The sequence below is a fragment of the Streptomyces diastaticus subsp. diastaticus genome, from assembly GCF_011170125.1.
GTDB classification, from domain to species: domain Bacteria; phylum Actinomycetota; class Actinomycetes; order Streptomycetales; family Streptomycetaceae; genus Streptomyces; species Streptomyces diastaticus.
Window position 1 is genome coordinate 2,242,045 of the sequence record NZ_BLLN01000005.1, and the last position, 215,456, is coordinate 2,457,500.

168 protein-coding genes, 5 tRNA genes, 2 rRNA genes, 1 other RNA gene, 5 pseudogenes and 1 riboswitch (2 of these 182 only partly in view) are annotated in these 215,456 nt (G+C 73.3%); of the genes and pseudogenes, 66 read left to right on the plus strand and 115 right to left on the minus strand.

Features of this window, described 5'->3' with window-relative positions:
- Positions 1-1,692 carry the 5' portion of a translational GTPase TypA gene (gene typA / locus Sdia_RS26995; RefSeq protein WP_100454514.1) on the minus strand. Its footprint begins 216 nt before the window's first position, so the window shows 1,692 of its 1,908 coding nt (coding positions 1-1,692); its start codon is at positions 1,690-1,692; the stop codon falls past the left edge of the window.
- Positions 1,693-2,423: 731 nt separating this feature from the next.
- Positions 2,424-4,697 (minus strand): ABC transporter substrate-binding protein, encoded by a 2,274-nt coding sequence (locus tag Sdia_RS27000; protein ID WP_100454513.1) that lies wholly within the window; start codon positions 4,695-4,697, stop codon positions 2,424-2,426.
- A gap of 424 nt (positions 4,698-5,121) precedes the next feature.
- Between Sdia_RS27000 and Sdia_RS27005 the strand changes: the two genes are divergently transcribed.
- The gene (locus Sdia_RS27005; protein ID WP_100454511.1) at positions 5,122-5,541 is read left to right on the plus strand and encodes a hypothetical protein; all 420 of its coding nucleotides are present in this window, start codon (positions 5,122-5,124) and stop codon (positions 5,539-5,541) included.
- Here the strand turns inward: Sdia_RS27005 and Sdia_RS27010 are convergent.
- The 7 genes from Sdia_RS27010 to Sdia_RS27040 all read right to left on the minus strand — a co-directional run bounded on the left by Sdia_RS27010 (position 5,528) and on the right by Sdia_RS27040 (position 13,866).
- Positions 5,528-8,206, minus strand: coding sequence for a SpoIIE family protein phosphatase (locus Sdia_RS27010; protein ID WP_100454508.1), 2,679 nt, complete (start codon positions 8,204-8,206; stop codon positions 5,528-5,530). The two genes, Sdia_RS27005 and Sdia_RS27010, sit on opposite strands and share 14 nt — an antisense overlap.
- 342 nt (positions 8,207-8,548) lie before the next feature.
- Positions 8,549-8,956, minus strand: a complete 408-nt coding sequence (locus Sdia_RS27015; protein WP_189499834.1) for an ATP-binding protein — start codon at positions 8,954-8,956, stop codon at positions 8,549-8,551.
- Between the two features lie 264 nt (positions 8,957-9,220).
- Positions 9,221-9,658: a (deoxy)nucleoside triphosphate pyrophosphohydrolase gene (locus Sdia_RS27020; protein WP_100454503.1), complete on the minus strand. Its 438-nt coding sequence runs from the start codon at positions 9,656-9,658 to the stop codon at positions 9,221-9,223.
- A gap of 49 nt (positions 9,659-9,707) precedes the next feature.
- A complete protein-coding gene (locus tag Sdia_RS27025; protein WP_115067971.1) occupies positions 9,708-9,878 on the minus strand; it encodes an SPOR domain-containing protein in 171 nt (56 codons plus the stop codon).
- A 303-nt stretch (positions 9,879-10,181) separates the two neighbouring features.
- The gene (locus tag Sdia_RS27030; RefSeq protein WP_100454501.1) at positions 10,182-10,934 is read right to left on the minus strand and encodes a GntR family transcriptional regulator; all 753 of its coding nucleotides are present in this window, start codon (positions 10,932-10,934) and stop codon (positions 10,182-10,184) included.
- Between the two features lie 132 nt (positions 10,935-11,066).
- Entirely contained in the window at positions 11,067-11,861 is a 795-nt protein-coding gene (locus tag Sdia_RS27035; protein ID WP_229830149.1) for a DUF4190 domain-containing protein, read from the minus strand.
- A 418-nt stretch (positions 11,862-12,279) separates the two neighbouring features.
- Positions 12,280-13,866 (minus strand): S8 family peptidase, encoded by a 1,587-nt coding sequence (locus tag Sdia_RS27040; RefSeq protein ID WP_100454496.1) that lies wholly within the window; start codon positions 13,864-13,866, stop codon positions 12,280-12,282.
- Positions 13,867-14,214: 348 nt separating this feature from the next.
- Between Sdia_RS27040 and Sdia_RS27045 the strand changes: the two genes are divergently transcribed.
- The 7 genes from Sdia_RS27045 (at position 14,215) to Sdia_RS27075 (ending at position 23,176) form a co-directional block, all read left to right on the plus strand.
- Positions 14,215-16,980 (plus strand): discoidin domain-containing protein, encoded by a 2,766-nt coding sequence (locus Sdia_RS27045; protein WP_115067969.1) that lies wholly within the window; start codon positions 14,215-14,217, stop codon positions 16,978-16,980.
- A 173-nt stretch (positions 16,981-17,153) separates the two neighbouring features.
- Complete coding sequence (locus tag Sdia_RS27050) at positions 17,154-18,347, plus strand: hypothetical protein (RefSeq protein WP_189400076.1); 1,194 nt, start codon at positions 17,154-17,156, stop codon at positions 18,345-18,347.
- Positions 18,338-20,026 (plus strand): hypothetical protein, encoded by a 1,689-nt coding sequence (locus Sdia_RS27055; RefSeq protein WP_189499805.1) that lies wholly within the window; start codon positions 18,338-18,340, stop codon positions 20,024-20,026. Before Sdia_RS27050 ends, Sdia_RS27055 begins: the two co-directional genes overlap by 10 nt.
- A gap of 79 nt (positions 20,027-20,105) precedes the next feature.
- Complete coding sequence (locus Sdia_RS27060) at positions 20,106-21,473, plus strand: AAA domain-containing protein (protein ID WP_124288128.1); 1,368 nt, start codon at positions 20,106-20,108, stop codon at positions 21,471-21,473.
- Positions 21,474-21,904: 431 nt separating this feature from the next.
- A complete protein-coding gene (locus Sdia_RS27065; protein ID WP_189499806.1) occupies positions 21,905-22,249 on the plus strand; it encodes a DUF8844 domain-containing protein in 345 nt (114 codons plus the stop codon).
- Positions 22,250-22,371: 122 nt separating this feature from the next.
- Complete coding sequence (locus tag Sdia_RS27070) at positions 22,372-23,112, plus strand: hypothetical protein (RefSeq protein WP_229830152.1); 741 nt, start codon at positions 22,372-22,374, stop codon at positions 23,110-23,112.
- Positions 23,103-23,176 (plus strand) — tRNA-Lys (locus Sdia_RS27075). The genes Sdia_RS27070 and Sdia_RS27075 overlap by 10 nt, the downstream gene beginning before the upstream one ends.
- An 83-nt stretch (positions 23,177-23,259) precedes the next feature.
- Here Sdia_RS27075 and Sdia_RS27080 read toward each other — a convergent pair.
- Complete coding sequence (locus Sdia_RS27080; RefSeq protein WP_207205632.1) at positions 23,260-24,540, minus strand: M6 family metalloprotease domain-containing protein; 1,281 nt, start codon at positions 24,538-24,540, stop codon at positions 23,260-23,262.
- Between the two features lie 393 nt (positions 24,541-24,933).
- On the opposite strand from Sdia_RS27080, the gene Sdia_RS27085 reads away from it, so the two are divergent.
- A complete protein-coding gene (locus Sdia_RS27085; RefSeq protein WP_189499807.1) occupies positions 24,934-26,874 on the plus strand; it encodes a putative bifunctional diguanylate cyclase/phosphodiesterase in 1,941 nt (646 codons plus the stop codon).
- A 320-nt stretch (positions 26,875-27,194) separates the two neighbouring features.
- On the opposite strand, the gene Sdia_RS27090 is transcribed toward Sdia_RS27085, so the two are convergent.
- The 3 genes from Sdia_RS27090 to Sdia_RS27100 all read right to left on the minus strand — a co-directional run bounded on the left by Sdia_RS27090 (position 27,195) and on the right by Sdia_RS27100 (position 30,074).
- Positions 27,195-28,280 (minus strand): LLM class flavin-dependent oxidoreductase, encoded by a 1,086-nt coding sequence (locus Sdia_RS27090; protein ID WP_100454483.1) that lies wholly within the window; start codon positions 28,278-28,280, stop codon positions 27,195-27,197.
- Between the two features lie 101 nt (positions 28,281-28,381).
- A complete protein-coding gene (locus tag Sdia_RS27095) occupies positions 28,382-29,113 on the minus strand; it encodes a maleate cis-trans isomerase family protein (RefSeq protein ID WP_100454482.1) in 732 nt (243 codons plus the stop codon).
- 121 nt (positions 29,114-29,234) lie between these two features.
- Complete coding sequence (locus tag Sdia_RS27100) at positions 29,235-30,074, minus strand: maleate cis-trans isomerase family protein (RefSeq protein WP_100454479.1); 840 nt, start codon at positions 30,072-30,074, stop codon at positions 29,235-29,237.
- A gap of 258 nt (positions 30,075-30,332) precedes the next feature.
- Between Sdia_RS27100 and Sdia_RS27105 the strand changes: the two genes are divergently transcribed.
- On the plus strand, positions 30,333-31,337 hold the full coding sequence (locus Sdia_RS27105) for a D-2-hydroxyacid dehydrogenase (protein WP_100454477.1): 1,005 nt from the start codon (positions 30,333-30,335) through the stop codon (positions 31,335-31,337).
- Positions 31,338-31,463: 126 nt separating this feature from the next.
- A complete protein-coding gene (locus Sdia_RS27110) occupies positions 31,464-32,957 on the plus strand; it encodes an amidase (RefSeq protein ID WP_100454474.1) in 1,494 nt (497 codons plus the stop codon).
- Between the two features lie 106 nt (positions 32,958-33,063).
- Here the strand turns inward: Sdia_RS27110 and Sdia_RS27115 are convergent, their stop codons facing one another.
- Positions 33,064-33,567, minus strand: coding sequence for a DUF3830 family protein (locus Sdia_RS27115; protein ID WP_100454472.1), 504 nt, complete (start codon positions 33,565-33,567; stop codon positions 33,064-33,066).
- 96 nt (positions 33,568-33,663) lie between these two features.
- On the opposite strand from Sdia_RS27115, the gene ehuB reads away from it, so the two are divergent.
- The 5 genes from ehuB (at position 33,664) to Sdia_RS27140 (ending at position 37,696) form a co-directional block, all read left to right on the plus strand.
- A complete protein-coding gene (ehuB, locus tag Sdia_RS27120; protein ID WP_100454470.1) occupies positions 33,664-34,545 on the plus strand; it encodes an ectoine/hydroxyectoine ABC transporter substrate-binding protein EhuB in 882 nt (293 codons plus the stop codon).
- Positions 34,542-35,279, plus strand: a complete 738-nt coding sequence (gene ehuC, locus Sdia_RS27125) for an ectoine/hydroxyectoine ABC transporter permease subunit EhuC (RefSeq protein ID WP_100454468.1) — start codon at positions 34,542-34,544, stop codon at positions 35,277-35,279. Before ehuB ends, ehuC begins: the two co-directional genes overlap by 4 nt.
- Positions 35,276-35,926, plus strand: a complete 651-nt coding sequence (gene ehuD, locus Sdia_RS27130; protein ID WP_100454466.1) for an ectoine/hydroxyectoine ABC transporter permease subunit EhuD — start codon at positions 35,276-35,278, stop codon at positions 35,924-35,926. Before ehuC ends, ehuD begins: the two co-directional genes overlap by 4 nt.
- Positions 35,916-36,731, plus strand: a complete 816-nt coding sequence (gene ehuA, locus Sdia_RS27135) for an ectoine/hydroxyectoine ABC transporter ATP-binding protein EhuA (protein ID WP_100454465.1) — start codon at positions 35,916-35,918, stop codon at positions 36,729-36,731. The genes ehuD and ehuA overlap by 11 nt, the downstream gene beginning before the upstream one ends.
- 221 nt (positions 36,732-36,952) lie before the next feature.
- Positions 36,953-37,696 (plus strand): IclR family transcriptional regulator domain-containing protein, encoded by a 744-nt coding sequence (locus Sdia_RS27140; protein ID WP_100455111.1) that lies wholly within the window; start codon positions 36,953-36,955, stop codon positions 37,694-37,696.
- Between the two features lie 17 nt (positions 37,697-37,713).
- Here Sdia_RS27140 and Sdia_RS27145 read toward each other — a convergent pair whose 3' ends face one another.
- Complete coding sequence (locus tag Sdia_RS27145; RefSeq protein WP_100454463.1) at positions 37,714-38,163, minus strand: pyridoxamine 5'-phosphate oxidase family protein; 450 nt, start codon at positions 38,161-38,163, stop codon at positions 37,714-37,716.
- A gap of 195 nt (positions 38,164-38,358) precedes the next feature.
- Between Sdia_RS27145 and Sdia_RS27150 the strand changes: the two genes are divergently transcribed.
- Positions 38,359-38,432 (plus strand) — tRNA-Lys (locus Sdia_RS27150).
- A 238-nt stretch (positions 38,433-38,670) separates the two neighbouring features.
- Here Sdia_RS27150 and Sdia_RS27155 read toward each other — a convergent pair.
- The 3 genes from Sdia_RS27155 to Sdia_RS27165 form a co-directional block, all read right to left on the minus strand.
- Entirely contained in the window at positions 38,671-39,273 is a 603-nt protein-coding gene (locus tag Sdia_RS27155; protein ID WP_100454461.1) for a lytic polysaccharide monooxygenase auxiliary activity family 9 protein, read from the minus strand.
- A gap of 417 nt (positions 39,274-39,690) precedes the next feature.
- Positions 39,691-41,091 (minus strand): SPFH domain-containing protein, encoded by a 1,401-nt coding sequence (locus tag Sdia_RS27160; protein ID WP_115067964.1) that lies wholly within the window; start codon positions 41,089-41,091, stop codon positions 39,691-39,693.
- A gap of 11 nt (positions 41,092-41,102) precedes the next feature.
- A complete protein-coding gene (locus Sdia_RS27165) occupies positions 41,103-42,275 on the minus strand; it encodes a peptidoglycan-binding protein (protein WP_308435867.1) in 1,173 nt (390 codons plus the stop codon).
- A 423-nt stretch (positions 42,276-42,698) separates the two neighbouring features.
- On the opposite strand from Sdia_RS27165, the gene Sdia_RS27170 reads away from it, so the two are divergent.
- From Sdia_RS27170 to glxA, 3 genes are all read left to right on the plus strand, one after another.
- Positions 42,699-42,772 (plus strand) — tRNA-Lys (locus Sdia_RS27170).
- A 449-nt stretch (positions 42,773-43,221) separates the two neighbouring features.
- On the plus strand, positions 43,222-45,177 hold the full coding sequence (locus Sdia_RS27175; RefSeq protein WP_189499809.1) for a glycosyltransferase family 2 protein: 1,956 nt from the start codon (positions 43,222-43,224) through the stop codon (positions 45,175-45,177).
- Complete coding sequence (gene glxA, locus Sdia_RS27180; RefSeq protein WP_100454453.1) at positions 45,174-47,117, plus strand: radical copper oxidase GlxA; 1,944 nt, start codon at positions 45,174-45,176, stop codon at positions 47,115-47,117. Before Sdia_RS27175 ends, glxA begins: the two co-directional genes overlap by 4 nt.
- A gap of 88 nt (positions 47,118-47,205) precedes the next feature.
- Here the strand turns inward: glxA and Sdia_RS27185 are convergent, their stop codons facing one another.
- The 3 genes and pseudogenes from Sdia_RS27185 to Sdia_RS27195 all read right to left on the minus strand — a co-directional run bounded on the left by Sdia_RS27185 (position 47,206) and on the right by Sdia_RS27195 (position 49,747).
- Positions 47,206-48,234: a glycoside hydrolase family 6 protein gene (locus tag Sdia_RS27185; protein WP_100454451.1), complete on the minus strand. Its 1,029-nt coding sequence runs from the start codon at positions 48,232-48,234 to the stop codon at positions 47,206-47,208.
- A 281-nt stretch (positions 48,235-48,515) separates the two neighbouring features.
- Positions 48,516-49,175: pseudogene (locus Sdia_RS27190) on the minus strand (class F sortase); the annotation flags it as partial.
- A gap of 2 nt (positions 49,176-49,177) precedes the next feature.
- Entirely contained in the window at positions 49,178-49,747 is a 570-nt protein-coding gene (locus Sdia_RS27195; protein WP_100454446.1) for a hypothetical protein, read from the minus strand.
- A 197-nt stretch (positions 49,748-49,944) separates the two neighbouring features.
- Between Sdia_RS27195 and Sdia_RS27200 the strand changes: the two genes are divergently transcribed.
- Positions 49,945-50,724, plus strand: a complete 780-nt coding sequence (locus Sdia_RS27200) for an HAD-IIA family hydrolase (protein ID WP_100454445.1) — start codon at positions 49,945-49,947, stop codon at positions 50,722-50,724.
- Positions 50,725-51,271: 547 nt separating this feature from the next.
- Here Sdia_RS27200 and Sdia_RS27205 read toward each other — a convergent pair.
- Positions 51,272-52,486, minus strand: a complete 1,215-nt coding sequence (locus Sdia_RS27205) for a hypothetical protein (protein ID WP_115067961.1) — start codon at positions 52,484-52,486, stop codon at positions 51,272-51,274.
- Between the two features lie 230 nt (positions 52,487-52,716).
- Here Sdia_RS27205 and Sdia_RS27210 point away from each other — a divergent pair, with 230 nt between their 5' ends.
- Entirely contained in the window at positions 52,717-53,838 is a 1,122-nt protein-coding gene (locus Sdia_RS27210) for a Gfo/Idh/MocA family oxidoreductase (protein ID WP_115067960.1), read from the plus strand.
- Between the two features lie 60 nt (positions 53,839-53,898).
- Here Sdia_RS27210 and Sdia_RS27215 read toward each other — a convergent pair whose 3' ends face one another.
- The 3 genes from Sdia_RS27215 to Sdia_RS27225 all read right to left on the minus strand — a co-directional run bounded on the left by Sdia_RS27215 (position 53,899) and on the right by Sdia_RS27225 (position 56,311).
- Positions 53,899-54,786: a fumarylacetoacetate hydrolase family protein gene (locus Sdia_RS27215; RefSeq protein WP_100454440.1), complete on the minus strand. Its 888-nt coding sequence runs from the start codon at positions 54,784-54,786 to the stop codon at positions 53,899-53,901.
- 230 nt (positions 54,787-55,016) lie between these two features.
- Positions 55,017-55,775 carry a YidC/Oxa1 family membrane protein insertase gene (locus Sdia_RS27220; RefSeq protein WP_115067959.1) on the minus strand — a complete coding sequence of 253 codons (759 nt, stop codon included), beginning with the start codon at positions 55,773-55,775 and terminating at the stop codon, positions 55,017-55,019.
- Positions 55,776-55,969: 194 nt separating this feature from the next.
- Positions 55,970-56,311 carry a DUF6412 domain-containing protein gene (locus Sdia_RS27225; protein ID WP_100454437.1) on the minus strand — a complete coding sequence of 114 codons (342 nt, stop codon included), beginning with the start codon at positions 56,309-56,311 and terminating at the stop codon, positions 55,970-55,972.
- Positions 56,312-56,531: 220 nt separating this feature from the next.
- On the opposite strand from Sdia_RS27225, the gene Sdia_RS27230 reads away from it, so the two are divergent.
- Entirely contained in the window at positions 56,532-57,545 is a 1,014-nt protein-coding gene (locus Sdia_RS27230; protein ID WP_189499810.1) for a hypothetical protein, read from the plus strand.
- A 91-nt stretch (positions 57,546-57,636) separates the two neighbouring features.
- Here Sdia_RS27230 and Sdia_RS27235 read toward each other — a convergent pair whose 3' ends face one another.
- From Sdia_RS27235 to Sdia_RS27250, 4 genes are all read right to left on the minus strand, one after another.
- Positions 57,637-58,860 (minus strand): DNA cytosine methyltransferase, encoded by a 1,224-nt coding sequence (locus Sdia_RS27235; protein ID WP_189499811.1) that lies wholly within the window; start codon positions 58,858-58,860, stop codon positions 57,637-57,639.
- Between the two features lie 212 nt (positions 58,861-59,072).
- Positions 59,073-60,899, minus strand: coding sequence for a DEAD/DEAH box helicase (locus Sdia_RS27240; RefSeq protein ID WP_189499812.1), 1,827 nt, complete (start codon positions 60,897-60,899; stop codon positions 59,073-59,075).
- Positions 60,896-62,302, minus strand: coding sequence for a ParB/RepB/Spo0J family partition protein (locus Sdia_RS27245; protein WP_189499813.1), 1,407 nt, complete (start codon positions 62,300-62,302; stop codon positions 60,896-60,898). The genes Sdia_RS27240 and Sdia_RS27245 overlap by 4 nt, the downstream gene beginning before the upstream one ends.
- A 79-nt stretch (positions 62,303-62,381) precedes the next feature.
- Entirely contained in the window at positions 62,382-63,059 is a 678-nt protein-coding gene (locus tag Sdia_RS27250) for a hypothetical protein (RefSeq protein WP_189499814.1), read from the minus strand.
- 236 nt (positions 63,060-63,295) lie between these two features.
- On the opposite strand from Sdia_RS27250, the gene Sdia_RS27255 reads away from it, so the two are divergent.
- On the plus strand, positions 63,296-64,057 hold the full coding sequence (locus Sdia_RS27255) for a helix-turn-helix domain-containing protein (protein ID WP_189499815.1): 762 nt from the start codon (positions 63,296-63,298) through the stop codon (positions 64,055-64,057).
- Positions 64,058-64,228: 171 nt separating this feature from the next.
- On the opposite strand, the gene Sdia_RS27260 is transcribed toward Sdia_RS27255, so the two are convergent.
- Positions 64,229-65,197, minus strand: a complete 969-nt coding sequence (locus Sdia_RS27260) for a GlxA family transcriptional regulator (RefSeq protein WP_100457721.1) — start codon at positions 65,195-65,197, stop codon at positions 64,229-64,231.
- Positions 65,198-65,415: 218 nt separating this feature from the next.
- Between Sdia_RS27260 and Sdia_RS27265 the strand changes: the two genes are divergently transcribed.
- Both Sdia_RS27265 and Sdia_RS27270 read left to right on the plus strand, forming a co-directional pair.
- Positions 65,416-66,594, plus strand: coding sequence for an MFS transporter (locus tag Sdia_RS27265; RefSeq protein WP_189499835.1), 1,179 nt, complete (start codon positions 65,416-65,418; stop codon positions 66,592-66,594).
- A 163-nt stretch (positions 66,595-66,757) separates the two neighbouring features.
- The gene (locus tag Sdia_RS27270; RefSeq protein WP_262417757.1) at positions 66,758-67,222 is read left to right on the plus strand and encodes a very short patch repair endonuclease; all 465 of its coding nucleotides are present in this window, start codon (positions 66,758-66,760) and stop codon (positions 67,220-67,222) included.
- Between the two features lie 93 nt (positions 67,223-67,315).
- Here the strand turns inward: Sdia_RS27270 and Sdia_RS27275 are convergent, their stop codons facing one another.
- A complete protein-coding gene (locus Sdia_RS27275) occupies positions 67,316-68,725 on the minus strand; it encodes a DUF445 domain-containing protein (protein WP_100457722.1) in 1,410 nt (469 codons plus the stop codon).
- Positions 68,726-69,166: 441 nt separating this feature from the next.
- Here Sdia_RS27275 and Sdia_RS27280 point away from each other — a divergent pair, with 441 nt between their 5' ends.
- Positions 69,167-70,489 carry an SGNH/GDSL hydrolase family protein gene (locus tag Sdia_RS27280; RefSeq protein ID WP_100457723.1) on the plus strand — a complete coding sequence of 441 codons (1,323 nt, stop codon included), beginning with the start codon at positions 69,167-69,169 and terminating at the stop codon, positions 70,487-70,489.
- Positions 70,490-70,525: 36 nt separating this feature from the next.
- Here the strand turns inward: Sdia_RS27280 and Sdia_RS27285 are convergent, their stop codons facing one another.
- The 4 genes from Sdia_RS27285 to Sdia_RS27300 all read right to left on the minus strand — a co-directional run bounded on the left by Sdia_RS27285 (position 70,526) and on the right by Sdia_RS27300 (position 74,128).
- A complete protein-coding gene (locus tag Sdia_RS27285) occupies positions 70,526-71,209 on the minus strand; it encodes a DUF1707 SHOCT-like domain-containing protein (protein WP_100457724.1) in 684 nt (227 codons plus the stop codon).
- A 112-nt stretch (positions 71,210-71,321) separates the two neighbouring features.
- A complete protein-coding gene (locus Sdia_RS27290; protein ID WP_115067955.1) occupies positions 71,322-72,365 on the minus strand; it encodes an ABC transporter ATP-binding protein in 1,044 nt (347 codons plus the stop codon).
- Positions 72,366-72,450: 85 nt separating this feature from the next.
- Positions 72,451-73,314 carry an ABC transporter permease gene (locus Sdia_RS27295; RefSeq protein ID WP_100457726.1) on the minus strand — a complete coding sequence of 288 codons (864 nt, stop codon included), beginning with the start codon at positions 73,312-73,314 and terminating at the stop codon, positions 72,451-72,453.
- On the minus strand, positions 73,307-74,128 hold the full coding sequence (locus Sdia_RS27300) for an ABC transporter permease (RefSeq protein WP_100457727.1): 822 nt from the start codon (positions 74,126-74,128) through the stop codon (positions 73,307-73,309). The genes Sdia_RS27295 and Sdia_RS27300 overlap by 8 nt, the downstream gene beginning before the upstream one ends.
- Before the next feature lie 223 nt (positions 74,129-74,351).
- On the opposite strand from Sdia_RS27300, the gene Sdia_RS27305 reads away from it, so the two are divergent.
- A complete protein-coding gene (locus Sdia_RS27305; protein WP_100457728.1) occupies positions 74,352-76,700 on the plus strand; it encodes a transglycosylase domain-containing protein in 2,349 nt (782 codons plus the stop codon).
- A gap of 188 nt (positions 76,701-76,888) precedes the next feature.
- On the opposite strand, the gene Sdia_RS27310 is transcribed toward Sdia_RS27305, so the two are convergent.
- From Sdia_RS27310 to Sdia_RS27320, 3 genes are all read right to left on the minus strand, one after another.
- A complete protein-coding gene (locus Sdia_RS27310) occupies positions 76,889-77,209 on the minus strand; it encodes a DMT family transporter (protein ID WP_100457729.1) in 321 nt (106 codons plus the stop codon).
- Between the two features lie 33 nt (positions 77,210-77,242).
- Positions 77,243-77,306: riboswitch (guanidine-III (ykkC-III) riboswitch) on the minus strand.
- Between the two features lie 57 nt (positions 77,307-77,363).
- Positions 77,364-77,705, minus strand: a complete 342-nt coding sequence (locus tag Sdia_RS27315) for a GroES family chaperonin (protein ID WP_181843949.1) — start codon at positions 77,703-77,705, stop codon at positions 77,364-77,366.
- Positions 77,706-77,782: 77 nt separating this feature from the next.
- Positions 77,783-78,169: a DUF3618 domain-containing protein gene (locus tag Sdia_RS27320; RefSeq protein ID WP_203605592.1), complete on the minus strand. Its 387-nt coding sequence runs from the start codon at positions 78,167-78,169 to the stop codon at positions 77,783-77,785.
- A 116-nt stretch (positions 78,170-78,285) separates the two neighbouring features.
- Between Sdia_RS27320 and bcp the strand changes: the two genes are divergently transcribed.
- The 3 genes from bcp (at position 78,286) to Sdia_RS27335 (ending at position 80,543) form a co-directional block, all read left to right on the plus strand.
- The gene (gene bcp / locus Sdia_RS27325) at positions 78,286-78,753 is read left to right on the plus strand and encodes a thioredoxin-dependent thiol peroxidase (RefSeq protein ID WP_100457732.1); all 468 of its coding nucleotides are present in this window, start codon (positions 78,286-78,288) and stop codon (positions 78,751-78,753) included.
- Positions 78,754-78,915: 162 nt separating this feature from the next.
- The gene (gene proP, locus Sdia_RS27330; RefSeq protein ID WP_100457733.1) at positions 78,916-80,418 is read left to right on the plus strand and encodes a glycine betaine/L-proline transporter ProP; all 1,503 of its coding nucleotides are present in this window, start codon (positions 78,916-78,918) and stop codon (positions 80,416-80,418) included.
- Positions 80,419-80,460: 42 nt separating this feature from the next.
- Positions 80,461-80,543: transfer RNA gene (locus tag Sdia_RS27335), tRNA-Leu, on the plus strand.
- Positions 80,544-80,658: 115 nt separating this feature from the next.
- Here the strand turns inward: Sdia_RS27335 and rdgB are convergent.
- From rdgB to Sdia_RS27355, 4 genes are all read right to left on the minus strand, one after another.
- A complete protein-coding gene (rdgB, locus tag Sdia_RS27340; RefSeq protein ID WP_100457734.1) occupies positions 80,659-81,261 on the minus strand; it encodes an RdgB/HAM1 family non-canonical purine NTP pyrophosphatase in 603 nt (200 codons plus the stop codon).
- A gap of 85 nt (positions 81,262-81,346) precedes the next feature.
- Positions 81,347-81,730 carry a hypothetical protein gene (locus tag Sdia_RS27345; RefSeq protein ID WP_100457735.1) on the minus strand — a complete coding sequence of 128 codons (384 nt, stop codon included), beginning with the start codon at positions 81,728-81,730 and terminating at the stop codon, positions 81,347-81,349.
- A 119-nt stretch (positions 81,731-81,849) separates the two neighbouring features.
- Positions 81,850-82,575, minus strand: a complete 726-nt coding sequence (gene rph, locus Sdia_RS27350; protein WP_100457736.1) for a ribonuclease PH — start codon at positions 82,573-82,575, stop codon at positions 81,850-81,852.
- Positions 82,576-82,685: 110 nt separating this feature from the next.
- A complete protein-coding gene (locus tag Sdia_RS27355) occupies positions 82,686-82,919 on the minus strand; it encodes a PTS sugar transporter subunit IIB (RefSeq protein ID WP_030696432.1) in 234 nt (77 codons plus the stop codon).
- A 167-nt stretch (positions 82,920-83,086) separates the two neighbouring features.
- On the opposite strand from Sdia_RS27355, the gene Sdia_RS27360 reads away from it, so the two are divergent.
- Positions 83,087-84,373, plus strand: coding sequence for a PTS transporter subunit EIIC (locus Sdia_RS27360; RefSeq protein WP_189499817.1), 1,287 nt, complete (start codon positions 83,087-83,089; stop codon positions 84,371-84,373).
- Between the two features lie 38 nt (positions 84,374-84,411).
- On the opposite strand, the gene Sdia_RS27365 is transcribed toward Sdia_RS27360, so the two are convergent.
- From Sdia_RS27365 to clpS, 10 genes are all read right to left on the minus strand, one after another.
- Positions 84,412-85,257, minus strand: a complete 846-nt coding sequence (locus Sdia_RS27365; protein ID WP_100457738.1) for a nucleotidyltransferase domain-containing protein — start codon at positions 85,255-85,257, stop codon at positions 84,412-84,414.
- 200 nt (positions 85,258-85,457) lie between these two features.
- Positions 85,458-86,207, minus strand: coding sequence for an MBL fold metallo-hydrolase (locus Sdia_RS27370; RefSeq protein WP_185393373.1), 750 nt, complete (start codon positions 86,205-86,207; stop codon positions 85,458-85,460).
- A gap of 289 nt (positions 86,208-86,496) precedes the next feature.
- Positions 86,497-87,447, minus strand: a complete 951-nt coding sequence (locus Sdia_RS27375; protein ID WP_100457740.1) for a PLP-dependent cysteine synthase family protein — start codon at positions 87,445-87,447, stop codon at positions 86,497-86,499.
- Positions 87,447-87,761 carry a MoaD/ThiS family protein gene (locus Sdia_RS27380; protein ID WP_100457741.1) on the minus strand — a complete coding sequence of 105 codons (315 nt, stop codon included), beginning with the start codon at positions 87,759-87,761 and terminating at the stop codon, positions 87,447-87,449. Before Sdia_RS27380 ends, Sdia_RS27375 begins: the two co-directional genes overlap by 1 nt.
- A gap of 109 nt (positions 87,762-87,870) precedes the next feature.
- Positions 87,871-88,026: a hypothetical protein gene (locus Sdia_RS27385; RefSeq protein ID WP_181843948.1), complete on the minus strand. Its 156-nt coding sequence runs from the start codon at positions 88,024-88,026 to the stop codon at positions 87,871-87,873.
- A 130-nt stretch (positions 88,027-88,156) separates the two neighbouring features.
- A complete protein-coding gene (locus Sdia_RS27390; protein ID WP_115067953.1) occupies positions 88,157-88,591 on the minus strand; it encodes a M67 family metallopeptidase in 435 nt (144 codons plus the stop codon).
- Positions 88,592-88,691: 100 nt separating this feature from the next.
- Entirely contained in the window at positions 88,692-90,137 is a 1,446-nt protein-coding gene (locus Sdia_RS27395; RefSeq protein ID WP_189401167.1) for an amino acid permease, read from the minus strand.
- A 371-nt stretch (positions 90,138-90,508) separates the two neighbouring features.
- Positions 90,509-91,624: an ABC transporter substrate-binding protein gene (locus Sdia_RS27400; protein ID WP_100457744.1), complete on the minus strand. Its 1,116-nt coding sequence runs from the start codon at positions 91,622-91,624 to the stop codon at positions 90,509-90,511.
- A gap of 145 nt (positions 91,625-91,769) precedes the next feature.
- Complete coding sequence (locus Sdia_RS27405) at positions 91,770-92,372, minus strand: DUF2017 domain-containing protein (protein WP_115067951.1); 603 nt, start codon at positions 92,370-92,372, stop codon at positions 91,770-91,772.
- Entirely contained in the window at positions 92,372-92,686 is a 315-nt protein-coding gene (gene clpS, locus Sdia_RS27410; protein WP_100457746.1) for an ATP-dependent Clp protease adapter ClpS, read from the minus strand. Before clpS ends, Sdia_RS27405 begins: the two co-directional genes overlap by 1 nt.
- A gap of 298 nt (positions 92,687-92,984) precedes the next feature.
- Between clpS and Sdia_RS27415 the strand changes: the two genes are divergently transcribed.
- Both Sdia_RS27415 and Sdia_RS27420 read left to right on the plus strand, forming a co-directional pair.
- On the plus strand, positions 92,985-94,253 hold the full coding sequence (locus Sdia_RS27415; RefSeq protein WP_229830268.1) for a nicotinate phosphoribosyltransferase: 1,269 nt from the start codon (positions 92,985-92,987) through the stop codon (positions 94,251-94,253).
- Between the two features lie 109 nt (positions 94,254-94,362).
- On the plus strand, positions 94,363-94,953 hold the full coding sequence (locus Sdia_RS27420; protein ID WP_185393372.1) for an isochorismatase family protein: 591 nt from the start codon (positions 94,363-94,365) through the stop codon (positions 94,951-94,953).
- A 25-nt stretch (positions 94,954-94,978) separates the two neighbouring features.
- Here Sdia_RS27420 and Sdia_RS27425 read toward each other — a convergent pair whose 3' ends face one another.
- Together Sdia_RS27425 and Sdia_RS27430 are read right to left on the minus strand one after the other, a co-directional pair.
- Complete coding sequence (locus tag Sdia_RS27425; protein WP_100457748.1) at positions 94,979-95,314, minus strand: hypothetical protein; 336 nt, start codon at positions 95,312-95,314, stop codon at positions 94,979-94,981.
- A gap of 122 nt (positions 95,315-95,436) precedes the next feature.
- The gene (locus Sdia_RS27430) at positions 95,437-97,842 is read right to left on the minus strand and encodes an immune inhibitor A domain-containing protein (RefSeq protein ID WP_115067950.1); all 2,406 of its coding nucleotides are present in this window, start codon (positions 97,840-97,842) and stop codon (positions 95,437-95,439) included.
- A 448-nt stretch (positions 97,843-98,290) separates the two neighbouring features.
- Here Sdia_RS27430 and Sdia_RS27435 point away from each other — a divergent pair, with 448 nt between their 5' ends.
- Positions 98,291-98,539, plus strand: a complete 249-nt coding sequence (locus Sdia_RS27435; protein ID WP_124288108.1) for a hypothetical protein — start codon at positions 98,291-98,293, stop codon at positions 98,537-98,539.
- A 539-nt stretch (positions 98,540-99,078) separates the two neighbouring features.
- On the opposite strand, the gene Sdia_RS27440 is transcribed toward Sdia_RS27435, so the two are convergent.
- Positions 99,079-99,780 (minus strand): RDD family protein, encoded by a 702-nt coding sequence (locus Sdia_RS27440; protein ID WP_115067948.1) that lies wholly within the window; start codon positions 99,778-99,780, stop codon positions 99,079-99,081.
- 78 nt (positions 99,781-99,858) lie between these two features.
- The gene (locus Sdia_RS27445) at positions 99,859-101,298 is read right to left on the minus strand and encodes an RDD family protein (protein ID WP_189499818.1); all 1,440 of its coding nucleotides are present in this window, start codon (positions 101,296-101,298) and stop codon (positions 99,859-99,861) included.
- 307 nt (positions 101,299-101,605) lie between these two features.
- On the opposite strand from Sdia_RS27445, the gene Sdia_RS27450 reads away from it, so the two are divergent.
- On the plus strand, positions 101,606-102,082 hold the full coding sequence (locus Sdia_RS27450) for an SsgA family sporulation/cell division regulator (RefSeq protein ID WP_100457753.1): 477 nt from the start codon (positions 101,606-101,608) through the stop codon (positions 102,080-102,082).
- Positions 102,083-102,239: 157 nt separating this feature from the next.
- Here the strand turns inward: Sdia_RS27450 and Sdia_RS27455 are convergent, their stop codons facing one another.
- Together Sdia_RS27455 and hppD are read right to left on the minus strand one after the other, a co-directional pair.
- Complete coding sequence (locus tag Sdia_RS27455) at positions 102,240-103,649, minus strand: FAD-binding oxidoreductase (protein ID WP_189499837.1); 1,410 nt, start codon at positions 103,647-103,649, stop codon at positions 102,240-102,242.
- Between the two features lie 543 nt (positions 103,650-104,192).
- Positions 104,193-105,356 (minus strand): 4-hydroxyphenylpyruvate dioxygenase, encoded by a 1,164-nt coding sequence (hppD, locus tag Sdia_RS27460; protein ID WP_100457755.1) that lies wholly within the window; start codon positions 105,354-105,356, stop codon positions 104,193-104,195.
- Positions 105,357-105,488: 132 nt separating this feature from the next.
- On the opposite strand from hppD, the gene Sdia_RS27465 reads away from it, so the two are divergent.
- From Sdia_RS27465 to Sdia_RS27500, 8 genes and pseudogenes are all read left to right on the plus strand, one after another.
- Positions 105,489-105,959 (plus strand): Lrp/AsnC family transcriptional regulator, encoded by a 471-nt coding sequence (locus tag Sdia_RS27465; RefSeq protein WP_100457756.1) that lies wholly within the window; start codon positions 105,489-105,491, stop codon positions 105,957-105,959.
- Between the two features lie 37 nt (positions 105,960-105,996).
- Complete coding sequence (locus Sdia_RS27470; protein ID WP_100457757.1) at positions 105,997-106,644, plus strand: ABC transporter permease; 648 nt, start codon at positions 105,997-105,999, stop codon at positions 106,642-106,644.
- Complete coding sequence (locus Sdia_RS27475; protein ID WP_100457758.1) at positions 106,637-107,938, plus strand: betaine/proline/choline family ABC transporter ATP-binding protein; 1,302 nt, start codon at positions 106,637-106,639, stop codon at positions 107,936-107,938. Before Sdia_RS27470 ends, Sdia_RS27475 begins: the two co-directional genes overlap by 8 nt.
- Positions 107,935-108,801 (plus strand): ABC transporter permease, encoded by an 867-nt coding sequence (locus tag Sdia_RS27480; protein ID WP_100457759.1) that lies wholly within the window; start codon positions 107,935-107,937, stop codon positions 108,799-108,801. Before Sdia_RS27475 ends, Sdia_RS27480 begins: the two co-directional genes overlap by 4 nt.
- Positions 108,798-109,781 carry a glycine betaine ABC transporter substrate-binding protein gene (locus tag Sdia_RS27485; RefSeq protein WP_100457760.1) on the plus strand — a complete coding sequence of 328 codons (984 nt, stop codon included), beginning with the start codon at positions 108,798-108,800 and terminating at the stop codon, positions 109,779-109,781. Before Sdia_RS27480 ends, Sdia_RS27485 begins: the two co-directional genes overlap by 4 nt.
- Positions 109,782-109,901: 120 nt before the next feature.
- Positions 109,902-110,567, plus strand: a complete 666-nt coding sequence (locus Sdia_RS27490) for a winged helix-turn-helix domain-containing protein (protein ID WP_100457761.1) — start codon at positions 109,902-109,904, stop codon at positions 110,565-110,567.
- Positions 110,564-110,752 carry a hypothetical protein gene (locus Sdia_RS27495; RefSeq protein WP_100457762.1) on the plus strand — a complete coding sequence of 63 codons (189 nt, stop codon included), beginning with the start codon at positions 110,564-110,566 and terminating at the stop codon, positions 110,750-110,752. Before Sdia_RS27490 ends, Sdia_RS27495 begins: the two co-directional genes overlap by 4 nt.
- Positions 110,749-111,135 (plus strand): annotated as a pseudogene (locus tag Sdia_RS27500) (MFS transporter); the annotation flags it as partial. The gene Sdia_RS27495 and the pseudogene Sdia_RS27500, both read left to right, overlap by 4 nt.
- Positions 111,136-111,141: 6 nt before the next feature.
- Here Sdia_RS27500 and Sdia_RS27505 read toward each other — a convergent pair.
- From Sdia_RS27505 to Sdia_RS27540, 6 genes are all read right to left on the minus strand, one after another.
- Positions 111,142-111,939, minus strand: a complete 798-nt coding sequence (locus Sdia_RS27505; RefSeq protein ID WP_100457763.1) for a S16 family serine protease — start codon at positions 111,937-111,939, stop codon at positions 111,142-111,144.
- Between the two features lie 10 nt (positions 111,940-111,949).
- The gene (locus tag Sdia_RS30435) at positions 111,950-112,573 is read right to left on the minus strand and encodes an MBL fold metallo-hydrolase (RefSeq protein WP_229830176.1); all 624 of its coding nucleotides are present in this window, start codon (positions 112,571-112,573) and stop codon (positions 111,950-111,952) included.
- A gap of 298 nt (positions 112,574-112,871) precedes the next feature.
- The gene (locus Sdia_RS27525; protein ID WP_003950533.1) at positions 112,872-113,513 is read right to left on the minus strand and encodes an IclR family transcriptional regulator; all 642 of its coding nucleotides are present in this window, start codon (positions 113,511-113,513) and stop codon (positions 112,872-112,874) included.
- 298 nt (positions 113,514-113,811) lie between these two features.
- Positions 113,812-114,327 (minus strand): DinB family protein, encoded by a 516-nt coding sequence (locus Sdia_RS27530; RefSeq protein ID WP_189499819.1) that lies wholly within the window; start codon positions 114,325-114,327, stop codon positions 113,812-113,814.
- A 122-nt stretch (positions 114,328-114,449) separates the two neighbouring features.
- Positions 114,450-114,659 (minus strand): DUF397 domain-containing protein, encoded by a 210-nt coding sequence (locus tag Sdia_RS27535; RefSeq protein ID WP_030696399.1) that lies wholly within the window; start codon positions 114,657-114,659, stop codon positions 114,450-114,452.
- The gene (locus Sdia_RS27540) at positions 114,656-115,486 is read right to left on the minus strand and encodes a helix-turn-helix domain-containing protein (protein ID WP_100457765.1); all 831 of its coding nucleotides are present in this window, start codon (positions 115,484-115,486) and stop codon (positions 114,656-114,658) included. Before Sdia_RS27540 ends, Sdia_RS27535 begins: the two co-directional genes overlap by 4 nt.
- A gap of 104 nt (positions 115,487-115,590) precedes the next feature.
- Here Sdia_RS27540 and Sdia_RS27545 point away from each other — a divergent pair, with 104 nt between their 5' ends.
- From Sdia_RS27545 to Sdia_RS27560, 4 genes are all read left to right on the plus strand, one after another.
- On the plus strand, positions 115,591-115,761 hold the full coding sequence (locus tag Sdia_RS27545; RefSeq protein ID WP_164495050.1) for a hypothetical protein: 171 nt from the start codon (positions 115,591-115,593) through the stop codon (positions 115,759-115,761).
- On the plus strand, positions 115,758-115,997 hold the full coding sequence (locus tag Sdia_RS27550) for a hypothetical protein (protein ID WP_100457766.1): 240 nt from the start codon (positions 115,758-115,760) through the stop codon (positions 115,995-115,997). Before Sdia_RS27545 ends, Sdia_RS27550 begins: the two co-directional genes overlap by 4 nt.
- Complete coding sequence (locus Sdia_RS27555; protein ID WP_100457767.1) at positions 115,994-116,395, plus strand: hypothetical protein; 402 nt, start codon at positions 115,994-115,996, stop codon at positions 116,393-116,395. Before Sdia_RS27550 ends, Sdia_RS27555 begins: the two co-directional genes overlap by 4 nt.
- 247 nt (positions 116,396-116,642) lie before the next feature.
- Positions 116,643-117,761 carry a methyltransferase domain-containing protein gene (locus Sdia_RS27560; protein WP_115068218.1) on the plus strand — a complete coding sequence of 373 codons (1,119 nt, stop codon included), beginning with the start codon at positions 116,643-116,645 and terminating at the stop codon, positions 117,759-117,761.
- 103 nt (positions 117,762-117,864) lie between these two features.
- Here the strand turns inward: Sdia_RS27560 and Sdia_RS27565 are convergent, their stop codons facing one another.
- Positions 117,865-119,646 carry a DEAD/DEAH box helicase gene (locus tag Sdia_RS27565; protein WP_100457768.1) on the minus strand — a complete coding sequence of 594 codons (1,782 nt, stop codon included), beginning with the start codon at positions 119,644-119,646 and terminating at the stop codon, positions 117,865-117,867.
- Between the two features lie 284 nt (positions 119,647-119,930).
- On the opposite strand from Sdia_RS27565, the gene Sdia_RS27570 reads away from it, so the two are divergent.
- Positions 119,931-120,002, plus strand: a tRNA-Cys gene (locus Sdia_RS27570).
- A 128-nt stretch (positions 120,003-120,130) separates the two neighbouring features.
- Here the strand turns inward: Sdia_RS27570 and Sdia_RS27575 are convergent.
- From Sdia_RS27575 to Sdia_RS27615, 9 genes are all read right to left on the minus strand, one after another.
- Positions 120,131-122,428 (minus strand): xanthine dehydrogenase family protein molybdopterin-binding subunit, encoded by a 2,298-nt coding sequence (locus tag Sdia_RS27575; RefSeq protein WP_100457769.1) that lies wholly within the window; start codon positions 122,426-122,428, stop codon positions 120,131-120,133.
- Complete coding sequence (locus tag Sdia_RS27580) at positions 122,425-124,401, minus strand: (2Fe-2S)-binding protein (protein ID WP_189499820.1); 1,977 nt, start codon at positions 124,399-124,401, stop codon at positions 122,425-122,427. Before Sdia_RS27580 ends, Sdia_RS27575 begins: the two co-directional genes overlap by 4 nt.
- Positions 124,398-125,294 (minus strand): FAD binding domain-containing protein, encoded by an 897-nt coding sequence (locus tag Sdia_RS27585; RefSeq protein ID WP_115067946.1) that lies wholly within the window; start codon positions 125,292-125,294, stop codon positions 124,398-124,400. The genes Sdia_RS27580 and Sdia_RS27585 overlap by 4 nt, the downstream gene beginning before the upstream one ends.
- A gap of 384 nt (positions 125,295-125,678) precedes the next feature.
- On the minus strand, positions 125,679-127,325 hold the full coding sequence (locus tag Sdia_RS27590; protein WP_115067945.1) for a beta-N-acetylhexosaminidase: 1,647 nt from the start codon (positions 127,323-127,325) through the stop codon (positions 125,679-125,681).
- A 1-nt stretch (position 127,326) separates the two neighbouring features.
- The gene (locus Sdia_RS27595; RefSeq protein WP_115067944.1) at positions 127,327-128,160 is read right to left on the minus strand and encodes a carbohydrate ABC transporter permease; all 834 of its coding nucleotides are present in this window, start codon (positions 128,158-128,160) and stop codon (positions 127,327-127,329) included.
- Complete coding sequence (locus Sdia_RS27600; RefSeq protein ID WP_115067943.1) at positions 128,157-129,113, minus strand: carbohydrate ABC transporter permease; 957 nt, start codon at positions 129,111-129,113, stop codon at positions 128,157-128,159. The genes Sdia_RS27595 and Sdia_RS27600 overlap by 4 nt, the downstream gene beginning before the upstream one ends.
- 31 nt (positions 129,114-129,144) lie before the next feature.
- Positions 129,145-130,449 carry an extracellular solute-binding protein gene (locus Sdia_RS27605; protein ID WP_100457775.1) on the minus strand — a complete coding sequence of 435 codons (1,305 nt, stop codon included), beginning with the start codon at positions 130,447-130,449 and terminating at the stop codon, positions 129,145-129,147.
- Positions 130,450-130,849: 400 nt separating this feature from the next.
- Positions 130,850-131,143, minus strand: coding sequence for a DUF3039 domain-containing protein (locus tag Sdia_RS27610; RefSeq protein WP_047142095.1), 294 nt, complete (start codon positions 131,141-131,143; stop codon positions 130,850-130,852).
- Positions 131,144-131,205: 62 nt separating this feature from the next.
- Entirely contained in the window at positions 131,206-131,778 is a 573-nt protein-coding gene (locus Sdia_RS27615) for a YqgE/AlgH family protein (protein WP_100457824.1), read from the minus strand.
- Positions 131,779-132,132: 354 nt separating this feature from the next.
- Between Sdia_RS27615 and murA the strand changes: the two genes are divergently transcribed.
- Positions 132,133-133,473 (plus strand): UDP-N-acetylglucosamine 1-carboxyvinyltransferase, encoded by a 1,341-nt coding sequence (gene murA / locus Sdia_RS27620; RefSeq protein WP_100457776.1) that lies wholly within the window; start codon positions 132,133-132,135, stop codon positions 133,471-133,473.
- 318 nt (positions 133,474-133,791) lie between these two features.
- Here murA and Sdia_RS27625 read toward each other — a convergent pair whose 3' ends face one another.
- The 4 genes from Sdia_RS27625 to Sdia_RS27640 form a co-directional block, all read right to left on the minus strand.
- On the minus strand, positions 133,792-134,073 hold the full coding sequence (locus tag Sdia_RS27625; protein WP_003950507.1) for an HU family DNA-binding protein: 282 nt from the start codon (positions 134,071-134,073) through the stop codon (positions 133,792-133,794).
- 405 nt (positions 134,074-134,478) lie between these two features.
- Positions 134,479-135,915: an NAD-dependent malic enzyme gene (locus Sdia_RS27630; RefSeq protein ID WP_189401153.1), complete on the minus strand. Its 1,437-nt coding sequence runs from the start codon at positions 135,913-135,915 to the stop codon at positions 134,479-134,481.
- Positions 135,916-136,421: 506 nt separating this feature from the next.
- Entirely contained in the window at positions 136,422-138,812 is a 2,391-nt protein-coding gene (locus Sdia_RS27635) for a HelD family protein (protein ID WP_115067940.1), read from the minus strand.
- A 133-nt stretch (positions 138,813-138,945) separates the two neighbouring features.
- Positions 138,946-139,584 (minus strand): CGNR zinc finger domain-containing protein, encoded by a 639-nt coding sequence (locus tag Sdia_RS27640; protein ID WP_115067939.1) that lies wholly within the window; start codon positions 139,582-139,584, stop codon positions 138,946-138,948.
- 171 nt (positions 139,585-139,755) lie between these two features.
- Here Sdia_RS27640 and Sdia_RS27645 point away from each other — a divergent pair, with 171 nt between their 5' ends.
- Positions 139,756-140,373, plus strand: coding sequence for a GNAT family N-acetyltransferase (locus Sdia_RS27645; protein WP_229830189.1), 618 nt, complete (start codon positions 139,756-139,758; stop codon positions 140,371-140,373).
- Here the strand turns inward: Sdia_RS27645 and Sdia_RS27650 are convergent, their stop codons facing one another.
- The 7 genes from Sdia_RS27650 to Sdia_RS27680 form a co-directional block, all read right to left on the minus strand.
- On the minus strand, positions 140,374-141,501 hold the full coding sequence (locus tag Sdia_RS27650; protein ID WP_189499821.1) for a uroporphyrinogen-III synthase: 1,128 nt from the start codon (positions 141,499-141,501) through the stop codon (positions 140,374-140,376).
- Between the two features lie 149 nt (positions 141,502-141,650).
- Positions 141,651-142,727, minus strand: coding sequence for a hypothetical protein (locus Sdia_RS27655; RefSeq protein WP_100457782.1), 1,077 nt, complete (start codon positions 142,725-142,727; stop codon positions 141,651-141,653).
- Positions 142,724-143,371, minus strand: coding sequence for a hypothetical protein (locus Sdia_RS27660; RefSeq protein ID WP_100457783.1), 648 nt, complete (start codon positions 143,369-143,371; stop codon positions 142,724-142,726). The genes Sdia_RS27655 and Sdia_RS27660 overlap by 4 nt, the downstream gene beginning before the upstream one ends.
- A gap of 136 nt (positions 143,372-143,507) precedes the next feature.
- Entirely contained in the window at positions 143,508-144,890 is a 1,383-nt protein-coding gene (locus Sdia_RS27665; RefSeq protein ID WP_229830192.1) for an acyltransferase family protein, read from the minus strand.
- A complete protein-coding gene (locus tag Sdia_RS27670) occupies positions 144,887-147,055 on the minus strand; it encodes a bifunctional polysaccharide deacetylase/glycosyltransferase family 2 protein (RefSeq protein WP_100457784.1) in 2,169 nt (722 codons plus the stop codon). The genes Sdia_RS27665 and Sdia_RS27670 overlap by 4 nt, the downstream gene beginning before the upstream one ends.
- Positions 147,056-147,067: 12 nt before the next feature.
- The gene (locus Sdia_RS27675) at positions 147,068-147,865 is read right to left on the minus strand and encodes a hypothetical protein (protein WP_189499822.1); all 798 of its coding nucleotides are present in this window, start codon (positions 147,863-147,865) and stop codon (positions 147,068-147,070) included.
- Positions 147,866-148,054: 189 nt separating this feature from the next.
- Complete coding sequence (locus Sdia_RS27680; RefSeq protein ID WP_100457786.1) at positions 148,055-149,017, minus strand: LysR family transcriptional regulator; 963 nt, start codon at positions 149,015-149,017, stop codon at positions 148,055-148,057.
- 83 nt (positions 149,018-149,100) lie between these two features.
- On the opposite strand from Sdia_RS27680, the gene Sdia_RS27685 reads away from it, so the two are divergent.
- Positions 149,101-150,552 (plus strand): MFS transporter, encoded by a 1,452-nt coding sequence (locus Sdia_RS27685; RefSeq protein ID WP_100457787.1) that lies wholly within the window; start codon positions 149,101-149,103, stop codon positions 150,550-150,552.
- Positions 150,553-150,673: 121 nt separating this feature from the next.
- Here the strand turns inward: Sdia_RS27685 and ssrA are convergent.
- The 5 genes from ssrA to ftsE all read right to left on the minus strand — a co-directional run bounded on the left by ssrA (position 150,674) and on the right by ftsE (position 154,564).
- Positions 150,674-151,062, minus strand: a transfer-messenger RNA (tmRNA) gene (gene ssrA / locus Sdia_RS27690).
- A gap of 134 nt (positions 151,063-151,196) precedes the next feature.
- Positions 151,197-151,676, minus strand: coding sequence for an SsrA-binding protein SmpB (smpB, locus tag Sdia_RS27695; protein WP_100457788.1), 480 nt, complete (start codon positions 151,674-151,676; stop codon positions 151,197-151,199).
- Between the two features lie 18 nt (positions 151,677-151,694).
- Entirely contained in the window at positions 151,695-152,861 is a 1,167-nt protein-coding gene (locus Sdia_RS27700) for a S41 family peptidase (RefSeq protein WP_164495049.1), read from the minus strand.
- 68 nt (positions 152,862-152,929) lie between these two features.
- Complete coding sequence (gene ftsX / locus Sdia_RS27705; RefSeq protein WP_100457789.1) at positions 152,930-153,847, minus strand: permease-like cell division protein FtsX; 918 nt, start codon at positions 153,845-153,847, stop codon at positions 152,930-152,932.
- A gap of 27 nt (positions 153,848-153,874) precedes the next feature.
- Positions 153,875-154,564 (minus strand): cell division ATP-binding protein FtsE, encoded by a 690-nt coding sequence (gene ftsE / locus Sdia_RS27710; RefSeq protein WP_100457790.1) that lies wholly within the window; start codon positions 154,562-154,564, stop codon positions 153,875-153,877.
- A gap of 301 nt (positions 154,565-154,865) precedes the next feature.
- On the opposite strand from ftsE, the gene Sdia_RS27715 reads away from it, so the two are divergent.
- The gene (locus tag Sdia_RS27715) at positions 154,866-155,057 is read left to right on the plus strand and encodes a hypothetical protein (RefSeq protein WP_100457791.1); all 192 of its coding nucleotides are present in this window, start codon (positions 154,866-154,868) and stop codon (positions 155,055-155,057) included.
- A gap of 177 nt (positions 155,058-155,234) precedes the next feature.
- Here Sdia_RS27715 and Sdia_RS27720 read toward each other — a convergent pair whose 3' ends face one another.
- From Sdia_RS27720 to Sdia_RS27735, 4 genes are all read right to left on the minus strand, one after another.
- On the minus strand, positions 155,235-155,957 hold the full coding sequence (locus Sdia_RS27720) for a hypothetical protein (RefSeq protein ID WP_100457792.1): 723 nt from the start codon (positions 155,955-155,957) through the stop codon (positions 155,235-155,237).
- 324 nt (positions 155,958-156,281) lie between these two features.
- On the minus strand, positions 156,282-157,397 hold the full coding sequence (gene prfB, locus Sdia_RS27725; protein WP_100457793.1) for a peptide chain release factor 2: 1,116 nt from the start codon (positions 157,395-157,397) through the stop codon (positions 156,282-156,284).
- A gap of 299 nt (positions 157,398-157,696) precedes the next feature.
- On the minus strand, positions 157,697-158,959 hold the full coding sequence (locus Sdia_RS27730) for a serine/threonine-protein kinase (RefSeq protein ID WP_189499823.1): 1,263 nt from the start codon (positions 158,957-158,959) through the stop codon (positions 157,697-157,699).
- A 335-nt stretch (positions 158,960-159,294) separates the two neighbouring features.
- Entirely contained in the window at positions 159,295-160,941 is a 1,647-nt protein-coding gene (locus Sdia_RS27735; RefSeq protein ID WP_185393364.1) for a serine/threonine-protein kinase, read from the minus strand.
- A gap of 1,180 nt (positions 160,942-162,121) precedes the next feature.
- Here Sdia_RS27735 and Sdia_RS27740 point away from each other — a divergent pair.
- The 6 genes from Sdia_RS27740 (at position 162,122) to Sdia_RS27765 (ending at position 172,067) form a co-directional block, all read left to right on the plus strand.
- Positions 162,122-165,088: an FHA domain-containing protein gene (locus Sdia_RS27740; RefSeq protein ID WP_189499839.1), complete on the plus strand. Its 2,967-nt coding sequence runs from the start codon at positions 162,122-162,124 to the stop codon at positions 165,086-165,088.
- Between the two features lie 119 nt (positions 165,089-165,207).
- Positions 165,208-165,672 carry an anthrone oxygenase family protein gene (locus Sdia_RS27745; protein WP_229830196.1) on the plus strand — a complete coding sequence of 155 codons (465 nt, stop codon included), beginning with the start codon at positions 165,208-165,210 and terminating at the stop codon, positions 165,670-165,672.
- Between the two features lie 466 nt (positions 165,673-166,138).
- Positions 166,139-167,473: an ABC transporter substrate-binding protein gene (locus Sdia_RS27750; protein ID WP_181843946.1), complete on the plus strand. Its 1,335-nt coding sequence runs from the start codon at positions 166,139-166,141 to the stop codon at positions 167,471-167,473.
- A 2-nt stretch (positions 167,474-167,475) separates the two neighbouring features.
- Positions 167,476-168,804 (plus strand): carbohydrate ABC transporter permease, encoded by a 1,329-nt coding sequence (locus Sdia_RS27755; RefSeq protein ID WP_100457799.1) that lies wholly within the window; start codon positions 167,476-167,478, stop codon positions 168,802-168,804.
- Positions 168,801-169,724: a carbohydrate ABC transporter permease gene (locus Sdia_RS27760; RefSeq protein ID WP_229830201.1), complete on the plus strand. Its 924-nt coding sequence runs from the start codon at positions 168,801-168,803 to the stop codon at positions 169,722-169,724. Before Sdia_RS27755 ends, Sdia_RS27760 begins: the two co-directional genes overlap by 4 nt.
- Before the next feature lie 186 nt (positions 169,725-169,910).
- Positions 169,911-172,067 (plus strand): bifunctional glycosyltransferase/CDP-glycerol:glycerophosphate glycerophosphotransferase, encoded by a 2,157-nt coding sequence (locus Sdia_RS27765; RefSeq protein ID WP_115067933.1) that lies wholly within the window; start codon positions 169,911-169,913, stop codon positions 172,065-172,067.
- On the opposite strand, the gene Sdia_RS27770 is transcribed toward Sdia_RS27765, so the two are convergent.
- The 6 genes from Sdia_RS27770 to Sdia_RS27795 all read right to left on the minus strand — a co-directional run bounded on the left by Sdia_RS27770 (position 172,064) and on the right by Sdia_RS27795 (position 182,914).
- The gene (locus Sdia_RS27770) at positions 172,064-173,257 is read right to left on the minus strand and encodes a glycosyltransferase (RefSeq protein ID WP_115067932.1); all 1,194 of its coding nucleotides are present in this window, start codon (positions 173,255-173,257) and stop codon (positions 172,064-172,066) included. The genes Sdia_RS27765 and Sdia_RS27770 overlap by 4 nt on opposite strands.
- Entirely contained in the window at positions 173,254-176,163 is a 2,910-nt protein-coding gene (locus Sdia_RS27775; RefSeq protein ID WP_115067931.1) for a bifunctional glycosyltransferase/CDP-glycerol:glycerophosphate glycerophosphotransferase, read from the minus strand. The genes Sdia_RS27770 and Sdia_RS27775 overlap by 4 nt, the downstream gene beginning before the upstream one ends.
- Positions 176,160-179,741 (minus strand): bifunctional glycosyltransferase/CDP-glycerol:glycerophosphate glycerophosphotransferase, encoded by a 3,582-nt coding sequence (locus Sdia_RS27780; protein ID WP_100457803.1) that lies wholly within the window; start codon positions 179,739-179,741, stop codon positions 176,160-176,162. Before Sdia_RS27780 ends, Sdia_RS27775 begins: the two co-directional genes overlap by 4 nt.
- Before the next feature lie 228 nt (positions 179,742-179,969).
- Positions 179,970-180,782 (minus strand): TylF/MycF/NovP-related O-methyltransferase, encoded by an 813-nt coding sequence (locus tag Sdia_RS27785; protein ID WP_100457804.1) that lies wholly within the window; start codon positions 180,780-180,782, stop codon positions 179,970-179,972.
- Positions 180,783-180,918: 136 nt separating this feature from the next.
- Complete coding sequence (locus tag Sdia_RS27790; RefSeq protein ID WP_115067930.1) at positions 180,919-181,674, minus strand: methyltransferase domain-containing protein; 756 nt, start codon at positions 181,672-181,674, stop codon at positions 180,919-180,921.
- 10 nt (positions 181,675-181,684) lie between these two features.
- Positions 181,685-182,914 (minus strand): acyltransferase family protein, encoded by a 1,230-nt coding sequence (locus Sdia_RS27795; RefSeq protein ID WP_189401121.1) that lies wholly within the window; start codon positions 182,912-182,914, stop codon positions 181,685-181,687.
- 185 nt (positions 182,915-183,099) lie between these two features.
- Here Sdia_RS27795 and galE point away from each other — a divergent pair, with 185 nt between their 5' ends.
- Entirely contained in the window at positions 183,100-184,062 is a 963-nt protein-coding gene (gene galE / locus Sdia_RS27800) for a UDP-glucose 4-epimerase GalE (RefSeq protein WP_100457828.1), read from the plus strand.
- A gap of 103 nt (positions 184,063-184,165) precedes the next feature.
- On the opposite strand, the gene Sdia_RS27805 is transcribed toward galE, so the two are convergent.
- The 3 genes from Sdia_RS27805 to Sdia_RS27815 all read right to left on the minus strand — a co-directional run bounded on the left by Sdia_RS27805 (position 184,166) and on the right by Sdia_RS27815 (position 191,200).
- Entirely contained in the window at positions 184,166-189,094 is a 4,929-nt protein-coding gene (locus Sdia_RS27805; protein ID WP_100457807.1) for an NAD-glutamate dehydrogenase, read from the minus strand.
- Between the two features lie 875 nt (positions 189,095-189,969).
- Positions 189,970-190,638: an HAD family hydrolase gene (locus Sdia_RS27810; RefSeq protein WP_100457808.1), complete on the minus strand. Its 669-nt coding sequence runs from the start codon at positions 190,636-190,638 to the stop codon at positions 189,970-189,972.
- A gap of 52 nt (positions 190,639-190,690) precedes the next feature.
- Complete coding sequence (locus tag Sdia_RS27815) at positions 190,691-191,200, minus strand: DUF6912 family protein (protein ID WP_189499825.1); 510 nt, start codon at positions 191,198-191,200, stop codon at positions 190,691-190,693.
- A gap of 316 nt (positions 191,201-191,516) precedes the next feature.
- Between Sdia_RS27815 and Sdia_RS27820 the strand changes: the two genes are divergently transcribed.
- Positions 191,517-191,987 carry an Rv3235 family protein gene (locus Sdia_RS27820; RefSeq protein ID WP_100457810.1) on the plus strand — a complete coding sequence of 157 codons (471 nt, stop codon included), beginning with the start codon at positions 191,517-191,519 and terminating at the stop codon, positions 191,985-191,987.
- A gap of 46 nt (positions 191,988-192,033) precedes the next feature.
- On the opposite strand, the gene Sdia_RS27825 is transcribed toward Sdia_RS27820, so the two are convergent.
- The 3 genes from Sdia_RS27825 to secA all read right to left on the minus strand — a co-directional run bounded on the left by Sdia_RS27825 (position 192,034) and on the right by secA (position 198,605).
- A complete protein-coding gene (locus tag Sdia_RS27825) occupies positions 192,034-192,936 on the minus strand; it encodes a LysR family transcriptional regulator (protein WP_124288094.1) in 903 nt (300 codons plus the stop codon).
- Positions 192,937-194,169: 1,233 nt separating this feature from the next.
- Complete coding sequence (locus Sdia_RS30440; RefSeq protein WP_262417765.1) at positions 194,170-194,295, minus strand: hypothetical protein; 126 nt, start codon at positions 194,293-194,295, stop codon at positions 194,170-194,172.
- Positions 194,296-195,788: 1,493 nt separating this feature from the next.
- A complete protein-coding gene (gene secA, locus Sdia_RS27830) occupies positions 195,789-198,605 on the minus strand; it encodes a preprotein translocase subunit SecA (RefSeq protein WP_100457812.1) in 2,817 nt (938 codons plus the stop codon).
- Between the two features lie 188 nt (positions 198,606-198,793).
- Between secA and Sdia_RS27835 the strand changes: the two are divergent.
- Both Sdia_RS27835 and Sdia_RS27840 read left to right on the plus strand, forming a co-directional pair.
- A pseudogene (locus tag Sdia_RS27835) lies at positions 198,794-199,393 on the plus strand (GNAT family N-acetyltransferase); the annotation flags it as partial.
- A gap of 305 nt (positions 199,394-199,698) precedes the next feature.
- Positions 199,699-200,940, plus strand: a complete 1,242-nt coding sequence (locus Sdia_RS27840) for a winged helix-turn-helix domain-containing protein (protein WP_189501171.1) — start codon at positions 199,699-199,701, stop codon at positions 200,938-200,940.
- 78 nt (positions 200,941-201,018) lie between these two features.
- Here Sdia_RS27840 and Sdia_RS27845 read toward each other — a convergent pair whose 3' ends face one another.
- From Sdia_RS27845 to mtnA, 7 genes are all read right to left on the minus strand, one after another.
- Positions 201,019-201,825, minus strand: coding sequence for a response regulator (locus Sdia_RS27845; RefSeq protein WP_100457815.1), 807 nt, complete (start codon positions 201,823-201,825; stop codon positions 201,019-201,021).
- 193 nt (positions 201,826-202,018) lie between these two features.
- Positions 202,019-202,717 (minus strand): ribosome hibernation-promoting factor, HPF/YfiA family, encoded by a 699-nt coding sequence (gene hpf / locus Sdia_RS27850; RefSeq protein WP_100457816.1) that lies wholly within the window; start codon positions 202,715-202,717, stop codon positions 202,019-202,021.
- A 314-nt stretch (positions 202,718-203,031) separates the two neighbouring features.
- Positions 203,032-203,829 carry a ComF family protein gene (locus Sdia_RS27855; protein WP_189501169.1) on the minus strand — a complete coding sequence of 266 codons (798 nt, stop codon included), beginning with the start codon at positions 203,827-203,829 and terminating at the stop codon, positions 203,032-203,034.
- A gap of 216 nt (positions 203,830-204,045) precedes the next feature.
- Positions 204,046-205,800 carry an LpqB family beta-propeller domain-containing protein gene (locus Sdia_RS27860; RefSeq protein ID WP_189501167.1) on the minus strand — a complete coding sequence of 585 codons (1,755 nt, stop codon included), beginning with the start codon at positions 205,798-205,800 and terminating at the stop codon, positions 204,046-204,048.
- A gap of 106 nt (positions 205,801-205,906) precedes the next feature.
- Positions 205,907-208,075 carry an MtrAB system histidine kinase MtrB gene (gene mtrB, locus Sdia_RS27865; RefSeq protein ID WP_100457819.1) on the minus strand — a complete coding sequence of 723 codons (2,169 nt, stop codon included), beginning with the start codon at positions 208,073-208,075 and terminating at the stop codon, positions 205,907-205,909.
- 1 nt (position 208,076) lies between these two features.
- Positions 208,077-208,754, minus strand: coding sequence for a two-component system response regulator MtrA (gene mtrA / locus Sdia_RS27870; protein ID WP_003950455.1), 678 nt, complete (start codon positions 208,752-208,754; stop codon positions 208,077-208,079).
- Positions 208,755-208,769: 15 nt separating this feature from the next.
- Positions 208,770-209,915, minus strand: a complete 1,146-nt coding sequence (mtnA, locus tag Sdia_RS27875; RefSeq protein ID WP_124288092.1) for an S-methyl-5-thioribose-1-phosphate isomerase — start codon at positions 209,913-209,915, stop codon at positions 208,770-208,772.
- A 136-nt stretch (positions 209,916-210,051) separates the two neighbouring features.
- Here mtnA and Sdia_RS27880 point away from each other — a divergent pair, with 136 nt between their 5' ends.
- The 3 genes and pseudogenes from Sdia_RS27880 to Sdia_RS27890 form a co-directional block, all read left to right on the plus strand.
- Complete coding sequence (locus Sdia_RS27880; protein WP_189501165.1) at positions 210,052-211,335, plus strand: DUF7847 domain-containing protein; 1,284 nt, start codon at positions 210,052-210,054, stop codon at positions 211,333-211,335.
- Positions 211,336-211,558: 223 nt separating this feature from the next.
- A pseudogene (locus Sdia_RS30445) lies at positions 211,559-212,536 on the plus strand (AAA family ATPase).
- Positions 212,537-213,041: 505 nt separating this feature from the next.
- Positions 213,042-213,447: pseudogene (locus Sdia_RS27890) on the plus strand (transposase family protein); the annotation flags it as partial.
- A gap of 731 nt (positions 213,448-214,178) precedes the next feature.
- On the opposite strand, the gene rrf reads toward Sdia_RS27890, so the two are convergent.
- Together rrf and Sdia_RS27900 are read right to left on the minus strand one after the other, a co-directional pair.
- Positions 214,179-214,295 (minus strand): 5S ribosomal RNA (gene rrf / locus Sdia_RS27895).
- A 96-nt stretch (positions 214,296-214,391) separates the two neighbouring features.
- Positions 214,392-215,456 (minus strand): 23S ribosomal RNA (locus Sdia_RS27900); it runs 2,057 nt beyond the window's last position.

Below are 215,456 nucleotides of genomic sequence, written 5' to 3' on the forward strand. Positions count from 1 at the left end.
GTTGACGTCCATGTCGTCGGCGCGGGAGTTCTCGCCGACGATCATGCCCTCGTACACCTCGGTGCCGGGCTCGACGAAGAGCACACCGCGCTCCTGGAGGTTGGTCATCGCGAAAGCGGTGACCGAACCGGCGCGGTCGGCCACCAGCGAGCCGTTGTTGCGGGTCTTCAGCTCGCCGAACCACGGCTCGTGGCCCTCGTGGATCGAGTGGGCGATACCGGTGCCGCGGGTGTTGGTGAGGAACTCCGTGCGGAAGCCGATGAGGCCGCGGGAGGGGACGATGAACTCCATGCGGACCCAGCCGGAGCCGTGGTTCGACATGTTGTCCATGCGGCCCTTGCGGGTGCCCATGAGCTGCGTGACGGCGCCCATGTGCTCCTCGGGCACGTCGATGGTGATGCGCTCGATCGGCTCGTGGACCTTGCCGTCCACGTCCTTGGTGACCACCTGCGGCTTGCCGACGGTCAGCTCGTACCCCTCGCGGCGCATCTGCTCGACCAGGATGGCCAGCGCCAGCTCGCCGCGGCCCTGCACCTCCCAGGCGTCGGGGCGCTCGGTGTCGAGGACGCGGAGCGAGACGTTGCCGATCAGCTCGCGGTCCAGCCGGTCCTTGACCTGGCGGGCGGTGACCTTGCGGTCCTTGACGGCCGCCTTGGCGTCGGCGCCCTTGCCGGTGCCGCCTCGGCCGACGAGCGGGGAGGTGTTGGTGCCGACGGTCATCGAGATCGCGGGCTCGTCCACCGTGATCAGGGGCAGCGCGACCGGGTTCTCCGGGTCGGCCAGCGTCTCGCCGATCATGATGTCCGGGATACCGGCGACGGCGCAGATGTCACCGGGGCCCGCCTTCTCGGCCGGCTTGCGGGTGAGCGCCTCGGTCATCATCAGCTCGGAGATGCGGACGCTGGAGACGGTGCCGTCGCGCTTGATCCAGGCGACGGTCTGGCCCTTCTTCAGCTCGCCCTGCTCGACCCGGAGCAGCGCGATACGGCCGAGGAAGTTGTCGGCGTCCAGGTTGGTGACGTGCGCCTGGAGCGGGGCGGCCTCGTCGTACCGGGGGGCGGGGACGGTCTCCAGCAGGGTGGTGAAGAACGGCTCCATGTTCTGGCTGTCGGGCGGGACGGTGCCGTCCTCCGGCTTGGTCAGCGACGCGACGCCGTCCCGGGCGCAGGCGTAGACGATCGGGAACTCGATCTGCTCCTCGTCGGCGTCCAGGTCGAGGAAGAGGTCGTACGTCTCGTTGACGACCTCGTCGATGCGGGAGTCCGGGCGGTCCGTCTTGTTGATGCACAGGATGACCGGCATCCGGGCCGCGAGCGCCTTGCGGAGCACGAAGCGGGTCTGCGGAAGCGGGCCCTCGGAGGCGTCCACGAGCAGCACCACGGCGTCGACCATCGACAGACCACGCTCCACCTCGCCACCGAAGTCGGCGTGGCCGGGGGTGTCGATGATGTTGATCGTGATCGGGTCCCCGCCGTCTTTGGGGTGGTACTTCACCGCCGTGTTCTTGGCGAGGATCGTGATGCCCTTCTCACGCTCCAGGTCGTTGGAGTCCATGACCCGGTCGTCGACCGAATCGAGCTGGTGGGCGGCGAAGCCGCCCGCCTGCTTGAGCATGGCGTCGACCAGAGTGGTCTTCCCGTGGTCGACGTGGGCGACGATGGCGACGTTACGGATGTCGTGACGCGTGGGCATGCTTGCTAGCGCTTCTCTCGGATCGGGGAATCAGGCGTCTCGTCCTTCGTACGCCAAGCCGGGCGGAGCCGCCACGGCTTCGTCCCATGGTACGGGGCGCGGACAACCCCCGCCGAACACAGGGCTTCCGGGGGCCGGCGGCACCGTGGCGGCCGGATCGCGTGCGGCACCGCCGACGGCGTCCGGAGGCGGGGTCGGTGCCGCGGGCCGGCGATCCTGCCCGGGGACTTCGGTTCCCGCCCGGAGCCGGCCGGGCCGTCGTCCGCCCAGCAGAGCGGGCCGGCGGCCCGGGCGGTGGCGTCCGCGCTGGTCAGGGCGGACCGCGGCGCTGCGCGCCCGCGCCGTCCACGATCCGGCTCGGCGCCTGTCCGCGGGCCTCGGCCGGGCCCCGCACTCCGGCCGGGACCGCACGGTGACGGCGGTGGCGCGGGCCCACTCGACGGGTACCGCCGTCGCGGAACGCGACGCCGTCGCCGTCCGCTCTTGCGACGTGCGGATCACGTCCGCGCGGCCCGGCGCCGGCGGCCGGACACGCGGTCCCGCGGCGGCGCGGGGCACGCCCCGGGGCGCGACACCGCCGGCCCGGAGCTTGGGGGATCCGGGCCGGCGGGTGGGGTGGGGGGAATCCGTAGAGCGTCGGCCTGGTCAAGGGGCCGGAACGACCTTGCCCGCCGGGCGGGCCGGCGGGCAAGGGAGTTGAGCCAGTTCTGAGGTGCGGGTTCCGGGCGCGGTCAGGAACCGGTCTCGCGGTTCCGCGCCCCGGGCTCGACGCCCTTCTTCAGGAAGCCGATGTCCTGGTAGCGCGGGGTCGCGAAGCCGAACGCGCCCGCGTTCGCCACCCGGGGCCGGGCCGCGACCAGCTCCGGACGCTGGTAGAGGGGGACCGCTCCGGCGACCGCCCAGATCCGGGCGTCCGCCTCCTTGATCAGCTTCTTCCGGGCGCTGTCGTCCAGCTCGCCGACGGCCTGGTCGAAGAGCTGGTCGATGCGGTCGGTGCCGACCCGGGTGTAGTTCTGCGCGACGTTGAGCGAGCCGTCGGCCGCCGGGACCGGTTTGGCGTGGATGGGGCGGCCGTCGGTGGCCGGGTAGGCCGTCCCCGGCCAGGAGTAGAGCGCCAGGTCGTACTGGCCGGAGGCGACGTGGTCGGTGAAGTAGCCGGAGCTCGGCACCTTCTTCATCGCCGTGGTCACCCCGATCTTCTCCAGCTGCTCCGCGATCTTGTCGGCCACCGCCCGGAGCTGCTCGGTCCCGGCTCCCGAGGGCACCACGAAGCGCAGCGTCAGTTGCTGCCCGTCCTTGGCCGCCGGCCCCGCCGCGCCCTCGGCGTCCGGGCTCCGCGCCTCCTGCGGCGCCGCCGTGCCCTTGGGGGCGTACGCGCCGGGCGGGCCCCCCTGCTGGGCGTGCGCCCCCTGCTCGGCCCTGCTGTCGCCGTCCTGCCGGGCCGCCACGTCGGCCTGGCGCCACAGGGCCGCGCCCTGACCCGCGGCCACCGGGTGCGGCAGCATCGGGCCTCCCCGCTCACCGGGCTTGCCGTCGTCCTCCCCGACGATGTACTCGCCCCCGTCGTCGCCCGGCCGGTCCTCGTTCCCCGAGTCGGTGACGCCCTCGGCCCCCTCTTCGGCCGGCTCCCCGGAGGCCCCGGCGCCCTTGGGGCGCGCCGCGCCCTCGCCCGGCTTCCAGCCCGCCTCGGCGAGCAGGGCGCGCGCCTCGGCGGAGTCCTGCTGCCCGAGCGCGCCGCTCGCGTCCTCGTACGCCTCCTGCCCGGACAGCGCCAGGTGGCTGCCGACCGGCTCGGCGGGCAGGCCCAGCGGCTTCAGCACGGTCTCGGCCAGCTCCTCGCGGTCCAGGGCGCGGGCCACCGCCCGGCGCACCCGCTCGTCGGCGAGCGGGCCGTCCGCGCCGTTCAGCGCGAGCTGGGTGAAGGCCGGCTCCAGCGCCTTGCGGACCTCGTAGGCGCCGAGCGACTTCTGCTCGGAGGCGTACGTGGCGACGGCCTCGCGGGTCTGCTCGCGGGCCACCTGCTCGGCCGCGGCCGCCTCCTGCTCGGTGCCGTGCGCGACCGCCCAGGACATCAGGGCGTCCGCCGGGGTGCGCCCGGCTCCCGGCCCGTGGGCCAGGGGCCCCCTGGCGCCCTTGTCCCGCCCGGCCAGCGAGATCCGCTCCGCCTCGCGGGGGGTCAGCGGCGCCAGGTCGACGCGGCCCGCGGTCAGCGCCTTCGTGCGGTCCTCGGGGGCGACCGCCCGGAAGACCAGTCGGTCGAGCTTGGGCTGGTCGCCCCACCAGCGGGGGTTGCGGTCCAGGGTGATGTCGCCCGTCTTCCGGTCGACCTTCTTCAGGCTGAAGGGACCCGCCGTGTTCTTCAGGGTGCCGCGCGCGCTGTCGTTGAAGGAGTCCGGGGTGCCCATGACGTCCTTCGGGTACAGCGGGGAGAAGAGGCTGCGCCACTCCGCGTAGGGCTTGTCGAAGGTGACCTGCACCTCCAGGTCGTCCTTGCCCCGCTCGACCTTGGCGATCCGGTCGTACCCGGCGTTCCTGGCCGTCCAGTACGCCGGGTCCTTGCCGCGCAGGGCGCGCCACTGGGCCGCGAAGTCGGGGGCGCCGACCTCCCGGCCGTCGCTCCACACCGCCTTCTGGTTCAGCCGGTAGACCACGACCTGGCGCGGCTCGCGCTCGACCACCTCCGCGGACTCCAGGTAGTCCGGGTTGGCCTGCGGGCGGCCCCGGTCGTCCAGGGTGAACAGGGCCGGCAGGACGGCGCCGGCCACCCGGTTCGTCGCGCCGTCCGCGTCCGCCTGGTACGCGTTGAGGGTGCCCGGAACGGCGTCGATCGCCCAGGCCAGGGTGGAGCCGTCGGCGACCAGGTCGCGGCCGGCGGGTTCGATGTCCTGGCGGGCTGCCGGAACGTTTCCTTCCTCGGACGCGCCGCACGCCGCGACGGCCGGGAGTGCGAGGACTCCGGTCGTCAGGAGCGCGACCGAACGCCGTCTTGCGCCGTCGTGGAACATGGGGCGTACCTCCGGGGGTCACCGGGATTTGATCACGTTTGGCGGTATATGGAGCTGATCACATCTATCGCCACGGAACGCCTCCGGCGCGGGCCGACCCCGCCGACACGCCGTACCCGGCCACGGGTTCCACCCGTGCGGACCCCCTCGCACGCCGGCCGCGCCGTGGTCCGGGGTGCGCGCCGCCCGTCCGCGCGGGTATCCGGGGTGCGCGCCGCCCGTCCGCGCGGGTAGCTGACGGCCCCGGCCGGCGGCATCCGGGCCCGCCCGGGTGCGAGGCCGCCCCGGGGCCCGCGCCGGGCCGGGCGGGCTCGTCCACGGGGACCCCCCACGTTGAGCGGAGTTTCCCTCCGCCCCGCTCGCCACCAGGATCCCGTCGCCCTACCCTCCGAAGGAGCGGTCGAGCACGGCGAAGGGTGGCACGGTGCGGGCGGACCTGATCCTGCCGATCCTGGTGCTCGCCGCCGCGCTGGCCGCCGCCGTGTACTCGTACCGCGGGCGCAGGCGCCGGGTCAGCACCCGGACCACCCCGGGGGGCTCCGAGATGTGGGGAGCGGGCGGGGACACCCGCACTCCGGCGCTCTCCCCGGCGGAGGCCCTGGCACACGCGGAGGACGCGATCCGGATCAGGGCGGCCCAGGTGGCGGCCGCCTCCCCCGACGCACCGCCGGCCGCGCTGGCCGCCGCCGAGGCCGCCCTGACGACCGCCCGTACGGAACTGGCGGAGGCCCGGCGGCAGTGGGCGAAGGGCGAGGACCCGGCGGCGGTGCGCGAGCACAGCACACGGGCCGACGCCGTCCTGAAGGCGGAGGCCCCCGCGTTCGCCGCGCTCAGAAGAGGCTGAGCAGCGCCTCGGTCGGGTCGGGCGCCTCTCCGCCGTCGGGCAGCGCCAGCTCGAACCAGACGGTCTTGCCCCGGGGCGTGCGCCGCGCGCCCCAGGACGCGCTGAGCAACCCGACGAGCTGGAGCCCGCGCCCGCCCTCGTCGGTGTCCCGGGCCCGGCGGCGCCGCGGCTGGACCAGCCCGGCGTCCCAGACCTCGCAGACCAGGGTGCGGTCGAGGAGCAGCCGGAGCCGGATCTCCCCCTCGCCGTACCGCAGGGCGTTGGTGACGAGTTCGCTGACGAGGAGTTCGACGGTGTCCACGAGGGCGTCGAGGCCCCAGCCCTCCAGCTGGGTGCGGGCCAGTTCGCGGGCGCGGCCGACCGACCTGGGTTCGCGCGGCAGCGTCCAGTCGCCGACGTTCCCGGCGGGCAGTCCCTGGACCCGCGCCATGAGCAGGGCGATGTCGTCCTCGCCGTGGTGGGTGTCGAGGGTGGAGAGCACGTGGTCGCAGACGTCCTCGAGCGGCAGCTCCGGCCCGGTGAGGGCGGCGCGGAAGGCGCTCAGGCCGTCGTCCAGGGTCTGGTCGCGGGACTCCACGAGGCCGTCGGTGTAGAGGGCGAGCAGGGCCCCTTCGGGCAGCTCCACCTCGACCTCCTCGAAGGGCTCCCCGCCGACGCCGAGCGGCAGGCCCGGCGGCACGTCGAGGAGGAGGGCGGGTTCGCCGGGTTCGCCCGGTTCCACGACGACGGGCGGCAGGTGTCCGGCGTTGGCGAAGGTGACGCGCCGGGTGACGGCGTCGTAGACCGCGTAGACGCAGGTGGCGAGGTAGACCTCGGAGAGGTCGGCGTCGCGGTTCTGGAGGGCGGCGCGGGTGGACTGCTGGGAGCCGGGGCCGCGCGCGGGGGCACCGAGGCCGCGGGCGATCTCGTCCAGGTGGGAGAGGACCTCGGCCGGTTCGAGGTCGAGCAGCGCGAGGGTGCGGACGGCGGTGCGCAGTTCGCCCATGGCGACGGCGGCGCGCAGGCCGCGGCCCATCACGTCGCCGATGACCAGGGCGGTGCGGTGGCCGGGGAGTTCGATGACGTCGAACCAGTCGCCGCCGACCTCGGTGGCCGCGTTGCCCGGCAGGTACCGGCAGGCGATGTCCAGTCCGGACGCCTCGGGGGCGCCCGGCGGCAGCAGGCTGCGCTGGAGGATGAGGGCGCGCTCGTGCTCGCGGCGGTAGAGGCGGGCGTTGTCGATGCAGACGGCGGTGCGCGCGGCGAGTTCGGTGGCCAGTGCCCGGTCGCGCTCGCTGAAGGGCTCGCTTCCCTTGGTGCGGGAGAACTTGACCAGGCCGACCACGGTGTCCCGGGCGACGAGCGGCACGGCGAGGGTGGAGTGGACGAGGCCGGTGGAGCCTTCGACGTTCTGGGCGCGGGCGGTGCGCAGCGCGGTGGCGCAGGGCGAGCCGGGCGCGTAGTGGTGGACGGAGTTGACCGGGACGGGCGCCGTGCCGGGGCGGCCCGCCTCGTCGCCGATGCCGGGGCTGAAGGGGGTGTCGGCGACGGCGCTGGAGAAGGCGACGCGGCGCAGGTCGGCGCCGACCCGGCCGCCGTCGGCGGTGGACTGGCCCCACAGGCTCTGCGGCGCCTCGTCACCCTCCAGAAGCGCCTGGTAGAGGTCGACGGAGGCGAGGTCGCAGAAGGCGGGGACCGTGACGTCCAGGAGTTCGCGGGCGGTGGTGTCCAGGTCGAGGCTGGTGCCGATGCGGGAGGCGGCGTCATTGAGCAGGGCGAGGTTGCGCCGGGCGTGGGCGGCTTCGCGGGCGGCGGCGTCGCGGCGGGTGACGTCGGTGCCGATGGCGGCGACGCCGAGGGGTCGTCCGGCGCCGTCGTGGACGCGGTAGAGGTTGACCGACCAGTGGCGCCGCTCGCCGGGGTCGGTGGCGGGCCCCGCGAGCTGGAGGTCGTTGACCGGGTCGCCGGTGTCCAGGACGCGACGCAGGGCGGCGCTGAGCCGGTCGGCCTCGCGCGGCGGCAGGTAGTCCTCGGCGGCCCTGCCCCGGTGGGCCTCGGCGTGGCCGCCGAAGACGGAGGCGAACCGCTGGTTGGCCCGCTGGATGCGCAGGTCGGGGCCGAAGACGAGGAATCCGATGGGGGATTGGCCGAAAATCGCCTCCGAGGCGGCCAGTCCCGACTCGATGCTCCGCAGGGTGCGGACGTCGACCACGATGCAGACGGCGGCCCGGTCGCCCGCCTCGGTGCGGGTGGGCATCACGTAGATCTCGGCCACCCCTTCGCGCGTCGCGGCCGCCGGAGGGTCGTCGGGTGCGGTGCGGGTGGTCACCGGTTCCGTGCCGGGTGCGGCGGCCGCGGAGTCACCGGCGCGGGGCGCGGGCAGCCGGACGGGCAGGACGCCGGTCCACTCCTTGCCGTCGAGAATCTCGGCCATCTTGCGGTGGCCGCGTTCGCGCAGGTGCCCGGGGACGAAGGCCTCGATGGGGTCGCGGCCCAGGACGTCCTGGGCGCGGATGCCGAAGATGCGCTCGGCGCGGTCGCTCCACTGGTCGACCAGCCCGTCGGGGCCGATCGAGAAGGAGGCGACCTTGATGTAGTCGTAGATCGACCCGGGTGGGCTGCTCTGCCACACGATCCGGCCCGCCGGCTCCTGGTGAGCCGTGGCCTTCGCTGGTATCTCGCTCACGCGAACCGTCCCCTCCAGCTCACCGCCCCCGGACCCGGTTACCGGGGCAGCTGACCGCAGTATCCAGCACTACGGCGCGACATCACATCTCGTTCACGATCACAGCACGGTCTCGACGCTTTCAGGCCGGGTCCGGCCTGCCGGGCGCCCTCGAGTCCGACGCACTGACACTCCTAACCATGGGGAACGCCCTCCTAACCTCGCGCGGCCCACCGAGAACGAACGAGAGCCCACGAGATCGCACGCCGGCGACCGGACACGACCGGTCACCGTCCGTACGGACCGAACGCGCCCGGAACCGACCGCCGGGTGGCGCGGTCCGCCCGCTTCGGCCTCGGAGCGTCACCCGGGGAGTGCCAGTTCGAACCAGACGGTCTTGCCCCGCCGCCCTCGCCGGGTCCCCCAGCGGCACGAGGTGCAGGCGACGAGCTGGAGGCCGCGCCCGGTCTCCTCGTCGGGAGCCGCCCGGCGCTCGCGGGGCGCGTCGGGCACGGGGTCGGAGACCTCCACCAGCAGCGGCGAACCGGCTTCCTCGGGGTGGGTGAGGCGGACCCCGATGGGGCCGTGCGCGTACCGCAAGGAGTTGGTCACCAGTTCGCTGACGAGCAGGGCGGTCACGTCCTCCAGGGCGTCCAGTCCCCAGGCGGCCAGTTGCCGCCGGACCACGGTCCGTGCGGTGCGCACGACCCCCGGGTCGGCGGGGAAGATCCACGCGGCGCAGTCGCCACGGGTGTCGATCACACCGATCACTTCCAAACACCGGCAGAGGTCTCCGCCGCCGGCGCGGGGCGGGGATCGTCGCGGTGGGAGCCGCGGGGCGCGCCGCCGGGCGTGGGCGGGGGACGACTGCGGGACGAAGGGACGACGGACACGCGTCGGTGCTCCCGCGAGGAGGAACACCGGGCGGTTGCGGTGACTATTGCCCGATCGCTCCCCGTTCATAGCGCACCGCCCGATATTCACGCTCCCCTGTCGCCCCGTCGGCCCAGCCGGACCGGAGACGCTCCGGGCGGCTCAGTCCCGTGCCGGGCTCTCCATCCGCCGCGCGGTCTCCATCACCGCGGGGCGGTCCTGGGGCAGCCAGTCGACGTCCCAGACCTCCTCGGCGGAGAGCCAGCGCAACTCGTCGTGGTCCTCCAGCGGCTCCGGCTCACCCTCGACCAGGCGGGCGGTCCACACCTGCAGGACGTAACCGGGCTTCAGGTCCCAGGTGCCGGGGATGCGCTCCACCGGCTCGGCGCGTACGCCCAGTTCCTCGCGCAGTTCCCGGACGAGGGCCGTCTCGGGCTGCTCGCCGGGCTCGGTCTTGCCGCCCGGCAGCTCCCAGCGGCCGGCGAGTTCCGGCGGGGCGCTGCGGCGGGCCGCGAGAAGGCGTTCGGTCACTGGTCCGCCCCGGCCGTCGGCGCGCGCGTCGCGCAGCGCGGCGGCGACCACCACGATCTGTTCCGTCATGCGCGGGAGCCTACGCGGCACCCGGCCCCCCAGGGGGCGGCCCCCGGGGTCAGGCGGACTGCCGCTCGACCCAGTAGCGCTGCTCGGCACCGCGGGCGCCGAGCGACTCGACGACCTTCTGCGCCTCGGCGCGCGTGGCGCAGGCGGCCACGCGGTACCGGTTTCCGTTGGCTTCCTGCCGTATGACGTGCCAGGGGAGTGCGGTACCGCCCTCACCCATCGCGCGCCTCACTTCCTGCACCCGGCTCACTTCTCGCTCCGTTCGTCGGGGAAACCGCACTCCGCATATGCCGGAGCCTACGCCCGACCTTCACTCAGCGGATACGGAATAGCACAAAGAGGTAAGCAACCAGCCAAGCCGGAGGGGGCGCATCCGCATGGACGCGCCCCCTCGGGAACGGGTTGATTCTTCAATCACCAGCGGGAAGACCAAGGTTGACGCCGCGAATGCCGAGCGCCCGTCACCTACGGCGCACGCCCCCGGCATACGCGCGCGCCCAGCGGGCCTTGCCCGCCCCCGGACTCACTTGACCGGAAGGTGGTACGCCACCCGGTAGCGGTCGGCGGGAACCACCACGTCGGCCGTCTCCACGGGGCGGCCCGAGGCGTAGTACGTGCGCCGGATGGTGAGGACGGCATGTCCGGGGACGCCGCCGAGGGCGAGGAGCTCCTCGGCGAGGCCGGGACGGCAGCCGACCTCCTCCGCGACGTTGTCGACGACGATGTCGATGGCGGCCATCCGCTCGACCACCCCGGCGCCCCCGAGCGGACCCTCCTCGGGGAGCATCACGGGGGTGCGGCCGGTCAGCGCCAGCGGCTCCCAGGAGGTGGAGAGCATCATGGCCTCGCCCGCCTCCCGGAACACGTACCGGGTGCGCATGACGCGGTCGCCGGGCTCGATGCCGAGCCGTTCGGCGACCTCGGCCGAGGCCGCCTCCTGCTCGCTGCGCGACTCCCAGGTCCCGCGCACCCCGCTCAGCGCCTGCTCCTGCCGGAAGGGCGTGGACCCGCCGGGGTCGCGGTACCCGGTGCGGGCGATCCGGCGGGGCTCGGGCCGCTCGCGCACGTACGTCCCGGAACCGGAGCGGCCCTCGACCAGCCCCTCGGCCATCAGGACCTTGCGCGCCTCCAGCGCGACCGTGTCGGAGACGCCGTACTCCTGCCGGATACGGGCCTGCGAGGGGAGGCGGGTGTTCGGCAGTAGGGCACCGTCGACGATCTTCCTGCGGAGATCGTCCGCCACGCGCAGATACGCAGGCTGCTCACCGAACGTCACTGGCCACTCCCATCAGCTTGACAGACAGCGACAGCCTGACAACCGTAGGTTGCCGCCCGCAACCTTGGGCCAGAGGATCACTCGAAGTGACGAACCGGCCGGTGACCGGGACCTTCTTCCCGCCCGCCCCGGTCATCCCGCAGGACGCGGGTGACCCACCGGCGAGATCTCCCCGGGCGGCTCCTCCTCCCCCGCCCCGCCGCTCCCGTCCTGGCCGCTCCCGTCGGCCAGGCTGCCGGTGAGCTTGCCGCCGTCCTTGCCGAACAGGCAGCTGACCTCGCGGTCGTCGAGCGCCCAGCTCTCGGGGGTCGGCAGGTAGTAGAAGACGAAGACGTCCTCGGGCAGTTCCTCGGCGGGCCGGCCGGCGTACCCCTCGACCAGGGCGGTGCAGCGGCGGTCGGCGATGGCGTCGATACGGTCCTCGCCCGGGTAGGCGCGGCCGTCGGGCAGGTCGAAGACGCCGAAGACCTCGCCGTCGTGCGGGCGGGCGCAGGTGACCTTGTCGACGTCGTACATCTCGCCCTCCAGCCCCTGCCCGCCCGGGACGTCGAAGCACTCGCCGGCGCGCAGCGAGAAGGCGGTGCCGCCGCCCTCCCGCATCCCCTCGCGGAAGCCCTCCATGAAGGAGGAGAAGCCGCCGGTGGCGATCATCAGCGTCCACAGGGCGAGCCCGCAGGAGGAGAGGACCATGCCGGCCACCGCGAGCCCCTTGCCGCGCTCCCCCCGCCGTTTGAGGCCGGGCAGCGCGAAGGCGCCCAGGACCAGGCCGACCGCCGGGACGCAGAGCAGGACGCCGGTGACGAACGAGGCGATGGCGAGCCCGCTGACCGGTGGCTGCGGCGCCGGATAGCCGTACCCGTACCCATAGCCGTACCCGTACCCGTGGCCCGGGTGGCCCGGCGGCGTCCCCGGGGGCCCCTGAGGCACGCCGTACGGGCCCGGGGCCGGTGTCCGGTAGGGGCCCGAGGCACCCTGCGGGGGTACCTGGGGCGGGGGCGGCCGGCCCCCTGGTCCGGGCTGCCGGGGCTGGCCCGGCGGCATCCCCGGGGTCGGCGGTGTGGCCACGCTCGCTCGCTCCTCTGGTCCCCTCCCGCGGGCCGCACGCCCCCGTCGCCGGGGGCGCCGCCCGCGCGCCGCGCCGTGCGCGCGGTCCTGGGAGCGCATCGTATGCGCGGGCGCCGACGGGACGGCGGCCGCGCACGGCCGTCGGCCCGGGACGCCGTACGAGCGGCGTCCCGGGCCGGGGCTTCAGGAGGCGGGGCGGCACACGCCCCAGCCCCGCGGCCGGTGCGGATCACCACCGCTCAGCACGGTTCAGTGCCGGCCGGTGCCGCTCCGGTGCGGGTCAGAACTGGAGACCCCAGGAGTTGATGCGCCCGGTGTCGTAGGTGGCGTTGTCGGTGACGCGGAGCTTCCAGACGCCGTTGGCGCTCTGGCCGGCCGCGTTGACCGTGTAGGTGGTCTTGATGTCGTCGGTGCTGCCGCCGGTGCCGAAGGACTTCAGCGTGTAGACGGTGCCGGAGGGCGCGACGAGCTGGACGCGGAGGTCACCTATGTAGGTGTGCGAGATGTCGACCTTGACACCGAGGGTGGAGGGCGCGGCTCCGGCGACCCCGCTGACGGTCACCGGGGATTCGACGGTGGTCCTGTCCGGCAGGGCGTAACCGGTCTTGTTCTCGAAGAGCGGGCCGGCGGGCGGGGTGGTGCCGCCGCCGGAGCCGACGCGCAGGAGCAGGTTGGGCGAGCCAGTGCCCGGGCTGGTGACGACGCCGCTGGTGCCGTTGGCCTTCAGCGCGGCCTTGACCTGGGCCGGGGTCGCCGACGGGTTCTCCGAGGCGTAGATCGCGGCGGCGCCGACCACGTGCGGGGTCGCCATCGAGGTGCCGGAGATGGTGTTGGTCGCCGAGTCGCTCGTGTTCCACGACGAGGTGATCGAGGAGCCGGGGGCGAAGATGTCGACGGCGCTTCCCCAGTTGGAGAACGAGGAGCGGGCGTCGGTGCTGGTCGTCGAGCCGACGGTGATCGCCTCGCCGACGCGGGCCGGGGAGACGTTCGCGGCGTTCTGGTTCTCGTTGCCCGCCGCGACACCGTAGGTGACACCGGAGGCGATGGAGTTGCGGACCGCCTGGTCGAGGGCGGTGTCGGCGCCGCCGCCGAGGCTCATGTTGGCGACGGCCGGCTTCACGGCGTTCTGGGTGACCCAGTCGATACCCGCGACGACCTGGGCGGTCGTACCGGAACCGGCGTTGTTCAGGACGCGGACGCCGACGATCTTCGCCTTCTTGGCGACGCCGTAGGCGTTGCCCGCGACGGTGCCGGCGACGTGGGTGCCGTGGCCGTTGCCGTCCTGCGCGACGTTGTCGTTGTCGACGGCGTCGTAGCCGTTGGCCGCGCGTCCGCCGAAGTCGCTGTGGCTGATCCGGACACCGGTGTCGATGATGTAGGCGGTGACGCCCTCACCGGCCTTGTCCGGGTAGGTGTACTCGCCGTCCAGCGGCAGCGACGCCTGGTCGATCCGGTCCAGGCCCCACGACGGCGGGTTGGTCTGGGTGGCGTCGATGGTGAAGGTGCGGTTCTGGATGACCGACTCGACGGCCGGGTCCGCCGCGAACTTCTCCGCCTCGGCGCGGCTGAGCTCCACGGCGTAGCCGTTGAGAGCGGCCTTGTACGTCCGCTCGATGGTGGCGCCGTACTCCTTGGCGAGCGCCTTGCTCTTCGCCGAGGTCGACTTGCCGACCTTGTCCGCGTCGAGGGTGACGATGTAGCTGTCCTTGACGCGGTCGGGGGCGTCCGCGTTGACGATCAGGCTCGCGCCCGAGGGATCGGGCGCGGCGCTCGCGGGGAGCGCGGCGACGCCGCCGAAGGCGAGAGCGGCCACGGCCGTCGCACTGATGGCGGCCATTCTTCGGCGGTTCTGACGCATCACTGCCATCTGAGGGGTCCTCCTCGTCGATGGTGCACTGGTGGGGGCGGTGCGTGACGGTGCTTTGGGGCGCACCGGCCACAGCAACGAGTCAGGGTCATGACAACCCCGAGGGCGGAGTGCCGCCCGCGTCGCCGTCGAAAGATTGACCGATCCATAGGAATCCCACAAGAGGGCGAACACAGGGTTAACACCCCTGTCACACACGGAAGTTGGCGTTCGGTCACGCTTCCTCCGCAAGCCCGTGGCCGAAATCCGGCACCCGGGGACGGACCACCCGCGCACCGCTCCCCCATCCGTGGGAACCACCGCCGCGCCCACGCCCGCGGCTCGCTCCGGGCCCGCATCGTCTCCTGGGTGAGGATCACCCGTGCCACCCGCCTGACGACGGCCCCGCTCCTCGTGGCGGCCCTCCTGACCCCCGCTCACCTGGCCGGGGCCGCCCCCGGCCCGGGCCCCTCCGCCCCGGCCGGCCCGGCCCGGTGCGCGCCCTCCCCCGGCTGGGCCCCGGCGGCCGGCCGCCGCGAGGACGCCGCCGCCGCCCACGCGTACGCCGGCAACGGCTACCTCGCCGTACGCGTCCCCGCCGCCGGCGCCGGGTTCCGGCCACCGGGCGGCGGGGGGCCCGGGGAGAAGACCGGCTGGCCCCTGTTCACCCCGCGCTACGACGGCGCGTTCGTCTCCGGCCTCTACGCCCGGGGACCGGAGAACACCGCGGGCCGCCAGGCGGTGGCCGCCCTCCCCAACTGGACCGGCCTGGACCTCACGGCGGGCGGCGAGACCTACGGCCCCACCTCCCGCGTCACCGGCTACCGCCAGACCCTCCTCCTGCGTTGCGGCCTGGTCCGCACCGCCCTGACCTGGACCGCCGCCGACGGCCGCCGCACCGACCTGGTGTACGAGGTGCTGGCCGACCGGAACGCCCCGCACGGCGCCGCCGTCCGCCTGCGGATCACCCCGCACTGGTCCGGGACGGCCACCGTCACCGACCGGATCGACGGCCGGGCCGCCCGCCGCATGGCGCAGACCGGGGGCGGCGCCCGGCCGGGGGCGCCCGGCGCCATGGCGGTCGCCTTCCGCACCGACGGCACGGGGGTGCGGGGCGCCGTCGCCTCCGTGCTGCGGCCGCCCGCCGGTACCGTCCGCCCCGCCGAGGTGGCCCGGGAACTGAGCACGAGCCAGTCGGCGTCCTTCCCGGTCCGCGCCGGGCGCACCTACGAGGCCGTCAAGTACGTGGGCGTGGACACCTCACTGACCTCCCGCGACCCGCGCACCGCCGCCGTCAACGCCGCCCGGGCCGGGGCCCGGCGCGGCTGGCGTCCGCTGTTCGACGCGCACGCGGACACCTGGCGCACGCTGTGGGAGTCCGGTGCCGGCCTCGACACCGGCCCCGGGGCACCGCCCGGCCGGGGGACGGCACCCGAGCCGACCGCCCGGCAGGAGGAGGTGCGGCTCTGGCTCCGCTCGGCCCGCTACGGGCTGCTCTCCTCCATCCGGCCCGGCGCCCGCGACTCCCTCGGACCCACCGGCCTGACCAGCGACAACTACGCCGGGATGATCTTCTGGGACGCCGAGACCTGGATGTTCCCCGCCCTGCTGGCCACCGACCCCGACCTGGCCAGGACCGTCCTGGACTACCGCGTGCGCACCTCCCCCGCCGCCCGCGACAACGCCCGCAGACTCGGCTTCGAGGGCCTCTTCTTCCCCTGGACCAGCGCCTCCTCGGGCGACCTGTGGGACGAGTGCCAGAGCTGGAACCCGCCGCACTGCGTCACCCAGAACCACCTCCAGGGCGACATCGCGCTCGCCGCCTGGCAGTACTGGCTCGCCACCGGCGACCGCGCCTGGCTGCGCCGCGACGGGGCGCCCCTGCTGCGCGGCCTCGCGGAGTTCTGGGCGTCCCGGGTCACCGCCAACGCCGACGGCGGCTACTCGGTCGAGGGCGTCGCCGGGCCCGACGAGTACAGCAACGGCGTGGACGACGGCGCCTACACCAACGCCGTGGCCGCCACCGCCCTGCGCCACGCCGCGGACGCCGCCGAGGAGACCGGTGCCACCGCCCCGCCCGAGTGGCGCCGCATCGCCGACAACCTGCGCATCCCCTACGACGCCGACCGCAAGATCTTCCTCCAGTACGACGGCTACGACGGCTCCCGCATCAAGCAGGCCGACGCCGTGCTGCTCGCCTACCCGCTCGACCTGCCCATGCCCGACGGCGCGGCCGCCGCCACCCTCGACCACTACGCCGCCCGCACCGACCCCGACGGGCCCGCCATGACCGACTCGGTCCACTCGGTGGTCGCGGCCGCCGCCGACGAGCCGGGCTGCGCCGCCTACACCTACCTGGAGCGCTCCGTCCGTCCCTTCACCCGGGGCCCGTACGCCCTCTTCGCCGAGGCGCGCGGCGACAAGTCTGGCGCCGACGACCCGCTCTCGGGCACCCCGGCGGAGGACTTCCTCACCGGCAAGGGCGGCTTCCTCCAGACCTTCACCCACGGCCTGACCGGGATGCGGCTGCGCGCCGCCGACCGGCTCCACCTCGATCCGGTGCTGCCGCCGCAACTGGCCCGGACCGCCGACGGCACCGAGTCGGGCCGGGTGACCCTGCGGGGCCTGCGCTGGCGCGGACGCGCCTTCGACCTCACGATCGGCCCGGGGACGAGCGAGGTCCGGCTCACCTCCGGCGCCCCCTTCACGGTCGAGACCCCGGAAGGCCGCTCCACCGTCTCCGCCGAGGCACCCCTCACTCTCAGGACCCGCCGCCCCGACCTCGCCCCCACCACCGACCCGGCGCGCTGCGCCCCCGTACACGCCGATTCCGAGGAGCCCGGCCGGTACGCGGAGGCGGCCGTCGACGGGGCCGGGGCCACGGTCTGGTCCCCCGCCGCCGACGCCACCACGGCGACGCTCACCGCCGAGCTGGTCTCGCCCGCCCGGATCACCTCGGTCACCCCGGACTGGGCGCAGCGGCCCGCCTCGTACCGGGTCGAGGTCTCCGCCGACGGCCGCCGCTGGCAGGGGCTCGGCAGCGGGGCGCCGGTCCGCCGCATCCGCCTGACGCTGCGGAAGGCGGCCGACGGGGAGCTGCCCGCGCTGCGGGAACTGGGGGCGCGGGCGGAGTAGGCGGCCCGCGGTCACCAAGGCGCGGCCCGCCCGCCACGCACGCTTCCGGGGCGCGGCGTCCCCAGGACCGGGCCCGGCCGGCGGGCGGGGCGCAGTCGCGGGCGGTCGCGTCGACGGGGGCGCCCCACGGGCGTGTCCGGTGGGCTGTCGGTGCGGGATGCCAGACTGCCCGCGTGAGCGAAGACCCGAACGGCGCCGCGTCCGCGGCCCCCGCACTCCGGCAGCGGCTGGCCCGGGTGCGGGGCGTCTCCGTACCGCCCCGGCCGCTCGACGCCCGTGCCCTGGCGGCACTCGCCGCCAACCCGGGGTGCCATCGCCGCGCCCTGCTCGACGGGGCGGGGGTGGACAAGCCCAGGCTCGCCGAGGCGCTGGGGGTGCCCTCGGGGTTCGGCCAGTCGCAGTTCGCCTTCATGCGCGGGCACGCCTTCGAGGCCCGGGTGAAGGCCGACGGCGGCGCCGAGCTGCTGCGGCTCGCCCACGCCTGCCTCGGCGGCGGCCCGGCCCCCGACGGCGGCGGCGAGGTGCCGGACCTGGCCGCCCCCGGCCCGGCAGAGCGGGCCGCGCGGACCGGGGAGGCGCTGCGGGAGGCGGCCGGGCGCCCGGGCGGCTGGACCCTGCTGGACCACCCGATGCTCGCCCTGGAGGTGGCCGGGTCGGACGCCTTCCTGGAGCCGGACGCCGTCGTGGTGCACCCCGACGGCGGCTGGTCGGTGGTGGAGATCAAGTCCTTCCCGATGCTGGACGGTTCGGCGGACGCCGCCAAGGTCGGGGCGGCCGCCCGGCAGGCCGCCGTCTACGTCCTGGCACTTGAGGAGGCCGCCGCCCGGCTCCCGGAGCGGCCGGGCGGGCCCCCGGACGTGCGCCACCAGGTGCTGCTGGTCTGCCCCAAGGACTTCTCCAACCTCCCCACCGGCGCCGCCGTCGACGTGCGCAAGCAGCGTGCGGTGACCAGGCGCCAGCTCTCCCGGCTGACCCGGGTCGAGGAGCTGGCCGCCGCGCTGCCGGACGACGTCTGCTTCGACCCCGGCCGGCCCGCCGACGCGCTGCTGCGGTCGGTCGAGTCGGTCCCCGCCGCGTACGCGCCGGAGTGCCTCTCCGCCTGCGAGCTCGCCTTCCACTGCCGCGAGCGGGCCCGCGCCGCGGGCGACGTGTCCGCGCTGGGCCGCTCGGTCCGGGGTGAGCTGGGCGGACTGACCTCCGTCGAGGAGGTGCTGACGGCGGCCGCTTCCCCGGAGAGCGCCGGGGAGGGCGCCGACCCGGGGGCGGACGCGACGGTGGCGGCGCTGCGCCGGGCCGCCCGGCTGCGTACGCAGGCGCTGGCCGCCGCGGGCGCCGGGGCGCGGGGGCGGGGGCCGGGATGTCGCTGATCAGCACCCTCGCCCGGCTGGAGGCGGTCCGCACGGGCCGCGCCCAGCCCGCCTCCACCGTGCTCCACCGCCACCTCTCCGACCGCCCGCTGGTCCTCGTCCCGCTGACCACGGCGGGCGAGGCCGGGGCGCCGCTCGGCGCCCTCGTCGGCACCGACCGGGCCGAGCCGCGCCTGCTGGTGGTGCCGCAGCCCGCCGACCGGGAGCTGCGGTTCGCCTTCCTCGCCCGGCTCGCCTCGGTGGTCCTGCCGTACATCGAGGAGTACGCGGCCCAGGTGGAGCCCGCCGAGCGCACCGAGGCCGACCCGGAGACGGGCAAGCGCGTCAAGGTCGTCACCGAGCTGTGCGCGGACGCCCCGCAGCTCGTGGTGCCGGGCCGGGCCGGGATCGAGCTGGTGCGGCTGCTGGGGCGGGCCAACCGGTTCCGCCGCACCGCCGAGGAGGACCCGGACGGCCCGTACCCGGCGCCGGAGCAGGTGCCGCTGCTCGGCCGCTGGTTCACCCACCTCGGCGAGCGGGCCCGGGTGCCGGGCTCCTCGCTGCTGGTCGCCATGACGGATCTGCTGGCCCGGCACTGGGCGACGGGCCAGAGCGCGCTGGAGGACCAGCACCTCGGGGCGCTGCTCGCGTGGATCGACCCGCCGGCGGGGGACGACGGCGACCGGGCCGCGCGCCGGGCCGAGCTGGCCCGCGACGAGGCGGGCCAGTTGCTCTGCCCGCCCGCCGGACCGGCCACCGACCCCGCCTTCGACAACAAGCTGCTGGCTCCCGCCGTCGAGCGGTACGACCGGGCCCGCCGTGCCCTGGCCGACGCCCAGGACGGTGCGAGCGCCGACCGGCTGCTGGCCGGGACGACCGCCGCCGAGCGGGAGCTGCGCGGCCTGGTCGAGAGCCGGACCCGGCCCACCTGGGACGCGGTCTGGCGCGGCATCGACCTGCTGCGGGAGCTGCCCGAGGGCGCCCACGTCACCGACCGCTGGACCCGCGACCGCTGGTCCTTCACCGCGCACCGGGACCGGCTGGCCGCCGGGGAGCCGCCGCAGCCGCGCCGCGACGACGCGGTGACCGCCGCCCAGAAGCTCGCCACCCGGGAGCGCGAGCAGGCCCGGCTCGACGCTCAGGAGGCGCTGGACGACCCGCTGGTGATGGCGGGGCGGCGGCTGGCCGGGGAGGCGTTCGCGGCGGAGGTGCTGGACGTGCGGATGACGTACACCGAGAGCAGGCGGCCCGGTCCGCGGCCGGTGCTCACGGTCCGCACGGAGGACGCCCCGCACGCGCCGGCCGGCGCCAAGGTCTACCGCGAGCTGGACGGGCGTCCGCAGACCGCCGAGATCCTCGCGCCCCTGGAGGCCGGCGAGGACCCGGAGGCCGGCGATGACCCGGAGGCTGGCCCGGGCCAGGCCCCCGCGGGGGACGACGGGGCGGGGCCCGGGGAGCGGCTGCTCCTGCTCCGGGTGCTGGACCGGATGGGCCGGGGCAGCGAGCCGGAGGACGGGTCGGTCCCGGAGAAGGGCGACCGGATCTGCTGGACGCTCTTCGAGCACGACCAGCGGGGCGGCCCCAGGCTGCCCGGCCCCGAGGAGACGCCGTGGACCCACGGCGGCCCGCCGGAACCGCCGGACGCGCTGCCCGGCCCGGCGACCGCCCCCGACCCGGTGACGGCGGAGGACCTGCTGTGACGCGGAGGGGCCCGGCGGTAGCGCTCCGGGCAGGCGGCGGACACGAAGACCGGCACGAGGCGACGAGGAAGAGCACGGGATGACGGTGGCGGGCGAGGCGGCGGGCGAGGCGTCCCGGAGGGGGGAGCGCTCCCCCGGTGAGCAGGCGACCCGGGCCACCGAGGAGATCCTCGCGGCGACCCTGCACGGCGCGGCGCGCGGGGTCGTGGTCGACTCCCCGCCGGGCGCCGGGAAGTCGACGCTGGTGGTGCGGGCCGCCCGGGAGCTGGCCGCGGCGGGCCGGCCCCTCATGGTCATCGCGCAGACCAACGCGCAGGTGGACGACCTCGTGCTGCGCCTGGCGGCGAAGGACCCCGAGCTGCCGGTGGGGCGGCTGCACAGCAGCGACCGGGACGCCTACGACAAGGCGCTCGATCCGCTGCCCTCGGTACGGACCTCCACCAAGGTCAAGGACCTGGCCGGGATGGACGTGGTGGTCTCCACGGCGGCGAAGTGGGCGCACGTCAAGGACGTCGAGCCCTGGCAGCACGCCATCGTGGACGAGGCGTACCAGATGCGGTCGGACGCGCTGCTGGCGGTCGCCGGCCTCTTCGAGCGGGCGCTGTTCGTCGGCGACCCGGGGCAGCTCGACCCGTTCGCACTGGTCGGCGCCGAGCAGTGGGCCGGGCTGTCCTACGACCCCTCGGCGAGCGCCGTGGCGACGCTGCTGGCGCACAACCCGGAGCTGCCCCAGCTCCGGCTGCCCGTCTCCTGGCGGCTGCCCGCCTCGGCGGCGCCCCTGGTCTCCGACGCCTTCTACCCCTTCACGCCGTTCCGCAGCGGCACCGGCCCCGGGGACCGCCGTCTGGGCTTCGGGGTGGAGTCCGCGGGGACGCCGTACGACGAGGTGATCGACGAGGCGGCCCGCAGCGGCTGGGGGCTGCTGGAGCTGCCCGCGAAGCACACGCCGAGGACCGACCCGGAGGCGGTGCGGGCCGTGGCCGTGGTCGTGCGGCGGCTCCTCGACCGGGAGGGCGCGGCGGTCTCCGAGACCGGGCCGGAGCCGGTGCCGCTCGGGCCCGGGCGGATCGCCGTCGGGACGGCCCACCGCGACCAGGCCGCCGCGGTACGCGCCGAGCTGGCGGCGCTCGGCGTCGAGGGGGTGGCGGTGGACACCGCCAACCGGCTCCAGGGGCGCGAGTTCGACGTGACCGTCGTGCTCCACCCGCTGTCGGGCCGCCCCGACGCCACGGCCTTCCACCTGGAGACCGGGCGGCTGTGCGTACTGGCCTCGCGGCACCGGCACGCGTGCGTGGTGGTGTGCCGGGCGGGGGTGCGGGAGGTGCTGGACGCGCATCCCTCCACCGAGCCGGTGATGCTGGGGGTCGGGGTGCGTTTCCCGGACGGCTGGGAGGCCCATCACTCCGTGCTGGGCGTGCTGGGCGGGCATCGGGTTCGACTGGGGTGACCCTGACGGCCGGCCCGGGTGACCTTGGCTGCCGGCCCGGGTGACCTGACGGCAGGCCCCGATCGGGTGCCGGGCTCGGCCCCCGGCTCAGGGGCGTGCGCCTGGTGGTCACGGACATCGGTGGCCCCGAGCGAGGGCCGGGCCGCGGGAGACGGCCGCGGAGCGTTCCTGGTGAGTCCTCTCCCAGCCCGCCCGTGGTCACGACCGGCCGTGGGGGTGCGGCCGTGGACCGCCGCCGGGTCCGTCCGGGCTCCGGCGCCGGCCGGGCCGTCGGTGGTCAGCCTCGCGGGGGCCCCACCGCCCGGCCGGGTCGTGGGGGTGTGGCGAAGGCCGCCGGCGAGTGGGTTCGGCCGTTGGTGGGTGGGGGGTGGAGTGGGTGGGGACAATGGAGGGTGGTTCTGGGGCGTGGGTCCTGGGTTTGGAGGAACGTGATGGCGGAGTCCGAGCGGGACGGGCCGAGGTTGCGGCCCGCGCCGTTGCTGTTCGAACCGGCGGAGGCCGTGGGGGATCCGGAGCACTTCTTCGATCTGGAGTCGATGGAGGACCCGGGCGCCCTGCTGGACCGGGCGACCGAGCTGACGGTGGCCTTCCGGGCGGCCGCGGACCGGTCGATGGAGTTCCAGGCGATGGCCGCGGCGCAGCTCGCGGACCCGCGACGGTTCGACCGGCTGAGCCCGGAGGCCGTCGGAGAACGGGCCCAGTGGACCGAGGCGTACGCGAAGAAGATGATCGAGTTCGGGCGTGACCTGCTGCGGGCGAGGGCTGCCAGAGGGTGAGGGGACCCTGGCATATGCCCTAGGGATATGTGAGGGGGCAAGGTACCTCATGGACGTCACCGATGTCCCGCCTTTCGGCAACTCTGCGGCACCGCTCGCTCACCCCCGGTAGATCTGTGCGCATGAGCAGCCCACATGTCACCGCCACCGCGACGGCCACCGCCCGCCACCGCTCCCTCGCCCCCGGAGCCCGCTCGTCCTCGGGGCCGCTGGACGGCCAGGACCAGTCGGCCCGCGTGACGGCGGAGGGCGCGGCGTGGCTCGCCTCGGCCGGGGCGTACCCCGGAGTGGCGGGGTCGGCGGTCCTGCGGTGCGGCCTCACCTTCGACGTGGTGAACGTCCCGCCGGTCTTCGGCCACCGGATGCTGGACCGCCTGTGGGAGGAGGGTCCGGGGTCGGGCCCGGCGGCGGTGCAGCGCGGCCGGTTGCTCCTCTTCGCCGCACCCGGGACGGCCCAGCGGCTGCCCGCCCTGCTGCGCTGGGAGGAGTGCGGGAGCGCCGTCCCCCCGCTGCTCTGCCACGGGGTCGGGGACGCGGTGACGGTGCCCGGCCCGGACACGGTCGAGGACGCGGGGGCCCCCGTACCGGCGCTGCGGGCGGCGGACCTCCACCCCCGGGACGGGGAGCGGGAACGGGAGCACACGAGCGGGCCGGGCGGCGCCCGGGAGGCTCCGCCGGAGCCGCGCGGGGCCGGGGCCGGGGACCGGTGGCTGGTGGCGCCGGGGGCCCGGTACCCCTGGCTGCCCGGGGCCGACGTCCTGCGCTGGGCGTGCGTACGGGCGGCACGGAGCACCCGCCCGGTATCGATTTTTCCTCCCGTCCGTCCTGGTGCTAAGGTCTACGACGTCAGCAGGCGCCGCTAGCTCAGTTGGTTAGAGCAGCTGACTCTTAATCAGCGGGTCCGGGGTTCGAGTCCCTGGCGGCGCACAGACGATGAAGAAGCCCCTCGCGGAAGCGGGGGGCTTCTTCATGTGTCCGAGGTCTGGCCGCGCGAGGACCGCCGGAGCCGGTCACAGTCGCGTGGTGAGGTTGACCGTCCAGCTTCCGGCGGGCGTGCGGTCCTCCACCTCCACCCGTACACCCTCACCGGGGGCGGTACCGGGGACGGTGAAGGTCTCGCCCTCCTGGACGGGCGCGTCGGCGAGGTCGGGGTAGACCGAGCGGCCCCAGCAGGCGGCGGTGCCCGGGTGGGCGTCGAGGACCTCGACGGGGCCCGCGCCGGAGGGGAGGCCGGTGCGGACCCGGTAGACGAGGACGCCCTCGCGGCAGACGTCCACGTCGTTGCCCTCGGCGGTCCGCGCCTCGACGGCGATGACGGTGCCGGGTCCCTCGGGGACGACCGCGAGGCGGGTGCCGGAGCCGGGGAGCGGGGCCCCGGCGGACACGGGCTCAAGCGAGAGGCGGTGGGAGCCTCCGCCCTGGACACAGGTGATCTGCCGGTGGCCGAGCCAGCCGAGCTTCCACTTGTGCCAGGCGAAGAGGTCGGGAGCCATTCCGAACTGGCTGCCCATGAGGTCCCAGTCGCCGACGTGGGTGTCCCAGTCGCCCTTGTCGTCGGTGGGCCGGTCGTACAGGTCGGGCAGGTCGAAGACGTGGCCGGTCTCGTGGGCGAGGACGTTGCGGTCCGGCGGGTGGTGCTCGAAGAGGGTGACGACGCGGCGGATGCTCGTCCCGTCCGCCTCCAGCGGGCGGCTGAAGTTGACCACCTTGGTGGCGTCGGAGTCGACACCGGGCGCGTCCGGGTCGGCGACGAAGTAGACGATGTCGTAGCGGGAGAAGTCCACGACCGGATCGGCGGCGGCGAGGGCGTCGCGGAGGTAGGCGGAGCGGGCGGCGGCGTTCCAGTCGCGCCGTATCTCGTAGGCCGTGGAGGGCTGGGGCATGGTCAGCCACTCCTTCTGGGGGTGCGGGCGCAGGGTGAAGCGGCCGTACGAGGAGCGGTCGAAGAAGTTGGTGGCGTCGGGGAAGTAGTCGGCGGTCAGCTCGGCGGGGGTGGTGCGCGGGGTGGCGTCGGGGAACGACAGGAAGACGAGGACGGCGTCGAGGCTGCCGAGGGGGCGCGGGTAGGCGTCGTTCCAGGTGTCGAGGCCCTCCGAGTGGTGGGCCGGGGTGCGCGGGAGCGCGCAGGGGCCGCCCGGGGGCGTGGCCGAGGCGGGCCCCGCCACCAGGGTGGTCGCCGCGAGGGCGAGCAGGGCCACGGTGCCCGCGCCGAGCGCGCGGGGCGTGACGCGCTCCAGGCGCTCGGCCCGGCCGGCCGGCGCGTGCTCCCGCGGGTCCTCCTGACGCGACAAGGCGGCCTCCGGCTCGGTCGGGGACGGCACATCCCGGCCAGCCTGGTCGCTTTTCTGCCGCGACGCCTCGTTTGTCTCGCCCGGAGGAGTGATCTCCGCTCGAACTGGGCAACCCCTGGCGGGACTCGTTCGGGTGGAGGCGGTGCCCGGTGGGTGCGACAACCGTGCGGCGGAGGGCCGCGTGGCGGTCGTCCCGCACCCCCCGGCGCAGGCGTGATGCGCCTGAGCGCCGGGCGCGCGCCCCCACGCGCCGTGCTGGATGCCCTCTCCACGCGGCCTCTATGATCGGCACACTTCCCCTACGAGGACGCCGGAACGCCGACGCCAGCGCGGCCGGGCTCATGGGCCGCGCGCCCGGCCGGACGCGTCCCCCTCACGGAACGGGAGCGAGTGGTGAGCGGAACGACCGAAGGCCCGTCAGCCGCGACCGGGCAGGCACCGGCTGCGCCCCAGGAACACCGGCTCCACGAGACCAGGCCGCAGGAGCGGCCGCCGCACGACGCCCCGCCGTACGAGCCGTCCGTCCCGGCGCCCGCCGGGTGCGAGGCGCGGCCGCCGGTGCCGGGCGCCCGCGCCCACTCCCCCTCGGACGTCCGCGCGGACGCCTTCCGGCGCGCCCCCATGGCGATGGCCGTGCTCGACCGGGCGGGGCGGGTCGTCGAGGCCAACGACGCGTTCGCGGCACTGCTCGGCACCGGACCCGGCGCAGGCTCGCTGAGCCGGGTGGCGGCCGAACTGCTGGGACGGCCCGGCGACGAGGCGGTACGAGCGGTGCTGGAAGGGCGACGCGCCGGCCTCCGGCGCACCCGGCGGGTGCGGGACGCCGAGGGGCGCGCGCGGTGGTTACTGGTGGCGGTGGACCCGCCCCGGGCGGACGGCCCCGGCGGTGCGCTGCTGTCGGTGACCGACATCAGCGCCCGGCGGGAGCTGGAGGCGCGCGTCCGCGACCTGCGGATGCACGACCCGGTGACCCGGCTGCCCAACCGGGCGCTCTTCTTCGAACGACTCGCCTCCGTGACCGGGCCCACCGGTCCCGAGGGCGCCACGGAGCACGGCGAGCACCCCGAGGACCGCTGGCCGCCGGAGGCCGGACAGGCCCGCACCGGACGGATCGGCGTCTGCTACCTGGACCTCGACGGTTTCAAGGCCGTCAACGACACTTTCGGCCACCGCACCGGCGACCTGCTGCTGACCGCGGTCGCCGAGCGGCTGATCCGGGTCGCGGCCGCGGGAGCGCGCGGGGGCCGTACGCCGCTCGTGGCGCGGCTCGGCGGCGACGAGTTCGCCCTGCTGGTGCCCGACTCCTCGGGGACCGAGCAGCTCACCTCGCTGGCGTCGGCGGCGCTGGTGGCGCTGGAGGAGCCCTTCGACGCGGGCGGGGAGCGGCTCTCCGTGTCGGCCTCGGTGGGCGTCGTCGAGCGGCCGGCGGCCGCGACCTCCGCGACCGAGCTGATGCAGGACGCCGACACCACGCTGTACTGGGCCAAGGCCGACGGCGGCGGGCGGTGGACCCTCTTCGACCCCGAGCGCAACGCCCACCGGATGACCCGGCAGGTGCTCGCCGCCGAACTGCGGCCCGCGATCGGGCGTGGCGAGTTCGTCCTCGACTACCAGCCGCTGGTCGAGCTGGCCGACGGGACCACCAGCGGGGTGGAGGCGCTGGTGCGCTGGCGGCACCCCCAGTTCGGGACGCTGCCGCCCAGCCGCTTCATCGGCCAGGCCGAGGAGGACGGCTCGGTCGTCCAGCTCGGCCGGTGGGTGCTGCGCACGGCGTGCGCGCAGGCGCGGGCCTGGCAGGTGGCACGGCCCGGGCGCCGGGCGATCTTCGTCAGTGTCAACGTGGCCGTGCGCCAGGTCTGGGACTCCGACCTCGTCGCGGACGTGGCGGCGGCGCTGGAGGCGACCGGGCTCCCGCCCGAGCTGTTGCAGCTGGAGCTGACCGAGTCGGCGCTGATGGGGTCGGCCGGGCGGCCGCTGCGGGTGCTCCAGGCGCTCAGCGCCATGGGGGTGCGGATCGCGATCGACGACTTCGGCACGGGGTACTCGAACCTCTCCTACCTCAGCCGGCTGCCGGTCTCCGTGCTGAAGCTCGACGGGTCGTTCGTCCGCAGCTTCCGCGACGACGTGCCGCCCGGGGCCGCCGACGAGGTGGTGGTCGAGGCGATGGTGTCGCTCGCCCACCGGCTGGGGCTGACCGTGACCGCCGAGTGCGTGGAGACCGCGCAGCAGGCGCGGCGGTTGCTCGGCATCGGGTGCGACACCGGGCAGGGGTGGCTGTGGTCGCGGCCCGTCGGGCCGGAGCGGATCGCCGGTTTGCTGCGCCGACAGGGGTGACGGCCGCTCCGTCGGCCTCCCGGGGGCCGGTGGTGGGACCCGGCCCGGCGGCCTCGAACGCCGGCCGGCGGCCCCGGGCTGCTGATCCGCCGTCCACCGGATCAGCCGCGGCGGTCGCTGCCGGCCTCGAACGCCACCCGGCCCGGAGACGCGGTCTCAGACGCCGTCCGGGCCTGAAGGGTGGCTCGGACGGCGACTGGACCGGGGCGGCCTCGGCGGAAGCCGGGCCGGGGGGGTCGGCGTCCGCCGAGGCCACCGGGGCCGGCGCGGCCCTGCCGCCTCGGCGGGTCCAGCCGGGTCCCGGCCGGCCCGGGCAGGAGTCATCCCAGGTCGGGCATCTCGTAGGCGTCGGCGATGAGCTCGTAGGAGCGGACGCGGGCGGCCTGGGTGTGGGCGTTGGCGGTGAGCATGAGTTCGTCCGCCCCGGTGCGCTTCTGGAGGTCGTCGAGGCCGGCGCGTACCTCGTCGGGGGTGCCGTGGACGACGTTGGAGAGCCAGTCCTCGATGAAGTCCTGCTCGACGGGGGAGAAGGAGTGCGCCTCGGCCTCCTCGGGCGTGGGCACCAGTCCGGGCGCGCCTCGGCGCAGCCGGACCATGTTGAGGGCCCCGGTGAGCACCTGCCGACGGGCCTCCTTCGGGTCGTCGGCGGCGAACGCGGAGACGCCGATCATGGCGTAGGGGGCGTCCAGCACGGCCGAGGGCCGGAAGGATTCGCGGTACAGGTCGAGCGCGGGGATGGTGTTACGGGCCGAGAAGTGGTGGGCGAAGGAGAACGGGAGGCCCATCATCCCGGCGAGGCGGGCGCTGAAGCCGGAGGAGCCGAGCAGCCAGATCTGCGGCCGGTGCGGGGACTGCACGCCGCCCGCGGTGGTGGACTGGACGGGCCCGGGCACGGCGTGGATGCGCCGGTACGGGTGGCCGTCGGGGAAGTCGTCGTCGAGGAAGCGGATCAGTTCGGCGAGTTGCTCGGGGAAGTCGTCGGCGCCCTCGTGCAGCCGGTCGGTACGGCGCAGGGCGGCGGCGGTGGCCCCGTCGGTGCCGGGGGCGCGGCCGAGCCCGAGGTCGACGCGGCCCGGGGCCAGCGCCTCCAGGGTGCCGAACTGCTCGGCGATGACCAGCGGCGCGTGGTTGGGGAGCATGACGCCGCCGGAGCCGAGGCGCACCCGCTCGGTGTGGGCGGCGAGGTGGGCGAGGATCACCGCCGGGGAGGAGGAGGCGACGCCGGGCATGGAGTGGTGTTCCGCCACCCAGTGGCGGGTGAAGCCCCGGCGGTCGGCGGTCCGGGCGATCCGGACCGCCGCGTGCAGGGCGTCCGTGGACGTCTGGCCCGCGCCCACGGTGGCCAGGTCCAGTACGGAGAGGGGGGTCGGGGCGGTGCCCTGGGCCTTTCCTCGGATGTCGTCCACCGGGGTGCCTCCTGTTGCTGGGGGTGTGAACCCCTCCTTAACGGGAGGGTGACTCCGTTTTATTCCCCACCCGCCCGCCCCTGGTGGGGCCACCGGCCCGCTCAGGAGACCACTTGGGGCTTCTGGAGGAAGAGGGTACCCAGGGCGGGCTCGCGGACCCGGCGCCCGGCCAGCCGCAGCGCCTCCCAGACCGTGACCTGGTTGGCGGTGAGCACGGGCTTGCCCAACTCCTCCTCCAGTTCGGTGACGTACGCGGCGGTGTGCAGGGCGGTGTCGGGCAGGAGGACCGCCTCGGCGTCGGGGTGGTCGCCCGAGCGGGCCAGCTCCCGGACCTCGTCCCAGCCCCAGGTGCCGACCTCGGCCGCGGTGATGATGCCGCTGGCCCTCTCCTGGACGACTTCGGTACCGGCGGCCTCGAGGAAGCCGGAGAAGCGGCCCGCGACGTCGTCGGGGTAGGTCGCCGCCACCGCCACCCGGCTCGCGCCGATCTCCTTGACGGCGTGGGCGAAGGCGAACGAGGTGCTGGAGGCGGGGAGCCCGGCGGCCTGCGCGAGCGTGCGGACCTGCTCGTGGGCGCCGTCCCAGCCGTAGACGAAGCTGCCGCTGGTGCAGGCCCAGACGACCGCCTCGGCGCCGGAGAGGCGCAGTTCCTCGACGCCCGCACCGAGCCGGGCCTCGGAGCCCATCTCCAGCAGGGCGTCGACACGGTGGGCGTCCTCGCCGATGTCGGTGTGGATGACGTGCAGCCGGACGCTGCCGCCCATCAGCACCTCGATGCGCGGGTAGTCGTCCTCGGCGGAGTGCCCCGGGTAGAGAAAGCCGAGCGCTGTCATGTGTGCCCTTTCCCTTTGTCGACGTTGCCGCTGGGACCTCTGGTCTCCCTCACGGGCTTACTGGCTCCGATTCCCGCACATCCGGCCGCCATGTCCCGCGAGCCCCGCCCCGGGGCGGTGGCTACCGGAGCGGGCTCTCCGGCAGGGCCGGCTCTTCGCTGCCGCCTCTGCGGGGTGCGGCCGGGCCCGGGGCCGTCGTGCCGAACTCGCTCACGCCGGGGCGGGCGGCCGGGTTGAGCAGCGCCTGGTACGGGCCGACGGCGCCGATGCCGAGGCGGCGCAGGGCGGACCAGACGGTCACCTGGTTGGCGGAGAGCACCGGGACGCGCAACTCCGCCTCCAGCTGGGGGATGACGTCGTAGGTGGGCAGGTTGGTGCAGCTGATGAACAGGGCGTCGACCGGCTTGCGGCGGACGGCGCGGTGGGCCATGGCGGAGACGTCCCGGTAGGGGACCTGCCAGATGTGGTGGGTGAGGCCGAGGTTGGCCCGTGCGGTGACCTCGATGCCGCCCCGGGCCAGGTACCGCTCCAGCGACCGGGTGACCGACCGCGTGTAGGGGGTGACCAGGGCGATCCGGCGGGCGCCGATCTCCGCCAGGGCTTCGAGCACCGCTCCGGAGGTGGTGACGGAGGGGACACCGCCGGCCTGGGTCATGGCCGCGCGCATGGCGTGCTCCCCGGCGTGGCCGCCGACGAAGCTGCCCGAGGTGCAGGCGTAGGCGAGGACCTGGGGCTCGGCGGCGCTGAGGGCGCGGACCGCCTCGTGGAGCGTGGCGTGTTCGCTGACCAGCCGGGCGAGGTCGAGGCTGACCTCGACGGGGACGTAGGGGGTGCGGGTGAGATGGAGCGAGACCTCGTCGGGTACCCATCGCCAGAGTTCCCGGTCGAGTGCGAAGTCGAAGGGTGCGACCACACCGACGCCGTGCTGAGGGTGCGGTCCGCCCAGAAAGGAGACGTCCATGAGCAGGCCCCAATTTTCGAAAGGGTGCTTGCGGAGACCGGCCGGAGCCGGGAGGGGTGCGGATGCCGGCGTGTGCGCCGGGACGTCGGGACAGAGCCTGAAGCGCGTGCTCGGCCGAGAACTCTCCGTGACATCGGCGATTCCCCGTGGCGAAGGGCTTCTGTTGACGACGGTAGGTTCGGGTGCCAGCGTGGTCAATCCACACGTCTCGGACAGCTTCGGACCGGTACCTACCACGGAAGCGGAAGCACGTTGCCCATGGGTTTCCCGCACGTATCCGACGAGGCGCTTCCGCCTCCCCCGTCACCGGGCCGGTCCGCCGGGCCCACCCTCCTGGTGCTCGACGCGGACCCGCCGCCACGGCTGGAATCCCTGGCCGGACGGGCCCGGGTCCTGCACGCGGACGCCTCCTCTCTGGCCTCGCTGCTGCCCGAGGCGGACGTTCTGCTGGTGTGGGACTTCCTCTCCGACGCGGTCCGCGAGGCATGGCCCGGGCCGGGCCCGCGGCCCGGCTGGGTGCACACCGCCAGTGCCGGCGCGGACCGGCTGATCTGCCCGGAGCTGGTCGCCTCGGACACCGTGGTGACCAACGCGCGGGGCGTCTTCGACCAGCCCATCGCCGAGTACGTGGCCGCGCTGGTACTGGCCTTCGCCAAGGATCTGCCGCGCACGCTGGAGCTGGGCGCGGCCCGCGAGTGGCGCCATCGGGAGACGCGGCGGGTGGCTGGAACTCGCGCCTGCGTCGTCGGTTCGGGCCCGATCGGCCGGGCCATCTCCCGGGTGCTGACGGCGCTCGGGGTGCACGTCTCGGTGGTCGGCCGCACGGCCCGTAACGGAATCCACGGGCAGGAGGAACTGGACGCGCTGCTCGCCGCCTCCGACTGGGTGGTCTGCGCGGCCCCGCTCACCGAGGAGACGCGCGGCCTCTTCGACGCCGGCCGGTTCGCCCGGATGAGGGAATCGGCGTACTTCGTGAACATCGGGCGCGGCGCGCACGTCGTCGAGGCCGACCTCGCCGGGGCGCTGGCGGCCGGGCGGATCGCGGGGGCGGCCCTCGACGTCTTCGCCACCGAGCCGCTGCCCGCGAGCAGCCCGCTGTGGGCGGCCCCGGGCCTGGTGGTCTCCCCGCACATGAGCGGCGACACCGTCGGCTGGCGCGACGACCTGGGCGAGCAGTTCCTGGAGCTGTACGCCCTGTGGGAGGCGGGCCGGCCGCTGCGGAACGTGGTCGACAAGGAGCGCGGGTATGTCCCCGGGCACTGACGGGGAGAGCTTGCGGGACGACGGCCGCCGCGCTCCGGGCCCACCCCCCGCGCGGCGGACGGCCGTACGGAACTGATCGGCTGCACCCGGTCCCCCGCGGGCCGGGCGAACCCCCAGGAGGGGCGGATGACCGACCGCATCGCACCGACCGACACCGAGGACCGCGCCGCCGCACCGCGCCCGGCCGCCCCCGAGCCCCGGATGCCCGCCCCCGGCGCGGGCGGCCGCCCCGCCCCGCCCACCGCCACCGCCCTGCTGGCCGCCTACCGGGCGGGCACCCTCAGCCCCGTGGAGGCCACCCGGGACGCGCTGGCCCGGATCGCGGCGACCGAGCCGTCGGTGAACGCCTTCGTCCGGGTGGACGAGGAGGCGGCTCTGGCGCGGGCCGAGGAGTCGGCGCGCCGGTGGGAGCGCGGGGAGCCGGCCGGGCTGCTGGACGGGGTGCCGGTGACGGTGAAGGACATCCTGCTCCAGCGCGGCGGGCCGACGTTCAAGGGGTCGCGGACGACCGGGCCGCACGGGCCGTGGGAGGAGGACGCCCCGTCGGTGGCGCGGCTGCGGGAACACGGCGCGGTCTTCCTCGGCAAGACGACGACTCCGGAGTTCGGCTGGAAGGGCGTGACCGACTCCCCGCTGAGCGGCGCGACCCGCAACCCGTACGACCCGGCGCTCACCTCCGGCGGCTCCAGCGGCGGCGGCGCGGCGGCGGTCGCCGTCGGCGCGGGCCCACTGGCGCTCGGCACGGACGGCGGCGGGTCGGTGCGCATCCCGGCCGCGTTCTGCGGGATCTTCGCCCTGAAGCCGACCTACGGGCGGGTGCCGCTGTACCCGGCGAGCGCCTTCGGGACGCTGGCGCACGTCGGCCCGATGACGCTGGACGCGCGGGACGCGGCGCTGATGATGGACGTGATCAGCGGCCAGGACGCACGTGACTGGTCGCAGTCGGGTCCGGTCGCCGAGAGCTTCCGGACCGGTCTGGACGAGGGGGTGCGCGGGCTGCGGGTGGCCTACTCCCCCACCTTCGGCGGGCAGGTCGCGGTCGACCCGGCGGTGGCGGCGGCGGTGCGGGCGGGAGTGGAGCGGCTGGCGGCGCTGGGCGCCTGGGTGAGCGAGGACGACCCGGACTTCACCGATCCGGTCGACGCCTTCCACACCCTGTGGTTCAGCGGGGCGGCGCGGGTGGTGCAGCCGCTGGGGCCCCGGGCGCGGGCGCGGCTCGACCCGGGTCTGCGGGAGGTCTGCGGGCAGGGCGAGCGGTACAGCGCGCTGGACTACCTGGCGGCGGTCGACACCCGCATGGAGCTGGGCCGCCGGATGGGCCGCTTCCACGAGCGGTACGACCTGCTGGTGACGCCGACGCTGCCGGTCACGGCCTTCGACGCGGGCCTGGAGGTGCCGAAGGGCTCGGGCCTCCGCCGGTGGACGGGGTGGACGCCCTTCACCTACCCGTTCAACCTCACCCAGCAGCCCGCCGCCTCCGTGCCGGTCGGCACCGACGCCCGGGGGCGGCCCGTCGGCCTCCAGATCGTCGGGCCCCGCCACGCCGACGCGCTGGTACTGCGGGCGGCGCACGCCTTGTACGCGGCGGGGGCCGCCGGGATCGCACCCCCCGCGCTCTGACCGGGCGTGCGCCCGCCGCGACGGGCGCACGCCCGGGGCCGCGTCCCCGGTAACGCCCCTGGGCCGGACGGTGTCCGGTCCCCGGGGGCGTGTGCGGGGGGCGCGCTCAGGCGCGGCGGAAGCTCAGGGACTCGCCGAGCGCCCCCGCGCGCCAGAGGTCGTTGCAGGCGGCGGCCATCTCGTCCAGGCCCTCCACGACCGTGCCCCAGACGATGCCGGGGATCCAGCCCATGTCGCCGTTGATGAGCAGGTTGTTGCGCTCGTAGAAGAGGGCGAGGTCGACCAGGGTCGCCCCGGCCCGCACATCCGCCCCGGTGGTGTCGTAGCCGTAGGCGCGGTTGCCGAGCTGGGTGCCGTTGAAGGTGAAGTAGCAGAGGTCCCCGGGGATGGGCGTGACCGTGGGGTTCTCCAGCGGCGGTTCCTGGGGGGCGAAGGGTTCGAAGAGGGCGTAGACCTCGTTGCGGGCGTACTTGGCGTGGTAGACGTCGCCGCTCAGCGGCAGCGCCTCCCACACCGCCGCGCAGGTGACCGGGGCCTTGTCGTCGAGGAGCCGTGCGGTGCACTGAACTCCCCGCTCGGGCAGGGAGATGTCGATGAAGCGTTCGGTCATGCACCCATGGTGCCCACTGGCTCCCGCCGGTACCTCCCACGACATGGGCGCAAATTCGTCCGCATACCTTGCGTGAGTTCGGGTAGCCGCGCGCCCATGGTTCCGAGTAGACGACGAGGCATACGACGAAGGTCGCTCCTCGCCGGCGCGGCCGTGCTGGGCACGGCCGGGGCGGTGGGTACGACGGGCTGTTCACGGGTGCCGGAGGGCAGCACGCTGGAGCGGCTCCGCTCCGCCGGCATGGTCCGCCTGGGCATCGCGGGGGAGGTGCCCTTCGGGTACATCGACGAGAGCGGCGAGTTCACCGGAGAGGCTCCGGAACTCGCCAAGGTGATCTTCAAACGCCTGGGAATAGCCAACGTCCAGCCGGTGGCGACCGAGTTCGGCTCGCTCATACCCGGCCTGGGCTCCCAGCAGTTCGACGTGGTGTCGGCCGGCATGTACATCAACGAGGAACGGTGCGGCCAGGTCCTTTTCGCGGACCCGGAGTACCAGATGCTGGACGCCTTCATCGTCCCCAAGGGCAACCCGAAGAACCTCAGGAACTACCAGGACGTGGTCGAGTCCAAGGCCAAGTTCGCCACGGGCGCCGGGTACGCCGAGATCGAGTACGCCGTGGAGGCGGGGGTCCCCGAGCGGGACATCGTGATCCTCCAGGACCAGGTCGCCGGTCTCAACGCCGTCGAGTCCGGCCGCGTCGACGTCTTCGCCGGGACGGCGCTGACCACCCGCACGGTGGTCGCCAAGAGCCGCAAGGCCGAGGTCACCGAGCCCTTCGCCCCGCTGGTCGGCGGCAAGGAGCGGATCGACGGCGGCGGCTTCGCCTTCCGCCTCGACGACGCCGAGCTGCGGGACGCGGTCAACAAGGAGCTGCACAAGATGAAGAAGAGCGGTGAGCTCCTCCGCATCCTGCGCCCCTTCGGGTTCACGAAGAACGAGATGACCACCATGACGGCGAAGGAGCTCTGCGCCGCATGACGACAGGTCTGTGGGAAAACTGGGTCCTTCCCGGTATCTGGGTCACCATCCAGCTGACGGTCTACAGTGCCGCCCTGGCCACCGTGGTGGCCTTCGGGATCGGCATGGCGCGCACGCACCGCTCGAAGTTCGTGCGCTTCCTGGCCGGCTTCTACACGGAGATCTTCCGGGGCACGTCGGCGCTGGTGCTGATGTTCTGGCTGTTCTTCGTGGTGCCGCCGCTCTTCGGCTGGCAGTTCGTGCCCATGTGGGCCGCCGTGCTGGCCCTCGGCCTCTCCTACGGCGCGTACGGCGCCGAGGTGGTGCGGGGCGCGCTCAACTCGGTCACCCCGGCTCAGCGCGAGGCGGGGGTCGCGCTCAGCTTCACGCCCTGGCAGCGGATGCGCCTGATCCTGCTGCCGCAGGCCGTGCCCGAGATGATTCCGCCCTTCAACAACCTGCTGATCGAGCTGCTCAAGGGCACCGCGATCGTCTCGCTGCTCGGCGTGGGTGACGTCTCCTTCGCCGCCTACCTGGTGCGGCTGGCCACCCAGGAGAGCGCGCAGATCTACACGATCTCGCTGCTCATCTACTTCGTCATCGCCTTCGTCCTGACCCGGGGCATGCGCGCCCTGGAGGCCAAGGCCAAGGCCGGCATCGGGCAGAAGCCGGAGAAGGGGCCGGGCCTCATGGCCAGACTGGGCCTTCGGCAGCAGACCGAGCTTTCCGACAAGCCCGGAGGTGCCGGCATATGAACTGGGACTGGTCCGCTGTCGCCGACTTCATGCCGCGCTTCTGGGACGGGGTGCTCGTCACCCTCCAGGCCACGGTGATCGGCTCGCTCATCTCCTTCAGCCTCGGGCTCGTCTGGGCCATCGCCTTCCGGGCGCCGACGCGGTTCGTCCGCTGGCCCGTCACGGTCGTCACCGAGTTCATCCGGAACACGCCGCTGCTGGTGCAGCTGTTCTTCCTCTTCTTCGTGCTGCCCGAGTGGGGTGTGCAGTTCTCCGCACTCACCACCGGCATCATCGCCATCGGCCTGCACTACTCGACGTACACCGCGCAGGTCTACCGCGCGGGCATCGACGCCGTGCCCGTCGGCCAGTGGGAGGCGGCGACCGCGCTGAGCCTGCCCGCCCGCCGCACCTGGACCGCGGTGATCCTGCCGCAGGCGATCCGCCGCGTCGTCCCGGCCCTCGGCAACTACGTCGTGTCGATGCTCAAGGACACGCCGCTGCTGGCCGGTATCGGCGTGCTGGAGATGCTCCAGCAGTCCCGCCTGGAGAGCGCCGCGACGTTCCAGTACACGGAACCGCTGACCGTCGTCGGCATCGCCTTCATCCTCATCGCCTACCCGGCGTCTCTTCTTCTGCGAGCCCTGGAGCGTCGTCTTGTCCGCTGACACCACCCCCAGCAACCAGGAAGCCAACCCCCCGGTGGACGGGAAGGAGCTGATCCGCTTCGACAAGGTCACCAAGCGGTTCGGCGGCAACACCGTCCTCGACGACCTGAGTTTCGGCGTCGACTCCGGCAAGCACGTCACCCTGATCGGCCCGTCCGGCTCGGGCAAGACCACGATCCTCAGACTCCTGATGACCCTGCTCAAGCCCGAGGAGGGCACCATCAGGGTCAACGGCGACTACCTCACGCACGAGGAGCGGGGCGGCAAGCTGGTCCCGGCCGGGGAGAAGCACATCCGCGAGGTGCGCAAGAACATCGGGATGGTGTTCCAGCAGTTCAACCTCTTCCCCAACATGAGGGTGCTGCGGAACATCACCGAGGCGCCCGTCACCGTGCTCGGCCTCTCCAAGGACGAGGCGGAGTCCCGCGCGCGTGACCTGCTGGAGCTGGTCGGCCTCACCGAGCACCTCGACAAGTACCCCTCGCAGCTCTCCGGCGGCCAGCAGCAGCGCGTCGCCATCGCCCGCGCACTGGCGATGCGGCCGCAGGTGCTGCTGCTGGACGAGGTCACCTCGGCGCTCGACCCGGAACTGGTCGCGGGCGTCCTCGACGTGCTGCGCGACATCGCGCGCAGCACCGACATCACGATGCTCTGCGTCACCCACGAGATGAACTTCGCCCGGGACATCTCGGACCAGGTCATGATGTTCGACGAGGGCCACATCATCGAGACCGGCACCGCCGAGAAGATCTTCGGCGACCCGGACCACACCCGGACCCGCGAGTTCCTCAGCGCGGTCCTCTGACCCTCGGTCCCACCGCGAAGGGCCGGTACGCCACCACGGCGCACCGGCCCTTCGCCGTGCGCCCCCGTGCGCTCACGGGTATGCCCCCGGCATGTGCCAGAGTGGCGCGTTCCTGACCAGCGGGACGGACAGTCGTCCAACACCCGGGCGCATGAGGGGGCTTGGCGGTTATCGTGACGATGAGCCCAGCGATCCACGTCCGGCCCATGCAGGGGGAAACCGTGGCACTGACGTACGAGTCCGCCGCCCCGTACCGCTCCGTACGCAGGGCGCTGCGCATCCTGGAGACCGTCTCCCGCCACTCCTCGGGCATCAGCGAGTCACGCATCGCCGCCGCCACCGGCCTGCCCCGCTCCGAGGTGGCCCCGCTGCTGCGGATGCTCCGCGCCGAGGAGTACGTCCGGCTGCTGCCCGAGGGCGGGTACGTCGCCGGGACCCCCGGCACGGAGCCCGCGGGGGCCGTGGTGCGCGGGCGGCTCCAGCGGCGCCTGGAGCGGCTGCGTGACACCATCGGGGCGGCCGTGTACGTCAGCCGGTACGTGGACGGGGAGATCCGGGTCACCGACGTCGCGGACGGGCCCGCGGCACCACGGGTCAACGAGTGGGTCGACTTCCGGTCGGCGGCGCACGCGAGCGCCGTCGGCAAGAGCCTGCTGAGCCAGCTCGACGTGAACGGGCGGCGGGACCACCTCGCGCGGCACCGGCCCGCGCGGCTGACCTCGCGGACGATCACCAGCGAGCGGGCGCTCTTCACCCGCCTGGAGGCGCACGTGCCGAGTGTGCCCGTGCTCGACCTCCAGGAGTACGCGGTGGGGACCGTCTGCGCGGCGGTGCCCCTGACCGCGGGCTCCTCCGCCAACTGCCTCGCGCTCTCCCTGCCGGTGGAACACGCCCACCGCCTCCACGACGCGGCCCTCGCCCTGAACCGCCACGCGGCTCCCGTCCTTCTGTCCCTGGCCCTGTGACCCGCGGCCGCCCCGGGTCAGGAGGGCTCCCGCTGCCCCCAGCCGAGGTCGGCGGAGAGCCAGTGTTCGGGCTGGAGGCTGAGGGTGAGGAGCCCGGCGGAGTCGGTGGCGGTCACGCCGCTGCCGGAGACGTAGTCGTCGACGCCCTCGGCGTCGAGGTAGCGGGACGCCTCGGTGACCATGTCGGCCACGGTCGTGGGGGTGGCGGCGACCACCGGCCCGTCCACGCTGACGTAGACGTACGTGGGCACCGTGCGCTGCACGAGGAGGCTGAAGCGCCCGGCGGCCGAGATGAGCCGCGCCTTGGCCGAGTCGGCTCCGGTGATCACCCGGACCTGGCCGCCGGGCTCGTACCAGTACCAGATCGGCACGGTCAGCGGCGCCCGGCCGTCGCCCCGCTCCACCGCCAGGGACGCCACGTGCCGGCCGGCGAGGAATTCCTCGCGCTCCTGTCGGTCGAGTGCCATGGGAAGGGTCCTTTCGTCGCGCCGCCCGCTGGGCCGTCCTCTGGGTTGATGCCAGGCAGGGGCCCCGGTCTCGCGCGCGGACGCCGCCTCTCCCCCGAACGGACGCGGCCGGGGCGGCCGCGCCCGGTGTGAGGCGGGCCACGGCCACGTGGTCGGGAGCACCGCGCGGACCAGGTATTATTTTCTCGTCAGCAGGCGCCGCTAGCTCAGTTGGTTAGAGCAGCTGACTCTTAATCAGCGGGTCCGGGGTTCGAGTCCCTGGCGGCGCACAGACAGACGGAAGCCCCTCGCGGAAGCGGGGGGCTTTTGCCGTCCCGGCCCCGGGCGGAGCGGGAGGACGGAACGCGGTGCGGCCCCGGAGAGGACCGTCTCCGGGGCCACACCCGATCCGCGGTCCGGCCTGCTCACGGGGCGCGGCCGGACGGCGGGTCCGGTGGCGGCGCGATGCCGCGCGGGTGGGGGGTCACCGCCGGGGTGCGGCGGTGCCGACTGCTGCGGAGCGTCGGATCAGAACTTGACGTCGGCGCAGGAGTAGAAGGCGTTACCGGTGTCGTGGACGTTCCAGACGGCCAGGATCACGTGCTTCCCGGACTTCTGGGTGGGCATGGTGCCCTGGTGGGACAGGGTGGCCGGCGGCTGCTGGCCGCCGTAGGGCAGCGTCAGGAAGGGCTGCGACTCCAGGGAGGCCCTGGTGAGCGGCTTGCTGGAGTCCCAGCCGTCCTTGGTGATGTAGTAGCGGAAGTCCGTGGTGGCGTGCCGGGCGGTGAACTGCCACCGGAAGGTGTAGCCCTGTCCGCCGGTGACCTGGGTGGCCGGCCAGTCGGACCCGTTCGGCGCCTTCGCGGCGTCGAGCTGCTTGAAGCCGGCGTTGCCGGCGGAGCAGAGCGCGCCGTCGGCGGGGCCGGCCGCCGGGAAGCCCTTCGGGCCCTCGACGCTCTGCGGCTCCCACTGGATCGAGCCACAGTTGCTGACGGTGCCGTTGGCACACAGCTTCGCCCGGCTGATGGGCTGGTCGACGTAGCCGTGGCTGCTGGCGCCGCCGGTGGCGAAGGCGAGCGCGCCGAGCGTGGCTGCGCCGACGACGGCCGCGTATGTCTTCTTGTTTCGCATGGTGCCGCTCCCTGGGGGACGTGGGGGAACTCCGGTGAGGCGTGCGCACTGCGGTCTAGACCAAAGCCGAGATTAGAGCGGCCACATCACCATGTCCATACCAATCGCGGAACTGGGACAGCGGCACCTCTGACGTGGTATTACCTTCCGGCCACCCCCTCCGGCGCCAGTGGTCTCTACCGCCGCGTCTCACCAGCCCCAGGAATAGGCGCAGGTCAACGGGGGCCTCTCGGAACCACCACGGCAGGCCGGGGGTACACAGGTACAGGGGCCGGTATCGAGCGTTTTCACCCGATCCGGCCCCTTGACGTGAACCGCTCCCCGACTTCCGCCGGCTTTCGCCCCAGGGCCGCCCCGCGTTCCGCCGGTGTTCGCGCGCGTCCGTCCGAGCAGCCGTACGCTCCCACTGACGTCCGCTCAGTTCCCGGCGGTCCACCCGGTGCAGAACGCCACGGTCAGGTCGCGCACCAGCGCCTTGCGCTCGTACCCGTCCAGCTCGACGAGGCCGCGCGCGGTCAGCCGCCGCACCGTCTCCTCCACCGCGTCGACCGCCTCGCCGAGCAGGGTGTCCCGGTGCAGTGCGTCGAGCGCGGCCAGCCGTCGGCGCCCCATCGCCGCCGCCACCTCGGGCGCGTACTCGATCCGCACCGGCTGCACCGCGAAGACCTCGAGACCGGCCACCGCCGCCGCCCCGGCCACCAGCCCGGTCAGCTCCTCGGCCACCGCCTCGGTGTGCCGCAGCGTCGGCACACCCGGCCGGAAGGCGTCCACCGGCCGCCGTGACACCACCCGGGCGAGCGCCGCCTCCGCGCACTCGCCGAGGTGGCGGGGCACGTCGTCCACGGCGTGCGCGGCCCGCGCGGTGTCGGTCACCCGCCACACCACGTGCAGCACGACGCGGACCGCCACGCCGTCGGCGTCCACCGCGGGCAGCGGCTCACTGCGCCAGTGCCGCAGCCGTACGTCCACCCGGCGGCGGGCCAGCAGCGGGTTCAGCCAGACCAGCCCGGTCCGGCGCACCGTCCCCCGGTACCGGCCGAAGCGGCCCTGCACCCAGGCCCACCCGGTCCTCCCCCGGGCCAGCCCGCCGAGCGACACCGCCGTCAGCGCCCCGGCCCCGGCGGCCAGCCCCCAGGCCGCCACTTCGCCGAGCTGCGCCCCGGCCGGGGGCAGCCACGCCACCGCCGGGAGCAGGCCGCCCCACCACAGGGCGGTCCCGGCGGTGGCCGCCCCGCCCGCCGCGACGGCCACCGCGAGGCCACCCGGCAAGGAGGGCGCGGGCCGTTCCGCCGGGACCGCCGCGTCCAGAGCGGGCGGGCAGTGCAGCGGTCCGCGATGCCCTGCGGCGTCCGGCCCGGCCGGCCGGGCGGCGCCCCGCGCCACCGCCGCGGTGTACCGCGCGCCGGGGTCCGGCCGCAGCGTGAACGGGTCGGGCGGGCGTCCGGGGGCCGCCCGCCCACCCTCCTCGGGCTCCTCACGGAAGAGCAGGTGGACGGGGATCTCCATGGTGTCCGCGTTACGGATGAGGCGGACGGCCCGCGACGGAGGCGGGGAGACCTCCGGGGTCTCGGTGGCGGCGACCGGGGCGGAGCCGACGGCCGACCCGGTGGCGGCCCCCGGTCCGGGCGCCGGCGGACCGGCGGGCGTGCCGGCGTCGGGGGGCGCGGGGCGCTCCGCCCCGGCGGGCGTGGCCGTGCCCGGGACCGCCGGGTCCGGGCCGGCCGCGGACGGGTCGGCGGGGCCGGGGAGCCCGGCGTGTGCCACCGGTTCCGCGAGGCCGCCGCGCTCCCGGCCGGTACCGCTGCTGGTGGTGCTCATCCGTGCCTCCGTCAAGAGAAGAGTCGCCGCCAGGTCTCGCGGCCCGGACATCCGTCGGCGTCCTTGCCCCGCCGTCCCCGCGCGCGCTGGAAGTCGGCGGTGCCGCGCCGGTCGGCCTCGGGCCGGCGCGGCCCGGGGCCCTGCCGGTGGTGGCGGCCGGAGCCCTCGGCGACCGGTCGCCACCCGGGCCGCTCGACCGCGGGACGGCTCTGCCCCGGCCGGAAGAGGGCGGCCCCCGGGTGGGCGGGCACGGTCCCGGACGGCGGCGGGCCGGGCGGGCGGGCCGCCTTCCCCGCCGCGACGCCCTCGCCGCTCCCGCCGGCCGGGTACGACCAGGTCACGGGCGCCGGCAGCCCGTCGGCCTGCGACCCTCTCCAGCCCTCGGGGCGCTGGAACGCCGGGGTCGCCCGACGGTCGGCCTCGGGCCGCCGCGGGCCGGGCCCGTCCTGGTGGGGCCGCCCGCCGCCGCGCGCCACCAGCCGCTGCCCGAGCCGGGTCACGTGGGCGTTCCGCGCGCCCGGTCCGGAAGAGTCGGCGCCCGGACGGGCGCGGACGGGCCCGCTCGGGTCCGTCCGGCCGCCGCCGGCCAGGCCGCGGTACCGGTACGGAAGAAACCGCGCGCTGTTCGTCCAGTAGGCGTACGGGGTGGCCTGCCGGCGGGTGGCGGGGCGGGTCTGCTCGTACGCCGTGTACCGGGTGCGGGCGCTGTCGGTCCAGCCGCCGAAAAGGGTGACGTGCGAGCCGCCCTCCGGGTTCTCGGCATTGTGGAAGAGGAGAATGTCGCCGGGCTGCAAATCGTCCTTGGTGATGCGTTCCGCGACGCTCGCGAGACTTCCCGTCCATTCACTCCGGCCCAGATTCCATGCCATCGAGACGAATCCCGAACAGTCCTGCCGGTAGCCGTCGGACCAGTACCCGTCCATGGCGTACGGGACCTTCGCACGGGTCCATTTCTCGGCCCGCTCGATGATCTCCGCCCGGGTGGTCGGCCTGGGCGCGGGCGGGCCGCCGAGCGGTGTGGCGGTCGGCCCGGGCGGGCCGTACAGCGGGGCGACCGCCCCCTGCGGGCTGCCCGGCGCGACCTCCGTGACCCGTGGTGGGGGGCCCTGCGACGGTGGCGGTTCGCCGGCGAGGGCGGGGGTGAGATGGGCGCAGGCGGCGGTGGCCGCGGCGGCCGCCAGCAACAGGGCGCGGCGTACCCCGCGCGCGCCGCGCCGCCTCTCCCGGCGTGCCGCCGGAGATTCCCCGCCGGAATGCCGGAAACGGACGCATCCGGTACAGCCGCATTCGATCCCCGGACGGAATTCCTCGGAAAAGGGAATCGCCGCGCGCTCTCCCGCGCGGGCGGTGATGAATTCGACGCACATCTGCACGGGCGTCAGTTTCTCAACTGGGGGCGAAGGGCGCATGTTGACGGTACGACGGACGGCGCCGGCGGGCGCCCGCCGAAAGGGTGCGGTGCCGGGCGCCTCGCCGCGTACGCGGAGCGGCTCGCCCCCGCCGACCGGCCCGCCACCCGGACCCGGTGACGCGGGTCACTCCCGGCCCCGCCGGGGCGGGTGCACCGACCACCCCTCGACGTCGGGTAGAGTTGCGCAGGTCAGCACGCGCCGCTAGCTCAGTTGGTTAGAGCAGCTGACTCTTAATCAGCGGGTCCGGGGTTCGAGTCCCTGGCGGCGCACAGACACGGAAGAGGCCCCCTGCTCCACAGGGGGCCTCTTCCGTTGTTCCCCCCGGGGGCGGGAGCCGGTCCCGCAGGGGCGTGCTCCCGCCCATGCGCGCCCCCACCCCGCCCTCGCGAGCCCCCGGTACGGGACCCTCTTGCGATCATGCGTGCGCGCGTAGAACCCTGACCTGGAGCCGCGGGCCCGGACGAGACGGGCGTCACAGGACACCGGGGGGACCGGACGGCCGCGCGGGGGAGGCGGGGAGGGGGCCCGTTCGAAAACAGGCGCGGCTGAGGGCATCATGCAACCGGAAGGCCGCCCGAACTGTCTGAGGTGAGGGACGCCGCGCCGCCCAGGCGCGGGCACGCCTCCCACTGACGCGTCCGCGAGGTCCAGGGGAGACCCTCGCCGGGCGAAGGACCGACGACCACGCGGGCGCGCCCGCGTGCGGGGGGAATGAGACATGACGTCGAGCCCGACGGGTGGGCGGAGCGAATCCGACCCGTCACAGACCACCCAGCTGCGGGCGGTGTCGCACCGCACGGGCGGCGCGCGACGCATCAAGAAGACGCTGCCGCGCTACGACTACGAGCACTACAGCCGGCTCGCCGGCCCGCTCACGCAGCCGGACCCGTCCAAGCCGTACAAGGTCCGCTACCGCTCGCTCCTCTCCGAGGAGCCCCACCGCATCCGCGCGGCCGCCCTGCTCTGCGCCGCTCCCCTGCTCTCGCTCACCCTCTTCGTCTGGCTGATGCAGCCCGAGCACTGGACCGAGCGGGACTACCCGGCGTACGACTTCCTGCCCGCGCTGGACACGGTCATGCTCGTCTCGATCGGACTGATCGAGTTCTTCCGCTGCATGAACGTGATATCCAACGCGCACGCCACCCTCGTCGCCCGCGATCCGATACCCGTGGTGCCCGAGACGGGCACCAAGGTCGCCTTCCTCACCTCGTTCGTGCCCGGCAAGGAGCCGATCGAGATGGTGACGAAGACCCTGGAGGCGGCGGTCAAGCTGCGCCACCGGGGGCTGCTCCACATCTGGCTGCTGGACGAGGGGAACGACCCCGAGGTCCGCGAGGTCTGCGCGCGGCTCGGCGTCCACCACTTCTCCCGCAAGGGCGTGGCCCGCTGGAACCAGGCGAAGGGCCCGCACCGCGCCAGGACCAAGCACGGCAACTACAACGCCTGGCTCGACGCGCACGGCGACGACTACGACTTCTTCGCCTCCGTCGACACCGACCACGTGCCGCTCCCCAACTACCTGGAGCGGATGCTCGGCTTCTTCCGCGACCCGGACGTCGGCTTCGTCATCGGCCCGCAGGTCTACGGCAACTACGACACCTTCGTCACCAAGGCCGCCGAGTCGCAGCAGTTCCTCTTCCACGCGCTGATCCAGCGGGCGGGCAACCGCTACGGCGCGCCGATGTTCGTCGGCACCTCCAACGCGGTCCGCATCAAGGCCCTGAAGCAGATCGGCGGCCTGTACGACTCGATCACCGAGGACATGGCGACCGGGTTCGAGATGCACCGCGCCAAGAACCCGGCGACGGGCAGGAAATGGCGTTCCGTCTACACGCCGGACGTACTGGCCGTCGGTGAGGGCCCGACCGCCTGGACCGACTTCTTCACCCAGCAGCTGCGCTGGTCGCGCGGGACGTACGAGACGATCCTCAAGCAGTACTGGAAGGGCTTCTACTCGCTGCCGCCGACGAAGCTCTTCAACTACACGATGATGATCGTCTTCTATCCGATGTCGGCACTGAACTGGATCCTGGCCGCGCTCTCCTGCGCCCTCTTCCTCGGCCTCGGCGCCTCCGGCGTCAACATCGACCCGACGATCTGGCTGATGCTCTACGGCAACGCCTCCGCGCTCCAGATCGGCCTGTACATCTGGAACCGCCGCCACAACGTCTCCCCGCACGAGCCGGAGGGCTCCGGCGGCGTGGCGGGGATGGCGATGTCGGCGATGTCGGCGCCGCTGTACGCCCGCTCGCTGATGGACTCGGTGCTGCGCCGCAAGAGCAGGTTCGTGGTGACGCCCAAGGGCGACTCCTCCAGCCCGGACACGCTCTTCGGCACCTTCCGCATCCACCTCTTCTTCATCCTCGTCTTCGGTGCCTCGGTGGCGGTGTCGTTCTTCTTCGGCAACAACCACCCCGCCATGATCGTCTGGGCCACGCTCGCCCTGCTGATCACGGCCGCGCCGATCGCCGTCTGGCGCCTGTCGATGCGCCAGGAGCGCAGGAGCAGGGCCGCGCACGCGGCGGGCCGCCCCCTGCCCACCGCTCCGGGGCCGGACGCCGGACCACTCCCGCCGGAGCCGGACGGCCGGCCGCCGGACCACGGCCCGGCCGGGCCCGCCTGGGCCGCGAACGACCAGACGATGCAGACAGCCCTCGGGGGACGTAAGAAATGACCGACCGCTTCACCAGCCGCCGCCGGGCCCGCCGTCTCGCCATCGGCGGTGCCGTGGTCCTGGCCGTCGCGGGCATGAACGGGCCCGCGCTGTACCGTTTCGGCTCCGCCCAGTACCACGAGTACAAGATCAACCGGCCGGAGTACAAGGCGGAGAACGGGCACTGGGACTTCGTCGACATGCCGGCGAAGTACCGGCTCAACACCATCCACGCGGCGCTGCTGCACACCGGGAAGGTGCTGCTGGTCGCCGGCTCCGGCAACAACCAGGCCAACTTCGACGCGAAGAAGTTCGACACCGTCCTGTGGGACCCGGCCGAGAACACCTTCAAGAACATCCACACCCCCAACGACCTCTTCTGCACCGGCCACACCCAACTCGGCGACGGCAAACTGCTGGTGGCCGGCGGCACGAAGCGGTACGAGAAGCTGAAGGGCGACGTCACCAAGGCCGGCGGCCTGATGGTGGTGCACAACGAGGACCCGGACGCGCCGAAGACCATCAAGGCCGGGACCAAGTTCACCGGCAAGGAGAACGGCCGGACGTTCGTCGCCAAGGACAACATCACCGTCGAACGCGCCGAGAAGGTCTTCGACAAGGAGACCGGCGCCTTCCTGCGGACCGAGGCGGGCCTCGGCCGGGTCTACGTCGAGGCGGAGCGCAGCGGCCGCGAGTACGAGACCGGCACCGAGGACAACTACCGCATCCAGGGCCTCAAGGGCTCCGACACCCGCAACCTGTACGGCATCGCACAGAAGCTCGCCCTGGACAAGAAGGACTTCCAGGGCATCAAGGACGCCTACGAGTTCGACCCGGTCGCGGAGAAGTACATACCCGTCGACCCGATGAACGAGGCCCGCTGGTACCCGACCCTCACCACGCTCTCCGACGGGAAGGTCCTCAGCCTCTCCGGCCTGGACGAGATCGGCCAGATCGTCCCGGGCAAGAACGAGGTCTACGACCCCGAGACCAAGAAGTGGACGTACACCGAGGGCGTCCGGCAACTGCCGACCTACCCGGCGGTCTTCCTGCTCCCCGACGGCCAGCTCTTCTACTCCGGCTCCAACGCGGGCTACGGCCCGGCGGACGTCGGCCGCGACCCGGGCATCTGGAACTTCGAGACCAACAAGTTCCGCAAGCTGCCGGGGCTCAGCGACCCGAAGCTGATGGAGACCTCCGCGACGGTGCTGCTGCCGCCCGCGCAGGACGAGCGGTTCATGGTGGTCGGCGGCGGCGGGGTCGGTGAGTCCGAGCGGTCCAGCGAGAAGACCCGGATCATCGACCTGAAGGACGACACCCCGCGCTTCACCGACGGGCCGTCCCTCGACAAGGGCACCCGCTACCCGCAGACCTCGGTCCTCCCCGACGACAGCGTGCTGATCACCGGCGGCTCCGAGGACTACCGGGGCCGCGGGGACTCCGACATCAAGGAGGCCCGGCTGTACGACACCGAGGCGAACACCCTGCGCCGGGTGGCCGACCCGGCGGTGGGCCGCAACTACCACTCCGGGTCGATCCTGCTGCCCGACGGCCGCGTCGTGATCTTCGGCTCGGACCCGCTCTACGCGGACGAGGGCAACACCAAGCCGGGCACCTTCGACCAGCGCATCGAGATCTACACGCCGCCGTACCTCTACAAGGACGCCCGGCCGACGCTGAGCGGCGGCCCGAAGGAGATGGCCCGGGGCGAGAGCGCCGTCTTCGACTCGCTGCAGGCCGCCTCCATCAAGGAGGCCCGGCTCATCCGGCCGAGCGCCTCCACCCACGTCACCGACGTGGACCAGCGCTCGATCGCGCTGGACATGGAGAAGACGGACGACGGCATCGAGGTGACGATCCCGAAGAACCGCAACCTCGTCCAGGACGGCTGGTACATGCTCTTCGCCGTGGACGACGCGGGGACGCCCTCGAAGGCGGTCTGGGTGCACATCGACAGCTGACACCCGACTCGGCCCGCGCATGAGGAAGGGCGCCCCCACCGTGGTGGGGGCGCCCTTCCTCATGGGTGCCGGCGCCGGCCGGCCGGCGCTACTTCGCCGCCTTCGCCAGCCCCAGCGCGTACTCGGGCCACCACTGCCCGGCCTTCGGACCGCCCTTGCACTCGCCGTCGGACTCGCCGGGGCGCTTGATCCACAGGTAGGCGTCGACCAGGTCGTCGCCGGTCCTGGTGGTGGGGGCCTCGCCGAGGGCGCGGCCGGGCGGGTTGCACCAGCGCTCGGCCGGGTCGCCGTCGGTGAAGGGGCCGTTGCCGTTGCGGCTCGTGTCCACCACGAAGGGCTTGTCCGCCACCTTGGCGGAGAGCTCCTTGCCGTAGGCGACGGAGTCCTCGGTGGAGTAGAAGTTGGAGACGTTGACCGAGAAGCCGTCGGCCTCGGCGACGCCCGCCCAGGTCAGCGGCTCGAAGATCTGGTCGGGCTTGCCCCAGCCGGCGTTGCCCGCGTCGAGGTAGACCTTGGTGTCGGGCAGCGCCTTGAGGGTCTTGATCGCCCCCTTGAGCAGGTCGTACCGCTCCTCGTGGAACTGCTCCGGCGTGCAGCCGTCGACCAGGTGGAGGACGGCGTCCGGTTCGAGGATGACGGTGGCGGGGCGGTCGCCGATGCCCTTGGCGACCGAGTCGACGAAGGCGCGGTACGCGTCGCCGTCGGCGGCGCCGCCGCCCGAGTAGTTGCCGCAGTCGCGGTGCGGGATGTTGTAGAGGACCAGCAGTGCCTCGCGGTCGGCGGCCTTGGCGGCCTCGGTGAAGCCGCGCGCCTCCTCCTCGGGCTTCTCCGTGCCCAGCCAGTCGGCGACGGGCTGCTCCGCGATACGGCGGACCAGCGCGGCCTCGTCCTTCCTGCCGTCGTCCTCGTAGGTGGCGACCTGCCGGGCCGCGTTGCCGTCCGGGTTGACCCAGTACGGGTCCTCGCCCTTGGGCTGCTGGCTCACGCCGGGCTTCGCCTCGGGCTCCTCGCCGGAGGAACCGGAACAGCCGGACAGCAGCAGCGCCGCCCCCACGGCCACCGCTCCCGCCCCCCGGCGCCGGAACCCTCGGCCGCGGCCGGTGTCTTTGCCGTACATCCACTCCCCCTCGGGTGCACCGTCGTGCGGCAATCCTGACATAGCCGGGCGGCGCGGTGGCCGTGTCCCGGGGCGGGGAGACGGCCACCGTGCCGACGGGAGCACCGCGCGGTTCAGGGGGCCATCGCCATGGAGGGCAGCAGGGCCTCGCCGCTCCCGGCGCGGCGCACCCCGGCCGGGGGCGGGACGGCCGCCTCCGTGAGGGGCCCGGTGCCGGCCGTCTCGGCGCGGGCGGCCCGCGCGGTGCGGCCCTCGGCCGCGTTCCCGGCCTCGGCCTCGTCGGCGGTGGCGGTGCCGGTGAGGTAGGCCGAGACGACGACGTTGGCGGTGTAGGTGTTGCGGGCCTTGTCGAAGGTGCCGCCGCAGGTGATCAGGCGCAGCTCCGCGCGCCCCTCCTGCCGCGGGGCGTACGCCTTCTGCGCGTCGAACCCCTCGCGCTCCAGCACCTGGACGTCCTCGACGGTGAACTCGGCGATCGTGCCGTCCTCCCGTGCCACCCGGACACGGGCGCCGGGTTCGGTGGCGCTCAGGGTGTAGAAGACGGCGGGCCGGGTGCGGGTGTCGACGTGGCCGACGAGCAGGGCCGCGCCCTCCTCGCCGGGCTGGGGCCCGGAGTCGTACCAGCCCACGGTGTCCGGGGTGTCGAACGACGGCGGGGCGACGGCTCCCCTCTCGTCGAGGCCGCGCGAGACGACCTCGGCCGAGGAGACGCCGACGGACGGGACGTCGACCCGCACCGGGGGCGAGGCGGGCAGCGGGTCGTGGGCGGGCGGCAGGTCGGCGCCGGCCGCGCCGCCCACCGCCGAGGACCGCCCGCTGCCCGTGCCCGGCGGCGGCGAGCCGTCGGAGACCTCGCGCCCCCAGATCCACAGGCCGAGCAGCAGCACGGCCCACGCCGCGGTGGTGATCAGCCTGCTGTGCGCGCGCTTGCCTTCGGCCATGGTCAGTCCGTACGCCTGCCGCGGCGCAGCCGGTGGCCGGCGAAGGCGAGGACCGCGGCCGAGACGAGGGCGCCGCCGACGACCGCCTGCGAGACGCCGGGACCCTCGTTGCCCGTCGCCTCGGCTGCGACCTCGGCGGTGCCGCCGCCACCGGCGCTCACCGGGGCGTGCGGGCGCGGCTTGTGGTGGACGACGGTGACCGTACCGCGGGCGTGCCGGTTGCCCTTGTCCTTGCAGTCCACCTTTATCTCGTACTGGCGGGGCTCGGCGTCCGACCGGATCCGGGCCTCCGCGTAGAGCTCGCCGCGGTCGGCCGAGGGGGCGAACCAGGCGTCCCCGGCGAACGCCTCCGAGAACCCGACGGCCTCCTTGCCCCGGCAGACGTCGACGCGCAGGGTGACCTCGCCGCCCGGTGAGACGGTGGACGGGGAGACGGTGACCCGTCCCGGGCGGTGGTGGTTGCCGTGGTTCTCCTCGTCACCGGCGACCGCGGCGGAGGCGGCGGCGAGGGGGGTCAGGGTCAGTGCGGCGGCCAGCGCGGCGGCACGCACGGTGATGCGGTGAATGCGCATGGTGAACCTCCTGTCCTCCGCAGGTTCACCCGCCCTCCGGGGCGGCGCCACTCGGCTGCGCGGGGAAGGGCGGCGCGTCGGGCGAGGGTTGCGCCGTCCGGGTGACCGCCCGGCGGCCGGGCTCCCGGCGGCGTGGGTCCCGGGCCCTGGGTAGGCTGTTGATCCCATGAGCAACGCGTAGGCAGGAGCCCGCACCCATGACAGAGCGTCAGCCGATTCAGTCGTGGCTCACGGACATGGACGGCGTCCTGATGCACGAAGGAGTGCCGATCCCCGGCGCCGACTCCTTCCTCACCAAGCTCCGTGACTCCGGCAAGCCCTTCCTGGTGCTCACCAACAACTCGATCTACACCGCCCGCGACCTGCACGCCCGGCTGAAGCGGATCGGGCTGGAGGTGCCGGTGGAGAACATCTGGACCTCCGCGCTTGCCACCGCCAACTTCGTGAGCAGCCAGAACCCGGAAGGCACCGCCTACGTCATCGGCGAGGCGGGCCTGACCACGGCCCTGCACGAGGCCGGGTACATCCTCACCGACAGCGACCCGGACTTCGTCATCCTGGGCGAGACGCGGACGTACTCCTTCGAGGCGCTGACCAAGGCGATCCGGCTGATCAAGGGCGGCGCCCGGTTCATCGCGACCAACCCGGACAACACCGGCCCGTCCACCGAGGGCGTCCTGCCGGCGACGGGTTCGGTGGCGGCGCTGATCACCAAGGCGACCGGCAAGGAGCCGTACTTCGTCGGCAAGCCCAACCCGCTGATGATGCGGACCGGCCTCAACACCATCGGCGCCCACTCGGAGTCGAGCGCGATGATCGGCGACCGGATGGACACCGACGTCCTCGCCGGCCTGGAGGCCGGGATGACGACCTACCTGGTGCTGACCGGGCTGACGTCCGTCTCCGAGCTGGACCGCTTCCCGTACCGGGCGACCGAGGTCGTGGACTCGATCGCGGACCTGGTCGACCGGATCTAGGGGCTGCCCCGGGGCCGGGCGGGCCGCCGGTGCCGTCGGCGACCCACGCGCCGCGGGCCGGAGCCGCGTCGGGCGCCCGCGGCGGGCAGGGCCCAAGTGGCCCGGCCCCGGGTCGCCGCCTTCTCCACCGACGGCGCGCGTGGCCGGGACCGGAGCCGGCGGCGGGGGCCCGGCCGTGCCGCCGGCCCTCGGCGCCTCGCCGGGCTTCGCCGCCTTCTTGGTGAAACCGGGTCCTCGGCACCGCTGACGGCGCCGCCGCGCCGAACCGGCCCGGCGCGGCGGAGGCGCGACGTGCCCGCTCCGCCTCGCCGGCTGCGGCAGGGGCGGCGCGCCCCCCGGCGCACGGGCCGAGTGGTGACGCCTTGGCCGCGTTCGGTGTCGTCGCGGTGTTCCGCTGGTCGCGGGGGTGACCGCGGCGATGGCCGTGTTCTCACCGTCGCGCCGCGAGGGGGGGCGGGCGCCCTACGGGCGGAGCACGGAGCCGGGCGCGGGCGGCCGGGAACCCCGGACGGTACGGGACCGACAGGCCGGCTCGCCCCGACGCCGCTCAAGGGCGGCGCGGACGCCGGGCGAGTCTCAGCAGAACCGCGCCGGAGGCCGGAAGGACCACCGCGAGCACTCCGGGCGAGAGGGCGCTGTCCCCGGTCTCGGCCAGCTCTGGGCGGCCTTCCCCGCTCCCGCTCGCGGGGTGGCGCGGGTCCCCGTCGTGGCGCGGGGAGTCGCCGGGCCCGCTCCGCGGGGCGCGGCCCGGCGCACCGTCGGGAGCCTCCGGGGTCGGGCCCGTGGGCGCTTCGGCGTCCGGAGTCCGTCCCGTGGGCGGCTCGGCGTCCGGCCCGTCCGGGGCTGCCCCAGGGCTCGGCGGCGGGGTGCCGTGGCGGCTCGGGGCGGGGTGGGCGGGCGAGGCCCGTACGCCGGGCGGCGGTGGGGACGCCGGCCGCCCGGTCGGCAGGGGCGCTTCCGTGGGGAACCGTGACGCGGGCGGGGGTTCCCCGGTCACCCACGGATCGGGCAGGGGCCAGGGGCTCGGCGGGGCGGGGACGGCGGGGGGCCGCACGGGGGTCGGGGTGGCGTCGCGACGGTCGGCCGGCTGCTCGTTTCCCGGCGGGTGCGGGGGCGGTACGGGCCGCCGGGGACCCGTACCGTCGGCGGCCCGGAGCGCGAAGGTGTACGTGTCCGAGTGTCCGACCCAGCGGCCGTCCCGGTCGTGGTGCTGGACCAGGGCGGTCCGGACGGCGACCCGGCCCGGCCCGGCGTCCTCGCGGACGGCGAGCCGCAGCCGTACGTCCCGCCGTTCGCCGGGGCCCACGGTGAAGCCGCGGAACCCCTTGCCGCCGTCGAGGACGCCGACGTTCTCCCGGCGCGAGGTGTGGTGCAGGCGGACCGGGGTCCAGCGCCGCCCGTCGTGGAAGTCGAGGCGCAGCTGCGAGGGGGCCAGGGCACGGTCCTCGTCGATGAGGAGGACCACCGGGTGGACGCGGTGGCAGGTGACCCGGCCGGTGTTGTGGACCCGGACCGTGAAGCCGCTCGGCCCGTCACCCGCGCGCAGCGTCGCGGGCCCGTCCCGCAGTCGCCCGGTGAGCGGCAGCCGGGCCGCGTCGGGCTGGACGCAGAGCGGGACGGGCGGGCCCGCCGGGTGGGCGCCGGGGGCGGCGGGGGCGTGGGCGGCCCCGGTGGGCGCCTGGGGGGACACGGCGTGGGCGGAGGCGGTGGTGAGGGGGGAGGCGAGCGCCAGGACCAGGGCCAGGGGGGTGCGCGAGCGCATGGGCGTGCCTCCAGGTCGGGCGGCGGCCGACGGCACTGGGAGGGGCCGTCGGCCGTTGGCGCGACCCTGCCACGCAGGGCCCGACACGGCGGCGCGCGCCACGCCTGGTTCGGCTGTTCGAGCCGGGCCCCGCGGCGGGAGATCGCCCGGTCGGCCGATAATCCGACCATTGCGGGGCGAAGGGGGCGCGGCCGTGGGGCGGGGGCGGCGGATCGTGCTTGGCTGGGGCCATGTCTGATGCCACCACCGCACCCACCGCCGCCTCCGCCGCGGTCGCGCCGGTCCGGGTCGCCCTCGTCGGGTACGGCCTGGCGGGTTCCGTCTTCCACGCTCCGCTGATCGCCGCCACCGAGGGGCTGGACCTCGACACCGTGGTCACCTCCTCGCCCGAGCGGCGGGACGCGGCCCGCGCCGAGTTCGGCGAGGTGCGGTTCGCCGCCACGGCCGACGAGCTGTGGCCGCGCGCGGACGAGCTGGACCTGGTGGTCGTCGCCTCCCCCAACAAGACCCACGTCGCCCTCGCCGAGGCGGCCCTGCGCGCCGGGCTGCCGGTGGTCGTCGACAAGCCACTGGCCGGTACGGCCGCCGAGGCGCGGTCGCTGGCGGCGCTGGCCGAGGAGCGCGGGCTGCTGCTGTCGGTCTTCCAGAACCGCCGCTGGGACAACGACTTCCGCACCCTCGCCGCCCTGCTGGAGGCGGGCACCCTCGGCGACGTGTGGCGCTTCGAGTCGCGGTTCGAGCGCTGGCGGCCCAAGCCCAAGGGCGGCTGGCGCGAGTCGGGCCGCCCGGAGGAGATCGGCGGCCTCCTCTACGACCTGGGCAGCCACGTCGTCGACCAGGCGCTGCATCTCTTCGGCCCGGTCGACCGGGTCTACGCCGAGGCGGAGGTGCGCCGGTCCAGCGCGGAGGCCGACGACGACACCTTCCTGGCCCTGCGCCACACCAACGGCGTCCGCTCCCACCTGTACGTCAGCTCCACCGCCGCCCAGCTCGGCCCGCGCTTCCGGGTCCTCGGCTCCCAGGCCGGGTACGTGAAGTACGGCCTCGACCCGCAGGAGGCGGCCCTGCGCGCGGGCGAGCGCCCGCTGCCGCGCGAGCCGTGGGGCGAGGAGGGCGAGGCGATGTGGGGCCACGTCGGCTCGGGCGAGTCCCCGCTGACCGGCGGCGGCACCCCCGAACCGACCCTGCCCGGTGACTACCCGGCGTACTACCGGGCGATCCACGCGGCCCTGCGCGAGGGCGGCCCGAACCCGGTCACCGCGCTGGAGGCGGCGGACGCCCTGACCGTGCTGGAGGCGGCCCGCGAGTCGGCGCGCACCGGCGCGACGGTGGACCTGGTCGGCCGCCGCTGAGCACCGCGGGTGGTGCAGGGCGTCCGGTGTCGGCCGCCGCCCGCCCTGCCCCCGCCGGCGTCACGCCGCGGCTGGCCGGGGCACGTCCTCGGCGCGGCCCATGACCTGCCGCTGCCGTCCGAGGCCGGCGATCTCGACCTCGACCACGTCACCGGGGCGCAGATACGGCTTGGGTTCCGGGTGGCCCATGGCGACTCCGGCCGGCGTGCCGGTGCTGACGACGTCGCCGGGGTAGAGCGTCATGAACCGGCTGATGTAGGCGACGGCCTCGCCGACCGGGAAGATCTGGTCGGCGGTGGTGCCGTCCTGGCGGAGCACCCCGTTGACCGAGAGCCGGACGGTGAGCGCCTGCGGGTCGGGGATCTCGTCGGCCGTGACCAGCCAGGGACCCAGCGGACCGAAGGTGTCGCAGTTCTTGCCCTTGTCCCAGGTGCCGCCGCGCTCGATCTGGTACTCCCGCTCGGAGACGTCGTGCGCGATCGTGTACCCGGCGACGTGCGCGAGCCCTTCCTCGGACGTCCGCAGGTGGCGGGCGGTGCGGCCGATGACGACCCCGAGTTCCGCCTCCCAGTCGGTGCGGGTGCTGCCCGGCGGGATCAGCACGGTGTCGTGCGGGCCGACGACGGTGTCCGGCGCCTTGAGGAAGAGGATCGGCTCCTCGGGGACGGCGGCGCCGGTCTCGCGGGCGTGGTCGTGGTAGTTGAGCCCGACACAGACGATCTTGCCGATGCCCTCGAGCGGCGGGCCGGTGCGCAGCCCCGCCGGGTCGAGGGGCGGCAGTCCGTCGGGGTCGGCGGCGGCCCGGCGCACCGTCGTCAGGGCGGGGTCGGCGGCGAGGAGGGCGGCGTCGAGGCGGTCGACGACACCGGAGAGGTCGCGGAGGATTCCGGCCCGGTCGAGCAGGGCGGGGCGCTCGGCGCCCGCCGTTCCGACACGCAGCAGCTTCATGGTCGAACTCCCGTGGTCGCTCGGGCCCGGTGCGCCCCGGGACGCCGAGGCGTCCAGGGGCGCACCGGGCGGAGCGGACGGCGCGGTGGCCGTCCGCCCGGGTGGCGCCCTGAGCGAGTCGTCCGCCCGGTGGTGTGCGGCCGCCGGAGGACCGCCCGATCGTGCCGGAGGGCCGGCCCGCGCCGCAAGGGCGCGTTCAACGGGTGGACCGGGACGGTCCGCCCGCGGGGTCAGGCGGCCGCGGGCACGGCGGCGGGTTCCTCGCGGTGGAGCAGGGTCCGCTCGACCGCGGTCCACAGGGTGGTGGTGACCACGTACAGCCCGGCGGCGAGCGGCACGAAGCCGACGGTGAACAGCGTCATGAACGACATCAGCGGCGCGATCTTGTTCATGGCCCCCATGCCGGGCAGGGCCTCCGCCTCACCGCCCGGGCCGGCGGCCGCCGCCGCGCCGGCGAGCTGGCGCTTGGTGCGCCGGTAGTTGTACCCGGCGACGGCCACCACGACGGCGAAGAGCACCAGGTAGACCTGGCCGTGTGCGCCGAACACGCCGCCGTCGGCCAGCGCGTCCTTCCACCGGTCGCCGAGTGGCGCGGCGAACAGCGAGTGGCCGAGCAGGGTGTTGGGGGCGCCGCCGATCTCGGCGGAGGCGAAGAGGTGGTACATCAGGAAGAAGGCGGGGAGCTGGCACAGGCTCGGCAGGATGCCGGAGAACGGCGAGACCTTCTCGGCCGCGTACAGCTCCAGCGTCGCCTTCCGGAGCCGCTCCGGATTCTTCTTGTACTTCTTGCGCAAGGCCGCGACCTGCGGCGCGAGCCGGGTCCGCGCCTTCTGGCCGCGGGCGGCCGCCCGGGACAGCGGCAGCACCAGCAGCCGTACGAAGGCGGTGAACAGGACGATGGCGGCGGCGGTCGAGGCGGTGCCGGCGACCGGTTCGAGGACGTCGCCGAGCCCGTCGACGAGGTCGGCGAAGGGGGAGAAGAACGACAAGGGAAACCCTCCCGTGGCGGCGCGTGCGCACGGCAGCGCCGGGGGTTGTCAGGCCGGGGACGCGAGCCGGCCGGGCCGGCCCGCGGGAGGGCGCCGGCGGCTTCCGCGAGGGAGCACCGCGACGCCGGCGGCGTGACGGAGGCGCACGTCACCGAGGAGCCGGACCGGGTCGGACCGGCGGCTGGGGTGGGGCGTCACGCGGCCGTCGGGAGGGGCGCGCCGGGTGCGCGGGGCCTGCGGCGGCCCGGTGCGTCGGGATCGCGCTGCGGCAGGAAGGCGGTACGGCGGGCCCGGTCCCTGAGCGCCGTCCGCACCCTGGCGACCGGCACCCTGGGCACGGCCCGGGCGGCGACCACCGCGCAGAGCGCGAGCGCGGACCCGGCGGCGGCGGTGGCGGCCACCGCGACGGCCGCGGCGCCGAGCGAGGTCTCCGCGAGCAGGTACTGGGCGGTGAGCAGGAGGAACAGCACGCCGAAGAGGCGCATCTGCCGCGCTCGGACCGTACGAGCCGTCGGGGCCGAGGCCGTTCCCGTCATGGCCGCCTCCTTCCGCGTACCGCCGGGGCCGGGAGTCGCCGCCAGCGTACCCGGCGCGGCGGCGGTCGCGGGAGGGGTGCCGGGGGTGGAGTCGGGCTCGCGGGCCGGGAGGACGGGGCCGCGCTCACTCCTGCCAGGCGGCAGGAGCCCGCCGTGGCCCCGCCCACACCCTCGCCACCGCCCCCTTCCGCCGTGCGTCCCCGGCAGTACCGTGTCCCGTATGCGCCCCGACACGCCCGACGAGACCACGCCGCACGCCTCGCACACCGCCGAGGCCGAACGACTCGAACGCGCCGCCGCGCTGTACCCCGAGGACGCCGAACAGCTCCTGCTCCAGGCCGCCGCCCACCACGAGGTCGCGGGCGACCGCGACCGGGCCACCACCCTCTACGACCGGCTGCTGGCCCTGCCCGCTGAGCGGCCGGTCCTCGTCCGCGCCCTGAAGGCCGCCAACCTCTGGGAGTACGGCCACGAGGCCGAGGCCCGCGCCATCATCGACGGCGTCCGCCTCGCCGCGCCCCGCTCCCCGGAGCCGTGGCTCATCGCCGCCGAGGCCCTGGAGGCCCACGACGAGCTGGAGAGCGCCCACTCTGTCTTCACCGACGCCACCGAACTCCTCGTCGGCGACACCCGGAACCCGCCCCGCGAGACCCGCCCGCTGCTCTTCGGCCGCCACCGCGTCCGCCGCCTGCTCGGCGCCGACCACGACGCCCGCGACGACCTCGCCGACCGCCTCCACGAAGCGCCCGTCCCCCTGGACGAGCTGCACGACCCGAACCGCCTCTGGTCCCTCGGCTCCGACAACCCGGCCGAACTCCAGGCCGAGATCGCCCGCCTCCGCGCCGAACTGGGCTCCTACCGCGCCGCCCTCTCCCGCCCCTTCCCGGTCGCCGTCCTGCACTGGCCCGAGGACGAACTGGCCCAGCTCCTCACCGCCCACCCCGCCCTCACCGCCGCGTACCCCTCGCACGAGGCCCACCTGGCCGCCGTCGAGTCCTCCCTCCGCGAACTCGCCGCCACCGGCACCCCCAACCTCGGCACCGTCTCCGCCACCCTCCCCTCCTACGAAGCCTTCGCCGCCGCCGAGGCCACCACCCCCACCGACCCGTCCCTCCTCCCCCTGTACGCCACCACCTTGGCGGCCCGTGGACGCGCCGAGACCTGGCCGCCGGCACCGGGAGCGGAGTGCTGGTGCGGGTCGGGGCGGGGGTACGGGGGGTGTCATGGGGCATAGGCCTTGGGGGCCCTGAACAGGGCGGGCTTGATCCCAGAAGCCAGCCATGGTGCCCGGCCAGTCACACCATCGCCCGGAGTTTGCTGCAGACTTAGCTGGGCACCATGCTCCGGTCGCTGGCTGATCGCGGCCAGGTATCGGAGAAGCTCTCCTGAACCGCGGTGAGTGCGGGATCTTCTTCCGGCTCGAACTCAGGTGTCGGGTCATCGTGAAGCTCTCCGGTGCGCTGGAGAGCTTCCGCGATGGCGTATCCGACGGCTTCTGCCACCGGAGGGGGAAACGCGTTCCCCACCTGCCGGTACTGAGCCGTTTTCTTCCCCTCGAACTCCCAGTACGCGGGGAAGCCCTGGATAAGCGCAGCTTGTTCGACCGTCAGCATGGGGCCGCGCTTCTGCGTGAGGTTCCCCAGATCCCGGTCACGGTCGATGATCTTGTCTTCGTCATTGGCTACCCCCATGCCATTGACGCCGAGCGCCTTCCACGCCTTCTTGGCCCGGCTAGGACCGAGGTCAGCGCCGCCGTGCTTCTTCGAGCCCCCGACCAGAGTCGGCGCGACCGTACCGAGCTTCGCCTGGTCCCACCACTGCTTGAACAGCGGTGAGTCTTTACCACCGAGACGCCGGGCCATGGACTCCTCAAGCGCCTCCGCCACCGTCGTCAGTGTCTTGCGAGGCGCGGGCCAGTCGAACCCTCTGTACTGGTCCTTCCGGATGGCTACCAGAATCGCTCGCGGCCGCAGTTGCGGAACTCCGTAATCCTGAGCGTGCAGGACGTTCCAGCCACAGATCACATAGTCGGATTTACGCAGCCGGTTCTTGATGTGATTGCGGTAGTACCGGAACTTGGGCTCCGGCTCCACTAGGCCCCGCACGTTCTCAATCATCACCGCGCGTGGACGGAGCTGGTCAACGAGATCCAGCATTCTAGGGAAGAGATCCCGCTCGTCGTCGCGGCCGAGCTGTTTGCCCGCAGCGGAGAACGGCGGGCAGGGAACACCGCCAGCCAAGAGGTCAAGATCTCCTGGCCGCAGGAATTCAGCCTGCCCCTGCCGCCCTTCCTTCTCCATTGACGCGAAAGGGTTCAGTACGCTTTCGAGCGGATTGAATTCGTTGACATCCTCATTCAGGATGAGGCAGTGCTCCCGCTCCCATGCCCACTGAGGATGCTTCGCCACGTTACGGGCGAGCGTCGCGGCGGCATGGGGGTCGATCTCCACGAGCGCCAGATGGCGGAAGTTCGCGGCGTGCAAACCGACCGCCTGACCGCCAGCACCGGCACAGATCTCAATCGAGGTCAGCCTGTCGGCGGTGCTCATGATCGGCTTCTCCTGGGGTGCAGTACTGGCAGACACGCAAGTGTCGCACCTTAGCCACCCCAGGAGAACACTGAACCCCCTCCCACCGGCTGCGACCGCCCCCGAGACAGGGCCAGTCACCCCAGACCACGGAGCCTGGAAGCGGCCCGGCCCCCTGCAGACACCTGGTGGCGCCGGCCCGGAGCCGGGCGTCACTGAGCACGCCCAGTCAACTACTGACGAGTGTCCTCGAGGTAACTCATCAGCGCTCGCACATCCCCCATGTCCATACCGGCGGCAATCGAGGGCTCCTCCTGCAGGTCCGCGAGTTGCTGGACTGAGGGGTCGTCCAGGATCCTCCCCATGAACTCCAGCTTCTGCTCCAGGCGGAGAGCTACCACCTCATCAATGGTCCGCTCCGCGGCCAGGACAGTTACCCGGGTCTCGGCGTCCGGCGCGAGGCCCAGGCGGTGGATGCGGTCGAGGCTCTGCAGGAAGCGGCCGGCCATGAAGTCCCGGTCGACGTACACCGCGTCGTGGCACTCACGGTGCAGGCTGATCCCCTCTCCGAGAGTGGCCGGGTTGGAGAGCAGCACCATGCAGTCCGGATCGGTACGGAAGCGCCGGATCTCCTCCTCGCGATCCGGGGTTCCGCCATGGACCACGGCCGGCTGGAACGCGGCGAACAACCGTTCCATGGTCGTCAAACTGCGCACGAAGGTCGTCCAGACCAGAGTCTTACGCCCGGTCGCGGCGTTCTCGGAGACGATTTTCAGCGCCTCCTTGTACTTCGGGGAAAGCTCATACGAGGGCAGCTCCCTCATCAGCGTGAAGAGCGAGTCGCTGGCCGACACCTCCAGGGGCGGCACCCGGTAGGTAAGCGGCTCGTACCGGCTCTCCGCCTCGCCGAGGAGAGCGGGGCTTGTCGCTGCCATCAGCAGGCGAAGCATGGCCTTGCCAAGCGCGTCGAAGTTCTCGCGGTCCGCTGAAGCCCGGGCGGAATACCGGCCGACCAGAGCGTCATAGATCTCCCGGTGCAGCGACCCATCCGGGAACGGGACGTAGCGGATCCGCGTCTCGAAGGGCGGCAGGCCCAGCTCCCGTTTGGTCGTCCTGGTGAACATCGGCCTCAGCACCTGGCTGGCGTAGGCGAGATCGCCACCACCGACCGCGTTGGTGACGATCCGGCCCCCCTGGCCCGGCCAGACGAAGGACAGCAAGTTCTCCAGGTCCCTGGCGCCGTTGGGCGCCGGGGTCCCGGTGAGGATCAGCCGCCGCCGGCTGAGCGGTCCCAGTGCCATGCACGCACTGCCGTAGATGCCACGTGTGCCGAGCTTCATCCTGTGCGCCTCGTCGAGGATGACCATGGACGGGGCGGCACGGAGCCAGGCCGCGAGGGCGTTGAGCGACTTGTCGAGGCGCTCGTAGTTCAGGATGAGGATTTCAGCGGACGGGTCGGGGGCGCCCGCCATCACGGTGGTGACGGGCGACTCCTTGAAGCACCCACCGGCTTCGGACAGCCAGGACTCGTATGCGGACTTCGGACTCACCACGAGGAGCCGGCGAACCTTGCCCTGCTCTTTCATCGCGGAGTACACGGCCATCCCGACGCGGGTCTTACCCGCGCCTGGGACGCTGAAATTGGCGCCATGCTGCATGGAGAGCAGGTGAGCGATGTCCCGCCGCTGGAAGCTGGTGAGGTTCGCTCTCCAGTTCGCGCCCAGTCTGCTCACGACTTCGTCCTCGCCGATGAGCTGAGCGGGCGCGCCTTGGAGCTGACGTTCCACGAGCTCGGAGTCGTCCATGACGCCCTCGACGAGCGCCAGCAACTCGTTGTCCCACTCGACGTTGTCGTCAGGCCAGTCAGCCAGCGCTTCGATGCCGGCGAGGAAGTCGTCAAGCCCGACTTCAGCCACCAGCAGGCTTCGCTGGCCGCCCACGGAGAAACGTATAGACAGCGAGGCCAGATCCCGCTGGAACGGCTCGGACGCGCGGAGCACCACCTTGGTCCTGGTGATGTCGAAGCCAACCGTGAGCGAATACTGAGTTGACTCGGTCACGCCCGCCCCCTGCTGATCACGTCGAGAAGCCAGGCCACGCCGTCCCCGGGCTCAGCCACGCTGCGCCTGGCCTCCCGCGCGAGCTTCTCCAGGCTCGTCCTGAGCCTCTGGACGGAGTCGTCGAGCGACTCCTCGTCAAGGCTGTTCGACGCACGGGCGAATCCGATGTCGACGGTGCACTGCTCGATGTCCTGGCAAGCGTCATTCAGACGGTCGGACGCTGCCTGCTTCCGCTTACGCACACGCGCGTCCTTGCCAGCGGGTTCCAGAGCATCCTCAATCGCCGTCCGCGCGCCCCGCACGACTCGAGAAGCGCCCTCGGCCTCCGCGCCACCCCCGGCCCGCTCAAGCGCCATGGCCCGCAGGACCTCGTTGGTGAACGCCTGCGCCTCAAGATAGGGCTGGGCGCCCGTCTTCACCGTGCGCGTCATCCCCGGGATGCTACGTTCCTTAGGAGCGGATACCTCCCCCTTGAGGAACGACGGCAGACGAGTCCCCAGGTACCGGTCCCGGAAGTCCGATTCGATGAGACGCACATCGGTCTTGGAGAACTTCAGGGCGATCGCGGCGAGCCTGCTCTCCTTCATCAGGTCCGCACGGTCCCGGTTCTGCTTGGACTCTTTCACCCACGCCCGGTAAAGCTCACGCAGCTTCTCCTTGGCATCCTCAAAGTCAAGAAGCTGCAACTGGACGGCGCCGGCACGCGACCTTCTACGCAGGTCCTCAAGCGTCGAGAGGATCCACATATCCGCTTCTACGGTTTCAGCACGCTTGCGGAAAATCTTCGCGATCTCTGCGACCGGGCGCCCCAGCTCCAGCAGTTCCTGCATCGCGATAAGCTCGTTGATATACGAGTAGTCACGCCGCTTATCCTGGCGGAGCTGCAGCGAGAGTTCCACCGCATTGATATCCGCCCAGGTGCAGGAGGCCGGCAGCACCCCTACGCGGATATGCGGAACGCCCAGCTTCCTGAGTGCGGCGGCACGGGTGTTGCCGTTCACCAGGACGCCTTCCCTGGTGATCAGGCCGGGCTCGTTCTGCCGGTGCTCCTTGAGGCTGTCCTTCAGTTCCTCGAACGCGGGGTCCTGCCTGGAGGGATCATCCGGCTTGGCCTGCAGGAGACCCTGCAGGTAGTCCTGGCTCTCCGGGCTCCAGGGATCGTCTTCCAGCCGGCTGTCCTTCTCCGGACTGAAACTCCGCTGGGCCCGGATGCGGTGGGTGGCAGGGTTGAGGTAGAGATCCGCCACCGGCATGTCGATAACCTCGACGACCGTCGGCTGGGTCCGCCACTCGACGGTCAGGGTCTCCCTCAAGCCCTGACCGGTCGCCGCCTCCTTGAGACGTCGGTCCACGGTCTCGCGGTTCTCCGCGGCGCGAGGCGGCTCGCCGAAGTCCTTGCTCATGTTTTCCTCCGAAAGAAACAGCCAGGATCTGGGCGGGGCCGACCGGCCCCGCCCAGGATGAAAGAGAGGAGCGGATTTTCTAGATCCCGAGAACCGCGCGGACCCGCTCGCGGGACTCAGCAGGGAGCGTGCAGTAGGACGCCCAGATCTCTTCGACCTTGCTGAAATCCCTCTGGTCGTTCTTCATCCACGAGATGAGCACGTCGCGCTCAAAGCCACCAAGGCCAGAGATCTTCAGCTCGATATTCTCAAACTCCACCTTCAGCCCGCGGCCGCCCACGCGACAGCGATTGCACTCGGCGACGAGTTCGATCTTCTCCGTGCCGTCGGCCTGACTTACCGGCCTACGGGCGATGTCGATCTGCGCGGCCTCAAGTCCGTCGCTGTACTCCCCGCCGGCCGCGATACCGCATGACCGGCACATGTTGCCGTCGGCGACAAGGACTTCACGGCGGCGCTTGTCCGTGATGGAAGCGCGCGGGGAACTGCCGCCGCTGCCGGGCTTCCACACCTCCTCGCCGGCCAGCACGAAGCGCTGCTCATGCTGGCCGAGCGTGACGTCCTCGCGGTTCGTATGGATCTGCCACCCGCGGCGGCGCAAATCACGTACGCGGCGATCCGCCTGGGCGACGCCGGGAAAGGCGCCGGCCACGTCTGTCTTGGTGAAGGTATTGCCCTCACCGATGACCTGGACCAGCCACAAGGCCGCCCGCTTCATCGTTCCGAGCTTCGGATCGGTCCACTCCGGCATACCCATACCGCACCCCCTGAGAATCGGTCAGCCAGTCAGCGCGCCGGGGGAGGCCAGGCAGCGGGGCCTGCCCCGGCGGTCGCCACAACCATGACCCGGCCACCCAGGGCAATTCCAGCTCCCGGAGACTTTCACCGGCTCGCGTAAGTCACACCGGCCCTGGAGCCCTTTCCCTGACCCACGGCTTCTTCGACAATCAGGCCCTTAACCTGTTCTGGCGTACCGCCCGAAGAGAGGATGCCGTGGCCCCGAGAACGCAGAGCTGGAAGGCCTTCCCGCCAGAATGCCCCGACGAGAAGCGCTTGCTCGCCACCTGCCTGCGCAAGGTGAAGGACTGCACGGATCTCACGCAGCAGCAGGTCGCTGCGGAATGCGGGATCGCCACGAGCACACTGAACGGCTACCTCAACGCCCGGAACCAGCCAACGTCAGAGATGCTCCGCCGGATCTACCACGTCGTAAAGAAGGACGCCGACCTGTCCGGAGTCCTCCTTCCGCACTCCCTGCGTGAGCTGGAGGCGATACTTTCCAGCCAGACCGACGACCTTCGTCCAGCCAGCCAGAAGCCGGCCGTCCGGATCTCGCACCGGAGCCACGGCACGAAGTACGCCCGGCGGCGCAGATCGCGGGCGAACAAGCGTGTGCGGGTGCCGGTCCCCCCTCAAAGGGGGGACCGGCACCCGCACACGGTCCTGGGTGAAGGCTGGACGGGCCTGGAGACACTCATCGACCGCCTTCTGCGGCATCAGACGCAGGACGCCTTCTTCATGATCTGGCAGTCCGCGATGACTCTCCCGGCTCCCGAGATTCCCAACGTGGTCGCGTCGTGCCGTTCAGCCGGGCTCTCCGACGCCGCTGACGCCGTGATCACCAATGCCGCGCGCAGGGACCTGGAGGCCGTCCTGCTCATAGCTGCGTGCTTCCACGAAGCCCACCAGTACGAGGACGCCACGCTGCTTCTCAGCTCCGCCACCGTGGCGGCCAGCGCCGCACGGGGCAGTTGACCGCTGGCCACGCTCAGCGCCAGGTGGGGCCGCCGCCTGTCGGGAAGCCTCAGTTCCGCGCCGGCGCGAGAATTCGGCACGCCGCCCTCTCGTCGGCACGTCCTCGAAAAGGGGAGACCGCCTGTCCCCCGCCGGCTCGGGCATCGCTGTCACAGCCACGCCAGGCAACCCTCACCCCCGGAACGTCGCCCGGTAGTTCCGCGGTGTGGTCCCCAGGGCCGCGTGGAAGTGGTGGCGGAGGGAGACGTCGGTGCCGAACCCGCAGGCGGTGGCGATGCGGTCGATGGTGTGGTCGGTCTCCTCCAGGTACTGGCGGGCTCGGTCCAGGCGGCGTTCGGTGAGCCAGCGCAGAGGGGTCTGGCCGGTTTCCTGACGGAAGTGGCGGGTGTAGGTGCGTACGCTCATCGCGGCCCGGGCGGCGAGGTCGGCGAGGGTGAGGGGCTCGGCGAGGTGGTCGAGGGCCCAGGCGCGGGAGGAAGCCGTGGAGGCGGCGCCCTGTTCGGGGACCGGGCGGCGGATGTATTGGGCCTGGCCGCCCTCCCGGTGCGGCGGGACCACGGTGCGGCGGGCCACGTCGGCGGCGGTGGCGGCGCCGTGGTCGCGGCGGATGAGGTGGAGGCAGAGGTCGATGCCCGCGGCCTCCCCCGCCGAGGTGAGGATGTCGCCCTCGTCGACGTAGAGGACGTCGGCGTCGACCTCGACGCGGGGGTGGGCCCGGGCGAGGCGGTCGGCGGAGAGCCAGTGCGTGGTGGCGCGGCGCCCGTCGAGGAGGCCGTACGCGGCGAGGACGAAGGCGCCGGTGCAGACGGAGGCGAGGCGGGCGCCGGCAGCCCGGGCGGCGTCGAGGGCGGCGCGGAGGTCCGCGGGGAGGGGTTCGCCGGCGAGGTGTTCGTCCTGTTCGTGGGAGGCGGGGACGAGGAGGGTGCCGGCCTCGGCGAGGATCCCGGGTCCGTGCGGCGCGTGCACGGGGAAGTCGGCGTCGGTGCGGACGGGCCCGGGGCGGGTGGCGCAGGTGCGGACCTCGTAGAGGGGGGTGCCGTCGGTGGCGCGGGCGCTGCCGAACAGTTGGTGGATCAGGCCGAGTTCCATGGGGAGGACGCCGTCACGGATGAGGACGGCGACGCGGTGCGGGGCGGGCATGGCGGGTCCTGTCGGTGGGTGGCCTGGGCCGGTGACCGGCGCGTTCCGCGGTCCGTGGGGGCTCTGCCCGGCACTGGGTGGCCGTAATCTTTTGTTGGCTGTCGTTCTGGCCACTGCCGTGCGCCGGGGGCGCGCGGGAACGTCGTGGCATGGCCATTTCCTCATCCCGTCAGGGTTTCCGACAGGGCCGAGCGGTCCACGGCTGGAGGGTCGTCGCCGTGGCGGGCGCGGCGATCGTGGCGGCCGGGGCGTTCACCACCTTCGGCGGGCTGCTCCTGGTGCCGCTGCACGAGCAACGGGGCTGGTCGCGGGCGTCGATCGGAGCGGCGTTCGCGGTGAGCATGGTGCTGTACGGGGTGACGGCGCCGTTCGCTGCGGCGCTGATGGACCGGCTCGGGGTCCGGCGCGTCGTCGTGGGTGCGCTGCTGCTGGCAGGTGGCGGGGCGGCCGGTTCGGTGGTGGCCGGGTCACCCGCGCAGTGGACGGCGGCCTGGGGGCTTGGGGTGGGGCTGGGGACGGGCGCGGCGTCGACCGCGCTGGCGGCGAGCGTGGCCGAGCGGGCCGGGGCCGGGCGGCGCGGTCTGGTGGCGGGACTGCTGACGGCGGCCGGGGTGGCCGGACAGTTCGTCTTCCTGCCCGTGCTCGCCAGGGTCGTCGAGGAGTACGGGTGGCAGGCGGCCGCCTGGGGCCTGGCGGGCACGGCGGTGCTGGTGGCGGAGTGTGCCCTGGTCGCGCTGCGGGAGGTACGGGCGCCGGCCGGCGTGAGAGAGGCGGGCGCCGGGGCGCCGGGGGTCGTCGGCCGGACCCTGCGCGTCCTCGCCGCCTCCACCCGGCGCCCGGCCTTCTGGCTGCTGGCGGGGGTGTTCGCCGTCTGCGGCGCCTCGACCAACGGCCTGCTCTGGAACCACTTCACCCCGGCCGCGCACGACCACGGCATACCCGCCACCTCGGCCTCGGCCCTGCTGGCCGTGGTCGGTGTCTGCAACGTGGCCGGAACCGTAGCCGCGGGCCGCCTCACCGACCGGGTCGACGCCCGCCGCGTCCTGGCCGCCTGCTTCGGCCTGCGCGCTCTGACCCTGGTGGCCCTCCCCCTGCTCTGGTCGCCCTCGGTCGGGGTCCCGCTGGTGGCCTTCGCCGTCCTCTTCGGCCTGCTGGACGTGGCGACGGTGCCCCCGACCCTGGCTCTGTGCCGCGTCCACTTCGGGTCGGACGGGGTGGTCGTCTTCGGCTGGGTCAACGCCGCCCACCAACTGGGCGCGGGCACCATGGCCCACCTCGGCGGCCTGGCCCGAGACCTCACCGGCTCGTACGACCCGGTGTGGGTGGGGGCGGGCGCGCTGTGCGCGGGGGCGGCGGTGCTGGCGGGGGTGGTGCGGAGTGAGGCGTCGGGGCGATGACGGGCGCGTGCGTCCAGCGGCGGTGGCAAGCCCTCCGCGAAAGTCTCGCGTTGCATCGCCGGAGCGCCACTGCCACGGGTCTTACAGTGGAACCGGCGGGTCCGCCTTCCGCGCACGCGTCCGAATAACAGGCCGACGTCCTCCCGACCGCTTAGGACCAGACGTGACAGCGCAGCCACCCTCCTCCCCGTGGAAGCCTCCCGCGGGATCGTGGGCGTCTTCGGCTGGCCGACGCCGGAACATGCAGGCCATCCGCAGCCGTGACACCTCTCCCGAAATGGCCGTCCGACGCCTCGTACACGCCCGGGGCCTCCGCTACCGCGTATCCAGCCGCCCCCTGCCCGCACTACGGCGCACCGCTGATCTGGTGTTCCGCCCGGCGAGGGTGGCCGTGTTCATCGACGGCTGCTACTGGCACGGGTGCCCCGAGCATTACGTGCCCCCGAGAACCAACAGCGGCTACTGGTCGGACAAGGTGCTGCGGAACGTCCGCAGAGACCGGGACACCGACAACGCGCTGCGCGAAGCAGGCTGGACCGTGCTCCGCTTCTGGGAACACGAGGCACCTGACGCCTGCGCCCTCCAGATCACAACGACCGTTCAGCGCCTGCGGCGAGGGGTTGACTGAGACGCGGCACCCACGGCTCCGCCGTCCGGCGGTGGGAAGGCGATGCTGAGCTGCCAGGAGCCGCCTGGGCGGGCGCCCCGGAACTCGCCCCCGTCACGCCCCCAGCCCCCGCGACACCGTGTGAATCACCAGCCCCGCCAGGGACCCCACCACCGTGCCGTTGATGCGGATGAACTGGAGGTCGCGGCCGATGTGGGCCTCGATCTTGCGGGAGGTGTGTTCGGCGTCCCAGCTCGCGACGGTGTCGGTGATGAGGGAGGTGATCTGGGCGCGGTAGTTGGTGACGACGTAGGCGGCGGCGGACTCGGCCCAGCCGTCGACCTTGTCCTGGAGTCGCGGGTCGGCGGACATGCGGTTGCCGAGGGAGAGGAGGGCGGCGCGGGCACGCAGGCGCAGTTCGCTCTGTTCGTCCTCGGCGGCGGCCACGATCATGGCGCGGACGGCGGACCAGGCGGAGGCGATGAGGTCCTGGACCTCGGGGCGGTGGATGATCTCGGACTTGAGGCGTTCGACGCGGGCGCGGGTGTCGGGGTCGGTGCGCAGGTCGGTGGCGAAGTCGGCGAGGAAGGTGTCGATGGCGGCGCGCGCGGGGTGGTCGGGCATGTCGCGCATCTCGGTGAGGAAGCGCAGGAGTTCCTTGTAGACGCGCTCGCCGACGCGCTTGTCGACGAAGCGCGGCGTCCAGCCGGGGGCGCCGCCCTGGACGGCGTTCATCACCTGGTCACTGTGGAGGACCAGCCAGTCGTGGGCGCGGGAGCAGACCAGGTCGACGACGCGGCGGTGGCCGCCGTCCTCGACGATCCGCTCCAGCATCCGGCCGAGGCCCGGCGCGATCTCCTGGGCGTCGGCGCGGCGGGTGACGGCCTCGCCGACGACGGCCTGGACGTCGTTGTCGCGCAGGACGGTGAGGGCGCCGCGCAGGGCGGTGGAGAGTTCGGAGGTGACACGGTCGGTGTTCTCCGGGTGGGCGAGCCAGGTGCCGACGCGACTGCCGAGCCGCAGGGCGTGCAGCCGGGTGCGGATGACGTCCGGGGAGAGGAAGTTCTCGCCGACGAAGGCGCCGAGCGAGGCGCCGAGCTGGTCCTTCTTGCGCGGGATGATCGCGGTGTGCGGGATGGGCAGGCCGAGCGGGTGGCGGAAGAGGGCGGTGACGGCGAACCAGTCGGCGAGCGCGCCGACCATCCCGGCCTCGGCCGCGGCGGCGACGTACCCCGCCCAGGCGCCGGCGCCGGAGTGCTCGGCCCAGGTGGCCAGGGCGTAGACGACGGCGACGAGGACGAGCAGGCCGGTGGCGGTGACCTTCATGCGGCGGACGCCGCGCCGCTTCTCCTCGTCGGCGGCGGTGAAGGCCATCGGGTCCACGCCGGCCCCCGGAGCGCCCGCCGCGCCGCCGAGGAGGGCGCCCAGGGCACCGCCCCGTGGCGCGCCCCCGCCGCCGCGCTGCTCACCGGGGCCCGTCCCCCGCGCCCTCGCGCCCTCGCCGCTGCGGTCGTCCTCTGCCATGGCGTCCCGTCCCGTTCACCGTCACTGTCCGTGGCCGCCCGTGCGCCGCGCGCCCGGAAAAGCCCCCGTACGGCACGATACGGCGCCCGCCCGGCCGGCCGGTGTGGCGCACCGGTCCCGGCGGGCACGCGCGCCGGCGGGTGCGGCCCGAGGCCGTGCCCCCGGGCCCGGCCCCACCCCGGCCCGTCGTGACTCCCCGCACGCGCGAACGTGCGCGGCGCACCCGGATCTCACCCGCCGTCACCGTCCCGGAACGCCCGGTGCACCCCTTGTCCCCCGGCTCCCGCAATCGCCCGATTCCCCGCCTCCCGGCGGAACGGACGGCGGTCCGGTCGCGTCTGTCCCTCCGGGGGCGCCCCGCGCGACTCTCCGCGCCATGACGCATCATGGAAGATCCACACGGAGCCTCGGGGCTCCCTCGGCCCGAGGAGTAACAGGCGCATGACCAAGCGTCACGGTTATGCCTTGCTCGCCGCCCTCGCGGCGATCGTCGTCCTGATATCGGCCGCCATATACCTGGGCGTGACCGGGACGGGCGGCTCCCGCGACGAGTCGGCGGACCAAGGTGCCCGCACCCCGCGCAGCTCGGCGGCTCCGGCCTCGTCGGGCAGCTGGGTCGCGGCGTGGTCGGCCTCCCCGGTCGGCGGCGAGCCCGGCACCGAACTGCGCGGCTACGCCGGGCAGTCGATCCGTAACGTGGTGCACACGCACACCGGCGGCACCAGCGCCCGCGTCACCCTCTCCAACCTCTACGGGCAGCAGCCGCTCAACCTCACCCGCGCCTCGATCGCGCTGACCGCCGCCCCCAACAACCCCTCGGCCGCTCCGGGGACGCTCCGCGCGCTGACCTTCGACGGCCGCAGCGACGTCGTCATACCCCCGGGCGAGCAGCGGGTCAGCGACGCGGTGCGCATGCGCGTACCGAACGGCTCGGATCTCCTGGTCACCACGTTCAGCCCGACGCCGTCGGGCCCGGTCACCTACCACCCGCACGCCCGGCAGATCAGCTACGTCGCCCGCGGCGAGCGCACCGACGACGAGGCGGGCGCGGCGTACACGCAGCAGAGCCCGTTCTGGCGGTACGTGACGGCGGTGGACGTCCACAGCAGCGACTCGCAGGGCGCCGTGGTCGTCCTCGGCGACTCGCTGACCGACGGCATCACCTCGACCATGGGCGCCAACCGCCGCTGGACCGACGTGCTGGCCCAGCGGATGCGCGACGAGCCGGGCAACCTCGACCTGAGCGTGGTCAACCAGGGCATCAGCGGCAACCGTCTGCTCTCCGGCGGCCCCGGCCGTCCCGCGGGCAACCCCAGCGGCCTCAACCGCTTCGAGCGGGACGTGCTCTCGCGGTCGGGGGTGCGCGGGATCGTGGTGGCCCTCGGCATCAACGACATCCTGCGCAACCCGAACGGCAACTCCGCCGCCGACATCGCCGACGGCCTGCGCGACCTGACCCGCCAGGCCCACCAGCGGGGGCTGCGGGTCACCGGCGCGACGCTGATGCCGTTCGGCGGTCACCGCGGCTGGACGCCGGAGAAGGAGCAGATGCGCCAGGAGGTCAACACGGCCATCCGCTCCGGCGAGGTCTTCGACCACTACGTCGACTTCGACAAGGCGGTCCGCGACCCCTACGACGCGCGGAAGCTGCGCCCCGAGTACGACTCCGGGGACCACCTGCACCCGAGCGACGCGGGTTTCAGGAGGATGGGCGAGTCCTTCGACCTGTCGTTGCTGCGGAAGACCGCCCCGGCCCAGCTCTGAAGCTCTGACCGGGCGCGAGGGCCCCGGCTCGTGGCCTCAGCCCAGTTCCTTGCGGTCGTCCCCGCCGTCCGCGCCTCCGCGTTCGTCCCGGCGCCGCTCCTTCTCCAGCCGCCGCTGGGCGCGGGTGGGCTTGCGTTCGGTGCCGACGCCGCCCCAGAAGGCGAAGCCGCGGATGACGACACGCGGGGCGTCGGGGTCGGGCGTGTCGTCGCCCACGGGCCGGCCGAAGCCGCCCATGACGCCGATGCCGCGCACGTCGACCTGGACGCCGGGCGGGACGACGATGTTGACGCCGCCCATCACCGTCCAGCAGTCGATGACCGTCTCGCGGGACTCGAAGCGCGCCTCGCGCAGGTCGAGCTGGCCGCCGCCCCAGAAGGCGATCGCCCGGAAGCGGGCGGGCACCGTCCAGCGGCCGGTGTGCTGGAAGCCGGAGAGCACGCCGATGCCCCAGCGGTTGTCCCCGGTGCCGCCGATCCGGGCCGGCCAGTTCTCCCGGCCGGGTTCACCGGTGGCGCGGGCGGCGGGGGCGCCGGTGGCGGGCAGGTCGCTGGTGAGGGGTTCCAGTTCGGCGTAGGTGCGGGCCCGGTAGACGGCGTCGAGCCGTTCCCCGAACTCGTCCATGTCCAGGCGGCCTTCGGCCATGGCGTCGCGGAGCCGTTCGGCGACCTTCTCCCGGTCGGCGTCGGAGGCGCGGAGTTCGGGCAGCTCTTCACTCATGCGGTCACCCTATGAGGAGCGGGGCCCGGCGGGACAGGGCCGCCGGGCCGACCGCAACGATCTCGTCACCGGGCGGGCAGCCGGCCGCGCCGCCCGCCCGGCGCGCCCTCGCTCAGCCGGCCGGACGCCCCGCGTACATCAGGGCGATGACGTCCTCGATGTCCGGTTCGCGGACCGAGAGGTCGAGCAGCGGCCACCCGGCGGCGATCTCCGCGACGAGCGGCGCGGCCGGGCGGCCGGCCGGGAAGGCGAGCCACTGGCGCGGGCCCTCGACCTTGACGGTGCGGGCCGACTCCACGGCGATGGGCGGGAGTTCGGTGGCCAGGTCGACGACGAGGGTGCGTTCCGCGGCGGCGATCCGGTGCAGACCGGCCACGGCGCCGTCGTACATGAGGCGGCCGTGGTCGATGACCATGACGCGGCGGCAGAGCTGCTCGATGTCGGTGAGGTCGTGGGTGGTGAGCAGGACGGTGGTGCCGCGTTCGGCGTTCAGATCGGCGAGGAACCGCCGTACGTTCGCCTTGGAGACGACGTCCAGGCCGATGGTCGGCTCGTCCAGGTACAGCACTTCGGGGTCGTGCAGGAGGGCGGCCGCGATGTCGCCGCGCATCCGCTGACCGAGTGAGAGCTGGCGTACGGGGACGTCCAGCAGGTCGCCGAGGCCGAGGAGTTCGACGCACCGGTCGAGGTTCTCCCGGTAGCGGGAGTCGGGGACGCGGTACATGCGGTGGATGAGCTGGTAGGAGTCGAGCAGGGGCAGGTCCCACCAGAGGGTGGTGCGCTGGCCGAAGACGACGCCGATGCGGCGGGCGGTGCGGGCCCGGTCCCGGGCCGGTTCGACGCCGGCGACGCGCAGGGTGCCGCCGCTCGGGGTGAGGATGCCGGTGAGCATCTTGATGGTGGTGGACTTGCCCGCGCCGTTGGGTCCGACGAAGCCGACCACCTCGCCGCGCGCCACCGAGAAGCTGAGCCCGTCGACCGCTCTGACCTGCCGCTTCTCCCGGCGCAGCAGGCCCGTGCGGCGGCGTACCTCGAAGACCTTCTCGACCCCGTCGAGGTGGATGACCTCCTCGCCGCCGCGCTGGCCGGGCAGGACCGCCGGGGCCGCCCCCGCTCCGGGTCCCTCGTCCGCCGCCGGTCGCTCCGTCGCGTCCATCGCTGTCGTTCTCCTGCCTCTCGGTTCGGTGTGGTGTGGCGTGGTCACCGGGTCGCCGGCCGGCGCCCGTGGTTCCGTCCGCCGGTCAGCTCCCGGTCGAGCGGTAGGCGCGTAGCCCGACCCGCCACAGCAGCCCGGCCGCCACACAGCAGACGGCGGCCACCAGCGGCGGGGCGAGGGCGGCCTGGACGGGCAGGCCGAGCGGCATGGGACGGTCCAGGACGTAGGCGGCGGGCACCCAGTTGACGAAGGCCAGCGGCAGCACGAAGACCACCGAGGCGACCAGTTCCCTGCCGAAGACGGTCGGCGGGTACTGGAGCAGGGTGGTGCCGCCGTAGGTGAAGGCGTTCTGCACCTCGGCGGCGTCCTGGGCGTAGAACTGGAAGACGGCCCCGGCCACGAAGAGGGCTCCGAAGATCGCCGCGCCGCTGACCAGCATCAGCGGGACCATCAGCACCCTGGACGCGCTCCAGTCGACCTCCAGCACCGTCAGCGCGTACCCGAGCACCAGGCCGCCCTGGGTGATGCGGCCGAGGCGGCGCAGGGCGAAGCGGTCGGCGGCGAGCTGGGCGAGGACGGGGACGGGGCGGACCAGCAGGGTGTCCAGGGAACCGTCCCTGACCCGGCGGCCGAGCCGGTCCAGGGAGCCGACAGCCAGGTGGGCGAGGCCGAAGGCGGTGGCGGAGGTCCCGTACAGGAAGGCGACCTCGCCGAGGGTGAAGCCGCCGAGCCGGTCGACGTGCCCGAACATGAGCAGGATCGCGACGAAGTCGAGGCCGTTGGCGGCGATGCTGACGCACAGGGCCATGGCGAACGACGCCCGGTAGGTGAGGGTGGAGCGGACCCACATGGCGACGACGAGGCGGTAGGCGCGCACCCCCTCGACCAGCGGCGAGCGGAACGGGGCCTCGGCGGGGACGGGGCGCGCGGGCGCGGCGGGCTCAGCCACCCTGGACCACCACCCGGCGGGTCGCCAGGGCCTGGAGGGCGCGCCCGGCGGCCAGCAGCGCCACGGCCCAGGCGAGCTGGAAGGCGTAGACGCCGAGCAGGCCGGTGCCGGTGTGGACGCCGAGCAGGACGTCGGCGGGGAGCTGGAGGAAGGCGGACCAGGGCAGCGCGCGGGCCACCTCGCCGAGCAGGCCGGGGAAGACGTTGAGCGGCAGCAGCATCCCGGAGAAGAAGATGCCGACCAGCCAGGCGAGCTGGTTGACGCCCGCGCCGTCCAGCAGCCAGAAGGCGCTGAGCGCGACCAGGTAGCGGATGCCGAAGCTGACCAGCAGGCCGAGGGCGACCGCGGCGAGGAAGGCCGCCCAGGTGCCGGGCGAGGCGGGCAGCGCGAGGTCGAAGACGAGGGCGCCGAAGGCGAGCGGCAGCGCGCCGCGGGCGACCAGCTGGAAGCAGGCACGGCCCGCGTCCTGGGCGAGCCACCAGAGCTGGAGGTCGACGGGGCGGTAGAGGTCGACGGCGATGTCACCCGAACGGATGCGTTCCATCAGCTCTTCCTCCGAGCCGCCGCCCATCGCGGCGACGGCCATGTGGAGGGACTGCCCGATCCACACGAACGTGAGGGCCTGGGCCTGGTCGTAGCCGCCGAGGCCGGGTCGCTCGGCCCACAGGGCGAGGTAGGTCTGGGCGAGGATGAGCCCGAAGACGGTGTTGGTGAAGATTCCGGCGAGGGTGGCCGCCCGGTAGGTGGCGAACCGCCGGAATCCCCTGACGGCCACCGCCCCGTACAGCGCGGCCGCGCCTGAGCCCTGGACCATCGTGCCGCTGCTCCGTTCCGCCGTGACACGCCCGCCGACCGGGCGAAGTCCGCCTTCTGTGTGACCGAGGCCACTTCGTCGCCAAAGGGCAGGAGCTTAGGTGCGGGCCGCCACCCGACGCCACGGGATTTCGTTGTGCGGGCGCGTATCGGTCGGCATGGCGGAACACATGATGCGAAAGTGATATTCCGGGCGTACTCGGCAATTCGGGAATCGGGGAGTCATGGGAGAGGAACGGCGGCAGCCAAAGGGCGCGGGCGCGGAGCACGGGCGGTGGCCCGGGTGGGAGGGGCGTGAACCCGACCCGGGCGGGAAGCCGAGGCGCGGCATCCGCCGGTTCGTGCCGGGCTGGCGGCTGGTGCTGGGCGGCTTCCTGGGCCTGGCGGTCCTGGTCTGCGGCGGCTTCGTCGCCGGGTACCTGCTGGTGGACATCCCCGCCGCCAACGCCGCCGCCACCCAGCAGTCCAACGTCTACCTGTACGCGGACGGCACCCAGCTCGCCAGCGACGGCGACGTCAACCGGGAGAACATCTCCCTCTCCGACCTCCCCAAGCCGGTGCGGCGGGCGGTCCTCGCCGCCGAGGACCGCGACTTCTACACCGGCTCGGCCGTCGACCCGCAGGCGATGATCCGCGGCGCCTGGAAGACCGTCACCGGCAAGGGCAAGCAGTCCGGCTCCACCATCACCCAGCAGTACGTCAAGAACTACTACCTGGACCAGGATCAGACCGTCACCCGCAAGGCCAAGGAGTTCTTCATCGCGATCAAGCTGGACCGCGAGACCTCCAAGGACGAGATCCTGGAGGGCTACCTCAACACCAGCTACTTCGGCCGCAACGCCTACGGCATCCAGGCCGCCGCGCAGGCGTACTACGGCATCGACGCCAGCGATCTGAACACCGCCCAGGGCGCCTACCTCGCCTCGCTCCTCAACGCCCCCAGCGCCTACGACGTGATCGCGCAGCCCGCCAACCGGTCCCGCGCCGAGGCCCGCTGGAACTACGTGCTGGACGGCATGGTCAAGGAGAACTGGCTGACCGGCGCCGAGCGTGCCCGCCTCTCCTTCCCCACCCCCGACCAGCAGCACCTCCCGCGCGGCCTCTCCGGCCAGCGCGGCTACCTGGTACAGGCCGTCGACGAGTACCTGGTGGCCAACGGCGTCGTGACCGAGGCGGCGCTCGCCAAGGGCGGCCACCGGATCACCACCACCCTGGTCAAGAAGCAGCAGGACGCGCTGGTCGAGGCGGTCGACGACCGGCTGACCTCGAAGCTCGACAAGAAGAAGCGCAAGGCCGACCGGAACGTCCGCGCGGGCGGCGTCGCCCTCGACCCGAAGAGCGGCAAGGTCCTCGCCATGTACGGAGGCGTCGACTACACCCAGCAGTACGTCAACAACGCGACCCGCCGCGACTACCAGGTCGGCTCCACCTTCAAGCCGTTCGTGCTGACCGCCGCGCTCCAGCACAAGGCCCGCACCCAGGACGGCCGCACCATCAACCCCAACGCCCGCTACGACGGCACCAACAAGCGACGCGTCCAGGGCTGGAGCGGCGGACCGTACGAGCCGGAGAACGAGGACGAGCGGGACTACGGCGACATCACCCTGAAGGTCGCCACCGACCGGTCCGTCAACGCCGTCTACGCCCAGCTCGCCGTGGACGTCGGCCCTCAGAAGGTCAAGGACACCGCCATCGCGCTCGGGCTGCCGAAGGACACCCCGGACCTCCAGCCGTACCCGTCGATCGCGCTGGGCACCGCCACCGCCAGCGTCCTCGACATGGCCGAGGCGTACGCCAGCCTCGCCGACCACGGCCGCCACCGTGACCACCGGCTGGTCCAGGAGATCAGCCACCTCGGCGAGAAGCTGGAGCTGCCCCAGGACCGGACCCGGGAAGCGGTGTCCCGGCGCGCCGCCGACACCACCACCTCGGTGCTGCGCAGCGTGGTGCGCGGCGGCACCGGCATGGCGGCCCGGGAGGCCGGGCGTCCGGCCGCGGGCAAGACCGGCACGGCGGAGGAGGACACGGCCGCGTGGTTCGCCGGGTACACCCCGGACCTGACCACGGTGGTCGCGGTGATGGGCCAGGACCCGGAGTCCGGCTCCCACACCCCGCTCTACGGCGCCCTCGGCCTGCCCCGGATCAACGGCGGCGGCCCCCCGGCGGAGATCTGGGCCCAGTTCACCCGGGCCGCCCTCGCCGGGCAGCCGGCGCGCGACTTCGACCTGGAGGCGGACACCTCGGCCGAGGACTCCCCCACCGCCTCCCCGAGCGAGTCCGGCGCGGCCTCCCGCAGCCCCGGGGACCCGGAGAGCGACGCGCCGAGCGAACCGGGCGACGGCGACACCTCCCCCCGCGACCCGGGCGGCGACTCCCCGAGCGCCCCCGGCGGCGACACCGGCGGCCCCACCGACGTGCCTCCGGGCATGGAGGACGATCCGGGCCGCAACGGCGACTCGCCCCCGCCCGCCGGCCCACTGCCCGAACCCGCGCCGCCCGCCCCGGCCCGCGACCCACGCGAGACCACGACGATTCCGGTCCCGCCGGGCCCGGAGACGCCAGGCCCGAGCTGAACCGGTTCGCCTCCCGGGGCGGGACACCTGGGCGGTGTGCCGAGTCCTGAGCGGTGTCCGCGGCGTCTGGTGCGTGCTCTCGGCGTGCGCCCGGGTCTCCCTCGTACCGGACGTACTCGGGTGCTTCGGTCGTGCGGCAAGCGTGCGTGCCGGGCGTCGCGGGCCCACGAAGTTCCGCCGGACAGGTCCTAGTGCCCCGAGGTCAGCTTCAGGCCGACCACGGCGACGATCAGCAGGGAGACGAAGAAGACGCGGGCGGCGGTCGCCGGTTCGCCGAGGACCAGCATGCCGAGGACGGCGGCGCCCGCGGCGCCGATGCCGACCCAGACGCCGTAGGCGGTGCCGATCGGCAGGGTCCTGGCCGCCTGGGCGAGCAGCACCATGCTGGCGACGATTCCGGCGGCGGTGAAGACGCTCGGCCAGAGCCGGGTGAAACCTTCGGTGTACTTCATCCCGATCGACCAGCCGACTTCCAGCAGACCGGCGACGAGCAGCAGGACCCAGGCCACGGGGGCACCTCCGGGAAACGCGGGTTCAACGGGGGTGCGTCGTCTTTACCAGCCCGGTACGGCGCGTCTCGTCGGGGTGCCTCCACCGTGGCAAGATCCGGGCCCGGCTCCCGGTGAGGTCGGTCACCGGGAGCCGGGCGACGAGCCACGGCCGCTACAGGTAGAGCCCCGTCGTGTCCTGGGACCCCTCGAAGCGGTCGGCCGCGACGGCGTGCAGGTCGCGCTCGCGCATCAGGACGTAGGCGACGCCGCGCACCTCGACCTCGGCGCGGTCCTCGGGGTCGTACAGCACCCGGTCGCCGGGCTCGACCGCTCGGACGTTCTGTCCGACGGCGACCACCTCGGCCCAGCCCAGCCGACGGCCGACCGCGGCCGTCGCGGGAATGACGATGCCGCCGGTCGAGCGCCGCTCCCCCTCGGGGATGTCGGTCCGGACCAGCACGCGGTCGTGCAGCATGCGAATGGGCAACTTGTCGTGCCGGCTGTTCTCACTCACGCCCCGAACCTACCTGGCGACCGCTCCCCCGTACGAAGGAAGGGCCCGGACCGCCGGCGGGAGGCCCGCACGGTGTCCTACTTGCCGGAGTTCCGGCGGGAGGAGACCACCACCAGGCCGACGACGCCGACCACGACCAGCGCCACCGGGATCACCCGTTCCGGGCGCGGCGAGCCGTCCTCACGGGTGAAACCGGCGCGCACCTGGGAGACGGCGCGGTTCACCCCCACGTAGGCACGGCCCAGCGTCGCGTCGACCCGCGAGGCCACCTGGGCCTTCGCGTCGCCGACGATGGTCTTGGGGTGCACCCGCACACCGATCTCGTCGAGGGTCTCGGCCAGCGTCTCGCGCCGCCGCTCGATGTCCGCCTCGATCTGCGCAGGGGTCCTGGCATCCGACACCGCGCTGCCTCCGTCGTCGTCCGTACCCGTGGGTCTCCGGGTACCCGGGGAAACCCGGACCATCCCGTGAGCCGTCTCTGTCCGTCGACAGTCTGTCAGCTCCGGCCTGATCTCACCCCACGGCACCCCTATTAGGCTCAACCCGAACGAGGAACCAGTACCGCGAGGAGACCCTTTCCATGAGTGAGCGACTCAAGCCGGGCGACACCGCCCCGGCCTTCACCCTGCCCGACGCCGACGGCAACGAGGTCTCCCTCGCCTCCCACCAGGGCCGCAAGGTCATCGTCTACTTCTACCCGGCCGCCCTCACCCCCGGCTGCACCAAGCAGGCGTGCGACTTCACCGACAACCTGGAGGCGCTGGCGAGCGCCGGGTACGACGTCATCGGCGTCTCCCCGGACAAGCCGGAGAAGCTCGCCAAGTTCCGTGAGAAGGAGGACCTGAAGGTCACCCTGGTCGGCGACCCGTCCAAGGAGACACTGGCCGCGTACGGCGCCTTCGGCGAGAAGAAGCTCTACGGCAAGACCGTGACCGGCGTGATCCGCTCCACCGTCGTCGTCGGCGAGGACGGCAGGGTCGAGCACGCCTTCTACAACGTCAAGGCCACCGGCCACGTCGCCAAGATCATGCGTGACCTGGGCGTCTGACCCGCCTGTCCTCCGCCCGGCCCCGCCGCGTCAGCCACTCGGACGCGGCGGGGTCGCGTGGTTTCTGTGAACGGGGACACACTTCTACGGCGTGGCGGTTTGCGCCTGCGGTGCGGGCGCAGAAGCAGTTCCTGGAACCACCACCGAGGAAAGGGAGCAGCCATGGCCGACAGCGGCCCGCACGCCGGGGAGGACGACCCGGAGGCGGTCAAACGGCACCCCCGCCTCTTCCGTGCCGTGCGCCAGCGCAAGAACCCGAGGCTGCGGCGGAGCGACATCACGGTCACCGACGAGCGGGCCGTCAAGCGCGCCGTGAAGGCTGCCTCCCTGGGCAACGCCATGGAGTGGTTCGACTTCGGGATCTACTCGTATCTGGCGGTCACCCTCGGCCATGTGTTCTTCCCGTCGGGGAACGACACGGTGCAGCTGCTCTCCTCGTTCGCCACCTTCGCCGTCGCCTTCCTGGTGCGGCCGCTGGGCGGCATGTTCTTCGGCCCGATGGGCGACCGGCTGGGCCGCAAGAAGGTCCTCGCGCTGACCATGGTCATGATGGCGCTGGGCACCTTCTGCATCGGCCTGATCCCCTCCTACGCCTCGATCGGCTTCTGGGCCCCCCTGCTGCTGATCCTCTTCCGGCTGGTGCAGGGCTTCTCGACCGGCGGTGAGTACGGCGGCGCCTCCACCTTCATCGCCGAGTACGCGCCCGACAAGCGCCGCGGCTTCTTCGGCAGCTTCCTGGAACTCGGCACCCTGCTCGGCTACACCGGCGCCGCGGGCCTGGTCACCGCGCTCTACGCGGTGCTGGACGACGGGGCGATGGAGAGCTGGGGGTGGCGCATCCCGTTCCTGGTCGCCGGCCCGCTCGGCTTCGTCGGCATCTACCTGCGGCTCAAGCTGGACGAGACCCCCGCCTTCCAGAAGCTGGAGGACGGCACCAGCGCGCACGCCAGCGAGGCCGCCGACGGCGTCGAGACCAGCCACAAGGGTGACCTGGCGAAGATCTTCCGCCGCTACTGGCCCTCGCTGATCCTCTGCATCTGCCTGGTCGGCGCGTACAACATCACCGACTACATGCTGCTGTCGTACATGCCGACGTACCTGTCCGACGAGATGGGGTACGACGAGAGCCACGGGCTGCTCATCCTCATCGGCGTCATGGTGCTGCTGATGCTGATCATCAACCAGGTCGGCAAGCTCAGTGACCGGTTCGGTCGCAAACCGCTGCTCATGACCGGCATGATCAGTTTCTTCTTCCTCTCCATCCCCTCGTTCCTGCTGGTCAAGCAGGGCAGCCTGCTCGCCGTCTCGGCCGGCATGCTGATGCTCGGCCTCTCCCTGGTCTGCCTGCTCGGCACCATGTCGGCGGCGCTGCCCGCGCTCTTCCCGACGCCTGTGCGGTACGGCTCGCTCTCGGTCGGCTACAACCTCTCCGCCTCCCTCTTCGGCGGCACCACCCCGCTGGTCATCACCGGGCTGATCGGCCTGACCGGCGACGACATGATGCCCGCCTACTACGCGATGGCGGCGGCGCTGGTCGGGGTCATCGCGGTGGCCTGCATGAAGGAGACGGCGCACCGGCCGCTCGCCGGGTCGCCGCCCTCGGTGGAGACCGAGGAGGAGGCCCGGGAGATCCTGGACGCCCAGTCGCCCGATCCCAAGTTCTGACCCTGCCGGAGGCGCGGGGCTGCCGGTAGGATGGCGCTGCTCGCGGCCGTGTCGGAACTGGCAGACGAGCTGGGTTTAGGTCCCAGTGGGCATTGCCCGTGAGGGTTCGAGTCCCTCCGGCCGCACAACCCGGGCCACCTTCTGGTGGCCCGGGTTCTTCCTTGCCCCCTCTGCCTCGGCGCGGGCGCCGGAGGCCGGCCCGAAGCGCCGGCGGGGACGGTGACGGCGAGGTGGGTGGGTTCAGCCGAGGAGTTCGCGGACCACGGGGGCCAGGGCGCGGAAGGCCTTGCCCCGGTGGCTGACGGCGTTCTTCTCGGCGGGGGTGAGTTCGGCGCAGGTGCGCGTCTCGCCGTCGGGCTGGAGGACCGGGTCGTAGCCGAAGCCGTGCTCGCCCGCGGGGACGTGGCGCAGGGTGCCGGTGAGGCGGCCCTCGACGACGCGCTCGGTGCCGTCGGGCAGGGCGAGCGCGGCCGCGCAGGCGAAGTGGGCGGCGCGGTGGGGGTCGGCGATGTCGGAGAGCTGGGCGAGCAGCAGGTCGAGGTTGGCCTGATCGTCGCCGTGGCGGCCGGCCCAGCGCGCGGAGAAGATGCCGGGGGCGCCGCCGAGCACCTCGACGCAGAGCCCGGAGTCGTCCGCCACCGCGGGCAACCCCGTGGCCTGCGCCAGCGCGTGTGCCTTGAGCAGGGCGTTCTCAGCGAAGGTGACGCCGGTCTCCTTGACGTCGGGGATCTCCGGGTAGGCGTCGGCGCCGACCAGTTCGTGGGTGAGCCCGGCGTCGGCGAGGATGGCGCGCAGCTCGGTGAGCTTTCCGGCGTTACGGGTGGCGAGAATCAGGCGGGTCATGCCCTCAGTATCGGGCACGCCCCGCGGGTGGCCTCGGGCGCCCGCGCACCGGCCCGGCCGGCGTTCGAGGCGGTCTCGCGCCCGGCTAGGAGGTGCAGACCTTGGTGAGTTCGCCCGCCGCGTCCACCACGGGGCTGATGTCGGGGACCTCGTCCCCCTTCTCGATCGCGGAGCGGACGTTGTCGAGGGCCGTGTCGAGGTGGTCGACGGCCTTGCTGACATCGGCGTCACCGGTGTCCTTCTGGATGTCGTCCACGTTCTTGTCGATCCGGTCGAGCGCCTCGGCCGCCTGACCCGGGTCCTCGGCGGCCCCGTCGACCGCCCGCTGGAGGTCGGCGACGGAGTCGGCTATCGCGTCGGCGGTCCGTACGCAGTCGGCGGCCTTCTCCAGCGCGCCGCATCCCAGCAGGAAGGGGACGAGCAGGGCTGCACCGGCGGTCGCGGTGGCGAGGCGGCGGCTGGTGGGCATGGGGGGTCCTCTCCCGGGCGTCGACGCGGGTCCGGCCGGTGCCGGCCCGCATACCTGTGGACGCCCGGAAGAAGGCTCCGGTTGCCGCGTGTTCCGGCCGTCTCCTTACCGGGCGAGGCTCATTCCGCGAGGGCGGCGAGCTGCCCCTGCGTCAGTTCGGCGCAGCCGGCGGCGCCGAGGTCGAGCAGGGCGTTGAGTTCGGCGCGGTCGAAGGGGGCGCCCTCGGCGGTGCCCTGGACCTCGACGAACCGTCCGTCACCGGTGCAGACGACGTTCATGTCGGTCTCGGCGCGCACGTCCTCCTCGTAGCAGAGGTCGAGGAGCGCGGTGGAACCGACGATGCCGACGCTGACGGCGGCCACGCTGCCGGTCAGGGGCTTGCGGCCGGGCTTGATGATCTTCCTGCCCTGGGCCCAGGTGATGGCGTCGGCGAGGGCGACGTAGGCCCCGGTGATGGCTGCGGTGCGGGTGCCGCCGTCGGCCTGGAGGACGTCGCAGTCGAGGACGACGGTGTTCTCGCCGAGCGCCTTGTAGTCGATGACGGCGCGCAGCGAGCGGCCGATGAGGCGGGAGATCTCGTGGGTGCGGCCGCCGATCTTGCCGCGGACGGACTCGCGGTCGCCGCGGGTGTTGGTGGCGCGCGGCAGCATCGAGTACTCGGCGGTGACCCATCCTTCGCCGCTGCCCTTGCGCCAGCGCGGGACACCCTCGGTGAAGGAGGCGGTGCAGAGGACCTTGGTGTCGCCGAAGGAGACCAGTACGGAGCCTTCCGCGTGCTTGCTCCAGCGGCGTTCGATGGTCAGGGGGCGGAGCTGGCTGGGCGTGCGGCCGTCGATGCGATCCATGGCGAGGAGCCTACGCGGTCGGCGGCGGCCCCCGGCGCCCCGGTCACCGGCGTACGCACCGGGGCCGCCCCCGTGCTGGGGACGGCCCCGGGCGCGCACCGCGGCCCTCGCTACATCAGGTCCTCGATGTCGGCCGCGATGGGGTCGGCGTCGGTGCCGATGACGACCTGGACGGCGCTGCCCATCTTGACGACGCCGTGGGCGCCGGCGGCCTTGAGTGCGGCTTCGTCGACCTTGGACGGGTCGTGGACCTCGGTGCGCAGGCGGGTGATGCAGCCCTCGACCTCGTCGATGTTGTCGATGCCGCCGAGCGCGGCGACGATCTTCTCAGCCTTGCTGGCCATGGGTTCTCCCTTGGGGGTGTGCGGGCGCCGACCGGTCGCGACCGGTCCGGTTTGTCACGTTAGCGCACGGTTGGCCCAACTTCGCGGGCGGGGAATCCTGACGTCCCGAAGGATGGCGGTCACCAGCAGGCGACAGCGGGCCGGCCGACCCGCGCAGGAGGAAGCCGATGAGCGCGACGAGTGAGGCGATCCCCCGCAAGCGGTGGTGGAACAGCCTCTTCCAGGGCCTCCAGAAGATGGGCCGCAGCCTCCAGCTCCCCATCGCCGTCCTGCCGGCCGCGGGCATCCTCAACCGGCTCGGCCAGCCGGACGTCTTCGGCGACGAGGGGCTCGGCTGGTCGGGCGTCGCCAAGGTGATGGCGGGCGCGGGCGGCGGCCTGCTCGACCCGAACATCGGCCTGCCGCTGCTGTTCTGCGTGGGTGTCGCCATCGGCATGGCGAAGAAGGCCGACGGTTCGACGGCGCTGGCGGCGGTCGCGGGCTTCCTCGTCTACTACAACGTGCTCCAGCAGTTCCCGAAGCCCTGCCCGGCCGACACCGAGGACGTGCTGGCCGGCTGTCAGGCGGCCGACGGCTCGGTGGTGGCGTACGAGTACCAGAACCCCGGAGTGTTCGGCGGCATCGTGATCGGGCTGCTGGCCGCCTACTTCTGGCAGCGCTTCCACCGCACCAGGCTGGTGGACTGGCTGGGCTTCTTCAACGGCCGCCGCCTGGTGCCGATCATCATGGCCTTCGTCTCGATCGCCTTCGCCGCGATCTGCCTGTGGATCTGGCCGCCGATCGGCGACGGCCTGGAGAGTTTCAGCGACTGGCTGATCGGGCTGGGCTCGTGGGGCGCGGGCATCTTCGGTGTCGCCAACCGGGCACTCCTGGTCATCGGGCTGCACCAGTTCCTCAACGTGCCCATCTGGTTCCAGTTCGGCAGTTACACGGCACCGGACGGGCAGGTCGTGCACGGCGACATCACCCGCTTCCTGGCGGGCGACCCGACGGCCGGCCAGTTCACCTCCGGCTTCTTCCCGATCATGATGTTCGCGCTGCCGGCCGCCGCCCTGGCCATCGCCCACTCGGCCAAGCCGCACCGCCGCAAGGAGGTCGGCGGCCTGATGCTCTCGGTCGGCCTGACCTCCTTCGTCACCGGCATCACCGAGCCGCTCGAATACTCCTTCCTGTTCATCGCCCCCGTGCTGTACGTCATCCACGCCGTGCTGACCGGCGTCTCGATGGCGGTGACCTGGGCGTTCGGCGTCCATGACGGTTTCAGCTTCTCGGCGGGCCTGATCGACTACGTCATCAACTGGGGCCTGGCCACCAGACCCTGGCTCATCATCCCGATCGGCCTGATCCTCGCCGTCGTCTACTACGTGGTCTTCCGCCTCCTCATCACCAAGCTCGACCTGAAGACGCCGGGCCGGGAGGACGAGGACGAGGTCGAGGACACCACCAAGGCGTGACCCCGTCCCGGCCCCGCGCGGCCGGGCGCCGGTGCCGGTCAGTCCCGGTCGAGGAGGCCGGCGATCCGGGCGTGCAGCCCCTGGGGCACCGGCGTCCCCCACCGGCCGTGCGCCTCGGCGGCCAGCTCCCGCGACCACTGCCAGGAGGCGCGGGCGGCGGCCCGCAGCCCGGCGGCCTCCAGCCGGGCGGTGGTGGCGGTGTACCGGTCAAGGTCGGCCGCGGGCAGGTCCCGTTCGGCGGCGCGGCTCGGGGTCAGCCAGTGGTCGGTGGTGCCCCGCAGCAGGCGGCAGAGCTGGAGCTGGAGCGGGGAGACCCTGGCGTGCAGCAGGTTGTGGGCGCGGGCGTCCTCGCGGCGGGCGAGGAGGTGCGCCAGCATCAGCGTCCAGTTGGCCAGCTCACCGGTGAGGTGGGTGGCGGTCTTCGCCGGTTCGGGGGCGAGCGGCGCGGCGAGGCGGGCGGCGGCCTCGGCGAGCCGACCGCCGCGGTCGAGGAGGACGGCGGCGGCCGGGTCGGGCAGGTGGACCAGCCCCCGCCAGTCGGCGACCGCCTCGATCCCGGGCCCGGCCGCCTCCAGGTGGAATTCGCCGCGCATCAGGTCGTCGTCGAAGACGACGGCGAGGACGCCGAACTGGTTGGTGTGGGCGAGCGCCAGCGGGCCGAGCGCCCGGAGGAAGCCGGGCCCGTCGAAGGTGCCGGCGTGCCCGTCGTCGAGGAAGAGGTACGCCTCGATGTCGGAGTGGGCGTCGGCCTCCCCGGTGGTCCAGGAGCCGTAGAGGAGGACGCCTTCCAGCCGGGGTTCGGCGTGTGCGGCCTGCCGCAGGCGGGCGACGCGGGCGTCGAGGGCCGGGGAGGCGGAGGGACGGGGTGCGGGGGTGCGGGGCACGATGTTGCTCCTGAGCTGGGTACCGGGTACGGGCGCGGGATCGGCGGCGCGCCGCCCGGCCCCCTCGGTCGTGCGGGGAGCGGCGGTGCGCGCGGCCGGTGCGGCCCGGTCAGCTCACGGAGATGCCCATGGGCGGGAGCGTAGAGGAGACGGGGGCCGGCCGCCAGGCGGTTCTCCTGCGGCCGGCCGTGCTGGTGCCGTCAGACCGGGTAGGTGGCGCCGGGCTCGGCCAGAGCGGCCGGGCCGTCGTAGACCTCGCGGGCGTCGGTGAGGTTGGTGCGCGGGTCGGTCCACGGCGGGATGTGGGTGAGCAGGAGCCGGCCCGCCCCGGCGCGCTGGGCCGACTCGCCCGCCTCACGGCCGTTGAGGTGCAGGTCGGGGATGTTCTCCTTGCCGTGCGTGAAGGCCGCCTCGCAGAGGAAGAGGTCGGTGCCGGCGGCGAGCGCGTCGAGTTCCGCGCAGGGCCCGGTGTCCCCGGAGTAGGTCAGCGACCGGCCGTCGTGCTCGACGCGGATGGCGTAGGCCTCGACGGGGTGCGGGACACGGACGGCGATGATCCGGAAGGGGCCCAGGTCGAACGTGCCGTCCTTCAGGGTGCGGAAGTCGAAGACCTCCGGCATGTGCTCGGCGGAGCTGTCACCGTAGGCGGTGATGAGCCGCTGCTGGGTGCCTTCGGGGCCGTACACCGGCAGCGCGTCGCAGGGCCCGTCGCCGTGCCGGTAGTACCGGGCGACGAAGTAGGCGCACATGTCGATGCAGTGGTCGGCGTGGAGATGGCTGAGGAAGATCGCGTCGAGGTCGTAGAGACCGGTGTGGCGCTGCAACTCGCCGAGGGCGCCGTTGCCCATGTCGAGGAGCAGCTGGAAGCCGTCGGCCTCTACGAGGTAGCTCGAACACGCCGATTCCGCGGACGGAAACGACCCGGAGCAGCCGACGACGGTGAGCTTCATGGAGCTGGAACCTCCGCGCTGTCTGGAAACGGACGGGGGGTCGTGCGGGTCCGTCGAGACTACGGGCCGAAGAGGGCGCCCGGTCACACGCGTCGGCCGGTTGTGGGGCAACTCACCTGGCGTGTCACCGGTTCGGAGTGCGGGGAAGGCCGGGGTTCGGGCGGTGTGCGGGCGGCGCGGGGCCCGGGCGTGGCGCGGCGGCGGGGGGCACGGACACGCGTGCGGCCGGGCTCCGCTGGGGAGCCCGGCCGGGTGCGGGCGGGTCGGCCGACGGGCGGCCCGGGCGGGTTCAGGCCCAGAGCTGGCCGTGCAGGGTCTCGATCGCCTCTTCGGTGGTGGCGGCGGTGTAGACGCCGGTGGAGAGGTACTTCCAGCCGCCGTCGGCGACGACGAAGACGATGTCGGCGCTCTCGCCGGCCTTGAGGGCCTTGCGGCCCACCCCGATGGCGGCGTGCAGGGCGGCGCCGGTGGAGACCCCGGCGAAGATGCCTTCCCGCTGGAGCAGTTCCCGGGTGCGGCTGACCGCGTCGGCGGAGCCGACCGAGAAGCGGCTGGTGAGGACGGACGCGTCGTACAGCTCGGGGACGAAGCCCTCGTCGAGGTTGCGCAATCCGTAGACCACGTCGTCGTACCGGGGTTCGGCGGCGACGATCGCGGTGTCGGGCTTGTTCTCGCGCAGGTAGCGGCCGACGCCCATCAGGGTGCCGGTGGTGCCGAGTCCGGCCACGAAGTGGGTGACCGAGGGGAGGTCGGCGAGGATCTCGGGCCCGGTGGTGGCGTAGTGGGCACCGGCGTTGTCGGGGTTGCCGTACTGGTAGAGCATGACCCAGTCCGGGTGCTCGGCGGCCAGTTCCTTGGCCACCCGGACGGCGGTGTTGGAGCCGCCGGCCGCCGGGCTGGAGACGATCTCCGCGCCCCACATGGCGAGCAGGTCGCGCCGTTCCCGCGAGGTGTTCTCCGGCATGACGCAGACGATGCGGTAGCCCTTGAGCTTGGCCGCCATGGCGAGCGAGATGCCGGTGTTGCCGCTGGTCGGCTCCAGGATGGTGCAGCCGGGGGTGAGCCGGCCGTCCTTCTCCGCCTGCTCGACCATGTGCAGGGCCGGGCGGTCCTTGACGGAGCCGGTGGGGTTGCGGTCCTCCAGCTTGGCCCAGATCCGCACGTCCTCGGAGGGCGACAGCCTCGGCAGCCGGACCAGCGGGGTGTTCCCGACGGCCGCGAGCGGGGAGTCGTAGCGCATCAGAGCGCGCCCGCGCGCCGCCCGGCCATGGGGGCGGCCGCGGAGCCACCGGCGACGGCCGGGAGGATGGTGACGTTGTCCCCGTCGGCGACCTCGGTGTTGATCGAGTCGAGGAAGCGGACGTCCTCGTCGTTCAGGTAGACGTTGACGAAGCGGCGGAGCTGGTCTCCGTCGACGATGCGCTCCTTGATCCCGGTGTGCCGCGTCTCCAGGTCGTCGATCAGCTCGGCCAGCGTGGTGCCGCTGCCTTCGACGGCCTTGGCGCCGTCGGTGTAGGTGCGGAGGATGGTCGGGATGCGGACCTCGATGGCCATGGCGTGGGCTCCTGTCGTGGAGTGGGTACGGCGTGCGTGCGTGCGCGGCTCGGCTGCACGGGGTGCCCCGTCGGGGCGTGAGACCGCGGTCGGGGCGGTCGGGGCGGGCTCAGCCCTGACAGATGGTGCTGGTGATCCGGCACAGGTCGACGTGCAGGCGCTGACTGGCCCCGCGTCCGAAGGCTCCCAGGAGGAGGGTGGAGGCGGCGCACAGTGCGATGGGCGCCGTGCCCTGCGTCCTGTCGCTCACGTCATGGGGAACCATGCGGTCATCGTATCGATTCCCGCACGGTGTTCCGCAGCTCCGTCTTGACTGGCGGACGGTTTGCGGCCGCATGACGGACAGGCCGGAGGGCGCGGAAGGGCCGGCGCCTCCCGCGGCCTCCGGCCGGCCCTCAGTCGGCGGCCGGGTACTCGGCCACCAGCTGCACGTCTTCCTCCGTGATCTCGCCGTCCACGATCCGGAACGAGCGGAACTGGAACGGACCCGCGCCGTCCGTGTCGGCGGTCGAGACGAGGACGTAGTGGGCGTTGGGCTCGTTGGCGTACGTCACGTCGGTGCGGGACGGGTACGCCTCGGTGGCGGTGTGCGAGTGGTAGACGATCACCGGCTCCTCGTCCCGGTCGTCCAGTTCCCGGTAGAGCTTGAGCAGGTCCATCGAGTCGAACTCGTAGAACGTGGGGGACCTGGCGGCGTTGAGCATCGGGACGAACCGCTCGGGCCGGTCACTGCCCGCCGGGCCGGCCACGATGCCGCAGGCCTCGTCGGGATGGTCGGCGCGCGCGTGGGCGACGATCTGGTCGTGGAGGGCCTGGGTCAGGGTCAGCATGGGCCCAGGATAAGCAGACGGGCCCACCCGTACCGAGGGGTGGTACGGACGGGCCCGCATGGTGGACACGAGGCTTCCGGCGCCTGGCCGGGCCGGGGTGTCAGCTCTTCGCGAACGACGCGTTCTGCGGGTCGCGGGCGCGCAGCACCCGGTAGGAGACGAGCAGGATCGCGGCCCACAGCGGGGCGCAGTACAGCGAGATCCGGGTGTCCGGGTCGATGCCCATCATCACGACGACCAGTGCGAGGAAGCAGAGCGCGAACCAGCTGGTGAACGGGGCTCCCGGCGCCCGGAAGGAGGAGACCGGCAGCTCGCCCCGGTCGGCCCTGGCCCGGTAGCGGATCTGGCAGACCAGGATCATGACCCAGGCCCACATGCCGGAGATGGTGGCGAAGGAGACCACGTAGTTGAAGGCCTCGCCGGGCCACTGGTAGTTGATCCAGACGCCGACCATCATCAGCGCCGCCGAGAAGCTGGTGCCGACCAGCGGGGTGCCGCTGCGGGTGAGGCGGGTGAAGAACTTCGGGCCCTGCCCGTTGAGGGCGAGGTCCCTCAGCATCCGGCCGGTGGAGTACATGCCGGAGTTGCAGGAGGAGAGCGCCGCGGTCAGCACGACGAAGTTGACGATGGCGGCGCCGACGCCGAGCCCCATCTTCTCGAAGGCCGCGACGAAGGGGCTGACACCCGGCTGGAACTCGGACCAGGGCACGACCGAGAGGATCATGACGAGCGCGCCGACGTAGAAGACGGCGATGCGCCACGGCACGGTGTTGATCGCCTTGGGCAGCGTCTTCTCCGGGTCCTTGGACTCGCCCGCGGTGACGCCGACCAGCTCGACGGCGAGGAAGGCGAACATGACGATCTGGAGCGTCATCAGCGTGCCGCCGATGCCCTCCGGGAAGAAACCGCCCTGGTTCCACAGGTGGCCGACGGTCGCGGTGTCACCGGCGTCGGAGAAGCCGAGGGTGAGGATGCCGGCGCAGATCAGGATCATGCCGACGATGGCGGTGACCTTGACCATGGAGAACCAGAACTCCAGCTCCCCGAAGATCTTCACGGAGATCAGGTTGGCCCCGTAGAGGATGACCGTGAACAGCAGGGCCGACACCCATTGCGGGACGTCGAACCAGTACGTCATGTACTGGGCCGCCGCGGTCACCTCGGTGATGCCGGTGACCACCCAGAACAGCCAGTACGTCCAGCCGGTGACGAACCCGGCGAACGGACCGATGAACTCCCGCGCGTACTCCGAGAAGGACCCGGAGACCGGCCGGTACATCAGCAGCTCGCCCAGGGCGCGCATGATGAAGAAGATGACGAGGCCCGCGATGGCGTAGGCCAGGATGAGGCTGGGGCCGGCCTTCGAGATGGCCTTCCCCGCGCCGAGGAAGAGGCCGGTGCCGATGGCGCCGCCGATGGCGATCATCTGGATCTGGCGGGCGCCGAGGCCCCGCTGGTATCCCTCGCCGCCGTGCGGCGAGGGCGGGCCGCCCCGCCCGGGGCCCGGCTCTCCGTCGCTGACGGTGTCGACCTGCGTCGAGGACATGGTGGTGCGCCTTTCTCCGCCGGGCCGTGGCCTTCCGTCGGCCGTGGCCCGGGTCCCGATCCCCCCGGATGTGGATATGGAGTTCCGCCCGCCGGGGTCCGCCGGCGGAGGCGCCCCCAGGAGGACAGGGGTGGCGTCCGCGTGGGTGGTCGTGAAGGTCTACCACGCGGAAGCTTTCATTCCACTTGGCCGCCTGTGAGCCACACCACAAGCAGAAGGGGACATTCCGCTTGCTGGACGGCATAGGCGGCCGGGCCTTTGACGCCATCGTTATACGGATTTGGGCGTCCGTTGAGCGAACAGCGGGGCGGACCCGACAGCCTCCGGAAGGCGGCTCCGGACCCCCGGGAGCCGGGCGCCGCCTTGCGGGCTCAGCCTTGGTGGAGTACGCGGAACCGCCCCGGCTCCGCCGGGTCCCGGTCGGCCACCTGGACCGGCGGCCACACCCACTGCCGCACCCCGGTCCCCGCCACCCGCGAGAACCGGATCTCCCCCCGGGTGCCCGCGACCGCCCCGCCCTCCCAGGCCCGGACCACGTCCGCCCGCCCGGTCCCGTACGTCCGCAGCGCCTCGGCGAGGACAGCCACGGTGTCCCACCCCTCGCAGGCGACGAAGGAGGGCTCCTCCCCCAGCCGCGTCCGCAGCGCCTCCCCCACGCGGACGGCCTGCGGACCGGGCCGCTCCGGCAGGTAGCGCAGGAAGGGGACCCCGGAGCCGTCGGCGCCGAGCGCCGCGAGCCACCCCGGGAACTCCGGCTGCCCGGCCGGGGCCCCGATCAGCACCCCGTCGAGCCGCCGGTCTGCGCGGACGGCACGGACCAGCGGGACCGCCGGTTGCGGGGTCCCGGCGAGCAGCAGGAGCGCCGTGGCACCGTCCTCGGCCAGCGCGTCGCACAGTTCCCGGGGGGTGAGCGCGTCGGCGTCCAGCTCGGTGACGGTGCCGCCCCGCTGCCCGAGGTGGTCGCGGAGGACGCGGGTCCCGGCCTCCCAGTAGAGGCTCGCCTGCCGGGCCACGGCGATCCGGCGGTGGCCCGCCGCGAGAAGGAAGCCGGCGTAGCTCCGCCAGCCGTGCGACTGGGCCGGGGCCAGCCGCGCGACCCACGCGGCCGGCTCCTCGGTGAGCGCGTCGAGCACCGCCGAGGAGCAGAGGAACGGCACCCCGAGCGCCTCGGCCCGGACGGCGGCGGCCCGGGCGACGACGCTGTGGTACTCCCCCGCCACGGCGGCCACCCCGAGCCCCGCCAGCTCCTCGACGGCCGCCTCGGCCCGCCCCGGATCCGCCGCGGTGTCCCGCACCAGCAGTTCCAGCGGGCGCCCGCCGATCCCGCCGGCCGCGTTCACCTCCTCCACTCCCAGCTCGAGGCCGGCGAGCAGATGGCGGCCCGCCTCGGTCCAGCCGGGGCGGGTCAGGGGGACGAGGGCGCCGAGCGGAACGGGCGGCGGCCCGCTCTCGGTCGTGGCGTCGGACGGCGGTGGTGACGTGTGCACGGGTGGGCCCCTCCCCTGGGAACGCGGTCGCGCGCCCCCTGGAGCGCGACCCTCCAGGCCATTGCAGCGGCATCGGGCGCGGGGTTCAACCGATGACGGCCGACCACCCCGCACCCGGCGTCCGGCGTCCGGCGTCCGGGGTGGTTCAGTCGCCCGCCATGAGCGTCTCGATCAGGCTCTCCTGGAGGCCCGCCAGCCACAGCTGGGCGATGACCATGGGTTTGCGCGGGTCGGAGTCCGGGAGCTGGAACAACTCGTCCGTGTCGGACTCGTCGCGCAGGTCCAGCCGGGCCGCGATGGCCAGGCGCAGATCGTTCAGGGCGCCGATCCACTGGCGGGACTGGTCCGCGGTCAGTTCGACGATCCCGCCGCCCTCGCTGTCGACCGGGACGGCGTCGAGGGTGCGGACGACCAGCAGGGCGGATTCGCGTTTGGCGGCCCGCAGGTCGTTCTCGGTGAAGCGGCGGAACTCGGCCGACCGGGCCCGCAGCTCCTCGGCCTCCTGCGCGGTGGTGGCGGTGGCCGGGTCGGCGTACGCGTCGGGGAAGAGGCGGCGCAGGACCGGGTCGGTCGGCGCCTCGCTCGGGCCTTCGGCGAACAGCTCGGCGAGCGGGTCGTCGCCGAGGTGGTCGTCGCCGGGGCCGATCAGCTCCAGGAGCTGGACGGCGAGCGAGCGGATGATGGAGATCTCGACGGCGTCCAGCGCGGCCGCCGCGCCCTTCTCGGTGGAGTCGAAGTAGCCGGCCATCAGACGCGGTCCTGCTGGAGGGTGGCCCACAGCCCGTAGCCGTGCATGGCCTGCACGTCGCGCTCCATCTCTTCCCGGCTGCCACTGGAGACGACGGCGCGCCCCTTGTGGTGGACGTCGAGCATCAGCTTGTTGGCCTTCTCCTTGGAGTACCCGAAGTACGCCTGGAACACGTAGGCGACATAGCTCATCAGGTTCACCGGGTCGTTGTGGACGATGGTGACCCAGGGCAGGTCGGGTTCGGGTACGGCGAAGGTCTCCTCCGCCGCTGCGGGTTGCTCGATCTCTGCGGGCGACACACTCACCCTGCCCATGCTGCCATCCGGGGCGCGCAAGCGCACAAACGGCGGGGCCCGCGAGGTTCCGCGCCGCACGGGTGGGCCTCGGCCCCGGAAATCGTCATACTGACGCTAAGTGCGGTAGCATCCAGCCGTGCCCGCCGCTGTGGCGGTCGTCGGCCGCACCCGGAAATGCGAGGTTGTCCCCGTGAGCACTGCGGAATCCAGGAACACGGCACCCGGTGACCGGCCGGCCCGGACCGGCGAGGACGCGCTGCGCCTGCCGGTCGAGGTGCCGTCCACGGCCCTGTTCACCGACCACTACGAGCTGACGATGCTCCAGGCGGCCCTGCGCGCCGGGACGGCCGACCGCCCGTGCGTCTTCGAGGTCTTCACCCGCAAGCTCCCCGAGGGCCGCCGGTACGGCGTGCTGGCCGGGGTCGGCCGGGTGCTGGACGCCGTCGAGCACTTCCGCTTCGAACCCGCCCAGCTCGACCACCTGCGGACCCACGGCGTCGTCGACGAGGCCACCCTCGACTACCTGGCCGGCTACCGCTTCAGCGGCGACATCCTCGGCTACCCGGAGGGTGAGGTGTACTTCCCCGGCTCGCCGGTGCTGCGGGTCGAGGGCACCTTCGCGGAGTGCGTGCTGCTGGAGACGGTGATCCTCTCCATCCTCAACCACGACTCGGCCATCGCCGCGGCCGCCTCCCGGATGTCCTCGGCGGCCGCCGGGCGCCCGCTGATCGAGATGGGGGCGCGCCGCACCCACGAACTGGCGGCGGTGGCCGCCTCCCGGGCCGCCTACATCGGCGGCTTCACCACCACCTCGGACCTGGCGGCCGGGTTCCGCTACGCCATCCCGACCACCGGGACCAGCGCCCACGCCTTCACCCTGCTGCACGACAACGAGCGGGACGCCTTCGAGGCCCAGGTCGCCGCGCTCGGCCGCGACACGACCCTGCTGGTCGACACCTACGACGTGCGGGAGGCGGTGCGGACCGCCGTCGAGGTGGCCGGGCCGGAGCTGGGGGCGGTCCGGATCGACTCCGGGGACCTGCTGCTCGTCGCCCACCGGGTCCGCGACCAGCTCGACCGGCTCGGCGCCCGCGACACCCGCATCGTCGTCACCTCCGACCTGGACGAGTACGCCATCGCCTCGCTGGCCGCCGCGCCGGTGGACGCGTACGGGGTCGGCACCCAGCTGGTGACCGGCAGCGGACACCCGACCTGCTCGATGGTCTACAAGCTGGTGGCGCGGGCCCGCTCGACCGAGCCCGGGGCGCCGCTGGAGCCGGTGGCGAAGAAGTCGCTGGGCGGGAAGACCTCACTGGGCGGGCGCAAGTGGGCGGCGCGGCGCCGTGACGCCGAGGGCGTGGCCGAGGCCGAGGTGGTCGGGACCGGGCCGGTCCCGGCGGAGCTGGCCGAGGCCCAGCTGCTGGTGGAGCTGGTGCGCGACGGCGAGGTGGTCGGGCGCGAGCCGATGGACGTGGCACGCGAGCGGCACGCCGCCGCCCGGGCCGCCCTGCCGCTCTCCGCCACCCAGCTCTCCAAGGGCGAGCCGGTCATCCCCACCGAGTACCTCGCTCCGCGGACGGGCTGACCCCCGCCGGCCCCTGCCGTACGGGACCGCCGGTGCCTAGGCTCGGCAGTGTGAGCCGCCCGGCCCCGCCCGCACCCTCCGTATCCGCAACGCCATCGAAGGACACGCCATGCGCCGCGCACTGATCGTCGTCGACGTCCAGAACGACTTCTGCGAGGGCGGCAGCCTCGCCGTCACCGGCGGAGCCGAGGTGGCCGCCGCGATAACCGAGCACCTCGACGGTCCCGGACGGGAGCTGTACGACCACGTCGTCGCCACCCGCGACCACCACGTGGACCCGGGCGACCACTTCTCGGCCCGGCCCGACTTCCGCGACTCCTGGCCGCCGCACTGCGTGGCCGGGACCGAGGGGGCCGGCTTCCACCCCGCCTTCGCGCCCGCCCTCGCCTCGGGCGCGGTCGAGGCCGTCTTCGACAAGGGGGCGTACACGGCCGCCTACAGCGGGTTCGAGGGGACCGACGAGAACGGGGTCGGTCTCGCCGACTGGCTCGGCGCCCGGGGGGTCACCGACGTCGACGTGGTCGGGCTCGCCACCGACCACTGCGTGCGGGCCACGGCGCTGGACGCGCTCTCCGCCGGGTTCGGCACCCGGGTCCTTCTGGACCTCGCGGCGGGGGTCGCCCCCGACACGGTCGCGGCGGCCGTCGCCGAGCTCCGGGAGGCCGGGGTCTCCCTCGCCGGGGAGGCGGGGCGGGACTGAACCGGAACGGCCGCGCGGACGGCCGTCAGGCGAGCAGCGCCCGGATGGGACGCCAGAGCTCGGGAGGCCGGGAGACGGCCACGTCTCCGGCCGAGGGGGCGGCGGCGCGCCATATGAGGCCGTCGGGGTGGTGCAGGACGGCCGTGACCTCGTCCGGTGTGGGAGGCGCCGCGTTCCCCCGGAGGTAGACGGCACGCAGGCCGAGGTTGCGGAGCCGGGTCAGGGCCCGGGCCCTGTTCTTGGCATGGACGAGCACCCGCACCCGCTGCTCCCCCTGCCCGGACACGGGCAGGGGCGCGGGGAGACTCAGCGCGACGACCACGCTACCCCCCGGCATCCGGACAAATCCACCTGCGGCCATCCCTCAGCTCACCCCCGTGAGAAGTCGTGTCAATAAGACGGTCACGGGTGCATCTAAGCGCGATCGGCCGCCGCCCGCTAGAGGGCGACGGCCGATACGTCTGTGACCTGCGGCTTCGCGGGCTACTTCAGCGAGGGTCCGACCTTCACCGTGATCGTCTTGCCGCTCAGCGGCTCCTTGGTGAGGGTGATCCGGGTGTTGGTGTCAGTGACCTTGACCGAACCGGTGGGGTTCGACGCGTCGTAGTACCGGCCCGGGAAACCGTCGTCGAAGACGGGGATGCCGAGCTTCGGCTTGACCTTGGCGGGCTTGCCGTCCTGGTGGAGGGTGAAGCCCTGCGTCGGGTACCAGCTGAACGGCGAGTCGTACGCCTGGATGCGGTTGCGCATGATCGTTCCGTCGGCCCACTTCTCGGCCTTCGGGTGCGCGTCGACCGGCAGCACCCGGCCCTCACCGGGGTGGACGCCGGTGTTGTTGTCCTTCTGGGAGGTGTCCCACAGCCAGATCAGCAGACCGTTCTGGTAGGGGAAGTGCTCGACCCAGTCGGGGCGCGTCGAGGTCCAGCCGAAGTTGTACGGGCCGGTCTTCAGCGTGGTGTCGTAGCTGACGTACTGGCGGTTCTCGGCGATGTAGTACTGCGGGTAGTCCTGAGTGAAGGAGGCGCCGATGCGCTGGAAGCCCTTGGCGGTCCAGCCGTTGTCGCCGTCCTCGGCGCCGTCGGCGAAGAGTTCCTCGCCGTCGGCGGTCAGGGAGATCGCGTCGGCGGCGAAGCCCGGCTCGGCCAGGCCCCCGTCGGTCTGGTAGCGGAACCGCAGTTCGGCCTTCTGGCCGGCGTAGGCGTCCAGCGGGAAGGAGAGCGAGCGGTATCCGTCGGAGACGCCGTGCAGGGCGGGGGTGTCGCCGCCGTCGCGGGGCAGCGGCTTGCCGTCGACGGTGCCGTCGAGCGCGGTCCAGTTCGCGCCGCCGTCGGTGGAGACCTCGGTGTAGAGGAAGTCGTAGTTCTCCTCGATGTTCCACCAGCCCTGGAGGTCCAGGGTGGCGGCGGACCTGCCGGTGAGGTCGACCGGGCGGGTCAGGGTGTTCTTGAGGTCGTCGCCGCTGTCGGACCACCACTGCGAGGAGCCCTCGGCGGGCTCGGTGATGGTGGTGGTGACTTCCTTGTCGGGCAGCTCGACCACGAGGGCCTGCTTGTCCTTGGTGTTGTACTCGGAGAGGCCGAGCTTGTGCGTCGACCTGGTGCCCGCCTTGGCGGTGGCGTAGTCGAGCCAGCCCAGCTGGAGCTTGTCCCAGGCGGTCATGTCGCCGGGCAGGTTGCCGATCTCGGTCCTGCCGGTGCCGAGCCAGGAGCCGGAGGACATCAGCGACCAGAAGGCGGTGGAGTTCTCGCCGGTGCCGCTGGTGTCGTAGTGGTCGGGCAGGCCCAGGTCGTGGCCGTACTCGTGGGCGAAGACGCCGAGGCCGCCGTTCTCGGGCTGGACGGTGTAGTCGCCGACCCAGACGCCGGTGTCGCCGATCTGGGCGCCGCCCGCCTTGTTGCCGGCGGGGCCGGTCTTGCCGGCGTCGGTGCCGTAGGCGTACCAGCGGTGGGCCCAGATGGCGTCGGTGCCCTGGGCGCCGCCGCCCGCGGACTCGTCCTCGCCGGCGTGCACGATCTGGAAGTGGTCGATGTAGCCGTCGGGCTCGTTGAAGTCGCCGTCGCCGTCGAAGTCGTAGCGGTCCCAGGTGTCGTACTGGGCGAGCTGCTCCTTGATCTCGGCGTCGCCGCGTCCCGCGGCCTTCTGGTCGTCGGCCCACTGGTTCACGCCGTCGCGGACGACGTCCCAGACGTTGGCGCAGTTGGTGTCGCCGCAGTAGTTGGAGCCGTAACGGGCCTCGTTGTAGTCGACCTTGACCCAGTCGGAGACCTCGCCGTCGACCGAGTAGCGGCCCGAGGACTGCTTCTCGTAGTACTTCTTGACGGACTCCTTGTTCTTGTCCGTGGCGAAGTACAGGTCCTGGAAGTGCTGCTGGGAGAAGTCGGCCTTCCAGTCCGTGGAGTTGTCGTTCTTCCGGTCGGGCTCGGCGATCCGGTTGTGCAGCGGGCCGGGCTCACCGCCGTACTTGACGACGGGGTCCTCGGGGCCCTCGGGGCCGTCCGGGTCGTACATCGTGGTGTCGTCGACCTTGTCGCCGAACTCCACGAGGATGGTGAAGATCTTGTCCGTCTTCTCGCGGCCCAGTTCGACGTACTTGCCGTCGTCGAGCCTCAGGACGCGCGAGGCGCCGCGCTGGCTGGCCTTCTTGTCGCCCGATATGAGCTGGCGCAGGGCCTCGCCGCGCTGCTTCTCCTGCTTCTCGCTGAACGGTCCTTCGAGGTCGTGCTCGACGTGGCCCTTGGCCGGTGCCGGGTCGCGGCGCTCGACGGCCGAGTCGTCTCCCCCCGGGCGGTCGGCGGCCTGTGCGGTGCCGATCGTCGCGGTGGTGGCGCCTATCGCGGCTATGGCCACGCTCAGGGCGGTGGCCCTGAAGGCTCTCCGATGTCTGCTCACGTGTGCGCTGTCCTCCCGAGAGGCCGGGCGCCGGGGACTGCGGCCTCTTGCCACGTCTCCGCCCGGCACGGAACACAAGTGACGACATTCGACCGGAGTGGCGGGGGAAAAGACAGATCTTGACTTGGACAGGTCAAAACCGTTATGCGGCGGACCACTTGACGGGAACGGGCGGCCGGGCGGCGGCCGACTGTACGGCCGCGCGCCCGCCGGGCGCCAGCCCTCCGCACCCGGTGCCCCCGTGCGCCCCCGCGTGCCTCGCCGCCGGAGTGGAGCGCGGCGTACCGGTGCGGGACGCGGGGCATCGCCTCCGGTGAGGTCGTCCACGGCCTGGCCCGGCCGCCCGGTGCCCCACCCGCGCGGCCGGCCGCACCAATCCATTCCGCCCGCCCGGTTCCCCTCGGACCGGGAGGCGCGTCACCCCCGAGACGCCGAGGACGGTCCCGCCATGGCTCGCCCCACCCCCGCCCAGTACGCCACCGGTGCGGCCACCGTGGTCCTCGCCACGGTCGCCCTGCTGCTGCTCACCGGTACGACCGGCACGGGCGGCATCGTCCTGGTCGCGGCCGCCGCACTCGCCCTCGGCCTGCTCGCGGCCGCGACCGTTGCGGTGCGGCACGCGCCCGGGCAGCACCCGGCGGCCGTCCGCTCCGTCGGCCCCGCCTCACTCAGGGAGTCGACCGGCACCCGCCGCTGACCGCTCGGCAGGGGCGGGGAGCGGGCGTCCGGTGGGCGGGCCCCCTCAGGCGGGGCGGCGCGCCGAGGCGCCCGGGGGCCCCTCCGCCGTCCCCTCGGAGAACGGTGGGCGCTCTTCCTGTCCGCCTCGGTCCCGGCCGGGTCACCGCGCCGGTCCGGCCGCCGTCCTCCGGCCACGTGCGGGTGGCCGGGTGAGGCGAGCACCGCCGGGAGCTGACGACGCGGCCCCGGTTCCCCGGGCGGGGAACCCCGCTCCCCTGACGGAGCCGTCCACGGCGCGGTACGACGCACCTCGATCCGGCCACCGTCCACGAGCGTGCGCACGCTCCCGGCCGGTTCACACACGGGCCGGGAGCGGTCGGCGTCGTCCAGGCCCCCCACACACCGGCCAGGATGCCGGCCTCGAACGGGTTGACCACAAGGACCGCCTCAGCCCTGGCCGGCTCCCGCCGCTCGCGTTCGCTCGGCCGCCCGTCGTCGCAGGCCGCCTCCGGGCGCCTTCCGGCTCCGGCACCGCACCGGGCCCGGCCCGGCCCGGCGTCAGGGCGTGGTCACCTCCACGGTCTTCGCCGCCTTGTCGTGCAGGCCCTGCTTGTAGGGGCGGTCGAAGAAGCTCCAGCCACCGCAGATGAGGGTCCAGACACAGGCGCAGCAGAAGGCGAACGGGATCCAGAGGACCGCGGCGCGGATGAGCGAGGTCTGCGTGCTGGGCGTCGCGCCGTTGCTCAGGTCGGCGACGCGCAGGTGCATCAGGCGCTTGCCGACGGTCTGGCCGGTGCGGGCGGTGAGGACCGTGTCGTAGGCGATGTAGAGGATCGCGGCGATCAGGGACTGGCCGAAGGACTTGCCGGCGTCGATGTTGTCGACGTCCGTGTCCCAGGTGCCGACGCTGAACAGCAGGGACAGCAGCCAGACCACGACGCCGACGATGATCATGTCGATGACGCGGGCCAGCACGCGCTTGCCGCTCGGCGCCAGCGGCGGCATCCCCGCCAGCGGATCTCCGCCGTACGGGCCGCCTCCCCCGGCGCCACCGTAGGGACCGCCGCCGCCGGGCGGCGGGGGGTTGTCGTACGGGTTGCCGCCGTACGGGGAGCCCCCGCCGGGCGGCGGGCCGTGGGGGTCTCCGCCGCCCGGCGGGGGCGGGTCGTACGGGCTGCCGCCGCCGGACTGGGGCGGCTTGCGGAACGGGTCGTCGTCCGGCGAGGAGCCGGACCCGGGGGGCGGCGGTTCGGTCGTCATGGGCCGAGTCGACCCCGGCCCGCCCCCTCGCGCATCCGCCGGGCCGCCGTCCGGGGGACACGGCGGGCGGGGCTGGGCCTATCGGGCGACGAAGGTGCGGGCCGCCTTGTCGTGCCAGCACTGACGCCAGGGACGGTCGAAGAGGCACCACGCGACGCCGGCCACGCCGATCAGCAGGAGCCCCGGGACGCTGTACACCAACCAGCGCCTGAGCGCCGCCCCGAACGCGGGGGCGTCGTGCTCCTCGATGTCCTGGACGCGCAGCCCGAACAGCTTCTTGCCCAGGGTGCGGCCCCACTTGGCGGTGGGCAGCGCCTCGTAGACGACGCCGAAGAGGAGGAGGACGGCGAGGACCGCGCCGAGGTACCCGGCGGTGGTGCCGTCCAGCAGCCACACGGTGACGGTCCGTCCGGAGAGCCTGGCGGCCTCGATCTTGGCGTCGACGTGCTCGCGGGCGCTCGCCACCAGCGGTACGGCGGCCGCGGCGGTGACGGCACCCACCGCCAGGGTGTCGATGAGCCGGGCCGCGAGCCGCCGTCCGAGTCCGGCGGGACGCGCGGCGGCCTGCGCGCGGGCCGCCGCGAGGAACGGGTCCTCGACGGGCGGCTTCCACGGCACCACGGGGACGTTCTCGTCGGCCCGGACGGGCCCGGCCGCGGACGGGGCACCGGCCGCCGGCGGCTGCTGGGCCCAGCCGGGCTGGGCCTGGGCGGGCTGGGCCTGGGCGGGCTGCGCGTGCGGCGCGGGGCGCGGCTGGGGGACGGCGGGCGCCGGGTGCGGCTGAGCCGGGGCCGTGTTGCCGGGTACCGGGGGCTGGGCGGGCAGGGCGCCGGGAGCGGCGGGCTGCTCGGTGGCGGCGGGCGGGGCGTCCGCGCGGGGCAGCGCGCGGATCGGCAGGGTCCCGGGGGCCTGGCGCGGGGCGGGGGTGGCGGGCGCGGCCGGGGCGGAGGTGCCGCGCGGGTCGACGGGGGCCTGGCCGAGGCCGGGCGGTCCGGCGGGGCCGGCGGCGTCGCGGCGGGCGGCCGGGGTGACGGGCCCGGCGGGGCGGCGGAAGGTCAGGGTGCCCTCCACGGGCACGGCGGGGGCGGCGGGCTGGCCGAGGGACCCGGCGTCGGCGGACCGGGCGGGTTCGCCGGTGCGGGGGTCGGGTACGGCGCGGCCGGGTTCCTCGCCCCAGGAGACGCGCCGGTCGGCGGCGCCGCCGAAGCCGGACTGGCGGGCGGGGTCGGCGCCCCAGGCACTCTCGCGGGCGGGGCCCTCGGCGCTGGGGGCGGCCGGGTCCTCGTCGAGGAAGACGGGGCCGGTCTCCTCGGCGGGGGCCGGGGTGGCGGGCGGTGGTGCGGGGACGAAGCCCGGCGGCGGGGCGGGCAGGGGCTCACCGTCGGCGGGAGCCGGGCGGCTGGTGCCGGGGACCCAGGAGGCGCCGTTCCAGTACCTGATGTAGCCCGGAATGGACGGGTCGGGGTAGTAGGCCGGGCTGGGCCTGTCGTCACCGGGTGCCGGAGTTGGGGCGCTCATGGTCCGTCGTCCCGTATCTGCTCGGAGGTGGTGTGGTGGCGTCCACATTTATCAGAACTCCCCGCCCCGCGGGCCGGTGTGCGCGGACCGGCCCGCTCACGGACGGTGCCGGGCACCGTACGGAGGGGGCTTCGCGGACGCGCGCGGTGGCGGCGGAGAAATTTCCCGCCGAAGTCGCGTAATGCCCGGCATCGGGCGTGCTCTCGCCTGGTGACGGACCGTCCGGCGGCCCTGCCGGGGCAGGCGGACGGCAGGACGTCCGGCTCCTGGGGCCGGAACTTGCGGGAGAGCTGAGGAGCGCACCGAGATGAACACCGTTGTGGAACGCGAGTTGGAACTGCGGCTGGTCCTTTCGCCCGAGCGGAGCATCGCCGTTCCAGCGCGGCTGGTGTACGCGGCGGCAGATCCCTTCGCGGTGAGCGTCACCTTCCACCTGGGTTCGCAGAACCCGGTGCACTGGACGTTCGCCCGGGAGCTGCTGGTGGAGGGGGTGTTCCGCCCGTGCGGTCACGGGGACGTGCGGATCTGGCCGTCGAAGGTCGACGGGCGCGGCGTGCTGCTGTTGGCGTTGAGTTCGCCGGACGGGGACGCGCTGCTCCAGGCGCCGTCGGCGGCGGTGTCGGCGTGGCTGGACCGCACCCTGGCCCTCGTGCCGGCGGAGACGGAGCACGAGCGGCTGGAGATGGACGCGGCACTGGCCAGGCTGCTGGAACCGGCTCCGGCCGACGACCTGTGGCGCGGCGATCCGTGGCCCGAGGAGGCGCCGGGGCCGGACGGTGAGTGAGCCCGGCCAGGCGGGCGCCCGGCCTCTCCGGCGGGTCACCGCTTCGGGCGCCGGCTCCCGTGCGGGTGACGGGAGCCGGTGCCCGGCGCGGCGGCCCGCCCCCGCGCCCGGGCGCGCCGAGGGGACTCGCGGTGCGCCGGGTTGACGCGGGGGCGGGTCAGAAGAGCTTGCCGGGGTTGAGCAGGCCGAGCGGGTCGAGGGCGGCCTTGACCGCGCGCTGCACCTCGACGCCGGTGGGCCCGAGCTCGCGGGCGAGCCACTCCTTCTTGAGGACACCGACACCGTGTTCGCCGGTGATGGTGCCGCCCAGTTCCAGGCCGAGTGCCATGATCGCGTCGAAGGACTCGCGGGCGCGGCGGGCCTCGTCGGCGTCGGTGGCGTCGAAGCAGACGGTGGGGTGGGTGTTGCCGTCGCCGGCGTGGGCGCAGACCCCGATGGTGAGGTCGTACCGGGTGGCGATCTCCTCGACGCCCTCCAGGAGTTCGGCGAGGCGGGAGCGGGGCACGCAGACGTCGTCGATCATCGTGGTGCCCTTGACCGCCTCCAGCGCGGTGAGCGACATCCGGCGGGCGGCGAGCAGGAGTTCGGACTCGGCCTCGGTGTCGGCCGGGACGACGCCGGTGGCTCCGGCGGCCTCGCACAGGGCGCCGACGGCGGCGAGGTCGGCGGCCGGGTCGGGGGTGTCGAAGGCGGCCAGCAGCAGCGCCTCGGTGGTCTCGGGCAGGCCCATGCGGGCCATGGCGTTGACCGCGCGCACCGTGGTGCGGTCCATGAGTTCCAGCAGGGACGGGGTGTGCCCCTCCGCCATGATGCGGCAGACGGCGTCGCCCGCGGCGGCTGCCGAGGGGAACTCGGCGGCCAGCGCGAGTTGCCGGGGCGGCCGGGGCTTGAGCGCGAGCACGGCCTTGACGACGACGCCGAGACTGCCCTCGGAGCCGACGAAGAGGCGGGTGAGGTCGTATCCGGCGACGCCCTTGGCGGTGCGGCGGCCGGTGCTGAGGAGGCGCCCGTCGGCGAGGACCACGTCGAGGCCGAGGACGTATTCGGCGGTGACTCCGTACTTGACGCAGCACAGGCCGCCGGAGGCGGTGCCGATGTTCCCGCCGATGGTGCAGGTCTCCCAGGAGGACGGGTCGGGCGGATAGCTGAGGCCGTGTTCCTCGACGGCGCGGGAGAGGACCGCGTTGACGACGCCGGGCTCGGTGACGGCGATGCGGTTGACGGGGTCGATCTCCAGGACGCGGTCCATCTTGACCAGGGAGAGGACGAGGCAGCCGTCGGTGGCGTTGGCGGCACCGGAGAGTCCGGTACGGGCGCCCTGCGGGACGACGGGGACCCGGAAGGCGGTCGCGGTCCGCATGACGTGCTGGACCTGTTCGGTGGTGCGGGGCAGGACGACGGCGGCGGGCTTCCCCGCGTCGCAGAAGCTCGCCATGTCGTGGGCGTAGGCGGCGGTGACGTCCAGGTCGGTGAGGACGGCTTCGGCGGGCAGGCCCTCGCGGAGCCGGGCGAGGAGGGCGGTGGGGCCGGTGGGCGCGGGCGGCTCTGCGGTGGGGGGCGCGGGCATCTGCGGCTCTGGCATGGGCACAGGGTGGCACCGGCGGCCGTGGGTGTGAACCCGTCGGCGACCAGCGGCTCACCGCTTCGGTGCGATCGTCGCACCGGCGCACGGTGCGCGGCATGGTAAGGGAGGCAGACCGGCCCGGTACGGACCAGCGCACGGGCCGCCGCACACCGTGCCCCGAGGCGGCGCGGGCACCGCGCCCGCGCCTGCCGCCCGGGGCCTCCGCCACGCCCGGGGCACCGCCCGCGCGGCGTCCGCGCCGCCGGGTCCTCGGGCTGCCTGCCGCCGCCGGCGCGGGCCTGCCGCCGGCGTGCGGAGGGCGCGGCCCGGCGGCAGTGGGGGCGGGCGCTGCGGCTCGCCCCGGAGTTCTCGCCACTCCACGCCGAGCGGGCGCGCCGGGAGCCGGCGGCGCTGGGTGGGCCGGAGTGGGGGCCGCCGCCGGCCTGAGCGGTTCCAGGGGCGCACGCCGACGGCCCGCCACCCGGCCCGCGCGCGGAGCACGCGGGTGGGTGGCGGGCCGTCGCCCCCCGTCGGGGCGGTTGCTGGTCAGAGGTTTCCGCGGCGCTCCTGCTCGCGCTCGATCGCCTCGAAGAGGGCCTTGAAGTTGCCCTTGCCGAAGCCCATCGAGCCGTGCCGCTCGATCATCTCGAAGAAGACGGTCGGCTTGTCCTGGACCGGCTTGGTGAAGATCTGGAGCAGGTAGCCGTCCTCGTCGCGGTCGACCAGGATCTTCAGCTCGCGCAGGGTCTCGACCGGCACCCGGGTCTCGCCGGCCCACTCGCCGAGCGTGTCGTAGTACGAGTCGGGGGTGTCGAGGAACTGGACACCGGCGTCGCGCATGGTGCGGACGGTCTGGACGATGTCGTTGGTGGCCAGCGCGATGTGCTGGACGCCGGCGCCGCCGTAGAACTCCAGGTACTCGTCGATCTGGGACTTCTTCTTGGCGATGGCGGGCTCGTTGATCGGGAACTTGACCTTGAGCGTGCCGTCGGCGACCACCTTCGACATGAGGGCGGAGTACTCGGTGGCGATGTCGTCGCCGACGAACTCCTTCATGTTGGTGAAGCCCATGACCTTGTTGTAGAAGGCCACCCACTCGTTCATCCTGCCGAGTTCGACGTTGCCCACGCAGTGGTCGATGGCCTGGAAGGTGCGCTTGGCCGGCGGGGCGACGATGGGCTCGGCGGCGACGTAGCCGGGCAGGTAGGGGCCGGAGTAGCCGGAGCGCTCGACCAGGGTGTGGCGGGTCTTGCCGTAGGTGGCGATGGCGGCGAGGACGACGGTGCCGTGCTCGTCCTTGACCTCGTGCGGCTCCTCGATGCCCGTGGCGCCGTTCTCGACGGCGTAGGCGTAGGCCGCGCGGGCGTCCGGCACCTCGATGGCGAGGTCCACGACTCCGTCGCCGTGGGCGGCGACGTGGCTCTCCAGGAAGGCGCCGTGCTCGGTGGCGGCCTTGATGACGGAGGTGAGGACGAACCGGGCCCCGCCGTTCTCCAGGACGTAGGAGGCGGTCTCGCGGCTGCCGTTCTCCGGTCCGGAGTAGGCGACGAGCTTCATCCCGAAGGCGGTGGAGTAGTAGTGGGCGGCCTGCTTGGCGTTGCCGACCGCGAAGACCACGGCGTCCATTCCCTTGACGGGGAACGGGTCGGCCTCGCGCGCGGTGGTGGGGGCGGACTGGGGGGCCTGGGGGTTCGTCGATGTCGCTGCCATGGCCGCAGCTTCGCGCCGTTCCGCAAGGTGCGCAACAGTTCGCGAAAACACTGGGCAAGGTGCCCGGTCACCCGTCAGTATGGGCGGCTCATCTGTACAGGATGACCACGTGGAAGTGGGGAGGGTGGCCTGATGGGGATCGACGAGCTGGACGGCCGGCTGATCGTGCTGCTGGCGCGGGAGCCGCGGATAGGGGTGCTGGAGGCGTCGCGCCGGCTGGGGGTGGCACGCGGCACGGTGCAGTCGCGGATGGACCGTCTTCAGTCGAACGGAGTCATCCGCGGCTTCGGCCCGGACGTCGACCCGGCGGCCCTCGGCTACCGCGTCACCGCCTTCGCGACGCTGGAGATCCGCCAGGGCCAGGGCCCGGACGTACGGGCGCACTTGGCCGAGGTCCCGGAGGTGCTGGAGCTGCACACCATCACCGGTGAGGGCGACATGCTGTGCCGCCTGGTGGCCCGCTCGAACGGCGACCTCCAGCGGGTGATCGACCGGGTTGTGGGTTTTGATGGCATCGTCCGGGCCGCCACGGCGATCGTGATGGAGAACCCGGTGCCGCTGCGCGTCATCCCGTTGGTGGAGCAGGCGGCCCGGGAGACCTGAGCGCGACCGCTCCCGAAGGCGAAGGGTGCGGTTTTCCATGAACTTCTGGGAGTACCTCGGCAACCGCCATCAGCAGTTGCTCGCCGACGCCTACCAGCACGCCAGTGCCGTCTTCCAGTGCATGGTGGTGGCGACGGTGATCGGGGTGCTGATCGGCGTCGCCACGTACCGCAGCGGGTGGGCGGGGAATCTGGCGACGGTGACCACCTCCTCGATCCTGACCGTCCCCTCGCTCGCCATGATCGGCCTGCTGATCCCGCTGGTGGGGCTCGGGGTGGCGCCGACGGTGATCGCGCTGACGCTGTACGGGCTGCTGCCGATCGTGCGGAACTCCATCGTGGGGCTGCGCGGGGTGGACTCGACGCTGGTGGACGCGGCGAAGGGGATCGGAATGTCGCGGTGGGCCCGGCTGCTGCGGGTGGAGCTGCCGCTGGCCTGGCCGCCGATCCTCACCGGCATCCGGGTCTCCACGCAGATGCTGATGGGGATCGCGGCCATCGCGGCCTTCGCCTCCGGCCCGGGGCTCGGCAACGAGATCTTCCGCGGCATCTCCTCCCTGGGCAGCGCCAACGCGCTCAACCAGGTCCTGGCCGGGACGCTGGCCGTGATCGTGCTGGCCCTGCTGTTCGACGCGGCGTACGTGCTGATCGGCCGCCTGACGATTCCGAGGGGTATCCGTGCCTGAGTCGCCCGCAACGCCCGAGTCCCCCGACGCCCCCCGAGGCGCCGCGGCGGGGGCCACGCTCGCCGAGGCGGCGCCCGGCGGCGGCGCGGCCTCGGGCGCCTCGATCGAGCTGGAGCACCTGACCAAGCGGTACCCGGGCACCTCCGTCCCGGCGGTGGACGACGTGAGCCTGGAGATCAAGGCGGGCGAGACGGTCGTCTTCGTCGGCCCGTCCGGCGGCGGCAAGACGACCCTGCTGAAGATGATCAACCGCCTGATCGAGCCGACCAGCGGCCGCATCCGGATCGGCGGCGAGGACGTCACCGACATGGACCCGGTCAGGCTCCGCCGCAAGATCGGGTACGCGATCCAGTCCTCGGGGCTCTTCCCGCACATGACGGTCGGGCAGAACATCGCCCTGGTACCGAAGATGACCGGCTGGTCCAAGAGCCGGATCAAGGCCCGCGTCGAGGAGATGCTCGACCTGGTGGGCCTGGACCCCGGCGAGTTCCTGGGGCGGTATCCGCGCCAGCTCTCCGGCGGCCAGCAGCAGCGGGTCGGGGTGGCGCGGGCGCTGGCCGCCGACCCGCCGGTGCTGCTGATGGACGAGCCGTTCGGCGCGGTCGACCCGATCACGCGGGACCATCTCCAGGACGAGCTGATCCGGCTCCAGCACGAGCTGCACAAGACGATCGTCTTCGTCACCCACGACTTCGACGAGGCCATCAAGATCGGTGACCGGATCGTGGTCCTCCGCGACCGTTCGCAGATCGCCCAGTTCGACACCCCGGAGGCGATCCTCACCAACCCGGCCGACGACTTCGTCTCCGGTTTCGTCGGCGCGGGCGCGGCCCTGAAGCGGCTCAACCTGACCCGGGTCCGCGACGTGGAGATCGGCGACTGGCCGACGGTGAGCGTGGACGACCCGCTCCAGGGCATCTTCGAGGCACTGCGCTCCGGGCGTACCAACGAGCTGCTGATGCTGGACCGGCGCGGCCGCCCGTACAAGTGGCTCCGGCGCGGCGACCTGATGCGCGCCAAGGGCTCGCTGGCGGCGGCGGGCACGCTGGTGCACGACACGGTGACCCGGGACGCGACGCTGCGGGACGCTCTGGAGGCGGTCCTCACCGACAACGCGGGCCGGGTCGCGGTGACCGGGCGGCGCGGGGAGTACACCGGGGTGGTCGACATGGAGACCCTGATGAACTCGGTCCACGAGATGCTGGAGGAGGACCGGCTCGACGCCATGGAGCACCAGCAGGAGCTGGCCGACCAGCGCGCCGGGCAGGAGCGGGATCCGGAGGCGGGCGCATGAGCCACCCCGCTCCCCGCGACCCGGGGACGCACGAGGCGCGAGGCCACGTCTTCCGTGACGCGGGCGAGGCCGACCACGACGACCGGCCCGCCCCCGAGCCGCCCGGGAGGCCGGGGAAGCCCGCCCGGCGGGTGAGCTGGCAGAAGCTGACCTTCCTGCCGGTCTTCCTGCTGCTGGTACTGCTCGCCACCTCGCTGTGGTTCCACAGCGCCGACCTGGACGCCATCTCGGAGAACGCGCTGGGAGGCGGCAACGTCTGGCTGCGGCTGCGCCAGCACGTCCAGCTCACCGTGATCTCCACCTTCTTCGTGCTGATCATCGCGATCCCGCTGGGCATCCTGCTGACCCGCCCGCGCCTGCGCCGGGCCGCCCCGCTCGCCACCGCCCTCGCCAACATCGGCCAGGCCACCCCGGCCATCGGCCTGCTCGCCCTCATGGTCATCTGGCTGGGCATCGGCGAGCGCCCGGCCCTCATCGGCATCATCATCTACGCCGTCCTGCCGGTCCTCTCCAACACGGTGGCGGGGCTGAAGGCCAACGACCCGACGCTGCTGGAGGCGGCCCGGGGCATCGGCATGTCCCCGCGCGGCGTCCTGCTCAAGGTGGAACTGCCGCTGGCCGTCCCGCTGATCCTCGCCGGGGTGCGCACGGCGCTGGTCCTCAACGTCGGCACGGCGACCCTGGCGACCTTCGGCGGGGGCGGTGGTCTGGGCGACCTCATCACCACCGGCATCACCAACCAGCGCATGCCGGTGCTGGTGCTGGGCTCGATCCTCACCGTGGCGCTGGCCCTGCTCGTCGACTGGCTGGCCTCCCTGGCCGAACTGCTGCTGCGTCCGCGCGGCCTGGAGGTGGGCACGTGATCCGGGTACGCGCGGCACGGGCCCGGGCCGGGGCGGCGCTGCTGCTCTGCGGGGCGCTGCTGGCCGGGTGCGGCCTCAAGAGCGGCAGTCCGATGGTGGACGACGTCCGGCCCGGCAGCGTCGGCAAGGGGCGTCCGCTGGAGGGTGCCCAGCTGACCGTCACCTCCAAGGAGTTCACCGAGCAGCTGGTCCTCGGCGCCGTCATGGGCATCGCCTTCCAGGCGGCCGGCGCCACGGTCCTGGACCGGACCGGCATCCAGGGGTCGATCGGCGCCCGCGAGGCGGTCAGGTCGGGCGACGCGGACGCCATGTACGAGTACACCGGCACCTCCTGGATCACCTACCTCGGCAACAGCGAGCCGATCGTCGACCCGCACGAGCAGTGGGAGGCGGTCCGCGAGGCGGACAAGGCCAACGGCATCACCTGGCTGCCCCCGGCCCGCCTCAACAACACCTACGCACTGGCGGTGAACCCGGCGACGGAGAAGAAGTACGGCGTCACGAACCTCTCGCAGGTCGCGGAGTTGTCGAAGCGGGACCCGGGGGCGGTGACGCTCTGCGTGGAGAGCGAGTTCGCCTCCCGCCAGGACGGGCTGCCGGGCATGCAGAAGAGGTACGGCATGGACATCCCCGCCCGCAACATCCAGAAGATGGACGGCGGCATCGTCTACACCGAGCTGTCCAGCGGCCGGTCCTGCGCCTTCGGCGAGGTGTTCACCACCGACGGCCGCATCAAGGCGCTCGGTCTGACGGTCCTGGACGACGACAGGAAGTTCTTCCCCAACTACAACGTCGCCCCCGAGATCAACACGGAGGCGCTGGAGAAGTACCCGGCGATCGCCGAGGTGCTGGCCCCCGTCACGGCCAGGCTCGACAACGCCATCGCCCAGGAACTCAACTCCAAGGTGGCGGTGCAGGGGCAGGACCCGCACACGGTCGCGCTGGAGTGGATGCTCGCGGAGGGGTTCGTCAAGGACTGAGAAACGGGCGCGAGGAACGGGCGCGAGGAACGGGCGCGTCCGCTTGCAAAGATCCCCTTGCAAAGGAATCCATGCAAAGAACTGCTTGCAAAGCAGTCTTTGCAACCTTATGTTTCCGACATGCCTTCCCCCTCAGAGTCCGGCGCCACGCCCCAGCACGCGGCGCCTTCGGAACACAAGGTCCGCACCCTCGATCCCCGCTCCCTGCGCGGGCTCGCCCATCCCCTGCGCATGCGGCTGTTCCGGGCGCTGCGCGAGAGCGGGCCCGCGACCGCCTCGCAACTCGCCGTCCGGCTGGACGAGTCGAGCGGTGCGACCAGCTACCACCTGCGCCAGCTCGCCGCGTACGGCTTCGTGGAGGACGCGCCCGAGCACGGCAAGGGGCGCGAGCGGTGGTGGCGCGCCACCTCACAGGGCATCCGTCTGGAGCCGGACCGCCTCGACCTCGCCGACCCCGTCCAGCGCGGCGCCGTCGACGTGCTGATGCACGAGGTCGCCGACAACCACACCGAGGAGCTGTCGACCTGGCTCGGCACCCGCCACGAGTGGCCCACCGCGTGGCAGGAGGCGTACGACCTGAGCGACTACAGCTACCGCCTCACCCCGGCCCAGGCCACAGAACTCCGGGAACGTTCCGAAGAGTTGCTGGAGTCCTTCCGCGCCTACGAGGCCCAGAACGCCGACGCCGAGGACGCCGCCTCCTTCCGCGTCCACCTGCACGCCTTCCCCCGCAAGACCTCTGCCGACCGTTCGGAGAACCCCGCTCCCCCGGAGGCCCGGTCATGACCCCGCATCCCGATGTCCACCACCTCCTCCACACCCAGGCCGTACGCGCCCTCCCCGCCGGCCCGGCCGCCGAACCGCCCCCCTGCGAGGCGCCCGCCACCCCGCGTGCCCGCCTCGGCTGGGCGCTGGTCGCCCTCGGGCTGCGCCTCGCGATACCGCCGGCCGCGCGCCCCGTCCTCCGGTGACCGCCGACGCCCTCGCTCCCCCACGCGACCGCCGCCCGCTCGCCCTCACCCTCGCCGCCAACACGGTCTCCATCACGGGCAACGCGCTCACCGTGATCGGCGTCCCCTGGTTCGTCCTCCAGACCACCGGCTCGGCCACCCGGGCCGGGGTGGTCGCCCTCTGCGCGACGCTGCCCGTCGTCGTCTCGGCCCTCTTCGGCGGCCCGCTGATCGACCGGATCGGACGGCGCCGGGCCAGCGTCCTCTCCGACCTGGTCTGCGCCGCCGCCGTCGGCGCCATCCCACTCCTGCACCACCTGGACGCGCTCCCGTTCTGGCTGCTCTGCGCCCTGATGGGGACCAGCGGCCTCTTCCACGCCCCCGGCGAGACCTCCCGCGGGGCCTCGCCTTCAGCAGGCCGGGACCTTGCCGCCGCGCTCCAGGGCCCGCAGCGAGTCGATCGCGCCGTCCAGCGTGGTGACCGGGACGAGCCGCATGCCGGAGGGCAGCTCGGCCCGCGCGTCCCCGCACTCGGCCTTGGGGACGAGGAAGACGGTGGCGCCGTCCCGGGCGGCGGCGCGGGTCTTCAGCGAGACGCCGCCGACCGCGCCGACCTTGCCGTCGGCGGTGATGGTTCCGGTGCCCGCGATGGAGCGGCCGCCGGTCAGGTCGCCGCCGCTGCCGTCCCCGTCCAGCTTGTCGACGATGCCGAGCGAGAAGAGCAGCCCGGCGCTGGGCCCGCCCACGTCGGCCAGCTCCAGCTTCACGTCCACGCTGCCGGGCTTCAGGCCGAGCTGCTTCAACGCCGCCTCGACGGCGACGTTCTGCGACTGGACCATCTGGTCCCGGTTGTACTGCCGGATCTCCTTCGGGGTGTCCCCGCTCGGGTAGACCGCGTCCACCGGCATCACCGCCTGGTCGGAGCGGAACCACCCGTCCACCACCTGCCCGACGCGCACCGGCGTCTGCGGGCCGGTCGCCTCGATCGTGGTCATCCGCAGCTCACCGGTGGTCTTCCGGGGCTCCTCGCCCTTGATCGTGATGACCTCGGTCCCGTCCTGGGAACCGAGCACATCGGCGGTCATCCCCGGCTGCGCCACCGCGAACGGCAGCGGCGCGAGCGCGGTCACCGCCAGCAGCGCCACCACGGGCGCGGCGCAGATCGCGAGGGCACGGGGGCGCGGGAGAGCGGCGAGCTTGGAGAACACGCGCCCCAATCTAGCGGCCCGGGGGCGCGGGGGCGGGCAGGGGCGGGGGCGTCGTGAGGCGGGCGAACTCCCACGGGTCGTGCGCGCTGAAGACGGTGACCCGGTCCCCGTGGTCGCGGCGCAGGGCACGCAGCCGCTCGCGCGTGGCCCGGACGGCCTCGGCGTCGGTCTGCGCCCCCTGCTGGACCGGGGCGAAGGCGGGGTGGGCCAGCGGCGGCGTCCGCTCGATCTCCCCGTGGTACATGTACGCGTCGCCCGCGTGCAGGAGCCATCGGCCGTCCCCGTCGCGTACGGCGACGCCCGTGTGCCCCGCCGAGTGGCCGGGCAGCGGCACCAGCAGCACCTCGCAGGCGAGTCCGGGCACCCGCGCCACCCCCGGGAAGCCGAACCATTCCGCGCTCCCGTCCGCGACGGCGAGCTGCCCGCCCAGCGCGGTGCAGCAGGCCGGCGCGGTGGCGACGGTGGCGAGCAGCACCTTCCACGCCCCGCCCGCGCTCACCGCGAGGACCGCCCGCCGTGCCGGGTCGTCCGGGCCGGTCACCACCACGGTCAGCCAGGTCGCGCAGAGGAGGAGGACTCCGGCCGAGGAGGCGTAGGCGGAGGGGAGGGGGCCTCTCCCGTTGACGGTCAGCACGGCGAGGACGCCGGTGAAGAGCGGACGGGGGCCAGGTGGCGCCGGCTGTGCGGCAGGGTGGCGGCCGCGCAGCGGGCGAGGGCGATCACCGGGGGGCCTCCGTCACCCGGGCGACCGACCAGCGCTCGCGCCGGGCGGCGAGGAGCAGGGCGTCGGCGTCCTCCCGGGGGATCCGCAGGGCGAGTTCGCCGCTCGGGCCCGGCACGCCACGTCCACGCCCCGGAGCACCCAGCCGCCCCGCAGGCCGTACCGCTTGCCGACCTCCTCCGACCGCACCCGCGGGCCCGCCCCCCTCCGCTCAGCGCAACGCGTCGGCGACCTCGCGGGCCGCGTCCACCACCCGGGGGCCGACCCGCTCGGGTACGGCGTCCGACAGCATGACCACGCCGACGCTGCCCTCTATCCCGGTCAGCCCGAGGAGCGGGGCGGCGGCGCCGCAGGCGCCGGCCTCCAGTTCGCCCTGGGTGAGGGTGTAGCCGGGGTCGGGCAGCTCGTTCTGGCGGACGGCGAGTATGGCCCGGCCGGCCGCGCCCCGGTCGAGAGCGTGCCGGAAGCCGGTGCGGTAGGCGACGTGGTAGTCGGTCCAGGTCGGCTCGACCACCGCGACCGCCAGCGCCTCGGCGCCGTCGACCAGGGTCAGGTGGGCGGTGGCGCCGATGTCCTCGGCCAGCGAGCGCAGGGCGGGCAGCGCCGCCTCGCGCACCAGCGGATGGACCTGGCGGCCGAGCCGCAGCACCCCGAGCCCGACCCGGGCCCGGCCGCCCAAGTCACGTCTGACGAGAGCGTGTTGTTCGAGGGTCGCCAGGAGCCGGTAGACCACCGTGCGATTGACGCCGAGCTTGTTGGACAGCTCGGTGACGGTCAGGCCGTGGTCGGTGTCGGCGAGCAGCTTGAGGACCCTGAGGCCCCGGTCGAGCGTCTGAGAAGTCTCCGCGGTCACGACGCCCACTCCTTAGGTGTGAGGGTGCGGCAGTGGTGAGGTGCGGCGGCATCCGGATGGGTGGCGGCGCCGGTCCCAGCGGCGACGCGCGTCAGAGGCCGCCGAGCGCAAGGCACCGGCTGCGCTCCGCGGCGACGCTGCCACGGGGCGTGTACGTTGCCGGGAATGTAGCGAGCGGCCCCGCTCAGCGGAAGGGTCCGTCCAGAATCCGGGCGATCACCGGGGAGTGCGCCCCGGTTTGCCCTCGGTGTCCCGCCGGACCCGCCCCTGTCCCCCCGCCGCCGGCCCTCCGGTCGCCTCAGATCCCGGTGCGCCCGTCCACCAGTTCGCGCACCGCGTCCAGGTGCCCGTTGTGCCGGGAGATCTCCTCGATGAGGTGGAGCAGGATCCACCGCAGATCGACGTGCCGGCCGTCCCGGATGGGCCGCCGCGCCTTCGTGTCCAGGCTCTGCCCGGCCACCAGCTCCCGGAACCGCGCGCTCTGCTCCTCGTACTCGGCGAGCAGCTGCGGCAGCGGCACCTCCACCGCCGTCCGCATCTCGGGGTCCGGGTCCTCCTCGGTGGCGTGCACCAGCGGCCCGGCCTCCTCCCCGTCGAGGAACACCTCCTCCAGCCAGTAGTACTCGACCCACCGCAGATGGCTGATCAGCCCGCAGAGCGTCATGAGCGGCGAGCCGGGCAACGGCGCCTTCACCGCGCCCTCGGCCGACACCCCCTCACACTTGGCGACCGCGGTGGCCCGCGCGTAGTCGAGGAAGGTGGTGAGCTGGGTACGTTCGTCCCAGGCGGCGGGGGTGTCGGTTCGCTGAGTCATCGCGAGGAGTGTGGCCTACGGGGGGTCCTGCGGCGAGCGAATAATCGCCGCACACCCCGAACATGCGAAGAGGCCCCGCCGCGCACCTTGCCGGTGCGCCGGCGGGACCTCCACCGAACCGATCAGACGGCCCGAAACGCACCGGCCTTGACCCCGCCCACGAAGGACGCGAACGCGGCAGCGGGGAAGCCGAGCACCGGCCCGGCGAGATCCTTGGAGTCACGGACGGGAACCAGGCCGTCAGAGGCGACGAGGTTGGTGGCCACCTCGACGCACTGGCCGCCGTTGCCGCTGTAGGAAGACTTGAACCAACGAGGGGATTCACTCGTCACGATGTGCCCTTTCGTAGCTGCTCAATCATGGCCACGGAAGCTGCTTGCGACATGGCCTCGGCCTGTAGTTGATGATAGGCCGCCAACAGGGGGAGCACGGCTTCGCTGTTGCGCTCAAGACGGCCATGCTGCGAGGACTCGGCGTAGGAGATCAGCGACCGGTCGCGCATGGTCAGCACAGTCAACGGAAGGCTGAGAGGTCGCCGCGCGCCCATGCTGAAGGGAGCGATCTGCAACACGGTGTGTGGGCGTTCGGCAAACTCCAGCAGTTTCGCGAACTGTGCATCCATGATCTCCGGAGTTCCCATGGGCCGGAGTACACACCCCTCGTCCAGCACGACGAACAGCAGAGGTGCGGGCGATCGGTCAAGGGCCGCTTGCCTCATCTCCACCAGCCTGACACGTTCCTCAGCCTGGTCCGGAGTGATGGCCTCCCTGCGCACCGCGTCCGCCTCCAGCGCCGAGGCGTACTCCTGCGTCTGGAGCAAGCCGGGTATCACCCCGACCTCGTACAACCGCACCTCCATGGCTCGCTCTTCGTACCCGATGTACTGCGGGAAGCCCTCGATGAGCGCCGTGTGCCGGACCGCCTGACTCTGGCTCACCAGGCGCCCACGCGCACCCAGCGCCTGGTCACACCTTGTCGCGAGCCGCTGGGTTGGTGGACGTCGGCCAATTTCCAGCGCCGAGATGTGGGCTCCGGAGCAGCCCACGTGTTCGCCCAGTTGATCCTGGGTCCAGCCGCGTTCGTCTCGCAGCCTGCGGAGAAGCGCGCCGAAGGCCGCGCTCGGCGACCGCTCCGGGTCCAGCTCTCTACGGTTGACCATGGTGCACCCAACTCGTCTGCCGTTTTGCGTCAGTTGATGACGCTCTGAACGATAGGCCAAGCTGTGCGCTCCCGGTAGCGAAACGGCTACAGAGAGGAGCAGTCATGCCTGCGGAACCCGAGCGACCGGCTCCCTGCCGCACCTGCCAGGAGTTCGCGCTCGCCGAAGCGGTGGCCAACGGGGAACGCGACTACAGCCGGGCCACCGACTGTCGCGTTCTCCTCAAGCGTCATCGGCAGAGCGGCACGTGCACGGCAGCCCAGGAGGAGGGGTGACCGGCGAGGAGCCGGCGCCCGCACAGGGGCCGCCGGAGTTCAACCCGCTCCGGTTCCCGCCCTGCGCATGCCCGCGCCACGCCCCCGGCCCCGGCCCCGGCCCCGGCCCCGGCCCCGGCCCCGGCCCCGAACCGGACGAGGACGACGGCGAGGACGGTTCCGCCCTCCTGCGCGAACTCCGCACCCGGATGAACGAGGAGAACCGCTTACGCCGGTGGGCGCGGGGGCAGTCGTGACCGGCGTCGAGCCCGTCGAGTACCTGGCGGACGCGTACGGCGGGAGGGGCGCCCGGGGCGTCTTCCTCGGGGGAACCCTCGCCCCGACCCGCCGCCTCGCCCTCCGCTGGCTCCGCCGCCAGGCCCATCGCCTCGCCGACGCCCTCGACCCTGACCCGCGTACCACCCGCCTCCCGGCCCGCGCACTGCTCCCCGCACCGCCCGGGGCGGAGCACGCGCCCTCTCAACTCCGTTTCTGGGCAGCAGACCTGACGTACGCCGAGGAGGTCACCGACCACCTCGCGACCGGCTACCCGTACTGCTTCACCGCCCGCGAGGGCCCGGCCTGGTACCGGCTCACCGCGCGCCCCCTCTTCACGACAGGGCGCCCCACCCACTTCGCCGGGTCGCCGATGTGACGGTCGCCGGCCCGGCGAGGCTCGAAAACACACACGACACACGACACACGAGGAGAAGCATGAAGACCCACCTGCACTCGAGCGGCGGCGGCGACGGCCTGCCCGGCGAGCCCTACCCCGGACCGCACCAGCCGCCGAGCCCGGACGGCGGTCCGGGCGTGCCGAACCCTCCCAGGAGGGCCGCGTGACCGCGGCCGGCCACGCACACCGGGGACGCCCCAGCCGCACCGGGCTGGGGCGCGCCCTCATGACCGGTGGGGCCCTCGCGTCCGACTGGCTGCCCGCCTTCACCGAGGTGCCGCGCTCGGCGTTCCTGCCCGAGCTGATGTGGCCGTTCGCCATGGAGGCGGGCCGGAGCGTGCCCGTCTCACGGTCCAGTGACCCGGGTTCCTGGCTCGCGTACGCCGACGCCGACGTACCGATCGTCACGCAGTGGGACGACGGGCGGCACGCGGGCACGGAGCCGGGGGAGGTCTCGACCTCGTCGGCGTCCATGCCGAGCGTGGTGTTCCGGATGCTGCGCGCGCTGGACGTGCGCGCGGGGCAGCGCGTGCTGGAGATCGGCACGGGGACGGGATGGAACGCCGCCCTGCTCGCGCACCGGGCCGGCGCCGGGAACGTCGTCACCGTGGAGGTGGACGGAGCCGTGGCCGAACGGGCGGAACGCGCCTTGCGCGCCTTCGGGGCGCCGGTGCGGGTGGTGCACGGCGACGGGTTCCAGGGCTTCCCCGAGGGCGCGCCGTACGACCGGGTCATCGCGACGTGCGGCCTTCGGTCCCTGCCGTTCGCCTGGGTGCGCCAGTCCCGGCCGGGCGGCGTCATCGTGGCCCCCTGGGGGACGCACTACAGCAACGCGGATGCCATCGCCCGGCTGGTCGTCGCAGAGGACGGGCGGAGCGCATCCGGGACGTTCGCCGGACCGGTGGAGTTCATGAAGCTCCGGTCCCAGCGGCTGCCGCCGGTCGCGCACCGCGCGTACGTGCCGGACACGGTGGCCGTCGGCGAGGAGACCATGACCACGGTGGCGGAGGAGGCGTTCACCGGGGACCGGTTCGGCGCCGGGCGGTTCGCGCTGGGGCTGCGCGTCCCCGCGTGCGTGAACGTCGTCGCCGAGAAGCGCGACGGCGCCCGGCCGGTGTGGTTCTACGGACTCACCGACCGTTCCTGGGCGTGCGCGATGTTCCGCGACGGCGACACGGCCCGCGTCTGGCAGTCCGGCCCGCGCCGGCTGTGGGACGAGGCCGAGGCGGCGCTCGCCTGGTGGGAGGCGCGAGGCAGGCCGGGCCATGAGCGCCTCGGCCTGACCGTGACCGGGGAAGGGCAGTCGGCCTGGCTGGACGACCCGGCCGACGCCTGGGAGGTCTGATCCCGGCGCCGGCCCGGACGGCGCTCGACGCCGCCCCCTCCGCAAGGCCCGCGGGGCCCGAGCCGAAAGGCCGGGCCCTGCCCAGGGCACCCCCCGGAGGAGGTCAGCCCCGCGTCGCCCACTCCCGCACCTTGTCGATCCGCTGGCGGATCTGACCGGCGGTGGCTTCCGCGCTCGGCGGCCCCCCGCACGCCCGCCGCAGCTCGTTGTGGATGACGCCGTGCGGCTTCCCGGTCTGGTGGACGTACGCCCCCACCAGGGTGTTGAGCTGCTTGCGCAGTTCCAGCAGCTCCTTGTGGGAGACGACGGGCCGGCGGTCGGCGGGCAGTTCGAGCAGGTCGGCCTCGCTGTCGGGCTTCTTGCGGCTGTGCGCGATCTGCCGGGCCTGCCGCTTCTGGAGGAGCAGCTGCACCTGGTCGGGTTCGAGGAGGCCGGGAATGCCGAGGTAGTCCTGTTCCTCCTCGCTGCCGGGATGGGCCTGCATGCCGAACTCGGCGCCGTCGAAGAGGACGCGGTCGAAGACGGCCTCGGACTCCAGGGCCTCGAAGGAGAACTGCTCCTGCTCCCCCGTGTCCTCGTCCTGTTCCTTGTTGGCCTCGTCCATCTCCTTCTCGGACTCGGCGTACGGGTCCTCCTCGCCGTCCTTCCTCGGCTTGTCGAGGACGTGGTCGCGCTCGACCTCCATCTCGTTGGCGAAACCGAGCAGGTTGGGGACGGTCGGCAGGAAGACCGAGGCGGTCTCGCCGCGCCGCCGGGAGCGCACGAAGCGGCCGACGGCCTGCGCGAAGAAGAGCGGGGTGGAGATGGTGGTGGCGTAGACGCCGACGGCCAGGCGGGGCACGTCGACGCCCTCGGAGACCATCCGGACGGCGACCATCCACCGGTCCTGGCTCTGGCTGAAGTCGTCGATGCGCTGGGAGGCGCCCGCGTCGTCGGACAGGACCAGGGTCGCCTTGTTCCCGGTGATCTCGCGGATCAGCTTGGCGTAGGCGCGGGCCTGGTCCTGGTCGGTGGCGATGACCAGCGCCCCGGCGTCGGGGATGGCCTTGCGGACCTCGGTGAGCCGCTGGTCGGCGGCGCGCAGCACGTTGGGCATCCAGTCGCCGCGCGGGTCGAGCGCGGTCCGCCACGCCTGCGAGACGGCGTCCTTGGTCATCGGCTCGCCGAGCCGGGCGGCGATCTCGTCGCCCGCCTTGGTGCGCCAGCGCATCTGCCCGCTGTAGCTGAGGAAGATCACGGGGCGGACGACGCCGTCGCCGAGCGCGCTGCCGTAGCCGTACGTGTAGTCGGCGGCGGAACGGCGGATGCCGTCGTTGCCCTCCTCGTACGTGACGAAGGGGATGGGGTTGGTGTCGGAGCGGAACGGGGTGCCGGTGAGGGCGAGGCGGCGGGTGGCCGGCTCGAAAGCCTCCAGGCACGCCTCGCCCCAGGACTTGGAGTCACCGGCGTGATGGATCTCGTCGAGGATGACGAGGGTCTTGCGCTGCTCGACGCGGTTGCGGTGCAGCATCGGCCGGACACCGACGCCCGCGTAGGTGACGGCGACGCCCTGGTACTCCTTGCTGAGCGGCCCGGCGCTGTACCCGGGGTCCAGCTTGATGCCTATCCGGGCGGCGGCCTCGGCCCACTGCTTCTTCAGGTGCTCGGTCGGCGCGACCACCGTGATCTGCTGCACGACGTGGTGGTGCAGCATCCAGGAGGCCAGGGTGAGCGCGAAGGTGGTCTTCCCGGCGCCCGGCGTGGCGACCGCGAGGAAGTCGCGGGGCTGCTCCTGGACGTACTTGTCCATCGCGGCCTGCTGCCAGGCCCGCAGCTTTCCGGCGGTACCCCAGGGGGCCCGGCCGGGGAAGGCGGGTGAGAGGTGATGGGAGGCGGAAGTAGTCACGGTCTCCGATTCGGTGCTCTCGGCTCGGGCCGGGTCGCGCCCCGGCCCACGTACGACAACCGGGCCACCCTACCCGGGCGCGGCACCCTCCCCGCCCGCCGGACCGGGGGCGCGGGGGGATGCGACAGGGGTCACAGAGGTACGGGCGCAAAGGCGGCCGGGGCCCGGTCGTGTCGGCGGTGTGGCAGTCGCGTTGCGTTCGCGGCCGATGCCTTGAGGCCCGGTTCCCGGCGGGCCTACCGTCATGGATGTGCCGGGGGGAACCCCCAGATCTCCCCGGCCAGGACCGTGTGCCCGAGAGGCTCAGGGACTCGTCCGCAAAGCGAGGAACGCGGGTTCGAATCCCGCCACGGTCTCGGTCCCGGCCACCACGCCGACGGCCCCGCCCAGGAGAAGGGCGGGGCCGTCGGCGTGTACGGGCCGGGGTGGCGGCCGGGCCGCGGGCGGGGGGCGTCCGTGCCGTTCCCGGCGCGCCACCGCGCCCTCAGCTCTGGGCCACCGCCGCCTGCGGGCGGATCGGGAGGCGGTTGACCGGGCGGCCGGAGGCGGCGCGCACGGCGGAGGCGACGGCGGCCGGCGCGGTGACCACCGGTACGGCGCTGGCGGCCTTGGCGCCGAAGGGGGCGACCACGTCACGCTCCTCGACCAGCCGGACGACGCGGATGTCGGGGGTGTCCAGCGCGGTCGGCAGGGCGTACCCGGTGAGGTCGGGGTGGCGCAGGACGCCCTGGGGCGCGCGCAGGTTCTCGGTGAGGGCGGCGCCGAGCCCCTGGGTGAGCCCGGCCTCGATGCGGGCGGCGAGCTGTGCCGGGTTGAGGACCCGGCCGACGTCCTGGGCGACGGCCAGCTCGACCACCCGGACCGAGCCCATCTCCACGTCCACGTCGACCACGGCGCGCACCGCGCAGAAGACCAGGCCGACGAAGGCGTCCCCCTGCCCGGCGCCGTCCAGCGGCTCGGTGGGGTGCGGGCGGCACTGGGCGGTGGCCCAGAGTTCCTTGCCGTCCATCGCCTCGGTGACGGTGGTGGAGAGCACCCCGTCGTAGGAGGTGATCTTGCCGTCGGTGATCTGGAGGAGTTCGGTGGACATGCCGAACTGGTGGGCCAGCGGCTGGAGCAGTTGCGTGCGGACCATCTTGGCGGCGCGTTCGACGGCACCGGCGGAGACCCAGGTGTGGCGGCCGTGGCAGGACGGTCCGGCGGGTGGCTGGTCGGTGTCGACGGGGGCGACGGCCACCTCCTCGATGCCCAGGGTCTCCTGGACGATCTGCCGGGCCAGCGTGGTGAACCCCTGTCCGGTCTCGACGGCGGCGCAGATGACGGTGGCCCGGCCGTCCTGGACGCGGACGGTGGCGGTGGAGACCTCGTCGGCGCCCTCGGCCCCGAGCATGTGGACCATGCCCAGCCCGTAGCCGACGCCGCGCCGCACGGCACCGGGCTCACCGGCGCCCTCGGGGCCGCCGGGCAGCAGCCACTCCTCCTCGGGGGTGTCCTTGGGGAGCGCGGGCAGCGGGAAGTCCTGGACGGCCTGGAGGAGTTCGGCGACCGGCGCCGGGCAGGTCACGGTCTGGCCGGTGGGCAGCACGTCTCCGGTGGACAGCACGTTGCGGGCGCGGACCTCGGCCGGCTCCAGGCCGAGCTTCTTGGCGAGCTTGTCCATCTGCGCCTCGTAGGCCGCGCAGACCTGGAGGGCGCCCTCGCCGCGGACGTGCCCGGCGGGCGGGTTGTTGGTGCGCACCGCCCAGCCGTCGATGGTGGCGTGCGGGACGACGTACGGGCCGCAGGCGAAGGCGACGGCGGCGGCCAGCGACTCGCGGGAGGAGTCGGTGTACGCGCCGCAGTCCATCAGGATCTGCGCCTCGACGCGGACCAGCTTGCCCTCGGCGTCGGCATGGTGGCGGTAGCGGAGCAGGGTGGGGTGGCGGTGGGCGTGGCCGAGGAAGGACTCCTCGCGGGTGGCGGCCAGTTTGACCGGGCAGCCGGTGCGCATCGCGAGCAGCCCGAGCGGCAGCAGGAAACCGGGGTCCTCGCGGTCGGCGGTGGCGCCGGGGACGCCGGTGACGACGACCTTGACGCGCTCCGGGTCGAGCCCGTAGACGGCGGCGGCCCGGTCGCGGTCCGCGTGCGGGTCGGTGGAGGCGGCGTACAGCTCGACGCCGCCGTCGGGGCGGGGCACGGCGAGGCCGGCCTCGGCGCCGACGGGGGCGGGGTCCTGGCGGCCGATGCGGTAGACGCCCTCGACGACGGTCTCGCCGGTCGCCTCCTGGTCGCCGTGGCGCAGCGGGATGTGGCGGACGACGTTGCCGTCGGGGTGGAGCGGTTCGGCGGTGAAGGCTTCCTCGGGGTCGGTCTGGGCCGGGAGCACCTCGTACTCGACCATGATCGCGGCGGCGGCCATCCGGGCGGTGTCCGGGTGGTCGGCGGCGACGGCGGCCAGCGGTTCGCCGTGGTGGCGGACGACCTCGGAGGCGAAGACGGGCCGGTCGGCGCCGTAGCGGCCGTGCAGCTTCTCGCCGGGCACGTCCTCGTGGGTGACGATCGCGTGCACGCCGGGCATCCGGGCGGCCTGCCCGGTGTCGATGGAGACCACCCGGGCGTGCGCGTGCGGGGAGCGCAGCACGGCGGCCCAGAGCAGTCCCTCGGCCCACAGATCGGCGGCGTACGGGAAGGTGCCCTCGGTCTTGGCGCGGGCCTCGGCGAGCGGCAGGGAGACCCCGAGCCCGTGCGGGGCCGGTTCGGTGCCGGCCTGGGCGGGGATGCCGGTGGCGGTGTCGTGGCTCACGCCTGGCCTCCGTCCGGGTGGTGGCCCTGGTGCGGGCCGGGTGCGTGCGGGTCGTGCGGGCCCTGCTCGCCGTAGCCGTAGCCGTCCTGGCCGTGGTGCGCCGGGTGGCCGCCGGTGTCGTACGAGGGCGGGGGCTGGGGCAGGTCGGCATAGCCGTCGGGGAGGGTGCCGTACGGATGGCCGGGGTCGTCGGCGGGGCCGGACCGGTGCGGGATCACCACGTCGGCCGGCTCCTCGTCGGCGGCCTCGGCGCCGGGGCCGGCCTCCGGCTCGGTGGCGCTCTCCTCGTCGGCCGCGGCGGCCTCGGCGACGGCCTCGCGTTCGCCGACGACGTCGCGGACCGCCTCCACGATGGAGCGGTAGCCGGAGCAGCGGCAGAGGTTGCCGGAGAGGGCCTGACGGGTCTCCAGGTCGGTGGGGCGGGGGTTGCCCTCCAGCAGGTCGTGAATGGTCATCGCCATGCCGGGGATGCAGAACCCGCACTGGACGGCGCAGCGGCGGGCCAGTGCGCGCTGCACGTCGGAGGGTTCGCCCGGGACGCCGTCCTCGGTGGCGCCGAGTCCCTCGACGGTGTGGATGTCGCTGCCCTCGGTGGTGGCGGCGGGGACCAGGCAGGAGGCGACGACGCGGCCGTCGACGCGGACGGCGCAGGCCCCGCACTCGCCCTGCGAGCAGCCGTCCTTGGCCCCGGCGAGACCGAGCCGCTCGCGCAGCACGTGCAGCAGCGACTCGCCGATCCACGCCTCGGTGACGGGCCGGTCGATGCCGTTGACGTTGAGCGTGTACGAGACGACCGGGCGCTCGTCGTGGAGCACGTCCGCCTCCGGCTCGGGCGCGGAATCCGCCCCGGGCTCTGGGGGCGTGTCGGCAGCCGCCTCGGCAGGGGTGTCCGCGGCTTCGCCGCCGGCGTCCGCCCCCGCTTCCGCTTCGGCTTCCGGTACCGACTCCGGGGCGGGCTCCTCCGCCGCCTCTCCGGGCGCCTCAGCGACCGGGGGCACTTCCGCCCGGCGTTCCGCTTCCAGGCCGTCCTGGGCCTCGTGGAGGGGGTCGGGGGCGGCCTGGGAGGCGGGCTCCGGCTCCGGCTCCGGCCCCGGCTCCGAGGGGGAGGCGTCCGGGCCTTCGGCCCACGGCGCCCTCGCGCCGCCGGGGAGGGTGGGCGGCGCCTGGTGGGTCGGGGCGGCCGCCCAGCCGCCGGTCTGCGCCGCGGTGGTGAGCGGGTACTCCCCGGAGTCCTCGGGCGCGTCCTCCGGGGCGAGCGGGACCGACCACTGGCCGGTGCCCCCGTGCGCGGGGGCGGGCGCGGACGGGGCGCTCTCGTCGAGGGCGGCTGCGAAGTCCCAGTGGCCGGCGGCGTCCTGGCCGGCGCCGGCCGAGCCGGGGCCCTGCTGCTGGCCGGGGATGGCGGGGCCGTCGTGCGGGTGCCCGGCGCGCTCGGCGCCGACGAAGGCGTCGCCGAGGTTGGGGCGGGGGCCGTCGGCCGCGAGACCGGGCGGGATGGTCAGGGGCCGGGTGTCGCCGAAGGCGTCGGTGGCGGCGAAGGCGTCGGCCGGGGGCTGCGGATAGCCGTCGGCGCCGGGGACCTGCGCACCGTCGGGGTACACGTCGGCGACGACCTGGCCGGGCGCGGCCTCCGGCACCTCCTGCGGCGGCAGCGTCCCGTACGGGTCGGGGCCCTGGCCGGGCACCTGGCCGTACGGGTCGGGTGCGGGGGCGCCGCCCCCGACGGTGCCGGGGACGCTCCACACGCCCGTGGCGGCCGGGTCGGCGGGGCCGTTGGCGGGGGTGACGGTGATCGGGGGCACATACCCCTGGCCGGGGGCGGCGAGGGGGATGTCGGCGATGCCCTCGGGGAGCTGGACGAAGGCGGTGGCCCCGTCGTCGTACTCCTCGCCGCCCTGGTGGGGGATGGCACCCCAGCCCAGGGAGGTGCCGGGGGCCGCCCCGGTCCCCTCGCGCCGCTCGTCGTCGGTCATGACAGCGCTCTTCCCAGTGCTCGTCGGGCCAGCGCGGCGACGGTGCGCCGCAGGTGCAGTACGGCGGGCGACAGTTTCGGCGGCTCGCCGCCGTCGGCCGGGGCCTCCGGATCGGGCACGCAGGCCGTGGCCACGTACGTCCCGAAGGCGGTGAGGGCCTCCTGCGACAGGCCGCGTTCGCCGTCCCAGTCGATGAGGGAGGCGGCCCAGCGTTCCGCCTCCAGGGGCCGCAGCGGCATGGGGGCGATGGCGCCGATGGCGCACCGCACCTCGCGCCGGGCCGGGTCGACGACCAGGGCGACGGAGGCGGTGGCACGGCCGGGGCCGGTGCGGCCGGTGGCCTTGAGGAAGACCTGCGGGGCGTGCAGCAGCGGGACGCGGACCCAGCCGATGAGTTCCCCGCCGCGCAACATGTCCATGCCCGCCAGCAGATGGGAGACGGCGACCTCGCGGCGGCCGCCGCCGGGCGAGGCCACGACGAGGGTGGCCTCCAGGGCGGCGAGGACGGGCAGGGTGTCGCCGGAGGGGGCGGCGGTGGCGATGTTGCCGCCGAGCGTCCCGGCGTTGCGGATCTGCGGGGGGCCGGCGGCGCGGGCGGCGGCGGCGAGCGCCGGGATGAGGGCGGCGAAGTCGGGGCGGCCCATGCGGGCGTGGGTGAGTCCGGCGCCGAGCAGGGCGTGCCCGTCGAGGTACTGCCAGCCGCGGATCTCGCGGACCCGGTTGAGGCCGACGAGGGCGGTGGGGCGCAGCTGGCCGGCGTTGACGGAGGTCATGAGGTCGGTGCCGCCGGCGACGGGGACGGCGGCGGGCGTGGCGGCGAGTGCGGCCACGGCCTCGTCCAGGGAGGCGGGCAGCGTCACCGACGCTGCCGCCTGCGGTGCGTGCGTGGTCAAAACCGGCTGCCCCTTCCGTCACCCCGCCTGGTCCCGGCTGTTGCGCCGTACGGTACGTCCTCACAGGCGGGACGTGGCAACTCTGGCACATCTTGCCGTTGCCTCGGAGCGGGGGTCCGCTAGGGGAGGTTTGCCCCTTCTGCCAACCGCACGAGGGGTTTTGCCGTTTTGCGCCCACCGGGAACAGGTCTCCGGGGCGCCGGGGCCGAGAGGGCGTGCGCCGGGGGCGCGCGAAGGATTCGCAGAAGCTTCTCGTGCTCTTCTCGTTCCCGTGACGGTCGGCGCACGGAGCGCGCGCCGACCGTTCCGCCGGGACACGCCGGGCCCACCGCGCGGCGCCGGTCGCGGGCACCGCGCGGTGGGCTCGCCAGGGGGCCGGACGGCTCAGCCCGGCTGCGGCTCTCCCTCGAACGGGCGGCCGAGGACGCCGGGGCGGCGCTGCCAGGGGTGCGGGCCGGCCGGCGGGCGGTAGGCGACCCCGAGGGCGTCGAGGCGGCGGTAGTGGGTCTGCATCCGGGCGTCGAACGCGGCGAAGTCCCGCTGCGCGGAGGCCGGCAGCGGCGACCAGGCGACCTCCGCGAGGGCGGCGAGGCGCGGGTAGAGCTGGTAGTCGACGCGGTCCTGGTTCTCCAGCACCTCGGTCCAGACGTTGGCCTGGACACCGATGACGTGGGCGGCCTCGGTCTCGGTCAGCTCCGGCGGCACGGGCTCGAACCGGTAGACGTCCTCCAGGGTGCGCACGTACCCGATCGGCACCGGCTCGTCGGGGCCGCCGTCCTCCCGGTAGTTCAGGTAGACCTGCTGCTCGGGGCACATGACGACGTCGTGGCCGGCGCGGGCGGCGGCCACGCCCCCGGAGTAGCCGCGCCAGGAGGAGACGGTGGCGCCCTCGGCGAGGCCGCCCTCCAGGATCTCGTCCCAGCCGATGAGGCGGCGGCCGCGCGCGGTGAGCCAGGTGTCGAAGTGCCGGATGAACCAGGACTGGAGGCCGTCCTCGTCACCGACGCCGAGTTCGGCGATCCGGGCCTGGGCGGCGGGCGATGCCTTCCATTCGTCCTTCAGGCATTCGTCGCCACCGACGTGGATGAAGGGGGAGGGGAAGAGTTCCAGGACTTCCTCGAAGACCCCTTCGTAGAAACGCAGGGTGTCCTCGGTCGGCGCCAGGGCGTGCGGGTTGATGCCCCAGGTGTCCCAGACGCCGAGGCTCGCGGTGTCGGTGACGTCGGTGTTGCCGAGTTCCGGATAGGCGGCGATGGCGGCCTGCGAGTGGCCCGGAATCTCGATCTCGGGGACGACGGTGATGTGGCGTTCGGCGGCGTAGGCGACGATCTCGCGGATGTCGTCGTGGCTGTAGTAGCCGCCGTGCGGGGTGTCGTTCCACAACTCCGAGGCGCGATGGCCCCATTTGCTGCGCGGGCGCCAGCTACCGGTGCGTACGAGTTCGGGGTGGCGGCGGATGTCGATGCGCCAGCCCTGGTCGTCGGTGAGGTGGAAGTGGAAGACGTTGAGTTTGTGCGCGGCCATCAGGTCGAGCTGGCGCAGCACGCCCTCCTTGGGCATGAAGTGCCGGGCGACGTCGAGCATCATGCCGCGCCAGGCGAAGCGCGGCGCGTCCTCGATCCGGACATGGCTCAGACTCCACGCCCGGCCGGGGTTGAGCGGGGCGCGCCGGAAGGCGTCGGGGCCGAGCAGCTGACGCAGGGTCTGCGCGCCCCAGAAGACGCCGGCCGCGTCGCCGCCCTCGATCAGCACGCCGTCGGCGGAGACGGTGAGCCGGTACGCCTCGGCGCCCAGCCGGCCCGCCTCCCCCACGATGCGCAGGTCGACGACGGGTCCGGGGTGCGCGCCGCCGTCGGCGGGGGGTTCGGGCAGGGCCAGTCCGGTGGCGGCGCCGACGGCGGCGCGCAGCCAGCGGGCGGCGGTGCCGGTGCCCGCGCCGGAGCGCAGGGCGGTGTCCGGGCCGAGGGCGAGGCGGGCCTCGGGGGCGTCCTCGGCGGTGTGGGTGCGGGGTGCGGGGATGAGGTGGTGCACGTCAGTCCTTGACCGCGCCGCCGAGTCCGGAGACCAGGCGGCGCTGAACGAGTACGAAGAAGACGAGGACGGGAACGGTCATGACGGTGGACGCGGCCATGATGCCGCCCCAGTCGTTCTCCTCCGGCTTGAAGAAGAGCAGCAGAGCCATCGGGAGAGTCGACTGGGAGGTGTCGCTGATGATGAAGGACTTGGCGAAGAGGAAGTCGTTCCAGGTGCTGATGAAGGAGAAGACACTGGTCGCCACCAGACCGGGGAAGACCAGCGGGAAAAGGATCTGCCAGAGAAAGCGGGCGCGGCCGGCGCCGTCGATGAGCGCGGCCTCCTCCAGCGCCTCGGGGACCGCTTTCACGAATCCCCGCAGCATCCAGACGGCGAACGGCAGCGAAAAGGCCAGATGCGGCAGGATCAGCGCGCCGAGCGTGTTGAGCAGACCGAAATCGCGCATCTGGAAGAAGAGCGGAATGGTGAGTGCCTCGACCGGCACCATCTGCGCCACCAGGAACATGATGAGCAGTGTGGTCCGGAACCGGAACGTGAACCGCGTGACGGCGGTCGCCGCGAGGAACGCGATCAGCGCCGACAGCACGACCACACTTCCCGCGACGAGCAGGCTGTTGAGGAAGTAGCGGCCGAATTCCTCCTGTTGGAAGACGCGCCGGAACGAGTCGAGCGAGGGCGCCAGCGTCCAGGGCCGGGGGCTGTCCGACTGGATCTCCCCGGCGGGTTTGAACGCCGACAGCACCATCCAGTACAGCGGGAAGGCCACGACGACGGCGGTCAGCAGCGCGAACGCCTCGGCGGCGAGCCGCCAGGGCCGGTGGAGGAGTCTCACAGTTCTTCTCCCTGGCGTCGCATCAGCCGGAGGTACGCGAGGGTGACGGCGAGCAGGATGAGCAGCATGACCACGCCGATGGCGGCACCCAGGCTGTACTGCGAGGAGGCGAACGCCTTCTGGTACGCGTAGACGTTGAGGACGAGGTTCTGCCCGGCGATGCCGCCGCCGTCGGTCATCACGTAGATCTGGGTGAAGACCTTGAAGTCCCAGATGACCGACTGGATGGTGACGACCAGCAGGATCGGGCGGAGCATCGGCGCGAGCACCGAGCGCCAGATCCGCCACTGCGAGGCGCCGTCGAGCGAGGCGGCCTCCAGGACCTCGGCGGGGACGGCGCGGATGCCCGCGTAGACGGTGACCATGACGAACGGGAAGGAGCACCAGACCACTTCCAGCAGCACCAGGGCGAAGGCGCTGTACCGGCCGTACGTCCAGGAGAAGTCGCCGAGGCCGAGCAGCCGGTTGACCGGGCCGAAGTCGGCGTCGAAGAGGAACATCCAGACGGTGGAGCCGGTGATGGCCGGGGTCGCCCAGGCGCCGAGCGAGGCGACGAGCAGGGCCAGGCGCGGCAGGGCCCGGATCCGGGTCAGCAGGACGGCGAGGCCGCAGCCGACGAAGAGGGTGGAGACCACGCAGAGCGCGGCGAAGACCACGGTGGCGCCGAGCACCTGCCAGAACTGCGGGTCGGCGAAGAGGGCCCGGTAGTTGCCGAGCCCCTGGAACGAGGTCGGCACGCCGCCGCTGACCTGGGCCTGGGTGTACTCCAGGACGGATATCAGGCCGAGTTGGTAGACGGGGTAGATCAGCAGCCCGGCGAGGACGACCAGGGCTGGGGCGAGGTAGAGCCACGGGGTCCAGCCCGGGTGGCGGGAGGCCGGTCTGCGGGGCCGGGCGGCGCCGCCGCCCTTGGGGGCGGGCGGGGCGGCCGGCGTGGTGAGCGTCTGGGTCACGGGGAGGGCCGTTCTTCCGGTGCGCGGGGCCTCAGCCCGCGCTGGCGAAGGCGTCGTCCATCTTCCCGGCGGCGTCGCGGGACGCCGTGGCGACGTCCTTCCGGCCGCTGGCGATCTCCTGGAACATGGTCGGCAGCACCAGCGAGGAGTCGATCTGCGCCCAGGCCGGGGAGGCGGGCACGAAGGTGGCGCCGGCCTCCAGGGTCCGCACGAAGGGCTTGACGAACGGCTCGTCGGCGGCGGCCTTCGCGCGGACGTCGGTGAAGGTGGGCAGGAAGCCCATCGCCTCGAAGAGCCGGCCCTGCGCCTTCTTCCCGGCCAGCTCCTCGACCAGGTCGACGGCGAGGGAGCGGCGCTCGGTGGACTTGAGGACGCCGAGGTTGTTGCCGCCCGCGAAGGCCGGGGCGATCTCGCCCTTCTCCACGCCGGGCAGCGGCACGACCGCGTACTTGCCCTTGACCTTGCCGTCCTCCATCGCCTGGTGGCTGAAGTCGCCGCCGATGGCCATGCCGGCCTTCCCGGCCGCGAACGCCGTCACGGTGTCGTTGCCGCCCATCTGCGCGCACTTGGCGGCGGGGCAGTTGTCCGCGCCGAAGAGGTCGGTGTAGGCGGCGATCCCGGCCTGCGACTTCTTGTCGGCGAGTGTGGAGGTGTACGTGCCGTCCTTCTCCTCGGCCAGGCCCCCGCCGTGTGCCCAGAGGAAGGGCATGGCGCCGTAGGTGTAGGCGCCGCCGACCGCGATGCCGTACAGGCCGGGCTCCGCCTCGCGGATCTTCCTCGCCGCGGACGCGACCTCGGCCAGCGTCCTCGGCACCTCGACGGAGTGCTTCTCGAAGAGGTCGGTGCGGTAGTACAGCGCGCGGACGCCGACGAAGTAGGGAGCGCCGTACGTCCTGCCGTCGACGGTGACCGAGGCGCGGGCGGCCTCGTCGGTGTCGGCGGCCTCCTCCCAGGCGTCGAACTCCTCGCTGATGTCGGCCAGTCCGCCGTCGCGGACGTACCCGGCGGTGTCGGTGTTGCCGTACTCGATGACGTCCGGGGCGCTGCTCGGGTCGTTGAAGGCGGCCTTGATCTTCTCGGCGCGGGAGTCGACGGGGATGTACTGGACGTGCACCTTGCTGCCCTGGTGCGCCTTCTCGTACGCGGCCACGGCCTCGTCGACCACCTTGGCCTTGGGGCCGTTGTTGACCTCCTGGAAGAGCCAGACCCTGAGGTCCCCGGTCTTCTCGTCCTTGCCGGAGGAGGTGTCGGAGGTCTGCGGAGCACAGGCGGTGGCGGTGAGTCCGGCGAGGACGAGGCCCGCGACGGGCGCGGCCAGGCGGGAGAGGAGCTTCATCCGGGGTCCCTACAGTAGGCGCGTTGCGACATGTGCAACGCGCATTTCGTACTGCACAACAGCAGGAGAGTAGGGCGACCGCGCCCGCCCGACAAGAGGGGGCCCGGGAGCAAGGGCCGAGGGCGTCGGGAGGCGACCCCCCGCGGCCGGCCCGGGCCGGGCTCGGCGGGGGTGCCCCCGGCCCCGGGCGGGAGCGGGACCGGGCCCGCGCGGGCGGCGGTGGCGGCGGCCACGCCGCGGAAGGGGACTGCGGGTGACGGAGCACGGGAAACGCGAAAGGGCCCCTGGCCGCCACCCCGTGAAGGGTGTGCCAGGGGCCCGAGCCCGCGCGGGCAGAGCAGGTGGTGCGGGAGAAGCTGGAGGGAGGAGGGGAAGGAGGGCGGGCCCGGTCAGGCCGCCGTCACTTCTTGTCCTTGCCTCCGCCGCCCTTGCCCTTGTCCCCGCCCGGTCCCATGGACTCGTAGATCTCCTTGCACATCGGACACACCGGATACTTCTTGGGGTCGCGTCCGGGGACCCACACCTTGCCGCAGAGGGCGACCACGGGTGTGCCGTCGAGGGCACTGGCCATGATCTTGTCCTTCTGGACGTAGTGGGCGTAGCGCTCGTGGTCGCCGTCGCCGCTGGAGGTCTGCGGCGTCGGCTCGACGAGGGTCCCCGTACCTGCCCCGCGCTCGGGCTCAAGAGTGCTCATGGAGTCCAAGGGTACCCAGCCCCGCCGCGTCTCCGGGGCGCCGCCCGCCGCGGAGGGGCGGGTCAGTTCAGAGAGGGGTCGTCCGGGTAGGTCGCGATCATCGCCAGCTCGCTGCGCTGACGGCGCAGCACCGCCCGCCACAGCCCCTCGGGCCGGGGCGCGGAGACGTCCCCGGGCTCGGACTCCACGACGTACCAGGCCCCTTGGACCAGTTCGTCCTCCAACTGGCCCGGCCCCCATCCGGCGTACCCGGCGAAGATCCGCAGCGAGCCGAGGACGGCGGCGAGCAGCTGGGGCGGGGCCTCCAGATCGACCAGGCCGATCGCGCCGTGCACCGGACGCCAGCCGAGCGGCGGGTCGGCGCAGCCGGGTCCGCCGGGGACGACGGCGACGCCGAGCGCGGAGTCCAGGGAGACGGGCCCGCCCTGGAAGACGACACCCGGGTCGCCCGCCAGCTCGCCCCAGCCCTCCAGGATGTCGCCGACGCCCACAGGGGTGGGCCGGTTGAGGACCACGCCGAGGGACCCCTCGGCGTCATGGTCGAGGAGGAGCACCACCGCTCGGTCGAAGTGCGGGTCGGCGAGCGCGGGGGTGGCCACGAGCAGTCGCCCTGTGAGCGAGGACACCTCGGTCATGTCCCACATGATCCCGCACGGACGGCGCGCGGGGGGAGCGCTCCACGCCATCCGTGGGTGCGCAGCTCAGGGCGCACGGAGGCGCGGCGGGCGCGCACGCGCGGCGGTGACCGTCCGCGACCGGTTCCGGACGGTACGTGTTGTGGCGAAGTCATGACGGTCCGGGAGGCCCCTCGCCCTTACTGAAGGGGGGTGGCGGGCCATTACGCTTGCCTGGTGCCGTGGCAGGCGGCGTCCGCCCGCCGAGGAGCGGTGCCCGGGGCGGCAAGCGCGCGTCCGGGGGCCGGTCCTCGGCGGGCGAGCGTCCGCAGGCCGGGGCACGAGCCCTGCCCCTTTCATCGGAACGCGAGATTCATGACCGTCAACGACGATGTACTGCTGGTCCACGGCGGAACCCCGCTGGAGGGCGAGATCCGGGTCCGGGGCGCGAAGAACCTCGTGCCCAAGGCGATGGTCGCCGCGCTGCTCGGCAGCGCACCCAGCCGGCTGGGCAACGTCCCCGACATCCGCGACGTCCGGGTGGTCCGCGGCCTGCTCCAGCTGCACGGGGTCACCGTGCGCCCCGGCGAGGAGCCGGGCGAGCTGGTCATGGACCCGTCGCACGTGGAGAGCGCCAACGTCGCGGACATCGACGCGCACGCCGGTTCCTCGCGCATCCCCATCCTCTTCTGCGGCCCGCTGCTGCACCGCCTGGGCCACGCCTTCATCCCGGGCCTCGGCGGCTGCGACATCGGCGGCCGGCCGATCGACTTCCACTTCGAGGTGCTCCGGCAGTTCGGCGCGAAGATCGAGAAGCGCGCCGACGGCCAGTACCTGGAGGCGCCGCAGCGGCTGCGCGGCACCAAGATCGAGCTGCCCTACCCGTCGGTCGGCGCGACCGAGCAGGTGCTGCTGACCGCGGTCCTCGCCGAGGGCGTCACCGAGCTGTCCAACGCCGCGGTGGAACCGGAGATCGAGGACCTGATCTGCGTCCTCCAGAAGATGGGTGCCATCATCGCGATGGACACCGACCGGACGATCCGCGTGACCGGGGTCGACAAGCTCGGCGGCTACCGCCACCGGGCGCTGCCGGACCGCCTGGAGGCCGCCTCCTGGGCGTCGGCCGCGCTGGCCACCGAGGGCAACATCTACGTGCGCGGCGCCCAGCAGCGCTCGATGATGACCTTCCTCAACACCTACCGCAAGGTCGGCGGCGCCTTCGAGATCGACGACGAGGGCATCCGCTTCTGGCACCCGGGCGGGCAGCTCAACGCCATCGCGCTGGAGACGGACGTGCACCCCGGCTTCCAGACCGACTGGCAGCAGCCGCTGGTGGTGGCGCTGACGCAGGCGACCGGCCTCTCGATCATCCACGAGACGGTCTACGAGTCGCGCCTCGGCTTCACCTCCGCGCTGAACCAGATGGGCGCCCACATCCAGCTGTACCGGGAGTGCCTGGGCGGTTCGGACTGCCGCTTCGGCCAGCGGAACTTCCTGCACTCGGCGGTCGTCTCGGGCCCGACCCGGCTCCAGGGCGCCGACCTGGTCATCCCCGACCTGCGCGGCGGCTTCTCGTACCTGATCGCGGCGCTGGCCGCGCAGGGCACCTCCCGGGTGCACGGCATCGACCTGATCAACCGGGGCTACGAGAACTTCCTCGACAAGCTGGTCGAGCTGGGCGGCAAGGTCGAGCTGCCGGGCAAGACCCTGGGCTGACCGTCCCGGGCCCCCGCCCGTCCGCCACCCGCCGAGGCGGCCGTACGCAGGCGCGTACGGCCGCCTCAGCGCTGCGCGGAACCCCGCGGCCGCCCGGGGGCCACCCGGTCCCCGCGCGGCCCTGAGCGGGCGTACGGCCCTGCTCAGAGCCGCCTCCGGCCCCGCGGACCGGGGTGGCGGGCTTCCGGCACGCCGAAGGGGGGCGGCCACCCACAGTGGGTGGCCGCCCCCCTTCGCTGTCCCTGAGGCGCGCTGTCCGCGTGCTGCCGCTCCCCGCCCGTGGGCGGTGCGGCGGCCGGGTGGCGCGCCCTCGGGGCCTTACTTGCCCTTGGCGGCTTCCTTCAGCTTGGAGCCCGCGGAGACCTTGACGCTGTAGCCGGCCGGAATCTGGATCGGCTCGCCGGTCTGCGGGTTGCGGGCGGTGCGAGCGGCACGGTGGGTGCGCTCGAAGGTCAGGAAACCGGGGATGGTGACCTTTTCATCGCCTTTGGAGACGATGTCGCCGACGACCTCGGCGAACGCGGCCAGCACGGCGTCGGCGTCCTTGCGGGTCACCTCGGCGCGGTCGGCCAGGGCGGCCACCAGCTCACTGCGGTTCATGTTTGTACTCCCGTGTTCATCTTGCCGTTGAGGCGTGAGATCGAAGCCGATGCTGTCAGGGCCCCCCGGGGAGCCCCGTAACCGGGTCCGTCGTCGGACTCTCTTCCGCCCGGGTTCACCCTGGACGTAGCCCTCGAGGAGGCATCCTGCCCCCACCTGCGGCGCGAAAGCCAATCCGGCACCCGCGAGAGTCACACGGACAGCGCCACCGCCTCGGGTCGTGACGCTCCGTCCGCTCTCAGCAGCGGACCGCAGGGCCGGGCGCCCGCCCGTGGGGGCGGTTCCCGCGCCGTTTCGCCACCCTAGAGCGGGGGCGGCCGGGCTCTTCCGCGACGCGCCGGGCCGCCGCCCCCGTGCGCCGCCCCCGTTCAGGCGTACGGCGGGGCGGCGGGTCCGGCCGGAGCGTCAGACCGCGGTGGGGGACGGGGCGGGGGCCGCGCCGACGGCCTTGGCGGCGCTGCTGACGGCGTCGGCGACGGCGCCGGCCACCTTGTCGTTGAAGACGCTCGGGATGATGTAGTTCGCGTTGACCTCGTCCTCGGCGACCACGTCGGCCAGGGCGCCGGCGGCGGCCAGCATCATCTCGGTGTTGACCGAGTGGGACTGCGCGTCCAGCAGACCGCGGAAGACGCCCGGGAAGACCAGCACGTTGTTGATCTGGTTGGGGAAGTCCGAGCGGCCGGTGGCGACGACGGCGGCCGTCTCGCGGGCCACCGCCGGGTCGACCTCCGGGTCCGGGTTGGCCAGCGCGAAGACGATGGCGCCCTCGGCCATGGCGGCCACGTCGGCGCCGTCGAGGACGTTCGGGGCGGAGACGCCGATGAAGACGTCGGCGCCGACCACGGCCTCCTTGAGGGTGCCGCGGACGCCCTCGGGGTTGGTGTTGTCGGCGACCCAGCACAGCGGGGAGTCGGCGGGGGTGTCGACCAGGTCCTCGCGGCCGGCGTGCACGATGCCGTGGATGTCGGAGACGACGGCGTGCTTGACGCCCGCGGCGAGCAGCAGCTTGAGGATGGCCGTACCGGCGGCGCCGGCGCCGGACATGACGACCCGGACGTCGCCGATGGACTTGCCGACCACGCGCAGCGCGTTGGTGAGCGCGGCGAGCACGACGATGGCGGTGCCGTGCTGGTCGTCGTGGAAGACGGGGATGTCCAGCGCCTCGCGGAGCCGGGCCTCGATCTCGAAGCAGCGGGGCGCCGAGATGTCCTCCAGATTGATGCCGGCGAAGCCGGGGGCGATGGCCTTGACGATCTCCACGATCGCGTCGGTGTCCTGGGTGTCGAGGCAGATCGGCCAGGCGTCGATCCCGGCGAACCGCTTGAAGAGCGCCGCCTTGCCCTCCATCACCGGCAGGGCGGCCTTCGGGCCGATGTTGCCGAGGCCGAGGACGGCCGAGCCGTCGGTGACGACGGCGACGGAGTTGCGCTTGATGGTGAGGCGGCGGGCGTCCTCGGGGTTCTCGGCGATGGCCATGCAGACCCGGGCGACGCCGGGTGTGTAGACCATCGAGAGGTCGTCGCGGTTGCGGATGGGGTGCTTGGACGCCATCTCGATCTTGCCGCCGAGGTGCATCAGGAACGTACGGTCGGAGACCTTGCCGAGCACGACGCCGTCGATGCCGCGCAGGCCCTCGACGATCTCGTCGGCGTGCGCGGTGGAGCTCGCCGCGATGGTGACGTCGATCCGGAGCGCCTCGTGGCCGGAGGCGGTGACGTCGAGGCCGGTCACCGAGCCGCCGTGGGACTCCACGGCCGTGGTGAGCTGGGAGACCGCTGTGCCGCTGGCGGGCACTTCCAGCCGTACCGTCATCGAGTAGGAGACGCTGGGCGCCGTTGCCATGGCGGACTTCCTCTGCTTTCCCTGGTTCGCATACACACCGGCCACCTCTGTGCGTGGCGAGTGCTGTCCGATCGTCGCACCTACCGGGCAGTACGCGGTAGCCACCTGGATTGCGGACGTTTTGTTCCCGGCCGGAAACCCGTTCGGAGCCCGTTAACGGAAAACGGATTCCACCATACGAGAATCAGCCCGCACGCGAAACCCCCCGGAGCCCTCTGTCGGGCCCCGGACCCGGACGGCGCGGACCGGGGCCCGACGGCGGCCGGGGCCGGGGCCTGAACGGCGGAAGGGCCCGCACCGTCGGTGACGATGCGGGCCCTCGGCCTGAAGTCAGGACACCGACCCGCCATGCTCGCCTCGCGGCAAGTGGTCGCTCGAAGCGACTATGGTTGGGCCCGGGGGCTTGGATCGGGCCGGTGCCAATTCCCAGGCTAACAAACCTCCCCCGTCCGTCCACTCCTGTCGGAGTGACGGATTCCGCCGGATTTCCCGGCGCCCCGCACCCCTCACTCCCCCAGCAGCTCCGGCGGCACGTCGTCACGGAGCAGGTCCGGCACCCCGTCCGCGTCCGGCTGGTCGCGGCGCCCGGAGACCACGGTGAGCTGCTGCGTCGCCCGGGTCAGCGCGACGTACAGCACGCGCAGCCCGGCCGGGGACTCGTCGGCCACCTCGGCCGGGGAGACCACCACCGTCGCGTCGTACTCCAGGCCCTTCGCCTCCAGCGAGCCGAGGGCGACGACGCGCTCGCCGAGGCCGGCGAGCCAGCGGGCGGCCTGCTCACGGCGTTCCATCGCGACCACCACGCCGACCGTGCCGTCGACCGTCTCCAGCAGGCGGGCCGCCTCCGCGCGCACCGTCTCCCCCATCGGCTCCCCGGCGACCACGAACCGCGGCTCGACGCCGGTGGAGCGGACGGCACGCGGGGAGGGTGAGCCGGGCATGGCGAGGGCCAGCACGCGGGAGGCCAGCTCGGCGATCTCGGCCGGGTTGCGGTAGTTGACGGTGAGGGTGAAGCGGCGGCGGGGCCGGTTGCCGAGTGCCTCCTCGCGGGCCGCTGCGGCCTCGTCGGGGTCGGACCAGGAGGACTGGGCGGGGTCGCCCACCACGGTCCAGGTGGCCTGGCGACCGCGCCGGCCGACCATCCGCCACTGCATCGGCGTGAGGTCCTGGGCCTCGTCGACGATGACGTGGGTGTACTCGGTGCGCTCCTGGGCCAGCCGCTCCGCCCGCTCCCACTGGGTCTCCTCGCGGACCGGCATCAGCTCCTGGAGGCCCGTGAGGTGGTCCAGCGGGTCGGCCTCGCGCTTGCGGCGAGGCCGGGGCGGAGTGCCGAGGACGGCCTCCAGCTCGTCCAGCAGGGCCACGTCGTGGACGGAGAGCGGGCCCTCGCCGGCCGGACCGAGCCGGGACAGCGAGCGGGCGACGCGGCGCGCCTCGCCCTGGCCCAGCACCTTGCGGGACCAGCGGGCGAGCCGCTTCTCGTCGGCCATGGCGGCGAGCACGGCACGCGGGGTCAGCTCGGGCCACCAGGCGTCGAGGAAGGCGGTGAAGGAGTCCTCGGAGAGGATGTCCTCGTCGAAGCCGGAGCGCAGTTCGGCGGCGAGTTCCGGGTCCTGGTGGCGTCCGGCACCGCCCGACCTGGCCCACAAGGCGTCGAGCAGCAGGCGGCGGGCGCGGGGCCGCAGCAGGTTGACGGGGGCGGTGCCGCTGAGCGCGTCGCGCCGGACGCGGCCCAGTTCGGCGGCGTCCAGCTCGACGCGGCGGCCGAAGGCGACGACCCGCAGCCGCTCGGGCGGCCCGGCCGGGGCGGCGGGCAGGCCGAGGTCGAGCTGCCCCTCGGGGGCCTCGCCGGCCTCCTCGTCCCGGCCGGCCCTGGCGGGCGGGGCCGCACCGAGGTCGAGGGCGCCCCGGGCTGCCCGGCGCAGCACCTGGACCATGCGGGCGGAGCCCTTGACACGGGCGGCGGCCGGAGGGTCGTAGGCGGTGGCCTCGGCACCGTCGACCAGGGAGCCGAGGGCGCGGATGGCGACCTGGCCCTCCTCGCCGAGGGAGGGCAGTACGCCCTCGGTGTAGGAGACGAGGAGCGGGGTCGGGGAGACGATGAGGATGCCGCCCGCGTACCGGCGCCGGTCCTGGTAGAGGAGGTAGGCGGCGCGGTGCAGGGCGACGGCGGTCTTGCCGGTGCCGGGGCCGCCCTCGACCAGGGTGACGGAGGCGGCGGGGGCGCGGATGACGCGGTCCTGCTCGGCCTGGATGGAGGCGACGATGTCGCGCATGGTGTGGCTGCGGGCCTGGCCGAGGGCGGCCATCAGCGCGCCGTCGCCGACCACGGCGAGCGGTTCGCCGGCCAGGCGCGCGGTCAGCTCGGGGCGCATCAGGTCGTCCTCGACGCCGAGCACCTGACGGCCCTTGGAGCGGATGACGCGGCGGCGCACGACGCGGCCGGGCTCGACGGGGGTGGACCGGTAGAAGGGGGCGGCGGCGGGGGCGCGCCAGTCGATGACCAGCGGTGTGTAGTCGGCGTCGAGGACGCCGATGCGGCCGATGTGCAGGGTCTCGGCGATGTCGGCGGTGCCGTCGGGGTGGACGGCGTCGTCGGCGGGTTCGACGGAGGTGTAGGCGCCGTCGGGGCCCTTCTCGCCGTCCTTGCCGAGGAGCAGGTCGATGCGGCCGAAGAGGAAGTCCTCGAACTCGTTGTTCAGCCGGTTGAGATGGATCCCGGCCCGGAAGACCTGGGCGTCGCGCTCGGCGAGCGCGCCGGGCGTGCCGACCTGGCCGCGGCGGGCCGCGTCCCGCATCAGGAACTCCGCCTCCTGGATCTTCTCCTCCAGGCGCCGGTACACCCCGTCGAGGTGGTCCTGCTCGATGCTGATCTCACGGTCGCGTACGTCGGCCACCGAGGCCCCCTTCTCACATGCGCTGGGCAGCCGTCCAACTTACGCGACCGGCGGGGCCGCGTGCACGCCGCACACGCAATTGGAAGACGCAACTCCACTTGCCCGGGGCATGGGGAGGGCGGCGGGCGGCGCGTCAGCCGCCACCAGGCCCGCCCGGCGTCCGGGCACCGGCCCGCCCGTTCTGGACGGTCCGGCGGCCGCGCCGGTGGCGGGCGACCCGTTCGCGGTTGCCGCAGGTCTCGCCGGAGCACCAGCGGCGCCGGCGGCCGCGGGAGGTGTCGAGGTAGACCAGTGGGCAGTCCTGGCCGGCGCAGCGGCGCAGCAGGGCGCGGGCGTCCGGGTCGGTGAGCAGCTCCACCGCGTCGCGGGCGACCGCGCCGAGCAGCGCCTGGCAGTCGGGGTCGCCGGCCAGGCCCCGGCCGAGGGTGCCGTCGGGCCTGCGGACGGCACGCGGCGGGGGCGGCGGGTTGCGGGCGACGGCGTTGACCCGGTCGAGGGCGTGGCCGCAGGGGCGCCCGTCGAGTTCGGCGCCGACCACGGTGGCGATCTGGCCACGCAGGTCCCGGAAGGCGGCGAGCCAGCCGGGCCCCGCGCGCTCCAGCCGGGTGCCGGGCGGCACCAGGCCGGCACCGGTCAGCCACTGCCGCAGCCGGTCGGCGCCGTCGAGCCGCTCCACCGGGTGCGCGGTGGCGACGAGGTCCAGGCAGACCCGTCCGCAGTCGAACCGCAGCACCCGCGCGCTCGCCCCTGCCCGGTACGCGTGCCCCGTCATCGTGCACCTCCGCCCGCCGAGGGCCGGGACCACCCGACGCGGCCCCGCCCCGTCCACCGTGCCCGCCACCCGGGCGCCGGGGAAGCCCTGGAGGCTCTCCGGATGCCAACCACCTTTCCCTGCCGCCCTGTTGACCGGCCCTATGAACGTCTTCCCCCGTAACCTGTCCCCATGTACGCGCCTGTGGGCATGCCGCCCTTCCTCCCGGCAGGTCCGGGGCTCTCGCTGCGGCCCTGGCGGGCCCGGGACGCCCGGGAACTGATCGACGCCTACCGCGATCCGCTGCTGCGGAGGTTCACCCGCACCTGGCCCGAGGACGAGGCGGGCGCCCGGGCGTGGCTGGCCCGCGAGGAGGCGGGCGCCCGGGACGGCAGCCGCTACTCCTTCGCCGTGGAACTGGCCGCCCAGGCTCCGGGCGGCAGCGGACCGGCGCCCTCCGGGGTCCGGGACCCGGCGGCGACCGGTGTCCTGGCCGGCTGCGTGGTGCTCAAGGTGTTCGGGCACGAGGACCGTCCCGCCCGCACGGACACCGCCGAGGTCGGTTACTGGACCACCGCCTCGGTACGCGGCCGGGGCCTGGCGGGCCGCGCCGTCGTGGCCCTCGCCGACTGGGCGTTCGCCGCTCTGCCCGCGCTGACCCGTCTCGAACTCCTCCACCAGGTCGACAACGAGCCCTCCTGCCGGGTCGCCGAGAAGGCCGGTTTCCCGCACGTCGAGACGCTGGCGGCGCACCCGCCGATCTTCCCCCTGCCCGGGCACGTGCACGTACGGCCACGCCCGGCCGTCTGATCAGGCCCCCGGGCCGTCGGCGAGCCGGTAGCCGCGTCCGGCCGCGGTCAGCACCAGCCCGGGCACGCCCAGGGCCGCCCGCAGCCGGGCCACCGCCCCCTCCACCGCGTGCTCGTCGTGCCCGGCGCCGGGCAGCGCCCCCAGCAGTTCGTCGCGGCCGACGACCCGGCCCGGCGACCGGGCCAGCGTCCGCAGCAGGGCCATCGGGGCGGGCGGTACGGGCCGCAGCTCGTCGTCGACCAGGACGGCGTGGCCGCGGAGCCGCACCCGGTGCCCGGCGACGGTCAGCAACGGGGCCCGGCCGGGCAGTTCCTCGCAGAGCCGCTGCACCATCGGCCCGAGCCGGAACCGTTCGGGCCGCACCGGCTCCACCCCTGCCTCCTGGAGCGGCAGCGCGGTCACGGGGCCGACGCAGACGGGCAGCACCTCACCGCGCAAGGCGTCCACCAGCGCCTTCCGCCGGCCCAGCGCATCGGCCCGGCGGAGCAGCGAGGTGACGGCGGGCGCGCTGGTGAAGGCGAGCGCGTCGACACCGCGCCGCACGGTCGCCTCGACGAGCCGGTCCAGGGGGGCGGGGTCGGCGGGCGGCAGCCAGCGGTAGACGGGCACACCGACCACCTCGGCGCCGGCCGCCCGCAGCGCCTCAGCGAAGCCGGGCACCGGCTCGCCGTGCAGTTGCACGGCCACCCGCAGCCCCTCGACACCTTCGGCGAGCAGCCGCTCCAGCACCTCGCCCATCGCCTCGGACCGCGGGGACCACTCCTCACGCAGCCCCGCCGCCCGGACGGCCCCCGTCACCTTCGGCCCCCGGGTCAGCAGCCGGGCCCCGCCCAGCGCCGCCAGCAGAGCCGGGCCGGTCCCCCACCCCTCGGCCGCCTCGACCCAGCCCCGGAAGCCGACGGCGGTACTGGCCACCACCACCTCGGGCGGCCGCGCGACGAGCCGTTCGGTGGCCGCCCGCAACTCCCCGTCGCCGGCGAGGGGCACCACCCGCAGCGCGGGCGCGTACACCACCTCGGCGCCCCGGCGCCCCAGCAGCGCCCCCAGCTCTCCGGCCCGCCGTTCCGCCGTCACCCCGACGGTGAACCCCGCCAGGGGCGACGGCCCATCCGCGCCCGCGTCGCTCATCCGCCCGCACCCCGCACTCGTCGCCCCCGGCGCGGCTGCCGAGGTCACCCGTCACTTCCCGCCCACCACGATGCCACCCCCGGTGCGCCCGCCGGCCGGAGGCGGCTCGGCAGGCAGCCGCCGCTCGGCCGGGGCCGCACCCGGGGGCTTCAGCGGTTGATGGACTGGATCTCCTGGACGGTCATGTCCTGGGTGGTCTCGAAGGTGCCGTCGGGCAGGTCTCCGCCCGCGCCGCCGGTGCCCTCCCAGCTGATCTCCCAGGTGATGGAGGCGCTCAGCTCGTAGGGCTTGTCGCTCGCCCGCAGGTAGGTGATGCCGCACGGCGGGTCCTGGTCGGCGCTGCCCTTCCGGTACGGGCTGCCGATACTGCCGTCCTCGTTGATCCGGCAGGTGCCGCCGGCCGGGAAGGTCTCGGCGTCCTCGGTGCCGGGCTCCAGGGTGAGGCTGACCGGGTGCGCGGTCGTCTCCGCGTACAGGTTGGTGCGAGGCAGCTCGGCGCGGACCACCACGTCCTCGAACTTCCCCTCGTCCAGCCAGACCCAGGTGGGGAGGTTCACCGTCGACTTGGCCTGCGGCCGCACCTCGACCTCGGTGTCCGGCACCTTCACGTGCTCGTACGCGTACTCGGCGAGCATCCGGGGGGTGGGGGCGTTGGGGATCCGGGGGACCTGGTTGTCGGGCATCCAGAACATGATGCGCCCGCAGTCCCAGGAGTCCGGGTGGGAGTCGTCGGGGGCGACGCTGCGCCAGAAGTTTCCGCCCTTGCCGATGTTGTAGTTCTCGTACCCTTCGGCCTCGGTGCGGTCGTCGTCCATGTTGTCCTGGGCCTTGCCGTCCCGGTAGTGGTCGGTCCACAGGCCCTTGCCGTACCAGGACTGATGGATACCGACGTCGCCCTGGCCGTCGGACCGGTCCACGAACTCCTTCAGCTCCTCGGGCGTGAAGACCGGCTCGTACCAGCAGGCGGGCGGCTCCCAGTCGGTGTCGATGGGGGCGAGGTTGCCACGCTTGCCCGAGCCACCGCCCTTGACCTGCGATATCTGGATCTGCGAGACGCCCGCGGAGACCTTGCCCTTGCCGTCGGTGCTTCCGCCGGGCTTGGACTGTGGAGGCGGAACCGTGGTGTTGTCGCCCGGTGCGTCGGCATGGGCTACACCAGACAGGGCGAGGAGGGCCGCCGACAGAGCCAGGGCCGGTCCGCGAAGAACGGCGCGCGACGTGGTCATCCCTTGCACTCCTGCACCTCTCCCTGAACCTCGATCTGCTGCACCACCCAGTGCTCACCGGCGCTCTTCGCCGGACGCATGAGGAGGCTGAACTTCTGGTAGCTCTTGAGGCTCTCCTCCGTGCGCTCGACCTTGCCGGTCTTGACGTTCTTGCCGAAGTAGTCGGCCTGGTTGCGGCACATCGTGACGAGCACGCCCTTGGACTTGCCCACGTCGGCGGTCTCTGCCCGGTAGTAGCGGTCCTTGCCGGTGGCGGTCCATTCGCCGTCGACCCACTGCTGGATCTGCTCCTTGGCGTACTGCGCCGCCGACCCCTCCGAGTAGAACTGGTAGGCCTTGTCCTCCGGGTCCTGCGCGACGATGCCGTGCGCCAGGGCCCTGATGTAGTTCTCCGCATCGGTCAGAGCAGCCGCGTGGCCGCTGTCCGAGGGAGGAGTGGACTCGAAGGCGAGTTCCACGTCCCCGGGCAGCTTCAGGTCGGGGCGGCCGCCGTCCTGTTCCTCGGCCCCGTCACCCGCCCCCGCCGAAGCCGATGCCCCCGCCCCCTTGATGTCGTCGGGCTCCGCCGGCTCCCCGCCGCAGGCGGTCAGGGTGAGGGCGGTGGCTGCGGTCAGCGCCGCGAGGGGCAGGATGCGACGGGACACGGTGGGGCTCCTTCTCGGACGGCGCGTGGGGAACGCGAAGGGATGCCCGGCGTGGCCGGACGTCCCAAGACGGTACCAACGGCGGGAAAGGGGCCCCAGGGGCGTGCGCGGTACCTTCACGCCTCCCGGCCGAGGTTCACTTGCGGTGGGACGCCCCCGACGTGGCGGCGCCGCGCTTCGTCCCGTCGGGCCACAGGCGCGGCGGGCGCCTGGCCGCGAGGTCCTCGACCCAGCCGACGGCCACCACCATGAGCCCGATCAGCGGCCAGACCAGTACGAACATCCACAGGCTGTACGTGGTGGAGAGGGCGTTGCCCCACCGCGCGTCGTCCATGAAGGGGAGCCGGTAGAGCAGGTCGATCAGCGGCACCGTCGCCAGGATGAGCAGGTTGTGCCAGAGGTAGATCGTCACGGCCCGGTTGTTGGAGAGCGTGATGAGCGGGTCCCACCTGGCGAGCCGGCCCGGCAGGGTCTGCCAGGAGGGCGAGTACAGCAGCAGGATGGTGACGAAGCCGAAGGACCAGGTGGCCTGGGCGAGCGGGATGTCGTTGAGGTCCCAGCCGTCGGGGCCGAGGTGGCCGGAGGCCCACCACAGGCCGAAGGCCATGACGAGGCTGGCCAGCGAGACGGCCAGGTAGCGCGGGATCTCGCGGAGCAGCCCCTGCTGGTGGGCGAAGCCCAGCGTCCAGCAGCCGGCGTAGACGGCGAAGTCGGTGACGGCGTTGCCGAGTTCACCGGGGATCTGCACCAGGCCGGTGCCGACGACGGCGGTCAGACCGAGCGGCGCCAGCATGGTCGGCCACGGCGCGCGCCGGAAGGCCCACAGCAGCAGCGGCGAGGCGAGCACGAACCACAGGTACGCCCGCAGGTACCAGAGCGGCCCGGCGGCCTGCACGGCCCAGGTCTGCTCCAGCAGGCCGGAGGCGTCGCCGACCGACCAGGGGTAGGGCGGGGCGCCCACCGGCACCAGGTAGTTGAGAAGTGCGGCCCAGCCCCAGGCGCCCTCGGACCGGCCCGGGTTCCAGCCCGCGTACACGAACATGGCGAGCAGCAGCGCGCCGAAGACCCACATCGGCGGGAGCAGGCGCCGGACGCGGCCCCGGATGACGCCCATCGCCGGACGGGAGAGCGAGCGGGCCATCAGGGAGCCGGCCAGGGCGAACATGACACCCATGGACGGGAAGAGGACCGTCAGCCAGGCCCAGCCGAAGATGTGGTAGAGCACGACCCGGACCAGGGCGATGGAGCGCAGCAGGTCCAGGTACCGGTCGCGGCCGGGCTTCCTGGGCGCGGCGGCGGGGGCCTGCGGCTCCTCGGGAGCGGGTACGGCGGTGGGCGCCGGCACGGTCGCGGTGAGCGGGCCCGGCGCCACGCCGGGGGTCCGGTGAGGGGCCGGGACACCGGGTACGCCCGGGACCTGGGGCACGTCGGGAGCGCCCGGCCGCGGGTAGCGGCCGCCGCCGTGGCCCTCGTGCGGGGGCCGGGGCGGAGGCGCGGCGGACCAGGGGGTCTCGGTCATGCGACGGGCCTCCGCTCGGGCTCGGCCGGGCGGACGCCGGCCGGGGCGGCCACGCCGGGCATCTCGACGACGCCGGTCCGCCGGAGCTTCTGCCAGCGCAGGCGGCCGCCGGTGAGGGCGGTGATCCAGGACTGGAGCAGCACGACGTACATCAGTTGCCGGTAGAGGATCTGCTGGAGCGGCAGGGAGACGAGGTGGGTCATGCGTTCCTTGTCGAGCCGGAAGGCGTAGGCGGCGCAGACCGCCTGGATCGCGAGGACGCCGAGCCAGGCGAGGACGGTCTTGCCGGTGTCGCCGAAGACCAGGCCGTAGAGGAGGAAGACGTCGATCAGCGGGGCCAGCAGCGGCGCGAGGACCATGAAGAGGGAGACGAGCGGCAGGCCGACGCGGCCGAAGCGGCCCGAGGGTCCCTTCTCGAACAGGGCGCGGCGGTGCTTCCAGATGGCCTGCATGGTGCCGTAGCTCCAGCGGTAGCGCTGCGACCAGAGTTGCTGGACGGACTCGGGGGCCTCGGTCCAGGCGCGGGCGTTCTCCGCGTAGACGACCTTCCAGCCGTCGCGGTGCAGGGCCATGGTGACGTCGGTGTCCTCGGCGAGGGTGTCCTCGCTCATGCCGCCGATCCGCTCCAGGGCGCTGCGGCGGAAGGCACCGACCGCGCCGGGGATGGTCGGCATGCAGCCGAGCACGTCGTACATGCGCCGGTCGAGGTTGAAGCCCATCACGTACTCGATGTGCTGCCAGGCGCCGATGAGGGTGTCGCGGTTGCCGACCTTGGCGTTGCCGGCGACGGCGCCGACCCTCGGGTCGCCGAAGGGCTGCACCAGTTCGCGGACGGTGGCGGCCTCGAAGACGGTGTCGCCGTCCATCATCACGATGAGGTCGTGGCTGGCGTTGGCGAGTCCCCGGTTCAGGGCGGCGGGTTTGCCGGCGTTCTGCTGCCGGACGACGCGGACGTTGGGTATGCGCAGGTCCTCGACGATGCGGGCGGTGCCGTCGCTGGAGCCGTCGTCGATGACGATGACCTCGACCGGATGGTCGCTGGCGGTCAGTGAGGTCACCGTGTTGACGATGCATTTCGCCTCGTTGTAGGCGGGCACCAGCACGGTGACCGGTTCGGTGACCGGCGGCCCCCAGCGGAACCTCCGCGAGCGCACCTTCCGGGCGTGGAGGAAGGAGAGCAGGAGCATCAGCCCGAAGCGGGCGAAGACGAGGACGCCGATGACGGCGAGACCGGCCACCAGGACCCCGGTGACGTGCCCGGAGATGCCGACCGCCCAGACCCAGGCCACGCCCTGCCAGCGGGCGGCGCCGGTGACGGGGGTGTGGGCGCTGGGCGCGTCCAGTGCCTCGGTGAGGTTGGTGAACTGGTAGCCCTTCTCCTTCAGCGACGGCAGGAACCGGTCGAGGGCCTCGACGGTCTGCGAGCGGTCGCCGCCGGAGTCGTGCATGAGGACGATGGCGCCCTCGCCGCCGCGCGGGGTGGCGCGGCGGATGATCTCGTCGGCGCCGGGACGCTTCCAGTCCTCACTGTCGGTGTTGTTGACGACGGTCAGGTAGCCGAGCGAGCCGATGTACTCGGTGACGGGCCAGGACTTGTTGTCCATGGCGTTGGCGAAGGAGGAGTACGGCGGCCGGAACAGCGAGGTGCGCACCCCGGCGGCCCCGGCCAGGGCCAGCTGGTTCTGGGTCAGCTCCCAGTCGATGCGGCTCCTGGACTGGTAGGAGAGGTCGGGGTGGTTGAAGGTGTGCAGCCCCAGCTCGTGGCCCTCGTCGACCATCCGCCTGACCAGGTCGGGGTGGCGGGAGGCCATCGTGCCGGTGACGAAGAAGACGCCGTGCGCGTCGTGTTCGGCGAGGACGTCGAGGACCTTCGGGGTCCACTCCGGGTCGGGCCCGTCGTCGAAGGTGAGGACGAGCTTGTGGTCGGGGACGGAGAAGGAGGTGGGCTTGCCGTCGCGGTGGGCGATGACCGGCCCGCCCTCGATGATCTCCTCCGGCACCTTGTCGGTGGCGGCGGGCGGCTGGACGCGGTGGTCGGCGAGTATCTCGCTGTGCACGTAGCCGCGGAGCATCAGCATGGCGCTGAGGGCGACGAGGAAGAGCGACGGCAGCAGGTACCGCAGCGGCAGTCTGCGCCGCCGCACCGCTCGGGAACGGGAAGTCATGGTGGTGCGGCCTCAGGCGGCCTGGTTCTCCTCGGCCGGGGCGGTGCGCGCCAGGGTGGGGACGGGGTGCGGTGCGAAGGCGGCCGGGCGGGCCTGCGGTGCGGTGTCGCCGCCGTCGGCGGGAGGTGCCTCGGGATCGGCCGACGGGTCCGCCGGCTCCTCGGGGCTCTCCTGCGGCCGGCTCGGCTCGACGGGCGTACCGGGCGCGCCGGTCTCGGACGGCTCCGGGGACCTCGGTGCGGCCGGGGCGGTCCGGCCGGGCGCCGGGTCGGCCGGGGTGTCCGGCCGGGGCGCGGTGCCGGCCGGAAGGCCGGTGCCGTCCAGGGCGTCCTCCGCCGGGACCTCCGGTGTCTCGTTCGTCCCGGCGGCCGGAGCGGTCTCGTCGGCGGGATCGGCGGGATCGGCCGGTGCGCCGGCGGGCTCCTCGGGGAGGCCGGGGGTGTCGACGCCGCCGGCGGGCCGGTCGGCCTCGGGGCCGGGCAGCGGCAGCCAGGGCGCGGAGGAGTTGCCGGAGAAGAGCGTGGCGACCACGACGACGGCGTAGCCGGCGAAGGCGAGGCCGCAAGCCAGCCCGAGGCGCCGCAGATGCCGGCCGCGGCGGCCGGACTCGTCGACGAAGACCGGCCCGTCGGCGGGCTCCGGCAACGGCCTCGACTGCGGCTTGGCGTGGGCGCCGCGCGGCCGGTGGGCGCCTTCCAGGTGACGGCCGATGCCGTCCATCTGGATGGTGACTTCGAACGGATCGTGAACGTGTGTGGAGGTCGGCCCGCCCTGTTCCGGCCAGGCGGCTCCGTCGTCGATCCGGTTCACGGGTGCTTCTTCCGGTGTTACGGCCATGGTGCGGCGCCACTCCCCCATCGAGGTGTCCGGGCGCGCGGAACGAGGAAACCGGACGATGCCGTCGGGCCAGGCCCCCCACCCCGCCCGAGCGCCCCTCTATCACACAGAGCCCGGACCAAGAATGTAGCGCACGCCGGAATCAGAAGTAATTCCGTGGTGTCAGGGTTGACCCATGCTTTGACGATCGGCCTCCGGCAGCCACGAGCCGGGGGGCGCTTCGAGCCACTGTTCGTCTCGCGCGAGGGTCGCGGCGGCGGTCCGTACGGCGTCCAGCGCGGGGTGTCTGAGACCCTTGCGCCACACCAGGGAGACCGGGGAGAGCGGCACCGGGTCGGTCAGCGGGCGCAGCACGCACCCGGGCATCGCGGGGAAGTCGACCACGGCGAGCACCGGATGCCGGTACTTCGCCATGACACGTTCGAATTCCTCGCGGCCGACGGCGAGCGGCGCGGGCGGCGAGACGCGGATGCCCCGGCCGGCGAAGAGCTCGTGGGCCAGGCCGGTCCACTCGGGGGTGCGGGGGTTGCCCGCACCGGCGTAGACGGACTCCCCGGCGAGGGCGCCGAGCGGTACCTCGGCCCGGTCGGCGAGCGGGTGGTCCTCGGGCAGGACGACCGCCATGGGTTCGAGCCGTACGGGCTGGTGGCCGAGCTGGTCGCGCAGGGCGGGTTCGAGTCCGGCCCAGCGCCCGAAGGACGCGTCGAGGCGCCCGGCGGCGATCTCCAGGGCCGCGCCGGTCAGCCCGCTCTCGTACCGGGCCATCACCTCCAGGTCGGGGACGAGGCGACGGGCGTGCTCCAGGACGCGTTCGAAGACGAGGCCGGGCGAGTTGACGTCGACCAGCAGCGGGCGGGCCTGCCCGAAGGCGGCCGCCAGCTCCTCGTGGGCGGCGAGCACGCGGCGGGCGTAGGGGAGAAGGCGCTCGCCGTCGGCGGTGAGTTCGACCCGGCGGGTGGAACGGAGCAGCAGCTCGGTGCCGAGTTCCGCCTCCAGCCGCCGCACGTCGCGGCTGAGGGCCTGCTGGGCGACGTAGAGGCGGGCGGCGGCCCGGGTGAAGTGGAGTTCCTCGGCGACGGCCAGGAAGGCGCGCAACAGGCGCGGCGCGGGCTCGGGTGGCGACATCCGGCGAACTTACAACGAAAGTGCGTGAACGGGCGCGGCTCAGGTGTTGGACCCCCGCACCCGCCCCGCCGCAGACTCCTGCCATGCCCTCCCTCCCCGCGCTCCGGCGCCGCCCCGCCCTGCCCGCCTCCACCACCCGGTGCGCCGTCTCCGGCCACACCCTGGTCCTCGCCGCTCCGCCCAGGCCGCCGGAATCGGGTCCCCCCGGCCCACCGCCCCCACGCCGGCCGCGACGGGGCCCCGGCCCGCCGGGGCACCGGGCCCGCCGCCCGGACGCCTCCGGCCCCGGGGCACCGGAGTCCGGGCGCCCCTCCTACCCGGCCCTGCTGCGCCTCCCCGGCGCCGCCGCCTTCACCCTCGGCGGACTGCTGGCGCGGCTGCCCGCGGGGATGTTCTCGGTCAGCGCGGTCCTGATGATCGCCGCCTCCCGTGGCTCGTACGCGCTGGCCGGCGCCGTCACCGCGACCGGACTGGCCGCCACCGCGCTGGTCGCCCCGTGGACGGCCCGCCTCGTCGACCGGTACGGCCAGCGCCGCGTCGCCCGGCCCGCCGCCGCACTGGCCGCCTGCGGCGCCCTCGCGCTGGTGGCCTGCGTCCACCTCGGCGCTCCGGCCTGGACCCTCTTCGCGGCGTACGCGGCGACCGCCACCGTCCCGAACGCCGGAGCGATGGCCCGCGCCCGCTGGCAGGCCCTGCTCGGTGAGGACCCGGCCCGCAGGCACACCGCGAACTCCCTCGAGCAGGCGGTCGACGAGGTCTGCTTCATGGTCGGGCCCGCGCTCGCCGCCGTCCTGTGCACCTCGCTGTTCCCGGAGGCCGGCACCCTGACGGGGGTGGCACTGCTGGTCGGCGGCATCACCCTGTTCACCGCCCAGCGGGCCACCGAGCCCCGTCCGCACCCGCGCTCCGCCACGGGCCCGGCCGTCCCGCTCCGGCAGCCCGGCACCGCCCCGCTGCTCGCCGTCTTCCTCGCCACCGGGGTCGTCTTCGGCACCCTGGAGGTCACCACCCTCGCGTTCGCCGACGCGGCAGGCCACGCCGCGGCGGGCGGCCTGATCGTCGGCCTCCAGGCGGCGGGATCCTGCGTGGCCGGCCTGGTCTACGGGGCCCGCGCCCCGCTCGCCCCGCCCGCGGCCCGGCTGCCGGCGCTGCTGGCCCTGCTCGCCGGCGCCCTCGCCCTGCCCGCACTGGCCGCCACCACCGGCTCACCCACCGCGCTCGCCCCGGCGGTCCTGTGCGCGGGGACGGCCACCGCCCCGGTCATGATCACCGCGATGACCCTGGTCCAGCACCGCACCCCGCCGGCCCGCCTCAACGAGGGCCTCACCCTGGCCGTCACCGCCATCCTCACCGGCATAGCCCTGGGCTCCGCCCTCTCCGGCCCCCTGGCCGACCACTTCCCGCCCGGCACCGGCTACCTCCTCGCCCTCACCGCCGCCGGCTCGGCCGTCCCCCTCGCCAGGCTCCGCACCCTCCCGGCCCCTTCGGACCCCGTCCGGGCCGACGGTCTTCCCGCCGGCCCGTCCGGCGGCTGAGGACTCCGGCGGTCCGAGAACACCCGGGCCCACCGGACGGCCTCGGTTCCGCGGGCGGGAGGGGGCCGGAAACACGACGAAGCCCCCGGTCCGAGGACCGGGGGCTTCGCCTACATGGGAATTGTGGAGATGGCGGGAATCGAACCCGCGTCCAACGGTGCGGAACCAGGGCTTCTCCGAGTGCAGTTCGCTGCGATTTTCTCGGCCCCGGAGATCACGCGAACAAGTCTCCGACGGGCTCAGTCACTGTTTGGTTTCCCACCAGGCCCCGTGACCGGGTCTAGTGGTTTAGTCCCCTAGCTGATGCCAGGATCCGGGTCGGGAACAGCCCCGGGCTGACACTCCGCAGAGTCTTCGCGGCTACCTGAGATCAGGCAGCGAGAGCGAAGGCGGAGGAATCGCGCTTGGTGTTGGCGATTATTTTTTGCGACACGTGGTTTACGAGATCATTGCCGCTTCCTCGACTCGCTTCCCCTGCTTCGACATCCGCTGTCGAAACCGATCATCCCCATGTGGTGTTTTCAAAGTGGACCGGTGATCAGGATTCCGGCCCGGGTCGCCCCGTCCTGCGGGACATCTCCCATCGTACGTGACCAACGCACGACCGTGCCAGCCTGTTCCCGACGGCCCGGCCGGCGGGCGGATCAGGCGCGCTGCTGGCGGCGGACCGCCGAGATGGCGCGCTCGGTCTCGCGACGGTCCTGCTTCTCGCGCAGGGTCTGCCGCTTGTCGTACTCCTTCTTGCCCTTGGCCAGCGCGATCTCGATCTTGGCGCGGCCGTCCTTGAAGTACAGGGCGAGCGGCACGATGGTGTGGCCGGTCTCCTGGGACTTCGACTCCAGCTTGTCGATCTCCTCCCGGTGCAGCAGCAGCTTGCGCTTGCGGCGCGCCGAGTGGTTGGTCCAGGTCCCCTGGCTGTACTCGGGGACGTGGACGTTGTGCAGCCACGCCTCGTGCCCGTCGAGCTGGACGAAGCCGTCGGCGAGGGAGGCCCGGCCCTGTCGCAGCGACTTCACCTCGGTACCGGTGAGGACCAGTCCGGCCTCGTAGGTGTCGATGATGAGGTAGTCGTGGCGCGCCTTCTTGTTCTGGGCGATGAGCTTGCGCCCTTTTTCCTTAGCCATAGTCCCGCCATCTTCGCATCAGGAGGGGGACCCGAGGCCACTCAATACCGTCTCGGCCCGCTCGGAGGCGTCCCCCGCCCCGGCGTCCAGGTCGGGGGTGAGGCCGCGCCCGTCGAGGCCGCGGCCGGAGGGGGTGCGGTAGTGGCCGACGGTCAGCTCGGCGACGGAGCCGCCGGGCAGCCGGGTCGGCATCTGCACGGACCCCTTGCCGTAGGTGCGGCTGCCGACGACCACCGCGCGGCCCCGGTCCTGGAGCGCCCCGGCCAGCAGCTCGGCGGCGCTCATGGTGGCGCCGTCGACCAGCACCACCACGGGGCGCCCGGTGTCGCCGCCGGGGCGGGCGTGCAGGGCGCGCGGCTCGCCGCGTACGTCGTAGGTGGCGACGAGGCCCCCGTCGAGGAGGGCGGAGGCGGCGGTGACGGCCTCGCTGACCAGGCCGCCGGAGTTGCCGCGCAGGTCCAGGACGAGGCCGGCCCGGGCGGGGGCGGCGGCCAGCGCGGAGCGCACCTCGGCGCCGGAGCCCTTGGTGAAGGCCGTGACCTTGATCCGGACCGCACCGTGCGGCAGCCGGCCCACCGTGACGGACTCGGTGTGCAGGCGGGCCCGGCTCAGCGTGTGGACACGGGCGCGGCCGGAGCGTTCGGTGGCGAGGACGACCTGGCTGCCGGGGACGGCGTCGGCGCCGCCGCGCAGCAGGCGGACCACCTCGGTGCTGGGCAGGCCGGTGACGCTGCGGCCGTCGATGGCGCGGAGCAGGTCGCCGGGGCGTATCCCGGCGCGGTCGGCGGGGCCGGACTCCTGGACACGGGCGACCTCGGCGGCGCCGTCGGCGCGGGCGCGGACGCGGAGGCCGACTCCGGTGTACCGGCCGTCGAGGGCCTGCTCGAAGGCGGCGTACTCCTCCGGATCGTAGACCGTGCCCCAGCGGTCGCCGGAACGGCTGACCGCCTCGGCGGCGGCGTCGGCGCCGGACTTGCCGTCGGCCTCGGCACGGGCGGCGGCCTCGACGACGGCGTCGTGGGCGGCGGCGGGGGCCTGGGCGGCGGCGTGGCCGGCGGCCGGGCTCTCGTCGCCGGGGAGGCCGCAGGCGAGCTGGGCGGCCGCGACACCGGTGACGACCAGGGTCAGGGCCACCGCCCCGCGGCGGCTGCCCCGGGGCCGGGAGAATGCGCTGAGACCCGACATGCGGGTGAGTCTAGGACAGCGGCAAGCGCCCCACGGAGGGCTCTCCGTGGGGCGCTCGGGGACATCTGTCACACCTTCAGGTACTTGCGCAACGCGAAGAAGGCGGCGAGCGCGGGCATCAGCACGCTGGTCGCGAGGATCAGCGGGAGCTTGGTGAGGACCGCGTCCCAGCCGATGAAGTTGATGAGGTTGAGCTTCTCGGAGAGGGCCAGGCCGTTGTCGATGATGAAGTACCGGCCGAGCACCAGCATGGCGGAGGCGCCGATTCCGCCGATCAGTCCGGCGACCGCGGCCTCCATGATGAACGGCGCCTGGATGTAGAAGCCGGAAGCGCCGACCAGCCGCATGATGCCGGTCTCGCGCCGCCTGCTGAACGCCGAGACCCGCACCGTGTTGACGATCAGCATCAGCGCCACGACGAGCATCAGCGCCATCACCGCCCGCGCCGCCCAGTTCATGCCGCCGAGCATGACGAACAGGTTCTCCAGGATCCCCTTCTGGTCCTGGACGGACTGCACGCCGTCACGCCCGGCGAAGGCCGAGGCGATGACCTTGTAGTTCTCCGGGTCCTTCAGCTTGATGCGGTACGACTCCTGGAGCTGGTCGGGGGTGAGCGAGCTGGCCAGCGGCGAGTCCCCGAACTGCTCCTTGTAGTGCTTGTACGCCTCGTCGCTCGACTCGTGGACGACCTTGTCGACCGTCGGCATCTTCTTGAGGTCGGCGAGGATCTGCTTCTTCTGCTCGCCGGTGACGGCGCCCTTGGCGCAGTTGGGGTCGGTCTCGCCGTCACTCTTGTTGCACAGGAAGATGGAGACGTTGACCTTGTCGTACCAGAAGCCCTTCATCGTGTTCACCTGGTCGCTCAGCAGGAGCGAGGCACCGAACAGGGCGAGGGAGAGGGCCACGGAGACGACGACCGCGAAGGTCATCGTGAGATTGCGACGGAGACCGACGCCGATCTCCGACAGGACGAACTGGGCGCGCATGGCGTCCTTTCAGTGATCTGGGTGGTCTCAGTGCTGGTAGCCGTAGACGCCGCGGGACTGGTCGCGGACGAGGCGGCCCTTCTCCAGCTCGATGACGCGCTTGCGCATCTGGTCCACGATCTGCTGGTCGTGGGTGGCCATGACCACGGTGGTGCCGGTCCGGTTGATCCGGTCGAGCAGCTTCATGATGCCGACCGAGGTCTGCGGGTCGAGGTTGCCGGTCGGCTCGTCGGCGATGAGGAGCTTGGGACGGTTGACGAAGGCGCGGGCGATGGCGACGCGCTGCTGCTCACCACCGGACAGCTCGCCGGGCATCCGCTCCTCCTTGCCCCCGAGGCCGACCAGGTCGAGGACCTGCGGCACGGACTTGCGGATCTCGCCGCGGGACTTGCCGATGACCTCCTGCGCGAAGGCGACGTTCTGGGCCACCGTCTTGTTGGGCAGCAGCCGGAAGTCCTGGAAGACGGTGCCGAGCTGGCGCCGCATCTGCGGCACCTTCCAGTTGGAGAGCCGGGCCAGGTCCTTGCCGAGCACGTGGACCTGTCCCTGGCTGGTGCGCTCCTCGCGCAGGATCAGCCTGAGGAAGGTGGACTTGCCCGAACCGGACGACCCCACGAGGAACACGAACTCGCCACGCTCGACCTCCAGGGAGACATCCCTGAGTGCGGGGCGGTTCTGCTTGGGGTAGGCCTTGGAGACATTGTCGAATCGGATCACGAAAGCACCACGTGTCGCCGGGGGTAGGTGAGCGTGACCCTACGCGAAGGCGATGTGAGGGCGCAGGCGACGGTCCGTGATGCGCGCTTGTTCCGGGCATCTTCCGGACAATGCGGGTCAAGGGCGCCCTCCGCGCGCCCGCGCGAGGGGGTACGCGCCGCCCGGACCGCGCCCCGGCGCCCGGAAGCTGGCACAGTGGAAGAAGGCCCCGGGGAACGCGGGCGACGCCGTCGGCGTTGACGCCGGTGGGGCCCGGTCCGAGCGGCGCGTGGTCCCGCCCGGGCGCGGGAGAGGAGAGCGGATGACCTACGACAGGCTGGTGTGCGCCAACTGCGCCTCGCCGGTCAGCGAGGGCCGCTGCGCCGTGTGCCGGGCGCACCGCGAGCGGATGCGCCAGGAAGGCCCCTTCGGCGGACTGAGCCCGGCGGTGCTGGCGGCCCTGGCCGGAGTGCTGCTGCTGGCCCTCGCCCTGCTGGTCGCACAGGCCGCCTGAGCAGGCGCCCGCCCGCCGCGCGCACGGCCGCCGGAACGGCCCGAGGGGCCGGTACGGACGCCGGCTGCGTCCGCGACCGGCCCCTCGGCCTTGCGCGTGTCCTACGGTCCGTACGGGCGCGGGGGCCGGTACGGACGGCTCACCCGGCGTGCCGGGTCACCGCTGCCGAGCCGCGGCTCAGGCGGCGGCGCCACCGTCACGGCCGCCCACGAGGCGGGGCAGCAGCCGGAAGCCGATGCCGCCCGCGATCATGGTGGCCGCCCCGACCAGCAGGAAGGTGGTCTCGGCGGCGCCGGTCTCGGCCAGCTCCTCCTTGGCCTTGCCCTGCGCGACGGGCTGCTGCCCGGCGCTGTCGGGGTTCGTGTTCACGTCGTCACCGGTACCGCCGTTGGGGTCCGTGCCGTTGCCGTCACCCGGGAGGGTGGGGTCGACGCTCGGGTCCTCGGACGGGTCCGGGGTGCCGGGCTCGCTCGGGTCCGGCGTACCGGGCTCCGTCGGGTCCGGGGTGCCCGGGTCGGTGGGCTCGTCCGTCGGGTCCGGGGTGCCCGGGTCCGTCGGCTCGTCCGTCGGGTCCGGGGTGCCCGGGTCCGTCGGCTCGTCCGTCGGGTCCGGCGTACCGGGGTCCGTCGGCTCGTCCGTCGGGTCCGGGGTGCCCGGGTCCGTCGGCTCGCCCGTCGGGATCTCGGTGGGCTCGGTCGGCGACGGCTCCGGGTCGTCGCCGTCGGCCTGGACGCCGAGTTCGAGACCCTGCTCGTCGGCGGTCACGGAGGTGCCGAGGCCACCGGCCTCCGCGTCGACGCTGAGGGCCTGGGCGGCCCCCGCGGCGGTCAGCGAGGCACCTGCGGCGATCACGGCACCGGCCGCGATCCGTGCCACGCGAATCCGCGTCTTCTTGGTCATCTGCCTGCTACCCCCTGTAGCTCATTCGTCAAGGAAGCAGCGCCAGGGGCAGGCGGACACCGGGGGCTCATGAGATCCCGCCCCCCGTTTCGCTCACACATGCCCCAGTGAAACGCATGCCGCGCGTCAGCCTTGCCAGTTTCCGAGGGAGCGTCAAGGCCGTTGCGTACGCGATGTCAGGTATGCGATGACTTGGCGGTGTGATGGTGTGGTGACTGTGACGAAAAAGGCAACTGCCACCTCTCGGGCGGCAGTTGCCTTGTCGACAAAGAGCGCGGGACGGGGAGTTCCGGGCGGGGCCGCGCGGACCCGGCCGGTACGTCCTTACCCGGCCTGCTGTTCGCGCTGCTTGCGCCAGCGAATCCCGGCCTCCAGGAAGCCGTCGATCTCGCCGTTGAAGACGGCGTCCGGGTTGCCCATCTCCGCCTCCGTCCGCAGGTCCTTGACCATCTGGTACGGGTGGAGGACGTAGCTGCGCATCTGGTTGCCCCAGGAGTTGCCGCCGTCGCCCTTGAGGGCGTCCATCTTGGCCTGCTCCTCCTGGCGCCGCCGCTCCAGCAGCTTGGCCTGGAGGACGTTCATCGCGGACGCCTTGTTCTGGATCTGCGAGCGCTCGTTCTGGCAGGAGACGACGATGCCCGTGGGCAGGTGGGTCAGGCGGACCGCCGAGTCGGTCGTGTTGACGCCCTGACCGCCGGGGCCCGACGAGCGGTACACGTCGACCCGCAGCTCCGACTCATCGATCTCGATGTGGTCGGTCTGCTCGACCACGGGGAGCACCTCGACGCCCGCGAAGGAGGTCTGGCGACGGCCCTGGTTGTCGAACGGGGAGATGCGCACCAGGCGGTGCGTGCCCTGCTCGACCGAGAGCGTGCCGTAGGCGTACGGGGCCTGGACGGCGAAGGTGGTCGACTTGATGCCGGCCTCCTCCGCGTACGAGGTCTCGTAGACCTCGGTCTTGTAGCCGCGCTGCTCGGCCCAGCGCAGGTACATCCGCTGGAGCTTCTCCGCGAAGTCGGCCGCGTCGACGCCACCGGCCTCGGCCCGGATGTTCACCAGGGCCTCACGGGCGTCGTACTCGCCGGAGAGGAGGGTACGGACCTCCATCTCGTCCAGCGCTTTGCGGACCGCCGCAAGCTCGCCCTCGGCCTCGGCGCGGGTGTCGGCGTCGTCCTCCGCCTCGGCCAGCTCGAAGAGGACCGCGAGGTCGTCCAGCCGCGAGCGCAAAGCCTCGGTCTTGCGGACCTCGGCCTGGAGGTGGGAAAGCTTGCTGGTGATCTTCTGGGCCGCTTCGGGGTCGTCCCAGAGGGACGGGGCCGCTGCCTGCTCCTCGAGCACGGCGATTTCTTCCCTCAGCCTGCCGAGGTCGAGGACGGCCTCGATCGACTCCATGGTGGAGGAGAGGGACTTCAGCTCTTCGGATACATCGACGACTGCCACGCATCCAGCGTAACGGCTGCGGGGCCGTGCCCGGGCGGGGCGGGGTCGCCGCGGGCCCGGCCGCCGGGCCGAGGGGGCGCCGGAACGGCCTCGGCAGGGGGCGGCTCGCGCCGGGCGGGCGCGTGGGGTGCGGCTTGTCACAGCCTCGCCCGTGCGAGGCGGGCCGGGGGGCCGGGCCGACGGGCCGGGAGGCCGGCGGGCCGTCGCGGCCGCCTCCGCCGCGGATGCTCCCGGACGCCGACGGCTCGGGCCGGCCCCCGCCCCGGTCGGACGCCGTCCCCAGCCGTCCCCAGCCGTCCTCACGGGCCCGTGCCGGGGCCGTGCCGGACCGGGGCCGTGGGGGACGGGGGGTCGGACTGGGTGGCGGCGTAGCCGGCGACGGCGAGGGCTACCGCGGTGGCGGCCGCGGCCAGGGTGAGGCGCAGACGGCGGCGTCGCTGTTCGGCGCGGTGGCGGGCGGAGCCGGGGCGCGGGGCGCCGGCCGCCCGGGGAGCGCGGGCGGTGCCGCGGGCGCCGCCGGCCAGCTCGTCGGGGGCCGGGACGCGCATGCTGGTGTGGGTGTCGCGGTTGGCGCCGTCGCGCGCCGGGGCCCCGGGGACGAGGGAGACGGCGGCGCGCCGGGGTGTGTCCCGGGCGGGGGCCGCCGGCTCCTCGGGGGCGGCGGGCGGCTCGGTCTCGTCGGAGTCGGGCTCGTCGACCTCCAGCGGCGCGATCCCCACGAGTCCCGGCAGCTGCTCCCGCAACCGGGCCGCCAGTTCGGCCGCGCGCAGCCGGGAGGCGGGGGCCTTGGCCAGGCACTGGACGAGGAGTTGCCACAGTTCCTCGGGGATGCCGGGCAGCGGCACCACGGTCTCGGTGACGTGCCGGCGCAGTACCGCCCCGGGGTGCCCGCCGCCGAACGGCGTGAACCCGGCCAGCAGCTCGTACAGCACGGTGGCGAGGGCGTAGATGTCGACGGCGGCGCGGGGCGGCAGGCCCTCGACGATCTCGGGCGCGAGGTAGTCGGGCGTGCCGATGATCTTGGTGGCGGGAGCCCGTCCCGCGGCCCGTTCCGGGGTGCGGCGCGGGGTGTCGATGAGCTTGGCGACACCGAAGTCGGTGAGGAGCGCCGGGTGGGCGCCGCCCGGGCCGATCGGCCCCTCCATGTCGAGGAGGACGTTCTCGGGCTTCACGTCGCGGTGGACGACGCCGGCGGCGTGCGCGGCGGCCAGCCCGTCGGCGATGTCGGCGGTGATGGCGACGGCGGCCTCGGGGGCGAGCCGGCGCTCGCGGTTGAGCCGGGTGCGCAGGTCGGTCCCTCGGACCAGGTCCATGACCAGGGCGAGGTCGTTGCCGTCCACGACGAGATCGCGCACGGCGACCACGTGCGGGTGGTCGAGGCCGAGCAGCGCGGTCCGCTCCTGCACGAAGCGGCCGACGAGTTCCTGGTCGGCGGCGAGGTCGTCGCGGAGGATCTTCACGGCGACGGGCCCCTCGGGTCCCTCGCCGAGCCACACCGTCCCGGCGCTGCCGCGGCCCAGGATCTGGTGGGCGGTGTACCGGCTGCCGATCTTCCGTGCCAAGTCTGCTCCGACGTGTCGGGCCCCGGGGGCGCGCCGCGGGGAATGAGGGGGTGGGGGCACCGCTGGGCGGGGGCGGCCTGCTCCGGCCCGCCCGGCGTACGTCCGCGCCGCCCGCCCGGTCAAAATACGCGCCGTCGGCGGACGGCCGTGGCCGGGTCGACGGTGCGGGCCGTCACGACGCCGGGTTTTGCCCTGTTTCCCCTGGGTTCGGGTCCGAAATCCGCCAGGTCACGTGTCGACTTGTCTGCTCACCCGGCGCTCCGGGCGGCGCCGGGGCCGGGCGCGGGCGGACGCGTCGCGGCCCGGCCGTCTGCCAGGGGGTGTGCGGACACCTCCTAGAAGCTGCCGACCCAGTCGGCGATCGACTCCACCCAGCCGGTGAGCTGCTCCCAGTACCCCTTGCCGGTGCCGACCCACTCCTGGAGCGGGGTCAGCTCCCAGATCAGCCAGCCGGCGACGAAGAGGATCACCAGTGTGAAGAGGCAGCCCTTGAGGCAGCCGAGGCCGGGGATGCGCATGGGGTTGGCGCTGCGGCGGCGCGGCTCGCGGGGCTCCCGCGGGGGCCGCTCGGCGCGCCGCGGCGGCTCCGGCTCGTACCGCTGGGGCTGCGGCGGGGGCGGCGGGGGCGGCGCGTACCGCTGCGGCTGGGGCGGGGGCGGTGCGGCGTACTGCTGCTGGTTCGGGTAGGGCTGCGGCGGCGGGGCCTGCTGGTGGCGCCGGTCGTCGTAGCCGCCCTGGCCCTGGCCGGGGGCGGGGGGTGCGGGGCGGCGCTGGGGGCGGCGGCGCAGCGGGTCCTCGCCCGGGTCGAGGTACTGGACCTGGGTCTGCTCGTTGCGGTCCCGGGCGGCCCGGAGCTGGTTCTGCCAGGGGTGCGGGTCGTCCGGGTTCTGGCCGGGCGGCACCGGCGGCATCATCGCGGTCGGGTCGGCGTCGCCGCCCGCTCCCGGGCCGGTGTTCGGCAGGACGCTGGTGGCGGCGGCCGGGTCGTGGGTGCCGGGGGCGCCGGTGGTGGGCAGGACGGTGGTGGCGGCGTTCGGGTCGCCGCCCTCCTCCTGCGGGACCGGGGCCGGGGACGGGTCGGGGGTGAGCAGCGCGCCGACGCCCTCGGCGGCGGCGATCTGCGCGCTGGAGGCGTGCACGCCGACACCCTGGCCGACGGTGCGCAGGGCGCGCGCGAGGTTCTCGGCGCTGGGCCGCTCGTCCGGGTTCTTGCGCAGGCAGCGCTCGACCACGGTCCACAGGGGCTCGGGGACGTTCGCGGGCCGGGTGGGCTCCTCCTCCAGGTGCCGGTGGAGGACTTCGAGGGCGGTGCCCCCGGCGAACGGCGGGCGGCCGGTCAGCAGCTCGTAGAGGAGGATGCCGGCGCCGTAGACGTCGACGGCGGAGGTCTGCGGGCGGCCCTCGGCCGACTCGGGCGCCACGTAGGCCGGGGTGCCGACGAACTCGTGGGTGCGGGTGAGCCCCGGCGAGTCGGCGAGGCGGGCGATGCCGAAGTCCGTGAGGAGCGGGTGGAGTTCGCCGTCGGACTCGCGGAGCAGCACGTTGGCCGGCTTGAGGTCGCGGTGCACGACGCCGTCGGCGTGGCTGGCGGCGAGCGCGTCGGCGACCTGCGCGGTGAGCAGGCTCGCGGCGACCGGGGAGAGCGGCCCGTTCTCCCGCAGGTGGCGGTGGAGGTCGGGGCCGTCCACCAGGTCCATCACGAGGGCGAGCAGGTCGCCCTCGACGACCAGGTCGCGGACCTGGACGATGTTGGGGTGGGTGAGGCGGAGCAGGACCGAGCGCTCGCGCAGGAAGCGCATCACGATGTCCGGGTCGCTCGCCAGCTCCTCCTTGAGGACCTTGATCGCGACGGTCTCCCCCGGGCTGCCGGTGACGGCCGCCTCCGCTCCGGCGGGCACGGTCTGACGGGCCCGCCAGACGGTGCCGGTGGCGCCGCGCCCGAGCGGCTCCTCCAGGAGGTACTTGCTGCCTACCGGCCGCACGTCATGCGCTCCCTGCTGATCAGGTCGGTCCGGCGCCCGCCCGGGGGCGCCGATCCTGGTCGGTGTGGTGTCTTCGGTCGGATGCTTCGGTGCCGGGTCCGGGCCCCGGTGGGGTCCGTACCCGCCCGGCGGCGTACTCAGCCCACCGGACCCCGGGTCCGGCGCGCGTACGGCGACCGGCGGCCGCGCGGACCGCCCGGGAGGCCGCCCCGCGGGGCGGCCTCCGGTCACCGGTGAGGCGAACCGCTCCCGGATGTTCCGGACCACTGTAGTGCCGACCGCCCCGCACCGGTCAGCCGTCCGGGCGTGGGACCGCACACGCGTACGAGAACGCGGACGGCGAACGTGACGTGACCCGCACCGGGGCCCGGGCGGGCCCTCGACGCTCGCACGGCACGGCCGCCCCGGACGCTCCGGGCGCCCGGAGCGGCCCGGTGGCCTGCCCGCCGCGCGGGGCGGCCCGTCCCCCCGCCTGACGCGGCCCGCCCGGCACGGGGCGGACTCCGGCACGTGAGAGGCGGCTCACCCCTGCGCGAGCACCGGCGGCCGACGGGCCCCCGGCACCGCACCGCCTCGCCTCGCCTCGCCTCGCGGCGAACGTCCGCCCCCGCGACAGACACGGCCGCGCGCGGACGGGCGGGAACGCGCCGTCCCGTGTGGGGCGAAGAGCCGACACCTGCACCCTGACGCGTCCCCGGCCACGCGCACCCTCGGTGCGCCGGCCCCCCGCGCCCCCGCTTCTGTGACCCACCCGCTGCAAAGGGCCGGCCTGTCCGATGACCGCGCGTGCGGCGGCGCCTCCCCGCGTACGCGCCGGACCGGCGCGGCGCCGCGGCCGTCCGCTGACCGGACTGCCGAGAACGCGCCGATCACCGGTCCGCCGGGCGCCCCTCCCCGCCGGAGCGGCGCCCGGGGTGCGGCGCGGTGCCGGTGGCCCGCCGCCCGTGTGCGCGGGCCCCCGCGCGTACCGGCCACATCCCCGGCGTCCCTCGCCGGTCCCGCCGGGACTTTTCCGAACAGAGATGGCCCAATCAAGATCACTTACTGTTGGCCGGGGCGCGCGTTGTCACCGGCAAGTGACAGGATGCCCCCGATGTACTGGCCGACGGGCCGGTGCGCGGCGGGTGTTCGGGCTGGTGAGCCTCCCGCCGTCCCGGCGCAGAAGGGACCGCTGACCGCGATGCAGATCCGGCTGACCGTCCTCGGACCTCCCGGCGGCCCCACCGCCCCACACGGCTGCGACCTCCTGGTCACCGCTCCCCCGGGCACCCCGCTCGCGGCCATCTCCGGCGCCCTCGCGCAAGCGGCGCAGGCCGGCGAGGGGCCCGTCGTCCTGTACGCGGGCGGGGACCGGCTCGACGTCCAGCGCTCCCTGCTCGGCGAACCGCCCCTGATCGACGGCGCCGTCCTCTCCCTGCACGGCCCGGGGCCCGCCCCGGTGCCGCCCGACGCCAGCACCCGGTTGCACGTCGTCTCCGGGCCGGACGCCGGGGGCGTCCACCTGCTGCACGGGGGCCGGGCCGGGGTCGGCAGGGCCGAGGACGCCGACATCGCCCTGGACGACCCGGACGTCTCCCGCGCCCACTGCGCCGTCACCGTCGTCCCCGACGGCCGGGTGCTGGTCGCCGACCTCGACTCGACCAACGGCACCACGGTGGACGGCGAGCCGGTCGGCCGCGAGTCCGTCCCGCTGGCCCCCGGAGCCCTGCTGCGCATCGGCGAGTCCGGGCTGCGCCTCGCCGACGAGCCGCCGCCCGCCGTGCCCGCCACCGCCGACGGCGAGGGCCGCGTGCGGGTCCCCACCCCCGACGCCGGCCCCGTCGTCCCCTTCGCCCTGGGCGAGGCGGCACCGCCCGCCGCGCCCGCCCCGTCCACCGCCGTCGAGCGGCAACCGGACGAGGCGCCGGCGGCCCCCCGCCGACGCGGCGGCCTCGGGGCCTGGGCCCGGCGCTTCTCCGCGCCCCGCCCCACCGGCCCGGCCACGCCCGAGCCGGCCGCCCCGCCCGCGCCCACCCCCCGGCTCCCGGACGCCTGGCCGGACCCGGCCGCCCTGCTGCTCACCGCCCTCGGTCCGGGCCCGCGCCTGTGGGAGCGGGCACAGGGCCACCCCGAGACGCTCACCGTCCGCCTCGGCACCGCCGACCGCTCCGCCGGTCCCGGCGCGGGCCCGCTACGGGCCGTGCCGGTCACGGTCAGCCTGCTGGAGGCCGGTTCGCTCGGCCTCGCCGGCCCCCGGCCGCGGCTGACGGGACTGGCCCGCGCCGTCCTCGCCCAGCTCACCGCCTTGCACGCGCCGGACCGGCTCGACCTGGTGCTGGTCTCCGCCGACCGCGCCCGGCCGGTGGAGACGCGGACCGCCGAGTGGTCCTGGCTGGGCTGGCTTCCGCACGTCCGCCCGGCCAGGGGCCAGGACTGCCGCCTGCTGCTGGCGCACGACCCCGAACAGGCCGCCGCCCGCACGGGCGAACTGCTGCGCCGCCTGGACGAGACCCTGCACGAGCAGGCCGCGCGCCGGGCCGCCGGAGGCTCGGTGGACGAGGCGGCCGGCGGCCCGTACACCGTGGTGGTGCTCGACGGTGATCCGGGGACTCCCGAGCTGCGGGAGGCGGCCGAGCGGCTCGCCGCCCAGGGTGCGGCGGCCGGGATCCACGTGCTGTGCCTCGCCGAGACCCCGCCCGCCTCGCCGACCTCACCGCTGACCGCCACCTTCGAGACCGCCGCCGGGCAGAACCCGGCCTTCCGCTCCTGCGGGGCCGCCGCGCTGCTCACCGGCGACGTGGCCACCTCGCTGCGGCTGCTGCGGGTCGCCGGGGGCAGCCCGGTCGGGCAGGGCGTGCCCGCCACCGTCGACGCGGTCTCGCCCGCCTGGGCCGAGCGGTTCGCCCGCGCCCTCGCCCCGCTGCGCCCCGACACCCCCTCGGCCGAGCCGCACGCCCGGGTCACCGCCCCGCTGCCCCGCACCGCCCGCCTCCTCGACGAACTGGGCCTCGCCCGCGCCACCCCGGCCTCGCTGCTGGCCCGCTGGGCGGCCGCCGCCGACCACCCCGGCCCGCCGCTGGGGCCGCCGGGGTGCGTGCAGGCGGTGCTCGGGGCCGGGCGGCACGGGCCCGTCACCGTCGACCTGGCCGCCGACCAGGGCGCCCATCTGCTGATCGAGGGCCCGCCGGGCAGCGGGCGTACGGAACTGCTGCGCGCGCTCGCCGCCTCCCTCTGCGCGGCCGAGCGGCCCGAACGGCTGGGGCTGATCCTGCTCGACGGGGGTGACACGGGCGGGCCGGGTGCCGGGGAGGGGCTGCGGTCCTGTACGGAGCTGCCGCACGTCACCGCGCGCCTCGGCGCCCACGACCCGGGCGTCATGCGGGAATTCGCACAGACCCTGGCGGCCGAGCTGAAGCGTCGCGCCGAACTCCTCGCCCCCGCCGCGGCGCCCACCCCGTCGGTGCCCGCGCCCAGGGCGGACCGGACGACGGCGATAGCCCGCGACGGTGCCGCGGCCCGCCCCGGCACCGTCTCGCACCGGGCGCTCACCGGGGAGACCCGGACCGCGCCCACGAGCATCCCCACGCAGCAGCACGCCGAGGTGGAGGCACCGCCGAGCCGCACCCTGCGGCTGCGCACCACGCCGGGGGCCGCGTCCGAACCGTCCGCCGCCGCGCCGCCGCCCCGGCTCGTCGTCCTCGTGGACGACCTCGACGCGCTCCTCGCCCCCGCGCTCGGCTCGCCGGGCAGGCCCTCGGCCGGGTCGGTGGTCCGGGCCCTGGAGGCGGTGGCCCGGGACGGCGAGCGCCTCGGCGTCCACCTGATCGCCACCACCGCCTCGATGGAGCGCGCCGCCGCCACCGAGCTGGCCCGCCGCGCCCTGCTGCGCGTCACCCTGGACACGCCCCTCGGCGGCCCGGAGGACCCGGCCCCCGGCCGCGGCACGCTGACCGCACCCGACTCCGAACTCCCCGTCCCCTTCCAGGCCGGCCGGGTCAGCGGCCGCATCCCCCGTACGGCCACCCTGAGGCCCACCGTGGTCGCCCTCGACTGGTCCCGCGCCGGCGACCCGCCCACCCGGCGCCCGGTGCGCGAACTGGGCAACGGACCGACCGACCTGGCCCTGCTGGCGAGCGCGCTGGAACGGGCGGCCTCCGGGGGCCGCTGACGGCCCTTCGCGGGTGGCCCGCCCGGGTCCGGGCGGGCCGTGCCGGGGTCTGCGCCAAAAGGCCGCGGGGCGGCCGGAATCATCCCGCGCTGTCGCGCCCCGCGTCCATGATGGCGCCCATGGCTGCCACGCTCGCGGTACTCTCCGTCCTCGCCACCGGCCTCTACGCCGGTTATCTCCTGGCCTTCCAGTCGGGCGTCATGCCCGCGCTGCGGGAGGCCGAGGACACCCAGTTCACCCAGGTCATGCGGAAGGTCAACGAGAAGGTGCCGGGGCCTGTGTTCCTGCTGCTCCTCCTCGGCTCCGTCGGTCTGCCCGCCGCCTCGCTCTGGGTGCCGCCCGCGGGGGCGACCGGCACCGACCGGGCGCTGACCGTGGCCGCGCTGGTCTGCGCCGTCCTCGGTCACGCGGTGACGGCCGTCGGCAACGTCCCGCTCAACAACGCGCTCGCCGCCGCCGCGGGCCCGGGCGGCGAACGGGCGGCCCGGACCGCCTTCGAGGGCCGGTGGAACACCCTCCACCGGGTGCGCACCCTGCTGGCCGTGGCGGCCGCGGTGCTGATGACGGTCGCGGTGGTGGGGTGACGGGGCGGCGGCGGGCGACCGCCGGGGGCGCCGGGCGGTACCCGCCGGAGAGCGGTGCCATCGCGCAGAGAACCTCCTGAAAGGGGTGTTCCGTCCAGGGCGGCCGCGTTCGGCCGAAGACGGCCCGGAGCGCGCCGCAGGCGGCTCCGCGGTCCGCCGGGAACGGGCGGCCGGAGGCCGCTCGGGCGTTCCGCCCGGCGAGGCGGGAACCGGCGTCTCCCCCTTCCGGAGCGGGCCCCCGCCCCGGCGCGTCCGCGCCTCACCGCAGCTCCCCTTCCGGCGCCCGCGCGGCACGGCTGGGGCCCGCCCTCGCCACGACGACTGACGGCACGTCACAAGCCGATCACATAAGAGTATTGGCGCGGTCCGCCTCTTGCCGACCCCCGCCCGCCCGCGTAGACCGGAACACCACAATCGGCGGGCCCCGTCCGGGTCCGCCGGACGGAGCGATCAGAACGGGGAAGCCATGAGTGGAGCTTCACGCATCCGCAGGACGGCCGTGGTGGTGGCGGCTGCCGCCCTGACTCTCAGCGCGTGCGGCGGCTCGGGCGGCGACAGCGGCAAGGACGACGCGCCGAAGGCGAAGGGCCCCGACCTGAAGGGTCAGACCGTCTCCGTGGCCGCGGTGTGGAGCGGGCCGGAGAAGGACGCCTTCCGCAAGGTCCTGGACGCTTTCGAGGAGGCCACCGGCGCGAAGGTCACTCTGGTCCCGGCGCAGGACCCGATCATCGGCTTCCTGGAGTCGAAGGTGGCGGGCGGCGGCCAGCCCGACGTGGCGATGCTGCCGCAGGTGGGCGCGATCGAGCAGGCGGTGGCCAACGGCTGGGCGAAGCCGCTCGGCAAGGACGCGCAGGCGGCGCTCAAGGAGAACTACAGCGAGGGCTGGGCCGATCTGGGCTCCGTCGACGACACTCCGTACGGCGTGTACTTCAAGGCCGCCAACAAGTCTCTGGTCTGGTACAACACCTCCGTCTTCGAGAACGCGGGCGTCGAGGAGCCGAAGACCTGGGACGACTTCCTGAAGGCGGCGCAGACCGTCTTCGACTCGGGCGTCACCCCGGTCTCGGTGGCGGGCGCGGACGGCTGGACGCTCACCGACTGGTTCGAGAACGTCTACCTCTCGCAGGCCGGCCCCGAGAAGTACGACCAGTTGGCCGAGCACGAGATCAAGTGGACCGACCCCTCGGTGAAGGAGGCGCTGGAGACCCTGGCCGGCCTCTTCGGCAACAAGGACTACCTGGCGGGCGGCCAGAGCGGCGCCCTCCAGACGGAGTTCCCCGCCTCGGTGACGCAGACCTTCACCGGCGGCGACCAGCCCAAGGCCGGCATGGTCTTCGAGGGCGACTTCGTCTCCATCAACATCGGCCAGACCGACGCGGAGATCGGCACGGACGCCAAGGTCTTCCCGTTCCCCGCGGTCGGCGAGAACTCCCCCGCCGTGGTGGGCGGTGACGCGGCGGTGGCGCTGAAGGACAGCAAGGGCGCGCAGGCGCTGCTGACCTTCCTCGCCGGTCCCGAGAGCGCGGAGATCTGGGCGAAGGAGGGCGGGTTCATCTCGCCCAACAAGGCGGTGGACACCGCCGCGTACCCCAACGACGTGCAGCGGGACATCGCCGAGGCGCTGATCGCGGCCGGGGACGACATCCGCTTCGACATGTCGGACCAGGCACCGCAGGCGTTCGGCGGGACGCCCGGCAAGGGTGAGTGGAAGGCGCTCCAGGACTTCCTGAAGGACCCGGAGGACGTCGCGGGCACCCAGAAGGCCCTGGAGCGGGCCGCCGCCGCTGCCTACAAGGAGTGAGGATGGCGGACGGGACGAAGCCCGGGGCGGCGGTGACCCCGCCGCCCCCGGCCCGCAAGCGGCGCCGCTGGACACCCGCGCTGTTCCTGCTCCCGGCGCTGGTGCTGCTGGGGGCGCTGGTGGTGTACCCGATCGGGTACTCGATGGTGCGCAGCCTGCTGGACAAGGCCGGTGAGTCGTTCGTCGGCGTGGACAACTACGCCACCCTGTTCACCGACGACTCCATCCGCACCGCGCTGGCCAACAACCTGATCTGGGTGGTGCTGGCGCCGACCGTCGCCACGGCGCTCGGCCTGGTCTTCGCGGTGCTGACCGAGCGGGTCCGCTGGGGCACGGCGTTCAAGCTGGTCGTCTTCATGCCGATGGCCATCTCCATGCTGGCCTCCGGCATCATCTTCCGGCTGGTCTACGAGCAGGACCCGGACCGCGGCGTCGCCAACGCGGCGTGGGTCGCGGTCCACGACACCTTCAACGAGTCCTCCGCCTTCCCGAAGGCGCACCCGGGCCCGGAGTCACCGCTGGAGAAGAGCGAGGGCGGCTCCTTCACCACCCGGGAGCCGGTCCGCGCCGGTGAACCGGTGCTGCTGCCGCTGGTCGGCGTGGCCCCCGACAAGATGCCCGAGGACGCGGCCCCGGCCGCCGAGGCGAAGGCCGACCCGGGGCAGGTGACGGGCACCGCCTGGCAGGACTTCACCCGGGGCGGCGGCGGCACCCCGTCGGTGGTCGACCCGAAGGAGCTGGGCTATCCGGGCATCCGGGTGGAGGCGGTCAAGGACGGCCGGGTGGTCGCCGAGACCCGGGCGGGGCCCGACGGCACGTTCGCCCTGCCCGCCGAGGCCGACGGGGCGCAGTTGCGCTTCCCGGCGGACAACTTCCGGGAGCCGTACAACGGCGTGGACTGGCTCGGCCCGACGCTGGTGACCCTGTCGGTGATCAGCGCGTACGTGTGGATGTGGGCCGGGTTCGCCATGGTGCTGATCGCGGCCGGCCTCGCGGGCGTGCCGCGGGAGCTGCTGGAGGCGGCGCGGATCGACGGGGCCAACGAGTGGCAGGTCTTCCGGCGGATCACGGTGCCGATGCTGGCACCGGTGCTGGGGGTGGTGCTGGTGACGTTGATGATCAACGTGCTGAAGATCTTCGACCTCATCGTGGTGATCGCCCCGGGCTCCTCCCGGGACGACGCCAACGTGCTGGCGGTCCAGCTCTACGACTCGGCCTTCGGCGACCGGGACCTGGGAGTGGCGAGCGCCATCGCGGTGCTGCTCTTCCTGCTGGTGGTGCCGATGATGGTGACCAATGTGCGGCGGCTGCGGAAGGAGGCACGGCGATGAGCGCGTCGACGACGGCGGCCCGGCCGGAGCCGGACGAGGCGGCGCCGAGCCGGCCGACGGGCCCCCGGCGGCCTTCGCCCGGGTCGCGGCTCGCGGCCCGGCTGAGCGGCGGCCTGGTGCAGTTCGCCCTGGTGGTGGTCGGCCTGTTCTGGCTGATGCCGACGGTCGGCCTGCTGCTCTCCTCGCTCCGGGCCCCCGGAGACATCGCGGAGAGCGGCTGGTGGACGGTGTTCACCGCCCCGGCGCAGCTGACCCTGGAGAACTACCGGGGCGTGCTGGAGGACGGGGCGATCACCGGTTCGCTGCTCTCCACGGTGGCGATCACCGTCCCGGCGACGGTGCTGGTCATCGTGATCGGCTCACTCGCCGGGTACGCCTTCGCGTGGCTGGAGTTCCCGGGCCGCGACTGGTGGTTCGTCCTGGTGGTGGCACTGCTGGCGGTACCGGTGCAGGTGGCGCTGGTGCCGGTGTCGGAGCTGTTCGGCTGGGTCGGCCTCTTCGAGACGACGGCCGGGGTGGTCCTCTTCCACGTGGCGTTCGGCCTGCCGTTCGCGGTCTTCCTGATGCGGAACTTCTTCGCCCAGATCCCGAAGGAACTGATGGAGGCGGCCCGGCTGGACGGCGCGGGCGAGGTGCGGCTCTTCACCCGGGTGGTGCTGCCGCTGGGCGGCCCTGCCATCGCCTCGCTCGGCATCTTCCAGTTCCTGTGGGTGTGGAACGACATGCTGGTGGCGCTGGTCTTCGCCGACTCGGACAGCCCGCCGGTGACGGTCGCGCTCCAGCAGCAGGTACGCCAGTTCGGCAACAACATCGACATCCTCGCCCCCGGGGCGTTCCTGTCGATGATCATCCCGCTGGCGGTCTTCTTCGCCTTCCAGCGGCAGTTCGTCTCCGGCCTGATGTCGGGGGCGGTCAAGTAGGCCCGTCACGGGTGGCGTTGGCGGGGTCGTCCGGTGGCAGCACCGGGCGGCCCCGCCGTCCTTCGCGCACCTGTCCGTCACCCCGGCGTGTCCCCCGGATGCCGCATTCCGCGTAACCGTCACACCGGCGCGCGCGTTCTGGGGCGGTAAGCCCCGCCCCGAACCGCGTCGACCTCCGGATGTGCCGTGCCCAGGTTCAGTGTCATCGTGCCCGCCCATCGTGTGGAGGCGTACCTCGGCGCCTGCCTGGACTCGGTGCTCGGCCAGTCCTTCGGCGACCTCGAGGTGATCGCCGTGGACGACTGCTCGCCGGACGGCTGCGGGGAGCTGATCGACGCGTACGCGGCGCGCGACCCCCGGGTGGTGCCGGTCCACCTGCCGCGGAACGGCGGGCTGGGCCGGGCGCGCAACACCGGCCTGGAGCGGGCCACCGGGGAGTACGTCCTCTTCCTCGACGGCGACGACACCCTCACCCCGGACGCGCTGCACACCCTCTCGGACCGGATCAAGGAGACCGACAGCCCCGAGATCGTCGTCTTCGACTACGCCCGCACCTACCTGTCGGGCCGGATCGTCCGCAACCAGCTCGCCGCCGAACTCCGCGAGGGCGACCCGCAGGTCTTCACCCTCGCCGAACGGCCCGGCCTGCTGCGCCTGCTGATGGTGGTCTGGAACAAGGCGTACCGCCGGGACTTCGTCGAGCGCACCGGGCTCACCTTCCCCCCGGGCTACTACGAGGACACCCCGTGGACCTTCCCCGCGCTGATGAGTGCCGAGTCCATCGCGGTGCTCGACCGGGTCCTCCTCCACTACCGGCAGCGGCGGCAGGGCTCCATCCTCGGCACCGTCAGCCTCCGGCACTTCGACGTCTTCGACCAGTACGACCGGGTCTTCGCCTTCCTCGACGCGCGGCCGGAGCTGGCGCGGTGGCGGCCGGTGGTCTTCCGCCGCATGGTCGACCACTTCACCGCCGTCTACACCAGGCCGGGCCGGCTGCCCGCCGCGGAGCGGGCCGCCTTCCTGCACCGGGCGCGCGACCAGTACCGGCTGCACCGCACTCCGCTGCCGCCGCTGAGCCCGCGTGACCGGCTCCGGCACGCGCTGGTGCGGCACGGCAGCCACCGGGCCTTCGGGGCGCTGCGGCTGGCCGCCCGCGCCTCGGGCCGGGCCCGCCGCACCGCCCGCGCCGTCAGGGCCCGCGCCCGGAGGTCCGGCCTACGCCTGCACTACCGGCTCCAGCGGTGCCTGCCGCTGCGGGAGCGGGACGCCCTCTTCGGAGCGGGCGACGGCCACGGCTACACCCACCACCCGGCCGCCCTGGAGCGGGCCGCCCGGGATCTGGTGCCCGGCCTGCGGAGCTTCTGGATCACCCGGCCCGAGCACCGGCACACCCTGCCGACGGCCACCCGTGGGGTGGTGCCGGGCAGCGCGGCGTACCTCACGGCGCTGGCCCGCGCGCGGTACCTGGTGACCGACGGCGAGCCGGAGCCCGGGTACGTCCGCAGGCGCGGCCAGCGCGTCGTGCAGACCGGCCGGGGCACGCCGCTCAAGCGGGTCGGCGCGGAGGTGCTGGACCGCCCGGCGGCCGGGACCACCGACCTGCGGCGGGTGGTGGCCGCCGCCGACCAGTGGGACCACGCCCTCTCCGGCAACCGGCACACCACCCTCACCTGGGAGCGGGCCTTCCCCGCCCCGTACTCCGTGCTGGAGTACGGGCATCCGCGTGCCGACGCCTTCCACCGCCCCGACCCGGCCGAACGCGAGCGCGTCCGCGCGACGCTCGGGCTCGACGCGGGGGTGACGGCCTTGCTGTACGCGCCGACCTACCGGGACCACCGCACGGGCCCGCACCAGTCGCTGGACCTGGCCCGGATGCTGCGGCGGCTCGGGCCGCGCTTCGTGATCCTGGCCCGTGCGCACCCGCGCTGCGGTGCGCCCCTCTGTCCGCCGGACGCCCCGCCCGCCGCCCGCCTGGTCGACGTCAGCGACCACCCCTCGGTGGAGCGCCTCTGCCTCGCCTCCGACGCGCTGCTCACCGACTTCTCGTCCCTGATGGTGGAGTACGCGGTCCTGGACCGGCCCATCGTGCTGCACGCGGACGACTGGGCGGCGTTCGAGGCGGCCCGGGGGCTCACCGTCGACCTGCGCGGCTGCCCACCGGGCCCGGTCGCCCACGACGAGGACGACCTGACCGAGATCTTCGCCTCCGGCACGTGGGCGGGCCCCGGCTCCGCCGCCCGGCGGGCCGCCTTCCGCGCGCGTTTCTGCCCGTGGGACGACGGCCGGGCCGCGGAGCGGGTCGTCCGCCACGTCTTCCTCGGCGAGGAGCCGCCTGCCCCCTAGCGGTCGAGGAGGCGGAAGAGGGCTTCCCACTGTTCGAGGACGTGGGCCTCGGAGAACCGCTGCACGTTGACGCGGGCCCGGTCCCCCATGGTGTCGCGCAGTTCCTTCTCACCGGTCAGCCGGAGCAGCCGGTCGGCGAGGGAGTCGAGGTCGCCGGGCGGGGCCAGCAGCCCGTCCTCCCCGTCTCGGACGATCTCCCGGACCCCGGGCGCGCAGTCGAAGGCGGCGCAGGGCACCCCGGAGGCCATCGCCTCCATCAGGGCCAGCGGGAACCCCTCACCACGTGAGGACTGGACGAAGACGGAGCCCTCGGCGAGCGCGGCCGGCACGTCGTCGGTGCGCCCCATCCACTCCACGGAGGTGTCCAGCCCGAGACTGGTGCACTGGTTCTTCAGCGCCGTCTCGTCCTCCCCGGCCCCGTAGACGCGCAGCCGCCACTCGGGCCGGTGCGGGGCGACCAGGGCCCAGGTGTCGAGGAGCATGTCGACGCCCTTCTGGTCGGCGAGCCGCCCGATGCTGACGACGTTGCGCCCGGTGCGCGGCGAGGGTGTCGCGGGCAGGTGGGCGAGGGCGTTGGGCATGGCGCCGACGTTCTGCATGGAGTCGAGGGTGATCCAGTCGTCGGCGTCCTCCTGGGTGAGCACCAGCCACCGGTCGACGTGCGGATAGTTCTCCTTGACCCAGCGGTAGCGGTGGCAGGCGCGGGTGTACGCGTACGACTCGTGGCTCATGCCGATCAGCCGCACCCGGGAGGTGTCGGCCTGGCGCAGCCACTCCATCGGCCAGACCTGGGTGACGACGGCGACGGCGCCGGGGGCGGCCTGGCCGAGGATGCCCGAGAGCCGGTCGACCGCGGCCGCCTTCGCGGCGAGGCGGCGCCGCTCGCGCAGCCGGGCGGCGGGGCTGAGGCGGCGGCGTCCGACGAGGGGGCGGGCGGTCGGCGGATGGCTCGGGTAGAGCGCGGTGACCGGGTAGTCCGGCGGGCCGGGCAGCGTCAGTTTCAGCGCGGCCTCGTGGACGCCGATGACGTGCACCGGGTGGCCGTGGCGGCGGAAGAGGCGGGCCATCTGGTGGGTCCAGGCGGTGACGCCGCCGAGTTCGTCCACGGTGTTGCCGATGAGGTAGATCTCCCGGGGCGCGGCCTCGGCGGCGGGCGCGGCGGGGCTCTTCCGTGCGGCGGGCGCGGTCATGTGCCGGTCCTCTCTGCGGGGCGCCGCCGCGTGGCCGGGCAGGGCCTGGGGCGGCGCCGGGGGGTGTGGGCGGCGAAGAGGGTGTCGACGACGGCCGCCGCGGCGCCGCCCGTGTCGTAGGCACCGAACTCCTCGGCGAACCGGGCCCGGGCGGCCTGCCAGTGCGGGTCGGCCTCGTCGAGTCGGGCGAGCACCTCGTGGAGTTCGTCCTGGGTGTCGACGACCGGCCCGCCGGCACGTTCGCGCAGGTCGAAGTAGCTGCCCCGGTCAGCCGTGTAGGCGTCGAGGTCGGGGGCGAAGTGGATGAGCGGCCGGTCGAGGAGGGCGTAGTCGAACATGATGGAGGAGTAGTCGGTGACCAGGACGTCGGCGAGCTGGAGCAGTTCGCTGACGTCGTGGTGGCCGGAGACGTCGTGGACGGTGCCGGGCTCGGTGGCGGGCAGGGCGGCCCGCTCCATGTAGTGGCTGCGCACCAGCAGGACGTGGGTGGACCCGAACTCCTCGGCGAACCGGCGTACGTCCAGCGGCAGTTCGGCGTCCTTGTGGCCGGGGCCGCCGCGGAAGGTCGGCGCGTACAGGACGACCTCGCGGTCGTCGGGGATGCCGAGGGCGGCGGCGAGCGGCGGCCGGGGCGCGTGCTGCTCGCGGGCGGCGACGAGCCGGTCGTTGCGCGGGTAGCCGGTGGGCAGCAGCTTGTCCGGGTCGAGGCGGTAGGCGCGGCCGAGGGTGTCGGCGTCGTGCGGGGCGCGGATCAGGAAGTGGTCGAAGCGGTCGACGGCGCGCTGGAGGCGGCGCCGCTGCGGGTCGTTCTGCGTCTTGACCCGCGCCTCGTCGAACCCCATCCGCTTGTAGGCGCTGCCGTGCCAGGTCTGGAGGTACGTGGTGTGCCGGGGCTTGTCGAGGGCGTGCGGGAAGCCCTGGTTGTCGACCCAGTACTGGGCGCGGGCCAGCGCCCACAGGTAGGGCCAGGACCAGCGCCGCACCAGCCGGGCGTCGCCGGGGAACCCGTCCGGCCCGTCGGCGTACGACCAGACGGGCCGCAGCGGCAGACCCCGGCGCGTCGCCTCCTCGTGGATCGCTCGGGGGCTGTCGCCGTACTGCTTGCCCATGTGGGCCTCGTAGACGACCTGGCCCTTGCGGACCGGCAGGCGCAGCAGCAGGGTGCGGTAGACGCGGGCCTTGACGGCCTGTCCGGCGAGGCGTCTGCGGCGGGCGGCGACGGCGGCGAGGCGGCGGCGCAGGGCGCGGGCGGGCCGGAAGTGGGTCGCGTAGTGGAGGACCTTCTCGGCGAGGCGGGCGGGCCTGCGGCGGCCCAGCAGGCAGACGGCGAGCCGGTGGTGGGCGGTGACGTAGGGCTGCCAGGTGTCGCCGGTGAGGCGGCCGAGGCGGGGGCGGGCCCGGAGGGCGCCGGCGGGCCTGACGGTCTCCGGTTCGGCGAACAGCGGGGTGGTCAGCGTCTCGCCGCCCGCGGTGACGGTCAGGGCGGGGTCCCAGACGCGGTCGCCGACGCCGCGCGCGCCGAGCAGCCGGGTGAGGTCGGCGCAGGCCCGCCAGACCAGGGCGTCCTTGGCGTACCGGATGTCGTCCGCCGGCAGGACCAGCCGCCGGCCGGGCTGGTCGCGGCAGGTCAGGACGAGGGTGGCGGTCACCTCGGGCCGGTCGGGCAGGGCGTGGGCCGGCAGCACGAGCCGGCCGACCAGCAGCAGGCGGCCCTGGACTCGGGTGGCGCGGGTGACGGTGTTGAGCAGGTCGAGCTGGGAGAAGGGGCGGTACTGGAGGCCGAGTTCGGTGACGTCGAGCGGGTCGGCCGCGGGGTCCGCCGTCCCGCCGCCGGGCCGCCAGTGGACGCGTCCGGCGTGCTCGGTGAGCGGGGAGACGACGGTGCCCGGGTTGGCCAGCGCGTAGGCGGCGTCGCGGGCGCCGTCGGCGTCGCCGTCGGCGAGCAGCCGGAGGCAGGCCCGGGCGACGGGGTCGAGCGGGGCGAGGGCGTCGGCGCTCAGGTGCGGGGCGAGCAGCGGCGCGACCCGTTCGGCGGTGCGGGCGCGGGCGTCGCGGTCCATCCGCAGCAGGGCGGCGGCACAGGGCAGCACGTGGTCGGTGAGCAGGGCGCGTTCACGGGCGGCGGCCAGTCCCGGGTGGCCGTGCCGGGCGAGCAGACGGGCGGCGCGGGCGGCGGCGGCGATCCGGGCGGGGGCGTCGGCGGCCGGGTCCGGGGCGGCCCGGTGCGTGGTGATGATGTTGGGGATCAGGGTGACGGTACGGGCGGCGAGGGCGGCGCGGACGCCGAAGAGCAGGTCGCCGACGGGCGGGGCCTCCTCGTGGCGCACCGGGGGCCGGGCGTCCGGGCCGAGCAGCGAGCGGCGGACGCAGCAGCCGGTGACGAGGGAGTCGTGGACGACGAGGCCGGGGGCGTCGGTGAGGCTGCCGACGGTGCGGGTGCGGGCGTGCAGCGGCCGCTGCCAGGCGGGCTCGGCCTGTTCGGCGCCGCGCGGCAGCTTCTCGCCGGGGGCGGGCAGCCGGGTCCAGGTGCCGGCGACGAGGTCGGCGCCGGTGCGCAGGGCGGCGGCGAGGAGGTTGCGCCCGGCGTCCTTCTGGAGGCGTTCGCCGGGGCCGAGGAAGGTGACCCAGGTGCCCCGGGCGTGGTCGGCCCCGGTGTCCCGCAGGTCGGCGCCGCGGGCGGCGGTGACGTGCCGGACGCGCCCGGGGTGGCGCTCGGCGAGGGCGGCGGCGGCGCGGGTGGTGGCGCTGTCGCGGCCGGGATCGACGAGGACGGCCTCGGTGTGCCGCAGGGTCTGCTCCAGGACCGAGGCGGCGGAGGCGCGCAGGGCCTCGGGGCCGGCGTCGGCCGGGACGACGACGCTGAGGTCGGGGGTGTCGGCGGGCGCGGGGTGCGGGTCGGTGGTCATGCGGGCTCCCCGGTGAACGCGGCGGTGCGGGTGGCGGATCGGCCGGCCGAGGCGTGCGGGGTGGCGGCCAGCAGGGCGTCGACGACGTGGGCGGCGGCGGTGCCGTCGTCCAGGTCGCAGAACCGGGCGCGGAAGGCGTCGTACGCCTCACGGTGCCCGGCGGTCGCGGCCTTCGGGTCGCGCAGCGCCGCGATGACCTCCTCGGCGTCGGTGAGGAGCGGGCCGGGCGCGCTGGACTCGAAGTCGAAGTAGAAGCCTCGCAGGGTGTCGCGGTAGTGGTCGAGATCCCAGGTGTGGAAGAGCATGGGGCGGCCGGTCTGGGCGAAGTCGAACATCAGCGAGGAGTAGTCGGTGACCAGGACGTCACTGACGAGGAGGAGGTCGGCGACGTCGGGGTACCGGCTGACGTCGCGCACGTCGTCGCCGCCGGGGACGGAGCCGCCGACCAGGTAGTGGCGGCGCACCAGCAGCAGGTGGCTGTCGCCGAGTTCGGCGGCGGCCCGGGCCGGGTCGAGGGGGAGGTCCAGGGCGTACCGGCCGCCGCGCTTGGGGCGGTCCTCGCGCCAGGTCGGCGCGTAGAGGACGACGGTGCGGTCCGCGGGGATGCCGAGGCGGGCGCGGACCTCGGCGGCGCGCTCGGCGCGGTCCGGGCCGAACAGCAGGTCGTTGCGCGGGTAGCCGGACTCCAGGACGGGCCCGGTGTAGCCGAAGGCGTGGCGCAGGATCGGGGTGGAGAACCGGTTCGGCGAGACCAGCAGCGACCACTGGGCGCTGCGGTGCGGCAGGGCGGCGATGTACCGCGGGTCGGCGGCGGGCGAGCCGGCCAGGTCCCGGCCGATGCGCTTGAGCGGGGTGCCGTGCCAGGTCTGTACGACGTGCTGGCCCTCGGCCCGCTCGAACCACTCGGGCAGTTGGGTGTTGGTCACGATGTGCCGCGAGCGGGCGAGCGCCTCGTACCACTCGGCGCTCCACAGGGCGACGGGGGTGAGGCCCGGCGGCAGGTCGACCTGCTGGTCGCGGACGGTCCACAGATGGGTGAGGGAGGTGTCGCGGGCGGCCAGTTCCTGGTGCACGGCGCGCGGCGAGTCGGAGTACTGGCGGCCGTCGAAGCTGCTGTAGAGCACGGCGTCGCGCAGCGGGCCCCGCTCCCGCTGCACGGTGTACGCGGCGCGCAGCGCCCTCTGCTGGGTGCGGCCACGGTCGGCGGGGGGCAGCGAGGAACCGGAGTGGAGCTGGAGCCGGTCGTAGTGGCGGCGTTCGACCAGGAACTCGCGGCCGCCGAGGTGACGGGCGAGCGGCAGCCCGGTGTGCAGGGCGGGCGCGATGTGCACCGGGGTGTACAGGGCGGGGTCGCTCTCGCCGGGGTGGCGCAGGAACATCGACCAGTTGCCCTCGGCGAGCGGCAGGGTGCCGCCGGGCCCGTGGACGGCCTCGGGGGTGAGGGTGGCACTGAAGCGCGCCCCGTCGCGGTGGGCGTCGAGGACGGTCTCCTCGCCGTGGGTGCCGTGGACGAGGACGAGTTCACGCGGGCCGTCGTCGGCGGCGGGGAAGCTCCCGGCGAGGGTGAGGGGGCCGCTCGGGGGCCAGGTCAGCTCGGTGGCGATGGGGCGCACGGGCTGGTCGCGGAGTTCGAGGTTGCCCGCCGAGTTGGCGCTGACCAGCAGTTCGCGGCCCTCGCCGAGGGGGTAGCGGCCGGACTCGATGTCGGGGTGGACGGCGACGGGGCTCGCGGTGCCGTCGGCGCGGAACAGCGAGACGCCCCAGGGCTGGGGGCGGCGGACGGCACCGGCGTCCTCGACGGGTTCGGCGCCCTCGGCGAGCGCGGCCGGCGGCAGGTCGGCGGTGAAGCTCCTGCCGTCGAGGCTGATCGGCAGGTCGAGGGTCTCCTTGGTGTACCAGTTGGTGGCGCGCAGCCCGGCCCACGCCTCCGCGCCGGTGGGCGGGGCGGCCGCCAGACGGCCGACGAGGCGGAGGCTGCCGTCGCGGGTGGGCGCGGCCTGGTGGGAGACCAGGCGCGAGGGCACGTTCTCGGCGCGCAGCCGCAGCCGTCCGGCGCTGAGGGTGGCCCCGACCCGGCGGAACTCGCCGAGGTAGTGCACCGGCAGCCCGTCGAGGCCGGCCATCCGGACGGGGCCGGTGCGCGGCAGCAGCCCGCCGACGGCGGCCATCTCCAGCTTCCAGGTGGTGCTGGGGCGGCCGGTGGAGAGCCGGGCCGGGTCGATGACGGTGGTGAACCCGGCCCGGTCGTAGCGGTGCAGGGCCTGCCGGGAGCTGTAGGTGGCCTCGCGGGAGCGGACCGGGCGGACCCTCAGCGGGACGACCCGGTGGCGGCCCGCGCGCAGCCACAGCGCCTTGCCGCGGGCCTGCAGCCGGCCGGGGGGCAGGTTGCGGACATAGGCGTAGCCGGTGAGGTGGAGCCTGCCGTCCTCCCAGTGGGCGCGGGTGACCCGGGCGATCAGCGGCAGGTCGCGGGGGCGCAGCCGGGTCGCGGGGGCGGGCAGCGGGGTGCGGGTGACGGGGTAGGCGGCGCGACGGCGGGCCAGTCCGCGGACCTGGAAGGCGTCCGGGTTGGCGCGGACGAAGGCCATCAGGTCGAGGAGTTCGGGCAGGCGGCGGCGCCGGATGAGGGCCCACTTGGCACGCAGGTGGAGGGGGAGGGCGGCGAGGGCGGCCGGGGCGGCGTGGTCGGCGAAGGCGTTGGCGTGGTCGAGGAAGGCCTGGTGGTAGTCGTCGTCGCCCTCGGGCAGGGCCTCCATGAACATCCAGAGGTCACCGGCGAGGACGGACTGGTCGTAGCGGCGCTTCGCCTCCGCCCAGTCGCCCTCGAAGGGGGTTCCGGCGGCTTCGGCGAGGCGGCGGCCGAGGAAGGTGCTGGCGGTGGTGACCGCGGCGGTGCGGTCGTGGACGGCGCGGCGGTTGGCGCGCTTGTTGCTGATGGAGCCGTGCCGGTCGCGCCAGAAGTAGACGGTGTCGCTGAGCACGTCGACGCTGCCGGCGAGGAAGTGCGCGGGCACGATGACGGGGATGTCCTCGAAGAGGACGCCCTCGGGGAAGGCCAGGTCGTGCTTGTCCCAGAAGTCCCTGCGGAAGACCTTGTTGCAGGCGATGCGGTCGCCGAGCAGGTCCCAGTCACGCAGGACGTGGGTGGTGAGCCGGGTGGTGGACATGGCCCGGCGGAACATCGGGGACTGCTCGGTGGTGCCGTCGGTCTTCAGCCGGTGGACGTTGCCGGTGACGAAGTCGGAGCCGCTGCGCTCCAGGGTGTCCAGCATCAGCGCGTAGGCGTCGTCGGGGATGACGTCGTCGCTGTCGACGAAGGCGAGGTGGTCGCCCCGCGCGTGCCGGACGCCGGTGTTGCGGGCGGCGCCGAGGCCGGCGTTCTCCTGCTGGACGAGGCGGAACCGGGAGTCCCGGTCGGCGTGGACGCGGGCGATCCGTGCGCTGGAGTCCGTCGAACCGTCGTCGACCATGACGACCTCCAGGTCCCGCATCGTCTGCCGGCCCAGTGAGGCGAGGCAGGCGTCGAGGTACTCCTCGACGTTGTAGACGGGGACGACGACGGTGAGTCGGGGTGTCATGCGCGGCGCACGATCCTTCCGGGGAGCGGGGGTGACGGGGGGAAGGCGTCCCGCCGGGGCCCGGAGGGTGCCCGGCAGCTCCTGTGCCGGGCGCCACGGACACCGCACAGGATCTGCCGGGCACCCTCTACGGGTTAACAACCGGACACCCCGGCACAGGTCACCCGGACAGGTCCGTTCGGGTGACGGGGCCGGGGCGGCCGGGCGCTGCGCGGTCGCCCCGGCGCGTCAGGGCTTGACCGCGATGCGGCCCTCGTCCATGCGCAGCAGCAGCAGCCGCTCGCCGGTGGCCTCCATGAACTCGTCGACGGCGCGGCGGGAGCCCTGCCAGTAGCCGTAGTCGTCGATGAGCAGGACGCCGCCGGAGACCAGCCGGGGGTAGAGCTGTTCCAGCTCGTGCCGGGTGGAGGCGTACCAGTCGGTGTCGAGGCGGAGGACGGCGATCTGCTCGGGCGCCTCCGCGGGCACGGTCTTCTCGACCAGGCCCTGCACGTAGTGGAGCCGCTCCCTCGGGTACGGCACCTGGGCGAAGCCGGCCTGCACGTCGTCGAGGGAGGCGACGGCCCAGATGGGGCGGTCCTTGCCCTGGGCGGCGAGCAGTTCCTCGGCGGAGCGGCCGTCGCGGCGCAGGTCCTCCTCGGTGGGCGGCGGCATCCCCTCGAAGGTGTCGAAGAGGTACAGGTCGCGGTCGGCCGCGTCCAGGCTCAGCAGGGTCTTGGCGCACGCCTGCATCGAGCCGCCGCGCCAGACCCCGCACTCCACGACGGCGCCGGGGATCCGGTGCCGCACCACGTACCGGGTGGCGAGGATGAAGGCGTTGAGCCGCTCCGGGGAGGTCATGGTCCACGGCTTGACGGCGCGGACGATCTCCTTGGCCTCCTCGTCGTAGTCCTCGGGGAGGTGGAGCTTCTTCGGCCTGGGCCGCGGCGCGGCCACGGCGGCGGGGGCGGGGGCGACGCGGGGGGCCGGGACCGCGGCGCGGGTGAGCTGGTATCCGGTGAGCTGCTTGAGGACGGAGTTCACCGTGTTCTTCCATGCCATGCCGCCTGACAGTACGCACGCCTTGTCCTGGATGTCACGCATCGTCAACTGGGCGTTGATACGCGGCTTACGTACCAGGGCGGCGGCCGGCCCCCCGGCGTGTCCCGGGGGCCGGCCGCCGCCTCGTGCGGCCCCCTCAGCCGCCGGAGCCCGGCCGGCCGGTCTTCGCCGGGCCGGGCTCGGCGCCGGGCGCGGGCACCGGCACGCTCCCGGCGGGGCGTCCGCAGTACGCGCGGCCGGGCAGCGGCGCCGGCAGCGGCACGCCTTCCACACCGCCGACGCGGTTGGCCCACCACAGGGTGGTGGCGCGGACGAAGGCCATGGTCAGCCGCGGGTGGTCGTGGGGTTTCTGGAAGACTCCGACGGAGTCGCCCCAGTAGGCGTGCTTGGCGTCGATCGCGCCGTAGGCGTGCCGGATGCCGTCGGCGGGCGGGAAGTCGGTGTACGCCTCGAGCAGGTCGAGCCGGCAGTAGGCGGCCAGCGCGCGGAAGCCGTCGGGGTAGTACCGCCAGCAGTCCTGGGCGTCGTGGGCGTGTCCGCGCGAGGGGGCGGTGACGAAGGCGAGGCCGCCGGGCCTGAGGACGCGGGCGATCTCCAGCATCGACGCCCAGAAGAACGGGATGTGCTCGAAGGCCTGCCCGGACAGGACCACGTCGGCGCTGGCGGACCTGACGGGCAGCCGGTACGGGGCCTTCATCACCCGGTCGACGTTGGCGCCGGGGCGCACGTCGACACCGGTGTACGCCACGTCGTGCCCCTCCAGCAGCGCCCGGTGGGTCCGTTTCTGCCCGTCCGAGACGCGGGAGCCGAGGTCGACCACGCTGACGCGGCGGCCGGTGGGGAGATAGGCCGAGACGCAGAGTCGCATCTGCTCGTACGCCGATCGGTGCATGTGTGACTCCTCAAGAACGCCCCCCGCTCCTGTGTGGGAGGAACAACGCCCGACCCCGCCCCAGGTCACCGCGGCCCGTCACCCAGCGTGGCGGACGCGCCGCCCACCACCGCCGGGCGGGCTCCTCCAGCCCGTGGTGGAGCGCCCCGGCCAGCGCCGTCGCCACCACCGCCGTACCGATCATGGTGAAGAACGCGGCACCCCCGGCCGGCTGGTGTCCCCACCGGTCGGTGATGGCGTGGTTGAGCGTCTGGTGCAGCAGGTAGAAGGCGTACGACCACAGGCCGAGCCGGACCAGCGCCGGCGAGGCCAGCCATCCCTCACCACGGGCCCCGTCCCCGGTGGCCCGCACCACGCAGGCCACCACCAGGCCCACCGCGAGCAGCGCCACCACCGGCCGCACCGTCGCCTCCAGCAGCACCGTCCCCTCCCCCGCCCACTCGCCGCGCCGGGTGTACGCCACCGTGTACGCGGCCAGCGCGACCGCCACCGGCCAGGCCCGCGCCGCGGGACGCGCGCCCCGCCGCAGGGCGAGCGCGGCGACCAGGCCGAGGCCGAACTCCGGCAGGCGGGCCAGCGGGTGGCGCATCACCCACTCGGTGGCCGCTCCGGAGAGGTGGGTCAGCAGCCACAGGTTGACGGCGGCCATGACGGCCAGCGAGGCACCGGAGACCGCGAGGAGGGTGCGGGTGCGCAGGGCCAGCGCGCCCCGGACGAGCAGCGGGAAGAGGGCGTAGAAGAAGAGTTCGACGCTGAGGGTCCAGGCGACGCTGTTGCCCGGCAGGGTCGGGGTCACCCCGGGGAACCAGGTCTGCACGAGGAGGAGGGAGGCCAGCACCGAGAAGGTGTCGGTGGCACGCCCGCCCCACCAGAACAGCAGCACCAGCGCGAGCAGGCCGGCGGCGAGGTGGGCGGGCCAGATCCGCCCGGCGCGCCGCCAGTAGAACAGCCGCGCGGAGGTGCCCGGCCGGTACCCCCAGGCCAGCAGGAAGCCGGACAGCACGAAGAAGAACCCCACCCCGTGCACCCCCATCGTGGTGTACGGGAAGAACGCGGGGACCCGCGCGACCCCGCTGTCCGGCCCACCGAGCCCGGTGAAGTGGTGGGCGAACACGGCGAGCGCGGCGAGGAAGCGCAGCCCGGTCAGCGCGTCCACCCGGCCGCCCGGAACGAGCGGGTCCGGCGGGCGCCCGTGCGTGGCCGGGGCGGGGGACGCGGGGGTGGGGGCGAGGGCAGACATCGCGACCGAAGGTAGTTCCGCCGTCACGTACTGTCGAAGCTCCGCCGCGCGCCGGACGACGATAGGCCCCGGCTGGCGGCATCCGGGCACCCGGCGGGGATACGGTCGGGTCACACGGCCGCCCGGGGCCCGCCCCGCGCACCCCCGTACGACGAGCGGCCCGGCACACGACGAAACAGGTGACCATGACCTGGCTGATCACTGGCGGCGCCGGATACATCGGCGCGCACGTAGTCCGCGCCCTGGACGAGGCGGGCGAGGACGCCGTGGTCCTCGACGACCTCTCCACCGGCGTCGAGAGCCGCCTCCCCGGCTCCGCCACACTGGTGCGCGGCACGATCCTGGACCGGCCGCTGCTGGACAAGGTCTTCGCCGACCACGCCATCACCGGCGTCATCCACCTCGCCGCGAAGAAGCAGGTCGGCGAGTCGGTCTCGGTCCCCCTGCGCTACTACCACGACAACGTCGAGGGTCTGCGCGTCCTGCTCGCCGCCACCGTCGCCGCGGGCGTCGACTCCTTCGTCCTCTCCTCCTCGGCCGCCGTCTACGGCATGACCGACGTCGACCTCGTCACCGAGTCCACGCCGTGTGCGCCGATGAGCCCCTACGGCGAGACGAAGCTGGCCGGCGAGTGGCTGGTGCGTGCCACGGGCCACGCCCACGGCCTGCGCACCGCCTGCCTGCGCTACTTCAACGTGGCGGGCGCGGGCGCCCCCGGCCTGGCCGACACCGGCGTCTTCAACATCGTGCCGATGGTCTTCGAGCGCCTCACCGACGGCGTGCCCCCGCAGATCTTCGGCGACGACTACCCGACCGAGGACGGCACCTGCGTCCGCGACTACATCCACGTCGTCGACCTCGCCGAGGCCCACGTCGCCGCCGCCCACGCCCTGACCGCCGCCACCCCCGGCGAGGACCTCACCGTCAACGTCGGCAGCGGCCGGGGCGTCTCGGTCCGCGAGCTGATCGACCTCATCAACGAGGTCACCGGCAAGGACATCCCCCCGGTCGTCACCCCCCGCCGCCCCGGCGACCCGGCCCGTGTCGTCGCCTCCGCCGAACGCGCCGCCGAGGCCCTCGGCTGGCGGGCCCGCCTGACACCGCGCGACATGGTGGCCTCGGCCTGGGCGGGGTGGCCGGGCCGGTAGGCCCCGGCCGGGCGGAGCGCCACGAGGGCGCGCTGCGGCCGCCGCCCCCTACGGCCACCGGCCCGCCCCCGCCGGAGCGGGAACGGGCCGGTGGGCTGTGCGGTCAGGCGCGGCCGCGGAGCAGGGTGCGCATGGTGCGCATGGCGACCGAGAGGTTGGCCAGGTCGAAGCTGTCGGAGCTCTGGATCTCCTCCAGCGTGGCGCGGGCGCGGGTCAGGATCGCCGCGTTCTGGCGCTCCCAGCTCTCGTACCGCTCCTTCGGGCCGGCGTCGGCGCCGCCGGCGTCCAGCACGTCCGCGGTGAGCGCCGCGTGGGCCGCGTACAGGTCCTCGCGGATGGAGGCGCGGGCCATGGACTGCCAGCGGTCGGCGCGCGGCAACTCGATGATGCGGTCCATGAGCTGGGTGATCCGCAGCCGGTCACCCAGGTCGTAGAAGACCTCGGCGACGGCGAGCGGGTCCTTGCCCGTGCGGTCCGCGATGGCCACCAGGTCGAGGGTGGGGAAGGCCGAGGAGAACCCGGCGACCCGCCCGGCCAGTTCCTCGGGGACGCCGGCCTTGACCAGCTCGTTGAGGATCGACTCGTACCACTCCAGGTCGGAGCCGCGCAGCAGGGTGGGGAGGTGGGCCCAGATCCGGCCGACCCGCTGCTGGAAGAAGTCGATGGTGTCGGCGAGCTCCAGCGGCTGCGGGCGGTTGTTGAGCAGCCATCGGGTGCCGCGCTCCACCAGGCGCCGCGAGTGCAGCCGGATACGGGTCTGGACGTCGGCCGGCACCTGGTTGTCGAGCGCCTCGACGGCGTCCCAGACGGCGGCCAGGCCGAAGATCTCGCGGGCGGCGAGATGCGCCCGGACGATCTCCTCCATGGAGGCGCCGGTCTCCTCGCGGAGACGGTGCAGGAAGGTCGCGCCACCGGTGTTGACGGTGTCGTTGACCAGCATCGTCGTGATGATCTCGCGGCGCAGCGCGTGCGCGACGATCTGCTCGGGGAACTGCTCGACCAACGCCTTCGGGAAGTAGGCGTGGAGCAGCCGCATCAGGTACGGGTCGTCGGGGAGCCGGGTGGAGATCAGCTCGTCGGCGGCGGTGATCTTGGTGTAGGCGAGCAGGACGGCCAGCTCGGGCTGGGTGAGGCCGCTCTGGTTGTTCAGCAGTTCGCGGATCTGCCGGTCGCCGGGGAGGAACTCCAGCGCCCGGTCCAGGGCGCCTTCGCGGGTCAGGCGGCGCATGAAGCGCTGCTGGGCGTGGAGGAGCGAGGGCGCCTGGGCCGTGGAGTTGGCCAGGGCGGTGTTCTGCGCGTAGTTGTTGCGCAGCACCATCGCGCCGACCTCGTCGGTCATCTCGGCGAGCAGCGTGTTGCGCTGCTTGAGGGTCAGGTCGCCGTCCTTGACCACCGAGTTGAGCAGGATCTTGATGTTCACCTCGTGGTCGGAGGTGTCGACGCCGGCGCTGTTGTCGATGGCGTCGGTGTTGATCTTGCCGCCGGTACGGGCGAACTCGATGCGGCCGAGCTGGGTGGCGCCCAGGTTGCCGCCCTCGCCGACGACCTTGGCGCGCAGGTCGGCGCCGTTGACGCGGATGGCGTCGTTGGCCTTGTCGCCGACGGCCGCGTCGGACTCGGCGGAGGACTTGACGTACGTCCCGATACCGCCGTTCCACAGCAGGTCGACCGGGGCGGTGAGGACGGCCCGCATGAGGTCGGCCGGGGTCATCTTGGTGGTGCCTTCGGGCAGGCCGAGGGCGTCGCGGATGTGCGCATTGACCGTCACCGACTTGGCGCTGCGCGGGAAGACGCCGCCGCCCGCCGAGAGCAGGTCGGTGTTGTAGTCGGCCCAGGAGGAACGGGGCAGCTCGAACAGGCGGCGCCGCTCGGCGTACGAGGTGGCGGCGTCCGGCGTCGGGTCGATGAAGATGTGCCGGTGGTCGAAGGCGGCGACGAGGCGGATGTGCTCGCTGAGCAGCATGCCGTTGCCGAAGACGTCGCCGGACATGTCGCCGACGCCGACGACGGTGAAGTCCTCGGTCTGGGTGTCGTGGCCCAGTTCGCGGAAGTGCCGCTTGACCGACTCCCAGGCGCCCCGGGCGGTGATGCCCATGCCCTTGTGGTCGTAGCCGGCCGAGCCGCCGGAGGCGAAGGCGTCACCGAGCCAGAAGTCGTAGTCGGCGGCGACCTGGTTGGCGGTGTCGGAGAACTTGGCGGTGCCCTTGTCGGCGGCGACGACGAGGTAGGTGTCGTCCTCGTCGTGGCGGACCACGTCGGCCGGGGGCACGACCTCGCCCGCGACCATGTTGTCGGTGATGTCGAGCAGCGCCGAGATGAAGGTCTTGTACGCGCTGATGCCCTCGGCCAGCCACGCGTCGCGGTCCTTGGCCGGGTCGGGCAGCTGCTTGGCGACGAAGCCGCCCTTGGCGCCGACCGGCACGATGACGGTGTTCTTCACCATCTGGGCCTTGACCAGGCCGAGGATCTCGGTGCGGAAGTCCTCGCGCCGGTCGGACCAGCGCAGCCCGCCCCGGGCGACCTTGCCGTACCGCAGGTGGACGCCCTCGACGCGCGGCGAGTACACCCAGATCTCGAAGGCCGGGCGGGGCGCGGGCAGGTCGGGGATGGCCTGCGGGTCGAACTTCATCGCGACGTAGCCGTGCGGCTCGCCGTCCGCGGTGTGCTGGAAGAAGTTGGTCCTGAGGGTCGCCTTGATGACGGTGAGGAAGGAGCGCAGGATGCGGTCCTCGTCGAGCGAGGCGACCTGGTCGAGCGCGCCGTCCAGCTCCTCCAGGATGCCGTCGGTCAGCTCCAGGCCGGCCGCCTGCCGCTCGGGCGCCATCCGCGCCTCGAAGAGGGAGATGAGCAGCCGGGTGGTGTGGACGTTGTTGCGGAGGGTGTCCTCCATGTAGTCCTGGCTGAAGGTCGCGCCGGCCTGCCGCAGGTACTTGGCGTACGCGCGCAGCACCATCGCCTCGCGCCAGGTCAGCCCGGCGCCGAGGACCAGGGCGTTGAAGCCGTCGTTCTCGGCGGCGCCGGTCCAGGTGGCGGCGAACGCCTCCTGGAACCGCTCGCGGCCGTCGTCGCCGAGGAAGTCGTTGGCGTGGCTGAGGCCGGGGACGCGCAGTCCGAAGTCGTAGATCCAGGCGGTGGAGCGGTCGGCGCGGCGCAGCTCGTAGGGGCGCTCGTCGACCACCTCGACGCCCAGGCGCTGGAGGACGGGGAGGACGGCGCTGAGCGAGACGGGGTCGCCGGTCCGGTAGATCTTGAAGCGGCGCTCGTCGGGGGCGGCACCGACCGGCTCGTAGAGGCTGAGCGCGAAGTCGTGCTGGCCCTCGCCGCCGCGCAGCCGCTCCAGGTGGACCAGGTCGGCGACGGCGGCGCGCGGCGAGTGGTCGGCCTTGTACCCCTCGGGGAAGGCGCCCTGGTAGCGGCGGAGGAGTTCGGCGGCGCGCTCCTCGCCGCACTCGGCGTTGAGCGCCTCGCCGAAGCCGTCGGACCAGGAGCGGGCGGCCTCGACCAGACGGGCCTCGATGCGGTCGTGGTCGGCGTCGGTCAGCTCGGAGAGCTGGGTGCCGGAGGGGACGCGCACCACGAAGTGCAGGCGGGAGAGGATCGACTCGGTGTTCCAGGCGGTGAAGTCGACGTTGGTACCGCCGAGTTCCTCCCGCAGGATGTCGATGATCCGCAGCCGCACACCGGTGGTGTACCGGTCGCGCGGCAGGTAGACGAGGGCCGAGTAGTAGCGGCCGTACTCGTCCTTGCGCAGGTAGAGGCGGAGCCGGCGGCGTTCCTGGAGGTAGAGGACGCTGGTGGCGATCGGCAGCAGTTCCTCGGCGGAGATCTGGAACATCTCGTCGCGCGGGTAGGTCTCCAGGATCTGGAGGAGGTCGCGCCCGTCGTGGCTGTTGGGCGAGAACCCGGCGGCCTTGAGGATGTCGGCGACCTTGCGGCGGATGACCGGGACGCGGCGGACCGACTCGGTGTAGGCGGCGGAGGAGAAGAGGCCGAGGAAGCGGCGCTCGCCGATGACGTTGCCCTTGGCGTCGAACTTCTTGACACCGATGTAGTCGAGGTAGCTGGGCCGGTGCACGGTCGCGCGGCTGTTGGCCTTGGTGAGGATGAGCAGCCGGTGCTCGCGGGCCTTGGCGCGGGCGTCGGCGGGCAGCCGCTCGAAGGACGGACTGACCGGGTGGCGGTCCTCGTCCTGGTGCGGGTCGGCGCGGAGGATGCCGAGACCGGTGCCGGGGACGGCCGCCAGCGAGTCGTCGTCCATCAGGCGGTACTCGCGGTAGCCGAGGAAGGTGAAGTGGTCGGCGGCGAGCCAGCGCATCAGCTCGCGGGCCTCCTCCACGTCCTCCTCGGGCAGGTCGGAGACGGGCTCGGTGGGCAGGTCCTCGGCGATGTGCAGCGCGGCGCCGCGCATCTTCTCCCAGTCCTCGACGGCCTCGCGGACGTCGGAGAGGACGCGGAGCAGGTCGGAGGTGATCTGCTTGAGGTCGCCCTTGTCGGTCTCGCGGTCGATCTCGACGTGGATCCACGACTCGGTGACCGCGTCGAGCGGCCGCTCGGCGGCGCCGCCGGGCAGCACCTCGACGAGCTGGCCGGCGATGTCGCGGCGGACGACGATCTGCGGGTGGATGACGACGTGGATGCCGCGGTTCTGCCGGGAGAGCTCGTTGGTGACCGAGTCGACCAGGAAGGGCATGTCGTCGGTGACGACCTCGACCACGGAGTGGCTGCTGGTCCAGCCGTTCTCCTCGACGGTCGGGGTGTGGACCCGGACGTTGGCGGTGCCCTGCGGGCGGTTTTCGGCCAGCCGGTAGTGGGAGTAGGCGGCGCCGAACAGGTCGACCGGGTCGCGGTCGGCCAGGTCCTCGGCGGCCGTGTGCAGGTAGTAGCGCTGGAGGAAGGCGAGCACGGAGTCCTGATCCGGCGCGCCCTCACCCGTCGCCCCGACGGGGAGGCGTCCCCCCGCCGGGCTGTTCTCAGCGACCTCGGCCGCCCTCTCGAGCAGCTCGGCCTTGGCTTCGTCCAGCTTGGTCTGCATGGTCCTCTAGCTCCTGTCACGCGCCGTTGCGAGACGTTGATGAAACGTGTGGGACGTAACGCCGGGACGCGGGGTCTCCGGTCGGATTCGACGTTATGCCGGGAAGCGGGAGGAGCGGGGCGTTATCGGCCATGATGGGCGGCCCGCTCTCCCGGAAGGGAACAGCACGGCGGGCCCGGGACGGCACACAAGCCGCACACCGGGCACAGTCCGGGGGCGCCACTGCCCCCGCCGTGTATCGCGCTGATCACGAGGCAAGGCTATCTCGCATCCGGGGGAGCCCGTCATGAGCCGCTTCTGTACAAAAGCGCCGCGGGAACTTGGCCGGTCCGCCCATCCGGGGCCGGGACCCGAGGGGGTAGTGGGGCACGGGGGGTCCGAGGGACTCCGGCGACATCGACGAGCGGTGCCCGGACTCGCTCCGGAAGGCGCGCCCCCGCTGGTGGGACGGGCTCCCCGGGCTGGGACCGGGCACTCCCGGCAGCGGGTACGGAGCGGCGTGCGAGCGGGTCGGTTTTCGGCCACCGGCGGAGGGCGGCCCTGGCAGGCGTACGCGGTCGGCCCACCAGGGGCGCGCGTTCTTCGGGGGCGGGTGACGGCAAGCCCCGGGGCCGGGCCGGGAAGGAGCGAGGCCGCCGTCGGCGTCGGCGTCGCCCGTGGCCGGAAGGCGCCTCGGCCCGAGCGGACGCGGGTGACGGTGCGGCGCCGGCTCGGCGGTCACGGTGTAACGGACGTCACCCTCGACCGGGGGTGCGGAGCCTCGGCCGGCACCCGGCAGAACGGCCTCGGGCACGTACGCGGGCCGGGGCCCCCTCAGGACCGGCCGGCGCACGGGCCGCGGGCCCGGGGGACAGGTTCCGGGAGAGGCCGGGCCCTCACCCCTGTTCGAACACCCCGTGCGCCACTTCGACGGCCTCCGACAGCGAGTCGACCACCACGGCGCCGGTCGCCTCCAGGCGCCCCCGGCTGTGCGTCCCGCCGGTGTACAGCACCGCCCGGGCGCCCACGGCGTGAGCCGCCACGGCGTCGTCGGCGGCGTCCCCGATCACCACGGTGCGTTCCTCCCGCACGGCGTCGAGCGCCGCCAGGTGGCGCACCATGTGCGCGGCCTTGGAGCCGCCGGCGGTGCCGGTGCGCCCCTCGACCCGCAGGAAGTGCCGGTCGATGCCGAGCCCCCGCACCAGCGGGACCAGTTCCTCGTGCCCGTACATGCTCAGGATCGACTGGCTGTGGCCCGCCTGCGCCCACCCGGTCAGCAGCGCCTCGGCGCCCTCGGCGAGGCCGCACCGGATGCTGTGCTCCCCGTAGTACCGGTGGAAGACGCCGTCCATCGCCTCCCACTCCTCGGCGGTGGGCGCCCGCCCCATCATCCGCTCGTAGAACCGCGGGATGGGCACGCAGTACAGCTCGCGGTACTGCTCAAGGGTGATCGGCGCGACCCCGAACTCCGCGAAGGCGGCGTTGGTGGCACCGACGACCGCCTCGGTGTCGTGGAACAGCGTGCCGTTCCAGTCCCAGACGATGTGCGGCGTGATGGTGGACATGATCCGACGGTAACGGGGGGTCCGGGGGCGGTGCCAGGCAGTTCCGGGCCGGTCAGCCGGCGAGGAGGTGCTCGATCTCCTGGGTCGCGAACCAGAGCAGCTCGTGGTCGTCGGCGCCGTCCACCACGAACCGGGCGTCCTCGTCGCCGCCCGCCGCCCCGGCCAGCGCCTCGGCCGCCCTGGCCACGTCCGCCGCCGCGCCGTCCGCGTCGACGTGGACGGCGGCCGCCTTGCCCAGCGGCACGGCCGTGTCCAGCCGCACCTCTCCGAGAGCCTCCGGGTCCAGCGCCCTGTCCGGGTCGGCGAAGACGGCCCCGTCGGCGATGTCCACCGCGACGACGACCCGCTTGCGGACCGCCTCGGGGTCCGCGGCCAGCAGCCGCAGCGAGCCGTGGGCGGCGCGCGTCAGCGCCGCGTACTCCAGCTCCTCGATGTCGTCGGAGACGTACCACTCGCGCAGGCCGGGCGTGACGGCGTACGCGGTGAGCGGCCCGGGCCCCAGTTCGCCCGCCCGGTGCGCCTGGGCGAGAGCCGGCAGGGTCAGGGGGACGTAGACGCGCATGGTGGGCCGTTTCCGTGGTCGGGGCTGGACGGGGCCAGGATACGTGCCCGGCGTCCCCCTTCGGAGGGGGGCGGCGCCCGGACAGCGGTCAGCACGGCGCCGCCTCGTCACCCCCGCGCACCGGGCCACGACAGCTCCGTGCACCCCTCTTCTCATCCTGATAGGTGAACTTGCCGGGCCCTCCCGCCCGGCCCCGTTCCGCCTTGCCTCCGGCGGCGCGGGACCGCACGCTGCGGCCAGCGGTTACCCCCCGGTAGAACCGCCCCGCCCCGGCGCGCCGACCCCGTCGGCCGCCGCACCACGAGGAGACATCCCCATGGACCGGCCCCCGCCCGGCCCCGGCAGGACCGCCACCGCCACCCGCCGCTCCCCCGCATCCCTCACCCGGCCCGCGACCGTCCGCCGCGACAGCCGCCGCCCCGGCCGCGGCCCCGCCCGGCACAGGCGCGAGACCGTCCCTCGCTACTGGTTCGCCGACCGCCTCCTCGCCGTCCTCGCCGGCCGCCGCCCCGTCCACTCGATGCTCAACCACACGGTCGGCGAGGCGTACGAGCAGCTGGTCCAACTGGCCCCGTCCGACGAGCCGTTCCTCGTGGGCCGCGAACCCGCGGTCCGTCACTGCGACGAGTACACCCCGAGGGAAGGCGTCATCGAGGCCTTCGCCCGGATCAGCAGCGGCGACCGCGTCCACGCGCTCGCCTTCCGCCTGGAACAGGGCCCCGACCTTCGCTGGCGCTGCGCGGCCGTCGAGGTCGGGCACCGCCCGCGCGCGGCGGCCGAGGCGTGAACCGCCCCCGCCCCCCGGCCCGCCCGCGCGGCTCCGGCCGGCCCGGTCACCCCCGCACGGCGCGCTGTCCCACGTCCCGGGCGATCCGGGCGAACTCCCGTTTGCGGGGCGTGTCCCTGGTCCGCAGCCACGCGACCGCCCACTCGATGGGCGGTGCGTCACGGAAGGGGAGATACACGACGTCGGGCCGACTGTAGAAGCGCTCGACCTGGGCCCCGACGACGACCGCCCCCACACCCGCCCCGGTCTGCTGCAACGCCTCCTGGAAGGTGCTCACCCGGGGCCCGCCGACGACGGCCGCCCCGGCCGGCGTATGCCGAGGGGCACGGTCGGAGAGCCACTCGTCCTGGCCCGCGCCGGCCGGCCGCAGCAGGGTGAGCCCGGCGAGGTCCTCCATCGAGACACTCGTACGCTCGGCCAGCCGGTGCCCGGCGGACACCGCGAGCATCCGGGGCTCGGCGAAGAGGACGGGTCCCACCAGGATGTCGGGCGCGCGGAGCGGCAGGCAGATCGCCAGGAGGTCGACGCGCTCCTCGCGCAGACTCGCCAGCGATTCGGCGACCTGCACTTCCTCCGTACGGACGGGGGACCCGAACCCTCCCTCCGCGCATTTCCGCGCGGCCCCGTGCATCACCTGGCCGGCGAGCGCCCCGACATATCCGACCCGCAGCGAATTCAGGGCACCGCTCGCCGCATCGACCGCCCGCGCCATTCCTCTTTCGACCTGCTCATGAGCGAGGTGCAGGTCCTCATGCAACTGGATGCCGATCTCGGTCAGTTCGACCGTGCGGCTGGTGCGGGTGAACAGGGGTGCGCCGACGCGCCCTTCGAGCTTCTTCAGGAGTTGGCTGACGCGGCCGGTCGTGACATGCAACCGCTCGGCGGTACGCCCGAAGTGCAGCTCTTCGGCAAGCGTCAGGAAGACCTCCCACTCCAGCCGTTCCAGCATGCGTCCTCCTCGCCGAGCGGGACGATCCCTGAACAAGCGTTTAGCGATCTTAACTTGTTTACCCCTTCCCCACCCGCCAGGATGTACGAGCCGAGCCACCCCCGCGAAGCACCGACTGCCGACCGCCGACACCACGACCATCGCCTCATGTGCCTCGCGGACTTCATAGGCGCGATTCCCTCTCACTCTCCCTTTCCGCAAGGGCGAATTACCCACAGGTGAGCCTGGCGGAGCCGCAACAGCCGACCCCTCACCGCCACGGGAGACGACGCCGGGATTTCCCGTCCCGCACGAATGGGCAACGCCCCGCATTCCTTCCCGGCGATCACCGCACCGCCTTCGCCCGCATCGCGTGCCCCGTCCGCGGACGAGGCAGGCAGGCCCTCCGCAGCACCGGAGCCCCTGCCCACGGACAGCAGCAGGCGCGCGGGCCCCGGTACGGGGGTCCAGGGCCCGCGCACCTGCTGCCGGAAGGGCAAGGTGATGTGAAGACGGTCGGCACCTCGTCGGCACCGGCCCACCGACGGGCTCCGGCCCACCCACGGCACGCGGGACCAGAGCCAATCCGTCAGCCTGCCGGCCCTACAGGCTGCTGACCGACAGGCCGACGGACCTACGGGCTGACGACCGACAGGCCGACAGGCCGACAGGCCGACAGGCCGACAGGCCGACAGGCCGACAGGCCGACAGGCCGACAGGCCGACAGGCCGCCCTCGGCCGAGCCGACGTCGGCTCGGCCGAGGGCGGAGGAACCGAGCCGTGGCACGCATCGACGCGATCAGGTCCGGTACGCCCCAGCCACCGCCGCGACAACCGGTCCGCTACCGCCGGGCCGGCGCCGTCGTCCTCGGCACCACCAACACCGGCTGCCGCCGGTCGCGGGCAGTCCCTCGACCTCGGTACCGAGGTCCTTGACCAGCATTCCCGGCCGCCCCCAAGACGGCCGGACCTCCAGGTCGAGGTCGCGCCTTGGTCCGAGTACGCGGCGGCAGTGGCCCAGCGCCTCAGGGCAGTCACCCTCACGGCCCTGCGCGGCGGTCTGCGGAGTCAGGGGAAGGGGCGTGGGGAAGTCGTGCCTGGCCTCCTCGCGGGGCTCCCCTGTGGGCTCACGACGCCTCACTCGGTCCGGCTCTCGCCCTCGACCTCAGCCGCCGTCCTGCCCGGCGCGCTCAGGCTCACTACCGGGGCGAGCGACGCGGGAGCTGTGAGCGGACCTCGGGGCGCTACTTCCCGTCAGTCGCCCTGTCGGACCGGGTCGACCTCCGAGAAGGCGGATCCTGGACTGCACATACGGAAGTCGTGGGCGAACGCCTCGGCGCGCAGACGCTGTTCGGGGCCGGGGCCTTCGTCCTTGGCCACACCCGTGTGTCACCTGCCCTCACCCGGTCGGCGTGGAGTGTTGGGCTCTCACTCCGCCTCCTGCCAAGCCGGGTACCCCCAGGCTGACTGCCCATCCACGGCACACGCCCTCGCCCGGCGTCTCCTCACACCCGGCGCCCACCGGGCCGCCGGCTCAGCCCCGCCCGCCCGGGCCGCACGGCGCCCGGCTGACACCACCCGCCTCAAGCAAGAGCACGCCTCCGGCAGGCGCACGCATCCGGCAGGCGCACGCGTCCGACAAGGTCGTGCCTCCGACAAGGTCACCCATCCGCTAGGGACGAACTCGGGACACCGGAAGCCCCGCGCGGAGCAACGTCCAGCGGAGCACGGCAGCGCATGGCAGCGCCCGGCAAGCCCCGCGGAGCCCGGCAAGCCCCGCGGAGCCCGGCAGGCCCCGCGGAGCCCGGCAGGGCACGGCAGGCCCGGCGGAGCACGGCAGAGGCCCCGCAGAGCCCGGCGAAGGATCACACGTTGCCCTGCCGATTCCGCGCACCGGGCGGACCGCCCCCGCGCTCGGCGGCTGCACCCACCGACCGAGCCGTACGAGCCCGCCCGTCCTCGCCGGCGGCAGAACGGCACCCCGCCCGCCGACACCGGCTCTCGCCCACCAGAGGGAGGCCCGTCCGGCATCCGGCACGCGCGACCCACTCCGCGTGCCCGTCTCCAGCGGCCTCGGTGCCCGAACGTGGGGTTGACCCGCTGACCGGTGCCACCGGGCCCAAGCCTGGCGGGGTGAGCGGAGCGGCGGCTCGGCCAAGCAGTTCGGCCGCCGGGCCAGGATCGCCTGCGAAATAGCTGCCCCGAGCCCTGTCAGCCGTCGCGAGAACCCCTCGCGACCGGGACACCCTGAACGCGGCAGTTCCCGGCACCGGTAAGCCGCTGGTTGGCCTACACGGCCACAAGTGGGAGCCGGCTACTCCTGCCCGCGCTCGAACTCCCTGGCACCGAGGCCGACTGGACTCCCCAAAGCCCTACAGAACCTCACCACACAGAGCACGTCCTCGCCCCAGGCTCCGCCTCACCACAGCCGCACGACACCCCACCACGGCGCCAACCCACTACACCCACTCCACCCATCACCGGGCGGCCCAACCCACCGGACCGCCGCACTCGTCGCGACCCCGCGACCCCGCGACCCGCGACCCCGCGACCCCGCGACCCCGCGACCCCGCGACCCCGCGACCCCGCGACCCCGCGACCCCGCGACCCCGCGACCCCGCGACCCCGCGACCCCGCGACCCCGCGACCCCGCGACCCCGCGACCCCGCGACCCCGCGACCCCGCGACCCCGCGACCCCGCGACCCCGCGACCCCGCGACCCCGCGACCCCGCGACCCCGCGACCCCGCGACCCCGCGACCCCGCGACCCCGCGACGGCGAGCATCGCCCGCTCCGGCCACCAGCTCAGCCAGTGCCCAGCCCCGCCCCGTGGATGACCGACGCAACCGGTCGGCCACCCACGGAGCCATGCTCTACTTCTTGCGGCGACGCCCGCCCTTCTGCGCCTTGCGCCGCTCAGCGCGGGTGAGCCCGTCCGAGTTGGCGGTCCGCCCCGAAGCGCCTTCGCTGGCGAAGTCACCCTCGACGACCCCGCCCTCACCGTCGACCGTCGGCGCGGAGAAGTGCAACCGGTCGGGACGCTGGGGGGCATCGAGCCCCTTCGCCCGGATCTCTGGCCGGCCACCGGCGGGAACCGCGTCCCGCTTAGTGAGGTCGGCACCCTGCTCGGAGTCACCCACCGGAACTTCCTCGACCTGCTGCTCGACCTGGACCTCCAGGTTGAACAGGTAACCGACCGACTCCTCCTTGATGCCCTCCATCATGGCGGTGAACATGTCGAAGCCCTCACGCTGGTACTCGACCAGCGGGTCCTTCTGCGCCATCGCCCGCAGGCCGATGCCCTCCTGGAGATAGTCCATCTCGTAGAGGTGCTCACGCCACTTGCGGTCCAGGACGGAGAGGACCACTCGGCGCTCCAGCTCGCGCATGATCTCCGAGCCGAGCTGCTCCTCACGCGCCGCGTACTGCGCGTGGATGTCGTCCTTGATGGAGTCGGCGATGAACTCGGCCGTCAGCCCGGCACGGTCCCCGGCCTCGTCCTCCAGCTCCTCGACGGTGACCTTCACCGGGTAGAGCTGCTTGAAAGCTCCCCACAGCCGGTCGAGGTCCCACTCCTCGGCGAAGCCCTCGGCCGTCTCCGCCTGGATGTAGGCGTCGATGGTGTCGTCCATGAAGTGCTGGATCTGCTCCTGGAGGTTCTCACCCTCAAGGACGCGGCGGCGCTCTCCGTAGATGACCTCGCGCTGGCGGTTCAGCACCTCGTCGTACTTCAGGACGTTCTTACGCGTCTCGAAGTTCTGCTGCTCCACCTGCGACTGGGCGGACGCGATGGCGCGGGTCACCATCTTGTTCTCGATCGGTACGTCGTCCGGGACGTTGGCCATGGCCATGACCCGCTCGACCATGGCGGCCTTGAAGAGCCGCATCAGGTCGTCGCCGAGGGAGAGGTAGAACCGGGACTCGCCGGGGTCACCCTGACGTCCCGAACGCCCACGCAGCTGGTTGTCGATACGCCGCGACTCGTGACGCTCGGTGCCCAGCACGTAGAGGCCACCGGCTTCCTTGACCGCCTCGAACTCGGCCTTCACCGACGCCTCGGCGCGCTCCAGCGCCTCGGGCAGCGCGGCCGCCCACTCCTCGACGTGCTCGACCGGGTCGAGCCCACGCTGACGCAGCTCGGCCTCGGCGAGGTCGTCCGGGTTGCCGCCGAGCTTGATGTCGGTACCACGGCCGGCCATGTTCGTGGCCACCGTGACCGCGCCGCGGCGGCCGGCCTGCGCGACGATCGACGCCTCACGCTCATGGTGCTTGGCGTTGAGCACCTCGTGCTGGATGCCTCGCTTGGAGAGCTGCTGCGAGAGGTACTCGGACTTCTCGACCGAGGTGGTGCCGACCAGGATCGGCTGTCCCTTCTCGTGCTTCTCCGCGATGTCGTCCACGACCGCGTCGAACTTGGCGACCTCGGTCCGGTAGATGAGGTCTGACTGGTCCATGCGGACCATCGGCCGGTTGGTCGGGATGGGCACGACGCCCAGCTTGTAGATCTGGTGGAACTCGGCGGCCTCGGTCATGGCCGTACCGGTCATGCCGGAGAGCTTGTCGTAGAGGCGGAAGAAGTTCTGGAGGGTGATCGTGGCGAGCGTCTGGTTCTCGTCCTTGATGTCCACCCCTTCCTTCGCCTCGATCGCCTGGTGCATGCCCTCGTTGTAGCGGCGGCCGGCGAGGATACGGCCGGTGTGCTCGTCGACGATCATGACTTCGCCGTCGATGACGACGTAGTCCTTGTCCTTCTTGAAGAGTTCCTTCGCCTTGATGGCGTTGTTGAGGTAGCCGACGAGCGGGGTGTTGACCGACTCGTAGAGGTTGTCGATGCCGAGCCAGTCCTCGACCTTCGCGACACCCGACTCGTGGATGGCGACGGTGCGCTTCTTCTCGTCGACCTCGTAGTCGCCGGTCTCCTCGATGCCCTTGAGCTGGTTCCCCGCCTCGCCCTTGGTCAGACGGGTCACGAGCTTCGCGAAGTCCCCGTACCACTTGGTCGCCTGGTCGGCGGGACCGGAGATGATCAGCGGCGTACGCGCCTCGTCGACGAGGATCGAGTCGACCTCGTCGACGATCGCGAAGTTGTGGCCACGCTGCACCAGCTCGTCCTTGGACCACGCCATGTTGTCGCGCAGGTAGTCGAAGCCGAACTCGTTGTTGGTGCCGTAGGTGATGTCGCAGCCGTACTGCTCACGGCGCTGCGCAGGGGTCATGTTGGCGACGATGCAGCCGACGCTCAGTCCCAGGAACTTGTGGACGCGGCCCATCATCTCCGAGTCGCGTTCGGCGAGGTAGTCGTTCACCGTGATCAGGTGGACGCCCTCGCCGGAAAGCGCGTTGAGGTAGGCCGGCAGCGTACCGACGAGGGTCTTGCCCTCACCGGTCTTCATCTCAGCGACATAACCGAGGTGCAGCGCGGCGCCACCCATGAGCTGGACGTCGTAGTGACGCTGGCCGAGCACCCGCTTGGCCGCCTCGCGGACGGTCGCGAACGCCTCCGGCAGGAGGTCGTCGAGGCTCTCGCCATCGGCGTACCGCTCCTTGTACTCATCGGTGAGGGCGCGGAGCTCGGCGTCGGAGAGGCTGACGAAGTCCTCTTCGATGGAGTTGACCTGGTCCGCGATGCGGTGCAGCTTGCGCAGGATCTTGCCTTCGCCTGCACGCATGAGCTTTGAGAGGACGGACACGGGGGTTGGTCTCCTTGCCGGTCGGGCCTGGCACGGTCGGAATTCTCTTGGGCAACGGCCATCGTATGCGAGGACCCCACCGCGCCGGGAGGTCTGCCATCACGACAACGGACGGGCCGCGGTGAAGGTGCCGCGGGGAGCTCCCGCGCTGCTGGTCGCGAAGCCCCGGACACCTGCAGAATCACGTGATGGAGCCGATCACTCTCACGACCGCACGCCTCACTCTGCGGACGCTCACCGAGGCGGACGTCGACCCGGTGTACCAGGCGTGCCAGGATCCCGAGATCCGGAGGTGGACCACCGTTCCTTCGCCGTACCGTCGCGCGGACGCCGAGCATTTCGTGACCCGGATCTGCGAGGACGGGTGGCGCGAGGGGACCGAGTTCACCTTCGGCGCGGTGGACACCGCGGGTTACGGCGTCCTGGTCGCGGTGATCGGGCTGTCCATGCGCGGGACGCGGACCGGGGAGGTCGGTTTCTGGACGGCCAGGCAGTACCGCGGCCGGGGTCTGATGACGGAAGCCGTCCGGGCCGTCGCCGGCTGGGCGTTCACCGAGATTCCGGTGGACCGGGTCATCTGGCGGGCCGAGGTGGGCAACACCGCGTCCCGGGCGACAGCGCTTCGCGTGGGGTTCGTCCCCGAAGGCGTCGAACGGGCGGGCCTCCTCAACAACGGCGTACGCCGTGACTGCTGGGTGGCGGCGCTGCTTCCCACCGATCTCGGCCTCCCTTCCACAGACCCGTACCTGCCCGCCCCCACGACCACCGCCAACCGCACACCGGCGCCACCCGCCGAGCGGGGAGAGTCCGCCCGCCAACGCCCGCACGCTGCACGGGAACGCCCGGACGGCAGCGCGCCGCCGCACATTCGCCCACATCACGATCACCAGAACCCCTAGCCATCTCACCACCCGAGCACCTTCCCCCCTCTCACTTCGCACGCGGCGCCTGCGGTCGCCGGCGGCCACGCGCGCCACGGCCATCCCGCATCGGTTCGAACACTCTCTGTGACGACCATGCCCGCCGTGAAGTCCGCTAACCCCGCGCATCGGAATCGGTTCGCGCTGTCAGTGTCACGTCCTACAGTGCGCTCATGACGAGTCTGCCGAGCGCCGCCGACACCGTGCCCGCCCCCCGCCCCGTCGCCAGCCTCTCCGCTGACGAAGCCCGTCGTATCGCTCTGCGTGCACAGGGCTTCCTGGGAGCTCCGGACCGTCGGGCGGGCGTCCGCGGTGTCCTCCGCCGCACCGGCGCCGTGCAACTGGACACCATCTCCGTCCTGGCCCGTTCCCACGAGCTGGTCCCCTACGCCCGCCTGGGCACCGTCGGCCGCCCCACCGTCGAAGCCGCCTACTGGAGCTCCGACAAGGACGGTTCACCGCACGCTTTCGAGTACTGGTCGCACGCGGCGTGCATCCTGCCCATCGAGGAATGGCCCCATTTCGCCTTCCGCCGCCGCGCCTACCGCCACCGCCCGCACTGGCACCACGACCTGCCGCGGGCGGCCTACGACAAGGTGATCGCGCAGCTGACCACGGAGGGCCCCCTCACCGCCTCGGAGCTGGGCGGCGCCAAGAACGGCGGCGAGTGGTGGGACTGGTCGGACACGAAGATCGCCGTCGAGCGGGCCCTCATGTACGGCGAGGTCGTCTGCACCAGCCGGCGTGGCTGGAAGCGGGTCTACGACCTCGCGGAGCGCGCCATCCCGGCCCCGCTCCTCCACGACGACCTCGACGACCAGGCGTGCCTGCGCGAGCTGGTCGCCCAGGCCGGCCGGGCGCTCGGCGTCGGCACCCGTTCCGACCTCGCGGACTACCACCGGATCAAGGGAGAGAGCTTCGACTCGGTGATCGCCGACACCGGACTGGTCCCGGTCGAGGTGGAAGGGTGGTCGAAGCCCGCCTGGGCCGCCCCCGAGGCTCTGAGCACGCCCCCGCGCGGACGGCACCGAACCACGCTGCTCTCCCCGTTCGACTCCCTGATCTGGGAGCGCGCCCGTACGGAACGGATCTTCCGCTTCACCCACCGCCTGGAGGCGTACACCCCGAGGGCCAAGCGGATGTACGGCTACTTCGCGATGCCCGTCCTCGCGGGCGGAAAGCTGGTGGGCCGTGTGGACCCGGCCCGCTCGGGCGACACCCTCGTCGCCCGGCACGTCTCCCTCGGCGGCGACCTCCCCGGCAGCCCCGGCCCCACGAAGTCCGTCGGAGCGACGGCGGTCGCGCTCGCGGAAGCCGCCCGCTGGGTGGGCTGCACCGAGGTGCGGGTGGAGCACATGACGCAGCCGGAGCTGCGCGCGGCGCTCACCGCTGAACTGGCCGCGGCTCTGGCCTGAGAGTCACGCAGGGGCGGCGTCACCGCACGGTGAGGTCACCGCGCCCGCAGGCGAGGCGTTGCCGTCCGCACCACGGGCTCACCGGATCTCGAGGATCTTCTCCCGCATCGCGTAGACCACCGCCTCCATGCGCGAGTGGAGCTGGAGTTTCTCCAGGATGTTGCGGACATGGTTCTTCACCGTGTTCTCACTGATGAACAATTCCTTCGCGATATCACGGTTGTTCATCCCGGTGGCGACGAGCTTCAGCACCTCCAGTTCACGGTCGGTGAGCCGGGGAGCGGGCACAAGGCGACGCTCGTCCGTCCGCTGGATCATCGATTTGAACTCGGTGAGCAGTTTCGAGGCCATGGAGGGACTGATCTGCGACTGGCCGTCGGCGACCGCCCGGATCGCCGTCGCCACTTCGTCGGTGGAGATCTCCTTCAACAGATAGCCCGTGGCCCCCGCCTTGATGGCCTCGTAAAGATCGGCCTCTTCGTCGCTGATCGTCAGCATGATGATTTTGGCACTGGGTGCCACTTCCTTGATGGCCGTGCACGCTTCGATACCGCCGCGCTTCGGCATCCTCACGTCCATCAGCACAATGTCCGGCAGGAGATCGGCGGCCTTCTCCACCGCTTCGGCGCCGTCGCCGGCTTCGCCGATCACCTCGATGTCCTCCTCGGCCTCGAGGACGATCTCCAGCCCGCGGCGGAACAACGCGTGGTCGTCGACGACCAGGACCCGGATGGGCTCCACCGGGTCCTCTTCGAACTCTTCCTCCAGGTCGGGCCCCCGGGAAGCGGCGAACCCCGGCAACCCGCTGATCACTCCTCGCCCCGTACCAGCCCCGGAGGCCGTAGCGGGTCCGCCGTTGTGCAACGGTCCGAAAGTCTCCGGCATCGTTCCTCCCCCTGAAGGCCGTGGCCCGTCTCACCGTGCCTCCCCAACCTGGGGCGGCCGTACGCCGGTTGACCGGCTCGGTCATGATTTCATGCCGCGGGGGCGACGCGCGGCAGAGCTACGGGAGCAAGGTGCGCCCCCGGGGGCGCACCAAGGCTCCCGGGGGCACTCGCGCGGACCTGTCGCGACGGCCTCAGCCTCCCAGTGCGCCTCCGGCGCCGCCGACGGACGCCTCAGCCTCGGCCACCATCGGGTCTGTCCGGAGATGGATCACGCCGTAGTCGTAGGCGTGACGCCGGTACACCACTGCCGGCTCCTTGGTCTCCGAGTCGACGAACAGATAGAAGTCGTGCCCGACCAACTCCATCTCGTAGAGCGCCTGGTCCAGGGACATGGGAGCGGCCGCGTGCGTCTTCTCGCGGACGATCAGCGGCCCTTCGCCCTGCACCTCCAGAGAACCCACCCGGGTGGTCTTGACGGCCTCTTCGTCCTGCTCCGTGACGAGGGTGCCGTCGCTGGCGAGCCTGGCCGCGTCCGGAATGTGGTCCACCACCTCGGCGGCCGAGAGGCGGCCCGTACCCCGGCGGGAGTAGCGCTTGTCGTGCTCCTTGCGCATCCGTGCGTCGAGTTTGGCCGTGGCCAGGTCGAGCGCCGCGTAGGGGTCGCCCGCCGACGCCTCGGCTCGGATCACGGGTCCACGGGAACGGACCGTGATCTCGACCCGGTCCTTCCGGTCGGCCTGCCTCGGGTTCGGCTCCTTGGACACCTCGACGTCCAGGCTCATCACCTTGCCGTCGAGCTTCTGGAGCTTCTCCAGCTTCAACTTGTCGGCCACGTGCTTGCGGAACCGCTCGGGCACCTCGGTCTTGCGTCCCTTGACGACGATGTCCACGCAGAACTCCGTTCCCGGATCGCTCCGCCTCACTGGCGAAGCATCTTCCTCTTGCACCGGCTCCGGATCATTCCGAAGCCTCGGACTCGGTGACTTACACCTCCTCCTCCCCGCGGGACCGGGCTCTCCACCTCACCGATACGAGTGAACGATCACGTCACCGCACCAGTAATTCGGTTATCGGGGGAATGCCGTCGAGCCATTCCTCCCATCGAACATATCCCGCTCGGAGGGGTGCCGTCACCCTCTACCGCCGCGTACCTCCATTCAAGTGGTTCAACCCCCTCACCAGCTGCAACGACGAAAGCTCCTCATCAGTTCCGGTTTATTTCGAAGGACGATGGTGAAGAGGCGACGACCGCCGCGCGCGGAAGTCTTGCCCCACGGCTTCCCCGCAAGCCCGTCCGGTATCCGTCCGACCGGCCCTGAGTGAGTCCCGGGCCACAGGTCCAATTGTCCTCCTCCCAGCTCTTGCGCACCGCCCGAGCGGCCTCGGCCAGCGTCGCGCCGGTCGTCATCAGGTCGTCGACCAGGACGACCCGCCCTTGCGCCAGCACAGCTCCACCGCCCGGCACCACCCGCAAGGCCCCCGCGACATTGGCGGCGCGACCCCGCGCGTCCAGTCCGCTCTGGTCCGACACGCGTCGCCCCTGCCTGAGGAGAGGGGCGGCTCTGGCCTCGATCCCCGCCCGGCGCAACTCGGCCGCGGCACAGAACGCCATCCGGCGCACCGGATCGTGCCCTCGCGACCGCACGGCCCGCGGCGCCGAGGGAACCGGCACCAGCAGGACGCGCCCCATCCGCGCCCCATGACCGGCCGGCGAGCTCGCACGGACCACCGAGGCCAGGACGCCGCCCAGTACACGCGCCAGCCAGAGGGCCCCTCGCTCCTTGTGTGCGAGCAGCAGGGCGCGAGCAGCACCCTGATAGGGGACTGCCGCCCGGACGGCAGGAAGCCCGGCGGGGGCCGGGCAGGGCCGCACCGGGCGCGCCGCACCGCCCCCGACATCCAACAGGCAGCGCCGGCACAGCCGCGTGCCGTGCTCCCCGCAACCTGCGCAGTCGAGCGGCATCATCAGGTCACTGAACGCCTGCCACCACCATGTCTCCATGCCGGGCACACTGCCGCCGAGAGCGCCTGACGCGCCGCCCCCTGGGGACAACCAGCGGCTTGTGGACAACTCCGCCACCGCATCAGGTGAAAGTCGACCAAGAGCGACTTTCCCGGCATCGGCGGGGAGGCGGGCGGGCATGCAGCCCACATGACACATTCCGAACGCACGCTCGACCACCCGGCCGGAGCGAGGACCCTCGCATCCCGTCTCGCCTCAGCCGGGGTAGACCGGCGCCGCGCCCTCCTTGACGACCGTCTGCCAGTTCCCACCAGGGGGCAGCCGGACGATCCCGTCGTCCGAACGCGCGACCAGCGGCAGCCGGTCGTCCTCGGAGGCGGTGATCTCCCTGACCCCCGTGAGGGCCGGCAGCGAGCCTCCCGAGGGTGTGGATCCGTCGCTCTGCACGTACCGGAGCTGCTGGACCCCGCCGGACTCCCGCCCGACGACGACCAGGCGGCTGCCGCCGGCCCAGGACATGGCGGTGATCTCCTCCATGTGCGGCGCGGCCGTACGCAACTCGGTCACGGCCACGTGGGACGAGTCGCCGCCGGCCTGTCGCTCCACCCTGCCGATCCGGAGGGATGTCCGGTCCTCCTCGGCGACGATCAGCGCGACGCGAACCCCGTCGGCGGAGATCCTTACGGCTCGGATCGTGCCCTCCCCGAGCCCCGCGACCTTCACCTCCTGCGCCTGCTCCGCGCCCTGTTCGAGTCGCAGCAGGCGGGACCGGGCACCGTCACGGTCGGCTATCCACAGATCACCCCTGCCGTCCCAGCTGGGAACCGAGAGGCGCTCCTCCTCCGACTTCGCCTTGCTGCGCACCTCGGTCTTCTTCAGCCCGTCCCCGGAGGTGAGGGAGCCGACGAAGAGGGTCCGTCCGTCCAGCGAGACCCCGGCGGCCCGCTCCTCGTCCCGCGAGACGGCGGCCGACCGCAGACCTTGCTCACCGACACCGAACCCTCCGGGCACCGGTTCCGCGCTCGATCCGCTCTCCCCGTCGGCGCCCCCGGTCATCCGCACCAACCGGTGCCCGTCGTCGACGAAGTACTGGTAGTCGGGGTGCCCGGCCGTGACCGCGGGCACGACACTGTCCGCCCGGTTGCCGTCCAGGACGCACAGCTGCGAGCCGTTCGACCGCAGCAGTTCCACCTCGTCCACTCCGGAGGAGGTGAGGTCACGCAGGGTGAACAGCAACTGGGTCGCCATCTTCACGCACTGTGCCTGGCCGGCCCGGTCCGCCTGCTTGTTGAGCGGCACCTTCAGCCGGTTCTGGTCGTCGGGGACCAGGGCCTTCGTCGGGGACTGCAGACGCGTGCCCTCAGGGAAGACCGAGTCCACCACCGGCGCTATCCAGTCGCTGGGCCCGGAGAGCACCGACCGCACCGCCTCCGTGACGGGGTCTATGCGCTGGCGGACGTAGACCGGGTCGGCGACGAGCCCGACGGGCCTCCCGGGCTGTTGGGACGCCTCGGTCGCCCAGAAGTATTTGTTGACCGGCCGGTAGATGCGGAGGAAGTCCGACTCACCGACGACCACGCCGGTGGGCGGGGCGTCGATACGCCACTGCATACCGTCCGGCCCCTTCACCTGCACGAGGTGCACGGGCTCGCTGTAGGCGCCCTCGGACGGCTGGTAGGCCCGCTGCTGGTCCACCCTGGCGACCATCCGGCCCGTCAGGGTGTACTGGAACCCGCCGTCCCGGCCGGACCGGGCACGCTCGGGCCCCCGGTTGGGGCCGTCACGCAGCACCGTCGTGCCGCGCTCGGGCTCCCAGCTCTCCGCCGCCTCCTCGGTCAGGTACTCCCTGGCTATCGAGAACTGGGGGTCATCGCTGGTCAGAGCCTCGAGGAAGCCGTCGAGTATCTCCTCGGGCCGGGCCCCGTCCCGTGGCGGGACCCCGAAGACGCGAACCTGCGCATCGGTCCGCTGCGTGGCGTCGACAGCGGTGACGTCACCGCTGTCGGGCATCGAGGCGCAGCCGGTGAGCAGGGTGGCGGCTGCAGCCGTGGCGCAGACCGTCGTCCCGGAACGCCGAGGCGTGCGAGACCGCCGCACACCACTCCGACGACCGTTGTCACTCCCCACGCTGGGCCCCCTCCCCCTCACGGTCCGCCGGCACGGCACCGTCCGTACGATCATGTGGGCGCTCGTCCGGAGCAGGCTCCGGGCCGGCAGGCCCTGGCTCCCCGACGCGCCCCCGGGGGGCATCCTGCACACCCGCCCGTGCCACCACCCGCGAACCGCTGCCGGGCAGCGCAGCCGGGTCCACCACGGGCCGGGGCGCCGTCCTCGACGGCAGACGGCAGCGGTCCGCTCCGTCCTCTCCTCCCGCGGGCGGGGAGGGGGCCGAGAGCCGCGCCTGCCCGACGCCCGGAGCGTGCAGCACCGTCGTCGCCGTCGCCACACCGGCACGCGGTGCCGCGGTCACCGGCCGGACGGATACCTCCTCGTCCTGGGGGACACCCTTGTTCCGTCGGGAGTCCGGGGGTTCCAGCGGGATCGGCGAGCCTCGCAGCGCCTCGTCGGCGGTTCGCGGCACCGTCAGCCGGAACTGCGAGCCGCCACCCGGCTCGCCCCAGGCCTGGAGCCAGCCGCCGTGCAGCCGCGCGTCCTCCAGGGCGATCGAGAGTCCCAGCCCGGTCCCGCCCGTCGTCCTGGCCCGCGCGGGGTCGGCACGCCAGAAGCGGCTGAAGACTCTGGTCGCCTCCCCCGGCTTCAGTCCGACGCCGTAGTCGCGCACCGCGACGGCCACGGCCCCGCCGGCCGCGGCCAGCCGTACGACGACGTCCCGGCCCTCTCCGTGCTCCACCGCGTTCACCACGAGGTTCCGCAGCACGCGTTCCACACGGCGCGGGTCCACCTCGGCGACCACGGGCTGCTCGTCGCCCAGAACCCGTACCCGGGTGCCCTTGCGCTCGGCGAGTGGCTCCGCACCGCCGACGACGCGGCGCACGACGTCGCGCAGGTCGGTGGGCTCGGCCTCCAGGGCCGCCGCACCGGCGTCGAAACGGCTGATCTCCAGGAGATCGGCGAGCAGCGACTCGAACCGGTCGAGCTGGTCGGCGAGCAGTTCGGCGGACCGGGCGGTGACGGGATCGAAGTCCTCGCGCGCTTCGTGGATGATGTCCGCGGCCATGCGCACGGTCGTCAGCGGGGTCCGCAGTTCGTGCGACACGTCCGACACGAAGCGTCGCTGCATCCGTGAGAGGTCCTCGAGCTGCTGGATCTTGAGCTGGAGGTTCTGCGCCATCTTGTTGAACGCCTCGCCGAGACGGGCGATGTCGTCCTCCCCGGTGACCTTCATCCGCTCCTGGAGGCGTCCCGCCGACAGCCGCTCGGCGATACCGGCCGCCATCCGCACCGGCGTGACCACCTGCCGCACCACCACCCAGGCGATGGCTCCGAGCAGCACCACGACGAACATGCCCGCGGTGGCGAGCGTGGTCTTGATCAGAGTGAGGGACTTCTCCTCCTGCGTCAGCGGGAAGAGGTAGTAGAGCTGGTAGGCGTCGCCGTTGGGGTCGTTGAGGCGCTTGCCGATGACCAGGCCGGGCTGGGACGCCTGGCTGGCGTACGTGATGCGGGTGTAGCTCTGGTACAGCCCGCCGGGAGACCCGGCGGTCTCGTCCACCGCCCGCCGCAGGTCCACCGGCACGCTCTGCACCGGCACCACGCCGCCGGAGGCGCGTGGCCCCCGGATGCTCCCCGTGTCGTCGAGCGCGTCAGCACTGAGCGCGACGACGTCGAACGCCGACTGTCCGCCGCTGGACAACTGCTCGACGAGGTCGGACATCCAGACCGTGGCGTTCTGGGTACGCCCGTTGGCCACGCCGCCGTCCTGAGCGGTTCGGGCGCTGGCCGTGTCCGCCTTGTCCTGCGCGACCTGGAAGCCGCCCCGCGCCTGGCTCTGCGCGGCCCGCTGCTTCGCGTCGAGCAGGCCGTTGCGCACCTGCCCGATCACGACGAAGCCGAGCAGGAGCACGACGCCGAGCGACATCAGCAGGGTGGTCACGACGACCTTCAGCTGGATGCTGCGGCGCCACAGGCGTACCGCCGGGAGCAGCGGGCGCCGCACCCAGCGGGCGAAGAGGCGCAGGAAGGGGCTGCTGGGCACCCCACCCTGGAGAACGCGACGGCTCTCCCTGAGCCAGCCGAGCCCCGGGCCCCTGTTCGTCCGTCCGACAGGCCGCCCGGCACCGTTGCCCTGTTCCTGCGACGGCGGGGCGGCACTGTCCCTGCTCATCTCAGCTCGGTCCGGCCTTGTAGCCGACTCCGCGCACGGTCACCACGATCTCGGGGCGCTCCGGGTCGCGCTCGACCTTGGAGCGCAGACGCTGGACGTGCACGTTGACCAGGCGGGTGTCCGCGGCGTGCCGGTAGCCCCACACCTGCTCCAGGAGGACCTCCCGGGTGAAGACCTGCCACGGCTTGCGGGCGAGGGCCACCAACAGGTCGAACTCGAGCGGCGTCAGGGCGATCGACTGGCCGTCCCGCTTCACCGAGTGCCCGGCGACGTCGATGACGAGGTCGCCGATGGTGAGCTGCTCCGGCGCCGGCTCCTCCGACCTGCGCAGACGGGCCCGGATGCGAGCGACCAGCTCCTTCGGCTTGAACGGCTTCACGATGTAGTCGTCGGCGCCGGACTCCAGTCCGACCACCACGTCCACCGTGTCGCTCTTGGCTGTGAGCATGACGATCGGCACACCGGACTCCGCCCTGATCAGGCGGCACACCTCGATTCCGTCACGGCCAGGCAGCATCTGGTCGAGGAGCACCAGGTCCGGCTTGGTCTCACGGAAGGCAGCGAGGGCCTTGTCGCCGTCGGCGACGAACGACGGTTCGAAGCCTTCACCGCGCAGCACAATCCCGAGCATTTCCGCCAATGCGGTGTCGTCGTCGACGACGAGAACGCGTCCCTTCATTACGACATCATCCCATTAGCTCATCGATACCTGGCGTGACCTGGAGCACAGCTGATCCAACGCCCCTTCGGTCACGGGCGAGACAACGCCCCATTCGGTCACCACAGCGGTCACCAGCTCCGGCGGCGTCACATCGAACGCCGGGTTGTACGCCTGCGTCCCCAGGGGCGCGATCGGCACACCGCCCCCCGTTTCCCCGCCGGCACCACGCCCCGACGGCAAGATCGCCTCCGTCACCTCGTGACCGCTCCGCTGCTCGACCTCGATGGCCGCCCCGTCCGGGGTGTCCATGTCGATCGTCGTCACCGGCGCGACCACGATGAACGGCACGTGGTGGTAGCGCGCCAGCACGGCGAGCGGATAGCTCCCCACCTTATTCGCCACTGAGCCGTCCGCGGCTATCCGATCGGCTCCGATCAGCACGGCATCGACCTCACCCGCCGCGAAGAGGGAGCCCGCGGCGTTGTCGGTGAGCAACGTGTACGCCATTCCCGCCCGTGCCGCCTCGTAGGCGGTGAGCCGCGCGCCTTGCAGCAGCGGCCGCGTCTCGTCGACCCACAGGCGCCGGAGCTTGCCTTCGCGGTGCGCGGCCAGGGCCACGGCGAAGGCGGTCCCCTCGCCGCCGGAGACCAGCGCTCCGGTGTTGCAGTGGGTGAGGACGCGGTGCTGCCCGCCGGGAACCAGTTCGTCGAGGAGGGCCAGTCCCTTCCGGGCCATGCGTCCGCTCGCCTCGGCGTCCTCCCGGTGCAGGGCTCGTGCGGCGGCGAGAGCGGCCGCGGCGGCCGTCCGCTCGTCCCCGCCGGCCGCGAGGGCCGCGGCGTGGGCCTCCTGGGCGTCACGGACGCCGCGGGCGAGGTTGACAGCGGTGGGCCGGGCCCCCGCCAGCATCCGGGCCGCGTCGGCGACGTCGTAGCCGCGGGCCGCGGCGAGCGCGACCCCGTAGGCGCCGGCGATGCCCAGGAGCGGCGCGCCCCGGACGGCCAGTGTCCTGATCGCCTCGACCAGGGCGGGAGCGTCGGTGCAGGCGAGCTCGCTGTCCTCGCCGGGCAACCGTGTCTGGTCGAGCAGCACCAGCACGGGCCCCTCGGGCGGCTCCTCCCAGCGGAGGGCGGAAATCGAGTCCGGTATGTCCGCGGAACCTCGTGTGCTCTGATCAGCCATCCGTTCAGTCTGCCCTGTGGACACCCGGCAAAAGAAGGCGTGGACGGTGACGGGGCCGGTCCGTACCGGACTTGCCCATGGGACCATGGCTGACAACCGGCCGCCGCGATCCCGCGGGCACCGTGAAGGAGCGACGATGAACGACACTCCGGGCTGGGCAGCGCCCGGACCTGAGCACTCGGACAACCGCGACCGTGAGGGCGGCGAGCCACGGGGTGCGGAGGGGGACGACCCCGGTGCCTCTCCGTCGAAGTGGTCCAAGGAGCAGCCGCCTGCGGGCCGGTGGTCGGCCCCGGGGTCCACGGGATCCACGCCCTCCGGTTCCGGCGACGGCTGGGGCGGCCGCCGTACCCGCGCGGAGAGCGGCGGCCGGACGCAACCGCCCGGCGGCGGCTGGAGCGGCGGCGGCTGGAGCGCTCCGCCAGCCGCGGCCAAGCCGGGAGTCATCCCGCTCCGGCCACTCGGGGTGGGCGAGATCCTCGACGGTGCCGTCTCCACGCTGCGGACGCACTGGCGCACGGTGCTCGGCATATCGCTGATGATCGCCGTGGCTACGCAGGTGGTGCTGATCCTTCTGGAGCGCTTCGTGCTGCGCGGCTCCGTGGACGTCGCCGCGCTCGAGGACCCGTCGGCGAGCACCGACGAACTCCTCTCCGCCATGGGCGGCGCGCTGTTGGAATCCGGCCTCGTCCTGATCGTCTCACTGCTCGGCACCATCGTGGCGACCGCGCTGCTGACGATGGTCACGAGCAGGGCGGTACTCGGGGAGCCGGTCTCGCTCTCCGACGCCTGGCGCGACGCCCGCCCACAGTTGCCCCGGCTCGCCGGCCTGACGCTGCTGCTGCCGCTCATCGCCATCGCCCTCGTGACCGTGGCGATGGTGCCCGGCGTACTCCTCAGCCTGGCTTCCGGGTCGGACGGCGCGGCCGCGCTGGTGGCCCTCGGAGCCCTCGGTGGCGCCTTCGTCGCCGTCTGGCTCACGATTCGCTTCTCGCTCGCCTCAGCGGCCCTGATGCTGGAGAAGCAGGGCGTCGTCAAGGCGATGGCGCGGTCGGCGAAGCTGGTTCGCGGCTCGTGGTGGCGCGTCTTCGGCATCCAGTTGCTCGCGCAGCTCCTCATGGTGATCGTGTCGTCGATCATCCTGCTGCCGTTCTCCCGGGTGGCCGCCATCATCACCGGGGAGAGCGCGGCGAGCGCCCTCGACGAGATGGTCGTGTCCAACTTCGGCTGGACCTACCTGATCATCACCGGCATCGGCTCGATGATCGGTGCCATGCTGACGCTGCCGATCGTGGCCGGCGTGACCGTGCTGCTCTACATCGACCAGCGCATCCGCCGCGAGGCCCTCGACCTGGAACTGGCCCGGGCCACCGACGCGCGGCGACCCGACGGCCCGCCACCGTCCACGCCCGGGAGCTGATGTTGCGCCCCGGCGGGGGGCCTGAACTGCGCTGATGTCGGGCCACATACGGACAGCGGGCCGCCGATGGGCTGGGACTACGATCAGGCCCGGGAGGCCGCCGGGCGTGAGCTCGGAGTTCCGGCGCCCGACACCCACTCCCCCAAGGTGCTTCTGCCTGCCCTCACTCACGGCCTGGCCGGAAGTCCCGCAAGCCGAGCGGGCCTGACGCCGCTCCGCTTCCGTGCGGCCCAGCTCCGACCTACGCGGCGCAGGCCCGCCCGCAGACGCCCGCGCCGTTCTCGAAGCGTCAGCGTAGAGATCGGGAAGGCCGGGTCCGCCAGGATTCGGTCGTCACCGGGCTCTCACCGCCCTCCTCTGCCGTGGCCATGTCGTGCTGGAAGGTGTCCCTGGGATCGCCAAGACCTCGTTGGTCCGCCCCTGGCTGCGGCTGTCGACTGGAGACCAGGCGCGTTCCACTCACGCCGGCTGCTGCCCAGCGATGCCACCGGCCCCCTCGTCCTTAACCCCCGTACATCGAAGTTCTCCTTCCAGCCCAACCCGATGCTCGCCAACTCCATGCTCGCCGACGAGACCAACAGCGCCCCTTTCAAGACCCCGGCATCCCTCTGGACGCGATGGAGAGGCAGGTCACCGCCGACGGGACGGCCCGACACCTCCCCGACCCCTTCCTGGTCACGGCGGCCAGGACCCTTTGGACCACGAGGGCACGTGCCCCTTGCCCCAGGCCCCACTGGACCGGCCCCCTGGAGTTGGACGTCTCGCTCCCGCCCAGGGACGACGAGAGCGCACTGCTCTCAGCCACGCGCAGGGGTACGACCCGCGCGACCTGCCCGCCACCGGGCCCCTTCCGGTCGGCTGCCCTTCTAGCTGAGCGCTGCTCGCTCGGCAGTCGCCCGCATCAATGTCCCGCTCAAGATCGCCGCGCACACCGTCGATGCCTGCCGGACCAAACCCGCTACTCCCCGTCCCTCTTCCTCGGGCGCCTCACCACGCGGCACCCCCGCCTTCTCTCCACCGCACTCGCCTGGGCTTGATGAGCCGGCCGTGACTAGTGATCCGTGACGACCAAGGGCTCTCGCCCTCCCCCTCCTGCGCCACCGCCTCCGGCTCCGGCTCCGCCCGAAGGTCGAGATGCACGGGCACAACCGCCGCTGCGGTCATCACCTCGATGCTTTTCCTCGTGCCGGTACCCCGATGAAGGAGGCGGAGCATGTCACTCACCGGACTCAGCACCCTGCTCGCAGCTCTCGGTCCCTCCCGTCGCTTCGCTCCAACCCAGCAGGCGCTGGGAATCGCCGGTCCCCACTTGCTGTCGCAATGATGTGCGACTACGCCTGGGCCGCGCCAGTGCAGATGCTTCGTTTCACCCGATCTGGTGACACAAGCGTTCGACAGGGCGACGCGGTCGAGACGAACCTCCAGGTCACCGACGACGCTCGGCACCGCTTCCCCCTACTCGCACGGGAAAGCGCGAACTTTCGGCCCCCTCTCGGATCTCGTAGAGGCAAGCCCGCCGCGCACCGCTCACCATCCGCTCGTACAGCCATCTGGGGCTCATCTCCCGACAGGCGACCCTCTCCGTCCCGGGCAACCTCCGTGCACTGAGCGTCTTCAGAGTGGTTACTGATCGGGTGACGGGGCGGTGTGGGTTCGGAGTGCGCGACGGAAAGAGCTCCCGTGCCGCTGAGAGAGGTGTTCGACGTCTCAACTCGACAGTCGCCGAGTGCGATCGCGTGGGCGACGGGAGGGCTGACCGCTCCTCGAAACACACGCTGCACGGTGTGAACGCGCAGGTCGCCACAGATCCCAGCGGAAAGATCCTCTGGCTGTCGCCGGCGCTGCCGGGCCGGACCCACGACCTGACTGCCGCCCGCACCCGCCAGATACTTCGGATCTGCGAACGCCAGGGCACCCCCCAAACTCGCCGACATGGCCTACCGGTGCCGGGCCACTGGGGCACCACCGCCTATCGCCGCCCGCCAGGCGCCGAACTCGCGCCCACCCAGCAGACCGCGAACCGGACCCTGTCCACAGCCCGTGCGCCCGCCGAACGAGGCATGGCACGACTCAAAGCTCTGGCAGATCTTCCACAGATCCCGCATCGCCCCCACCGCCAAGCGTCAGCGCCGTCCCCACCCTGGAGGGGCAACGCCGAAAACGCGCACTGCCGCCGTTCCGCAGTCGGCTTCTGATCCTTGCGAAGACGGCCCGCGGGCGCGAACTGGACGGCCGCACCAGCGCGCTCGGCAGGGGCGAGGGCACCGAGTTCGACAGCCTGCGCAGCCTCATCGCGGCGATGACCCTCGGTCCATCGACTGGCGCACGACGGCCACAAGGGCCGCTACGTGGCCGTACGGCCAAGGCGCGCGGAGGCCGGCCGGCGCGGGCTGATCGTGCCGGCCGACCGCGGGTCAGCCAGCCCAGTTGAGAGACGCGCCCCGGCTGGACGACTCGATGGACACTGCCATCCTGCCCCTCGCGGGTCTCGCTCCACGCGGGAGACCGCGTCGACCTACTCGTCTTCGACTGCGGCACCCGCCTCCATGTATGAGGCAAGGCCGAACCGCAGCGCCTGCCAGCCCTGGCGGGCGGCATGGTCTCCTTGGAAGCCGCAGTCTCGGTCGAGACCGACTCTCAAGGCCTGGCCTCGCGATCCCGCGGAGCTCCACCCGGCGCCCGGGTGACTCCACTCGCACCAGCGATCGTCGGCGCTCAGCAGTGCCTCCTGTCCGCCAAGGCCACGGAAAGCGCTGTGCGTCTTCGGCAAGGGTCCTGAACGCAGAAATGCCTCGGGCCCGGAAAACCTTTGATCAGGTTTTCCGGGCCCGAGGCCACAAAGAGTTCGGCGGCGACCTACTCTCCCACAGGGTCCCCCCTGCAGTACCATCGGCGCTGTAAGGCTTAGCTTCCGGGTTCGGAATGTAACCGGGCGTTTCCCTCACGCTATGACCACCGAAACACTACGAAACACACCAGCAACCACAACCCACCAGAAGATGAGTGTGCGGTTGGTGTTCGTGGTTTCAGAACCAACACAGTGGACGCGAGCAACTGAGGACAAGCCCTCGGCCTATTAGTACCGGTCAACTCCACCCCTTACAGGGCTTCCATATCCGGCCTATCAACCCAGTCGTCTACTGGGAGCCTTACCCTCTCAAGGAGGTGGGAACACTCATCTCGAAGCAGGCTTCCCGCTTAGATGCTTTCAGCGGTTATCCCTCCCGAACGTAGCCAACCAGCCATGCCCTTGGCAGAACAACTGGCACACCAGAGGTTCGTCCGTCCCGGTCCTCTCGTACTAGGGACAGCCCTTCTCAATATTCCTACGCGCACAGCGGATAGGGACCGAACTGTCTCACGACGTTCTAAACCCAGCTCGCGTACCGCTTTAATGGGCGAACAGCCCAACCCTTGGGACCGACTCCAGCCCCAGGATGCGACGAGCCGACATCGAGGTGCCAAACCATCCCGTCGATATGGACTCTTGGGGAAGATCAGCCTGTTATCCCCGGGGTACCTTTTATCCGTTGAGCGACGGCGCTTCCACAAGCCACCGCCGGATCACTAGTCCCGACTTTCGTCCCTGCTCGACCCGTCGGTCTCACAGTCAAGCTCCCTTGTGCACTTACACTCAACACCTGATTACCAACCAGGCTGAGGGAACCTTTGGGCGCCTCCGTTACACTTTAGGAGGCAACCGCCCCAGTTAAACTACCCATCAGACACTGTCCCTGATCCGGATCACGGACCCAGGTTAGACATCCAGCACGACCAGAGTGGTATTTCAACGACGACTCCACACACACTGGCGTGCATGCTTCACAGTCTCCCACCTATCCTACACAAGCCGAACCGAACACCAATATCAAACTGTAGTAAAGGTCCCGGGGTCTTTCCGTCCTGCTGCGCGAAACGAGCATCTTTACTCGTAATGCAATTTCACCGGGCCTATGGTTGAGACAGTCGAGAAGTCGTTACGCCATTCGTGCAGGTCGGAACTTACCCGACAAGGAATTTCGCTACCTTAGGATGGTTATAGTTACCACCGCCGTTTACTGGCGCTTAAGTTCTCAGCTTCGCCACACCGAAATGTGACTAACCGGTCCCCTTAACGTTCC

What these genes read in the sequence shown, in the direction of transcription:
- Sdia_RS27845 (WP_100457815.1), bottom strand. Translation starts at nt 201,825, where the DNA reads ATGCCGGAGACTTTCGGACCGTTGCACAACGGCGGACCCGCTACGGCC.
- Sdia_RS27450 (WP_100457753.1), top strand. Translation starts at nt 101,606, where the DNA reads ATGAACACCGTTGTGGAACGCGAGTTGGAACTGCGGCTGGTCCTTTCG.
- Sdia_RS27615 (WP_100457824.1), bottom strand. Translation starts at nt 131,778, where the DNA reads ATGACCGAGGTGTCCTCGCTCACAGGGCGACTGCTCGTGGCCACCCCC.
- hppD (WP_100457755.1), bottom strand. Translation starts at nt 105,356, where the DNA reads ATGGCAGCGACATCGACGAACCCCCAGGCCCCCCAGTCCGCCCCCACC.
- Sdia_RS27320 (WP_203605592.1), bottom strand. Translation starts at nt 78,169, where the DNA reads ATGGTCCGGGTTTCCCCGGGTACCCGGAGACCCACGGGTACGGACGAC.
- Sdia_RS27225 (WP_100454437.1), bottom strand. Translation starts at nt 56,311, where the DNA reads ATGACGGGAACGGCCTCGGCCCCGACGGCTCGTACGGTCCGAGCGCGG.
- Sdia_RS27655 (WP_100457782.1), bottom strand. Translation starts at nt 142,727, where the DNA reads ATGACCACGTCGCGCGCCGTTCTTCGCGGACCGGCCCTGGCTCTGTCG.
- Sdia_RS27480 (WP_100457759.1), top strand. Translation starts at nt 107,935, where the DNA reads ATGAGCCACCCCGCTCCCCGCGACCCGGGGACGCACGAGGCGCGAGGC.
- Sdia_RS27395 (WP_189401167.1), bottom strand. Translation starts at nt 90,137, where the DNA reads ATGTCCTCGACGCAGGTCGACACCGTCAGCGACGGAGAGCCGGGCCCC.
- smpB (WP_100457788.1), bottom strand. Translation starts at nt 151,676, where the DNA reads ATGGCTAAGGAAAAAGGGCGCAAGCTCATCGCCCAGAACAAGAAGGCG.
- Sdia_RS27205 (WP_115067961.1), bottom strand. Translation starts at nt 52,486, where the DNA reads ATGCGCTCGCGCACCCCCCTGGCCCTGGTCCTGGCGCTCGCCTCCCCC.
- Sdia_RS27060 (WP_124288128.1), top strand. Translation starts at nt 20,106, where the DNA reads ATGACGGTGGCGGGCGAGGCGGCGGGCGAGGCGTCCCGGAGGGGGGAG.
- Sdia_RS27715 (WP_100457791.1), top strand. Translation starts at nt 154,866, where the DNA reads ATGACCTACGACAGGCTGGTGTGCGCCAACTGCGCCTCGCCGGTCAGC.
- galE (WP_100457828.1), top strand. Translation starts at nt 183,100, where the DNA reads ATGACCTGGCTGATCACTGGCGGCGCCGGATACATCGGCGCGCACGTA.
- Sdia_RS27250 (WP_189499814.1), bottom strand. Translation starts at nt 63,059, where the DNA reads ATGGGTATGCCGGAGTGGACCGATCCGAAGCTCGGAACGATGAAGCGG.
- Sdia_RS27185 (WP_100454451.1), bottom strand. Translation starts at nt 48,234, where the DNA reads ATGTACGGCAAAGACACCGGCCGCGGCCGAGGGTTCCGGCGCCGGGGG.
- Sdia_RS27380 (WP_100457741.1), bottom strand. Translation starts at nt 87,761, where the DNA reads ATGGCCATCGAGGTCCGCATCCCGACCATCCTCCGCACCTACACCGAC.
- Sdia_RS27825 (WP_124288094.1), bottom strand. Translation starts at nt 192,936, where the DNA reads ATGCTGGAACGGCTGGAGTGGGAGGTCTTCCTGACGCTTGCCGAAGAG.
- Sdia_RS27680 (WP_100457786.1), bottom strand. Translation starts at nt 149,017, where the DNA reads ATGTCGCCACCCGAGCCCGCGCCGCGCCTGTTGCGCGCCTTCCTGGCC.
- Sdia_RS27020 (WP_100454503.1), bottom strand. Translation starts at nt 9,658, where the DNA reads ATGACGGAACAGATCGTGGTGGTCGCCGCCGCGCTGCGCGACGCGCGC.
- Sdia_RS27305 (WP_100457728.1), top strand. Translation starts at nt 74,352, where the DNA reads ATGGGAGAGGAACGGCGGCAGCCAAAGGGCGCGGGCGCGGAGCACGGG.
- Sdia_RS27630 (WP_189401153.1), bottom strand. Translation starts at nt 135,915, where the DNA reads ATGGCAACGGCGCCCAGCGTCTCCTACTCGATGACGGTACGGCTGGAA.
- Sdia_RS27145 (WP_100454463.1), bottom strand. Translation starts at nt 38,163, where the DNA reads ATGGCACTCGACCGACAGGAGCGCGAGGAATTCCTCGCCGGCCGGCAC.
- ehuC (WP_100454468.1), top strand. Translation starts at nt 34,542, where the DNA reads ATGACGACAGGTCTGTGGGAAAACTGGGTCCTTCCCGGTATCTGGGTC.
- Sdia_RS27455 (WP_189499837.1), bottom strand. Translation starts at nt 103,649, where the DNA reads ATGCCCGCGCCCCCCACCGCAGAGCCGCCCGCGCCCACCGGCCCCACC.
- Sdia_RS27280 (WP_100457723.1), top strand. Translation starts at nt 69,167, where the DNA reads ATGACCAAGCGTCACGGTTATGCCTTGCTCGCCGCCCTCGCGGCGATC.
- rph (WP_100457736.1), bottom strand. Translation starts at nt 82,575, where the DNA reads ATGGATCGCATCGACGGCCGCACGCCCAGCCAGCTCCGCCCCCTGACC.
- Sdia_RS27775 (WP_115067931.1), bottom strand. Translation starts at nt 176,163, where the DNA reads ATGACCACCGACCCGCACCCCGCGCCCGCCGACACCCCCGACCTCAGC.
- Sdia_RS27745 (WP_229830196.1), top strand. Translation starts at nt 165,208, where the DNA reads ATGGCTGCCACGCTCGCGGTACTCTCCGTCCTCGCCACCGGCCTCTAC.
- murA (WP_100457776.1), top strand. Translation starts at nt 132,133, where the DNA reads ATGACCGTCAACGACGATGTACTGCTGGTCCACGGCGGAACCCCGCTG.
- Sdia_RS27390 (WP_115067953.1), bottom strand. Translation starts at nt 88,591, where the DNA reads ATGCTGACCCTGACCCAGGCCCTCCACGACCAGATCGTCGCCCACGCG.
- clpS (WP_100457746.1), bottom strand. Translation starts at nt 92,686, where the DNA reads ATGGGCAGGGTGAGTGTGTCGCCCGCAGAGATCGAGCAACCCGCAGCG.
- Sdia_RS27495 (WP_100457762.1), top strand. Translation starts at nt 110,564, where the DNA reads ATGACCCCGCATCCCGATGTCCACCACCTCCTCCACACCCAGGCCGTA.
- Sdia_RS27290 (WP_115067955.1), bottom strand. Translation starts at nt 72,365, where the DNA reads ATGGACGCGACGGAGCGACCGGCGGCGGACGAGGGACCCGGAGCGGGG.
- Sdia_RS27110 (WP_100454474.1), top strand. Translation starts at nt 31,464, where the DNA reads ATGACCGACCGCATCGCACCGACCGACACCGAGGACCGCGCCGCCGCA.
- Sdia_RS27300 (WP_100457727.1), bottom strand. Translation starts at nt 74,128, where the DNA reads ATGGTCCAGGGCTCAGGCGCGGCCGCGCTGTACGGGGCGGTGGCCGTC.
- Sdia_RS27540 (WP_100457765.1), bottom strand. Translation starts at nt 115,486, where the DNA reads ATGGTCAACCGTAGAGAGCTGGACCCGGAGCGGTCGCCGAGCGCGGCC.
- Sdia_RS27345 (WP_100457735.1), bottom strand. Translation starts at nt 81,730, where the DNA reads ATGCCCACCAGCCGCCGCCTCGCCACCGCGACCGCCGGTGCAGCCCTG.
- Sdia_RS27860 (WP_189501167.1), bottom strand. Translation starts at nt 205,800, where the DNA reads ATGCCCGACAGCGGTGACGTCACCGCTGTCGACGCCACGCAGCGGACC.
- Sdia_RS27370 (WP_185393373.1), bottom strand. Translation starts at nt 86,207, where the DNA reads ATGAAGCTCACCGTCGTCGGCTGCTCCGGGTCGTTTCCGTCCGCGGAA.
- Sdia_RS27040 (WP_100454496.1), bottom strand. Translation starts at nt 13,866, where the DNA reads ATGGCAGTGATGCGTCAGAACCGCCGAAGAATGGCCGCCATCAGTGCG.
- Sdia_RS27065 (WP_189499806.1), top strand. Translation starts at nt 21,905, where the DNA reads ATGGCGGAGTCCGAGCGGGACGGGCCGAGGTTGCGGCCCGCGCCGTTG.
- Sdia_RS27770 (WP_115067932.1), bottom strand. Translation starts at nt 173,257, where the DNA reads ATGACCGCGCCCGCCGCACGGAAGAGCCCCGCCGCGCCCGCCGCCGAG.
- Sdia_RS27385 (WP_181843948.1), bottom strand. Translation starts at nt 88,026, where the DNA reads ATGGTTCCCCATGACGTGAGCGACAGGACGCAGGGCACGGCGCCCATC.
- Sdia_RS27530 (WP_189499819.1), bottom strand. Translation starts at nt 114,327, where the DNA reads ATGACTCAGCGAACCGACACCCCCGCCGCCTGGGACGAACGTACCCAG.
- Sdia_RS27670 (WP_100457784.1), bottom strand. Translation starts at nt 147,055, where the DNA reads ATGACTTCCCGTTCCCGAGCGGTGCGGCGGCGCAGACTGCCGCTGCGG.
- Sdia_RS27195 (WP_100454446.1), bottom strand. Translation starts at nt 49,747, where the DNA reads ATGCGCATTCACCGCATCACCGTGCGTGCCGCCGCGCTGGCCGCCGCA.
- Sdia_RS27055 (WP_189499805.1), top strand. Translation starts at nt 18,338, where the DNA reads ATGTCGCTGATCAGCACCCTCGCCCGGCTGGAGGCGGTCCGCACGGGC.
- Sdia_RS27740 (WP_189499839.1), top strand. Translation starts at nt 162,122, where the DNA reads ATGCAGATCCGGCTGACCGTCCTCGGACCTCCCGGCGGCCCCACCGCC.
- Sdia_RS27795 (WP_189401121.1), bottom strand. Translation starts at nt 182,914, where the DNA reads ATGTCTGCCCTCGCCCCCACCCCCGCGTCCCCCGCCCCGGCCACGCAC.
- Sdia_RS27360 (WP_189499817.1), top strand. Translation starts at nt 83,087, where the DNA reads ATGAGCGCGACGAGTGAGGCGATCCCCCGCAAGCGGTGGTGGAACAGC.
- Sdia_RS27025 (WP_115067971.1), bottom strand. Translation starts at nt 9,878, where the DNA reads ATGGGTGAGGGCGGTACCGCACTCCCCTGGCACGTCATACGGCAGGAA.
- Sdia_RS27275 (WP_100457722.1), bottom strand. Translation starts at nt 68,725, where the DNA reads ATGGCAGAGGACGACCGCAGCGGCGAGGGCGCGAGGGCGCGGGGGACG.
- Sdia_RS27785 (WP_100457804.1), bottom strand. Translation starts at nt 180,782, where the DNA reads ATGGCATGGAAGAACACGGTGAACTCCGTCCTCAAGCAGCTCACCGGA.
- Sdia_RS27425 (WP_100457748.1), bottom strand. Translation starts at nt 95,314, where the DNA reads ATGGCCGCAGGTGGATTTGTCCGGATGCCGGGGGGTAGCGTGGTCGTC.
- Sdia_RS27200 (WP_100454445.1), top strand. Translation starts at nt 49,945, where the DNA reads ATGACAGAGCGTCAGCCGATTCAGTCGTGGCTCACGGACATGGACGGC.
- Sdia_RS27230 (WP_189499810.1), top strand. Translation starts at nt 56,532, where the DNA reads ATGCGCCCCGACACGCCCGACGAGACCACGCCGCACGCCTCGCACACC.
- proP (WP_100457733.1), top strand. Translation starts at nt 78,916, where the DNA reads ATGGCCGACAGCGGCCCGCACGCCGGGGAGGACGACCCGGAGGCGGTC.
- Sdia_RS27285 (WP_100457724.1), bottom strand. Translation starts at nt 71,209, where the DNA reads ATGAGTGAAGAGCTGCCCGAACTCCGCGCCTCCGACGCCGACCGGGAG.
- rdgB (WP_100457734.1), bottom strand. Translation starts at nt 81,261, where the DNA reads ATGACCCGCCTGATTCTCGCCACCCGTAACGCCGGAAAGCTCACCGAG.
- Sdia_RS27445 (WP_189499818.1), bottom strand. Translation starts at nt 101,298, where the DNA reads ATGAGCGCCCCAACTCCGGCACCCGGTGACGACAGGCCCAGCCCGGCC.
- ehuB (WP_100454470.1), top strand. Translation starts at nt 33,664, where the DNA reads ATGGTTCCGAGTAGACGACGAGGCATACGACGAAGGTCGCTCCTCGCC.
- ehuD (WP_100454466.1), top strand. Translation starts at nt 35,276, where the DNA reads ATGAACTGGGACTGGTCCGCTGTCGCCGACTTCATGCCGCGCTTCTGG.
- Sdia_RS27810 (WP_100457808.1), bottom strand. Translation starts at nt 190,638, where the DNA reads ATGTCCACCATCACGCCGCACATCGTCTGGGACTGGAACGGCACGCTG.
- Sdia_RS27880 (WP_189501165.1), top strand. Translation starts at nt 210,052, where the DNA reads ATGAACGACACTCCGGGCTGGGCAGCGCCCGGACCTGAGCACTCGGAC.
- mtnA (WP_124288092.1), bottom strand. Translation starts at nt 209,915, where the DNA reads ATGGCTGATCAGAGCACACGAGGTTCCGCGGACATACCGGACTCGATT.
- Sdia_RS27790 (WP_115067930.1), bottom strand. Translation starts at nt 181,674, where the DNA reads ATGCACCGATCGGCGTACGAGCAGATGCGACTCTGCGTCTCGGCCTAT.
- Sdia_RS27215 (WP_100454440.1), bottom strand. Translation starts at nt 54,786, where the DNA reads ATGAAGCTGCTGCGTGTCGGAACGGCGGGCGCCGAGCGCCCCGCCCTG.
- glxA (WP_100454453.1), top strand. Translation starts at nt 45,174, where the DNA reads ATGACCGACCGCTTCACCAGCCGCCGCCGGGCCCGCCGTCTCGCCATC.
- Sdia_RS27650 (WP_189499821.1), bottom strand. Translation starts at nt 141,501, where the DNA reads ATGAGCGACGCGGGCGCGGATGGGCCGTCGCCCCTGGCGGGGTTCACC.
- Sdia_RS27840 (WP_189501171.1), top strand. Translation starts at nt 199,699, where the DNA reads ATGACGAGTCTGCCGAGCGCCGCCGACACCGTGCCCGCCCCCCGCCCC.
- Sdia_RS27415 (WP_229830268.1), top strand. Translation starts at nt 92,985, where the DNA reads ATGCTCCAGGCGGCCCTGCGCGCCGGGACGGCCGACCGCCCGTGCGTC.
- Sdia_RS27155 (WP_100454461.1), bottom strand. Translation starts at nt 39,273, where the DNA reads ATGCGAAACAAGAAGACATACGCGGCCGTCGTCGGCGCAGCCACGCTC.
- Sdia_RS27625 (WP_003950507.1), bottom strand. Translation starts at nt 134,073, where the DNA reads ATGAACCGCAGTGAGCTGGTGGCCGCCCTGGCCGACCGCGCCGAGGTG.
- Sdia_RS27210 (WP_115067960.1), top strand. Translation starts at nt 52,717, where the DNA reads ATGTCTGATGCCACCACCGCACCCACCGCCGCCTCCGCCGCGGTCGCG.
- Sdia_RS27355 (WP_030696432.1), bottom strand. Translation starts at nt 82,919, where the DNA reads ATGGCCAGCAAGGCTGAGAAGATCGTCGCCGCGCTCGGCGGCATCGAC.
- Sdia_RS27470 (WP_100457757.1), top strand. Translation starts at nt 105,997, where the DNA reads ATGAACTTCTGGGAGTACCTCGGCAACCGCCATCAGCAGTTGCTCGCC.
- Sdia_RS27095 (WP_100454482.1), bottom strand. Translation starts at nt 29,113, where the DNA reads ATGACAGCGCTCGGCTTTCTCTACCCGGGGCACTCCGCCGAGGACGAC.
- Sdia_RS27755 (WP_100457799.1), top strand. Translation starts at nt 167,476, where the DNA reads ATGGCGGACGGGACGAAGCCCGGGGCGGCGGTGACCCCGCCGCCCCCG.
- bcp (WP_100457732.1), top strand. Translation starts at nt 78,286, where the DNA reads ATGAGTGAGCGACTCAAGCCGGGCGACACCGCCCCGGCCTTCACCCTG.
- Sdia_RS27545 (WP_164495050.1), top strand. Translation starts at nt 115,591, where the DNA reads ATGCCTGCGGAACCCGAGCGACCGGCTCCCTGCCGCACCTGCCAGGAG.
- Sdia_RS27115 (WP_100454472.1), bottom strand. Translation starts at nt 33,567, where the DNA reads ATGACCGAACGCTTCATCGACATCTCCCTGCCCGAGCGGGGAGTTCAG.
- Sdia_RS27760 (WP_229830201.1), top strand. Translation starts at nt 168,801, where the DNA reads ATGAGCGCGTCGACGACGGCGGCCCGGCCGGAGCCGGACGAGGCGGCG.
- Sdia_RS27175 (WP_189499809.1), top strand. Translation starts at nt 43,222, where the DNA reads ATGACGTCGAGCCCGACGGGTGGGCGGAGCGAATCCGACCCGTCACAG.
- Sdia_RS27100 (WP_100454479.1), bottom strand. Translation starts at nt 30,074, where the DNA reads ATGGACGTCTCCTTTCTGGGCGGACCGCACCCTCAGCACGGCGTCGGT.
- Sdia_RS27435 (WP_124288108.1), top strand. Translation starts at nt 98,291, where the DNA reads ATGGCTCGCCCCACCCCCGCCCAGTACGCCACCGGTGCGGCCACCGTG.
- Sdia_RS27640 (WP_115067939.1), bottom strand. Translation starts at nt 139,584, where the DNA reads ATGACGGGGCACGCGTACCGGGCAGGGGCGAGCGCGCGGGTGCTGCGG.
- Sdia_RS27815 (WP_189499825.1), bottom strand. Translation starts at nt 191,200, where the DNA reads ATGCGCGTCTACGTCCCCCTGACCCTGCCGGCTCTCGCCCAGGCGCAC.
- Sdia_RS27560 (WP_115068218.1), top strand. Translation starts at nt 116,643, where the DNA reads ATGACCGGTGGGGCCCTCGCGTCCGACTGGCTGCCCGCCTTCACCGAG.
- Sdia_RS27605 (WP_100457775.1), bottom strand. Translation starts at nt 130,449, where the DNA reads ATGAAGCTCCTCTCCCGCCTGGCCGCGCCCGTCGCGGGCCTCGTCCTC.
- Sdia_RS27405 (WP_115067951.1), bottom strand. Translation starts at nt 92,372, where the DNA reads ATGGCCGGCTACTTCGACTCCACCGAGAAGGGCGCGGCGGCCGCGCTG.
- Sdia_RS27805 (WP_100457807.1), bottom strand. Translation starts at nt 189,094, where the DNA reads ATGCAGACCAAGCTGGACGAAGCCAAGGCCGAGCTGCTCGAGAGGGCG.
- mtrA (WP_003950455.1), bottom strand. Translation starts at nt 208,754, where the DNA reads ATGAAGGGACGCGTTCTCGTCGTCGACGACGACACCGCATTGGCGGAA.
- Sdia_RS27855 (WP_189501169.1), bottom strand. Translation starts at nt 203,829, where the DNA reads ATGGAGACATGGTGGTGGCAGGCGTTCAGTGACCTGATGATGCCGCTC.
- Sdia_RS27820 (WP_100457810.1), top strand. Translation starts at nt 191,517, where the DNA reads ATGGACCGGCCCCCGCCCGGCCCCGGCAGGACCGCCACCGCCACCCGC.
- Sdia_RS27665 (WP_229830192.1), bottom strand. Translation starts at nt 144,890, where the DNA reads ATGACCGAGACCCCCTGGTCCGCCGCGCCTCCGCCCCGGCCCCCGCAC.
- Sdia_RS27685 (WP_100457787.1), top strand. Translation starts at nt 149,101, where the DNA reads ATGCCCTCCCTCCCCGCGCTCCGGCGCCGCCCCGCCCTGCCCGCCTCC.
- Sdia_RS27160 (WP_115067964.1), bottom strand. Translation starts at nt 41,091, where the DNA reads ATGAGCACCACCAGCAGCGGTACCGGCCGGGAGCGCGGCGGCCTCGCG.
- Sdia_RS27700 (WP_164495049.1), bottom strand. Translation starts at nt 152,861, where the DNA reads ATGTCGGGTCTCAGCGCATTCTCCCGGCCCCGGGGCAGCCGCCGCGGG.
- Sdia_RS27750 (WP_181843946.1), top strand. Translation starts at nt 166,139, where the DNA reads ATGAGTGGAGCTTCACGCATCCGCAGGACGGCCGTGGTGGTGGCGGCT.
- Sdia_RS27245 (WP_189499813.1), bottom strand. Translation starts at nt 62,302, where the DNA reads ATGAGCAAGGACTTCGGCGAGCCGCCTCGCGCCGCGGAGAACCGCGAG.
- Sdia_RS27070 (WP_229830152.1), top strand. Translation starts at nt 22,372, where the DNA reads ATGAGCAGCCCACATGTCACCGCCACCGCGACGGCCACCGCCCGCCAC.
- Sdia_RS27375 (WP_100457740.1), bottom strand. Translation starts at nt 87,447, where the DNA reads ATGCGCTACGACTCCCCGCTCGCGGCCGTCGGGAACACCCCGCTGGTC.
- Sdia_RS27440 (WP_115067948.1), bottom strand. Translation starts at nt 99,780, where the DNA reads ATGACGACCGAACCGCCGCCCCCCGGGTCCGGCTCCTCGCCGGACGAC.
- Sdia_RS27420 (WP_185393372.1), top strand. Translation starts at nt 94,363, where the DNA reads ATGCGCCGCGCACTGATCGTCGTCGACGTCCAGAACGACTTCTGCGAG.
- Sdia_RS27645 (WP_229830189.1), top strand. Translation starts at nt 139,756, where the DNA reads ATGTACGCGCCTGTGGGCATGCCGCCCTTCCTCCCGGCAGGTCCGGGG.
- Sdia_RS27260 (WP_100457721.1), bottom strand. Translation starts at nt 65,197, where the DNA reads ATGCCCGCCCCGCACCGCGTCGCCGTCCTCATCCGTGACGGCGTCCTC.
- Sdia_RS27490 (WP_100457761.1), top strand. Translation starts at nt 109,902, where the DNA reads ATGCCTTCCCCCTCAGAGTCCGGCGCCACGCCCCAGCACGCGGCGCCT.
- Sdia_RS27580 (WP_189499820.1), bottom strand. Translation starts at nt 124,401, where the DNA reads ATGACCGACGACGAGCGGCGCGAGGGGACCGGGGCGGCCCCCGGCACC.
- ftsX (WP_100457789.1), bottom strand. Translation starts at nt 153,847, where the DNA reads ATGCGCGCCCAGTTCGTCCTGTCGGAGATCGGCGTCGGTCTCCGTCGC.
- Sdia_RS27235 (WP_189499811.1), bottom strand. Translation starts at nt 58,860, where the DNA reads ATGAGCACCGCCGACAGGCTGACCTCGATTGAGATCTGTGCCGGTGCT.
- Sdia_RS27465 (WP_100457756.1), top strand. Translation starts at nt 105,489, where the DNA reads ATGGGGATCGACGAGCTGGACGGCCGGCTGATCGTGCTGCTGGCGCGG.
- mtrB (WP_100457819.1), bottom strand. Translation starts at nt 208,075, where the DNA reads ATGAGCAGGGACAGTGCCGCCCCGCCGTCGCAGGAACAGGGCAACGGT.
- Sdia_RS27105 (WP_100454477.1), top strand. Translation starts at nt 30,333, where the DNA reads ATGGGTTTCCCGCACGTATCCGACGAGGCGCTTCCGCCTCCCCCGTCA.
- Sdia_RS27000 (WP_100454513.1), bottom strand. Translation starts at nt 4,697, where the DNA reads ATGTTCCACGACGGCGCAAGACGGCGTTCGGTCGCGCTCCTGACGACC.
- Sdia_RS27720 (WP_100457792.1), bottom strand. Translation starts at nt 155,957, where the DNA reads ATGACCAAGAAGACGCGGATTCGCGTGGCACGGATCGCGGCCGGTGCC.
- Sdia_RS27610 (WP_047142095.1), bottom strand. Translation starts at nt 131,143, where the DNA reads ATGAGCACTCTTGAGCCCGAGCGCGGGGCAGGTACGGGGACCCTCGTC.
- Sdia_RS27780 (WP_100457803.1), bottom strand. Translation starts at nt 179,741, where the DNA reads ATGACACCCCGACTCACCGTCGTCGTCCCCGTCTACAACGTCGAGGAG.